This is a genomic window from Clostridium sp. C8-1-8, assembly GCF_009928445.1.
Taxonomy (GTDB): Bacteria; Bacillota; Clostridia; order Clostridiales; family Clostridiaceae; genus Clostridium_AR.
On record NZ_JAABNO010000010.1, the window covers coordinates 1 to 181,462 of the forward strand.

The 181,462-nt window shown below is 32.0% G+C and carries 140 protein-coding genes, 4 pseudogenes, 1 riboswitch and 1 other annotated feature; of the genes and pseudogenes, 123 read left to right on the forward strand and 21 right to left on the reverse strand.

All coding sequences use genetic code 11. The annotated features are described in order from the left end of the window. The first annotated feature begins 366 nt into the window (after positions 1-366). From GXK57_RS11835 to GXK57_RS11910, 16 genes and pseudogenes are all read left to right on the forward strand, one after another. The gene (locus GXK57_RS11835) at positions 367-582 is read left to right on the forward strand and encodes a hypothetical protein (RefSeq protein ID WP_160676245.1); all 216 of its coding nucleotides are present in this window, start codon (positions 367-369) and stop codon (positions 580-582) included. Positions 583-1,364: 782 nt separating this feature from the next. Further along, a complete protein-coding gene (locus tag GXK57_RS11840) occupies positions 1,365-2,099 on the forward strand; it encodes a sulfite exporter TauE/SafE family protein (protein ID WP_160676248.1) in 735 nt (244 codons plus the stop codon). Positions 2,100-2,134: 35 nt separating this feature from the next. Next, positions 2,135-2,983 carry a Nif3-like dinuclear metal center hexameric protein gene (locus tag GXK57_RS11845; RefSeq protein ID WP_160676251.1) on the forward strand — a complete coding sequence of 283 codons (849 nt, stop codon included), beginning with the start codon at positions 2,135-2,137 and terminating at the stop codon, positions 2,981-2,983. 233 nt (positions 2,984-3,216) lie between these two features. Continuing rightward, complete coding sequence (locus tag GXK57_RS11850) at positions 3,217-3,984, forward strand: prolipoprotein diacylglyceryl transferase (protein WP_160676254.1); 768 nt, start codon at positions 3,217-3,219, stop codon at positions 3,982-3,984. An 81-nt stretch (positions 3,985-4,065) separates the two neighbouring features. Next, positions 4,066-4,590, forward strand: coding sequence for a GNAT family N-acetyltransferase (locus GXK57_RS11855; protein ID WP_160676257.1), 525 nt, complete (start codon positions 4,066-4,068; stop codon positions 4,588-4,590). 370 nt (positions 4,591-4,960) lie between these two features. Beyond that, positions 4,961-5,311 carry an inorganic pyrophosphatase gene (locus GXK57_RS11860; protein WP_160676260.1) on the forward strand — a complete coding sequence of 117 codons (351 nt, stop codon included), beginning with the start codon at positions 4,961-4,963 and terminating at the stop codon, positions 5,309-5,311. A gap of 330 nt (positions 5,312-5,641) precedes the next feature. Then, positions 5,642-9,133, forward strand: coding sequence for a PAS domain-containing protein (locus GXK57_RS11865; RefSeq protein ID WP_160676262.1), 3,492 nt, complete (start codon positions 5,642-5,644; stop codon positions 9,131-9,133). A gap of 16 nt (positions 9,134-9,149) precedes the next feature. Next, positions 9,150-9,709: pseudogene (locus GXK57_RS11870) on the forward strand (GNAT family N-acetyltransferase). Positions 9,710-9,768: 59 nt separating this feature from the next. Continuing rightward, positions 9,769-11,175, forward strand: coding sequence for an aminopeptidase P family protein (locus GXK57_RS11875; RefSeq protein ID WP_160676264.1), 1,407 nt, complete (start codon positions 9,769-9,771; stop codon positions 11,173-11,175). Between the two features lie 84 nt (positions 11,176-11,259). Continuing rightward, a complete protein-coding gene (locus tag GXK57_RS11880; RefSeq protein WP_347709091.1) occupies positions 11,260-11,958 on the forward strand; it encodes an HAD family hydrolase in 699 nt (232 codons plus the stop codon). A 359-nt stretch (positions 11,959-12,317) separates the two neighbouring features. After that, complete coding sequence (gene xylB, locus GXK57_RS11885) at positions 12,318-13,820, forward strand: xylulokinase (protein ID WP_160676268.1); 1,503 nt, start codon at positions 12,318-12,320, stop codon at positions 13,818-13,820. 323 nt (positions 13,821-14,143) lie between these two features. After that, entirely contained in the window at positions 14,144-15,292 is a 1,149-nt protein-coding gene (locus GXK57_RS11890) for an ROK family transcriptional regulator (protein WP_160676270.1), read from the forward strand. 103 nt (positions 15,293-15,395) lie between these two features. Then, positions 15,396-16,043, forward strand: coding sequence for a fructose-6-phosphate aldolase (fsa, locus tag GXK57_RS11895; protein WP_160676272.1), 648 nt, complete (start codon positions 15,396-15,398; stop codon positions 16,041-16,043). Positions 16,044-16,055: 12 nt separating this feature from the next. Further along, positions 16,056-18,071, forward strand: coding sequence for a transketolase (tkt, locus tag GXK57_RS11900; protein WP_160676274.1), 2,016 nt, complete (start codon positions 16,056-16,058; stop codon positions 18,069-18,071). Between the two features lie 380 nt (positions 18,072-18,451). Beyond that, on the forward strand, positions 18,452-19,075 hold the full coding sequence (locus GXK57_RS11905) for a DUF4867 family protein (protein ID WP_160676276.1): 624 nt from the start codon (positions 18,452-18,454) through the stop codon (positions 19,073-19,075). 241 nt (positions 19,076-19,316) lie between these two features. Continuing rightward, positions 19,317-20,789: an L-fucose/L-arabinose isomerase family protein gene (locus GXK57_RS11910; protein WP_160676278.1), complete on the forward strand. Its 1,473-nt coding sequence runs from the start codon at positions 19,317-19,319 to the stop codon at positions 20,787-20,789. A gap of 220 nt (positions 20,790-21,009) precedes the next feature. On the opposite strand, the gene GXK57_RS11915 is transcribed toward GXK57_RS11910, so the two are convergent. The 4 genes from GXK57_RS11915 to GXK57_RS11930 all read right to left on the reverse strand — a co-directional run bounded on the left by GXK57_RS11915 (position 21,010) and on the right by GXK57_RS11930 (position 24,107). Continuing rightward, on the reverse strand, positions 21,010-21,285 hold the full coding sequence (locus GXK57_RS11915; RefSeq protein ID WP_160676280.1) for a hypothetical protein: 276 nt from the start codon (positions 21,283-21,285) through the stop codon (positions 21,010-21,012). 575 nt (positions 21,286-21,860) lie between these two features. After that, a complete protein-coding gene (locus tag GXK57_RS11920; protein ID WP_160676283.1) occupies positions 21,861-22,349 on the reverse strand; it encodes a hypothetical protein in 489 nt (162 codons plus the stop codon). A gap of 12 nt (positions 22,350-22,361) precedes the next feature. Then, positions 22,362-23,618, reverse strand: coding sequence for an ElyC/SanA/YdcF family protein (locus GXK57_RS26575; RefSeq protein ID WP_243156414.1), 1,257 nt, complete (start codon positions 23,616-23,618; stop codon positions 22,362-22,364). Positions 23,619-23,651: 33 nt separating this feature from the next. After that, positions 23,652-24,107: a GNAT family N-acetyltransferase gene (locus tag GXK57_RS11930; RefSeq protein ID WP_160676286.1), complete on the reverse strand. Its 456-nt coding sequence runs from the start codon at positions 24,105-24,107 to the stop codon at positions 23,652-23,654. A 212-nt stretch (positions 24,108-24,319) separates the two neighbouring features. Between GXK57_RS11930 and GXK57_RS11935 the strand changes: the two genes are divergently transcribed. Both GXK57_RS11935 and GXK57_RS11940 read left to right on the forward strand, forming a co-directional pair. Continuing rightward, complete coding sequence (locus GXK57_RS11935; protein WP_160676289.1) at positions 24,320-24,526, forward strand: DUF5808 domain-containing protein; 207 nt, start codon at positions 24,320-24,322, stop codon at positions 24,524-24,526. Between the two features lie 224 nt (positions 24,527-24,750). Further along, positions 24,751-26,160 (forward strand): MFS transporter, encoded by a 1,410-nt coding sequence (locus GXK57_RS11940; RefSeq protein WP_160676291.1) that lies wholly within the window; start codon positions 24,751-24,753, stop codon positions 26,158-26,160. 212 nt (positions 26,161-26,372) lie between these two features. Here GXK57_RS11940 and dapA read toward each other — a convergent pair whose 3' ends face one another. Then, positions 26,373-27,242: a 4-hydroxy-tetrahydrodipicolinate synthase gene (dapA, locus tag GXK57_RS11945; protein ID WP_160676294.1), complete on the reverse strand. Its 870-nt coding sequence runs from the start codon at positions 27,240-27,242 to the stop codon at positions 26,373-26,375. 570 nt (positions 27,243-27,812) lie between these two features. Between dapA and GXK57_RS11950 the strand changes: the two genes are divergently transcribed. The 11 genes from GXK57_RS11950 to GXK57_RS12000 all read left to right on the forward strand — a co-directional run bounded on the left by GXK57_RS11950 (position 27,813) and on the right by GXK57_RS12000 (position 44,640). Beyond that, positions 27,813-28,379, forward strand: a complete 567-nt coding sequence (locus GXK57_RS11950) for a GNAT family protein (RefSeq protein WP_160676297.1) — start codon at positions 27,813-27,815, stop codon at positions 28,377-28,379. Positions 28,380-28,445: 66 nt separating this feature from the next. Next, the gene (locus GXK57_RS11955; protein ID WP_160676300.1) at positions 28,446-29,885 is read left to right on the forward strand and encodes a M20 family peptidase; all 1,440 of its coding nucleotides are present in this window, start codon (positions 28,446-28,448) and stop codon (positions 29,883-29,885) included. Between the two features lie 846 nt (positions 29,886-30,731). Beyond that, on the forward strand, positions 30,732-32,480 hold the full coding sequence (locus GXK57_RS11960) for a glycosyl hydrolase family 18 protein (RefSeq protein WP_160676303.1): 1,749 nt from the start codon (positions 30,732-30,734) through the stop codon (positions 32,478-32,480). A gap of 27 nt (positions 32,481-32,507) precedes the next feature. After that, the gene (locus tag GXK57_RS11965) at positions 32,508-34,259 is read left to right on the forward strand and encodes a glycosyl hydrolase family 18 protein (RefSeq protein WP_160676306.1); all 1,752 of its coding nucleotides are present in this window, start codon (positions 32,508-32,510) and stop codon (positions 34,257-34,259) included. Positions 34,260-34,332: 73 nt separating this feature from the next. Further along, positions 34,333-34,627 (forward strand) — a binding site (T-box leader). 315 nt (positions 34,628-34,942) lie between these two features. After that, positions 34,943-36,709, forward strand: coding sequence for an arginine--tRNA ligase (gene argS / locus GXK57_RS11970; protein ID WP_160676309.1), 1,767 nt, complete (start codon positions 34,943-34,945; stop codon positions 36,707-36,709). A gap of 24 nt (positions 36,710-36,733) precedes the next feature. Beyond that, the gene (locus tag GXK57_RS11975; protein ID WP_160676312.1) at positions 36,734-37,174 is read left to right on the forward strand and encodes a tetratricopeptide repeat protein; all 441 of its coding nucleotides are present in this window, start codon (positions 36,734-36,736) and stop codon (positions 37,172-37,174) included. 203 nt (positions 37,175-37,377) lie between these two features. Then, positions 37,378-38,187 carry a DUF2262 domain-containing protein gene (locus tag GXK57_RS11980; RefSeq protein ID WP_160676315.1) on the forward strand — a complete coding sequence of 270 codons (810 nt, stop codon included), beginning with the start codon at positions 37,378-37,380 and terminating at the stop codon, positions 38,185-38,187. Between the two features lie 57 nt (positions 38,188-38,244). Beyond that, positions 38,245-38,355: riboswitch (TPP riboswitch) on the forward strand. A gap of 228 nt (positions 38,356-38,583) precedes the next feature. Then, positions 38,584-39,420: a hydroxyethylthiazole kinase gene (thiM, locus tag GXK57_RS11985; protein ID WP_160676318.1), complete on the forward strand. Its 837-nt coding sequence runs from the start codon at positions 38,584-38,586 to the stop codon at positions 39,418-39,420. Beyond that, positions 39,410-40,030: a thiamine phosphate synthase gene (gene thiE, locus GXK57_RS11990; RefSeq protein WP_160676321.1), complete on the forward strand. Its 621-nt coding sequence runs from the start codon at positions 39,410-39,412 to the stop codon at positions 40,028-40,030. The genes thiM and thiE overlap by 11 nt, the downstream gene beginning before the upstream one ends. Positions 40,031-40,469: 439 nt before the next feature. Beyond that, positions 40,470-43,781, forward strand: coding sequence for an immunoglobulin-like domain-containing protein (locus GXK57_RS11995; RefSeq protein ID WP_160676324.1), 3,312 nt, complete (start codon positions 40,470-40,472; stop codon positions 43,779-43,781). 304 nt (positions 43,782-44,085) lie between these two features. Then, positions 44,086-44,640 carry a GNAT family N-acetyltransferase gene (locus GXK57_RS12000; RefSeq protein WP_160676327.1) on the forward strand — a complete coding sequence of 185 codons (555 nt, stop codon included), beginning with the start codon at positions 44,086-44,088 and terminating at the stop codon, positions 44,638-44,640. A gap of 53 nt (positions 44,641-44,693) precedes the next feature. Here GXK57_RS12000 and GXK57_RS12005 read toward each other — a convergent pair whose 3' ends face one another. Beyond that, positions 44,694-45,446: a DeoR/GlpR family DNA-binding transcription regulator gene (locus GXK57_RS12005; protein WP_160676330.1), complete on the reverse strand. Its 753-nt coding sequence runs from the start codon at positions 45,444-45,446 to the stop codon at positions 44,694-44,696. A 129-nt stretch (positions 45,447-45,575) separates the two neighbouring features. On the opposite strand from GXK57_RS12005, the gene GXK57_RS12010 reads away from it, so the two are divergent. The 5 genes from GXK57_RS12010 to GXK57_RS12030 all read left to right on the forward strand — a co-directional run bounded on the left by GXK57_RS12010 (position 45,576) and on the right by GXK57_RS12030 (position 54,410). After that, positions 45,576-46,199: an HAD family hydrolase gene (locus GXK57_RS12010; protein WP_160676333.1), complete on the forward strand. Its 624-nt coding sequence runs from the start codon at positions 45,576-45,578 to the stop codon at positions 46,197-46,199. A 173-nt stretch (positions 46,200-46,372) separates the two neighbouring features. Continuing rightward, the gene (locus GXK57_RS12015) at positions 46,373-47,620 is read left to right on the forward strand and encodes a sn-glycerol-1-phosphate dehydrogenase (RefSeq protein ID WP_160676336.1); all 1,248 of its coding nucleotides are present in this window, start codon (positions 46,373-46,375) and stop codon (positions 47,618-47,620) included. A 167-nt stretch (positions 47,621-47,787) separates the two neighbouring features. After that, positions 47,788-49,146: an MATE family efflux transporter gene (locus GXK57_RS12020; protein WP_160676339.1), complete on the forward strand. Its 1,359-nt coding sequence runs from the start codon at positions 47,788-47,790 to the stop codon at positions 49,144-49,146. A gap of 469 nt (positions 49,147-49,615) precedes the next feature. After that, on the forward strand, positions 49,616-51,610 hold the full coding sequence (locus tag GXK57_RS12025) for a methyl-accepting chemotaxis protein (protein WP_160676342.1): 1,995 nt from the start codon (positions 49,616-49,618) through the stop codon (positions 51,608-51,610). A gap of 361 nt (positions 51,611-51,971) precedes the next feature. Further along, positions 51,972-54,410, forward strand: coding sequence for a hypothetical protein (locus tag GXK57_RS12030; RefSeq protein ID WP_160676345.1), 2,439 nt, complete (start codon positions 51,972-51,974; stop codon positions 54,408-54,410). Positions 54,411-54,681: 271 nt separating this feature from the next. Here GXK57_RS12030 and GXK57_RS12035 read toward each other — a convergent pair whose 3' ends face one another. Further along, entirely contained in the window at positions 54,682-54,996 is a 315-nt protein-coding gene (locus GXK57_RS12035; RefSeq protein WP_160676348.1) for a demethoxyubiquinone hydroxylase family protein, read from the reverse strand. 417 nt (positions 54,997-55,413) lie between these two features. Between GXK57_RS12035 and GXK57_RS12040 the strand changes: the two genes are divergently transcribed. Beyond that, positions 55,414-57,399: a methyl-accepting chemotaxis protein gene (locus GXK57_RS12040; protein ID WP_160676350.1), complete on the forward strand. Its 1,986-nt coding sequence runs from the start codon at positions 55,414-55,416 to the stop codon at positions 57,397-57,399. Between the two features lie 294 nt (positions 57,400-57,693). On the opposite strand, the gene GXK57_RS12045 is transcribed toward GXK57_RS12040, so the two are convergent. Continuing rightward, positions 57,694-58,944: a helix-turn-helix domain-containing protein gene (locus GXK57_RS12045; RefSeq protein WP_160676353.1), complete on the reverse strand. Its 1,251-nt coding sequence runs from the start codon at positions 58,942-58,944 to the stop codon at positions 57,694-57,696. Between the two features lie 118 nt (positions 58,945-59,062). Here GXK57_RS12045 and GXK57_RS12050 point away from each other — a divergent pair, with 118 nt between their 5' ends. From GXK57_RS12050 to GXK57_RS12085, 8 genes are all read left to right on the forward strand, one after another. Beyond that, positions 59,063-61,000, forward strand: coding sequence for an NAD(P)/FAD-dependent oxidoreductase (locus tag GXK57_RS12050; protein WP_160676356.1), 1,938 nt, complete (start codon positions 59,063-59,065; stop codon positions 60,998-61,000). A 652-nt stretch (positions 61,001-61,652) separates the two neighbouring features. Further along, the gene (locus GXK57_RS12055) at positions 61,653-62,441 is read left to right on the forward strand and encodes an acetoacetate decarboxylase family protein (RefSeq protein WP_160676359.1); all 789 of its coding nucleotides are present in this window, start codon (positions 61,653-61,655) and stop codon (positions 62,439-62,441) included. Between the two features lie 21 nt (positions 62,442-62,462). After that, positions 62,463-63,233: an SDR family oxidoreductase gene (locus GXK57_RS12060; protein WP_160676362.1), complete on the forward strand. Its 771-nt coding sequence runs from the start codon at positions 62,463-62,465 to the stop codon at positions 63,231-63,233. Between the two features lie 487 nt (positions 63,234-63,720). Next, complete coding sequence (locus GXK57_RS12065; protein ID WP_160676365.1) at positions 63,721-64,140, forward strand: SRPBCC domain-containing protein; 420 nt, start codon at positions 63,721-63,723, stop codon at positions 64,138-64,140. A 184-nt stretch (positions 64,141-64,324) separates the two neighbouring features. Next, entirely contained in the window at positions 64,325-65,221 is an 897-nt protein-coding gene (locus GXK57_RS12070; protein ID WP_160676368.1) for a VOC family protein, read from the forward strand. A 159-nt stretch (positions 65,222-65,380) separates the two neighbouring features. Further along, positions 65,381-65,743: a DUF1801 domain-containing protein gene (locus tag GXK57_RS12075; RefSeq protein ID WP_160676371.1), complete on the forward strand. Its 363-nt coding sequence runs from the start codon at positions 65,381-65,383 to the stop codon at positions 65,741-65,743. Between the two features lie 36 nt (positions 65,744-65,779). Next, the gene (locus GXK57_RS12080) at positions 65,780-66,211 is read left to right on the forward strand and encodes a GNAT family N-acetyltransferase (RefSeq protein WP_202127715.1); all 432 of its coding nucleotides are present in this window, start codon (positions 65,780-65,782) and stop codon (positions 66,209-66,211) included. Between the two features lie 613 nt (positions 66,212-66,824). Continuing rightward, positions 66,825-67,085, forward strand: a complete 261-nt coding sequence (locus tag GXK57_RS12085) for a YkuS family protein (RefSeq protein WP_160676374.1) — start codon at positions 66,825-66,827, stop codon at positions 67,083-67,085. 194 nt (positions 67,086-67,279) lie between these two features. Here GXK57_RS12085 and GXK57_RS12090 read toward each other — a convergent pair whose 3' ends face one another. Then, on the reverse strand, positions 67,280-67,627 hold the full coding sequence (locus GXK57_RS12090) for a hypothetical protein (protein WP_160676377.1): 348 nt from the start codon (positions 67,625-67,627) through the stop codon (positions 67,280-67,282). A gap of 514 nt (positions 67,628-68,141) precedes the next feature. Here GXK57_RS12090 and nifH point away from each other — a divergent pair. The 13 genes from nifH (at position 68,142) to GXK57_RS12160 (ending at position 82,030) form a co-directional block, all read left to right on the forward strand. Further along, positions 68,142-68,963: a nitrogenase iron protein gene (nifH, locus tag GXK57_RS12095; protein ID WP_128214358.1), complete on the forward strand. Its 822-nt coding sequence runs from the start codon at positions 68,142-68,144 to the stop codon at positions 68,961-68,963. 109 nt (positions 68,964-69,072) lie between these two features. Next, positions 69,073-69,399, forward strand: coding sequence for a P-II family nitrogen regulator (locus GXK57_RS12100; protein ID WP_160676380.1), 327 nt, complete (start codon positions 69,073-69,075; stop codon positions 69,397-69,399). 13 nt (positions 69,400-69,412) lie between these two features. Next, on the forward strand, positions 69,413-69,796 hold the full coding sequence (locus GXK57_RS12105; protein ID WP_160676383.1) for a P-II family nitrogen regulator: 384 nt from the start codon (positions 69,413-69,415) through the stop codon (positions 69,794-69,796). 33 nt (positions 69,797-69,829) lie between these two features. Continuing rightward, positions 69,830-71,428, forward strand: a complete 1,599-nt coding sequence (gene nifD / locus GXK57_RS12110) for a nitrogenase molybdenum-iron protein alpha chain (protein ID WP_160676386.1) — start codon at positions 69,830-69,832, stop codon at positions 71,426-71,428. Then, positions 71,428-72,789: a nitrogenase molybdenum-iron protein subunit beta gene (gene nifK, locus GXK57_RS12115; protein WP_160676389.1), complete on the forward strand. Its 1,362-nt coding sequence runs from the start codon at positions 71,428-71,430 to the stop codon at positions 72,787-72,789. Before nifD ends, nifK begins: the two co-directional genes overlap by 1 nt. 160 nt (positions 72,790-72,949) lie before the next feature. After that, positions 72,950-74,281, forward strand: coding sequence for a nitrogenase iron-molybdenum cofactor biosynthesis protein NifE (nifE, locus tag GXK57_RS12120; RefSeq protein WP_243156421.1), 1,332 nt, complete (start codon positions 72,950-72,952; stop codon positions 74,279-74,281). Between the two features lie 4 nt (positions 74,282-74,285). Further along, positions 74,286-77,240 carry a nitrogenase cofactor biosynthesis protein NifB gene (gene nifB, locus GXK57_RS12125; protein ID WP_243156415.1) on the forward strand — a complete coding sequence of 985 codons (2,955 nt, stop codon included), beginning with the start codon at positions 74,286-74,288 and terminating at the stop codon, positions 77,238-77,240. A 166-nt stretch (positions 77,241-77,406) separates the two neighbouring features. Continuing rightward, on the forward strand, positions 77,407-78,222 hold the full coding sequence (gene modA / locus GXK57_RS12135; RefSeq protein WP_160676395.1) for a molybdate ABC transporter substrate-binding protein: 816 nt from the start codon (positions 77,407-77,409) through the stop codon (positions 78,220-78,222). 82 nt (positions 78,223-78,304) lie between these two features. Then, positions 78,305-79,165 carry an ABC transporter permease gene (locus GXK57_RS12140; RefSeq protein ID WP_160676398.1) on the forward strand — a complete coding sequence of 287 codons (861 nt, stop codon included), beginning with the start codon at positions 78,305-78,307 and terminating at the stop codon, positions 79,163-79,165. 67 nt (positions 79,166-79,232) lie between these two features. Next, entirely contained in the window at positions 79,233-79,496 is a 264-nt protein-coding gene (locus GXK57_RS12145; protein WP_160676401.1) for a YkuS family protein, read from the forward strand. Positions 79,497-80,353: 857 nt separating this feature from the next. Further along, positions 80,354-80,785, forward strand: coding sequence for a sigma-70 family RNA polymerase sigma factor (locus tag GXK57_RS12150; protein WP_160676404.1), 432 nt, complete (start codon positions 80,354-80,356; stop codon positions 80,783-80,785). A 142-nt stretch (positions 80,786-80,927) separates the two neighbouring features. Then, a complete protein-coding gene (locus GXK57_RS12155) occupies positions 80,928-81,239 on the forward strand; it encodes a PadR family transcriptional regulator (RefSeq protein WP_160676407.1) in 312 nt (103 codons plus the stop codon). 2 nt (positions 81,240-81,241) lie between these two features. Next, entirely contained in the window at positions 81,242-82,030 is a 789-nt protein-coding gene (locus GXK57_RS12160; protein ID WP_160676410.1) for a DUF1700 domain-containing protein, read from the forward strand. An 87-nt stretch (positions 82,031-82,117) separates the two neighbouring features. Here the strand turns inward: GXK57_RS12160 and GXK57_RS12165 are convergent, their stop codons facing one another. Beyond that, positions 82,118-82,516, reverse strand: a complete 399-nt coding sequence (locus GXK57_RS12165; protein WP_160676413.1) for a (deoxy)nucleoside triphosphate pyrophosphohydrolase — start codon at positions 82,514-82,516, stop codon at positions 82,118-82,120. Positions 82,517-82,936: 420 nt separating this feature from the next. On the opposite strand from GXK57_RS12165, the gene GXK57_RS12170 reads away from it, so the two are divergent. The 10 genes from GXK57_RS12170 to GXK57_RS12215 all read left to right on the forward strand — a co-directional run bounded on the left by GXK57_RS12170 (position 82,937) and on the right by GXK57_RS12215 (position 92,930). After that, entirely contained in the window at positions 82,937-84,358 is a 1,422-nt protein-coding gene (locus tag GXK57_RS12170) for a PcfJ domain-containing protein (protein WP_160676416.1), read from the forward strand. An 88-nt stretch (positions 84,359-84,446) separates the two neighbouring features. Further along, positions 84,447-84,902, forward strand: coding sequence for a hypothetical protein (locus GXK57_RS12175; protein ID WP_160676419.1), 456 nt, complete (start codon positions 84,447-84,449; stop codon positions 84,900-84,902). Positions 84,903-85,267: 365 nt separating this feature from the next. After that, positions 85,268-86,206, forward strand: coding sequence for a nickel ABC transporter permease (nikB, locus tag GXK57_RS12180; protein WP_160676422.1), 939 nt, complete (start codon positions 85,268-85,270; stop codon positions 86,204-86,206). A 1-nt stretch (position 86,207) separates the two neighbouring features. Then, a complete protein-coding gene (nikC, locus tag GXK57_RS12185; protein ID WP_160676424.1) occupies positions 86,208-87,038 on the forward strand; it encodes a nickel transporter permease in 831 nt (276 codons plus the stop codon). Positions 87,039-87,052: 14 nt separating this feature from the next. Next, the gene (locus tag GXK57_RS12190) at positions 87,053-88,597 is read left to right on the forward strand and encodes an ABC transporter substrate-binding protein (protein WP_160676425.1); all 1,545 of its coding nucleotides are present in this window, start codon (positions 87,053-87,055) and stop codon (positions 88,595-88,597) included. Next, complete coding sequence (locus GXK57_RS12195) at positions 88,594-89,415, forward strand: ABC transporter ATP-binding protein (RefSeq protein ID WP_160676427.1); 822 nt, start codon at positions 88,594-88,596, stop codon at positions 89,413-89,415. Before GXK57_RS12190 ends, GXK57_RS12195 begins: the two co-directional genes overlap by 4 nt. Beyond that, entirely contained in the window at positions 89,387-90,346 is a 960-nt protein-coding gene (locus tag GXK57_RS12200; protein ID WP_160676429.1) for an ABC transporter ATP-binding protein, read from the forward strand. Before GXK57_RS12195 ends, GXK57_RS12200 begins: the two co-directional genes overlap by 29 nt. Positions 90,347-90,634: 288 nt before the next feature. Beyond that, on the forward strand, positions 90,635-91,558 hold the full coding sequence (locus GXK57_RS12205) for a DMT family transporter (RefSeq protein ID WP_160676431.1): 924 nt from the start codon (positions 90,635-90,637) through the stop codon (positions 91,556-91,558). Positions 91,559-91,741: 183 nt separating this feature from the next. Further along, positions 91,742-92,224, forward strand: coding sequence for a hypothetical protein (locus tag GXK57_RS12210; RefSeq protein ID WP_160676433.1), 483 nt, complete (start codon positions 91,742-91,744; stop codon positions 92,222-92,224). Beyond that, entirely contained in the window at positions 92,217-92,930 is a 714-nt protein-coding gene (locus GXK57_RS12215; protein ID WP_160676435.1) for a hypothetical protein, read from the forward strand. The genes GXK57_RS12210 and GXK57_RS12215 overlap by 8 nt, the downstream gene beginning before the upstream one ends. A gap of 239 nt (positions 92,931-93,169) precedes the next feature. On the opposite strand, the gene GXK57_RS12220 is transcribed toward GXK57_RS12215, so the two are convergent. The 4 genes from GXK57_RS12220 to GXK57_RS12235 all read right to left on the reverse strand — a co-directional run bounded on the left by GXK57_RS12220 (position 93,170) and on the right by GXK57_RS12235 (position 96,832). Next, entirely contained in the window at positions 93,170-94,651 is a 1,482-nt protein-coding gene (locus tag GXK57_RS12220; RefSeq protein WP_160676437.1) for a family 1 glycosylhydrolase, read from the reverse strand. 245 nt (positions 94,652-94,896) lie between these two features. Continuing rightward, the gene (locus GXK57_RS12225) at positions 94,897-96,186 is read right to left on the reverse strand and encodes a PTS transporter subunit EIIC (protein ID WP_160676439.1); all 1,290 of its coding nucleotides are present in this window, start codon (positions 96,184-96,186) and stop codon (positions 94,897-94,899) included. A gap of 19 nt (positions 96,187-96,205) precedes the next feature. Beyond that, a complete protein-coding gene (locus GXK57_RS12230) occupies positions 96,206-96,505 on the reverse strand; it encodes a PTS sugar transporter subunit IIB (protein ID WP_160676441.1) in 300 nt (99 codons plus the stop codon). Positions 96,506-96,523: 18 nt separating this feature from the next. Further along, entirely contained in the window at positions 96,524-96,832 is a 309-nt protein-coding gene (locus tag GXK57_RS12235) for a PTS lactose/cellobiose transporter subunit IIA (protein ID WP_160676444.1), read from the reverse strand. Between the two features lie 412 nt (positions 96,833-97,244). On the opposite strand from GXK57_RS12235, the gene GXK57_RS12240 reads away from it, so the two are divergent. Continuing rightward, entirely contained in the window at positions 97,245-97,751 is a 507-nt protein-coding gene (locus GXK57_RS12240; RefSeq protein ID WP_160676447.1) for a DUF3284 domain-containing protein, read from the forward strand. A 112-nt stretch (positions 97,752-97,863) separates the two neighbouring features. On the opposite strand, the gene GXK57_RS12245 is transcribed toward GXK57_RS12240, so the two are convergent. From GXK57_RS12245 to GXK57_RS12255, 3 genes are all read right to left on the reverse strand, one after another. Next, the gene (locus GXK57_RS12245; RefSeq protein WP_160676450.1) at positions 97,864-100,494 is read right to left on the reverse strand and encodes a PRD domain-containing protein; all 2,631 of its coding nucleotides are present in this window, start codon (positions 100,492-100,494) and stop codon (positions 97,864-97,866) included. Between the two features lie 460 nt (positions 100,495-100,954). Next, positions 100,955-101,767 carry a Cof-type HAD-IIB family hydrolase gene (locus tag GXK57_RS12250; RefSeq protein WP_160676453.1) on the reverse strand — a complete coding sequence of 271 codons (813 nt, stop codon included), beginning with the start codon at positions 101,765-101,767 and terminating at the stop codon, positions 100,955-100,957. 40 nt (positions 101,768-101,807) lie between these two features. After that, on the reverse strand, positions 101,808-102,707 hold the full coding sequence (locus GXK57_RS12255; RefSeq protein WP_160676455.1) for a LysR family transcriptional regulator: 900 nt from the start codon (positions 102,705-102,707) through the stop codon (positions 101,808-101,810). A 292-nt stretch (positions 102,708-102,999) separates the two neighbouring features. Between GXK57_RS12255 and GXK57_RS12260 the strand changes: the two genes are divergently transcribed. The 3 genes from GXK57_RS12260 to GXK57_RS12270 all read left to right on the forward strand — a co-directional run bounded on the left by GXK57_RS12260 (position 103,000) and on the right by GXK57_RS12270 (position 106,092). Then, on the forward strand, positions 103,000-103,536 hold the full coding sequence (locus GXK57_RS12260; RefSeq protein WP_160676458.1) for a hypothetical protein: 537 nt from the start codon (positions 103,000-103,002) through the stop codon (positions 103,534-103,536). Positions 103,537-103,552: 16 nt separating this feature from the next. Continuing rightward, positions 103,553-104,371: a sulfite exporter TauE/SafE family protein gene (locus GXK57_RS12265; protein ID WP_160676460.1), complete on the forward strand. Its 819-nt coding sequence runs from the start codon at positions 103,553-103,555 to the stop codon at positions 104,369-104,371. Between the two features lie 344 nt (positions 104,372-104,715). Further along, positions 104,716-106,092: a 6-phospho-beta-glucosidase gene (locus GXK57_RS12270; RefSeq protein ID WP_160676463.1), complete on the forward strand. Its 1,377-nt coding sequence runs from the start codon at positions 104,716-104,718 to the stop codon at positions 106,090-106,092. 233 nt (positions 106,093-106,325) lie between these two features. On the opposite strand, the gene GXK57_RS12275 is transcribed toward GXK57_RS12270, so the two are convergent. After that, the gene (locus tag GXK57_RS12275) at positions 106,326-107,201 is read right to left on the reverse strand and encodes a MurR/RpiR family transcriptional regulator (protein WP_160676466.1); all 876 of its coding nucleotides are present in this window, start codon (positions 107,199-107,201) and stop codon (positions 106,326-106,328) included. Positions 107,202-107,685: 484 nt separating this feature from the next. Here GXK57_RS12275 and GXK57_RS12280 point away from each other — a divergent pair, with 484 nt between their 5' ends. The 7 genes from GXK57_RS12280 to GXK57_RS12310 all read left to right on the forward strand — a co-directional run bounded on the left by GXK57_RS12280 (position 107,686) and on the right by GXK57_RS12310 (position 116,565). Continuing rightward, positions 107,686-108,537 (forward strand): PRD domain-containing protein, encoded by an 852-nt coding sequence (locus tag GXK57_RS12280; protein WP_243156416.1) that lies wholly within the window; start codon positions 107,686-107,688, stop codon positions 108,535-108,537. A 263-nt stretch (positions 108,538-108,800) separates the two neighbouring features. Continuing rightward, entirely contained in the window at positions 108,801-110,663 is a 1,863-nt protein-coding gene (locus tag GXK57_RS12285) for a beta-glucoside-specific PTS transporter subunit IIABC (RefSeq protein WP_160676469.1), read from the forward strand. A 109-nt stretch (positions 110,664-110,772) separates the two neighbouring features. Further along, a complete protein-coding gene (locus GXK57_RS12290) occupies positions 110,773-112,227 on the forward strand; it encodes a family 1 glycosylhydrolase (RefSeq protein WP_160676472.1) in 1,455 nt (484 codons plus the stop codon). Positions 112,228-112,341: 114 nt separating this feature from the next. Next, a complete protein-coding gene (locus GXK57_RS12295; protein ID WP_160676475.1) occupies positions 112,342-112,992 on the forward strand; it encodes a hypothetical protein in 651 nt (216 codons plus the stop codon). 126 nt (positions 112,993-113,118) lie between these two features. Further along, positions 113,119-113,730, forward strand: a complete 612-nt coding sequence (locus GXK57_RS12300) for a cytidylate kinase-like family protein (protein WP_160676478.1) — start codon at positions 113,119-113,121, stop codon at positions 113,728-113,730. 217 nt (positions 113,731-113,947) lie between these two features. Further along, the gene (locus GXK57_RS12305) at positions 113,948-114,730 is read left to right on the forward strand and encodes a sulfite exporter TauE/SafE family protein (protein ID WP_160676481.1); all 783 of its coding nucleotides are present in this window, start codon (positions 113,948-113,950) and stop codon (positions 114,728-114,730) included. Positions 114,731-115,347: 617 nt separating this feature from the next. After that, positions 115,348-116,565 carry a U32 family peptidase gene (locus tag GXK57_RS12310; RefSeq protein WP_160676605.1) on the forward strand — a complete coding sequence of 406 codons (1,218 nt, stop codon included), beginning with the start codon at positions 115,348-115,350 and terminating at the stop codon, positions 116,563-116,565. A gap of 541 nt (positions 116,566-117,106) precedes the next feature. Here the strand turns inward: GXK57_RS12310 and GXK57_RS12315 are convergent. After that, the gene (locus GXK57_RS12315) at positions 117,107-119,119 is read right to left on the reverse strand and encodes a methyl-accepting chemotaxis protein (protein WP_160676484.1); all 2,013 of its coding nucleotides are present in this window, start codon (positions 119,117-119,119) and stop codon (positions 117,107-117,109) included. A gap of 1,105 nt (positions 119,120-120,224) precedes the next feature. Between GXK57_RS12315 and GXK57_RS12320 the strand changes: the two genes are divergently transcribed. The 43 genes and pseudogenes from GXK57_RS12320 to GXK57_RS12510 all read left to right on the forward strand — a co-directional run bounded on the left by GXK57_RS12320 (position 120,225) and on the right by GXK57_RS12510 (position 176,153). Next, the gene (locus GXK57_RS12320; RefSeq protein WP_160676487.1) at positions 120,225-121,502 is read left to right on the forward strand and encodes a helix-turn-helix transcriptional regulator; all 1,278 of its coding nucleotides are present in this window, start codon (positions 120,225-120,227) and stop codon (positions 121,500-121,502) included. A gap of 83 nt (positions 121,503-121,585) precedes the next feature. Next, positions 121,586-121,726, forward strand: a complete 141-nt coding sequence (locus tag GXK57_RS12325) for a hypothetical protein (RefSeq protein ID WP_160676490.1) — start codon at positions 121,586-121,588, stop codon at positions 121,724-121,726. A 595-nt stretch (positions 121,727-122,321) separates the two neighbouring features. Then, on the forward strand, positions 122,322-122,687 hold the full coding sequence (locus tag GXK57_RS12330) for a VOC family protein (protein WP_160676493.1): 366 nt from the start codon (positions 122,322-122,324) through the stop codon (positions 122,685-122,687). 388 nt (positions 122,688-123,075) lie between these two features. Next, positions 123,076-123,255: a hypothetical protein gene (locus GXK57_RS12335; protein WP_160676496.1), complete on the forward strand. Its 180-nt coding sequence runs from the start codon at positions 123,076-123,078 to the stop codon at positions 123,253-123,255. Positions 123,256-123,688: 433 nt separating this feature from the next. Beyond that, complete coding sequence (locus GXK57_RS12340; RefSeq protein WP_160676499.1) at positions 123,689-125,446, forward strand: ABC transporter ATP-binding protein; 1,758 nt, start codon at positions 123,689-123,691, stop codon at positions 125,444-125,446. Continuing rightward, positions 125,436-127,148 (forward strand): ABC transporter ATP-binding protein, encoded by a 1,713-nt coding sequence (locus GXK57_RS12345; protein WP_160676502.1) that lies wholly within the window; start codon positions 125,436-125,438, stop codon positions 127,146-127,148. The genes GXK57_RS12340 and GXK57_RS12345 overlap by 11 nt, the downstream gene beginning before the upstream one ends. Before the next feature lie 155 nt (positions 127,149-127,303). Then, positions 127,304-128,290 (forward strand): phosphotransferase, encoded by a 987-nt coding sequence (locus tag GXK57_RS12350; RefSeq protein ID WP_160676505.1) that lies wholly within the window; start codon positions 127,304-127,306, stop codon positions 128,288-128,290. Between the two features lie 45 nt (positions 128,291-128,335). Further along, positions 128,336-128,518, forward strand: coding sequence for a hypothetical protein (locus tag GXK57_RS26350; protein WP_202127720.1), 183 nt, complete (start codon positions 128,336-128,338; stop codon positions 128,516-128,518). Continuing rightward, a pseudogene (locus GXK57_RS12355) lies at positions 128,449-128,926 on the forward strand (IS1595 family transposase); the annotation flags it as partial. The gene GXK57_RS26350 and the pseudogene GXK57_RS12355, both read left to right, overlap by 70 nt. Before the next feature lie 112 nt (positions 128,927-129,038). After that, complete coding sequence (locus GXK57_RS12360) at positions 129,039-129,515, forward strand: GNAT family N-acetyltransferase (RefSeq protein WP_160676508.1); 477 nt, start codon at positions 129,039-129,041, stop codon at positions 129,513-129,515. A gap of 350 nt (positions 129,516-129,865) precedes the next feature. Beyond that, positions 129,866-130,747, forward strand: coding sequence for an Rpn family recombination-promoting nuclease/putative transposase (locus GXK57_RS12365; protein ID WP_160676511.1), 882 nt, complete (start codon positions 129,866-129,868; stop codon positions 130,745-130,747). A 433-nt stretch (positions 130,748-131,180) separates the two neighbouring features. Further along, a complete protein-coding gene (locus GXK57_RS12370; protein WP_160676514.1) occupies positions 131,181-131,750 on the forward strand; it encodes a non-canonical purine NTP pyrophosphatase in 570 nt (189 codons plus the stop codon). Positions 131,751-132,066: 316 nt separating this feature from the next. Continuing rightward, entirely contained in the window at positions 132,067-133,362 is a 1,296-nt protein-coding gene (locus tag GXK57_RS12375) for an IS30 family transposase (protein WP_160676517.1), read from the forward strand. 435 nt (positions 133,363-133,797) lie between these two features. Further along, positions 133,798-134,085 carry a hypothetical protein gene (locus tag GXK57_RS12380; protein WP_160676520.1) on the forward strand — a complete coding sequence of 96 codons (288 nt, stop codon included), beginning with the start codon at positions 133,798-133,800 and terminating at the stop codon, positions 134,083-134,085. A 293-nt stretch (positions 134,086-134,378) separates the two neighbouring features. Next, positions 134,379-134,621, forward strand: a complete 243-nt coding sequence (locus GXK57_RS12385; RefSeq protein ID WP_160676523.1) for a hypothetical protein — start codon at positions 134,379-134,381, stop codon at positions 134,619-134,621. Between the two features lie 29 nt (positions 134,622-134,650). Next, the gene (locus GXK57_RS12390) at positions 134,651-134,800 is read left to right on the forward strand and encodes a hypothetical protein (protein ID WP_160676526.1); all 150 of its coding nucleotides are present in this window, start codon (positions 134,651-134,653) and stop codon (positions 134,798-134,800) included. A gap of 473 nt (positions 134,801-135,273) precedes the next feature. Then, entirely contained in the window at positions 135,274-138,540 is a 3,267-nt protein-coding gene (locus GXK57_RS12395; RefSeq protein WP_243156417.1) for a DEAD/DEAH box helicase, read from the forward strand. A gap of 164 nt (positions 138,541-138,704) precedes the next feature. Beyond that, positions 138,705-139,862, forward strand: coding sequence for a flagellin lysine-N-methylase (gene fliB, locus GXK57_RS12400; RefSeq protein WP_160676529.1), 1,158 nt, complete (start codon positions 138,705-138,707; stop codon positions 139,860-139,862). A gap of 425 nt (positions 139,863-140,287) precedes the next feature. Further along, a complete protein-coding gene (locus tag GXK57_RS12405) occupies positions 140,288-140,512 on the forward strand; it encodes a hypothetical protein (protein ID WP_160676532.1) in 225 nt (74 codons plus the stop codon). A 443-nt stretch (positions 140,513-140,955) separates the two neighbouring features. Further along, positions 140,956-144,123 carry a DEAD/DEAH box helicase gene (locus tag GXK57_RS12410; protein WP_160676535.1) on the forward strand — a complete coding sequence of 1,056 codons (3,168 nt, stop codon included), beginning with the start codon at positions 140,956-140,958 and terminating at the stop codon, positions 144,121-144,123. 242 nt (positions 144,124-144,365) lie between these two features. Next, positions 144,366-144,668: a GNAT family protein gene (locus GXK57_RS12415; protein WP_279285500.1), complete on the forward strand. Its 303-nt coding sequence runs from the start codon at positions 144,366-144,368 to the stop codon at positions 144,666-144,668. After that, positions 144,665-144,979, forward strand: a complete 315-nt coding sequence (locus GXK57_RS12420) for a nucleotide pyrophosphohydrolase (protein WP_160676538.1) — start codon at positions 144,665-144,667, stop codon at positions 144,977-144,979. The genes GXK57_RS12415 and GXK57_RS12420 overlap by 4 nt, the downstream gene beginning before the upstream one ends. Before the next feature lie 879 nt (positions 144,980-145,858). Beyond that, the gene (locus GXK57_RS12425) at positions 145,859-146,815 is read left to right on the forward strand and encodes an ABC transporter ATP-binding protein (RefSeq protein WP_160676541.1); all 957 of its coding nucleotides are present in this window, start codon (positions 145,859-145,861) and stop codon (positions 146,813-146,815) included. Between the two features lie 102 nt (positions 146,816-146,917). Next, positions 146,918-147,745: an ABC transporter permease gene (locus GXK57_RS12430; protein ID WP_160676544.1), complete on the forward strand. Its 828-nt coding sequence runs from the start codon at positions 146,918-146,920 to the stop codon at positions 147,743-147,745. Between the two features lie 284 nt (positions 147,746-148,029). Further along, positions 148,030-148,308: a hypothetical protein gene (locus GXK57_RS12435; RefSeq protein WP_160676547.1), complete on the forward strand. Its 279-nt coding sequence runs from the start codon at positions 148,030-148,032 to the stop codon at positions 148,306-148,308. 941 nt (positions 148,309-149,249) lie between these two features. Further along, positions 149,250-149,690 (forward strand): hypothetical protein, encoded by a 441-nt coding sequence (locus tag GXK57_RS12440; protein ID WP_160676550.1) that lies wholly within the window; start codon positions 149,250-149,252, stop codon positions 149,688-149,690. 263 nt (positions 149,691-149,953) lie between these two features. After that, complete coding sequence (locus tag GXK57_RS12445; RefSeq protein ID WP_160676553.1) at positions 149,954-155,863, forward strand: DUF3320 domain-containing protein; 5,910 nt, start codon at positions 149,954-149,956, stop codon at positions 155,861-155,863. A gap of 789 nt (positions 155,864-156,652) precedes the next feature. Beyond that, complete coding sequence (locus GXK57_RS26580; protein ID WP_243156418.1) at positions 156,653-159,304, forward strand: AAA family ATPase; 2,652 nt, start codon at positions 156,653-156,655, stop codon at positions 159,302-159,304. 4 nt (positions 159,305-159,308) lie between these two features. Then, entirely contained in the window at positions 159,309-160,580 is a 1,272-nt protein-coding gene (locus GXK57_RS12455) for an McrC family protein (RefSeq protein ID WP_160676556.1), read from the forward strand. Positions 160,581-160,704: 124 nt separating this feature from the next. Next, positions 160,705-162,945 (forward strand): DEAD/DEAH box helicase, encoded by a 2,241-nt coding sequence (locus GXK57_RS12460; RefSeq protein WP_160676559.1) that lies wholly within the window; start codon positions 160,705-160,707, stop codon positions 162,943-162,945. A gap of 258 nt (positions 162,946-163,203) precedes the next feature. Then, positions 163,204-163,314 carry a hypothetical protein gene (locus GXK57_RS26870; RefSeq protein WP_279285501.1) on the forward strand — a complete coding sequence of 37 codons (111 nt, stop codon included), beginning with the start codon at positions 163,204-163,206 and terminating at the stop codon, positions 163,312-163,314. Next, positions 163,278-163,496 carry a recombinase family protein gene (locus GXK57_RS26585; protein WP_160676561.1) on the forward strand — a complete coding sequence of 73 codons (219 nt, stop codon included), beginning with the start codon at positions 163,278-163,280 and terminating at the stop codon, positions 163,494-163,496. Before GXK57_RS26870 ends, GXK57_RS26585 begins: the two co-directional genes overlap by 37 nt. 96 nt (positions 163,497-163,592) lie before the next feature. Next, positions 163,593-163,688: pseudogene (locus GXK57_RS26590) on the forward strand (resolvase); the annotation flags it as partial. 93 nt (positions 163,689-163,781) lie between these two features. Further along, positions 163,782-163,994 carry a hypothetical protein gene (locus GXK57_RS26595; RefSeq protein WP_243156419.1) on the forward strand — a complete coding sequence of 71 codons (213 nt, stop codon included), beginning with the start codon at positions 163,782-163,784 and terminating at the stop codon, positions 163,992-163,994. Positions 163,995-164,462: 468 nt separating this feature from the next. Beyond that, positions 164,463-164,698: pseudogene (locus tag GXK57_RS26600) on the forward strand (group II intron reverse transcriptase/maturase); the annotation flags it as partial. 516 nt (positions 164,699-165,214) lie between these two features. Next, on the forward strand, positions 165,215-167,191 hold the full coding sequence (locus tag GXK57_RS12480; protein ID WP_160676564.1) for an AAA family ATPase: 1,977 nt from the start codon (positions 165,215-165,217) through the stop codon (positions 167,189-167,191). Positions 167,192-167,198: 7 nt separating this feature from the next. Further along, a complete protein-coding gene (locus GXK57_RS12485; RefSeq protein ID WP_160676567.1) occupies positions 167,199-170,588 on the forward strand; it encodes a helicase-related protein in 3,390 nt (1,129 codons plus the stop codon). 11 nt (positions 170,589-170,599) lie between these two features. Continuing rightward, positions 170,600-172,504, forward strand: coding sequence for a DUF1998 domain-containing protein (locus GXK57_RS12490; RefSeq protein ID WP_160676569.1), 1,905 nt, complete (start codon positions 170,600-170,602; stop codon positions 172,502-172,504). A 6-nt stretch (positions 172,505-172,510) separates the two neighbouring features. Beyond that, entirely contained in the window at positions 172,511-174,019 is a 1,509-nt protein-coding gene (locus tag GXK57_RS12495) for an NERD domain-containing protein (RefSeq protein WP_160676572.1), read from the forward strand. Positions 174,020-174,601: 582 nt separating this feature from the next. Further along, positions 174,602-174,862: a hypothetical protein gene (locus GXK57_RS26360; protein ID WP_202127716.1), complete on the forward strand. Its 261-nt coding sequence runs from the start codon at positions 174,602-174,604 to the stop codon at positions 174,860-174,862. A 43-nt stretch (positions 174,863-174,905) separates the two neighbouring features. Then, complete coding sequence (locus GXK57_RS26365; protein ID WP_243156423.1) at positions 174,906-175,145, forward strand: DUF5655 domain-containing protein; 240 nt, start codon at positions 174,906-174,908, stop codon at positions 175,143-175,145. Between the two features lie 33 nt (positions 175,146-175,178). Further along, positions 175,179-175,706: a DNA adenine methylase gene (locus tag GXK57_RS12505; protein ID WP_160676575.1), complete on the forward strand. Its 528-nt coding sequence runs from the start codon at positions 175,179-175,181 to the stop codon at positions 175,704-175,706. Between the two features lie 195 nt (positions 175,707-175,901). After that, a complete protein-coding gene (locus tag GXK57_RS12510; RefSeq protein ID WP_160676578.1) occupies positions 175,902-176,153 on the forward strand; it encodes a hypothetical protein in 252 nt (83 codons plus the stop codon). A 58-nt stretch (positions 176,154-176,211) separates the two neighbouring features. On the opposite strand, the gene GXK57_RS12515 is transcribed toward GXK57_RS12510, so the two are convergent. Then, entirely contained in the window at positions 176,212-176,862 is a 651-nt protein-coding gene (locus GXK57_RS12515) for a MutH/Sau3AI family endonuclease (RefSeq protein ID WP_160676581.1), read from the reverse strand. A gap of 119 nt (positions 176,863-176,981) precedes the next feature. Here GXK57_RS12515 and GXK57_RS12520 point away from each other — a divergent pair, with 119 nt between their 5' ends. The 3 genes from GXK57_RS12520 (at position 176,982) to GXK57_RS26605 (ending at position 180,349) form a co-directional block, all read left to right on the forward strand. After that, positions 176,982-177,698 (forward strand): DNA methyltransferase, encoded by a 717-nt coding sequence (locus tag GXK57_RS12520; RefSeq protein WP_160676584.1) that lies wholly within the window; start codon positions 176,982-176,984, stop codon positions 177,696-177,698. Positions 177,699-177,768: 70 nt separating this feature from the next. After that, a complete protein-coding gene (locus GXK57_RS12525; RefSeq protein WP_160676587.1) occupies positions 177,769-178,545 on the forward strand; it encodes a site-specific DNA-methyltransferase in 777 nt (258 codons plus the stop codon). Continuing rightward, positions 178,535-180,349 carry a DpnII family type II restriction endonuclease gene (locus tag GXK57_RS26605; protein WP_243156420.1) on the forward strand — a complete coding sequence of 605 codons (1,815 nt, stop codon included), beginning with the start codon at positions 178,535-178,537 and terminating at the stop codon, positions 180,347-180,349. The genes GXK57_RS12525 and GXK57_RS26605 overlap by 11 nt, the downstream gene beginning before the upstream one ends. Positions 180,350-180,553: 204 nt before the next feature. Here GXK57_RS26605 and GXK57_RS12540 read toward each other — a convergent pair whose 3' ends face one another. Further along, entirely contained in the window at positions 180,554-181,396 is an 843-nt protein-coding gene (locus GXK57_RS12540) for an IS3 family transposase (RefSeq protein ID WP_347709093.1), read from the reverse strand. Positions 181,397-181,462: the final 66 nt, after the last annotated feature.

The window sequence follows — 181,462 nt, forward strand, 5'->3', positions numbered from 1 at the left end:
GACGGCTGATGGTACTGCATGGGCGACTGTGTGGGAGAGTAAGTGGTCGCTAGGTGAATAAATACCTTAAGGGTATAGAAAAAGACTTCACATTTTGTGAAGTCTTTTTTATTTTATATGATAGTATTTTATACTATGATCAAGTGGTTAAGTTTTCAAGTTAGTTGACAACTTTTGGAACACAGGCTTATTATAAATATATGTTGCTCAGGTAATATTATTTTTATAATAAGACATAAATACTTAAATCTATTTATTAAAAATTAAAACTACTATGTCTACATAAGTATTAGGAGTTTTATAAAATGCTATTTTAATAGATCTAAATTAGAATATATGCTTATTTTATAGCTGAGGAGGTGTGGTATGAAAAAAATTAATAATTACATTAAAATCGGAATAGCATTAAATGCTTTTAGTTTATTCTTTAGTCGTTTTACGATTATTCCTGATTTTATCTTAGGAGTATGCTTAGGTGCTGGAATCTCAATTATGTTATTAGGCATATATGCTGAAAAACATGATATAAGCAAATTGAGAAGCTATAAACTAGCTTTAATTAATAAAGTAAGAAAGAGATAGTATGCGCTAGTCAACTTAAATGCTTTGCCTTAATACAAAATTAGACTCTATTAAAGTAATGAGTTGAATATAGCCGAAATCTAATAATGAAAGTTTATAAGTTTTCCCGATTATTTAAGTGATTTATGAAATATTGATAAATCACTTTTTTACTATCTAGGAAGCACTAAGAAGGCTAAAGTATTCACAAAGTATAAGAAAAAACTTTTTTTCATATGAAAGGTATAAAATGTTTATTAGCTAAACCTAGTAATATCAAGGACTTATAACAACTATTTAGTGTAAACAGTAAAAAAGTTATGTAGTCTGCCTTAATTCCTTCATGTATGTTTAGAAAGGCTGATTTGTACATTTATAAATATTACTGCCAAAAGAAGCCTATTTTCAAAGCTATGCAGGTTTATTAGAGGATAAGTTGAGAAATGAATTTTGAATACATAAACATATGTATAATGCTATCAAGCTAAAAGATAAGAAATTGATTAAGCTAGGAATTTAGTGTAAAATAATTACAACTAATATATGTGATATAAATAGATTTAAATGATGCCTATAAAATACCCAATAGAAATATAACGGAGAGAAAAAGTGAACAGAATGTGAAAATAAATGGGGAAAGTGCTACAATAAGTTAAAGAGAAAAAGAGCATGTATACTACAGAACCAGTAAGTTTTCCAATTGTAGATGGTGAATATGTAGCATTACTAGGTAAAACAAAAATTTATCAAATATGGTAGAAGAGAGTTACTACTAAAATAAACTTGAGCACTTAGGAGACAAAATGCAAAACTTATTTCTTTTTATTTCTACCTTAATAGCCTATTTTACTAAAAGTATAACTGGGTTTGGCAATACCTTGGTTATGGGATCTTTATTTTCTTTTCTGGTATCAAATCGAGTGACCACTCCTGTGGATCTTATCTTAAGTATCCCTACTAATGGTTATATAGTTTGGAGAGAAAGAAAAAATATATCATTAAAAGTTGTAGTACCATTATCTATTATGTTATTAGCAGGTATAATTCCAGGCACTTTTTTGTTGAGAGTAGGTAGTGATTGGATATTGAAGTCTTTGCTAGGCGTTGTGGTTGTTGGTATGGCAATAGAAATGTGGACAAGAAAACCTAGTGAAGCTTTAAGAAAGAAAAATAATCCTATATTTCTTGTGATAATAGGAGTGCTTTCTGGTATATTAGCAGGTGTATACGGCATTGGAGCACTTTTAGTAGCGTACATAAGTAGAACTACTGATAATAGAAGTGAATTTCGTGCTAATATTTGCTGTGTTTTTTTAGTTGATAATATATTTAGATTTTTTCTATATTTATATACAGGAATATTGAATAAGTCTGTAATTTGGACGGCAGTATTTCTTGCGCCTGCAGTTGTTATAGGTATGTACGTAGGGTTTAGAGTAGATTCAAAACTGAATGAGGCAACAGTAAAAAAATCAGTGATATTTTTACTAATAGTAAGTGGACTGGTTCTATTAATTAAAAGTATTTTGGTCCATTAAATGTTAGTATGTTACAAATAAATTTGGGGGGATTTATGAGAGCTATAGATGTATATGATAAATTAGAAAAAGACTTTATATCAAAGGATCTAAGCGATGATTGGGCTAGATTTATGGGGGAAGTAGAAGAATATATCTGTGATAATTTCAAGAAAAGAAGTATTGGGTTAGTATGCGATTTTACAGAAGAGATAGGAGAAGTTTATTCTGCTGTGTTTCCAACAAATAAGGTTATGCAAAAGCTTATTGATAATGATGTTAAAGATGCTATGCTATTTTTACATCATCCTTCTAACTGGGATATTAGGAGAAGTCAGCCCTTTTATCAGATGGATAAAGAACTACTAGAAAAGTTTAGAATCAATAGAATTTCTATATATATTTTGCATGTACCATTAGATAACTATAGTGAATATTCAACTAGTAAGACCTTAGCTGATGCCTTAGATATAGTGATTGGAAAACCTTTTAAAAGATATTTTGGATCTTTAAGTGGAGTTGTAGGGAAAACCAAATTCAGAACTATAGAGGAACTGCAAAAGAGATATTCACAGGTGCTAGGACATGAAACTAAACTATATCATTATGGGAAAAGTGACATATTAGATGGGAAAGTAGCTATAGTAGCAGGTGGAGGAAATAGTATAGATACAGTCTCTGAGATGCTAGAAGAAGATGTTAAGGTTCTTATAACGGGAATATCTACTAATATTGAAAGATACTCAGAAGTTCATAAATTTGAGAAAGATAATAAGGTAAATGTTCTAGGAGGTACTCACTACTCTAGTGAAAAATTTGCTTGTTTGAAGATGTGTACTTACTTTGAAAAGCTTGGATTACCTTCCACATTTATTCATGGAGAGCCAGTATATGAGGATATGTAATAGGACTCAATTTTAATAAAATCGCAGATATATTAAATTTTGATTTAAAGCAGTATGGCGGTAGTACATGAAGATGTGCTTCTTAGTATCTAGACTCAAAATGGAGCTGTTTATGAATCTAGGGAGCTATATTTTGATAGACTTATTTATAAAGTAATGCGTTTATAAATGTAGTGAGAACATATTAAGTAAACGTTCATAGTAACCTTAGATAATATTAAAAGGAGAAAGTTATGAAGAATGAATTGATAAAGATAGGACCAATAACAATCTATGGGTATGGCTTAATGATAGGGATTGGAATATTAGCAGCATATCTATTAACGGAGTATAGAGCAAAGAAGTTGAATTTGGAACATGAAAAGATTTTAAATTTAGCTATTTGGGGAGTAGGGGGAGGAATACTAGGAGCTAAGCTTTTGTATTACATAACTGAGTTAAAGGAAATAGTAGCTAACCCTAACATTCTCTTAAATATATCAGATGGCTTTGTAGTTTTTGGAGGAATTATAGGAGGAATATTAGGCGGTTATTTGTACTGTAAAAAATCAAGATTAAAGTTCTTACAATATTTTGACTTGATAATGCCAGCTGTTGCACTAGCTCAAGGTTTTGGAAGAATAGGATGTTTTTTAGCAGGCTGTTGTTATGGTGAAGAAACTACAAGCAATTTTAGTGTAGTATTTAAGCAATCTAATTTCGCTCCTAATGGTATTAAATTGATTCCTACACAATTGATATCCAGTGGATTAGATTTTTTAAATTTCCTTGTGCTGTTGTATATTGCCAAGAATAAAAAGGTTGATGGACAAGTTGCTGGATTTTACCTAGTTTTTTATAGTGCTGGGAGATTTGTTTTAGAATTCTTTAGAGGAGATCTAGTCCGTGGTACAGTAGGAATTATGTCTACATCTCAGTTCATATCAATTTTTACGTTTATTATGGGGATGATCTTGGTTCTTGTAACTGGTAACAGGCATTTAGATGAAGTATCCCAGTAGCTTGCTAAGATTATAGAGATATTAATCGTCAGTAAATATTTTTGTGAACTTCCACATATTATTTGAAAGGTAGTTTTGTATATGAGAACTCCAGTATTAGAAACAGAGAGATTAGTATTGCGTCCTTTTTGCATTGATGATGCAAAGCAGGTATTTGAATGTTGGGAAAGTGATAAGGATGTTGCAAAGTACATGTTTTGGGAAAGTCATGGTGATATAAATAAAACTGTAGCTTGGGTAAAAACTGAATCAAGTAAGATAGAATACAATGACTGGTACCGATGGGCTGTAACATTAAAGGAATCAGGAGACTTGGTTGGAACAGTCATTATATACTTAGAAGAAGACTACGGAAAATTTGAGGTTGCTTACAATTTTGGTAAAAGGTTTTGGGGATATGGCTATGCAACTGAAGCGATGAATGAAGTTATAGAATTTGCTAAAGTTTTAGATATTAAGGAAATCATGGGAAGGCATGCTAAAGAAAATCCTGCATCAGGTAAGGTTTTAGAAAAGTTAGGATTTGAATATATTAGAGACATACCTTATGAATGCAATAAAGGTAAAAATCTTTACCAAGGAAAAGAATATATTTTAAAGTTATAAAAGGTTTACAAAAGTTAATTATCTGGTAAAAACAGCATAAACGCCATATATTTATATGATTTTATGAATATATAAAGTTATGATTATATGAGCATAAGAATTTTTAATTTATGTATTGAGAAGAGTATCAAACTACGCTGTACATAACAACTTAATAATGAAATGTATATTTGTTTCTTAGAAAATCTAGAAGTTTTCAAAATACATTTGCGGTGAAGTGGTTGATTTTTAACAACATTTTTTAAATACATTCAAAAATACGAAGTTAATTAGACTATTTATACTTGAAGATTATTTAATTAATCATATATATAACCACAAAATAAGATTACCTAAGACCATAAAAACATAGTATTTAAAGGAGAGTATTATGGAAAGTAATGTAGAGTTTTGGAATTCCTTGGACACTCTTGTAGAACAGTCAGAAATTATTATCGATAGGCCCAAGGGAAGCTGTCATCCTAAGTACCCTAAGTTTATATATGAAGTAGATTATGGATATTTAAAGAATACCACTTCAATGGATGGCAGTGGAATAGATATATGGAGAGGTACTGATATAAATCAAAATATTGATGCCATAATGTGTACAGTTGATTTGAAAAAGAAAGATTCAGAGATAAAGATACTCATCGGATGTACTGAAGCAGAAAAAGAAAAGATTTATAGAACTCATAATGATTCTTCAAGCATGAAGGGAATATTGATTAGAAGAGTGTAAAGCATATTAAATTAAATATATTTATAAAATTTAAATAGTTCAAGTAGTTCACATTTACATATTGAAGCAAGTGAATTACTTGAACTAATTTTTTAGTTTATATTTACTGTCTTTAATTAATGAATCTAATGTCAACTATTAAAAGAATAGCAATTTAATATGTATGAGAACTTAACCTACGTGTAAAGGTGTAAGTATATGTATAAATTTTACCGTTAAAGGAAGAAAATTATTAAAAATTATAGAAGAATTTGGATAATTATCAGGTTGGATGTTATAATAACTACATACGGTTTATAAAAACTAAAATTTACAAGTTGGGGGACAAGAATGAATAATGTAACTTCCTTAAAGCAAACTCATGGACTAGCTTACATTGTTTTAAATAATGAGGCTATTACTGATATAAGTAAGTCTTTTTTGGAAATGACTGAATTTGGATATAAAGATTTAATAGATAATAGTATTGAGGATACATTTGAACTTTTAAGGATTGGACCATATGTTAACTATGAACATATAGATGAGGGTACCGAATATTTCTTATTTACTAAAGAGCTTGAAGTAAAGTTAGTAAATATTAATATTATTAGAAATCTGGAAGAAAGTATTTATATTTTTAATGAAAAGCCTAATTCTAAGATTGAAAGTAGATTGCCTTTAGCTAATGCGTTGTGTTTAGAAGACTATCGTGGGATAGCAATTTTTAGTGTGCCAGACATGACTTTGCTTAAAGCAAATGATAAGTATATAAGCTTTTTTGATGAAGCTTTTAATTTAAGAAGAAATTGTATAGGAAGGCCTGCTTGTGAATTTATAACTGGTTTTAAAGGAAGTATTCATGAAAAGGCCATTAATAATGTTCTTAAGACAGGAAAAGTATATAATGTAGATGAATATGTTTACGAGGGGTTTAGCAGGGGAATTACATATTGGCAGTTTTCTATAATACCTGTTTGTGATGAAGATAAGATAGAATATTGTGTGGTAATGGCCACAGAAATAACTGATAGTATATTACATAAAAATAAAATTGAAGAGCAAGCAAAGATTATAAGAAATCAAGCTGACATATTAAGGTGGCAGGCAGGCCTTTTAAATCTTTCGAAAGAATCTATTTTTGCGTGGGAATTAGATGGTGGCATCATATATTGGAATAAGGGTGCTGAAGAAAGTTATGGCTATAAAAAAGAAGAGGCGCTTGGAAGAGTAAGTCATCAGTTACTAAAGACAACCCATAAAGAAAGTTTTTCAGAAATAAGAGCTAAGATTCTAAATCAAGGAATTTGGAATGGAGAGATTGAGCACATAAAAAAAGATGGAACTAGAATAGTGGTTGAATCAAGTCATCAACTAATAGAAGATGAAGATGGCCGTAAGATAATTCTAGAGATAAATAGAGATATAACAGAAAGAAGAAAGGCTGAAGAAGATCTAATAAATCAAAGAAATCAACTTGAAGATATAATTCAGAGTATAGATGATGCTATATTTATTTATAATACAGGTAAACAAACATACCTAACAAATAATGCTGCAAAAAAATATTTTAAGGGTATAGACTGGCTTGCTGAAGAACTTACTGATACTAAGTTCTATGACTTGAAAGGTAACGAAATTAACATAGAGCGTATAGTAATTTCAAGAGTTTTAGCTGGAGAAGTATTGATTAATACTAGAATTGTAATGAAAAATGAAGAATCTATAAAATACCTTAGCATAAATGGAAGACCGATTTATGATAGAGAGGGTAAAGTCAAGTTCGGAATAATAAGCTGTCGAGATATTACTCAAGACATTGAAGCAAATAAGATAATAGAGCAGCAGAAAAAGGAGCTAGAACTGATTTTAGATAATATAAATGATGTCCTAATGATTGTTGACAAAGAAAGAAATTACATTAGATCAAATAGAAGGCTTAGAGAATGGATTAAAGCCTGTGACAACGATGAGTTAAGAGAAAAACTAAAGTCTGTTAAATATTATGATTTGAATGGTAAACCGCTTGCACTAGATGAATTACCTTCTTCAAGAATTCTAAAGGGAGAAACTTTAGATCAGTACAATATAATGTTAAGATTAGGTGAGGCAGAGAGATATTTAAGTTTAAGCGGAAGACCAATTTATGACGAGAATGGAACTATAGCCATGGGAGTATTCAGTTCTAGAAATATAACTGAAATGTTAAAGCAGTCAACTATAATTAAAGAACAAAAACAAGAGCTGGAAGCGATAATTGATAATATAACAGAAGAGCTTTACATCATTGACAAGAATAGGAATTATTTGATGTTAAATAAAGCTGCTAGAGATAGAAATAAGTATTTTAAATTTAATAATTCTGACGAATATGTGGAGAATTGTAGATTATATCAATTGTCAGGCAAAGATGTTGACTTTGATGATACACCTGTAGCAAGACTAGCACGAGGAGAAGTAGTTACTGATGAAGTTTTTATACTACATGATCCTGAAAAAAGATATATCTTAGTAAATTGTAAGCCTATCCTTGATGACTGTGGTAGATTAAAAGTTGGTATAATGCTATCAGAAGATATTACAACTAGAGTTTTACAAGAACAGCAGATTAAGCATCAAAACATACAATTAAAAGCAATATTAGAAAGTATGCCTGATGCTTTAATTCTAATTGATGAGAAAAGACAAATAAAGTTTTTAAATGAAGCTTCTAAACCTTATTTTTTGAAGAAATATGATAATTTCACAATTGGAGAATTTCTAAAAACATCTAAATGCTATTATGGCATCGATGGTGAATTAATACCAGAGGAAGAACTACCAGTATTTTATGCCATGAAGAATGGGAGTTTTGAAAATTGTATAATAACTATACAACTACCAGGTAAAAAGATGTATGCAAGCATTAATGGAAGCACAATCATTAGTGATTCTGCAAAAGAAGCTATTTTATCAGTTAGAGACATAACTGACCAAGTAATGCAAGAAAAGTCAGTACAGCATCACCAGTATATTGCATTACAAGCTGAAAAGGAAAAAAGTGAGGCTTTAGAGAAAGCTATAGAGATGAAGGATGAATTTTTATCAATAATTTCTCATGAGTTTAGAACGCCACTTAATGTTATTAGTTCGGCTGTACAAGCTATAAATTATTTGTGTGAAAATGAATTGTCAGAAAAATCAAAGAAATACTTAAGTATAATAAGACAGAATACTTTTAGGCAATTAAGATTGGTAAACAACTTGCTGGATATTACTAGAGCAGATGCTGGAAGAATAAAGCTTCATAAAAGAAATGTAGACATTGTATTCTTGACTAAAGCAATTATAGAATCTGTTAATATCTATTCTTCTCAGAAAGGTGTAAAGGTAGACTTTACTTCTTTCTATGAGCAGAAGATAATCGCTATGGATGAAGAAAAATATGAAAGGATACTATTAAATATTTTATCTAATGCTACAAAATTTACTCCATCAGGTAAGTTTGTATCAGTAAAACTGAGAAAGTATAGGAACCGTGTGTATATTGATATAAAAGATGATGGAATTGGTATTCCAAAAGACAAGCTTAATATAATATTTGAGAGATTTGGTCAGGTAGATAGCTCTTTGTCCCGTCAGGCAGAGGGGGCTGGTATAGGGTTATCCCTTGTAAAAAAGCTGATAGATGAATTAGAAGGAACAATAACAGTTAAAAGTAAGGTGGATAGAGGTAGTACTTTTACTATTAGTTTTCCGGATGAAAGGACTACTGAAGAATATGAGTTGTCGCCTGTTATTGATTTATTAGAAAACCGTTTAGTAGAGATAACAAAGGTTGAGTTTTCAGACATATACTTGTAATATTCTGGGGGGGAATATGATAATTGAAAGTAAAGTAGTTCAAGGAAAAAAGTTAATTTGGAACTTAAGATCCTCAAAAAAGAAGATGCATGTGATTTATCAGTGTTAAGATTAAAGATAGATGGAGAAACAGAATTTTTAGATAGAGAACCTGGAGAAGATTTCTTGTCGCCACTGGATTTTGAAAAGCTTATTTATGAAGATTCTATTTCAGAAAAAAATTTATTTCTAGTAGCCGAAATTCATGATAAGATAGTTGGATTTGCACGGCTTCAAGGAAATAATTTAAGCAGGTTTAAACATAAGGCCGAGTTTGGCATATGTATAATGAAGGATTATTGGGGATTTGGTATAGGAAATACTATGTTGGAAAGTATACTAATGATTGCAGACTCTAATGGAATAGAAAAAGTTTCATTATATGTAGTAGAAACTAACACAAAAGCAATAGAGCTTTATGAGAAATATGGATTTAAAAAGGAAGGCTTACTTGAAAAAGACCGTATCCATAAAGATGGAGATTATTATAACACAGTTATAATGGGTAGATTAGCTAGTAAATTGAAAAGTGAATAAACTTATTATCTATGCTCTAGCATTAAAATATAACTAGAATAACAAACTTAGGAGGAAAGATGAAAAAATACAAATATTCAGATGCGTACTTATCAGAAATACAGTCACCAAGATGTGACAATGATGGAATTCCTATATTTTTATCTGATGAAACTATGAGAGAAAGAAAAAATAAGATTTTGAATTTGATGAAGGAGCAAGCACTTGAATGCATTATTGTATATAATGACCTTGAGCATGGTTCTAATTTTGAGTACCTAACTGGTTTTCTTACTAGATTTGAGGAAGGATTATTAGTACTTCATAGGGATGAGAAAGCTTACCTAATCCTAGGCAATGAAAATACTAAGATGGTTAATTACTCTAGGATTCCTGCAGAGCTTATCCATTCACCATATTTTTCACTTCCAAATCAGCCTATGGAAAATGAATTGACTATGAAAGAGGTATTTAAAAAAGCGGGAATAAATCAGGAAATGAAGGTTGGGTTAGTTGGATGGAAGAACTTCACAAGTAAGTATTTTGATAATAGAAAGATATTTGATATACCATATTACATTGTAGAAGGTGTTAAGGAGATAGTAGGTGAAGATAATATTAGTAATGCTTCTCATATATTCATAAATTCTGATTATGGAGCAAGAGCTATAAATAATGCTAATGAAGTAGCTCATTATGAATTTGGATCTTCTTTGGCATCTGATTGTGTACTAAATGCAATGGACGCACTTGAAATAGGGAAAACAGAGATGGAGATAGGAAGTCTTCTGAAAATTTATGGTCAACCTAACAATGTAGTTTCCATAAGTGCTACTGGAAACAGATTTGAAAAGGCTAATTTATATCCTATAAATAAAAAGATCGAGTTAGGAGATAAAATATCTTTAACCACAGGGTACAAGGGGGGACTAGCAAGTAGAGCAGGATATGCGGTAAATGGAACTAGCGAGCTTTCAGAGCAGGTAAAGGACTATATTAATGTTATAGCAGCACCGTATTTTACCTCTATAGTCGCTTGGCTTGAGAATATCCATATTGGTATGACTGGAGAAGAAATGTATGGATTAGTAGACAAGGTATTGCCAAAGAAGCAATTCAATTGGTCACTTAATCCTGGACACCTGACTGCAGATGAAGAATGGATGTCTTCTCCTATTTACCCTAATTCTAAAGAAACTCTAAAAAGTGGAATGCTGCTTCAAATTGACATAATTCCATCAATTCCTGGCTACGGAGGAGTTGGAGCAGAAAACGGCATAGCCTTAGCTGACAAGGCTCTAAGGGATGATATAAAGAGAAACTATCCAAAGTTCTGGATGCGAATTGAGAGTAGAAGAAAGTATATAGTTGATGTGCTTGGGATTAAATTAAGTGAAGAGGTATTACCTTTATCAAGCACTGTTGGCTATCTAAGACCATATCTTCTAAATAAGAAAAGTGCCTTTGTATATAGGAGTGAGCAATAGCTACATTATTCCATAATTATAGAAAGAAAGGAGGTGAACTTTAGTGAGGCTCATATAATGCTAGGACTTCACTAAGTAAAAAATATGACATTTGAACTGATATGTATAGATATGTTTCAAACTATCGTAGATATAAGCGCAAGAAGACAATTTATTTGGAGAAGGATATTGGGGGATAATTACCATGAAGTACTAGCTATTGAATGCGCTAAGGCGGTTACTAAAAATGTAATTAATAAATTCCATGAGAGTGCCTCAGGTGAGGAAAGTTTTATAAACTTAAAAACTATGTTTAAACCTTTCTTTGAGATTGTACTTAAAGAGATGAATGTTTCCTTTGATGCAGAAGAAGCAGTTAAAATATTCATGGACGAGCATACCAATGCTATGCCTTATGAGGATGTTGAAACTTTTTTTGCGTTACTTTCAGGTAAACTGCCAATATGTTTGGTTACTGATGCAGATTATGAAATGATTCTACCTATTATAGGCAAGTATCAATTTGATAAAGTATTCATATCTGAAGAAGCTATGTCCTATAAAAATGACCCAAGTAGTAAAATCTTTAAAGATGTGTTAAAGCATTATTCCATAGCACCAAGTAAGATTCTTCATATAGGGGATTCGTCGTCAGATATTGCTGGTGCAAATAGAATTGGAATTAAAACCTGTTGGATAAATAGAGAAAATAAACAATGGATATATAGTACAAGTCCTGATTATATAGTTACTTCACTTAATGAAGTAGCAGATATAATTGGGCTTGATAATGTACTTAAATAGTGCTTTATGTAGAGATAGACTTCTTATATGAGATTATGGATGTACCGCTTTATATAGAAAATACGCCTTAAAATCCTATGATTATAATCTAGGAGTGTTTTGGAGATAGTTTTCTGTATAAGGTGGTATATTTTTTTATATAATAATCCTTTACTTAACCTTATTAAACTTTGAGAAGAGTATAGATATACTAATTCATAGTGAGTCTTATAAAATATTATGAAAAAGTTTACTTAAACATATTGACGGAACATAAAAGTAGAAGTACAATGAACTTAATAAATAACATTTAAAAAGTAATTTTAAATGTTAGATAAAAAGGCGCGAAAATAGTGAAAAGCAAATATGGGGGATTGAGTATGAGGTATTTATTAGGTTTAGATATTGGAACATCAGGTACTAAGACAGCTTTATTTGATGAGAATGGTAACACTATTAAGACGGCAACATATGGCTATGATTTGTTTCAACCACGGGTTGGATGGGCTGAACAAAACCCAGAGGATTGGTGGAATGCTTGTGTTAATGGGATAAGGGATGTTATTGAGAAAAGTGGTGTACAAGCTTCTGATATCAAAGGAATTGGATTAAGTGGACAGATGCATGGACTTGTTCTAGTAGATAAAGATTATAAGGTTATCAGAAACTCTATAATTTGGTGTGATCAAAGAACTGAAAAAGAATGTGATTACATGACAGAAGTTATAGGGAAAGAAAGACTTATAAAGATAACTGGCAATCCAGCTTTAACAGGTTTTACTCTTTCTAAGTTATTATGGGTAAGAAATAATGAGCATGAAAATTACAGCAAAATATATAAGATACTACTTCCTAAGGATTATATAAGATTGAAGCTTACCAATGTATTTGCAACAGAGGTTTCAGATGCTAGTGGAATGCAGATGTTAGATATAAATACTAGAAACTGGAGTGAAGAACTTCTAAGGGATTTAAGCATAGATAAGAACATATTAGCCGAGGTTTATGAGTCTGTAGTAGTTAGTGGTCATGTCACTGAAGAAGCTGCTAAGTTAACCAAGCTGGCAGTAGGTACTCCAGTTGTCGGTGGAGCAGGAGATCAAGCTGCAGGGGCAATAGGTAATGGAATAGTAAGTGAAGGAATCATTTCAACAGTAATTGGCACTTCAGGAGTTGTGTTTGCTGCAACAGATACACCAAGATTTGATAAGTTAGGAAGAGTTCATACTCTATGTCATGCTGTTCCTAATAAATGGCACATAATGGGTGTAACCCAAGGGGCAGGTTTATCTTTAAATTGGTTTAAGAGAACCTTCTGTGCAAAAGAAGTGGAAGAAAGTGAAAAATTAGGTGTTGATATATATGATCTTTTAACAGAAAAAGCATCAAAATCAAAGCCGGGAGCAAATGGTATAGTGTATCTTCCATATCTTATGGGAGAAAGAACACCTCATATTGATCCAAATGTAAAGGGCGCTTTCTTAGGTGTATCACTTATAAATAATCATGATGATTTTGTAAGAAGTATACTAGAAGGCGTAAGCTTTAGTTTAAAGAACTGCCTTGATCTTATAGAAGACATGAAAGTTAAAATTGATGAGATTAGAGTTACTGGTGGTGGTGCTGAAAGCAGTGTTTGGAGACAAATCTTAGCAGATATTTTCCAACATGGGCTAACCACAGTAAAGGCATCTGAGGGAGGAGCTTTAGGTGTAGCAATACTAGCTGGAGTAGGAGCAGGAATCTATGAATCTGTAGAGGATGCTTGTGAAAAGATAGTAAAGGGAAGCTCTAAGGTTGAACCTAATACTGATTTGAAAGAAGTATACGAAAAAGTATATGGGGCTTACAATTCTGCTTACCCAAGAATAAAAGGCTTTTAAATCTAGTATATCTTGTAAGCCGTAATAAGAATTCTCATAAAAATAGAATATCCTTGATCTTACTAGGTGTTCTAGCTAATAAATTTATAATTTCATATACAGTAAAAATACTTTAACTAAGTTTTCAACAATGGTATTATTTAAGAAACTAATATTTGAGACATCTAAAGATGTACCAGTTTACTCTAAGATTATTTTCGAAGTCCTCTAGTTTTTGATGAGTGAATCTAATAATATTAATTTTAAGATGAAATGGTACATCTCTAAAGGCTATAAGCTTTAAAGCTTTTAAACCTGTATATATGAAAGGAGTATTTTCAGAATTGATAGAAGTTAACCACAGCAAAATCAAAGAAACTAATCGAAAAAAGATTATATCATTATTATTAGAAAAAAATGAAATAACAAAGCTTGATATTTCTAGAATATTGGATATAAGTATTACTACTGTATCTACTAATATCACTGAACTTAAGAGTGAGGGAATTGTAGAGGATGTAAGGTCTTTAGAATCTACTGGAGGAAGAAAGGCAATTGCTATCAAGCTTAATGAAAATTGTAGATACTCTATTGGAGTAGCACTTACTCCAAATCATATTAAGATATCTCTTGTTAACTTAAAGAGGGAAATTGTTGAAAATATAAGAGTGAGACATAAAAATAGTGGGATTGAAGAGTTAATACTATTAATTAACAATAATATAGATTTATTAATAAAAAAGTATGATTTAAATGAAGAAAAGTTATTAGGTGTAGCATTTTCTATACCTGGAACTGTGGATTTTAAAGAGGGAGTAGTTAAGTATTCTTATCTAATTGGAATAAAGGACTTTAATTTTAAAGAAAGATTTGAGTATTTAAAGGTTCCAATATATGTGGATAATGAAGCTAATTTATCGGCTTATTATGAGTTTTTAAATAGAAAAGATGTATTGGAAAATCTTCTGTATGTATCAATAACAGAGGGGTTAGGCCTTGGTATAGTAATTAATAAAAAGATATATAGAGGCGATAATAATTCCTCAGGAGAGCTTGGTCATATTAAGATAGCAATCAATGGCAAAAGATGCAAATGTGGAGCTGATGGATGTCTTGAAGCTTACACGTCTATGAATTCTTTAACTGAAGGCTACAATGAGATATCAGAAAAGTTTATATCAGACATAAATGAATTTGAAGAAAAATATAATAAAAAGGATCCAATGGCGATTAGTGTTTTTGAACAATACTTAAAGCTATTGTCCGTTGGTATATCAAATTTAATTATGATATTAGACCCTAGCAGTATAGTAATTGGTGGAGATATAAATAATCTTTTAATTGATAAGCTAGAGGTTTTAAAAAAGAATATATATAAAGATAATTCCTTTACTAATGAAAACAACTGCAGCATAAGTATAGCTGATTTTAAAGAATCTTATCTTTTAGGAGCAGCAATGCTTCCAATTGAAGAGTTTCTAGAGATTAAATAATCAGTATCCGTAATAGAGTAGTTAATTGCTACTTTATTATTTTGAATACTTATTAAATAAATTTTCAAAAGTAGTTATATAAGTGGAAAGAGGAGAGGTTAAAATGAAGTTTTTCTTGGACACAGCAAATGTAGAACATATTAAGCAAGCAAATAGAATGGGAGTTATTTGTGGAGTTACAACAAACCCATCACTAATTGCTAAAGAAGGCAGAGACTTTAATGAGGTTATAAAAGAAATAACAGAAATAGTTGATGGGCCAATAAGTGGAGAAGTTATAAGTGAAGATGCAGAAGGAATGATAAGAGAAGGAAGAGAAATAGCAGCAATTCATAAGAATATGATAGTTAAGATACCTATGACAGAAGAGGGCTTAGCTGCAACTAAGGTATTATCAAGTGAAGGTATAAAGACAAATGTAACTTTAATATTTTCGGTGACTCAAGCTTTACTCGCAGGCAATGCAGGGGCAACTTATGTTAGTCCATTCCTAGGAAGGATAGATGACATATCAATGGATGGCATGGATTTGGTTAGATCTATAGCTGAGATCTTTGATATACATGGTATAGAAACAGAGATAATTGCAGCTAGTGTAAGAAATCCAATTCATGTTATAGAGGCAGCTAAGGCTGGAGCTCACATAGCTACAGTTCCTCATAGTTTAGTTCTTCAAATGGTTAAACATCCATTGACAACTCAAGGTTTAGAAAAGTTTAAAGCAGACTGGGCACAAGCTTTTGGAAAGTAGGGGACAGAGAGAATGAGTAGAGATTTAGATAAACTATCTATAAACGCAATAAGAGTACTTTCAGCAGATGCAATAGAAAAATCCAAATCAGGTCATCCAGGATTACCTTTAGGTGCAGCAACTATGGCCTTTACTCTATGGACTAAAATGAATCATAATGGGAAGAATCCGAACTGGGATAATAGAGACAGGTTTATCTTATCTGCAGGACATGGATCAATGCTTGAATATTCTTTATTGCATTTATTTGGATATGGTCTAACTATAGAGGATATTAAAAACTTTAGACAAGTAGGAAGTTTAACTCCTGGACATCCTGAGTATGGACATACTAAAGGCGTTGAAATAACTACAGGACCTCTTGGGCAAGGAATATGTAATGCAGTAGGTATGGCTATAGCGGAAGCTCATCTTGCAGAAAAATTCAATAAACCAGGATTTAAAGTTGTTGATCATTATACCTATGCTATAGTGGGAGACGGTTGTCTTATGGAAGGAATTTCAGGAGAGGCATCTTCGCTTGCAGGAACTCTAGGCTTAGAAAAACTAGTAGTTCTATATGATTCAAACAATATTTCTATAGAAGGGAATACAGACATAGCATTTAGAGAAGACGTAGCAAAGAGATATGAAGCTTATGGCTGGCAGGTGCTAAAAGTAGCCGACGGCAACGATGCAGAAGCTATTGAAAAAGCTCTTGAAGAGGCGAAGCAAGAAAATACGAAGCCTTCTATTATAATAGTTAAAAACCAAATAGGTTTTGGTTGTCCAGCAAAGCAAGGAAAGCCTTCTGCGCATGGAGAACCTTTAGGAGCTGAAAATGTGGCTGCTATGAAGGAAAATCTAGGCTGGAAGGTTGAACCTGCATTTTATGTTCCTGATGAAGTTTATTCAAATATGAATGAATATATAGAGAAAGGAATAGAAAAGGAAGAAGCTTGGAATAACTTGTTTAAAGCATATGAAGAAGCTTATCCTGAACTAGCAAAAGAGTATGTAAGATGGATCAATGGAGAATTAGATAAAGAGCTTCTACTTAATAATGAAGAGTTTTGGAACTTTGATAAAGCAATGGCTACTAGAGAATCCTCAGGAATAGTTATAAATAGACTAGCAAATATAATTCCTAACCTTATTGGTGGATCAGCAGATTTAGCTCCATCAAATAAGACTTATATGTCAGGCAGGGGAGATTTTTCTGCTGAAGATAGAAGTGGACAAAACCTTCACTTTGGTGTTAGAGAGCATGCGATGGCAGCCATAGCAAATGGTATATATGCTCATGGTGGATTAAAGGTGTTCTGCTCAACCTTCTTTGTATTCAGTGATTACATGAAGGGAGCTATGAGACTATCTTCCCTTATGAAGCTACCAGTAGCCTATGTATTAACTCATGATAGCATTGGTGTAGGAGAAGATGGACCAACTCATCAGCCTATAGAACAATTAGCTGTATTAAGAAGTATGCCAAACATGGCAGTATTTAGACCTGCTGATTCCAAGGAAACTGCAGCAGCTTGGTATTACGCTATGACAAATGGTACAACTCCTACATCGCTAGTGCTTACAAGACAAAAACTTCCGTTATACGATGGTTGTGCTAAGAGGGCTTTAAAGGGTGGATATATACTTAGAGATTGTAATAAGGAAACCCCAGATGTGCTACTAATGGCATCAGGTTCAGAAGTTGAACTTATATATAAAGCTGCAGAAGCGTTAGAGGCTAAAGGAATAGCTGCAAGAGTAATAAGCATTCCAAGCTTCGAAGTATTTGAAGCACAAGATGAAGCTTATAAAGAGTCCGTAATTCCAAGAAACATCAGAGCTAGAGTAGCAGTTGAAGCATTAACTTCCTTTGGATGGCATAAATACATTGGAATAGATGGAGAAGTAATTTCCCTTGACACCTTTGGAGCTTCAGGAAATGCAGAAGCATTATTTAAACAATTTGGATTTACAGTAGAAAATGTTGTGGAAAAAGCTGTGGCTGTGGTAAATAAGGGGATAGAAGTAAGTTATAAGAACTAAGCTAGTTTTGACCTAGTGAAAATAATGTTTTAGAGGGATAGCTTACGTACTTATTATTAGTATAGGTTCGTTGGAGCTTATGGAAAGTCATGTTTTTAGCAGCCTAAGGTTATGTATTAAATAATTGTTGGTGATGTATATACTCTAACTTAGGCTGCAATTATCATAAGATTTTTATTTAGAATATGTTCAACACAATACCTTTATAGAGTCTTTAATTAGAACAAACTTATAACAACATTTTTTAAATACATAACTATATGTAACATAAATACTATTAACTATATCTTATGAACTTGTATTACAAAACTGAAATAAGTAAATATAGATGGCTTAAAATATCAAAAATTCTTGTTAAACAGAAAGGGAGGATTACTTAAATGGTTATCAAAAATGTTAATGACAAGGCCTTTAAGAAATATGGACAGATACTTAAAAATTATGATTGCAAAGAGATTATTGAAAAAATGGAAAGTACGCCACTTCCTCAAGATGTAATCTATGAACCTTCAATAAAAGAACTTGAAGAACTAGATATAGCTAAAGAGTTAAGAAATAGAGAATATGGTGAACTTCCAATACAGATAGGTTATTGCAATGGTAATAATTATATGCTAAATGCTGTTGAATATCATCGTTCATCAGAAATAAATATAGCAGTGACAGATCTAATTTTACTTATAGGAAGCCAGCAAGACATTGAAGACGATTACTCATATGATACATCTAATATAGAAGCATTCTTAGTACCAAAAGGAACTATCATTGAAGTATATGCTACAACACTACATTATGCACCTTGTAATGTACAAGAAAGCGGCTTTAGATGCGTGGTTGTATTGCCAAAGGATACTAATCAGCCTTTAGAGAATAAATTTGAAAAAGTTGGCGAAGATGCCTTACTATTTGCAAAAAATAAATGGTTAATAGGACATAAGGATACCGACTTAGGATCACAGGGAGCATTTATAGGACTAGCTGGAGAAAATATCTCTTTAAAATAAGTGTATTAAAATTAAGTTTTCACATAGTATCCCTTTAATGGGATATTAGGAAAAATTAGTAGTTTAAGTTGGAATCATATGGTGATGTACAACTTTAATGAGAAAGTTATTTTTAAAGGTTATCTGGTTTTTGAGAGGATAATTTGAAAATATAGATTGTAGTATGAAGCGGTTCATCTATAAATAAAAACGCTATATAGAAAAATTTAAATAAATAATTATATAAAATGGAGGAGTCAAAATGAATAATACACCAAAAGTAAAATTAGGAATAGTAGCTGTAAGCAGAGATTGCTTCCCAATGGAGCTATCAGCAGATAGAAGGAAAGCTGTAGTAGAAGCTTTCGATGGAGAAATTTTTGAATGTTTAACAACTGTAGAAAATGAAAAGGATATGAGAAAAGCTTTATCAGAAGTTAGAGAAGCAGGAGTAAATGCATTAGTTGTTTACCTTGGAAACTTTGGCCCAGAAACTTCAGAAACTTTACTAGCAAAAGAATTTGATGGACCAGTAATGTTTGCAGCAGCTTCAGAAGAAAGTGGAGACAATCTAGTTGGAGGACGTGGAGATGCATATTGTGGAATGCTAAATGCAAGCTATAACTTAGCTCTTCGTAACATAAAGGCATATATTCCTGAATATCCAGTAGGTACAGCACCAGAAGTAGCAGATATGATAAAGGAATTTGTACCTGTTGCTAATGCTATACTTGGGCTAAAGAACTTAAAGATAATATCTTTTGGGCCAAGACCTCAAGATTTCTTAGCATGTAATGCGCCAATAAAGCAACTATACAATTTAGGAGTTGAAATAGAAGAAAATTCAGAGCTTGATTTATTTGCGGCTTTCAATGAACATGCAAATGACCCAAGAATTCCTGAAGTAATAGCTAGTATGGAAAAAGAACTAGGTGAAGGAAATAAAATGCCTGGTATACTACCTAAGCTTGCTCAATATGAAATTACATTACTAGACTGGATGGAAGAACATAAGGGATCAAGAGAATATGTAGTATTTGCAAATAAGTGCTGGCCTTCATTCCAAACACAATTTGGTTTTGTGCCATGTTATGTAAACAGCCGTTTAACTGCTATGGGTATTCCAGTATCCTGCGAAGTTGATATCTATGGAGCATTAAGTGAATATATTGGAACTTGTATAAGCCAAGACGTAGTAACTTTACTTGATATAAATAACACAGTACCAGCAGATATGTATGAATCAGAAATAAAAGGAAAGTTTGACTATACATTAAAGGATACCTTTATGGCTTTCCACTGTGGAAATACTGCTTCCTGCAAGCTTACTTGCGGTACAATGAAAAACCAAATGATAATGGCTAGAGCTTTAGAACCAAACCAAGAACCAAACATAACAAGAGGAACTTTAGAAGGCGATATAATACCTGGAGATATAACTTTCTTCCGTCTTCAAAGCAATGCTGAAGCTGAACTTACAGCTTATGTGGCTCAGGGAGAAGTTTTACCAGTTGCTACTCGTTCATTTGGAGCTATAGGTGTATTTGCAATTCCTGAAATGGGAAGATTTTATAGACATGTTTTAATAGAAGGAAGATACCCACATCATGGTGCAGTTGCTTTCGGTCATTTTGGAAAGGCAATCTACAATTTATTTAGATACCTAGGTGTTAAAGAAGTAGGATTCAATCAACCAAAAACAATGCTTTATAAATCAGAAAATCCTTTTTGCTAGAAGATAGCATATAACAACTAAAAGGAAATTGTTGAAAAAGAAATAATATTCATAAATATAGAAACCATGCATAAAGCGCAAATTAAATTCTCTTATGCATGGCTTTTATTATTGGCTTTAGTGTAATGAGAAAAACAACTACAAATAAAGTGATTAGAGCTCTTATAATCTATAAGTTCTGGCTTAAAAATATCTTTATAGATATTTAGTTTATCAGTTCTCAAAGAGTAGCAGAATCTTCAGAGGGATTTACCTTTTTATATTTATCAATGCAGAATAGAATTGAGGCTATTAAAAAAAGACCTCCTTCTATGCCTTCAATTATTAATCCAAGTGTTGCCCCTATGAAAGCCTCTAGGAAAGATAACCGTATAGCTTCAATAAAGAAAACTACCCCCAATAAAGCAGAATAAAGTTTTTTATTTTTATGATATAGAGATATAAAATATGTAATTATACATAAGTATGAAATTAATTTAAGAATTTCGTGCAACATATATAAGCCTCCATTTACTAATTAAAGTCTATTATAAATAACTTATAGAACTCTAACTAAATATAATATGTATACTGATTATAACATAATGTTGTAAAAACTGGGAGTTTACTAGTGAATGAGGAAGAAAAAACTATAATACATAAAGAAATGCCAAATCATATAAGGATTATGATATAATTATATTGCTATTTTAAATATATATAATTAAGCTTCTAGGAGAACGGATGATGAAAGAAAAATTGCAATTATATTTTATGTCCCTATTAACCTCTGTGTTGGCACTATTGGTTTTAGGAATCATGCTGTTACTTTATGGAGAAAGTTTATATTTTCCACTAAAGATATGCTCTATAGCTGCAATAATAGTTATTTTTATTCTTATTATTTACGTAGTTTACAATATTGTAAAAATCACCAGCATGAAACGACAATAGAGGCTTGGTAGGTGCATAGAACAAAAGATATCTTTGGCATAATAATAATTAACATCTAAACAATAAAAAACTGTACTAGGATAGTTGCAGATAATTATCCTTAGTACAGTTTTTTATTCTTCATAGAGTATTTTAAAATCATTTTTGCGTCACAGGCTCTTCTTTATAATTCATGGTGCTGTATAAATTCTTTAAATCATCGATAAGCTTGGAATCAGTGCACTTATAGACGGCTTTAATTGTATTTGTACCACTAAATTTATACACATAGATTATGTTTTTATATATGTTTATTGAATAAAGATATTCCTTTGACTGTTCAGTATTTGAGATTAATGCAATTACGAAATCAGGAGCTTTATCCTTCTCGCTGCTCTGAATGCAAGACAATGACTTTATGTATTTCATCATAGTTTGAATATCCTGACTTTTTGTAATCAGCTTACTTCTAGCTATTTCTTTTTCACCGCTTGTTAGTCTTAGGTTATCAAACTCCACCCTTTTAACTAAATCTGAAGATATATTCTCAAAAGGTTTAACTGTAGGTTTTTCTTGATTTTTAGTGCACCCTATACAAAATAGTAAGAGACAGGTAATAGTTGTAATTGCGAAGCTTTTCAATCTCAAAACATCATCTCCTTAGAATTTGCTAAACAGATTGTTGAATAATGAGTTTATTTTATCATCGACTTCAAACTCTGCACTAATTCTACTAAATATATATTGTATATCATCTTCAAAATTATTATTAAACACTAAGTCATTTATATGTAAAGAAAATAAATTCTCTTTAATTTCTTCTAATAAATTATAGGCTGTATCAATTTTGTTTGAAAGATATTTTATCACTGCCCTATGTATTAATCTAAGGGTTTTGTACCAATTAGGTTTTTCTAATATATAGTTAAGTAAAAAAGATCTATTCTTAGTTAAATTTTTATCTACTATAAAGTTTATGCTGTATTTTAAAAGAACTAGACCATCTTGTAAATCATCCTCAGAAATAGCATTCCTAATATCTAAATCAACAGATATATTATTGTTATAAACTAAGATTAATATGCCTTTAGGATTTTCAGTGAGATTAGTCATAACCGGATTGCCATAAACATTGATGAGTTCATCAGTAATAAAATTATCAACCTCACCTAATATTATTAGATCAATATCAGAAAATTTAGTGGCAGTACCTTTAGCCAGAGAACCTTTTAAGATTAAGGAAAGTCTGTTACTTTTACAGAATTTATATATAGCTTCTATATAGTTTCTATGTTCTTGTGTTGGATAGGATATCTCAAAATTAAATAAAATATTTTCCTTAAAATAGTTTTTAAATTGTGTTCCAATCTTTCTTACTTCATCCATAACCACATTTATTCCAACTTCTGAAGTAAACCAATTATCTTTTCTAATTCCTTGAACGTCGCAAGGACATATGATGAGTTCTACATTAGGAAATGCCCATTGATAATACATATAGCATCGTCTTGCATGGGAACTCTTGCAGCATATAATTGCTCTATTTATATGTAATCCAAGGTTGTCTGTTATTTCTCGAGACTTAAAAGCATTTTCATAAGTGCTTTCAGCAGTATCTTCTCGCAAAATTGCATTTTTATCAACCCCATTTTTATATAATACGTCATTGCAGAAATCCCATTCCGTGTTATAATGACTACCATAATTATCAGTTTTCACTGAGGGATTGAAAAACAACTTTTCATGTGGATTATGTCTTCCTGAAGGTAAGATAAGTGGAGCATATCTATCATGCCATAGCTTGGCTGCTTTTTCTCCTAATTCAGCATAGGAGCCTCCTGGTATGAAAATAATATCAGCAACTTTAGGTTCGCCTTCAATAAATATAAAGTTTGTTATGTCAGTTATAGCATTCATATTTCCTCCATGTAGCTTAGGATATTCTAGGAATTAGTTAGTGAAATTCCACTCATATATACATTTTTGGCGTTCACCTTCTAAGTACATATCATTATAGGGTGGTAAGTCTACTATTTCTTTAAGTGTGAGTCCTGCTTTTTCACAGGTTTTACGTGAGGGAAAATTATCAGGGTTGCAGGTAACTATTATTTTATCCATTTTATGACCTATAGCTACTTGTTTAATAATATTACATGCCTTTGCAGCAAAGTGATTTCCTCTGAAATTTTCATCAATTTCATAACCAATATTACCACCATAGTAAGAGTTTTCGTTATGTCCTATACGGATGTCTATATTACCTATAGGTTCTAATGAATTATGTAAAGTAATTGTGTAGGCATATCTAGGAAGATAACCTTTTTCATCGTCAGCAGGAGTTTTTGCTTTTATATTTAAATCAATTTCACCATCTGTTAAAAAATCGAAGCTTTTAAATTGAAACAATATGGCTCACCTCATTCTTGTATGTTATTATATTTGTAGAACATATTATAACATAATTGGGCGTATTTTCAATAAAGGTTAGATAAAAAGATAATAGAAGGAATTGAAAATAGACTATCCTATAAGTATGTCTATAATCATTGTAATAGCAATTGAACAAAGATATAATTACATTTAATAATTTACTTAGTATAAAAGAGAGCGGTGAAATAATGCCAAAAAGAAGGTGGACAAAGGATGAAATTGAGGATTATAGAAGAACTCATGGAAATTTCTTTTATTTTAATAAAGAAGATGCAAATCTTTTAATTCCAAAAGCTTTAGGTATAGGGAGGAGCTTTAATTGGGCCAATCCGATTTCTTGGGTGGTTACTTTAGCCTTAATTATAATAATAATACGTGCAATATATAAAAGTTAAAAAGTGAATTTCAAAGTTGAAAATTATTTGTTTTTTAATTAAACTTCAAATTAGAAAAGCGTAAAGGTTCATAATTACAATCCTTAGACTGAAAATAAGGCTTTTGACCAATCTAACAAGTTTTACCTTGATAAATTTAATAATGAAGTAGTATGTCTACATAAGGTATCAATTTATTAAAATTATAATATTATAGTACTGAACAATTGAAGGAGGTACTATTATTGAAAGATAATAAATGGAAAACTCTTGTGGTAATACTGGTAGGATCATTTATGACCACCTTGGATATTAACATAGTAAATGTAGCCTTGCCTAAGATGGCAGCTTCGCTTTATGTTGACTTAGGTACAATACAATGGGTAGTTACAAGCTACCTTTTAGTTATATCAACTCTTGTACTTATGTTTGGAAGGTTAGCAGATATAAAAGGAAAGAGAATAATATATCAAAACGGCTTTCTTGTATTTTCAGTAGGTTCGCTACTATGTGCACTTTCAAAGACTATGTATTTTTTAATTGGTGCTAGATTGATACAAGGGCTAGGTGCTTCAATGATGATGGCTTGCAACTTTGGAATTATCACCATGATATTTCCATTAAAAGAGAGGGGAAGGGCAACTGGGATACTAGGTACTGTGGTTGCAATTGGAACAATGGCTGGGCCACCATTGGGTGGTTTTTTAGTAGGAAGCTTTAATTGGCAGTCCATATTTTTAATAAATATACCTATAGGAGTATGCGCTTACCTGGCAGGAGTTAAACTTCTTCCTCATGACAAGATTTTAGATAGCAATAAAAACTTTGATTTTAAGGGAATGATTACTTTCGTAATATCTGTACTAGCACTGTTCCTTTCGCTGTTAAATGGAGAAGCTTTTGGGTGGAGAAGTACACCTATTGTAATAGGCTTTATTTTATTTATTGTAAGCTTTATAACCTTCTGTATTATAGAAATAAACACTGAAGTACCTATGCTAGATTTTAGGCTTTTTAAAAATAAATTTTTTTCAGCAGGTATATTATGCGCATTTATATCCTACTGTGTTATCTATTTTACAAATATAATACAACCTTTTTATCTTCAGCATATTTTAAGCTTTTCACCACAGAAAGCTGGCTTTATAATGATGGTTTATCCTGTTACTGCAGCTATAATGGCTCCAATCAGTGGTATTCTTTGTGATAGGATAGGATATAGGATTCCAACCTTTGTAGGGCTTGCTTTTACTTGTATCGGAATATTTACTATGTCTTACTTGAAATTGGATTCTTCATATCTTGCGATAATGATAAGTATGACAATTTTAGGTTGTGGCTATGGCTTGTTTCAATCACCTAACAATGCTGGAGTTATGTCTTCGGTGCCTAAAGATAAGCTTGGGATATCTGGAAGTATGAACTCCTTGATTAGAAATCTAGGAATGACTAGCGGTATATCTATCTCTGTGGCTATATTTTATAGTTACATGGGTGAAAAACTTGGAAGTCATGTATCAGCGCTTTCCTCAGGAAATCCAGAACTTTTTGTAACTTCAATGAGTTTCACCTATAAAGTAGGAGCAGTAATCGCTATAGCTGGTATTATAGTTGCATTCATGAGACTTTTAAAGAAGCCAGAATTGGAAGAATAGAAAATAATAATTTCTTTACAATAGAAAAATACTTGTTCTAAGACTTGGAGAACCTAAAAGCCTTTGAACAAGAATTTTTTTGCTAAGTTAATAATATTGTTGAAATTAAGTGGTTATATAAGGAGTTGCTATATCAGCGAGCTCACTAAAGCATCGGATTACTGACAACTTAATTTCAACATAGTACTTTAACAAAGCCTATTTTCAATCCGTTATTTTCTAAATAGAGCTTGGTTAAGTTTATTTTTTAAATCATCAGTTATTGTTGTTAGAGGTAGTCTTACCTCATCAGAATTTATAAGACCTTCTCTTTTTAAACAATATTTTAGAGGAGCAGGATTAGGTTCTTCAAATAACATAGGAACAAACTTATATAACTCCTTCCACGTTTCAAGTGCTAATTTATGATTGTTAGCCTTAACAGCATTGTATACCTCTACAAACTTTTCTGTTTCTAAATGAGCAGAAGCTAAGATGCCGCCATCAGCTCCAAGGGCAAGAACTGTATAAAATAATGCATCATCGCCAGTAAGAATAGAAAAATTTTCAGGTGGATTCAAAAGTAAGTTTGTTGTCTGCTTTATATCTCCACAGGAATCTTTTATTCCAATCATATTCTTCAGTTCTGCTAATTTATATATAGTATCATTTTCAATATTTCTACCTGTTCTATAAGGAATGTTATATATAATAATATCTAAATCAGTAGCTTCAGAAATCTTTAGAAAGTGCTCATAAATACCTCTTTGGTCAGGCCTGCTATAATATGGACATACAGATAATATTCCATCAACCTTATACTTTTCAGCCAGCTTTAGATTTTTAACAACCTTCCTAGTATCATTACCTCCAATACCAACAAATACAGGAACTTTTCCATCAGTATATTCCATAGTTTTTTCAATTATTTCCTCGTATTCATGCTCTGAAATAGTAGGACTTTCTCCAGTAGTACCCAAAGGAATTAAACCGCTAATATTTTTGCTTAAATAGTGATCTATAAGCCTTTTATAGGATTCAAAATCTATCTTGTCATCTGTAAAAGGTGTAATGAGTGGTACGTATACTCCTTGAAGCTTCATATAATCTTACCTCCAAACTTATATTTTCGATTTTGATAAAGATGTACAATTTCTATTAAAAATGAATTTTTAAAACTCCTCTAGAAATTCAGATGATAATTTAAAAGATAAATTTTAATATGAAATGGTACATAAATAAAAGCAATTAGAATAAAAATTCATTGAATTAGTAGTTAAGCTTGAGAAACGGAATTTAGACTTTATAATTTTTTTATAAAAATATTTAGATTTTTATTAGTAGTATATAGATATTATACCTTGAAAAGTAACATGAGTATAATTATACCATACATTCTAAATAATGATTAGTGATGGCTTGTATATAATTTTTATATACAACTAATCTGTTTTTTACAATTTATTGTAGAGATAAAGCAATTAAAACTAATAATATTAAAATATATTTGTAGCATCATAAAACCTAATATATATTAATGTATTAAATAATTGCTGGTGATAAAATGTACTTGTATACAAAATTATCCACGCAATATATAATATAGCTTATTAATAAGATAGATATATGCAAGGCATTAATTTATATATTTAACTTTAGAAAGGGATGATATTTTGAGTAAAAGTCCATTTGAACAGTTTCCTAGTATTACATCAGACAAAATAACTTTAAGAAAAATCGTAGACTCCGACCTTGATAGTATTTTCGAAATTTATAGTAACGAAAAGCTTTTTCAACATTCGCCTGTAATGCATACAAATAATAAAAATACTGTTGCCAATAAGATAGCCCACTTTGAAAGAGATTTTAATAAAAAGAAGTGCATATTTCTTGGAATTTCTTTAAATAGTGAACCTAACAAGGTGGTTGGTATAGCAGAAATGTTTGACTACTCAAGTGAAGTGAATATGATAACTATAGGTTACAGATTGAACGACAGATTTTGGGGTAAAGGAATCGCTACAGAAGCCGTTAAGCTAATGACTGATTACATATTTGAAGACTTAGGAATTAACCGTATACAAGCTTTAGTTATGCCAGAAAATATAAAATCTCAAGAGGTATTAAGAAGGAATAATTTTATAAGAGAAGGCGTAATTCGTCAAGGACACATATGGAAAGGTCACGGTGTTGTTGATTTAATATTATATTCTTTATTAAAGTCTGACAATAAAATGTGAGTTATAATACACAATGGACCTATGATATTGATAGAACATTAACTACTATAAGAAAGGAGATTAAAAATGAAATATATATTGATGATTTTATTGGCACTCATATTAATTTTTATTGCTGTTATTATATTTAGAGCCATGATGTTTAAGCCTAAAACTCAAGAGAAGGTTGAAGATAACACTGCGGACATTGATGAAAATAAGGCTGCAGCACATCTAGCAGAGATGATACGTTGTAAAACTGTGTCTAGATATGATAGTAAGCTTATAGATGAAGCAGAATTCGATAAATTCAGAGCATTACTTCCTAAACTATACCCTAATGTATTTAGTAATTGTTCTTATGAGAGAGTAGGGAATACAGGCATATTGATAAAATGGATAGGAAAGGCCTCACTTAATCCAACTGTATTGATGTCTCACTATGATGTAGTACCTGTTATCGAAGATAAATGGGAAAAGCCACCTTTTGCAGGAGTAATAGAAGATGGAGTGCTTTGGGGAAGAGGAACTCTAGATACAAAGGGAACCTTGTGTGGAGTTATGGAATCCGTAGAGCACCTAGTAGAGAAAGGTTTTATTCCAGAAAATGATGTGTATCTTGCTTTTTCAGGAGATGAAGAAATAAATGGGCCAAGTGCACCAGCAATCGTGGAAGAATTGAAGAGAAGAGGAATACAGCCAGCTTTAGTACTTGATGAAGGAGGAGCTGTTGTAGAAGGGGTATTTCCAGGACTTAAGCAACCTTGTGCCTTAATTGGTATAGGTGAAAAAGGACCTATGAACTTAGAACTTTCAGCCAAAGGAAATGGGGGACACGCATCTGCACCGCCGCCACATACTCTTGTAGGGCTTTTGGCTAAAGCAGTTGTAAATATTGAAAAACATCCCTTTAAGGCACAATTCACAAAACCAGCAGCTGAAATGTTTGAGACGCTTGGTAGATATTCTAGCTTTGCATATAAGATTATTTTCGCAAATCTATGGTGCTTTAAACCATTATTAGATTTACTGTGTAAGAAAAAAGGTGGAGAGCTCAATGCATTGATGAGAACTACTTGTGCACCAACAATGATGGAAGGAAGCAGTGCTCCTAATGTTCTTGCTCCACAGGCAAAGGTAGTTGCAAACTTAAGACTCATAGGTAAAGATACTCCAGAAACAGCAGTTGATTATTTAAAGAAGGTTATAAGTGATGATAATATAGAACTAGAAGTTATGGATGCAATGAATCCATCACCTTACTCTAAAACTGAAGGAGAGAGCTGGGATAAGCTAAGCAAGGCTATTAAACAGACCTGGCCAAGCACAATTGTATCTCCTTACTTAATGGTAGCTTGCAGTGATTCTAGACATTATTGTAGGATTAGTGAAAATGTGTATCGTTTCTCCGCTATGGCTTTAAGTAAGGAGGAGCGTTCTATGATACATGGACACAATGAGAGGGTTCCAGTAAGTACTATTGGCACAACAGTTAAGTTTTATATTAGATTGATAGGCCAGCTATAAGCTTTCTATAGAAATGCTACTACAACTACTAAATTATGTATGCCAAAAATTCTCAGAGCCTGATGCTTTCGAGCTTGTATAACTTAAGTTTCTATATAGGAACTTTTATAAACAGCTGTGATTCCTAGTTATTATAGATGGACCAATTCAATGCTAGATATATTTTCAAAGCTTCTATAGGCTCTTAGAGTAGAGTATGAAAAATAAGTTTTAGTATAAACTGGTACATCTATATATAAGTTATTTTGGAACTATAATAGGTTTTGTGCAAAGAGCTCAAAAGTAGTATTATCTATTAATTGTAAAATGGATAGTAGAGAAAAACGTGTTTTTACATGTCTTGTAGAGTTAATAAATTCAGATTAATAACTGCTTTATACTTTAAATATAACTTTGTCGTTAAGATAATAAATATAAGTAACATTAAAATTGAAAATAGTGTTTACAAAATAATATTTAGATTATATAATAAACATATAAAATAGTTAAAAATTCCATAAATAACATTTTATAAAAAAGCTAGTATAATAAAAGTAATAGTAGCATATAAATACATTTCTATAAGTTATCCTTTAAACAACTTAAATTTTACTTTAACTCTTAAAAACAAACAAAACATTTATACAGCTTCCACTTTTAAAATAGAATTATACTTATATATAGAAATCAATTCCTAATCTTTTAAACCTCATCTGGTATATACATCTATACATATACACCAAATTTAAGCGATATTTAAAAATTACATTCTGTAGTGTACAACCCTGTAAATTTGTTAGCTAAAAAATTTCATTAAAAAGTACTTTCTAAAAATGACATAAATAAAAATTTGAAAGGAGTTTTTTTATGAAAAGAAAGCTTAAACTAATCTCAACACTTCTTGCGGTAATGGTAATTACTCTATTAGCGTTACCATCCTTTAGTAGTTCTGCAGCACCAGTTCTTAACAGTAGACTTCTTGTAGGTTATTGGCATAATTTTGACAATAGTACAGGCATAATAAGGCTTAAGAATGTATCTACAAAATGGGACGTCGTAAATGTTGCTTTTGCAAGTTCAGCTGGTGACAACAGTACCATGACTTTTGAACCAGTTACAGGAACTGACTCAGACTTTAAGTCAGACATTGCTTATTTGAACAGTATAGGAAAGAAAGTAGTACTTTCAATTGGGGGGCAAAATGGAGTAGTGCTATTACCTGATAGCGCTGCAAAAACTAGATTCGTTAATTCTATGATATCTATAATCGATAAATATGGTTTTAATGGAATCGATATAGATCTTGAAACTGGTATGTCTCTAAATAATGGGGATAGTGACTTTAAAAATCCAACCACACCGCAGATAGTAAATTTAATAGCAGCAATTAAAGAGATATACAATCACTACGGCTCTAATTTTATTGTAAGCATGGCGCCAGAAACTGCTTATGTTCAGGGTGGCTTCGGAACTTATGGTGGTATATGGGGAGCATATCTTCCAGTTATATATGGAGTAAAAGATATATTAACCTATATACATGTGCAGCATTATAATTCAGGCTCCTGCTATGGATTGGATGGTAAAGTATATACTCAGGGAACTGCGGACTTTGAAGTAGCTTTAGCAGAAATGTTACTGCATGGCTTCCCAGTGGCAGGAAATTCAAGTAACGTATTCCCAGCGTTAAGACAGGAGCAAGTAATGATTGGACTGCCTGCAAGTTCAGGGGCAGCACCAAGCGGAGGATATATAAATCCTACAGAAATGAAAAAAGCTCTTGATTACTTAATTAAAGGACAATCTTACGGTGGAACCTACAAACTTTCCAATTCTCAAGGATATGCTAACTTCAGAGGCTTAATGGCTTGGTCAATAAATTGGGACGCATATACTGGATACGAATTTACTAATAACTATCGTACCTATCTTGATGGATTGACTACGAATCCCGTTGCACCAACAGCACCAAACGGATTAGCAGCGGTAGCAGCAAGCACATCTCAAATAAATGTTTCTTGGAATACGGTAGGAAATGCAACTAGCTACGATCTTGAAGTAGATGGAAGTCTATTAACAAACATTACAAGTCCTTATGAACACAAAAATTTAGCCTCAGGTTCTTCTCATACTTACAGAGTAAGAGCAGTAAACTCAGTTGGCGCAAGTGCATGGAGTACTGCTATATCTGCAAAGACATTAACTACAACTACATTACCAGCAGTGCCAACTGGATTAACAGCCTCTGCTACGAGCACATCACAAATTAAAATTTCTTGGAACGCAGTGGCAAATGCAAGTAGCTATGATCTCGAAATAGATGGAACTATAACATCTAATGTTTCAAGTCCATATCTACATGTGAATTTACCTGCAGGTTCCACTCATGCCTACAGAGTAAGAGCTGTAAATTCAGTGGGAGTTAGTGCATGGAGTGCATCAGTATCAGCAAAAACACAAACCTCAACTGGTATAACAGCTTGGGCACCCAATACTTACTATGGAGTTGGAACCTTGGTTACCTATAATGGAGTAACTTATATTTGCAGACAAAGTCATACTTCGCAGATAGGTTGGGAGCCACCGGTAGTACCTGCACTTTGGTTAGTACAATAATAGATGATAATCGAAAGGAGTTAAAGTATGAGGAAAATATCTATAAAGAAGATTATTTCAATTGCTGTTTCTTTATCTATTGCTATTCCTACCTTAACAGGGGGGAAGGTTTCAGCTACTACTAATACTAGGTTGACTACACAAGCTACTGATACTAAAAGATTTGTTGTTTATTTTCCCAATTGGGCTATGTACAATGCTGCACACAATAGTATGTCTGTTGATAATATTCCTTGGGATAAGGTTACAGTTGTAAATCATGCTTTCTTTACTGTAGATTCAAGTTATAAAATAGCAAGTACTGATGAATATGCTGATTATCAAGCGGCTTTTCCACACTCTGGTGGATGGAATCCTGGTGAATTAAGAGGACATTTTGGAGAATATAAATACTACAAATCGCTATATCCAAATGTAAAGCTTCTCGTTTCAATTGGTGGTTGGACAAGGGGAGAAAATTTCCACGCTATGGCAAGTTCATCCGCTAATAGAGCAACATTTATTAGTAGTATAATTTCCTTTTTAAAGCAATATCCATTTATAGATGGTATAGATATAGACTGGGAGTATCCAGGAGTTAATAGGGCTAAGGACCCAAATGATCAATATGACAGGGGATGCCCAGGTGGACCTGAGGATAAGCAAAACTATACAGTTTTAATGCAAGAAATTAGGCAAGCTTACAATAGTAGCGGACTATCAGGCAAGTTATTAACTATAGCTGCTCCAGGAGGATATGACAAGGTGGACTTGACTCAGCCTGATCAATATAGTCAATATTTAGATTGGATAAATGTCATGACCTATGATATCCATGGAGCATTTGAAAACACTACTAATCATCAATCAGCTATTTATGCTAATCCCAATGATCCATCACCTACAACCCCTGTAGATATTAAGAACAAGTATAACACAGATTATATAATGAAATACTTTGTTAACAAATATCATGTGCCAGCAAACAAATTAAATGCTGGTTCACCATTCTACTCAAGAGGCTGGAAAAATGTTGATAAGACTACTGGAACAAATGGCTTGTTTGCAAAAGCAAGCGGTGCTCCTGTAGGTAATCTTGATGATCCTAGTAACCCAGGTGGACAAAACTCTTATGGTCAAATGCTTCAGTTAGAAAACACTGCTGGCTATGTGAAGTATAGAGATAGTTATTCTAAAGTTCCATGGTTATATAATTCTACATTAGGAGTAATGTATACCTATGAAGATACTATATCAGCAGCAGCAAGATGTGATTATGTTATAAATAATGGCTTTGGAGGAATAATTGCCTGGGATATATCTGATGATTCAAGCGGCTTGCCTCTAACCAATACTATATCCAGTAAGCTTGGTATAGGCAGTACAGTAAGTCCAACAGCACCAGTGGTGCCAGAATTAGTAAGTGCAACAGCTTTAGGTGCTTCACAAATTAATGTAACTTGGAATTCAGTATCAAATGCAACTAGCTATGATATCGAAATAGATGGTACTGTGATAACTAACGTAAATAGTCCTTATGCGCATAAGGGGTTAACTGCTGGCTCCACACATTCTTATAGAGTTAGAGCTATAAATTCTGCTGGGGCCAGTGCATGGAGTAGTTATGTATCAGCTAAAACTCAAACTTCTAATGGGGTTACTGCTTGGGCGCCTAATACCTATTATGCAGCAGGAACCTTAGTAACTTATAATGGACTAACTTATGTATGCCTTCAAAGTCATACTTCACAAATAGGATGGGAACCATCAGCTGTACCAGCGCTGTGGAAGGTACAATAACACAAAAAAGTAAATTTTTTCAGAAAAGATGTTGAAAAGATACATTTAATTTGTTAATATGTAAATCACATACTAAAAATCGATGAAGAGAAGAGTATTTTTTTATGAGTTTTACAGCGAGCAAAGGTTGATGAGAGCTTTGCAAATAATAAAGAAAGAAGAGAGCCTCTGAGATGCCGCCTGAATTAAGTAGGGATGGCCGCTGACTGCGTTATGGTTTCAAGTGGATTAAAAGGCTGTATAGCTTAAGAGATAGATTTCCTAATACTAAGGGATTGTTTTCTTATAGCCATACATTTATATATTAAGATAAATTTCATTAATATGTTAATCAAAAAGAGTGGTACCACGGTATCCCCGTCTCTTTATAGGAGACGGGGATTTTTTTATTGTTTAGAGCAGTATAAAGTTTTTTCCTAACTAAATTATCCTTTGGTATATTGTTGTTTTTTACATTCTCTATTGATATCAAAGGGTTAAAATAGATAGTTAGGAAAAAGAGTAAATAAGACTACATTTTAGATATAGTCTTGGATAAGTAATTTTAGACGGTTTAGATGAATATGTAGGAGAAATAATAAAAAATTGTGTTACCTGCCAGAATTTCTTCACGTAGGTTCAGAAAAGGAAGATGGGCGGAAAATCAATTTTAGTAATTTAATTAATTATATGGGGGAGTTAAGATGAATAAAATTCTAAAAATTGTAACCAACATAGTAGAGAAGGCTTTTCTAGAGAGTGGATATGATAGCTGCTATGGAAAGGTTACAGTATCAAATCGTCCTGATTTGTGCCAATACCAGTGCAACGGCGCAATGGGCGCTGGGAAAGTTTATAAGAAAAAACCGAGTGATATTGCTAGTGAAGTTATAGAAAAACTTAAAGCTAGTGAGATTTTTAGTGAAGTTACTCTAGTAAATCCAGGCTTTATAAATATAAATTTAAAGGATGAGTTTATTTCTGAATACATTAATAAGCTTAATTCTAGCAATTCCTATGGCGTAGCAATTACAGATAACCCTAATAAGATAATTATAGATTACGGCGGCGCCAATATCTCAAAACCCCTTCATGTAGGACATTTAAGAACTGCAATAATAGGAGAAGCCTTGAAACGAATGGGAAGATTCCTTGGCAATGAAGTTATAGGTGATGTCCATTTGGGTGATTGGGGGCTTCCAATGGGTATGGTAATAAGTGAGATTAAGAGAAGAAAACCTAACTTGCCGTATTTTTCTGATGAAGAACTTGATGAATACCCAAGCGAAGCACCATTTACCATATCTGATCTTGAAGAAATATATCCTACTGCCAGCAAAAAAGCTAAAGAAGATAGTGCATTTATGGAAGAAGCCAAAACGGCTACCTTTCATCTACAGAATGGAAAGAGAGGATATGTAGCTTTATGGAAACATATTTTAAGGATATCAACTGAGGATTTGAAGAAAAACTATGGCAATCTAAACGTAGAGTTTGATTTATGGAAGGGCGAAAGTGATTGTAATCAATATATAGATAAGCTTATAACTTACTTAAAAGAGAATAATTATGCATATGAAAGCGAAGGCGCCTTAATCATAGATGTGGCAGAACCAGAGGATAAAAAGCCAATACCACCATTTATACTTCTTAAGTCAGATGGTGCTGTATTATATAGTACTACAGATTTAGCTACTATTCACGAGAGGGTAAATCTTTATAAACCAGATTTAATTATGTATGTTGTAGATAAGAGACAAAGTCTACATTTCGAGCAAGTGTTTAGATGTGCTAAAAAAACAGGAATAGCAGGGGAAGATTTAAAGCTTCAATTTATAGGTTATGGAACTATGAATGGTAAAGATGGCAAGCCTTTTAAGACAAGAGACGGAGGAACCATGAGGCTTGAAGAGCTTGTAAAGCAAGTACAACTGAAGGTTAAAGAAAAGATAACCTTGAATAATGCTGATCTTGCCATAGATGAGATAGAGAATATTTCAAGGATAGTAGGCTTATCCTCTCTAAAATATGGAGATTTATCAAATCAGATTAATAAAGATTATATTTTTGATATAGATAAATTCACCTCCTTTGAAGGAAAGACTGGTCCTTATATTCTATATACAATTGTTAGGATGAAATCCATCCTAAGAAAAGCTGCTGAAAGAAAGTTACTTGTCTCTTCAAATATTGCTAAGCCTAAAAGCAATACAGAAAGAGATATAATGCTGAAACTTAGCTTGTTTAGTGATATAGTAGAAACTAGCTTCGATGAAAAAGTTACGCATAAGCTATGTGAATATATGTTTGAACTCTCCAACTTATTTAATAAGTTTTATCAAGAGAATAAGATATTAACAGAACAGAATTTAGAACTTCAAGCCTCTTGGCTAAGTTTACTAAGTCTAATAAAAGGAGTTTTAGAAACTTGTTGTTCTCTGCTCGCTATTGAAGTGCCTGAGAGGATGTAAAATAATATAATATTAGGAGAAATCATGTTTAATATATTTAAGAAAAAAGAAGAAGAGAATATTGTAGCAAGATTCTTAAGACTAATGGATGAAGGTAATTATTCTAAGGCTTTGCCTATTATAAAAGAAATTATAAGTAGGAGTCCTAATATAAGTACCAGCCACTTTAATTATGGAGTATGCTTAGAGGGATTGGAACAACATAATGATGCAGCTGAGGCTTTTTTAAAGGCCTATGAACTGGACAATGAGGATGGAGGTGCACTATATAGAGCTTGCATTTCCTTGGCGAAAGCCAATAATAAGTCTAGATTATACGAAGTGTTTGAAAGAGAATTAGAATATAATCCCTTAATGATAAACAATTTTCTTGAAGAAGAAATGTTAAGCAAGTTCTTTGCAGATGAAAGGTTTATAAAACTAAGGGATCGGTATTCAGACTACATAGGCAGAGAGTATGATTAGCAATAAAGTTGTATACTGTTAAAGCACTATGTTGAAAATATAATAGGTTAGTAAGTATATGCTTTAATGGGCTTAAGGTAGTTGATCGCTCGTATAGAATTTTGTACAGAACTACTTCATAAACAGAGGCTAATTAATAAACGTGAGAGAGTTTTTTTGAGGAGATTCTTTAGATAATAAAAGCATAAAGTGGGAGAAATAATATGAGTAAGAATAGTGAAATTAAAAGGTTTGAAGATAGATTTGAAGATGAAGTAATGGATATAGTTGCTATCACAGGACCGTCTGGAGTTGGGGCAGGTAAGGCTGGCGGGGCTGTATTATGGGAAGCTTCTATAAATATTATCGCATGGAGAGACTTAGAAGCCTCAAAACAAGTCAATGATGAAGAAGTAAGGCTATGCTGGTTAGTTGATGATGAAGAACTTACAAAATCAAGAGATATTATAAGGCCTAATAGTATTGTTAGTCTAAAGGTAAGAAGAGGGAAGAGTTCTATGATGTTAATTGGGGTTGCATCTCAAAGTACTAAAGATGAAGAACTTGAAAAAATACTTGAGGAATCAATGAAACCTGTTTTTTATAATGATGAATTGCTAGGCCAGTTTGAACTGAATAAGAGTGTAAAAATATTTGAAAAGGAAATTCAGTGGGCTGGAGAAGAGGGTAGCTTAAGCTTTGATTTAGATGAGGAAGATAATATGGAAGCCTCTTTAGAAACTGCTCGCGTACTTTTTAAAGATCAAAAGAATTGGGATAATAAGATAAGGAGCTATGCAGCAGAAAAACTACTTGATTTAGCAAACGAATGGCTTCAGGATAATGATGAAGCTAAGATAGATGAAATAACAGAGGAAATGTTTGTTAATTTCATGGAGCTGGAAAGTATAACAGTATACCCAGAGGGAAAATTTGATATGTTTTTCTTTGATGGAGATATGTTCTGGGGACATTGCATAATCGTTACAGGAAATATTAATGGTGAGTTCGATTCAGCAGAAATTGCTGGTTAATACCTTACTTGCTTGAAGTTAGTACTTATGATATTATAACTCTATAATTTAAATATTTACATAACACAGGGGTGTTGGATAGGCCAACTGAGATTAAGATCCTTAAATCTTTGACCCTAAAACCTGAACTGGATAATGCCAGCGTAGGAAGTTGTTTATCTGAAAGATTATTTAAGCACAAATCCTATGGATTTGTGCTTTTTTACTGTCTAGACCAGGTTTAGGATTTTTGCTATGTAGAGCTAGGAATTTGAAAGACCTATAACAGTTACTTAGGGGAAGCAGTAAAAAAGAAAACTTATTCTTCTGCCAGATTTTCATCATATAATTTGGGAAAGGCAGATGGGTAAAAAGATTACAATATAAGAATTAATCAACTTGGAGGTAGATTATATTATGGAAATAAATAAAAAAATAGCAGAGGCTTTGAAGAGTGTAAGAGAAAGAAACCCTTTGGTACATCATATAACAAACTACGTTACAGTAAATGACTGTGCAAACATAACCTTAGCATTGGGTGGATCACCAGTTATGGCAGATGATATCAATGAGGTTTGTGATATGGTTTCATTAGCCTCAGCTTTCGTAATAAATATAGGTACTTTAAATAGCAGAACAGTAGAGGCAATGATTGAGGGAGGCAAAAGAGCTAATAAGTTGAATATTCCTGTAATACTAGATCCTGTTGGAGCTGGAGCAACTTCTTATAGAACAGAAGTTGCTAAAAAAATAATAGATGAAGTTAAGTTGGCGGTTGTTAGAGGAAATTTGTCAGAAATAAAAACCTTGTATGGAATAAAGGTGCAAACTAAAGGTGTTGATTCAGGTGAAATAATAGATGACAATGCAGATGAATTTACCATTGCCAAGGAAATTGCAAAGGATTTTGCTAAGAAATTAGGTACAGTAGTTGCGATAACTGGAGCTGTAGATATTATAACTGATGGAAGCAAAGTGTATACTGCACACAATGGACATAAGATTATGGCTAAAATTACTGGTACAGGCTGTATGTGTACCTCACTAATAGGTTCTTATTTAGGCTCTGTAGATGACAAGCTAGTGGCTGCATTAGCAGGTATTACTTCTATGAGTATTGCTGGAGAGGTAGCTTATGACAATTTAGATAAGACTAAAGAAGGAACAGGCACACTAAAATCTAAGATTATAGATGCTGTTTATAATTTAGATGATAAAACAATAATCGAAAGAGGAAAGATAAATGAAGAGTAACATTGACTACAAACTATACCTAGTTACAGATAGAGGAGTTTTAAAAGGAAGAGACTTAGCTGAATCGGTAGAGGCTGCTATAAGAGGTGGTGTAACCTTGGTTCAGCTAAGGGAAAAGGATATAAGTACTTTAGACTTTCATAAGGTGGCTTTAGAGGTAAAAGCTATAACAAGGAAACATAATATTCCTTTGATTATAAACGATAGAATTGATATAGCTTTATCTGTGGATGCAGAGGGTATTCATGTTGGACAAGATGATATGCCGTGTACTGTCACAAGAAAGATAATAGGTGAAGAGAAGGTAGTTGGAGTATCTGTTTCTACTTTAGAAGAAGCTATACAAGCAGAGAAAGATGGAGCAGATTACATTGGAGTTGGAGCTATATTTCCAACAAGTTCAAAGGATGATGCTAAGTCAGTCTCTATTGAAGTTCTTAAGAAAATAAAAGAAACAGTTTCAATTCCTGTAGTAGCTATAGGTGGAATTTCTTCTAAAAATGTTTCCCTTTTAAAACCAGCAAATATAGAAGGAATAGCTGTGATTTCTGATATATTATCTAAGGAAGACATTACAAAAGCTGCTAGAGAACTTAAAGAGCTTATATAAAAAGTATGATGAAAATTTTGTGCTTTAAGTTGAAAGTATAAAAAACTCAATAAGCTAAACCTAGAAGTATCATGGGCTTAGCTTAGTTTTTAGGACAAATAATAAAAAATACCACCTATTTATGAGGCAACTGAAAAGCTAAAGTTTTTCAGTGGCCTACTATTTATTTGCATGTTTTTCTAATATTAATTGCAAAGTCAGATGTGCATAAAAAAGTCATTGAAGAAGTAGAGAATTTAAAAAGTAAATATTTATATTTTATAACTTCAAAGAAAGGTATTGCTTTGGAGTAATATACAAAATATTCCATAGAGCGTTGAGGAAAATAATGAGCTGTTGTATAATGATATGTGCGTACCAATATTTGGAATTGTATGGATAAATTGGACGGGGGAGATTCCATATTGGTGGATAATATTAAAAAGAAGGGGGATATTTTATGAAAAGAACAATCATAAAGAGAATTATGGTTGTTGCACTTTCTGTAGTTACTGTTTTAACAGAAGTGCAAATTACTGCATATGCAGAAGTTAGATCAAATTCTATCGACTGTTATGTAAACGATTTGAGCGTGAATATTGAAGACAAAAATCTTTATATTGGAGGGCCAGAAGAATTTGGAACACTTAGCATTGGGACAAAGGTTGAGCCTGAAAATGCAGATCAAAAAGTAAATTATAAGTCTTCTGATCTTAATGTAGTTACTGTTGATAGCAATGGACAAGTTAAAGCAAAGGCTAGTGGAACCGCAAAGGTTGAAGTTACTACCAATGGGTTAAAGAAAAATGGCAGGCCTATAATAAAACATGTTTCCATCAAGGTTAGAGATTTTGTTAATCCTAAACGTATAAGTTTGGAATGTGACAACAGAGTGATTAAAAATGGGGATACAACAAGTGTACTTGCAAAGGTATTGCCATCTAATGCAACGGATACCTCCTACAGCTTTAAGAGTAGCGATACTTCTTTAGCTACCATTGACTCAAAGGGGGTTGTAAAAGCTAATACTAATGGTATAACAGGAGTGGTTACCATTACTGCCATAGCAGCTGAGCCTGATAGAGATGGAAATCAGCTTAAAGAATCAGTAGATATTACGATAAATCCTAATCCAGATGTGGAAACAGTAAACAAAATATCAAATGTAGGAATTCATGATCCATCTATATTTCAGGACCCTGTGTCTGGAAGGTACTATTCTTATGGAACTCATATTATAGCAGCAAAGTCTAATGATGCGGTATCTTGGAACTATATAGCTAATTCACAGCTAAGCTATAAGCAGGGAAATAACCTTTTTGACAAGTGGTATGTAGATGAATTTAGGGATATTTATAAGTGGCTTTTCTCTTATTCAGAGGATGATATATCAAAGATTATCTCAGGCCAAAAAGCCGATCCACAAGGCATATGGGCTATAGATGTGACCTATAGTAAAGCGGCAAAAGATGCTGGTAATGATCCATACTTAATGTATGTAACTGTGTGCAACGGAGCCTGGAAATCTGCTATAGTACTTTGTACTTCAAACAATCCAGAAGAAGGATTTAAGTATAAGGATACAATAGTATGCTCTGACTACACTGCAGCAGAAGTGGATGCTGGCAATACGAATTTATTAAAGGTATTAGGCTTGAATACTAGTTCAGAGGTAAGAGCTAAGTATGGAGATTATTATTTTCCTAATGGTTTTAGATCAAGTGGAGCTCAGGTTCCTGACTGTATAGATCCACATCCATATTTTGATCAAAATCAGAACTTATATATGACTTATGGTTCCTTTACCTGCTACGGAGGAGTTCGTGTGTTAAAACTAGATCCTTCAACAGGTGGCCGCTCTAAGGACAATTATGAATATAAGACAACAGGTAGTGAAGTTATGGCTGATCCATACTTTGGTACAAAAATTGCAAACAAGTATGGGGAAGGGCCATATGTTTTCTGTGTAAAGGATACTACTAAAACTTCACAAACTGGTTATTATTATTTCTTATTTTATTCTCAGGGAAATCTTAATCCATATGGCGGATATAATATGAGAATGATGCGTTCAGAATATGCTGATCGTGGATTTGTAGATTATGCAGGAAATAGTAGTTTGACTACAAGTGTGCCTCAAACTAACCTAGGTGTAAGAATAATGGATAACTACAAATTTAGCTTTATGGATTATGCATCTACAGCTAATGGAGGTAACTCTGCTATGGTTACTTCTGATGGAAGAATCCTATTGCAATATCATAGCAAAAGTAATGATGGAACCTATGGTTTTGTGGTTAAAAACCAGCAAATGTTTTTGAATCAAGAGGGATGGCTTGTAACAATTCCTTATATATATAAAGGTGAAACTCTAGCTTCAATTGCAAAAAATCAAATTCCAGGAGATTATGAATTTATTTATCACAGACTTTCTTATACAAACACAGGAAGTGTTACTAATAAGTTTGATTATGTTGATAGTGTAGTTGAAAAATTAAATAGTGACGGAACAATTTCAGGAGCTTACTCTGGACAATGGTCCTATGATGAATCGAATAATTATATAACAATTACAATTGGATCAAACCAATATAAAGGGGTAGTACTAGAACAAAGAATGGATGATACAAGTAATACCAAAACAATCGTATTTGGAGGAGATGGGAAAGATAATAGGACAGTTTGGGGAAGCAAGATAGTAAAAACTGAAGCTGAAAGAGCCAAAGCTGACATGGACAAACTTTCTTTAAGTACAACTTTAAATAATGATTTTAAATTAAATACTACAGGATTTTTTGGATCCAATATAACTTGGACATCAGATAATGCTGCTATAACTATAAATGGAGCTAACGCTAAGGTTGTTTGCCAAGACTATGATACAAAGGTAAGGCTAACTGCAACCGTAACTTATGGTAGCACAGTTTTAACTAAAAACTTTGATGTTACAGTTAGTGCTGAGCAGATATTAATCGATACAGTTATAAGAAGTGCACATATTTCGCTACCTTATAAGACTGCTGCAGGAAAGACGATCATTTGGACATCATCAAATCCTTCGGTAATATCTTCAGATGGCACTGTAGTACAACCGCAAACTGGAAATGTATCAGTTACTCTTACTGGAAAGATTGAAAATAGTGATAAAGCTCTTACTTTTGAAGTAACTGTGCTTCCATCAACTATTACAAAATATATTTATACTCAGAACTATGAGGATGTGACCAGTGTATCAAGTGTGTGGACATCGCCTAATGCTCAGTCCAATTTATCATTGGCAACAGATGCAGACCACGGAAAGTACGTTAAATTCGCTCCTGGTGCTTTGAACTCTAGAGGGGCAAGTTCAACTTTTAATTTAAATGAGGCTGTAACTGGTGCATATACTGTAGAGTTTGACTGCGCACTTACACCTGGAAACGATCAAGAAACAGATTTTGCTTTAACTGGAAAAGACTATGTTTATACTGGAAATAGTCTTAATAATGGTATATCATCTGGATATATTTTGAAGTTTGCTGCAATAAATAGTACAACATGGACAATCAATGATGGCAAGGAGACTGCAACTCTTCCTTCAGGCGGATGGGTACATGTTACTGCAGTTGTAAGTACTACTACTGGAAAAGTTATACTTACAATAAAGGATAATAATACAACTTACTATCAGGGAACTGTTACAATAAACGGAAGTGGTTCTTTAAATGGAATGTACATTAGAGCGGGAAGATATCAGTCTATTACTAATGTAGATAATATAAAGGTGTATTAGACGTTATACAATTTAAGCAGCACTGTTAAAAATACATTTTTATAAGTTTATGATGGATGGAAGCCATGCATAAAAGGTAATAATTTACCCTTAAATGTATGGCTTCTGTTTTTAAAGAAAGCTTTACTATTATACAGATGGTTATTATATTGTATAGTGAATTATGATTATGAAGTTAAATGTGCACTAGTGTGGTCTGTTGATTGGAGATGAGAATTATAGACTTAGTAGTTCCCTTGCTATATAATAAAAAATAAGGTAGGTAGAAAATAGAAAAAAATACTTTTTAAGGGGAGGAATTAAGATGTTAATTCATAAGGGGACAGAGCAGATAGAAACAGAAAGACTTATTTTACGTAGATTTGAAATGAAAGACGCAGAAGATATGTTTAGAAATTGGGCCGCTGATGAAGAAGTTTGCAAATTCTTAAGTTGGAATCCCCATAGTAACATAAGTGAGACTGAGCAAATAGTTGAAAGTTGGATAAATTCTTATGAAGCTAATTACTATAACTGGGCTATCGAACTAAAGGAACTTGGACAAGTGATAGGTCAGCTTTCTTTAGTAGGAATCAATGAAAAATATTCCTCTTGTATGCCTGGATATAATATAGGAAGAAGTTTTTGGGGAAAGGGCTTTATGACAGAGGCATTAAGAGCTGTCATCATATATATGCTTAAAGATATTGGGATGAACAGGATAGAGGCAAGACACAACACACTTAATATAGCATCTGGAATGGTTATGAAAAAAGCAGGAATGAAATTTGAAGGTATTTTAAGACAGGTAAAAGTGGATAAGCATGGCAATTTTTATGATCTTGCAGTTTATTCTACATTAAAATCTGATTTGGAATAATATATTATAAGTAACAGTATTTTCTAAATACATTCATATAGGTAACCTATCCATCAATATAGGTAATTTATATAAGAAAATTTCTTCATAAAGGAATCTGAAGGTTTTTTTTCTGAAATTAAGTAATCAAGGTCTGCTACTGTAGCAACCTTATATGGAGCAATAGATTCAAAACGACTGAATGGACATAAAAATATTTTTTTCTTTGAATGAGATAGCATCATTTTACGTATTGTTGTCTCATTTTCGTTTGTATCTGTGATAACTCCTTCTTCTGATAAGGCAGCAGAAGTGAAGAATAGCATATCAACATATATATTGCTTAGCATTTCTAGTGCAAAAGATCCAGTGGTTATTACATCATTACAGTCTGAAACTAATCCTCCTACACAATAGGTAGTAATATGCTTTGAGGCAAGTAGATGGGCTAAGCTGATATTATTTGTAAATACAGTAAGGTTCATATCAGAAGTTAAAAAAGCAGAAAAATTAAGAGCTGTAGTAGAGCTGTCGATGAATATGGATGAACCAGGCTTTATTAATTTTGATGCCATTCTCACTATAGTAATTTTTTCGCGTTTATTTTCTTGTATTCTCATGGCAAAAGGTGCAGTACCAGGCTGTGCAGAAAGAAGAGATACCCCTCCATGACTTCTTTTTACTAGCCCTTTATTTTCAAGTTTAGTTAAATCCCTTCTTATACTGGATGGACTAATAAAAAGTTTTTCTGATAGATACTCCACTGTTGCGTAATTATTTTCTTTTAATATATCAAGGATTTCTTTTTCTCTTTGTAAAATGCTCATTTAAGGTGCTCCTTTTCTCATTTGAGATGCTCATTGATGGTTATTTGTCATAATTAACGCCAAGTATTGACCATATGAGCATTATTTAATATTATACTCTCATAAATAATAAAAATGAAGGAGGTTTATATGATAAAAAACATAATTTTTGATGTTGACGGTACACTGTGGGATACAACAGAGGTTGTAGCTAGGGCTTGGAACAAAGCTATTGAAGTGGTTGGTGGAACTAAGGCAGTGATAACCTCCCAGGTATTAAAGAAAGAATTCGGAAAGACTATGGATGTTATAGCAAATAACTTATTCTTTGATGCCAATGAGGATAAGAAAAAAGAACTATTAAAGAAGTGTTGTGAATGTGAGCATGAATTTTTAGAGTATAATAAAGAGAATCTTCTGTTTCCTAAGGTTAGAGAAACTATAGAAAAGCTGTCAAAAGAGTGTAATCTCTATATTGTTAGTAATTGTCAGTGTGGATACATAGAACTTTTTATGAGAAAAACAGGTATAGAACATTATATACAGGATCATGAGTGCTTTGGAAATACCGGTAAAAGCAAAGGTGAGAACATAAAACTTGTGGTGGAAAGAAATCATTTAGAGGATGTTGTCTATATAGGAGATACCCAAGGAGATTATGAGGCCACTTTAGTTGCTAAAGTTCCGTTTGTTTATGCAAAATATGGTTTTGGCAATGTGGAAGGTTATGATTTCGCTATAGATAACATGGAGGAGATGCTAAGTTTATTGTAGGTAGATTCTACTAAATAGATACCTAAATGTAAATCTATTAAAAATTATTTAAGCTTTTAATTTTAAAAGTTTATCTGTTTTTCCAACAGAAGCTGACAATATAAACTTTATTACAAGTGTTATATAATTTGAAGATATGAGAAGAAAATTTATAAATATGGGGGAAGGGTAAAATGAAGGTAGATTTAGAACGTTTTTTAGGTACTTGTAGTTGTGGACGACCTCATAACATTTCGGTTAAAGCAATATATATTGAAGCTAAAGCAACTAGATACTTAAAGGAGCTTTTGAGAGAGTATAAAAATCCAGTTTTTGTATGTGATGCTAATACTAAAAGAGCTTCAGAAGAGGCGCTTTACGAATATTTTAGCCAATACAAGGTGATTGAGCTTACAGGAGAAAATATACATGCTGACAATGACAATGTAGAAAAATTGTCTAGTAAGATAGAAGCTAAAGCTGATATATTTATTGCTGTTGGTTCAGGGACTATTCACGATCTGACTAGGTACGTAGCCTTTGAGAGGAGTATACCATTTATTTCTGTTCCTACTGCAGCAAGTGTGGATGGCTTTGTATCAACAGTTGCTGCTATGACTTGGAATGGAATGAAAAAGACTTTTTCTTCTAAGGCCCCAATATATGTACTAGCAGACACAGACATTTTTAGCAAAGCACCTTATAGACTTACTGCCTCTGGCATATCAGATTTGATGGGAAAGTACACCGCTTTAGCCGATTGGAAAATATCTAATATTCTTACTAATGAATATTTCTGTGAAAGTATATATGACTTAGAAATGGAAGCAGTTAAAGAAGTAGAAAGCATATTAGATAAAATCAAGCTAGGACATGAGAAGTCTATGGAAAAACTTATGTATGCATTGATCCTTTCTGGACTAGCAATGCAGATGATTGGTAATTCTAGACCTGCTTCTGGTGCAGAACATCATATATCTCACCTGTGGGAAATGGGAGTAATAAATGAACCTATCGATGCACTTCATGGTGAAAAAGTTTCTGTAGGTTTAATCTTAAGCTTGGAGAAGTATGGCGAGATCTTAGAAGCTATGGAAAGTAATAAATGTAGAGTAATTGACAACTCAGAACTAGAATTGGAACTTCTTAAAGATACCTTTGGAAAGAAGGGCTTATATGAAGAAGTTCTAGCTGAGAATGGAGAAAGTCTATTGAAATCTATTGAGCTTAGCAAATTAGAGCAGAGTTTTAAAGCTATTGCCTTAGAGCTTAATAAGCTTCCAAAAGCAGGTGCAATGGAAAGCAGACTAAAGAAAGCAGGCTGTATAGTATCAATGGATCAGTTAAACCTACCAGATATTAAAAGGCTTACATTGGCTTTAAGTCCGTATGTTCGAAGAAGATTGACTTTTATGAGAGTGTCAAAGCTCTTAAGCTTATAGTTTTTTTATAGAAACTTAGTATTATCAAGATTTAAGACTGGCATCATTGAAAAATTTTAATGTTGCCTCTTTACATTAGAAGAGATAAATGTACAAATAAAAAATGAAAAACAATAAAGAAAAATTATGCAATAAAAGATAAATTGCTAGATAGAAAGAGGAAAGTTATGGCTGCAAAGTATGTACAAGATATGACGGAAGGAAATGAGGTTTCATTACTTATAAAGTTTTCACTTCCTATGTTAGTAGGTAATATTTTTCAACAGTTTTACAATTTAATTGATTCAATAATAGTAGGAAAGTTTATTGGAGCTAATGCTCTAGCTGCAGTAGGGGCCACAGGTTCATTAAGTTTTTTGTTCTTTTCCATATGCTTAGGATTATCAATTGGTATAGGGATTATAATAGCGCAGTACTTTGGTGCTAAAAAAGATTCTCAGGTAAAGAGAACTATAGCTAATGGGATTTACGTGATAGGGATATCTGGATTGGTGATGAGCATAATAGCTGCTGTATTTGCTCGTCCTATACTACAGTTAGTGCAGACACCGCCAGAAATTTTAGACGATGCAGTTACATTTTTAAGGATAGTATCTGGAGGAATGATAGCTGTGGCGGCATATAATGCTATAGCAGCTATACTCAGGGCTTTAGGCGATTCAAAGACACCTTTGGTATTTTTAGTTATATCTTGCGTTATCAACGTGGTTTTAGATTTGATTTTTGTTCTTAAGTTTGGATTTGGAGTTGCTGGAACAGCTTATGCTACAGTTTTTTCACAAGCTTCAGCTGCAGTAGGCTGTGTTATTTTTGCGTTACTTAAGAATCCTTACTTTAAGCTTAAGAAGGAACATTTAAAAGTAAATTGGCCAATTGTTAACAAGTGTATAAGAATAGGGCTTCCAGTAGCAGCACAAAATTCCATGATAGCCTTATCCTTAGTAGCTTTACAGCGTGTTGTAAATGGTTTTGGAGAAACAGCAGTAGCAGCTTTTACAGCAACAAGCAGAATTGAGCAGCTTATTCAGCAACCATTTAATTCTTTAGGTGCAGCTCTTTCTACTTTTTCTGGACAAAATATGGGAGCTAATAAACTAGAAAGGGTTAAAAAGGGATACCGTAAGAGTATTCTAATAGTTGCAGGTTTTAGCCTTATAGCACTTTTAGCTGCACAGTTAGGGGGAAGAGCTATAATGGAAGTCTTTGTAAAGGATGAAGCGGTAATAGAGCTTGGAGCAAAAGCTATAAAGCTAACGAGTCTAATGTATTTTCCATTGGGAATGATTCATATTACAAGAGGATTGCTCAACGGTACTGGTGATGCTTTCTATGCCATGATTAACGGAATGGTTGAAGTTATAGGAAGAGTTGGATTCTCAAGCGGGTTAGCTGTATTTCCTGTATTCGGGGTGTGGAGTGTTTGGATAACAACCGGGCTCACTTGGTTTATTACTGCCATTGCAAGTGTTATACGTTATAGGCAAGGAAAATGGAAGGAAAAATCATTAGTAAAGCAGAAAAAATAATAAAGCTTCATTTTGACCAATAAGCATATAAATATCTTTGTATTAAGCAAAATAAGATTAAGATTAATAGCTGTTTTTGTAACTATATTCAAAACATTAATAGTTTCTTAGAGGATAATTAGAAAATGTAAGATTTAAATTATTTAGCATATTTCTTTACTTTAAGCTTAGTAATATAGAGATATTTATATACCTAACTGTTATTATTCTTACAATTTTTAGATTATATAATTAAAAAAGAAAAATACAAAATTAATAAAATGAAAAATATTAGTTGTATAGAATATCAATTTACAAGTGTGAGACGGTTTTAAATAATAAAAAAGCAATAGAAAAGGATTAGACCCTCTAAATCGAGATTGCTAGATAATAAGATTTTGTCGAAAAAAGTAAAGTATTTACAAAATACGACGAGTTATTAATATATAGATAGATTTACTAGTTGAGTAATTTTGTGGAGGGAAATTATATGAAGAGCATAAAAGTTAAATTAATGTTGTTCTTAGGTTTGTTGATAGGAGTAATATGCATAGGGTTAGGAATTTTGGCTTATTTTGATTCTTCAAGATCATTAAAATCAAATATAGGAAAAACTTTGCCTTCTATAGCAGAGCAAGCAGCGAATACTATACAAGGAGAACTTAATGGAAAGTTAGGAGCTTTGGAAGTGCTTGCATCAAGAGAAGATATAAAAGATTTAAATATTCCATATGAAAATAAGCTGCCGATTTTATTAGATGAAGTTAAGAGAAGTGGAAGTGTAAGGATAGGTATAGCAGATAAAGATGGAAATTTAAAGTATAGTGATGGAAAATCTTCGAATGTAAAAGATAGAGATTATTTCAAGAAGGCGATTGCAGGAACAAGTAACGTATCTGATCCGCTAGTGAGTAAGATGGATGGAGCTATAGTTGTAAATTTTGCAGTGCCAATCAAGAATAAAGATGAAGTTGTTGGTGTTTTAGTTTCTTCGAATAATGGTAATAAATTAAGTGACTTAACTAATCAAGTCAAATTCGGAAAAACAGGTACGGCTTTCATGATAAAGAAAGATGGAGTAACCATTGCCCATACTGACAAAGATATGGTTCTGAAAATGTACAATGCCATAGAGGAATCAAAAAAAGATTCTAAATTAGCTCCATTGGCTAATATTGAAAAAGCTATGGCAGAAGGAAACAAAGATGCTAGTGAGTATATCTTTCAAGGAGAAGATAAGTATATAGGGTATGCTCCAGTAAAAGGTACAGAGTGGTCGCTAGCAGTAACGGTTTCAACCAGTGAAGTATTGTCTGAGTTGAATACTATGAAGGTTATAGTAGTAGGATCATCTATAGTTTTCTTAGCATTGGGATTAGGACTAGCTTATATTATAACAAACAGCATCTCTAAAGGAATAAAGTCAACTTCAAAGCATTTGGGTTTATTGGCAGAAGGAAATCTTACAGAAGAAGTCTCACCTAAATATCTAAGGTTAAAAGATGAAATAGGGGAAATGACTAAGTCAATGGATAGAATGCAGCAGTCACTTAGAGAAATGATAAATAAGATTAAGGATAACTCTTCAAATATCGATTCTCAGGCCTTAAATTTATCAGCGGTTGCTGAAGAAATAGCTGGTTCTTCTCAAAATGTGGCTGAAGCAATAAATGAAATTGCAGAAGGTACTGGAAGTCAGTCTAGTGATTTACTAAGTGTAATCGAAGTACTTGAAGATTTTAGCAATAAGTTATCTGACATGGTAAGTGAAATACAAGTTGTAGATTCAAATTCCAGAGAAATAAGCTCTATGGCTAAAATTAGCAGTGTAGAGATGAATGATTTAAATAAATCAGTTGTAAAGGTTAGTGATTCCTTTAAGTTGTTCAACGAAAAAATTCTTATGCTTGGAAAAGGTATAAATGAAATAAATGAGATAACTAACTTGATAAATGACATTTCAGAACAAACAAATTTATTAGCGCTAAATGCAGCTATTGAGGCTGCAAGAGCAGGGGAATCAGGAAGAGGCTTTGCGGTTGTTGCAGATGAGATAAGGCAGCTGGCAGAACAATCTAAGGATTCTTCATTAAACATTAGTAAATTGATCACTGAAATATCTCAGGATACAGATATTATTGTTAATGATTCTAGAGTTATGGACAATGAACTTATCAGTCAAGTTAGCATTATAAATAGTGCAATAGATTCTTTCAATAAGATAATTAGAGCTGTTAATGAAGTAATTCCTAAAATAGAAGCGGTTAAAGACTCGGCAGAAAAGATAGAAAAAGATAAAAATATAATATTAGGCAGAGTCGACGGCGTTTCTTCAGTTTCACTTGAAGTTTCAGCATCTGCTGAAGAAATTGCTGCATCCTCAGAGGAAATGAATGCCTCTACTGAAGAGGTGGCAGCTGCTGCACAAATGCTTAGCAGTATGACTAATGATATGATGGAAGAAGTAAATAAGTTTAAAGTTTAGTGAATGTTACATATTAATTAAATAAAATACATTGGTGTAGAAGTCATAAAACCAATCTAAAAGTATAAGTCATGGGTAAAAGGTAAAGTTAATTCCTTTTACCCATGGCTTTTTTTACTGTCTAGACAAATATGGAATCTATTTATTAATTGAACCAACTAATATGAAAGGTTTTCTTTAAGAAGTATTTTGAATTTTAAATTTAAATCTCCTTTCATCAATATTGTGCTAGAAATAGGTGATTTAGTTAAAGAATTAGATTAAAGATATTAATATAATACAATTATAGCTGGAAAATATATTTTTAACACCAAATATAGATTTATAGAGTAATGGAAATTTTTACTAAGGAGGTCTAAATATGAGAGAAGAAAAATCTAATACTACAATAGACTCAAATAAGAATAATAAAATAGAAAAGTATGGTTACAAGTCTATTTCCGTTCCTGGAGGCGGTTTTGTTACTGGCTTTGTATTTCATCAAGCGGTACCCAATATTTTATACTGCAGAACTGATATTGGCGGATGCTATAGATATGATTTTGAAAATAATTATTGGGTATCTTTAATTGATCATGCTACTGGTGACAACTCATGGGAAACATATCCCTTGGCTATAGCGCTAGATATGCAGAATCCTAGTTATGTATATACAATGGTTGGTGATTGTCTAGTTAACAAAATTGGATTTTCTGAGGATTACGGTGCTCATTGGGTTTATTATGATGCTCCAGCAATTGATGACAATGGAAATACAGCAGTAATACATGGTAACGCAGCTGGAAGATCCACTGGTGAAAGGTTGGTGGTTGATCCTAAAAATTCAAAGGTTTTATATTTAGGAACAATGAAGCATGGCCTTTGGAAAACCATAGATGGGTGTAAAACTTGGACAAGATTACAGGTTGCATATCCTGAGAAAAACTCTGAGGATAATATATGTTTTGTGGAAATTGATCCTAAAAGCCAAGTAGTTAATGGTCCCTCAAAAAGAATTATAGTGGCCACTAATGGTAAGGAAGGATCCACTGGTAATGGAGTCAGAGGCCAAAGTGTTTATATAAGCAATGATGGAGGAAAAAACTTTAAGCCGCTTAAAGGGGAGCCTAAACCAGTCTTTGGACAACCTAGAAATTATCCTGGTTATGTTGCTCAGAGGGCTTCCTTTATGGGAAAGTACTTATTTATATCCTATACTGATTACAACCTTGAAGGCTTCAATTGGGATACCTATGGCTGCGACTTTGGTAGATGTTACGACGGGGCGCTTTACCGCTTTGAGCTTGATGAAGAAGGAGAAGTTATTCAGGCATTAGATATAACTCCTAAAAGCCTTATCGAACCAGATTTTAATGATAGCAATTGTAATGGCAGAAGATTAGGTTATGGAATAAGCGGCGTATGTGCCGATCCTCAAAGAGAAGGAACCTTAATATGTTCCACTATTTTAGCAAAGCCAGATACTATTTATAGATCTACTGATTACGGTATTACTTGGGAGTCTATACTTTCAGGACTTACTATAGGAAATATAGATTTTAATGTTTCTTATCAAAGACCAGAATATAATGGCAATGCTTCACTGATACATTGGATGTCAGATCTTAAGATAAATCCATTTGATAGAAACATGGCATTTTTTAATACCGGTGCAGGGATATTTATGACTAAAGACCTAACTAAGTCAGATCAGGGAGAAGCTGTTACTTGGAGTTGCTGTGATGATGGAGTAGAGGAAACTGTACATCTTAACGTGTATTCGCCTCCTTCAGGAGAAGTTAAAGTTATTGATATAATTGGTGATTACGGTGGATTTGTATTTAAAGATTTGGATAAGCCAGCAGAAAATACTTTTGCAAATCACAATAAAGATAGGTGGATAACAGCAATGAATGCAGATTATCCAGATAGTAATCCTAACATAATCCTAGTGGCTCCAAGAGGTAATTGGACTGGAAAAACGAAAGGAGGAATTATAGCCTCCTTTGACCAAGGAGAAAACTGGCAACAGTTAAGTGATCCATTTGGAATTACAGAGGAAATAGATGAAGTTATTAATGATTTAAAGAAACCGAATGTAACTGCTGGGTGGGTGGCTATATCCTCCGATGGAGAAGCTATACTTTGGACTCTTGGAGATCCTTTATATGCCTCAAGACTTGTTTATACTGAGGACATGGGCAAGACATGGTTTAAGGTGACAGTAATTGATTCTAATGGCGAAGTTATTTCTCAAAAAAAAGCTCCTATAAAGGTCATGGCTGATAGAGTTAACTCAGAAATCTTCTATGGTTTTGGAGATAACATAAATGGGAAAGGATTTTACGTAAGTAAAGATAAAGGAAAGAGCTTTCATCAAATAGAAGCCCCAAAGGGTTTCCCAGAAGTAAATCTTGCAGGGATAGATGGAAAGCAGATTTATGAAATTAGAGTAGAAGCTGAAAATGAAGGTGTCATATGGATGGCCATGGAACAGTACGGTTTATGGAAAGTAATTTATGATAGTAAGCTTAATATTTTTATAGGAGTCAAGGTTTCTAATCAAAATGACTATATTAAGGGAATAGGTATTGGAAAATCTGCCGAAGGTAGTAAATTAAAATCACTATATACTAGTGGAACTATAAACGGACAGTATGGATTTTATAGATCTGATGACGGAGGAAACCACTGGATTAGGATAAATGATGATAAGCACCAGTATGGTGATATTCGCTCTATATCTGGAGATCCTAGAGTATTCGGAAGGATTTACTTAGCTACTGGTACTAGAGGATTAGTTTATGGTGATAGGATTTGATTATAATTCGCTAGTAGTCTATAAAACATCAATGGAAATTTAAATATTAAGTTATGATTTAAAATATGGCTTAAAGTAAGTAATTTTAAACTAGAGGTTATAGAATCTATTAAAGATGTATCACTTCAATTGGAAATTTGTTGTTTAAATTCCCTTACTTACAGATAGGAGAATTTGAAAATATAAATCCTATTAAGAAGTGATACATATTTATGTACTTATGCCAAAGAAGTATTCAATAAGTTACTTACACCATCTGTATTTAACATTTTTATTGTAGAGGAGGTTGGAAATTGTGAGCTTCTTGATCTCTTATGTTTTGCTTTCCTTTTTCAGTACTTTCAATTTCCTTAGGGCATATAATATATAATAGTTGTTGCAATTCACCTACATGTCTTCTTTCTTCATCGGCGATATGGTAGAAAATTTTTTTAGCTCTTTCATCATTTGTAGCCATGGCATGAGCTTCATATCCAATAATAGCTTCAAGCTCACCAGCTATATCCACTCTAATAGCTTGAGCAAGCTCCTCATTAGACATTTGTCTAGGGACATTTGCTACAAAAGGATTTCCTAATAAAGCCATAAAAACACATCCTTTCTTAAGATTTATCTTCTCACCAATTAAGAATCAGTATACTGCTATTAAAGAAAAATTAAAATTTATTCATCCCCTATAACTTCTGCCTATAGATTCAAAAATGCAGATAAATAAAAGTTAGCTAAAGAAAAGCTCCTTTAGCTAACTTTTATTTATATATTTAACTAATACCTTTACTAGTTTTTTTCAAGCTTGGAAGCAAATGAACTAAGTTAATACTTGTAGTTGTTTACATAGAAAACATTATTATACAATGTTCGACAAAGAAAATGAGCTTTTTATGAATAAAATCATACATATATATAATGTTATTAAACAAATGAACGAAAATATAAAAGATGAAATGATATCATTTATTATATAAGAATTTTTATGAAAAAAACGATTACCAAGGGGGTACTTATGAAATTTACCAAATCGCTGAGATTTAAACTTATGTTTATACTACTTTGTGTGTCATTAATACCAATGCTTTCTCTTTCTATATTTCAGCTTGCTAGATTTAAATCTGTAATAGTGGAAAATATAAAGGATCAAGAGGTTGCTGTTGCAAACTCTACAGTCAGCTCTATGAACAACTGGCTAGATGGTAAAGTGTCACAGCTTACAGAGCTTTACAAGGCTCATCCAGAATTTAAGAATGGAGATGCTGCTTCTATATCAGCTGTATTAAATCCAGTTAATGAAAGTGATAAAGAAGTGGAGCTGTTTGTGTTCGCCAATAAAGATGGTATGATTGGCACTACTAATGTAAGCGATAGACAATACTTTACTAAAGCAAGAGATAATAAAAAAATTACTTATACTGATATCATTGAGAATAAAAGCAACAAAAACATGGATATACCAATAGCTATGCCTATATTAGATGATAGCAACAACTTTAAGGGAGTAGTAGCAAGTTTGGTAAGTGTAGAAGCAATAAAAAATTATGTTGGTAAGGTTAAGTTAGCAAACACTGGATTTGCCTTTATGTTATCAAGTACTGGAGACTTTATATATCATCCTAATTCAGATTATATAAGTAAGTCTTATACTGATGTAATAAAGAGTAATGATTTAAAAGGAATTATAAAAAATGAAATGCTAGCTAAGAAATCTGGGTATGTAAAGTATGTGGATGATAAGGGAATAGAAAAAATAGCGTCTTTTGCAACTGTTGACAATACAGGATGGAAGGTTATAGTTACAGTACCTACCTCAGAAGTTTATAGCCAAGTAAATAGTTCTGTTACCATATCAACAATTTTTATAATACTTGCAGTGATAGTAGTATTAATAGTGTCTTTCATCATGGCTACTATAACAGTAAAGCCAATAAAATTGACAGCTGATTACTTAGGCCACTTGGCGAATGCCGACTTTACAAAGGATATACCTGAAGAGTCTAAGAAACGTTCTGATGAAATCGGAATGCTTGCTAATTCCATGTCAATAATGTTTAATTCAATAAAGTCGCTTATAGGCGATATTATTAATGAATCTAATAGTGTTAAAGACAATATAGATGTATCAACAAATAATATTTTAGAGCTTTCCAGAGAAATGGAACATGTATCATCAACTACTCAGGAGATGTCAGCAGGTATTGAAGAGACCGCTGCAGCTACAAAACTTATGAGTGATTCTTCTAGTAATATAGAGAATGCTATTGAAAGTATATCAAATAAGGCTCAAAATGGAACTAAAATAGCGGAAGAAATTAGTGAGCGTGCTCAAAAACTTAAAGAAAAAGCTATAGCATCTCAAAGAGATGCACAAGATGTACGTAATACTATAGATGCAGATACTAGAGAAGCTATTGTACAGTCAAATGCTGTTGAAAAGATAAATGTGCTTTCAGAATCGATCCTACAGATCACTTCTCAAACCAATCTTCTTGCATTAAACGCAGCAATTGAAGCAGCTAGAGCAGGAGAAGCGGGAAAGGGATTTGCTGTTGTTGCTGATGAAATACGTAAGTTAGCAGAAATATCAAAAGATACAGTTAATGAAATTCAAGATATAACAAAGCTTGTGGTAGAAGCTGTTACTAATTTGAAGACAAGCTCTGAAAAAGCGCTTAATTTTATTGATACTGCAGTAATAACAGACTACAAGATAATGGTAGATACAGGAGAGCAGTACTTTAAGGATTCAGAAGCTGTTGCACATCTAGTTAATGACTTTAGTTCAACTGCAACAGATTTATCAAAATCTATAAATGAAATGATAACAGCAATTAATGATGTGTCTACTTCCAATAATGAAAGCGCACAAGGTGCTCAAGGAATTTCAGAAAAAGCATTTACCGTAATGCAAAGTGCAAATGAAGTTACTAACTTTATGAAGGTTACAGAAAGCAATGCTCAGAAGCTTATGGAGATAGTAAGTAAATTCAAGATTTAATAAGCTTTCTTTATAAGAATAAGATAAGTTTTAATAAGAGTTTTTGATTATAGTACAATATGCTGTATATTTGTGAATACCATAAACTTCCCTAGTAAATAGGGAAGTTTATTTTTTTATTGCTAAAACAAGTACAGAAAATCTTTTTAGCTAAACCTATTAACTTTAACAGTAGATAACAGATATTTAGGTGAAAAATAAAAATATGTCGCCTTACAATTTTTCTCTACACATACTCGCAAAGGCAGATACTAAAAAAAGCTCACTGATAAAGGGTGATTCAGCGATTTATTACTAATCAGAGTTCCTTAAAGTCTTCTGAGGATAATCATAGTATTTCATAACCCTATAGGAAATAAATATATTAGATATCTCTTCAATTTTTGAAAAATCTATGTGAGTCAAGGCTACTATCTTTTTTATTTTATATCTTACTGTATTGCGGTGGATATATAGATTTTTAGCAGTATTTTGTATGTTACCATCATTTAGAATATAGCTATATAAGGTACTATATAAATCAGAACTATGGTTTTTATCATATTCTAATAAGGTAATAAGGGCTGGATGACAATATTCTAAAGGGTTCTTAACCATGTCATGGCTAGGGAGTAGTGTGTAATATTGGATGTCATGATAGTAGATAATATTTATTTCAGGGTTGATCAGACGGCCGATATTTAATGCTGTATGGGCTTGAAGATAATATTTTCTACACTCAAGGATATCAGTAAATTCTTTGCTGATACCTAGAAAAATATTGTCTAACACCAAGTATTTATTAATGCTACTAGTTATGTTTTCGAGATTTGTTTTATCAGCTATAGCTATAATAGCATTGTTGTAATACACCGAGTTAAATATATTAAAATAATGTAATTTACTTTGTAGGTTATCTGAAAGCTCTGTACCATCGTAATTGGAAATATCAAATTCAAGAATGCATAAATTCTTTGGCAGAGATATGCCAGCAATTTTCATATGCTCATTAAGCTCATTCCTATCCTTATATTTTCTTTCAAGCAGATCATATAAAAAACTTTCTCTGATAACTTCCTTAGAGCTGGTACAAAGAGTTTTTTTGTTTAAAATAAGGCTTATTATTTTAGAAACTATAGTTATTAGCTCATAATCGATATTTTTGATTTTGGACGTGGGACTTATTAACAAAATATTTCCAACAAACCTATTATCAACTTTTATTTTATGAATTAACTTTTCGTTGTTACTTTCTGGGCAGGGTACAAGATAAGCACCATCTCTTTCTTTTCCAAGCCTTACACTTTGAAGATTGTTAACTTTGGCAATAAATTCATAAGGACAATAGCCCTTCTCTAAATATTCTGTCCATACTTTATCATTAATCTGTACGCTCCTAGAATAAGCTAATACCTTATAGCTTAAATCAATTACTATTAATGGTTTCTCTAAAAGTGAAGCTGCAAGATTTACTATATCGTCTAAGCTTTGACCGGAGATAAATGTCTGAAATAACTTAGAGGTTATGTGATCAATTAAAGATGTTTCTTCTGTATTATAAGTCATATTAATCACCTCAATAAAATTATAGTGCACCAAGCACTATAGGAGCAATTATTTTTGACATTAATGAATGTATTTTTTTACTAAATTAGTAATTATAATAAAGGTGGAGGTGGGAAAAATGAAATATAATAATTTGTTTTCTAGAGGGAAGATTGGAAACCTAGAACTAAAAAATAGAATTGTAATGCCTGCTATGGGGACTTCGCTTGCATCGGCCACTGGAGAAGCTTCAGATGAGATTATAAGGTATTATGAAGAAAGAGCAGAAGGCGGTTGCGGTCTTATAATAACAGAGATTGCAAGAATTGATGATGTTACTGGAATTGGGACACCATGTCAGTTGCGTGTAAACGATTTGAAGTTTATACCTAGATTAGAAAAACTAGCTAGAGCTGTACATAGACATGATACAAAAATATTTATACAGCTTCATCATCCAGGTAGAGAAAATCATGCAAGACTAATTGGAGGCAGGCAAATAGTAGGCCCAAGTGCAGTTATGTCCTCAGCTATTGGAGAAATGCCAAGGGAGCTTAGCACTGAAGAGGTTGAAAATCTAGTAAAACAATTTGTATTTGGAGCATATGTAGCTAAGAGTGCAGGTATGGATGGCGTTGAGATTCATGGAGCTCATGGCTATCTAGTAGGTCAATTTCTTAGTCCATTATCCAACTTAAGAACCGACAAATATGGAGGAAGCTTTGAAGGAAGATTAAGATTTTTAACAGAGATTGTGGTTGGAATAAAGAATACCTGTGGTAAGCAGTTTCCAATCTCAGTTAGAATAGATGGCGATGAGTTTTTACCAGGAGGATTTGATTTAGAGCAAGCTGTGAGTACAGCTAAGTATTTAGAGTCACTAGGAGTTGATGCAATTAATGTTAGTGCAGGAACCTATGAAACCGTGAATACAATAATTGAGCCTATAGCTTATCCTCAAGGTTGGAAAAAACATTTATCAGCAGCAATTAAAAAAGCAGTTTCTATACCAGTAATAGCTTGCGATGTTATTAGAAAGCCAGACTTTGCTGAAGCCTTATTGGAAGAGGGCAACTTAGACTTTGTAGCAGTAGGAAGGGGACTTCTAGCAGATCCCCAGTGGGGAGTAAAGGCACAAAGTGGTAGAGAAAAAGAAATAAGACAGTGCATATCTTGCCTTTACTGCATTGAAAATGTTCTTGAGTGCAAGGTTGTAAAATGTGCCGTAAATGCAAGAACAGGAAGAGAGACAGAGTTTACTGATTTTAATATTAATGGACAGGGAAGAACCGTTGCTGTTTTAGGTGGTGGCCCTGCAGGAATGGAAGCTGCTAGAGTACTTGCCATTAGAGGTTTTAAACCTATAATCTTTGAAAAAGAAAATTATTTAGGTGGTAATGTAAGGGTTGGTTCTATGCCTCCATTAAAAGATAAATTGACATGGTTTTTAGACAATCTAATCTATCAGCTAGAAGAACTAAAGGTAGAAGTTAGACTAGGCTGGGATTTTGATATAGAAGAAGTAAAAAAACTAAATCCATACTCTGTTTTTGTTGCTACAGGGGGAAGTAATGTTGTTCCTAAGCTTCCAGGTGTAGAAGATGCTAAGGTTTATTCAGTTAATCAGGTATTGTTGGGGCAAGCTTCCTTAGAAGAGAAAAATGTTGTAGTTATCGGATCTGGTATGACAGGTTTAGAAACAGCAGAATATCTAGCAGCTAAAAATAACAAAGTAACAGTTATAGAAATGCTAGAAAAAATTGGACCAGGTGCATATCTTCCTAATCTGATAGATGTTGTAACAAGGCTAAAGAAATATGGAGTTGAGCTTATTCCAGGTACTAAACTATTAGAAATCACTGAAAGCGGAGTAAAGGTTGAAGATGTTAAATTAGGTGAAGTTAGAGAGCTTAAGGCGGATGCGGTAGTACTTTCAGTAGGGGTAAAAAATGACCCTGAATTTGTAGCTTCAATAAGAGAACAATTTGAAAATGTTAAGGTTCTTGGAGATGCAGCTAAAGTAGGTAGAATAGGGCAAGCAATACAAACCGGCTTTGAATATGCATATTATTTATAGTGTCTATAGGCATTGTTAGTATGTTTTAGATGCCTATGGGTATGTATTAAATAAATGTGGGTGGCAATTTTATTATTGGTAATTGACCTTAGTTAAAGCATAATATTGCATGTTATTATTCTACAATTCATCAAATTTTCAAGTCCTTAGTATCTTTTTGACCAAGCAGGTACCGATATGATGAAATATGAGCCTATGCTAATTTATTCAAAAATTGTTGGTGATGAGATGTACCGTATTCATCCGAGATGAATTAGAAAACTCTTGATATTATTAAGATAATCTCAAGATATAAGTTCTGACATAAAGAGGTACATCTATATTCATCTGCACAGATATGCTTCTTCAATTTATAGTCTCAAAATAAAACTTTCTATAAATGTACGAAGCTTTATCTTGGTAGATTTCAATCTGAACTAGTATGTCTACATGAGTCATAAAACACTGAGAAGTTAGGATATTAGCTTCATTAAAAGTAATAATAACATTTTTTAAATACATTCATATATACAGCTAAAACTCTATTACAACAGGGCAAAGCACAGATAAAATAGATACAAGCTATTTATACTAGCATCTGATAAATGATCATTTAATTTCAACACAGTACTCTAATAGAGACTACATTAAAAATATGAAAGGGGAAAATTTTATGGGAAGTTTCGTTAAAAGCCTAGAACAGCTAAAAGCTATGGGAGGGACTCCAACTACCTTTTTTGATGCAGAGATGTTAACAGTATATTGGGAGACTAAACCTGAAATAATTGAACGCATATTACCTAAAACTTTAAAACCAGGTCCTGTACCTCTTGTAAATGCCTTCATAGCAAATTATCCAAGAACTAGTTTTTGCCCACCATATAAGGAAGCAGGATTGTTTATATTAGCCGAGAAAGATGGTGTACTTGGAAATTACTGCCTATCAATGCCTATAACTGACGGTCAGGCTATGGCAATGGGCCGTGAAATATGTGGATTACCAAAGAAAATGGCTGATATAGCAATGAAGGTTGAGAACGGCATTTTTACTGGAGCCATTACTAGAAATGGAATAGAGTTCTGTTCTTTAAAGGGAAGCATTTCAGGAAGTATGAATGAAGAAGATGGTAGAGAGATAATAGAAAAGTATATCGGTACAGGAATACCTATGTACAATATAAAATATTCTAAGAATGTAGAAGGAAATGGATTTGACTTGTTACCTACACTAGTAAGACAAAAACTAGACTATAATAACAAGATTGAAAGCTTCAGTGAATGTGATATGAAACTAGTAGAGTCTCCTCATGATCCATGGGCTGAATTGGAGATTGTAAGAATGTTAGGGGGAATATATACCGTAGGTGATAATGTTTTGAGGCAAGGGGAAACCTTAGAAAAAATCAATCCAATGGAGTTTGTTCCTTATTCATTCCTTAAGTGGGACTGGTGGCTAAAATAATTTATGAAGGGGAAATGTAAAATGAAGAATTTATTTGATTTAACAGGAAAAGTTGCAATTGTCAGTGGAGCATCAAGTGGAATAGGTGTTCAATTTGCCAAGGTTCTAGCTTCACAAGGAGCTAATTTAGTAATATTGGCTAGAAGATACGAAAAGTTATTAGAGGTTGCTAAAGACATTGAAAGTGAATACGAAGTAAAGGTATTGCCAATAAAATGTGATGTAACCGTTGAAAATGAGGTTATAGCTGCGGTTGATAAAACTATTGAGGTCTTTGGAAAAATAGATATTTTAATGAACAATGCAGGAGTAGTTGATGCAGTCCCTGTCCATATGTTAGAAGAAGCAGCTTGGGACAAAGTAATAGATGCAGATGTTAAAAGTGTATTTTTGATGTCAAAGCATGTTTTAAAGCATATGCTTAAGGCTAAGTATGGAAGAATCATAAATACTGCATCAATGCTAGGAGCAGGTGGATCGGCTAACATACCAACTCATTCTTATAATGCTGCTAAAGCCGCTGTAATAAATTTAACAAGAGGCATGGCTGCTTTTTATGCTAAGAATGGAATCACAGTTAATGCAATTGGACCAAGCTTATTTTATAGTGAGATGACTGCTAATACGCTATTTAAGGAACCAATTTTATCATATTATAACAATACTTGCCCTATGGGCAGACCAGGAAATCCAGGAGAGTTGGATGGAGCAGTACTTTATTTTGCCTCTGATGCATCAAGCTACACTACCGGACAAACTTTATTTATAGATGGCGGCTGGACTGCTGTTTAGTAGCTAATTATTAAAATTACTACTACTTATAAGTATCTATTTAAGTTTTTTGCAGAGGACATACTACTTCTATATAAAATCTATTTTAAAGGCTTTTCACTTTTGGAAAGGACACTTGAAAATATAAATTTTATTAGGAAGAGGTGTGTCTATAGTATAAAGAAACATATTATTATGTTAAAATAGAAAATTTATAAATTTAAAGCCTTCTCTAAAGTTAAGAGGAGGCTTTAAATGCCTTGGGTTACATATATTTGCGAAATACTATCTTCTTGAATATATTAGGCCTGTTATACTAAATATAATAAATGATGATTTGTGCTATAAAATATTATATTAGAACGTATTACTTCAATACAAAATCTATTTTAAAAGAACCTCTGGCTTTTGATAAGAGGATTTGAAAATATAAATATTATATGAAGGGATACATCTATATGTAAGCATTGAGCGATTATATTAGGAAAGATAAGAAACGGAGGGTAACATGGAAAAGAGAGAAGTTGTAAATGTGAAAGTTACAGTGAATAAACCTGTTGAAAAGGTTTGGAGATGTTGGACAGAACCAAAACACATAAAGAAATGGAACAAAGCATCAGAAGATTGGCATACTACTGTTGCAGAAAATGATTTGAAAGTAGGTGGTAAGTTTCTTTCAAGAATGGAAGCTAAAGATGGAAGTATGGGCTTTGATTTTTGGGGAATATATGATGAAGTCAAGAAGCATGAATTATTAGAGTACACTTTAGGAGACGAAAGAAAAGTTAAAGTGATTTTTAAGGATGAAGGAGAAAAAACTCTAATAGATCAGTATTTCGAAGCTGAAAGTGAAAATCCTATTGAGATGCAGCAAGCAGGCTGGCAGTCAATATTAAATAATTTTAAGGAGTATGCGGAAAAAGTATAGATTTAGATATTCTTGATAATTAGACCAATTTTAATATTTAAGCTCTAGTAAGTTTTATTTTTACATGTATTGAAGTAAGAATATGTACTCATTTAAGTAATTAACTGAACTAAATAGAACTTACGTATAATAAAAATATCTATTTATTCTTAGAATCATTTATATTTATAAGGGAGTATGAGACATGGAAAAAATAGTACCTCATTTGTGGTTTAATAACCAAGCGGAAGAAGCTGTTGAGCTATATAAATCTATTTTTAATAATTCAAAGATATCAAATGTAAGTTATTATGAAGATGCTGGAGCAGATGTATCAGGAATGAAAAGCGGGTCTATAATGTCTATTGATTTTGAAATTGAGGGACAAGAATTTATTGCTTTGAATGGTGGTCCTATATTCACCTTCACCCCAGCTATATCTTTTTTTATCAATTGTAGTACTAAAGAAGAGTTGGAGTTCATTTGGGAGAAACTTTCTCAGGAGGGTGCTGTTATTATGGATTTAGGCGAATACGATTTTAGTAAGCATTTTGGCTGGCTACAAGATAAGTTTGGAGTGAACTGGCAATTAAATCTTGGAGATGGAAATCAAAAAATAAATACCTTTTTTATGTTCACTGGGGATAATTATGGAAAAGCAGAAGAAGCCATGAAGTTTTATACATCTATATTTGAAAATTCTACTATAAGAGAAATACATAGATATGAAGAAGGGGATAAATCCTTAGAGGGAAAAGTTAATAAAGCAATTTTCTCTCTGAATGATCAAGACTTTATGATGATAGACAGCAACTTTAATCATAATTTTACCTTTACAGAGGCCATATCTTTATTTGTAAAATGTGAAGATCAGGCAGAGGTAGATAAATTGTGGGAAAGACTTACTGAAGCTGGAGAAGAAATTCAATGTGGTTGGCTTAAGGATAAGTATGGCATATCATGGCAGATAGTACCTGAAGGGTTACAACAATTGCTAAACAGTGAGGATCCATTAAAATCAAATAGAGTAATGGAGGAAATGTTCAAGATGAAGAAGATTGAAATTTCTAAACTTCAGCAGGCATATGACAATATGGAGTGATTGGTATGCTTAAATTGAAATATTAAACAAAGAAGAAAAATCGCTAATTATAATTTTGTAGCGATTTTTTTATTATTTTATATAACTTAGTTATTTTTTACATAAAGATAATTTAGCAGTATAATGTGACTTATAAATTAAGGATAGGAGAATGGCTATATGTACAATACAATAGATGAATATATTATTCAATCTCCAATGGAAGTTCAAGAAATACTTAATACTCTAAGGAATGTTATAAAAGAGGCAGCACCAGACGCGGAAGAAAAAATAAGCTACAAGATGCCAGCTTTTTCTTTGTACGGAAGTTTAGTATATTTTGCGGCATATAAAAATCATATTGGCTTTTATCCTACAGCAAGCGGAATTGAAGCATTTAAAGATGAGTTAGCTGTATATAAAAGCTCAAAGGGAGCGGTACAATTTCCTATTGGAAAGCCATTACCTTATGAACTTATAGGCAGAATAGTAAAATATAGAGTAGCTGAAAATATAAGAAGAGCTGAAGAAAAGAAAAAATAACAGAAAAATATAATTCATATATAAGGGGGAAATAATATGGACGAAATCATAAGTGCTGTTAGAGAATTAAAAGTAAGAGAAGAATTCCTACAAGCATTTCCTGTAATGAAGCAACTTAGAAATGATTTAGATGAGGAAAAATACTTAAGCTTACTTGAAGATATGAAAGAAGAAGGTTACAAGATGTTTGCACTTTACTCTAATGAGACTATTGTAGCTGTGGCAGGGATTATTATGCTAACAAACTTATATTATGGGAAGCATGTATGGGTTAATGATCTGGTTACAGACGAAAAACAAAGGTCGAAAAATTATGGACAAATACTTTTAGATTTTATAAGTAATTGGGCAAAAGAAAATGGTTGTGAAGTGGTGGCACTTTCATCAGGTCTACAGAGAACTGAAGCACATAGGTTTTATGAACTTAAAATGGGGTTTGATAAAACAAGCTATGTTTTCAAAAAATAGATAAAGCAAAATTAATAACTTGGAAAAAATAATTATATTTTTTAAGAAGAGGATGATTCTAATATTTTTAAGCCTTATAACTATGTATTGAAAAAATGTTGTTATAGGGTTTTAACAATAGCATATAATTAGGTCACATTGTTTTGTAAAAGCTCAAGTCTAGTATTATTGGGAAAGGGAGCTCTCTAGCTATTTCTGTCTATAAAAATTCTCAACATAATATATTGCAAGGCAATTAAAAAAACATATTAATACGTTATTACAATTGAATTTGTTATTAGAGTTATTAGGTGATAATTAAAAGATAATGATTAATAAATCTACTAAGAAAAATAATAACAACATTTTTTAAATACATTCATATATAGAGTGAAAATGTATTATACCGGTACTATTTCATAATACATTTTTATTTGCCAATTCTTCTATCAGGATACAAAGGAGCTTTAAAAATAGATTTGTGATAGAAGTGGTATAGCTTCATATATATAACGCAGTATACGAAAGTTTGATTAACTATTTTTAATAATTTTTTAAATTCATCTTTAAACATGAATACACAACTTTAACGAAGGGAAAAATGAGTGAGAAAAATTAAAAAGAGGTGATACAAATGAAAAAAGTTGCTGTGGAAAAAGGATTATCTATGGTTGCTGACTACTTAACTTCTCAAGGCTTTTCAGTGGAGATTATAAGTGAGGACCTCGCAAGTAATGCTGCAAAGTTTAATGGATTTGATGCAATTGTGACAGCAGATTACAATACGAACTTTATGGGGTTCAGTGATACAGCTACAGAAATCCCTGTAATAAATGCAAGCGGACTAACAGCAGAAGAAATCAAGAATATGATCAATCAGCAAACAAATAAATAATTGCAGACAATGAGGCCTTAAGTATTAAAAAGGAAAGACCCCCTTTATTAATCTATATTACTTTAATAATCTAGGTTAATTAGGGGGATATACTTTTTTGTCTTATAAGCATTAATAAGACAATTTTGCATTTTAGTGGTGAAATAAATCCGTGATGAAACTATTAGTCTTAAAATTTATTAAAGTTTTTAAATCTAAAGTTTAATAAATTTCAATTGAGTAATGTCTATAGAAGAATCAAAAACTACTTTTCTACCAAATATTTTCCCAGATGAAGGATAACTTGCGAAAATCCCCTTTCTTTTTGTGTTGTAGTCTAGATATATACAAGTATCAGAAATTGAGTATTTACCCTCAGTAGATATAAAATCCTTGTTTAAGTTATTATATAATTCGAAGGTGTTGTCTGTTTTTAATATTAATATGATATTTGAATTGCTAGTACAAAAATATTTGCCAGAAAAGTTGGTTGGGCTATGATAGAAAAATATTGATAATAAAATAACGATTAATATAATTGATACTAATAATCTCTTCCGCACACCTAAACCTCCCTAAAGTTCTATTTGATTTGAGTTTATAGAAATAATCCTGAAATTATCTAAAGTGTAGTTATTATTTGAATAATAAAAATAAAACACTTCTTAATAACATTATAAAGCACAGGAAAGTGAAGGTTAAATCCACGGTTAGGCCTCTGAGTAAATTATTGATAGTACTAAAAGACCTGGAATTAAAAGAGATTTTAGAATCTTACACTATCATAAATTTACTATGAAATATGTACTTAAGCAAAATTATTAAGTTGAGAGTCTCAAATTTTATAAAAAACGTTACCAAACACTACTAAAATTGTAAAATATGCATAAAAACTTAAATTACCGTATTGATAAAATGTAAAAGATATAATTAGATATTTGTTTACGGTTTCAAATAATAATTAGATAATTATCAATAAAATTGTTAAAAAAATATTGAAGTAGCATTTAACCTTGTGATATATTGTTATTAAATTACAGCAATGTAATTTAAACGAATATTTAGGAGGTATTAATAATGAGACAAGTGGCTATTTATGGGAAAGGTGGTATAGGTAAATCTACTACTACTCAAAACTTGACTGCAGGTCTTGCTACAATGGGGAAACAAATAATGGTAGTTGGTTGTGATCCAAAGGCTGACTCAACAAGACTTTTACTTGGCGGCTTAGCACAAAAATCTGTTCTAGACACATTAAGAGAAGAAGGGGAAGATGTAGATCTAGACGATATATTAAAAGAAGGTTTTGCTGGAATAAGATGTGTTGAATCCGGTGGACCTGAACCAGGGGTAGGTTGTGCTGGTAGAGGTATAATAACATCAATAAATATGCTTGAAAGCTTAGGTGCATACACTGAAGATCTAGATTATGTATTTTATGATGTATTAGGAGACGTTGTTTGTGGTGGTTTTGCTATGCCTATTCGTGAAGGTAAGGCACAGGAAATTTATATTGTTGCCAGTGGAGAAATGATGGCTTTATATGCTGCCAATAATATTGCAAAAGGTATTCAAAAGTATGCATTATCCGGTGGTGTTAGATTAGGCGGAATAATATGCAATAGTAGAAAGGTTGATAGAGAACTTGATTTGTTGCAAGCCTTTGCAAAGGAATTGGGCAGTCAGCTTATACATTTTGTACCACGTGATAATATGGTTCAAAGAGCAGAGATACACAAGCAAACTGTAATACAATATGAGCCAGAAGCAGAGCAAGCTGATGAATATAGAGCTTTAGCTAAGGCTATTGATGGAAATAAAATGTTTGTAATTCCAAAACCTATGACTCAAGATAGATTGGAAGAAATATTGATGGAATATGGGCTTATGGATATATAAAAAGCACTATTCATTCTGCCAAATGAATAGTGCAGCAGGATAAAAAAATCCTGCTTGAATAAGTATTCGAGAATAATTATAGCATCGAGAATGGAGGATGTAAACATTTATGGTAATGATTAAGGCTATTATAAGACCAGAAAGAGTTACTACAGTTTTAAGCGAGCTTTGTGATGCTGGTTTCCCAGCAGTTACTAAGTTTGATGTAGTAGGAAGAGGTAAGCAAAGAGGTGTTAAGGTTGGAGATATATACTATGATGAGATACCTAAAGAAATGCTTATGTTAGTTGTAAAAGATGAAGATAAAGATGATGTTATAAAGGTTATAATGAGAAACTCCAAAACTGGAGCAAAGGGTGCTTACGGAGACGGAAAAATATTCGTAATGCCTGTAGAAGAGACTTACACAATAAGCTCCCATTTAAAAGAATTGTAAGAGGAGGGCTAATGTGAAGGAAGTAGTTGCGATAATTAGAATGAATATGGTCAATAAGACAAAGGAAGCTCTTTTAAAGGAAGGAATTGCTGCTGTTACCTGTAGAAAGGTTTTAGGACGAGGAAGAAAAAAAGTAGATTTCTCTATAATAGGCGGCATCATAGATGATGGCTCTATTGAAAGCAGTAATGTGGGGGAAAATATATCTGAAATCCATAGATTGATTCCTAAGAGAATGTTAGAGCTTTTTGTAAAGGATGAGGACGTAGAAAAAGTTATCAATACCATTATGGAGATTAATAGCCACGGAAATCCTGGAGATGGAAAGATATTTGTAATGAATGTTTTTGAGGCTGTAAGGATAAGAACTGGCGAAGTTGGGACAGACGCAATATAAGACATCTTGAAAATTAAAAAAGAGGTGAATAGCATGAAGAATGTAGTTGATAAGGTCTTAGAAAAATATCCTGCAAAAACCTATAAAAATAGAAAGCAACATATTGTAATAAAAACAGATGAATCACCTAATCCAGTAATTCAAGCTAATGTTAGAACTGTTCCTGGAGTAATAACAAGTAGAGGTTGCTGCTATGCAGGTTGTAAGGGTGTTGTTATGGGACCAATTAAAGATATGATCCATATAACCCATGGCCCTATAGGCTGCTCTTACTATACTTGGAATGTTAGAAGAAACAAAGCCAAGGGAGAAGAAGGAGAACAAAACTTCATAGATTATGTATTTTCAACAGATATGCAGGAAAGCGATATTGTTTTTGGTGGTGTAAATAAATTAAGAGCAGCAATAAAAGAAGCGGTAGAGATCTTTCACCCAAAGGCAATAGGAGTATATGCAACTTGCCCAGTAGGACTTATAGGCGATGATATAAATGCGGTGGCTGCAGAGGCACAGAAAAAATATGGAATAGATGTTCTTGCTTTTAACTGTGAAGGTTATAAGGGCGTATCACAGTCTGCCGGTCACCATATAGCAAACAATATAGTTATGGAAAGAATCATAGGTCGTGGAACTAGACCCAAAAAGAAGTATTCTGTAGCCGTACTTGGTGAATATAACATAGGCGGAGATGCATGGGAAATTGACAGAATACTCAGTAAAATAGGCTATGAGGTGGTTGCAACTCTAAGTGGTGATGCAAGCTATGAAAAAGTTCAAAATGCCCACTTAGCAGAGGTAAATCTAGTACAGTGTCATAGGTCTATCAATTATATAGCAGAGATGATGGAAACAAAGTACGGTACTCCATGGATTAAGGCTAATTTCATTGGGGTTTCCGGCACCATCAAAACCTTAAGAAACTTAGCTAAATGTTTTGATGATCCATATATATATGAAAGAACAGAACAGGTGATAGCAGAAGAATTAGATGAAATAGATGGCGAAATGACTTATTACAAGGATAAGCTAAAAGGGAAAACAGCCTGTCTATACGTAGGGGGCTCAAGAGCTCATCACTATCAAACCTTATTAAAGGATATAGGAGTAAGAACAATTCTTGCTGGTTATGAGTTTGGTCATCGTGATGATTATGAAGGTAGAGAGGTTATACCTACCATAAAAACAGATGCAGATAGTAAGAACATTCCTGAGATAACTGTATATAAGGATGAAAATAACTATCGCGTAATAATACCTAAGGAAAAGTATGAGGAGCTAAAGAAGCAAGGAGTCCCTTTGTCTTACTATGGTGGTATGGTTAAGGATATGGAAGATGGAACCCTTATGGTAGATGATCTAAATCATCATGAAACAGATGAGTTTATAAAACTTCTAAATCCAGATATGTTTTTATCTGGTGTAAAGGAAAAGTATGCAATTCAGAAGATGGGAGTTTTATCAAGACAGCTTCACTCTTATGATTATACTGGTCCATACGCAGGCTTTAAAGGCGCAGTTGTATTTGCAAGAGAACTAGCTGCAGGGGTATACACTCCAGCGTGGAAGTACGTAACACCACCATGGAAGGTTGAACCAATGCTTGATGGAATAGTGGTAGGAGGTGAAGTGTAATGTTAGAAGCAACACCAAAGGAAATCGCAGAAAGAAAAGCATTAAGAATTAATCCAGCTAAGACTTGTCAGCCAATAGGTGCGATGTATGCAGCACTTGGTATTCACAATTGTCTTCCTCATAGCCATGGTTCACAAGGCTGCTGCTCTTTTCATAGAATGCAGCTTGCAAGAACCTTCAAGGAACCAATTATGGCATCAACTAGCTCTTTTACAGAAGGTGCCAGTGTTTTTGGAGGAGGAGCTAATCTAAAAACCGCAATAAAGAATGTTTTTGCTTTATATAATCCAGATATCATAGCAGTTCATACTACTTGCTTATCTGAGACCATAGGAGATGACCTTCCCACTTATATATCACAAGCAGAAATACCAGAAGGAAAGTGGGTTATTCATGCCAATACCCCAAGTTATGTAGGTTCTCACGTTACTGGTTTTGCAAACATGGTTAAAGGCATGGTTAATTATCTTTCGCAAAAATCAGGCAAGCCAAATGGTAAGGTTAATATAATTCCAGGATACGTTGGACCAGCGGATATGAAAGAAGTAAAAAGAATTTTTGATCTTATTGGCATCAAAAACATCCTTTTTCCTGATACCAGTGGGGTTGTAGATACTCCAACTACAGGTAAGTATAATATGTTCCCTAAGGGCGGAGCAAAGATTGAAGACATCATAGATTCAGGAAATTCAAAGCTTACAATAGCCTTAGGAAGCTATTCTTCAGAACCTGGAGCAAAGGTATTAGAGAAAAAATGCAGCATTCCTTTTAAGACTTTAAGTGTGCCAATTGGTATTGATGCAACTGATGAGCTATTGATGACTTTAGCAAAAGAATTAGGAGTTGAAATACCAGAGGTTCTTGAAGAAGAAAGAGGACAATTAGTTGATTTAATGCTAGATAGTTATCAATATTTCCACGGAAAGAAAGTGGCTATCTTTGGAGATCCTGACATAGTTATACCTCTAACTCAATTTGTTATTTCCTTAGGTATGATACCTAAATATGTAATTACAGGAACCCCAGGAGAAAATTTTGAACTTGTAATTAAGGATATGATGCAAAAAGCAGGTGTAGATGGAAAAGTTAAAGCTGCAAGTGATTTATTCGAGCTTCAACAATGGATAAAAAATGACCCTGTGGATGTACTAATAGGAAATACACATGGTAAACATATTGCAAGAGCAGAAAATATAGCTTTTGTAAGGTTCGGCTTCCCTATAATGGATAGGTACGGTTATCACTACTGGCCAGTAGTAGGTTACAAAGGTGGAATAAGACTGGTAGAGATGATATGTAATGCTATCTTAGACAAGATGGATACGGATTGTTCCGATGAGGAGTTTGAACTAGTAAGATAGTAATTGTTTATTCAGGAGACCTTTATATTCAAAATATATTAAAGGTGCTCCTGAATAATTTTAAATTGAGATCGGAGGTGTACTTGTGGAATATAGTAAGGGTGAATTAATAAAACAGGAAAAAGAAACTAATACAGTAGGGCATGAAGAAGAAAATGAAATACTAAAAGCAAGGGAAGCCTTTGTTTGTATAAATTCTAAGGATAAAAGTAACAGTTTAAGATGTGATGCAGAAAGTGTTTCTGGCTCTGTAAGCCAAAGAGCTTGTGTTTATTGTGGTGCTAGAGTTGTACTAAATCCAATAACCGATGCCTATCACATTGTTCATGGTCCAATAGGCTGCGCTAGCTATACCTGGGATATTAGAGGTAGCTTAAGCAGTGGAGAAGAAATTTATAGAAATAGCTTTTCTACAGATCTTAGAGAAAAAGATGTTATCTTTGGAGGAGAAAAAAAGTTAGCTGCTGCTATAGATGAAATAGTAGAAAGACACAAGGTTAAGGTTATTTTTATATATGCTACCTGCATAGTTGGAGTCATAGGAGATGACATTGATGCAGTCTGCAGAGCAGCGGAAAAGAAACATAATATAAGGGCAATACCAGTCAAGTCTCCAGGGTTTGCAGGACATAAGTCCATGGGATATAAAGCTGCTTGCAATGCCTTGATTGAGCTCATGGGTAAAGAAAAGCCTAAAAGCAAGAGAGAAAAAGCCATTAATTACTTAGGAGATTTTAATCTAGCAGGAGAGGCTTGGATTATTAATAATTATCTTACGGAATTAGGAATAAACGTAGCTGCGAAAATCACTGGAGATGGAAGATGCGAAGAAATAATGAATGCAAAGAGTTCTAGTCTTAATATAGTACAATGCGCTGGCTCTATGACTTATCTGGCAAAGCTTATGGAAGAGCTTTATGATATACCATACTTAAAGATAAGCTTCTTTGGGGTTGAGGATACTAAGCTATCCTTACTAAAAATAGCGGACTTTCTTGGAGATAAGGAAATGGAGAAAAGGGCCAGAGATTTTGTATATAAAGAAGAAAAAAACATAGAAAGAGAGCTAATTTATTATAGAAAAAGACTAGAAGGAAAGAGAGCAGCTATTTATGTTGGTGGAGGCTTTAAGGCTATTTCACTGATAAAGCAGTTTAAGGATTTGGGAATGGATACTGTAATGGTTGGAACTCAAACCGGTAAAAAGGAAGATTACGATATTATAAGAAGTTTATGCAATGAAGGAACTGTAATACTTGACGATGCCAATCCTGCAGAGCTTGAAAAGTTTATGCTGGAAAAGGGTGCAGATATCTTAGTAGGCGGTGTAAAAGAAAGACCTCTAGCCTTCAAGCTAGGTGTAGCTTTCTGCGATCATAATCATGAAAGAAAAGAAGCACTTTGTGGTTTTGTTGGAGCAGTGAATTTCGCTAAAGAAATAGATTTGACCATAAATAGTCCTGTATGGAATTATTTAAAGCTGGAGGTGTAGCTGTATGAGTAGCAGAAATTTTGTTAATTTAAACATAAATCCTTGTAAGATGTGCATGCCAATGGGAGCAGTTCTTGCTTTTAAGGGAATTGAAAAAAATATGGTCATACTACATGGCTCACAAGGCTGCAGCACTTATATTAGAAGACATATGGCAACTCATTATAATGAGCCTATTGATATAGCCTCATCATCTCTAACAGAAAACGGCACAGTATATGGTGGTAGTACTAATCTAAAAAGCGGTCTTAGAAATATGATAAAGCTTTACAATCCAACAACTATTGGTGTTATGAGCACTTGCTTAGCCGAAACTATAGGAGAGGATATAAAAAGGATTATCACAGAATTTTATGAAGAGGAAGGCTCTGAACTTAGAGATAGATTGAAGATAATACCAGTTCCTACTCCAGGCTATGGCGGTACTCATGAAGAAGGGTATTATAGAGCCTTAAGAGCCATAGTTGAAAATCTGTGTAAAAAGAAAGAAGCCTCCAATGGCAAAATAAATATTATTTGCGGCAATCTTAACCCAGGAGATGTAAGAAATATAAAAGAGGTATTAAGGAAGTTTTCTATTGATTATGTTATGCTTCCAGATGTTTCAATGAATTTAGATATGCCATACATGAGGGAATATAGTAGATTAAATTCAGGTGGAACAAAAATTGAAGATATTGAAGACATGGTAAATAGCATCGCTACTATAGAAATGGGGCTTACTTTGGAAGATTCCTTATCTCCAGGAGTATATTTAAGAGATGAATTTAATGTTCCACTTTTCAAGTGTGGAATCCCAATCGGACTTAGGAATAGTGATAAGTTCTTAAAATTATTATCTGAAATCAGTGGAAAGAAAATCCCTGAGGAATTAATTGAAGATAGAGGTCGTCATCTGGATTATATGATAGATAACCATAAGCACAATGGAGAGGCTAGGGCAGCTATTTACGGAGAAGCTGAACTAGCTTTGTCATTATTAAAAATTTGTCTGGAAAATGGTGTTGAGCCAAAAATCATAGCAACAGGTGCAAAAAACTCTCTATTTATTGACAAAGTAAGAGAGGAGCTTAAAGCAAATTCAAAAGAATGTTTACTATTAGATGATACGGATTTTGAAACCATAGAGAAGCACTGCAAAGAGCTTGAGGTAAATGTGATGCTTGGAAACTCTGATGGTAGAAGGATCGCTGAAAAACTTAATATAGACATAGTTAGAGTTGGGTTCCCAGTTCACGATAGAGTAGGAGCTCAAAGGAAAATAACAACCATCTATAATGGTTCTTCAAATTTAATAGATGACATAGCAAATGTTATCTTGGCTGGTAAAGAGCATAACTTTAGAAAGTTTGCTTATGACAATTTTTATAAAGGAGATGAGCAGATGGAAACAGCAGATTCTAATGCAGGTTGCAATGCTAATGCTAATGAATCAAACATGTCTAGTAAAGAAGAAAAGTTAATACCTTCAAATAAAGAAAAGACTTTAACTCATCCATGCTACAACCAATGGGCACATGAGTATGCAAGAATGCATATTCCAGTAGCACCTAAATGCAATATAACCTGCAATTATTGTAGCAGAAAGTACGACTGCCCAAATGAAAGCAGGCCAGGGGTAACTAGTGAGGTGCTAACTCCAGAAGAAGCAATAGTTAAGTTTAAAGCAGTTAAAGCTAAGTTACCAAATCTCAAGGTGTTAGGCATAGCTGGACCAGGAGATGCTTTAGCTAATTTTGAAGAAACTAGAAAATCTATAGAACTTATCAAAAGTGAATTTCCAGATGTAACTATATGCCTATCTACCAATGGACTTATGCTTCCTTTCTATGCAAATGATCTTTTAAAGCTGGGAGTATCTCATTTAACCATAACCATAAATGCCGTGGATCCTAAAATAGGAGGAAAAATCTATAAAAACGTAAACTTTTTAGGAACTACCTATACTGGTGAAGAAGGAGCAAGAATACTTCTCAATAATCAACTTATGGGACTGAAGTATCTTGCATCAAAAGGAATTGTATGTAAGATTAATACAGTTATGATTAAAGGTATAAACGATGAGCACATAGAGGAAGTAGTAAAAAAAGTTAAAGAATATGGAGCTTTTATAACAAACATAATGCAATTAATCCCTGTAAAAGGTAGTGCCTTCGAAGACCTTCCGCTAGTAAGCAACGTAGAGCTCAATGCAATGAGAAAAAAGTGTGAGAGTCATATAAAACAAATGTACCATTGTAAGCAATGCAGAGCTGATGCAATAGGTACACTTTCTCTAGATAGATCACTTGAATTTCGAAACCTTGAAAGTTGCTCCTCAGCTTCAGGTTGTAGTTCTTCTGTATGTGGTAGTAGCAAAACAGCCAAGGAAGGATGCGGTTCTCTAATCTACCTAAAGAATGAAACTTCAACAAAAGTATCTGGTTCTTCATTACATGGAGATAATGAGAAATTTAAGAAAGAACACAATTCTGTAATTGGCGAAAATAATGAAAATTCAAAACAGTATGAAAGACCTCTATTATATGATAATAATGTTATTTTCAAAGAAGATATGAAAGAGATTATTGAAAATAACAAGGAAACAGCAGTTAGATCTAGATACAGATTTGCTATAGCTACAAAGTCAGGAATAAATGTAGATCAGCATTTTGGACATGCAACAGAATTTCATATATATGAATACAAAGATGGAGATATAAGTTTTGTAGAATTAAGAAACATAGAAAAATATTGTACAGGAATTGAAGAATGTGACGATCATGAGGATAAAATAAACAGAACCATAAAAACAATAGAGGATTGTTCTGCGGTACTAGCTATGAGAGCAGGAGATGAGCCAGTGAAGAAGCTAGCTGAAAAAGGAATAGAAGTATTTCAAATGTATGATGGAATAAGCAGTGGAATAAGCAAGGCAGTTGAAAGATTAGCAACCGCTAGTAAAATGGCCCAACTATAATGTTAAAATAGCAGGAGTATAAAGTTGCTATAACCTTACTCTAAGCTTAATATAAATAAGTATTTTATTAAATTAGTAAAATGACAAAATTACTATGATATAGAAAATATTATATCAGATAAATATTAAGTGGAGCTAATTATATAATATCAAAGGATGTGGAGAGATGAAATATAAAAAGATATTAATACCGATTTTAACAGTATTGGTCGCCTTAAGTGCCGTAGGCTGTGCAGCAAAAGAAAAGGAAACTAAAGCAGCAGCTCCAGAAAAAAAAGAAATAACAGTGTTTGCAGCAGCTAGTTTAACAGAGTCTTTTACAGAGATGGCAAAAAACTTTGAAAAGCAAAAAAATATAAAAATTAAATTCAACTTTGCAGGAAGTCAAGATCTTGCAAGTTCTATAAAAGCAGGAGCTGGAGCAGATGTATTTGCCTCAGCCAATAAAAAATACATGGATGACTTGACCAAAGAAAATCTGATAGCTAAAAGTAATATCTTTACCAAAAATACATTAGTAGTTTGCAAAAGTAAAAGGTCTTCTAAAGATATAAATGCGTTAAAAGATCTCGATAAGGATGGGGTTAAGATTATTGTAGGTGATAAGTCAGTTCCCTGCGGAAGTTATTTTTACACAGCCCTTGATTCTGCTGTAAAGGGAGGAATGCTCAAAGCTGATGAGAAGGATAAAATATTAAAGAATGTAAAGAGTCAAGAGTTAAATGTTAAAGACATAGTAGCAAAGGTTCAACTAGGCGATGGAGATGTTGGAATAGTATACAAAAGTGATATAACTGAAGCTAATAAGAAAGATTTAGATATGATCAAAATAGATGAATTTTCGAAACTTAATGTAGAGTACCCTATAGGTACAATTAAGAGTTCAAAAAACAGTTCTGAAGCAGAAGATTTTGTGGATTATGTAAATAGCAAAGAAGGAAAATCTATTTTATATAAATACGGCTTTGATACAGACAAATAATGATTGGGTTTGTAGCATTTGGAGATAAAGATAGTAATAAGCATCAGGTGGTATATTCAAAATGATATAGGGGGCAATAGTTATGGTGGAAAGTAAAGCTAAGGTAAACTCAAAAGAATGTAGTGAATTGGGATTTAATAAAATACTCCTTAACACTAGTAATGAAATATTCTCAGTTATTACAATTATACTTGTGTTTGGATTCATAATAGCATTATCACTCCCAGCACTATCACTTCTAAAATATTCAGGATTTACGGGCTTAATAGATATATTAAAGCAAGAAGATACGAAGAGTTGTATTCTCCTTAGCTTACAAACATCATTTTTGTCCTTATTTTTAATATTTCTATTAGGAACAACCACTGTATTTTATCTTCATCAGATTAAAAATCAGGTGCTTTATAAAATATTAGACATACTCATCGAGATACCAATCGTATTTCCTCCAGCAGTTGCTGGATTGGGATTACTTATGACATTTGGACAAAGTGGAATAATAGGAAGACTGGCTAATTCCTACGGATTTCCTATAGTATTTACTCAAGCAGCAGTGGTTATCGCTCAACTATTTGTTTCCTCATCTTATTACATTAGAATTGTAAGCAATGCTTTAAATGAAGTGCCTCTAGAGCTATTTGAAGCAAGCTATGTCTTTGGTGCAGGAAAACGAAAGACCATGTTCTATATAATAATACCAATGATAAAAAAGTACATAATTTCTGGACTTATTCTAGCATGGATAAGGGCTTTAGGCGAATTCGGTGCAACTATGATGTTCGCTGGCAATGTTCAAGGAATTACAAGAACTATTCCTCTCCAAATTTATTCCTATATGCAGACAGATTTAAGTAAAGCCACTGCTCTTGCAGCTCTTATGTATATACTATCCTTCACTATGCTGATTTTTGTAAGATTTATAACTAAAGAGACTGAACAATAAATATGAACTGAATAGATAATATAATTTTAAGCAAAACTATTAAAAAATAAACATGAGGTGATAACATATGAAAAAGATTGGAGTGGAAAGAGGAGCATCAATGATTGCAGGATATCTTATGTCTAAAGGTTTCTCTGTAGAAATTCTAAGTGATGATCTTGAAAGTAGTGCTACTGATTTAGATAGATTCGATGCAATACTGACTGCAGGTCACAATACAGATTTAATGGGCATTAGCGATACATCAACAAAGGTTCCTATAATAAATATTAGCGGTCTAACCCAAGAAGAAGTAAGAAATACTATTAAACAAAGAACTTATTCATCATAAAAGTTTTTAAGGAGTCTTATTTTCTTTAATAAGTGAGTTCATAGCAAATAGGAATATTCTTTTTCTGTTAAGGAAAGCATAAAACCTTTTGCTAGATGATCAAAAAGTCACTGAAAAGCTTCAGCGGCTTTTTTTGTATTTAAAATTTTTCTAAAGATATATTCGAGATTCACAACATAAGTTTTTAAGAATAGGATTTGAGAGTATAACGAGTAATCAATATAGGGGGGAAGATATAATTTTAACTCTATATGTGAATGTATTAAATAAATGTGTGTAATACTTTACCAATTATAATAAAAAGCAACACTATTTTAGTTAGTAATTTATATAATCAAAGTTCTACATATTACAGTTATAGTATTTTTATACCAAAGCATAATTTAAGAGTAAAATTAGCTAATAATAAAAAATGAATTTATACTAACTTAAGTAATAAGCCTAATGCAAAAATAGGACTAGCTGTTTTTATAAACTATCAGCAACAATAATTTAATACAGTCGTATATACAGTAAAAACATAAAGGACTATACACATAAATACATATCAGATTTTAGTAGGTTTAGCTGCTTTTACTTAATGAAAACATAGTGATTTTATGTAGAACAGTATAAGCGTAACAACCATTTAATAAGTAAAAAGATGTTTACCAACATTTTTTAAATACATTCATATAGGTACTGAAACATATATAACTACACTTATCGATGGTGACTTTAAAAAGTGGGTGTTATAATCGAGATATAAATTATTTTAGAGAATAAAAATTAATTTGAACATTTCATGCAATTAGTGCATCTAACCTATATAAGAGTACTTAGCTAAGACTTTTACAAAGCAGTGAGGAGGAGATAATTTGGAATTTATCTCAACGATAAGAGAAACAGAAACTTCAGAGTTAGATGTGAGGCTGGCGAAGAAGGGGGATAAAGAGGCTTTTGGTAGATTAATAGAGGAATATAAGGTTTCTTTATATAGAGTAGCACTTACCATGCTTACAGAAAAACAGGATATAGAGGATGCAATACAAAATACAATAATAAAAGCTTATGAGGGAATAATTTACTTGCGAAAGAACGAGTTTTTTAAAACCTGGCTTATAAAAATATTGATAAATGAGTGTAGATCCATACTAAGAAAATACAAAAGAATTGTGCCTATGGAGCAAGTGAATGTTAATATTGGTGTAAGAGATGATTACAGCAATATTGAGATACAACAGGCTGTTAATCTACTTGATGAAGATTTGAGAATTGTTATTACTTTGTTTTATTTTGAAGATAATTGAGTTTTCAATTTATAGGTTTGAAATAAAATATCACGCATAAAGTATAGTAATCGGTAAAATTTTATATCTAGTATCTTGTAATGAATAGTACTGGGTGATATACTGTAGATAAAGTATACAGAAAAAGGAAAGACAAAACTAAATGAATACTCAACTTAAAAAAGGAATATTAGAGTTATGTGTTCTATCTATGCTTTCTGAAAGAGATTGCTATGGCTATGAGCTAGTTAATGAGATATCAAAAAATATAGCAATTTCTGATGGAACTATTTATCCTGTATTGAGGAGAATGAATAATGAAGGATTTTTAGAATCCTACTTGAAGGAATCTCAAGAAGGACCTCCAAGAAAGTATTATAGACTAACAAAGCTCGGCGAAGAAACTAAAGAAGAATTATTAAATGAATGGGTTGAATTTGTAGAGGGAGTTAATAATATAATAAAGGGGATTTAGAAATGAATAAGAAAGATTTTATGAGGGCTATGGAAAGGGCTTTAAATAAAGTGCCAGAAGCAGATCGTAGAGATATACTATATGACTATGAAGAGCATTTTAGTATAGGAAAAGAAAATGGTAAGACAGAAGAAGAAATTTGTTTAGAGCTTGGCAATCCAAATGAAATTGCAGAAAGTTATAATATAAGGTCAAAACAAATAATAAGTAAAACTAATAAATTAATTGATCCAAATGAAAATTCATTAAGTGAATATAGAGAAAAGAAACTAAGTTCAGGCAATTCTACTAGTAAATACGATAACGGCACAAGGGTTTTAATCGGAGGATTTTCCTTAGCAGCAGGATTACTATTAATTTTTATGTTAGCTAATTCGCTGGTTTCAGTGAACCGTATTTCTAATAGATATAATAATAAAGTTAATGTCGGTAGAATGCAAATTGACAAATCTGGTATTCACGGTGAAGGGATTGATATTGGCAAAGATGGTATTAGTAAGGCATCAGTAGGAAGTGATGATAATTCTACTAGTTCACAGCAGGTTAATGTGGATTCAAATACAATAAGTACTCCAGAAGTAAATATAAATGAAAAGGAAATAGTTACTCCAGATGTGAAGATTGATGAAGATGGAATAAGTACTCCAGATATGAAGATTGATAGTAATGGCATAAGTGCTCCAGGAATGAAAATTGATAAAGATGGTATAAGCATGCCAGGAGTAAAGATTGATAAGAATGGAATAAGTCTTCCTGGTATAAATATAGACAAAAATGGAGTACGAAAGTAATATATAGCATTTATCAAAAGGTATTCTTGTTTAATGAGTAAGAAAAAGTTGTAAATGAAAATGAAAAAGGTGTGGCAAAAAAATTTGCTATGCCTTTTCCAGTATCAACTGCTCTACTGCAGGAATGTCAGCGGGAGCCCATCTTAGAGAAATAAGATTTTCTCTCTTAAGCCATATGAGTTTAGAATGTTCGCTTGCTTTAGGGGTTCCAGAAACCAGTTTGCATTTTACAGTAATAAGGTTAACAATAAAAGGATCGTATTCATGAGTATTGTCATTGAAAATCTCTAAGAATTCAACACCACAATCTAATTCCTCCCGGATTTCTCTTTCAATAGCTTCTTTAAAGTTTTCACCGTTTTCTAGTTTACCACCAGGAAACTCCCAAAGATTTGGCATATTCATATTAGGTGAGCGAAGAGCACAAAGTATCTCATGGTCTTCATTCTCTATGATGGCCCCAACAACCTTTATTAGCTTTTTCATTACTATCATCTCCGTACTATAAAATAAGCTTAACTACAAAACAACATCGTCTAGCAAGTTTTACCTAATACAAGTTTATCATATATTTCTTAAATTAAGATAGAGAATGTTTTTCAGGTTATTAATCCTTTATAAGATATATTTAATAAAAATATATCTAAAAGGATTGTATTGGGATAAGTTGGCTGCAAATTATAGCTTTAAATCAAGGCTTGTTCCAACATTTATTTTTTATTTTTAAGTTTTTCTATACTTTAATGTTACAATGTATAAACTTGTAAGAGTTTAATTACAAAGGGGAAGTTCCTATAATTATGGAAAATAAACCTTGATGCAATTATAATATAAAGATGAAACACCATAATGCTTAAAAGGAATTGTTGCCACTGCTTGATTTTTTATAATATTGGAGGACTTAAAATGGAGATTGGAAATATTAGAGACAGTATTGGAGAAGGAAATATAATAACAGACTTATATTCAGAAAAAATTAAGTGTAGTTGTGGTAAAAAACTTGATTTTTCAGAACTCAGCTTTGATGGTCTTGGTAATTCTTTAAATTGTAGTTGTGGCCAGCGACTTTGGGTTTTCGATGAAGAGGGCTTTGAGGGTGAATTGTTAGTATATGAGGGGCTGGATTACATAACAGATGATGGTTTTATTATTGTAAAGCAAAAATTTTATGCACCGATTGACTGGAAAAGGAAAAGGTTGGATAAAGTAAGACTCAGACAAGAGAATGAATATTTACTTGTTGATCTTGATAACAATGTTTATATTAGTATCAACCAGCTTGGAGACTCAGTAGTAATAGGAGCGAATGAGTTTTTTAAAAATATCACCTTAAGAACCATGAAGGATATAGGCAACCAACTAGAGGAATACTGTAGTGCTAATAATATTTATCCAAACTATGGTACTATGCTTAAAGAACTTAGCAATTTTTATAATTCTTCAAATTATGATCAAGTTTTAAAAGCTTTGATTGACAGACCGTACTTAGAATTTTTTATTAAAGAAGGTCTTAGCTACCTTTATAAGGATAATTTTATAGTTAATATACATATGCTTGAAAGTAGTGTCAGAATTAATAAAAAGGCTCTTTCACTAAGTGAAATGATTGGTGTACCTAAAGTAGTTATAAATCAAATAAGAGAAGAGAAAATGGATGAGTATAAGATTCTTCTACTCCAGAGGTTTTTCATAGACAATAATCTTAATGATTTCAAAACATTGGTATCAGGTGAGAAAGGCATGTTTAGAGTTCAAGATTTAGATAAGCTGAAATACCTTTTATCAAATGGGTATACAAGCAGTAGACTAAATAAATATGCTGAAGAGATAATGAGAGAAGAAGATTTATCTAGGGAAAGCTTCCTGAATTTTTTAGTAGATAGTGTAAGAATGAGCAAGACAGGAAACTTAGAATTTAAACCTTATGGCAGAAGGTTAGTAGAAAGGCACAACGAACTACATGCAAGATACAAGATAATCAAGAATGAGGTTATAGATCAACAACTAGGAAATATACAGAATAATAGCACCCTGCAGCAATATGGTGACAAATACATAGCTGTAATTCCAGGATCTGTGGAGGCGTTTACTGAGGAAGCTAATAATCAAAGACATTGCGTACTAAGTTATGCAGAAATTATGGCCTCTGGAGAAACGCTAATAGTATTCATACGATATAAAGATGATGAAGGTAAAAGCTATATAACCTTAGAAGTGAAGAATAGAAAAATAATACAAGCTAAAAAATTTGCCAACGCAGGTATAGATCAAGAGGATCAAAAGTATCTTCAAGGGTTGGCTAGGGTTAATGGATGGATAATGAAATAACATACACTGATTAATAAAGATATAGAAGAAGATAACCAACATAGGGTGTTAAGTAAAGTAAATAATTGTTTTTTAGGAGGAGATTATATTGGCAGACACCATATATAAAATAATACCAGAAAGTCATAGTTTTTTTCCGAGTAACATTAGAGATATTAATGGCGCAGTAAATATATTAAAAACATATGTTAAAGCTGATAATATATCCTGGCAGAGCTTTGAAAATACAACATTCATTGATTGTGGCAGTAATTTTGAGTTAGTTAAATGTCCACATTGTGGAGCTGACATTAGCATAGAGTATTGGCAAGAGATGATGAGCAGAAGCTATGAAGAAAGCCGCTTTGACGATTTGAATATTTATCTTCAGTGCTGTAACAAAGCATCCAAATTAAATGATTTACAATACATAGAGGACTGCGGTTTTGCTAAGTTTGTAATAGAAATATTGAATCCCGTTGAGCCTCCATGTAATCATGATGTTTATGAAGCAAGTAAATGCTTTGGTAAATTGAAATTAAAAATGATTATAGCGAGATACTAGAAAGTCTGAGTGAATTCTACTCAGACTATTTTTTTGTGTAAAAATCTACTAAGGATACTAAAAACTGCTTTAACTATTAATGTTGCTTTTACTGATCCATATATTTTTCTTTCAATTGATACATTTATGTAAGAACAAAAACAACTTGGCACTTAGCAATAGATAGCGTTTTAGCCCATAGGAATATAAAGGATTATTAGGGCAGTGTATTACATATTTCATTAAATTGGCTAAAAATATGTTGCTATTATATAAAACTTAATATATTATAATAAATGATAATCATAATCTGTTGATAATTAATTTCAATAAGTTACAGCGCTGAACATATTAGAGGTATTAAAAGAGAGGGTGATAAAAATAAATTGCTAAAGTACATAATAAAAAGGTTGCTCTATGTAATACCTGTATTGTTGGGGATTACGTTTTTAACTTTTATGTTGACATATCTTTCACCGGGGGATCCAGCAGAACTGATGCTTAGTGCAACAGGCGTTACGCCTTCTCCAGAACTTATACAAAAGGTAAGAGAAGGTATGGGATTAAATAAGCCCTTTATAGCTCAATATATTCACTGGCTTACTGGTATGATTAGCGGTGATTTTGGAAGTTCATATAAATATAATAAACCTGTATTAGACTTGATATTATTAACTTTACCAGCCACCTTTAAGCTTGCTGGTGTAACGATTTTAATGACTATAATCATAGCATTACCATTAGGAATAGTATCAGCTCTATACAAAAACAAGCTGTTAGATAATATAATCAGGGGCATATCATTTTTAGGAATATCGCTGCCGGCCCCTTGGATTGGGTTAATACTTATGTACATTTTTGCACTTAAGCTTAAAGTGCTGCCTGTAATGGGAAATTCACAGTGGACAAGTATTATATTACCTTCGGCCGCCATGACCACTTTATTAGCATCAAGGTATACAAGGCAGATAAGAACAGCCATATTAGAAGAGATATCACAAGAGTATGTAATTGGTGCCATGGCTAGAGGTATTAAAGGTAGAGCAATAATTTTAAAACATGTTTTGAGAAGTTCGCTGTTTTCTATTATTACTTTACTGGGGGTATCCTTTGGGGTATTACTGGGAGGAGCAGTTATTGTAGAAACTATCTTTTCTTGGCCTGGAGTAGGCAAGTTAGCTATAGAGGCTATATTTAATAGAGACTACCCACTAATACAAGGCTACGTTGTATGGATGACAGTTATTTATATGTTAATTAACATGCTAGTGGATATTTCTTATTATATTTTAGATCCACGTATTCGTTTAGAAAAGAGGTTTTGACTTGAAAGAAATTATGTTAATTTTTCAAAAGAATAAAGCCTTTGTGGTTTATTGTATATTAGCGCTGATACTTATGTTAGTCAGCGTACTTGCACCATATATAGCCCCTTTTGATCCTCTTAAAATAGATATGAGTAATTCGCTTAAAGCTGGAAACTCTATATTTTTATTAGGTACTGACCAATTAGGTAGAGATTTGTTTTCTAGAATTTTATATGGAGCACTTAATTCTTTTAAGATGACCTTTATTCTTGTAATAACGGTATTTATAGTTGGAACCATATTAGGAGCACTAGCAGGATATTTCGGGGGAATATCAGATGTTGTATTAATGAGATTTTGCGATGTTTTTCTTGCCTTTCCGGGAATTATTTTTGCTATAGCTGTTGCAGGAGTGCTGGGACCTAGTTCATTAAACACAATTATTGCATTAGCTGTAGTGAATTGGGCCAAGTATGCTAGGGTTAGTCGAGGACTGGCAATCTCTATGAGCAAGAAAGATTATATAAAAGCGGCAAGGATGGGAGGAGCAAAACAATATCAAATAATTTTAAGATATGTAATACCTAATATAATACCATCCCTTATTGTGATGGCCACTATGGATATAGGAACTATGTTGCTTGAAATATCTTCTCTTTCATTTTTAGGACTTGGCGCTCAGCCGCCTACCCCTGAATGGGGATATATGATAAATGAAGGAAGAGCTTATATACAAACAGCACCATGGCTCATGATATACCCAGGCATTGCTATGCTTATAACCGTAACAATCTTTAACCTATTAGGGGAAGGAATTAGAGATATATTAGATCCACATAAAGATTATTAAGGAGAGATTCACAAATGAAAAAGAAGTTATTAATTTTAGGCTTAATCACTATGTTATCCATCAGTTTTGTAGGTTGTACAAGTAAAAGTGCTTCAGACAAAGCTGTTACCAATGAAGCAAAGAATATTACAGTTGGGTTAAATCTTTTTCAAACTAACTTAGATCCAGCACTTGAATGGAATGGCTGGTATGTTTCTATGTATGGTATAGGTGAAACCTTGGTTAAATTTAATAAGAATATGGAGATACAGCCTTTATTAGCTGATACCTGGAAGAAGGTAGACGATTTAACTTGGCAGTTTCATATTAGAGAAGGCGTTAAATTCCAAAACGGCAATACACTTACTGCAAGTGCTGTAAAGTCATCATTAGAAAGAGCGCTAAAAGCAAATCCAAGAGTACAGGAAATGTTAGTTGTAAACTCTATAACAGCAGATGGTCAAAATCTTACAATAACTACTAAGACACCACATACAACACTTTTAGGTAATTTAGCTGATCCTATCAATTCAATTGTTGATACCAGTGCTGCTGCGGATACATTTGCAAAAGCTCCAATAGGGACAGGGCCTTTCAAGCTTAAATCATATACTGATGGTTCACAAGTAGTTGTTGATAGATATAACGATTACTGGGGAGGAAAAGCTCTTATAAATGAGGCTACTTTTAAATATATTAAAGACGATAATACTCGTTCAATGGCTCTTCAATCTGGAGAAATTGATGTAGCAAACAATGTTTCCATAAATAATTTATCATTATTTGAAGATAAATCAAAATATAGTATAAGCACTACTAGCAGTCTTAGAATAGTGATGTCCTACTTTAACTTTAAAAATGAATTCCTAAAAGATCCAGCAGTTCGTAAGGCAATAGCTTTAGGTGTGGATAGAGAATCTTATAGTAAAGTACTACTTAAGGGAACTGCGGTACCTGCAGTAGGACCTTTTCCAGGCTCACTTCCATTTGGAAACAAGAACCTTACAGGGTATAACTATAACAAAGCAGAAGCAATTAAGCTATTAAATGATGCAGGCTATAAAGATACAAATGGAGATGGAATAGTAGAGAAGAATGGAAAAAATCTATCTTTAAACCTTGCTGTTTTCCCTACACGTGCGGAGATTCCAGTAATTGGGGAAGCTATGCAAGCACAACTTAAAGACATAGGAATAGCTGTTAATGTAAAATCTTATGAATCTGTTAATCCAATATTGAAGAGTGGGGATTTTGATCTTTGTTTGTACAATGTAAATACAGCAACTACTGGAGATCCGCAATCCTTCTTAGAGCTATACTTTAAAACTGGTGGAAGTACAAACTTTGGAAAATATAGCAATCCAGCTGTAGATTCAATGATGGATATGTTCAAGAATGAATATGATACTAAAAAGAGAAATGAGTTAGCCACAAAAGTTCAACAAAGCTTATTAGATGATAATGCTGGTCTATTCCTAGTTACGCCAATGAGTAACAGAGTAAGTAAAAACAACGTCAGTGGGATGGAAGTTTATCCAATAGATTTCTACATGTTAGATAATAAAGTAGATAAAAAATGATAGAAGAAAGCTTCCTATCAATTGATAAGCTATCTGTAAAATATGGTAGACAGGAACCAGTGGTTAAAGAAGTAAGTATGTCTGTTGGACGCAAAGAAATAGTAGGTATAGTAGGGGAAAGTGGAAGTGGTAAGTCAACACTATTACGTGCTTTGTTAGGCATACTTCCTATTGGAAGCAGTATCAGTTCAGGAAGTATTGCTTTTAAAGATAAAAATCTCTTAAAGACCTCGAAGAAGGAATGGTCACAAATAAGAGGCAATCGAATTGCAATGATATTCCAAGATGCTGGCAGGTCCTTAACACCCATTATAAAAATAGGAGATCAATATGTTGAAACTATAAGAAGTCATTATAATATACCTAAACCAGAGGCCTATGCTAAAGCTATAGAGATGCTTGAGAAAATGCAACTTCCCAATGCAGGACGTATTATGAATTCCTATCCCTTTGAGCTTAGTGGTGGCATGAAGCAAAGAGTAGCCATAGCTATGGCAATGACCATGGAACCTGAACTTCTTCTAGCAGATGAACCAACTAGTGCCTTAGACGTAACGGTCCAAGCCCAAGTGGTAAGGCAAATGATGGAGCTTAGAAATAGTTTTGATACAACTATACTTATTGTTACTCATAATATGGGGGTAGCAGCCTATATGTGTGATAGGATTGGAGTAATGTTTAAGGGAGAATTAGTGGAGTATGGCACTAAAGATCAGGTTGTAAGTTTTCCTAAAAGTGAATATACAAGAAGTTTATTGTCTGCAGTACCAGAACTAGGAGGATTCAATATTGAGGGAAAAGAGAGAAGCTTTACTTAAAATAAGAAATCTCACAAAGAAGTTTAATTTACAAGATGGTAATACATTAACAGCAGTTAATAATGTAAGTTTTGATTTATATCCTGGTGAGTGCTTAGGTATTGTTGGTGAAAGCGGCTGCGGTAAAAGTACGCTGGCCAGTATTATTACTCAACTAGAAGAGGTGACTTTAGGAAATATAATCTATAAGGATAAAGACATCAGTAATTTGAAAGGTGAAGAGCTTAGGCAAAACCGAAAAAATATACAGATGATATTTCAGGAGGCTGCCGAATCCTTCAATCCTCGCATGAAGGTTAAAGATATTATAATGGAGCCAATATTAAACTTTAAACTGATGAGCAAAAAAGAGGCTCAAGGTGAGATGAAAAAACTACTTGCAAAAGTTGGCTTGACTGAGGAGCTTATGAGAAGATATCCTCATCAATTAAGCGGAGGACAAAAGCAGAGAGTTGCTATAGCAAGAGCTTTAGCTCTAGAGCCTGAAATCATCATATGTGATGAAGCTACCTCCGCTTTAGATGTTTCCATTCAACAGCAGATTATTAAACTTCTTAAAGGTCTACAGAAAGATAAGGGGTTATCTTATATATTCATAGGACATGATTTAGCTGTAGTTAAAAATATAAGTCATAGAGTTGTCGTAATGTATCTCGGGCGAATTGTAGAAATTATAGACAGCGATAAACTTACTTCCGAGGCTGTTCATCCTTACACCAAAGCCCTATTAGCTTCAGTGTTCTCAGTTAAGGGGAAAAAACTCACTGATATTGAGATTTTAAAGGGAGAGCCACCAAGTCCTTCAAATATGTTAATTGGATGCGGTTTTACTAGTAGATGTACAATGTGTGAGGAGCAATGCTTCAATGGGGAGCCAGAGTTAAAAGAAATATCAGAAGGGCATTTTGTAGCTTGTCATTTCTATAGATAAGGTATATATAGGGAACCAACTTCAACTGTTAATTTATACATGCCCGATAATCCCCAGAAGCTGGCATTATAGAACATACATAAATTAAGTTTTCGTAAAGGATACCTATATTACAGCATTGGAAGTTAAAAGGAGCTTATAAGAATTAGCTACGTTAACTTCATTAATACTTAGAGCACTACTTATAATATAAAGGCGTTATAAGTAGTGCTCATTCTTTTAAATGAATTATATATAAGAATAGAAATAAGTTGTAGAGCTTTAAATAAGAAAGGAATAATCAATAGGATGTTTAATTTTAATACAGAAAAAATATTTACCAATAAGAAATACATAGTTTTATTTGCTATTCTATGTACATTTTTGTGGGGGAGCGCATATCCTGCAATTAAGCTAGGCTATGAGGTGTTTAGTATACAGTCTAACGACAGCTTTTTAAAATTAATATTTGCAGGATACAGGTTTTTAGCAGCGGCTGTGATTCTCATGATAATACAAAAATCCATGGGAAAAAGCATAATGCCTAAATCTCTATCAGATCTTAAGAGCTTTGCGCTATTAGGAGCTATATATACTTTGATGCAATATGTTTTTCTTTACATAGGTATGGCAAATACCAGCGGAATGAAGAGTTCAATCTTAGGGGCTTTAGGTTCTTTTATGAACATTATATTTGTTCATTTTATATATAAGGATGATAAGCTATCTACAAAAAAGATCATCGGCTGTATTATTGGTTTTTCAGCTATAGTGATACTTAATATTGAAGGAAATGGAATAAGTAGTTCCTTTAAGTTAATGGGAGAGGGATTCTTAATCTTTTCAGCATTAATGGGTTCTATTGGCAGTATATACAATAAAAGTTTAGTGAGAAATAATGATGTATTTGTTACTACCGCATGGCAGCTTATATTTGGAAGTATAATGCTAATATTCATAGGAATATCAGGTGGCAGGACTCTTCCTATAGTATCAGTGAAAGCAGGAGCTTTACTACTATACATGTCACTTATATCCTCTGTTGCTTTAGTACTTTGGTCCACATTATACAAATATAATAAAATAGGAAACATCACAGTATACAATTTTTTGACACCTATATTCGGAACAATATTATCTGCTGTCTTATTAAGAGAGAAGATATTCGATATAAAAAATCTTATAGCGTTGCTTTTAGCCTGCACAGGGATATGGATTGTAAATAGAAAGTGATATGAATAAGTGAGTCATCTAAACTTGCTGGCTTATTTAGACTTAAAAATGAAATTAATAAAAGTTAATATCTTACCAACATATAGGTATAATTTGAAAAAAGAGGTCATAATGCCCTAATATATATTAATAAATTTAACTAAGGCTTATTTCATATAAATTACAATGGAAGGAAGTGGGGAAGTGAAGTGGTATGAAGTAAAATCAGCAGAAGAATTAAAAACCTTAGGTACGCTTAAGTCTGTGAAACAGCAAATAAATAAGGATATAAAAGAAATAACAAATATAAAAGAATTAAGTACTTTCATAAGGATGGGAAGTAACAGTTGGAATGGGCAGTTTGCAAAGATAGAAAACCTAAAGAAAATAATATACTTGGTTAGTGAAAAAGGTGATATATTAAGAGATACAAATCAATATTCCAATGATGGCTATTTTAAAAGTGATTCACATAGATATATTTTTTATTTATTAGAATTAGAAGGACAAGCAAGAATGAAAAAGCTCAAGATCTCTAAACTACACTATAATAATAACGAGGTTGCAAAAAAATGGTATACAGAAATAGCTAAGAAGGTACATCCTGACGTGTGTAAACATGAGGGGGCCGCAAGAGCTATGGCAGAGTTGGTAAGCATTTATAATAACATGGTGAAGAATGAGTGATAATCAACTTGTTGTTATAAAACATCCTATTAAAGATTTAGATTTTAAGTTGCCAGATAGAGCAAATAAGTTAGATAAAGGAACTGTTAAAAAAATTGATAATGCTATTAAAAACGGGGGAATCGATAATTATGGACATATGTGGGTTTGCTGTAGCAATCTACATGTAATACTAAGAGTAAAAACAAAAGCAGATGCAAGGTATTTATTAGAAAGTATTGATAAGGCGGAAAAGATAAACTTTGGAGGAAAGGAATATGTAAGTTGGGCTAGCATAATTTCAATTATAACAAGGAGAAAAGAAGATAATCCTGATAATAAATATCTGCCTTTAGTAACTGAAATTGTAAATGAGATTGATTCTTGTAGTAAGGTATATTTAATAAGGCATAGATTAAAGGAAGATAAGAAAGAAAATATAAAGAAGCTAAAACATCAAAGGATAAAGATGTACAATATTACAAGGGACGAATTAACAGGAGAATCTTTAAATAATGTGAAAGCTCAGTTTTCTCATATAAGAAGTGTAAGTATGTATCCAGATATATCTGACATGATTTGGAACGGGTTAATAGTGAATGCTGATACACACGCCCTAATTACGAGCATAAGTATTAATGATGAGGATCAGTTATATCAACTATGCTCTACAAAAGGGTGGGATCTTGGTTGGTACGATATTTATATGGAGTATGTAGAAAAATAGACAATATGATTTTTGCAGCTATATATTATATTGATCTTATATATATATTCAAATGATCTCCATTTTATCAGAGATAACCCAATCAGGGTGTTCAGCATAATTAATGAGAGCACAATTTTTTAGAATTATAATAAACTGTTTGTAAACAGTTTAAAACAGGAAGCTGCATATTCAATTGCAATTTCCTGTTAGTTATTATGAATATTTTGATTTGTATTATTTAGTATAGTCTGAACTCGTTAATCTATATTCTCCCCATGTGTTGCAATTACATTCTTGTACCAATAGAAGCTGTCTTTTTTGCTTCTATCTAAGGTTCCATTTCCTTGATCATCTCGGTCTACATATATGAAACCATAGCGTTTCTTCATTTCACCAGTTCCAGCAGATACCAAATCAATGCAACCCCACATGGTATAGCCCATTAAATCAACACCATCAAGATTTATGGCATCTCTCATGGAGGCAATATTTTTACGTAAATAATCTATACGATAAGTATCATGGACACATCCATCTTCTTCTTTTTTATCTTCCCAGCCAATACCATTTTCTACAATCCATAATGGCTTGTGGTAGCGATCATATAATGTGTTCAATGCGATTCTTAAACAAGCTGGATCAGTTGCCCAGCCCCAAGCGTTTGTTTCTAAGTATGGATTCTTGATTCCCATCATAAGGTTTCCACTAGCTTTACTAACGTCATCATGAGTTGTGATAGTGGTGGAACCATAACATGAGAAACTCAAGAAGTCAGCTGGATATCTTTCTAGAAGCTCAAAGTCTTCAGGTTCTGTATTAAGTACGATACCTTCTCTTTCATATTTCTTCAATCTATAAGCAGGGTAGTGGCCACCGGTTTGTACATCAGCATAGAATAGGCTAGTTTGAGCTGATTCCATAACCATTAGCTGATCACTAGGATCGCAGGTATAAGCATATAGTGGCATATAGGCTAGCATCTGTCCTACTTTTATTTCAGCATTGATTTCATGAGCTGCCTTTACAGCCTTTGCACTGGCTATAAATTGATTGTGAGCTGCTTGAGCTTTATTTTGTGGAGATGGATCAGATAGACCACCTGCAACAAATGGAGCAAACTCCATGCAGTTAATCTCATTAAAGGTTAGCCAATATTTAACTTTTCCTTCATAATGCTTAAAAACTGTTTTTGCGTAAGTTTCAAAGAAGTCTATGCATTTTCTGTTTGACCAGCCGCCATATTTAATTGTTAAATTGATTGGAGTTTCATAATGTGATAAGGTTACTAAGGGCTCTATACCATATTTTGCGCATTCATCGAAAACTTCAGTATAAAATTTTAGCCCATTTTCATTAGGCTCTTCATCATCACCATTTGGGAAAATACGTGCCCAGTTCATACTTAGACGAAAAGTTTTAAAGCCCATCTCACCCATGTATGCAATATCTTCCTTATAATGATGGTAGAAGTCAGTTGCAATATGGCTTGGATAGTATTCTCCAGCTATAACTGCAGGAATACAATCTTCTGGAAGTTTCATATTTGGGCCAAATCCAATTAGAGAGCCTGTTTCACCTGTCTTTACGTTTTTATAAGTTACTCGGCGAGGAACTGTATGAGAACCAGCAGTCATTACATCTGATGTATTGACACCTTTTCCGCCTTCATTCCATCCCCCTTCATATTGATTGGCAGCTGTTGCGCCACCCCATAGAAAATCCTTGGGAAAACCTTTCATTTAATTTACCTCCATCTCTAAATTTTAATCATTTTACTAAATTGCTTTATTATATAAATAGACCTAATAAATCAGAAACAGTCCAGTAATCTTAAAAAGTACCAGCTTTTTGACTTACCGCTTCATAGTTAAAGACATATTTTCAAATCTATCAGCTCAAAGTATTGAGACTTATGAAAATAATCTTGTAGCTTAAGTGGTATAGCACTACTCGCTGGCACTTATTCAAATTTTATAAATTTTTACTATACTTCAACTAATGCTGCCTGTTCTTTAGAAATTAATTGCTTTTCATAAATCTTAAAGAATGGGTACCAGATAATAGCAGCAGGGATTAACATCAAATAGTCCCAAATAGCATTTTGCCATCTAAGAGTGGATAAATATTGGCCAAAGCCCATTGGAAGCAAAGCTGATATAGAAATCCATGCAGGTTGCAAGAAACCAAATTTATATCCTAAATAGGTACATAGCATAACGAATGGAATGTTCAATACATAAGGTATACAAAGGATAGGATTATACATAATTGGCATACCAAAGGTCATAGGTTCGTTGATTCCAAACCATCCAGGAACTGCGGAAATTTTTGCAACTGCGTTTATTTGTTTTGATTTAGAGCGGAGTCCCATAAGTGCAAGAGGTAAAGTATTGCCTGTACCTCCACAAATAGCCATTGCTCCAAAGAGTGCTACTGGATAGAATACAAGTGGCTTACCAGCTGCATGAGCTGCACCATTAGCAACTGCTGCTTGGATACCTAAAGGCATAATGATTGGAACCAAAATCATAGTTCCATGAATACCAAAACACCATAATAGTGCACCAAAAATACAAAGTATAAACATACCTGGAACAGATGTTAAAGCATTTAGCGGAACACCTAATAATGCCATAAATCCTGAACAAACATTGTAAGCTCCTCCTGTGCCTACTGATACAGCGGTGGAAATACCTAAGAAAATAATAGCGCTGAATAATAATGGTAAGATTGATGCAAAACCATCTTGTAAGAATGGTGGAACCACATCTGGCATTTTGATACGTATGTTTCTGTCAGCACAGAACTTTTCAATATGAACAGACATAAATACAACAAGAAAACCGATAAACATACCTTGAGCTCCGAGATAAGTCATGTTAATAGATGTAACTCCTGCCTCACTTGTAGTTAAAGCGCCAGCTACTAACAAGAAACAAACTAAGGCATCAACTGCATTCATAATAGGAGATTTCATTTTTAAATTTTTTGCATAGTTGAAAGCAAATAATGCAACAACCCATAAAGATAAGGAATTCATTGTAAACTGATAAGGTAAATAGAAGATTGCATAGATTTTACTTTTTGAAGAAAATAGATTTAACATGGTTTCGCTACCAATTGAACAAATAATCTGTGATATAGCACCAACCATAATGATACCCATCAAGGACATCATAGCAGCCTGCAAGGCAGATAGGAATTTATTACTGCCTAGTTTTTGACCAAAGTCTTGTAGCTTGATCATAAATTTACTTTCAAATAATTGTTCCATATTACCTCTCCTTATTCTATTATTTTTCGGCATATAGCTTTTGAGCTAATTTCATGATATTGGCACAATTGGCTACAGCGTAATCAAAGGATTGAATTGCAGCGCAGGGAAGCCCTGTATTTTCTTTTACTTCCTTTAAACGGTAGGATACTTGAGGTCCCATCAAAACAATGTCATAATTTTGATATACATCTTGATATTCAGCTAGTCCAACTGCTTTGATATTAAGCTCTTCCCCAGCTTCCTTCCAAAAGCTCTCCATTTTCTTCATTAGAATACTTGTTGACATTCCACCAGCACATACTAATAAGATTTTCATATATTCCATCCCCCTAATTTATTTGTTTTTGTATAATAAAATAATTTCTTTAATAAGCTCATTGGCAAGCATGCTTGTCATTAAGTGATCTTGAGAATGAACAAGTAATACATTAATATCTTGCTTATAACCATTGGCTTCTTTGAACAATAATTCTGTCTGTGCTTTATGAGCTAAACTTGCTGATACATCAGATTTGGCTAAAAGCTCCTCTGCTTTTTCAAAGTTTCCTGCCTTAGCTTCCTCCAAAGCTTGAAATGCAAAAGAACGTGCATCACCTGAATTGGCGATAATTGTCATTGATACTAAATCGTTTTCTTGATCCACAGGATATTCCTCCTTTTCCTTATTGTGTATTTTGTTCTTGGATTGATTTTATTTTAGTGTATAAAAAATCCGTTGTCAAAACGATTACATGCACGTTTTTAAACACTTTTATACAGTATCTATTTAGTATATTTCGAAAAATACACTTATTTTTTATAAAAATAAGCAAACTTTTAAATTTGATAATTTAGTGTATTAAATTTCATTGCTTTTTTTATATAGTGTATAATTTGATTATTTATAAAGTATAAAATTTTACATTTTTACGTTTTCGTAAAAATATACGTTTCTAAACATATACTAATTGTATAATATAGTCAGTGCTAAATATGGAAATTTTCTTTATTTGAAAATTAAATTTAAATAAGAATATAATGTTTTTATTTTCCAATCGCTGTGCTATAATGTGTCCATGAAACTAACAAGAATATTAAAAATAAATGAAAAAGACTTTTATGATTTTCTTGAAAACGATCTCTTATCTAATATTTATCAATGTTCGGGTAAGGAACTAAGCGTAGAAGATATTAAGAAAGGACTGAAGTATTCCAAATATGATAATGACGCCCATACTCGTATTGATATAACCATATTGGAGTATAAAAGAGGGGAGTTTTACAAGTCACAAATCAAATCCTTGATGGACACAATTACAATTTCCTATGAAACTGAAGTAGTAGACCAAGGCTTAAAGATCATATTTAATCAGAATATCGAGAGCTTTGAGAAGGAAAAACATAACAAGCTTATGAGGATGTTTAGTGAGGCAGTTTACTACGGAAGAATGACAGATACCCTATATGATATTCAAAAAAAGATAACAAATCTTAGAGAAGGAATAGTAGAACCTGTTCATTCAAAGCCAGTAGAGCATGAAGGGCTAAAAAAACTCGTTTCAAACAAGTCAGATAGGATTTAAAACTTGGCAAAGGCCTCCTGTACAAGCTTCGGGAGGCCTTTACTTTTTTATTAAAAGAAGAATATTAATTCTTTGAACACAATACTTTAACAGAGGAAATATTTAATATTATTTATATCTTCTTTATAATCATGATAATAGTAGCAATTTCATTGTCATCTATTATAATTTTGAAGGTCTTTTCTAGGTTCTTTAGCACTTTTACAACAGTTTGATAATCTTCTGTAAATACAGAGATAATTTTGCTCCTATCAGTATTGTTACTTACTGATTTACCATCTAGCAGTCTTTCTACCAAGCAAGCCATATGCATAAATAATCCAACTCGTTGATCTTCAGTAAAGGAATAAAGCAAGCTGAACTCATCAATAATATTTGGAAGCACAGTTTTTAGCTTAGATATTGAAGTATACTTGAATTGCTCACCTAGATATTTATATACATCGGTGTAATCCAAGGAACGAGAAGTAACAGGTTCAAACATCAATATACGGTCCAAGTTCTCCTTAGAACTTTCAAAAACTTTCTGAATAGAAATAAAGGGGATACCGAACAATTTTGGATCATATGCGCCAACAAAACTATGAATATTATAGGTTTTTTGAAGGGATAAAACTTCCTTCAAGAGTTCATTACGTGAAGATATTGCTAGAGCTATGGTTTTCATACCTAGCTTTGAGTATTGATCGATATATAACTTTAACTGCGCTGCACCCCCTTCACCGGTATGGCAAAGGGTAATAATAACACTGTTGTGCTTTTCAACATTCTTCATGTTATTGATTTCTAGATTTGCCATATGATATACATAATCTATGTCGCTTTCCATTGAGCATTTTCTAGCAACATCAATACCTATTAAGGTAACAGGAATATTGATACATCTTATCTTTACATCAATTTCTTCAGCAATGGTTTCAAGCATTGTCTTTATAGAGCCCATATCATATATGACAATAACTCCTTTACCACCATCAATTTTTTCAATAAGGGCTTTTATCTCCTCCATGGCTTGTCTCGTTCCTATATCCAAAGCCAAATCATAACTGTATGCATTATGGCAATGGGTTAAGCTATTTGTAACATCTTTTAAAGAAGAAGCAGTCTGGCTTCCATGCATAATATAAAGCAGTACAGGATGATCCTCCTCATTATTATCGTCAGAGTCGATTAGAAACATAGCAATCAGCACAGTTTCATGAATTGGTAGGTTTAAGCCTAACTGTTCCTTTAAAATCGACGCAAATTGCACACTTGCAGCGTATTCCTTAGGATAGTCCTGAACAATTTTTATGATTTGAGTATTATCTATTCTTTGCTCGGAAAGGTTTAGTGTTAATAAGGAATTAATATGTAGGCAAAGCCCATAAAATATATTTGACTTATAGTTTATTCCTAACTCTTTTTTGCAGGTATCTAAAAAAACATTAACCATTTCAATGATTCTTGGATCTACAATTTTTGAAAGCTGCTCTAAATTATTTGAATCATCAAAGCCGTTATAATAGCGATACTTTTTAAATAAATTACTGATATGAGTATTCATAACGTTTTCAATTCCAGTGTCAGTAATACCAAGGTTGGACAATTCATCATACTGCTTTTTTATTTCAGAGTACATATCAACTGTATAAGGAGGATCATAGTATCCTTGATTAGCTATATTCTTATCATAGATGAGGGAATCTCTATTTCCTACAAGTATGTCAATTTCATTTTTATAACTTTTTAGATTTAATAGACTTTTCTTTATTTGATTCTTAAAGTCATTAACACATACACAAATATTCTGGCAGGATTCATTAACGACTCGAACATAGGCATTTGCACAAGCAGCTTTCATATCTAGTTCTAAGCCCTTAACGTTATAACTAAAATCTGATAACAATAATGCCTTAATTGATTCGGAAGTTACTTCTATGCAACGATCTGAGTTTGAAGCTTCAACTTGAAAAAAGTGATTTATAAGGTCAAAGCGCTCTTCAAGACTTCTATCTTTTAGCTCTGGCAACTCTATAGTTACAGGAATGATACGATTTATCTGTAAGCCACTTTGTGGAGCGCAGGCTAGCACTAAGAATAGATCATTGCAATCCAAGGAGTTGGATTTGTCTTCTGAGTAGATCTTACCGGAATCTAAGAATTTGAAAAGGCAGCTCTGCTGCTTAGCATCCAATAAATCAACATTATCTATAAACAGCATTCCTCCCTGAGCCTTTACAAAACAACTACTGCTTAAATCACCTTGGGTACCAAAGAGTTCATCATTTAATACAGAGACATTTTTAGAATAATGACGACAGTCAATTTTTACATAAGGAGCATTCTTAGATAGTATCTTCTTCTCTTTAGCAAACTCAAACATTAACGAAGCAAAATAAGTTGTGCCACAGCCTGTCTTAGAAGAAAGTAAAACATTTAAGCTAGAGCGAGGATAAAGAATAGCAGCTTGAGCTAATTGAATGGCATTTCTTAAACTGCCATTATAGCCAATTAATTGAGTAAAGCAAGATTTCTCTGTACTTTGATAAATTTGTTCCGGAGGCTTGTAATACACTGGTCTCGTTGTCGTCTTCGCCAGCTTTCCTTCCTTAACCAACTCATTTAATAAAGCACTTACATTAGAACGATGTAAACCTAAAGATTCTGCAATGGTCTTAGTTTGTAAGCCATTTCTATTTTCATCTTTACTATAAACTTCTTGTTCAATGAATTCGTATACAGTTTCCTTTAAAGTTTTCAAATTAACGCCTCCTTTATCATCATCTTTACTGTTTATTTACCTAAGATACAAAAAATAACATAATATCATTATAAGTTTAAAATCATTTCTTTACAATAATTACTGTATGTAGCTATTAAGTGGTAAGGAGAAAATAAATTACAGAATATACGAGAAGCGTATTTATAACTTTTAGTAATTGATTTTAGAAAAGATAATAACTAGGAAGGGGAAAGTTAAAGAAATTTGTATTCCTATAGGCAATAGAAAGAAAAAATAGTAGCAGTTTATTATTAGTATAGCTAAAAAGCTAAGATTTAATAAAATAAGGAAAGCTAATATAAGAACAACTTGGACATATAAAAACAGCTTGAAAGAATGTTCGAGCTGTTTTCATATGTTTAATGATATTACCCTGTATAGATTAGTTAATTCTGTGCCATATATAAGCTCCTTTATTAGGGAGCTTTGCAGAAGAGACCTATATTAGCTTACTTTTTTCTAAAAATACAGCTATTCCGTCGCTATCATTATCAGCTGTTACAAAGTCAGCAACAGATTTGGATTTTTCACTGCCATTTGCCATGACAACACCAATTCCAGCGTTCTCTAACATATCAGCATCGTTATCGGCATCACCAAAGACAAGTAAGTTATCCATGGTTAACCCATGCAAATTCATTACTTCCTTAAGTCCATTTGTTTTTGATACTCTTGGATCCATATATTCATATAAAATGCTTGCTGTTTTTAGACTTGCGCATTTATACTTTGGGTTGCTAAATGTCTTGCTGCGTTCTATAACCTTGTCCATATATTCTGGATTGCAGATAATCATAACTTTTCCCTGTGGAGTCTTTAATAACTCGTTAAAATCTACAACTTCATAAGGCAGTTTGTCCAACTTGGAAAGTAATTTTATGTATTCGTCATCTTTGTAACCAATCAAAATACCGTCCTTAGGGATACAAAAGTTTAAATCCATATCCTCATAATGTCTAATTATTTCCCAGATTAGTTCGCCACTAAGCGGATAGCTAGATTTTTGAATACCAAGAGATAGGTCATCAATTTCACTTCCACCCATTCCTACAATGCAATCTACTAAGCCATCAATGTTCCATTCCTTCAGTAAATTCTTACAGGATATTGCATCTCTACCTGTTGAAAGTCCAAAAAGGATTCCTTTTTCCTTAATTTTTTTAATTGCATTAACTGTATTCTCTGTAACATAGCCTTCTTCGCATAAAAGAGTTCCATCTACATCAGTCATAATGGCTTTTATTTCGTTCATATGGTTTTCCTCCATTTAAATTTATTTATTTTTGATATAATTAGCTTCCAAGGTGCTCAAAGGGAACCGTATGTGTCTTACAAAGATCAATAAATTCCTTTGCAGCTTTGGTAAGAAATTTATTCTTATGGTAGATTATGTGGAACTTACGGTTTAGTGACAAATCCTTAATTTTAATTTGTTTTACATTTCCTAATTCTAAGTCCTTCTTTACAAGAAGATATGGTAGTACAGAAAGTCCTAAACCAGCACTTACTGCTTTAATAATTGCCTGCGTACTAACACTTTCCCAAGTTGGATTAATCTCCATGCCATGTAGTAACATAGTACTTTCGAAAAGTTCTCTTCCTCCACTTCCTTTTTCCCTAAGAATAAATTCACATTCCTTAAGCGCTTCAATTTCAACCTCACTTAAACTAGACAATGGATGATTTATACCGCAGATTAGAACAAGTTCATCTTCCATAAATGTTTGGCTATTAATATGTGAATTATGTATTACACCTTCAATTAAAGCAAAATCAATGTGATTTGACATTATACTATGTTCTATTTCTTCAGAGTTATTAATGATAACCTGTATTTTTATGTTTGGATGTTCATTTTTAAATATTTTTATATACTCAGGTAGCAAGTGATTACCGATAGTTATGCTTGACCCTATTCGCAATATACCGGCTGAATCCCAATCTTTTATCTCACTTTCCATTTCATCAAAAAGAGAAACTATGTGATTTGCGTAATTTAGAAGCTGTTTGCCTGGTTCTGTTAAATACATTTTTTTTGAGATTCTATCAAATAACTTTACACAATAATGATCTTCTAACTCTCTGATTGCAAGACTTACAGAGGGTTGAGCAAGGTAAAGTTTTTCAGCAGCAGCAGTTACGCTGTTACAATTGCAAACAGTTACAAATATTCTTAAGTGCTTTAAGGTCATTTAATCACCTTCCTTTTATAATGTAAACGCAATATATATTATAAAATAATACTATTTTGCTTATATACTAGCAATAGCTGTAGCGCATCCTATTAAAATTTATCAAATATATTGAATTGTTAAATGCATAATAAAAACCTTATAGATATTATAAAATAATAATATTTTACTTATGTAAGTTTAGCATATAAAATTTAATTATAGGATGTTTAGTCACAAAAATTATTATATAGATTTTCCATGGCTTAAAGTAAACTACATTTTTAAAAATAAGGAAAGGAGATAATGATATATGGATTTGATGATTCGCAATTATGGTTTCTTCTATAATGTAATAGATCAAAATAACAAATTAGTGGCTAAAATACAAAATAAACATCTTGTGAGTATAGGCAAAAAAATTGTTGATACTACAGGAAAAACTATTTACACAACAGACATCATAAATACAAAGACGGAGGATGAGGTAAACAAGTATAACGAAGGACGAAGCTATATTATATGTAAAAGTAATAAAATTGTAGCTACTGCAGTTTTGGAATATGATAAATACGAAGATAAGTATCTTTATCAGAGATTTGTTTTTAGAATTCCAAAAGTCCACAAGATAAATATAAAAACAGATTGCAGGGAGTTAATTATTAAACTTAAATATGATGGCAGCCTTCTTATATGTGAAGACAATGTAGTTATTGGAGAAATGACAAGTCATTTTCCATTCATTGACCACTATATAACTTGTAATGAAATAAATGACCAAGCTTTTTTAGCAGCATTATATATCCTGGCAAAGTATATGGTAGATGAAAACAATATTTTAATTATTTAAGAAAGAAGGTTTTATTATGATGCAATTTTTATGGTTAACACCATTAGGTTTTTTTGTAGGTACATTTGGAACATTGATAGGAGCTGGTGGAGGTTTTATATTAACTCCTATATTGTTACTTCTATATCCTGATAAAACTCCTGAAACAATAACAAGTATATCTCTTGCTGTTGTATTTTTTAATGCATTATCAGGAAGTACAGCTTATTCTAAAATGAAGCGAATCGATTATAAATCAGGAGTGATTTTTGCAATAGCCACCATTCCAGGTTCTATACTTGGAGCTATTACTACTTCATATATTCCAAGGCATATATTTAATGGGCTATTCGGTGTATTATTAATAGCTGCTTCAATCTTTTTGATCGTTAAAACTAAAAACGAAAAAGATGATGCAGATAAAGTAATTAAGAAAAATTATGTTACAAGAACTCTTATAGATGCAGAAGGAATAAAATATGTATTTTCATATAATCCAGTTTTAGGTGTAGTTATAAGTATATTTGTTGGATATCTATCCAGTTTATTGGGAATAGGAGGAGGTATTATACATGTACCTGTCCTTGTTAATTTGTTAAATTATCCTGTTCATATTGCTACTGCAACTTCACATTTTGTTCTTGCGGTTATGTCATTATCAGGAACAGTTGTACATATATCAACTGGCGTACTTCAGCCTGGTTTAATCCAAACTGCAGCCTTAGCAATAGGAGTTATATTTGGTGCTCAACTTGGAGCCAAGCTTTCTAAAAAAATCCATGGAGTAGCAATTATAAAAAGTCTTGCTGTTGCATTGGCACTTGTTGGTATAAGAATTTTCTTTATGGCTTTTTAAAGCAGCCTTTTGAAATTAGACTGTCAGGTCATCCGATACTTTAATGAGCTTGGGCAAATTATAAATAATTTCTTTTAACAAGTTGCAGAAATGATGGCTATTGTCTAATTTTATTTTAACGATATATTAAAACAAGGTGAATGTAGCACTAAAAACGCACTAAATCCAGCATTAAGGATAGTGCGTTTTTTCTTTTTTTAAAACTTTATTTATAAATGCTATTTACAAAAAATACTTTTAAAAAAAGATTGTTTGTAAACGGTATATGAATCGCTTTTGAATCCGTTGACTATCAATGGGGATAAAAATAAAATGTACTCATAGAAGAAAGGGAGGGACAGTAGATGGAAAATAAAAAAGTGAAAATAGTCACAATTGGTGGAGGAAGTAGCTATACTCCTGAACTTATGGAAGGCTTTATTAAAAGATATGAACAATTGCCTATAAAAGAGATTTGGCTGGTAGATATTGAAGAAGGTAAGGAAAAGCTAGAGATTGTTGGAAAGATGGCTCAACGTATGTGGGATGCATCTCCATATGATGTTAAAGTATATTTAACTTTAGATAGAAAAGAAGCATTAAGAGATGCCGACTTTGTTACTACTCAATTTCGAGTTGGTTTATTAGATGCACGTATAAAGGATGAGAGAATTCCATTTTCCTATGGACTGCTAGGACAAGAGACCAACGGGGCTGGAGGTATTTTTAAGGCATTTAGAACGATCCCAGTTATTTTAGATATAGTAGAAGATATGAAAAAGTTATGTCCTAATGCTTGGCTTATAAATTTCACTAATCCTAGTGGTATGGTGACTGAAGCTATACATCGTTATGGAAAGTGGGAGAAAGCAATTGGTTTATGCAATGTTCCAATAATGTCAATAATGACGGAACCTAAATTGATAAATAGTGAACTTGATGATTTAATTTACAAGTTTGCAGGTTTAAATCATTTTCACTGGCATAAGGTTATGGACAAGAATGGTAATGATGTGACATTAGAGATTATTGAAAAAATGCTTCAAGGTGACGGCGGAATGCCTGCAAATGTTCATAAAGTTCCTTTCTTTAAAGAGCAATTGGATAAAATGAATTTAATACCTTGCGCTTATCATAGTTATTACTATAGACAAGAAGAAATGTTAAAGCATGGACTTGAAGAATACAATACAATTGGAACTCGTGGTCAACAAGTTAAACAAACTGAGGCCGAATTATTTGAATTATATAAGGATATCAATCTAGATCATAAGCCAGAGCAGCTATCAAAACGTGGTGGGGCTCACTATTCAGATGCTGCTTGTGAAACAATAGCATCAATTTATGGTAATAAAAATACAAAGATTGTTGTATCCACTAAGAACAATGGTGCTATACCTGACTTGCCAGAGGACTGTGTTGTTGAAGTATCTTCACTTATTGGAGCAGCAGGTGCTTTACCGATTGCCTTTGGTTCACTACATCCAGCAGAAAAAGGCTGGCTACAACTAATGAAAAACATGGAGCTATGTGTATGTGAAGCTGCAGTAACAGGGGATTATGGCTTAGCACTACAAGCCTTTGCAATGAATCCTTTAATTCCTGCTGGAGAAACTGCAAAAAAGGTACTTGATGAATTGTTAATTGCTCATAAAAAGTATCTTCCTCAGTTTGCTGATAAGATTGCAGCTTTAGAAGCAGCTGGTATTACTATAAAAGATGAAATAGTTAAAAACTTATAAAATATCCATAGAGATACCTGAACTTGTCTAGAAAACTAAGGAAGGCACAGTAAAATTAAATTATAAGAAAAGGCTTCAAGCAGATAATAGTTCTATTTTAGTAGAAAATGAACTTTGGTTAAAAGAAGATAATTTTTAGAAGAGATAATGACAAAAAACGCATTTAATCCAGTGTTAAGGACAGTGCGTTTTTTGTTCTTTAGAAGCAAAATATATGAGTACGGAGTTCACGGTTAATCTTCTTTTATTAAATCTACAGAAGATTTTCTTGGATCAAAGTATTTAGAAACCATTATCTTATGCTCTAAGTTCTTATCATAATCCTTGCTGAAGACACAGGAGTATAATACATCTAAAAGATAGCAAATAGAGTCATTTGTAGTGAAATTGGCAATCTTAGAATATAACCGTTCTCTAGTAGTTATCCTAAGTACACAATCTGCTTTGCTAGCTAAGGTGTTATCTCCTAAGCTGGTAATGGCTATGATTGGGACACTATTCTGTTTAAGAACAGGAATAGCCTTAATTAAAGGGTTGTCTTCTCCACTATAGGAGATTATAATAGCACAACAACCTTTTTTGCAGTTAAAGGCTTCAAATACTTGTTCCGAGTCTGTCAATGAAATAGAAACGGATTTCTGAATTCGATTCATCTTAAGCATAAAGTCTTGTGCAATTATTAAATTCTGATTGTTGGCAAATACTTTTATTTCAGAAGCTTTATGCAGAAACTGTACAGCTTTCTGCAAATCGTCATGGTGAATTAAAGATAAAGTATCTTTAATGGTTGTTTGGTTTAGAGTAGCTATTTTATTAGCAATAGCCATAATACTATCATCTTCAGTAAATGGAAAATTCGCGTCAATGTTTTCAAAATGACTATCCAAGTATTTAATTTCTTCTAAGTAAGCTTCTTTAAGTTCATTCCATCCGTTATATCCTAATTTTTTAGCAATTCTTATTGTAGTAGAGGGATGGGTATAGGTTTGCTGGGCAATTTGTTTTGTGGTCTTATTTTTGATATCTTCTTTTTCTTTAAAAATATAGTCAATGATTATTTTTTCAGACTCAGAGAATGAGACTTGCATCATTTTTTCAGTAAGTAACATACATATCACCAGTTTAATTATATATTTTGTAGGGAGCTTCATGGGAAAGCTAAAGGTTTAAGTATATTAAATTATAGGAATCCTTAACATTAGTCAGCATAAAGTTTATTTAACCTTGTGACATAATGGAGAAAACTCTAATTTTAATAGCATTATACATTATTAGCTTTGAAAATGGCAAGTTTACTGAATACTGTTTACAAGAAAGGTCCGTATTTAATAGTTTTTTTGTAAACGGAGTATGCAAACGCTAAAAATTAGTTGACAACGATTCCATGAGATGATATTATTTAAGCATGATAGTTAGTTAGTTACTGGAAGACAGGCTATACTAATATATCAAAGCTATTATAACGATTATAAATATAATTTGATTGGATTGTTACTGGAAAGCAGGCTATACCAATTTGTGATATTTTTTATTACAAGGGGGTGTAGTTTTTTTGTTTTAAGTTTATAGAAATTTGGAAAGGGGATGATTCTAGTGGCGGCCAAAATGCTAATCGATAAAGTAATAAATAACAATCTAGTTAGATCTCATAAAGATGGCAAGGAAGTCTTGGTTATGGGGAAAGGCCTTGGGTTTAAGAAGGTAGTAAGTGATGTGATTGACGAATCCCTAATAGAAAGAATTTATGTTATTGAAGGAAAAGAAAAGCGCAGTCATCTAGAAGAGTTAATTTCCAAAATTCCATACCAATATGTTCAAACAGCAAACGAAGTTATAACTTATATTTCTAATTACTTAGATAAGAAATTAGATGATTCTATTTGGTTAAGTGTTACGGATCATATTAGCTTTGCTATAGAGAGAGCAGAGAAAGGCATTCCAGTTAGAAATGCACTTTTATGGGAGATTAGTAGATTCTATAATCACGAATTTCTGATAGGTAAGGAAGCGCTTAGAATTATAAATAAGAGGCATGGCGTAGAGCTTCCAGATGATGAAGCAGGCTTTATTGCATTACATATTGTAAATGCGCAAATGGGTGATGAAGCAAAGATGCAGGAAACTATGCATATGACGAAAGCATTGCAAAAAATCCTACACATTGTAAAGTACCATTATGGCATAGAGCTAAATGAAAGTTCTCTTCACTATGAAAGGTTTGTAACCCACTTAAAGTACTTTCTTCAAAGAATCGTGAAAGGGAAAAAAGTACTAAATGAAGATTTAGGTTTCATAGAGGTTATTCGTTCAAAATATCCTAATGAATATAAGTGTGCAAAACGTATTGAAGAATATGTTAATAAAGAGTTTAATTGCGACCTTTCTGAGGATGAACTCATATATCTATCAGTTCATATCAGACGTGTTGTTGATGAAAGTTTATAAGACAATTATATAATTTTTCTGCGACCATAGTGCCATGTGGGATTGTTACGAAAGGCTATACCCACCAGAAAGAAAAAAGATTAAAGTTTAAAAACTATCTTTTTTCTGCTGGTGGGTTTTTCTTTGCAATTTTTTTGAAATATATAACTTATAATCAGTAAAAAGTAAGCTGATTTTTAGAGATTTAATTGTAAGAAACTTTAATAATTTATCAATTATAATTTTACAAAGTATAAGAACAATATTTAATAGGAGGAGAAATCATGGATTATAAAAAACTAGCAGCCACTATCTTAGAAAAAGTTGGCGGTGAAAAAAATGTATCATCGGTAGGACATTGTGCTACACGTTTAAGATTTAATTTGAAAGATGATAAAAAGGCAGATACGGAATTCCTTAAAAACCTTAAGGGTGTTGTAGGCGTGGTAAATAAAGGTGGACAGTATCAGGTTATCATCGGAAGTGATGTTAGAAATGTTTATAAAGAACTTCTTAATTTAGGTTCATTTAACAACGAAGACAATGGAGAAAAAGTAGAAGATAAAAAAATTATAGCAAAAGTTTTAGATACTATAGCAGGAATATTCTTTCCAATTGTACCAGCATTAACTGGAGCAGGTATGTTAAAGGCTGTACTTGCTATATTGACTGCTTTTAAAGTATTGTCAGTTAAATCGGAAACTTATCAGTTTTTTAACTTTATAGGAGATGCTGCCTTTTATTTTTTACCAATACTATTAGCGGATTCAGCTGCTAAGAAGTTTAAAACAAATCAATACATGGCAATGGCTATTGGTGGAATACTGTTACATCCAACCTTTACTTCAATGGTTGCAACTGCTAAGAAAGCAGGAACAAGCTTACATCTTTTAGGATTGCCAGTACCGCTGGTTTCTTATGGATCATCAGTTGTTCCTATTATTCTAGCAATTTGGTTTATGTCATATATTGAACCATTTGCAGATAAGATAATGCCAAAAACAATTAAAATGTTCGGTACTCCATTATTAACTTTGATGATTACTGCTCCAGTTACATTTATAGTTATAGGGCCATTAGGTAACTATCTAGGTGTTGGCTTAGGTGCATTAATCAACTTCATTAACTCTTATGCTAGTTGGCTTGTTCCTTTATTAGTTGGAGCATTTACACCTTTATTAGTTATGACAGGTATGCATTATGGATTAATTCCAATAGGAATTAATAGCCTTGCTACTACAGGGATAGATACAGTAGCAGGTCCAGGAATGATGGTTTCAAATATTGCACAAGGTGGAGCTTCGCTAGCAGTAGCAATACGTACAAAAAACTCTGAAATTAAGCAACTTGCAGGTTCTGTATGGATTACAGCTGTGTTAGGAATTACTGAACCAGCTATGTATGGAATTAGTTTAAGATTTAAAAAACCTTTATATGCTGCCATGATTGGTGGAGGAGCTGGAGGATTATTCTTAGGTATTATGGGAGTTGGACGATACGCTCAGGTTTCGCCAGGTTTATTAGCCTTACCAAGCTTTATAGGGCCAAAGGGATTTATAACAGTAATATATGCATCAATTGGATGTGCCATAGCATTTATAGTTTCGTTTATAGCATCATTCATTATGAAAATAGAGGATCCAGTTGAAAAGAGCAAAGAAGATAAAATTGAAAAAGCAGAAGTAGTAGCTTCAAGCGGAGTTATATATGCTCCTATTAAAGGTAAGTCAGTAGAACTTAGTGAAGTTGATGATTCAGCTTTTGCAGAAGAAATCTTAGGAAAAGGTGTAGCCATTATACCTGAAGAAGGAGTTGTATATGCTCCTGTAGATGGAGTTGTATCGGCCTTCTTTGATACTAAACATGCAATAGCAATCACTGGAAACGACGGATGTGAGATATTAATCCATGTAGGAATAGATACAGTTAAAATGGAAGGGCGTCACTATACAGCTCGTGTTGAAAAAGGAAATATAGTTAAAAAAGGTGATGTTTTGCTAGAATTTGATATAAACAAAATAAAAGAAGAAGGCTATGACCTAATAACACCAATCGTTATACCAAACTCTTCTGATTATTCAGAAGTTCTAGGCATAACAAATAAGAATGTTGAAGTAGGAGAGGCCTTAATAAAGTTAGCTAAGTAGTTTTTGTTAAATATAATATAGAACTAAATAAAGATGTGATGACTGTTGCTACTTAAATTTAAGCAACAGTCATTAAAACTATATGAAAAGACAGAAAGAAGGTTTATATATGAGATTTTCAGAAGGTTTTTTATGGGGTGGAGCTACTGCTGCCAATCAATATGAAGGTGGGTATTTATCAGGAGGCAGAGGCTTAAGTACTTTAGATGCTGTTACTGGAGGAAGTCATACCAATCCACGTAAGGTCATCTTTAAAACTAAAGAAGGTGAAATAAAAGAGGCAGGCAGACTTGAGGCTTTACCAGAAGGTGCTAAAGGATATATTGATCTTGAAACATATTATCCTAGTCATGGTGCTGTTGATTTTTATGGACATTTTAAAGAGGACATAAAATTATTTGCTGAAATGGGCTTTAAGTGTTTTAGAATGTCTTTGAGTTGGACAAGAATTTGTCCTAAAGGTACTAAAGAGCTAAATGAAGAAGGTTTGAAATTTTATGATGATGTATTGGATGAACTGTTAAAATACGGAATAGAGCCTGTGGTTACAATAAATCATTTTGATGTTCCTATGTATCTTGCTGATAATTATGATGGATGGTCAAGCAGGGAAGTAATTGATTATTATGTATTCTTCTGCGAAACTATTTTCAAAAGATATAAAAATAAGGTTAAGTATTGGATGACTTTTAATGAAATTAATTTTCTTAGAAGCTGGGTACAAATCGGCATACATAAGACTGACGACCAAACAAAGTATCAGGCAGTACACCATCTTTTCGTAGCAAGTGCAAAAGTAGTTAAATTAGGTCACGAGATTAATCCGGATTTTAAAATAGGTACTATGGTTGCATATATTCCTAGTTACTCCATGACCTGCAAACCAGAAGATGCTATGGAAAATTTGATTTTCCAAAGACAGGTAGAATTTTATCTAGATGTTCAATGCAAGGGATATTATCCAGCTCATAAGTTAAAGGAATTTGAAAGAAAAGGTATCACAATAAAAAAAGAACAAGGTGACGATGAAATAATAAAAGAAGGCATAGTAGATTATATTGGCTTCAGTTATTATATGTCAACAGCATCAACTACTGATAAAAATGCAGAAAAAGTAGGCGGAAATAATATGTTTGCATATAAAAATCCATATCTGGAGGTATCAGATTGGGGGTGGTCTGTTGACCCATTAGGATTACGTATCTCTCTATGTCAGATGTATGAACGCTACAACCTTCCATTATTTGTAGTTGAGAATGGACTTGGGGCAGTGGATCAAGTTGAAGTTGATGGCTCAATTAATGATGATTATAGAATTGACTACTTAAGAAAGCATATCGAAGCTATGAAGGACGCCGTTGAATTAGATGGGGTAGATTTAATGGGCTATACCCCATGGGGATGTATTGATTTAGTTTCTTGGAGTACAGGAGAAATGAAAAAACGTTATGGGTTCATTTATGTTGATATGGACGATAAAGGAAATGGAACCCTTAACCGTAGTAAGAAAAAATCCTTTGAGTGGTATAAGAAATGTATTGAATCTAACGGGGAAAATATATAGCAGTGAATTTTAAGTAAGTTAAGTTATTATATAGAGTAGTTTCAATTATAAGTAAAATAGATTTTTAATTTATTGATAAGGATATTAGTAAAAATAAGAAAGGAAGTATATTATATGTTTGTTTATTATCCAAGTTGTAATTATACAGCGGCTTCTAAAGAAGGAAGCAAAAGAATTAAGGAATATCTAAAAGAAAAGCTTGGCATGAGAGTAGAAGGCTGCTGTCGCCCAGGACATAAATCCTTGACTGAAGAAGATACTGCTGTTACTATATGCCAATCCTGCTCTGCAATTGTGAGAGAAAATGTTCCAGAGGCAAAGGAAATAAGTGTATGGGAGATATTAGATGCAGATAAAGACTTTCCATGGCCAGATCTAAAAGGAGAAAAAATTACTCTTCAAGATTGCTGGCGTGCTGGTGATAAGAGAGATTTACATGATGCAGTAAGAAGTATTATGAAGAAGATGAATATTGAGATTGTAGAGCTTGAAGAAAACTACGAAAAGTCACAGTTCTGTGGGGTGTTCCGTTATAACCCTATGAGAGAAGGAAATATAAAGATAGCTCCAAAGTACTTTGTAGATCAGATGGAAGGAAAGCTAGAGCTTCATACTGAAGAAGAGCAGCAAGAACTTATGGAAGAGCACTGCAAGCTATATACTACAGAGAGAATCGTTTGTTACTGTAATTCTTGTTTAAGAGGTGTTAAGCAAGGCGGGGCAAATGGCGTTCATCTGATGGATTTGATTATGCAAACTGCATAATAGTCTAAAGGTTTTTAGTATGAAGAGATGGATATGTATAGCTTTATACCAAAAATTTGTATTTTAGAGTTTCTTCTCAGAAGCCAGTGTATTTATGAAAATTCAATCTTTTAGGAGGTGTTAGATATGACAAAGAAATATATAGTATTTACTAGCGAGTATGCAAGTGGAGCAAGACTTATAGGAAAAACTTTAGGTGAAAAGCTTGGAATAAAATTTTATGGCGAAGAAGAGTTATTACTTAAGGCTGCTGAGGAATCAGGTATTGATGAAAAAGTTTTAAGAGACTACGATAGGAAGCTAGGAAATATTAAGTTTGACCAGTCTTCAACATCAAATGAAGATTCAATAAGATTTGAAGACAATTTATCACGTAGTATTTATAATGCATACTCAGATTGTATTATGAAAATAGTTGAAGAAGGGTCTTGTATACTTATGGAACGAGGAGCAGACATTATTCTTAAAGGTAAGGTTGATTTTTTAAATGTTTATGCATACAGCAAAGATATGGAAAAGAAAATAGATCGTTGCGAACGAGTTGGTGGAATTCCTAAGGAGGATGCACCGGAGCACATCGCTGGTCAAGTAATGCAGAGAAAAGTTTACTATAGTTTATTTTCAAACATCCAACGAGGAAAGATGAGTGAATATGACTTATGTATCAACACAGACACCTTTACTAGCGATGCTTTAGGTATGGAAAAATGTGCTGAAATAATAAAAGCAGCTTTATAATATTTTAAAAGTACTTATAAATCTAGTTTTTTTGCAGTTATGTATGTTGAGATTTTATTGTTGTATTCATACTTGATTTATTGCTTAAGTTAAATCAAGCTATCAATGAATATTTGTTATTGCAACATATATGTAAGTATTTTTTAGATGGACATCTCTTAATTTAAAAATAAGTTTAATTATGGATTTGTCCATCTATAATAAGGAGAAAAGTGTAATGATAATCTTTATGTATGTAATTATTATTTTGCTTGCCACGATCTCAGGAGCAATCTCTGGTCTTGGTGGAGGTGTAATAATTAAGCCGTTATTTGATATGATCGGTTATCACAATGCAGCTACCATAGGGTTTTATTCCTCAGTTGCTGTTTTTACCATGAGTATTGTATCAATAATTAAACAATTAAAAAGTGGTTTTAATTTTAATGCAAAAACTGTTGTTTGGATATCTATTGGTTCATTAATTGGAGGAATATTTGGGGAACAGATATTTAATAAGGTTACGTCTTCTTATCCTAATGGCGTAGTTAAAGCTATTCAAGGAACGATGCTTGCAATTACTTTAATTTGTATACTAATCTATACCTTTAATAAACATAAAATTAGAACCTACAATTTAAAGAAGTCTATTTCTATTTTTCTGGTTGGCTTTTTCCTTGGATCAATTTCAGTGTTTCTAGGTATAGGAGGAGGACCACTAAACGTTTCACTTCTAATGCTATTATTTTCTTATGCAATTAAGGATGCTACAATTTATTCAATTGCTACTATTTTCTTTGCCCAAATATCAAAGCTAGGTAGTGTGATCATAACAAATAAATTGTTCCACTATGATTTGTCTTTAATTCCATTCATATGTGTTTCAGCAGTTATTGGTGGATTTATAGGAACTATTATAAATCAGAGGTTAGAAGAGAGTAAGATAGAAAAGTTTTATATATTTATAATTGCTTTGCTGCTAATTATATCAGTATATAATGTAAGTAAAGTGCTTTTATAATTAAGTGAAATTTGGACAACCATAGACCTAAAAATATAGGTTTATGGTTGTTTGTTTATGCTTAAAGCACTACTAGGGCCTAAGGTTGATTATATATTTAAAAATATATTTGGTTTAGACAAAAAGCCAGAGATACTTATATAATTTTCTGAATGCAATATTAAAGCCAAAGTATAAGATTACAGTAGAGGATGAAATGATTTCCTTAAAGACTGTTTTGTCTATAACAGAGGTTAAAAGACTCAGAAATTAGGTTATTTAATGAGATATATTTTAGAAAATATGTAACTTACGTAATTATGGAAAAATAGAAAATCATATCGTATAATAGAGTTGCATCGGATTTATTCTGATGTGACTTTTTACTGTATGGAGAGTATGTAATTTTTATAGCTAAGCCAAGTAATTTATAGAGCGAATAACAGCTATTTTTGGTAAACAGTAAAAAATAAAATTATGTCGCCTGCCAGAATTTCTTCACATGCGTTCAGAAAAGGCAGATGCGCAAAAAAAGCTCACTGAAGAAGATCGCTTCAGCGACTTTTTTATATTTATATAATTATAGGATTCAATTAAAGTAAATATAAAGATTTTTATAGCTAAGGAGAAGTATTATGATGGATAAACCAGAACTTTTAGCACCTGCAGGAAATTTAGAAAAATTGAAAACTGCTATAGACTTTGGAGCTGATGCAGTATATCTTGGGGGAAATAGATTAAACCTAAGAGCATCTGCAGATAATTTTACAATAGATGAATTAAAAGAAGGACTTGAGTATGCTCATTCAAGAGGGAGAAAAGTTCACGTTACCTTAAATGTAATCCCTCATGATGAAGATTTAGTAGGCATTGAACAATATATAACTGAATTGTATGAAGTAGGTGTTGATGCTGTACTTATTGCTGATCCAGGAATCTTTAGCATAGCACGAGAAGTAGCACCAAAGCTAGAAATACATTTGAGTACACAAGCTAGTAATTTGAACTATAAATCAGCTTTATTTTGGCATAAGGCTGGAATTAAAAGAATAGTAGCAGCAAGAGAAATGAGTCTTGAAGATCTGAAGACCATGAGAAAAGAGTTACCTGATACCTGTGATATAGAAGCTTTCGTTCATGGGGCTATGTGCATGGGATACTCAGGCAAGTGCTTATTATCCAATTATATAACTGGAAGAGATTCAAATAGAGGCACGTGCACGCAACCTTGCAGATTCAAATACAATTTATATGAAGAAAAAGAACCTGGAAATTATGAAAAAGTTAATGATAATGGTATGTATTTTATGAATTCTAAGGATTTATGTATGATAGAGCACATCCCAGAACTTATTGAAGCTGGCATAAATTCTTTTAAAATTGAAGGCCGAATAAAGAGCTCCTATTATGTAGCCTCCGTAGTTAAGGCTTACAGGCAGGCTATTGATAAATATTTTGAAGACCCTAAAAACTATAAATACAATCCAAAATGGTTGCAAGAACTTGAAAAACCTAGCCATAGACCATATACTACAGGTTTTTATTTCGATGAAGAAGTAAGACAAAATTATGAAACCTCAGCTTACATACATAATTATGATATGGTTGGTATTGTAATTGAATATAATGAAGATACTCATATTGCAACAATACAACAAAGAAATAAGGTTAATAATGGAGATTTGGTAGAAGTTTTAGCTATATCAGGAGATAATAAAACTATTAAGCTTCAAGATATGAGAAAAGAAAATGGAGAAGCTATAGAAACTGCCAATCGTCCGCAAATGATTTTTAAAGTACAATGTAATACTGCTTTGAAGCATGGAGATATACTTGTAAAGATCAGAAATTCTTAATACGTAAAGGGTCTTGTTTAAAACGGTCAATGGATATAATATGACATTATAATCCATCGACCGTTTTGGTTAATAGATACTAAGAAAGGCTGATGTTATAAAACCAATACTTCTTGAGTTTATATAAAAGATATAGATTATTATAAAGCTTACTATAATTAAAAAACTTATTTCTCACCATATATCATACTTAATATATTTAACTCTATATAAGTATGTATTAAATAAATGTTGGTGAAAGTTTTTATGATAAAATAGTAAACTTTCTAAATTAAAATACCTCAAACTCTAAATAATGTATGAGAGTTTGAGGTTTTATATATGTAGAAAATTAATCTACGAAGTTTTACCAAACTTGAACTTTGGTAATTGATGTGGTTAGTGTTATGTGGTTCAATTACAAAACTTAATTTATAATTGTTCAATAATAGCCGATTTTGGGAATTATCGGGCAAGTATAACTAATTGTTTTGTCAGAAACCCTATATGGATGTACTACTTCATAATAAAACTTATATTTTTACATTTAAATAATACATTTTTACAAGCTGAATTTATTTACCAAGTCAGATAATTTAGAAGACTTGTTTCTATTTTCTGCAGAATTATTTAATATAGTTTCTTTTCTTGTATTAATGTTGTTCATATTATCAGCTATAGTTACAGACGATTCAGAAACAGCTGAAATAGCTTGTGTAAGTTCATCCATACTTGTAGCTATAGTTTCTATTGATTCAGAAATTTCACCTGAAATATCTGAGAAGTCTGATGCCATATGTTTAACATTAACTCCTGCTGACTTATAAGATAAGGCCACATTGATCAATTTCTTATAGTCATCTAGTATGTCTTTTTCTACTACTGACAGTAACTCGGATGAGGTACTAGATAAATCTTTAACCGCATTTAAAGCCTTATCAACATTTTGTTGTATGTCAATAACTCTAGCAGAAGATTCTTCCGCTAATTTTCTTACTTCATCTGCTACCACAGCAAAGCCTTTTCCGTGTTCTCCAGCTCTGGCAGCTTCTATTGAAGCATTTAGAGAAAGTAAATTAGTTTGTTCTGAGATATCTAATATGCTGTTTGTCATTGATGAAATATTCTCAACTATTGATATTCTATCTAAGGCTTCTTTCAACTTTATGCTGCAATTTTTATAGAGCTCTTCAATGTTTTCTTTTGACATAATAGTTTCAGAATGGATAGCAGTTGCATCCTTTTCGATTTTCTTTGCTAATTCAACGCTTTCACTAGCTTTCTTAACCATAACCTTTGCATTATTGCTTATTTGCTGTGAAGTAGAGTTAACCTCATGTAGAGAAGAATTGCATTCTTCCATGCTAGCTGATATTTCTTCTGTTGTTGCTGCTGATTCTTCTAGTTCAGAAGACATTTCAGCTAGCATTAAGTCTATTTGTTCACTGCTAGAGCATATTTCATTACTATTAAGCTTAACCTCTTTTATTGTAGAGTCTAACGCTTCAACACCTGAATTTAAAGCCGCTATAACTTCTCCAAATTCATTATTAGTTTTTGCTTTTCCCCTATAGGATAAATTATAAGAAGATAACTCTGATGAATACTGCTTAACATTATCTATTTCAGATGAAAGGTATTTTCTTATAAATATAGAAAGTGCTATACCAACAATTATAAATATAACTGTTAAAAACACCTGCTGTACTGCAATATCACTAATTCCACTTAAAATATCCTTTTCTGAAGCAACAAGGCATATAGACCATGGAGTATTTGATACTTGTGTATGAGAAATAAAAATACTAGAGTCTTTCAAATTAAGCTTTTCAACTGATGTAGAATTAGAGTTTATTTTCTTTAAAATGTCATTAAGATTGTTACCGATGACTTTATCAGAACCACTATTAAAATATTTCAAAAAGCTAGTTCCATTTATTACTACATCCATCTTTTGATGAGCAACAAAATTACCAGAACTATTTAATAAAAATGCATAGCCTTCATTTCCCATTTTTACAGATTGAACGATTTTATTTATATCATCTAATTTTATAGTGCCACATAGGTAGCCTAATATAGAACCTTTAGAATCCTTAATTGGAGTAACAATAGTTGTTATAGATTCCTTCTGGTCCTTTCTAATAAAAGGTTCAGTGATGAAAGAGCCCTTTTCCTTCATTGTCTTAAAGAAACCATCTTGTGATTGGTCCTTAATTTCTGATGTTGCTGCGTAGTACCCCTTACCGTTAATATCCATAATGAACATTCCATCATAGTTCCATTTTTTTATTTCATTTAGTAATAAAGGCTGTTGCACACTCCAATTCATTGATTGTATTTCTGGCAATGAAGCAATGTAATTTAATTGTTCTTGCCTGTGGTAAAACTCCCTTTCTATTGAAGCAGCACTATCCTTTGTTCTCTCTATTAAGGTATCATTCATAGTGTTCAATATATTTGTTTTTGTCTTGTAGTAGGATAGTAGAGAGGATACACAACATATAATAACAACCAAAACTATTATTTGTAGCATTATTGTATTTCCAACACTATAAAACTTTCTTTTTTTCATATTTTCTTTCCTCCTAATTTGTGTAGTTAATTTGATGCTTTAAAACAGAAGTTTTCCTATGAGTCAAACTATAAGTTATTTAAAGTAGAGTATTAGGACAAGTAATCATTTTTATAGACTCATACGGAATAACTAAATAAGTGTAAATTGTGTTGCTAAAAAATTAGGGACATAATTGCAAGTGTTCTTAATCAGAAAAATAATTTAAACTGATTGTGCTATTTAGAAATAATTGTAGTTGGAAGAACTTATTCTTATTTTTACAGATTAAGAATAGCTAACTGTATCTAGATACAAAAACTTAGGACAAATAATTCAAAAGCGAAGTTGTTTGTTTTAAGTGTGTAGAATTAGTATTTATTCTTTTGGTAAATCAAGCAATAAAAAATATAATTTGATTTGCAACTTTTTAGTGACAGAATTGCTTTTATGCAAACGCTTGAACAAAAGGCTGTACTAAAGCTTAGAAACAATGGCTAAATTGTGGGTTTCTAATCCATGGCGTCATTAAAAAAAGTATTAATAGTACAAGCATCTTAATACAACTTTATAAATACCAATGTGATTCTATCCAACAACTTGTAAGTGATAATTATTCTAAATACAACATCATGAAAAAACACATTATTTATATCGATGTTTTTCTGTATTTCTTTACTAAGTTTTAACATGAAAAGTTATATAAATGAATTAAATGCATATGTGAATTAAATAACTAAATAAATAATAATGTTAATTTTTTAAGCTTAGTGTATATAACTACTCAGTTCATTAATGGATGGTAAATGCCTTCAAAACGGCATTTTATCAATAAATTCTTAAGAAGTTATAAATATTTATTTTTAACAATATATCTTCTTTACATTTTAAAAAGTTAAAAAGTGTCACCGAAGGATATTGTTTGAGCTAACCTATATACATGAAAGTTGATAAGAAATAACTAAAGTATAGCTGTATTGGGAAAAAATACTTGGATATTTATTTATAAAATTGAAAAAAATAAACAGAATTTCTTCGAAATAGATGTATTTTACAAATCCTTAGTATATAATTAATAAGTGTAAAATAATAACAGTAATAAGCTAAGGAATTAGGGGTGAGAAATTTGGAGTTTTATAATCCAAGTGAAAAAATAAAACTTATGAGAAAAAAGTTTAGGGTTAACCAGTCCGAGCTTGAAGATGTAAATATGACTAGAGCTTTTATAAGCATGATGGAAAGTGGCAAGAGAAACGTAAGTAAAGCTAGCTCTAAGTTATTGGCTGAAAAATTTAATCGTATCGCTAGCAGAATTGCAGTAAAATTAGAGCTAGATGATGAGTATTTTTCAAGGACACCAAAAGCGGATGCAATTTATTATTGTGAGAAGCAGTTGGAAGATGATATCACACATAACGAGTTAAAGGATCTCATTAAGATTGCTTCTGATTTTAAATTGGACGAGCTGTTAGCAAGAATGTATAAATTAGACGGAGAAAAATATTTTACTGACAAAGATTACAAAAATGCATTTTTAGCATTTCGTAAGTCAATCGGAAAGTATAAGGAGCTTAGAGACAATATAGAACAGATCGATTTATATCTTTCATTAGGAAAATGTAAGGCTAGTATAGGGGATCATGAGGACGCTATACACTATTTTGAGGAGGCTATAGCTTATTCATTAGAAGAGGGAAATAAAAAAACATATTATAGGGCCAATGTTAATTTGGCAATATCCTATACTAAAACCAAGCAATACCAGAAGTGTTTAGATATACTTGAAAAGTATATCTTATTAGAAAAAGAAGAAATGGAATTAGATGTAATAGTTAGAGCTAGGGTAACAAAAGCTAATGTATTATATGAGAGCAAGGAATATGAGAAAGCGCTTAATGAATATTTAGAATTGGTAGATATTGTAGATGGGATAGATGAAATTAGACTTGCAGTACTATATAACAACATTGCAGAGTGCTTTTATGAATTAAATGATTATGATAATAGTTTGAAATATATAGATATGGCTCAGCAGATTAAAGTAAGAATCAGCAAGGAGTCTTTGGCACATACGTTAAATACAAAGGCAAAAATATTATTTAGAAGAGGGTTACATTCAGAAAGTATACTTATATTCAAGTTAGCTATTGATCTGGCAGAGCAATTTAAAAATTTTGAGGCACTTATCGAGTGTTACAAAGATTTAGTACTTGTTTATGAGTCTATTAATGACGATATTTCTATACAAGAATCTATGAATAAGTTATTAGAAACACTAGAATTTTATGATATAGAGTGTGGTAAGGCATATGCTATTTTAAAGCTGGCAGAAGTCTCTGCTAGAGATACACATAACAAGGAAACTGTAGATTTATTAAACAAATTAGAAGTTTTATTGAAATAAATTTAGATTATTATGCCTCATATTTTATGGAAATATGTGTATAATGTAGTATAATTGTTATATACGATAAGGAGGTAGGAGATATGAAAAATAAACTTTTTAAAGGGATAATATGCTTATTATTATTTAGTATGGTTGCTATTCCAATTGTAAATAATAACAGTTCAAACGTTGGAAGTACAGTAGTTACGCCTATGAGCATTGAAGACCCAGGATATTTTTAAAGAATAGATTAAGAGCTTATGCCAAATTATTTTAGATGTTTGCATAAGCTCCTTTTTATCCACTATGAATACTATATAAACACTAAAGTAAAAAAGGAACTCATATTAGCAAATACTAATAAAAAACACATATAAGAAGTTAAAGATTTATATGTAGTGGAGATTTATGTAAAATAGGCTTTTATTTAAGGAAGATATAATTTAAACTATTATATATGTATGTATTAAAGAAATGTGGGTGGCCATTTTCTTAATAACTGGAGAAATGAAAGTTATTTATAGGGCTATGATGCTTAGTAGTAAACATATTTAGTGATTAAACATAAAGATTTATATATAAGAACATACCATTTAGAGCCAAGATCTGTTTTCAAAGCTCTTATTTTTATGAAGTGAAAGTTTGAAAATATAAAGTTTATAATTAAGAAGCTTATGTATACAATGATAACAACATTTATTTAACACATAACTATAGGAAGCTAAATATGTATACAGAAGGTATACATAAAAGAAATAAATTATACTTAAGTGGATAAACTTTAAGTTTAGTGAAGATAATCTAGTAATAGAGGATTAAGAAACGGAGGAAATATAAATGTTTAAAAGTGGAACTATAACTATCATAGTATCTGATATAAAAAAAGCGGTGCAGTTTTATGTGGATACTCTTGAACTAAAATTGCAAGCGCAAGTTGATGGGCATTTGGCTCAAGTGGAGGCACCAGGACTTTCAATTACTTTATTGAACCCAAATGGTGATCAAAAAATTGAAATTAAAAAGTCTGAGAGTATTTCAATTGGGTTTGAGGTGGATAACTTAGATTCAACAATGGAGCTACTAAAAGCTAGAGGAATTGAATTTGAAGCTGTTAATGATGGTAATGCTGCTAGATTAGCGTACTTTAACGATCCAGAGGGTAATTCGTTATACTTAATTGAGGTAAAACCACAAGCTGTATAAGAGGAGTTGACTTTAAAAATAAATTAATAGCACACATTTATATCAATGAGAATATTATATAAATAGTAATACTACTTATATAATCAGCTAGCTATAAAAATAAATAATAAACATATCAACTTCCAAGGTATAGTCTGTTTGCAAAACTCTTTTGTTTCTGAGAGAAGAGTTTAGTTTGAAAATATGAGCTTTACTAGGAAATGGTACGTATATAGACACTAATGCCGTAAAAGTGAAGAGTAATTTTTACGGCATTTTTGTTTTGATATAATTCTAGAAGCTGTGAATAGGTAAATCATAGATAAAAAAGCTCTTTGCCAAAGAAAAATTGAATAAAAGATATTTTACTTACTATATAAAAGAAATTTATAGGAGTGGAGTTGTTTTGATGAAGAGGTGTTTATATTATTTAGCTGCTTTTCTAATAGTCGTAGCAGTCTTTTGTGTACTATGCTTTATTTATAATGAAAACATAGATGCTTTGATAACCTATGATATAAAGTATGTAAAATTAGTAAAGACACCGGTTTATAGCCCAAATGATTTTAAGTATTTTTTAGATTATTAAACTACGATATAATCCATATAAACGAACATACTACTTCAAGCAGAAACTGAAAAGATAACTTTGCTGAATAGACAAAGTTTTAATTTGAATAGGTTTCAAAATGGAGTAGTATGAATACATATCTTCTTTGTTTATGCTTCACAGCGGTGACAAGACTCATATATAATCAACCTCCTTAATAATAGTTATTTTTTACGAAAACTTAAATTATAATTTTTAAAAGATGGCGGTTTATGGTGATTTTCGGCATGTATAAATTGATAGTTACGTAAGTAACTCTATGGTATCTGAAAATTAGGTTTAATATAGCTACAATTCATAAGTCATAACTTCATCTATATTCCTAATATTAAGATATATGCAAGAAAGTTACAAGTGGGGTATAATAAGAAGGTGCCTTTTTATAGGAAAGTTCTAGAGCGAGGTGATGGTGTTGGAAAAACAACTAGAAAGAGGAGAATTGCTTAAGGTATATTTTTGGACACTAAGCTATTTTAAGCCTTTTTTATTACAAACTTTTGTATATGTGTTATGTGGTGGGGCGTTGATTTTTGGTGAATTAATGATTCCTCGACGTATGGGATATTTAATTGATAAGGTTATTCCACTTAAGAATATGGGGCTTTTGATAAAGCAAGTGTTGTTTTTATGTGGGATTGTAGTGTTGATATTGATTGTAAAGTCAGTATTTAATTTACTAGAACAAATCATAGCTAATAAAATTACTAAAAATCAGCAGATTGACTTAATGGTGAAGCTGCAAAAACTAGGCTTCTCTTATTATGAAAAAGTACCTACAGGACAAATCTTATCTCTATTTGAAAACGCTGTAAAAGAAACACAAGAAACCTATACCTTCTTATTTCCTAATTTTATTTATTGTCTGGCACAGTTTGTAGTGCCATCTATTATTTTAATTTTTGGACAACCTATATTCTTTTTGGCGGCAATGATTGGAAATGTTATATATGTATTTCTAAATAGATTTGCAAATAAAAAGATACATTATTATTTAGGCATTGAAACAAAAGCAGCTCAGGTATCACAGCAGTCCTTATATGATTCTATTGTAGCTAGAAGTGAATTAAAAGCTATGGGAAGCAAAGATTGGTTTATAGATAAAACTATAAAAGATTTTGATGAATATAGGGTGGCAAGAATGTGGTCAATATTTTGGCGGCATTTTCGATTTACTACTGTTGGATTCACATTAACTATTTCTACGGTATTGTTTTATTTTTATGGCTTAAATTTGATACAAAGCGGTAGGTTACTCACTGGTGAGTTAATTGGATATAGCTTTTTAATGGGAATTGTATCCCGGGGATTTTCAGTGTTCTTTTATATTATCCCAGCTCAGCTTCATGCACTTAATTATGCAAAATATTTATATGACTTTTTAAAATTAAAGCCAGATGTTATAGAGGATAAGAATAGCTTAAAAGTAGAAATTGATAAATTTGATGTTGAGTTTAATAAGGTTTCCTTCTCTTATAATGATGATAAATCTATCCTAAACAATCTATCGTTTAATATTCCAGCAGGGAAGAAGACAGCTAAAGTTGGGGAAAGTGGTAGTGGTAAGTCAACTATATTAAAACTAATAGGAAGATTTTATGATGTTACTGATGGAGAAATTTTAATAGGAGGACATGATGTAAGAAAGTTAAGGCTAGAGAGCTTAAGACAAAACTTCGGCTACGTATTTCAGGATACTTACTTATTCAATATGTCGATTAAAGATAATATTAGGTTTGGTAATCCTCATGCAACAGATGAAGAGGTTATAGAGGTGGCAAAAAGTGCCAGTGCTCATGAATTTATCATGGACACTGAAGAAGGCTATGATACCTTAGTAGGTGAACGGGGCGTTCGTTTATCAGGAGGGCAAAAACAACGTATTTCCATAGCTAGGATGATGCTTAAAAAGCCTGAAATTATTCTGTTAGATGAAGCTACTTCCGCGCTGGATAATGTAACAGAAGCAGCTATTAAAAAATCCTTAGAGCAGTTGGCAGTTGGGCGAACAGTTGTTACTGTAGCTCATAGGCTTTCTACCATTAGCGAATATGACTCAATTATAGTACTGGAGCAAGGAAACATCGCTGAACAAGGTAGCTATAAAGAGTTAATGGACAAGAAAGGGCTGTTTTATGGGCTTGTAATGAGAGGTGCTACAAATGTTGTCTAGTATGTCATTTATGATTAAATATATAAATAAGAAACGCTGGCTTATATTGGGGTATATTGCACTTTTCTTAGAAAGTGTTACAGGAATTGTTACAATCCTATTACAACGTGATTTAATTAATGAAGTCTTCATTGGAAAGCAGTATGATAAATTTCCTGCGTTACTAGCACTTTTTGCTGTTTTCTTCTTTGGTCCTAAGCTATGGTTTACCATTAGAAAAGTTGCCTTTTTCCATATAGGCTATCAGGTTCAAAGTTCTTTAACAAAGGATTTCTTGCTAAAAATCTATGATATGCCAACTGGGATCTTTAATAAAGAACATGTAGGTAAGCTATTAAACCATATGAGAAGCGATATAGCTGATGCCAGTGACTTATCCATCAATCAGCTACTTTCAGAGGCAGTTAAAAATGCAATTACTATCTTATTGCTTTCATATTCAATAGCTCATATTAGTTTTATAATGCTTTTTGTTGTAATAATAGTGGCCATTTTTTATTATGCACTACTACATAAATTTGGTGAAAAAACTAAGAAGTTTGCACAGTGTGTTAGAGAAGAAAAAGCTAAAGTTTCCATTACCGTTGAAGAAAGTATTTCATCAGTGAGAGAAATAGTAGCATATAACCGCCAAGCTTGGCAGCTTAAGAATTATGAAAAAAAGTTCAGCGACTACTTTAAAGCTATATTAAAACAGGGAATATTTAAAAGTAAGCTTTTGTTTGCAAGTGAACCTTTTCTTTTTGGAACAAAACTTGTAGCAATCTTTTTTGGTGCTATAAGTGTTATTTCAAATAAGATTTCACTAGGTGATTTCGTTGCCGGCTTTGCTCTTGTAGACCAGCTAGTAACAGAACTAGGGCAGTTTTTTGATCAAGCCTTCGCAGGCAAAAGATTAGTAGCATCTGTAGAGTGTATCCAGTCTGTAATGATGAAGGAAAGTACTAAGTTTGGCTCAAAGGATTTTATCGGAAATATTACTTCAATAAAGTTTAAAGAAGTAACCTTTAGCTATTCAGAAGAGGCTACACCAGTGCTTAATGACTTATCTATTGATTTTCCAATAGGTAAGAAGATTGCTATTGTAGGGGAAAGCGGTAGTGGAAAGTCAACCATAGCACAATTACTACTGAGAGCTTATTCACCAGATAAAGGAGAAGTTTTAATTAACGATGTTCCTATAAACTTCTATGGAAAACACTATACAGACAAAGTTTCAGTGGTTTTCCAACAACCACATTTTCTTCCTTCTTCTATTAGAGAAAACCTAGTATTTGATAAAGAATACGATGATATAGACCTTGAAAAGGTATGTAAAGAAATGCTTTGCTATGATTTTATAGCAGAGTTTCCTAACAAATATGAAACTGAAGTTGGTGAGCGTGGTACTACCTTATCCGGTGGCCAAAAGCAAAGACTGGCCCTAGCAAGAGCACTACTTAAAAATACAGAAGTACTTATACTAGATGAAGCAACTTCAGCCTTAGATACAGAAACGGAATATTGGGTTCAAGAGAATATTGATAAATTAAGAAAAGGTAAGACAACCATTATAATAGCTCATAGGATATCAACTATTCAAAATGCTGATATTATCTACGTTTTAGATAAAGGAAAGGTTGCAGCCAAAGGAACACACGAAAGTTTAATTAAAGAAAGTCCTGTGTACAACAAGCTATATAATGTCCAGAAGATCTGTTAGATGTATTTACATCTACAAGTTAAAAAGCATTGAATTTAAATGATAGAGCTTATTTAGGATAAAAAGTAATAACATAAGATAGCATCTATTTCTTAACCACTTAATTTCAACAATATTATTAAACATAGTGAAATTTATAAGAAAAGAGGAAAAGCATGGATTATACTATTATAGCAAAAGAACTTCTTGCATTATATACCATTTCTCGTCCGGAAATTCAATTTATCAGGCATAATGAAAATATTACTTTTAAAATAACTGATGGTGTGAACCATAAAAATTATTTATTACGTATACATAAACCTAGTACTGAAGGTCTATTTGGTGTGCAACATACATTAGAAGGTATAAAGTCTGAGATTAAGATTCTACAAGAGCTTAACCATAAAGGTTTACTTAATGCACAAAAGCCTATAGCTAATAATCTCGGAGAATATATAACTGAATATAAATTGGACAATTTTAACCATCCTTGTTATGCCACAATTTTAGAGTGGATAGAAGGGCATACTCTCACTCTTAAAGAGGATAATATCAAAGAAATCGCTTTTACATTTGGACAAAATCTTGCACTGTTTCATGAATCTTTAAAAGACTTTAAGCTATCAAAAGATTTCATAAGACCAATATATGACGTAGATAGAATTGATTCTGCTATTGATGAACTAAAATATTGTGTTGAAGTGGATCTATTTAGTATAGAGCATTATGATATTATCAAAAGAGTGTTGAATTTAGTTAAGAATCAAATAAAAGAACTCAATTCAAGAGAAGATGCATTCGGTATAGTTCACGCCGACGTGCAGTTGGGTAATATCGTGGTTAACAATAATAACCCCTGTATAATAAATTTGGGATTCTGTGGATTTGGCTACTATGCATTCGATTTAGGTAGTGCTGCAACTATTTTTCAAAGTGAATTAAGACATATATTTTTACAAGGCTATTCCTCTAAAGCTTCATTTTCTTTTGATGACCTAAAATATATAGAAGGACAAATATTTATGGATACATTTATAAGTTATGTTCTATTTATGAGAGATAATCAAAGAAACTCATGGATTAAAACTAGTGCATTAGAACTATGCGACACGCTTTGCAAAGATTTTTTAGAGGGAAGAGAAGTATTCTATTTACTTTAATAATCAGGGATGCTTTTATTTGAAGAAAAAATTTTGGTGATTATTTTGAGTAGATTAATTCGTTATGCAAACTTAAAGAAAATGAACCAGCAGGCTTTATTTCATTTGGGAAATATAGATACAGAAACGGAATATTGGGTTCAAGAGAATATTGATAAATTAAGAAAAGGGGTATGTCAAAGGAACAAGTCTGTATTGCTACTGCTATTGATAGGCAAGGTAATTTAATTATGGGCATGTAAAGGTAGAATTGCATCTAATGAATTAGAAACATTATATGAGGGGCATATAGGACATGATTCTATACTTTGTACTTATAGTCATAAAAGTTATATGCAATTTGCAAATGATTTATCATTAGAACACAAACGTATAAAAAGAGGTAAACATAAAGAGGGATCATATCATATTCAACATATTAATGATCTTCATAGCAATTTAAAGAAATGGATGAATAGATTTAATGGTGTTGCAACAAAATATATCAGTAACTATATTAAGTGGTTCAAATGGCTTCAAATATTTGATACAGATAAAGAGATAGTAAAGGCTAAGAACTTTATAGTTCAAAGCAATGTAACACATTCATATATCAAAGTAAAAGATTTAAAGAATAGAGAGCCAATGTATATATAGCATATGTGATATTTTGTAAATTATGTTATAATAAGCATTATGGAAAACTATAATTGAATGACCAATAGTAAATTATTGTGAACAATATGTTTTAATATGGAGAAATGGCACTATGGAAATAAAGATAATATCAACTGAAAACAGAATGCAAATAAATGAATTTATTATTTCTCAATGGTTTTCAACAGATATGGTGATTAGAGGAAAAATATTTGATATGACCATATTAGATGGATATGTTACATATGAAAACGAAAAAATTATTGGATTAATAACATATAGATTAGAAAATAACGAATGTGAAATTATGTCTTTAGATAGTTTAAATGAGAAACAAGGTATTGGAACTGCTCTTTTAAGTAAAGTTGTTAAAATAGCAAAGGAAAATAAGTGCGAAAAAATCAAATTAATTACAACTAATGACAATATAAATGCTATAAAATTTTATCAAAAAAGAGGATTTGACATGGTAAAGTTATATCATAATGCAGTTGATACTTCAAGAAAGTTAAAACCATCAATTCCTTTACTTGGAGATTTTGATATACCTTTAAAACACGAAATTGAATTTCAGATGTATCTGCTTTAGTAAGTGTTTATATACAAAAGAAGAACTTTACAATATTCTTATATTGAGTATTATAGGTGGACAATCTCACCTATAATTTTTTTAGGCTATATTTCAACATCATATTAAAACATAGCCTTATGAAAAACAATATATTTTTAAATGATATTAATCAAATATACTTTAGGGATGCTGGTATAGTTATTGAATTTTTAAAGGAAAAGGGTAAGGATAATATCATTAATGATATTGTTAATGCAGAATAAAATATAACTAAATAAAATCAAAGATAGGGTTTAAGGAAAGTAGGTTTATTAAGGGTCTTACTTGGTATATAATTAAAATAAAAGGATTAATGGAGGTGCAATCTTATGCTAAAAGGACTATTGGATCCTAAGGTAGATTTTGTATTCAAAAACATATTTGGTTCGGACAAAAACCCAGAGATACTTATATCGTTCTTAAATGCGATCTTAAAGCCCAAAGATAAGATTACAGCAGTTGAGATAAAAGGAAATGATATAGAAAAGCAATTTATCGAAGATAAGTATTCTAGGCTAGATGTTAAGGCAACTACTAGCAACAATGAAATAGTTAACATAGAAATACAGCTTAAAAATGAATACAATATGGTAAAAAGAAGTCTTTATTATCTAAGTAAAATGTATGAAGAGCAGTTAGGTGAAGGAGAAGAATATTCTAAGCTATGCAGGACCATCTGCATAAACATTTTAAACTTCAAGTATCTGAATACGGATAGGTTTCATACTGGATATAGACTAAAGGAAATAGAAACTAACGAAGAGCTGACAGATATAATTGAAATGCATTTTATAGAGATTCCAAAGCTGAAAGACAATACCGATGAAAAGGATATGCTAGTAGCATGGACGGAATTCTTAAAAAATCCTGAAAGTGAGAAGGTAAGAAGCTTAGAACTAACAGTGGAAGAGATAAGGCAGGCAAAAGATAAGCTGATAAAGATGAGTAATGACACAGTACAAAGAGAAATATATGAGATGAGAGCAAAAATACTAAAAGACAAGGTTAGTGCTCTTAATAAAGCAATGGAAGAAGGTATACAACAAGGCTTGCAGAAAGGAATAGAGCAAGGAATGCAGCAAGGGCTAGAGCAAGGTGAAAAAAATAAAGCTATAGCAATCGCTAAAAATCTATTAGATGTTTTGGATGATGAAACTATTTCATTAAAAACTGGTTTGCCGATAGAAGAGGTTGAAAAGCTTAGAAAATAATAAATAGCATGTTATTTTAATTGAGCCTGTTTGAAAGATAACAGCGGATAATTAGACTAGAAGAATGGGGAAATATACATTATAAAGAAATTGCATTGGATTTATTCTAATGTGATTTTTTATTATGTCCTTAGAGTTTGAAGAAAATCATCTGCTAAGAGGGTGGTGGGGGGTTGTTTATACAGTTAAAAAACTATGAGCAAAATCAAAAAAATGTTGCTTTTCAAGGTTTTTGGTACCAGTAAACTAACACTGATAATACAAAAATAAGAATAACGTAAGTTTTCAAGGCTAAGGATATAATTTTGATTCAATATAAATGGGATTATAATCCAGGTATTATGTATAATAAGAATATAATATATTGAATAACTTTAAATTATTAATATCTAAACTGAAGGTTATATTGGAAGAAACAGAAAGGGGTATATAATTGGATAATTCATTAATTTATGTTACAGGTAATAGTGTTAAATTCGAGGTGGCCTTAAATGCTTTTATCAATACGGGGATAAATATCATTCAAATGAAATTGGATACACCTGAAATTCAGAGCAAAAGTGTACAAGAAGTAGCAATGTATTCTGCTCGTTGGGCGAGCCGTCAAATAAATAAATCTGTTATTGTAACAGATGCTGGATTTTATATAGAGGCACTAAAGGGCTTTCCAGGTCCTTTCATCAAGTATGTAAATGAATGGTTCTCTGCTGATGATTTTATTAATTTAGTAAAAGATAAAGATAATCGTTCTATTATTATTCAGGATTGTTTAGCATATTGCCACCCAGATTCAGAACCTATTGTTTTCACAGGAACATATAATGGAACATTGGCTACTCAACCAAGTCTTAATGAAGGTACTTCAATAGAAAAAGTTTTTATTCCAGAAGGGTTTTATGTACCTATTTCTGATATACCACCTGAAGAAATGATTTCTTATTGGAGTAATGGTGAGATAATGAGCAAATTTAAGAATTACATTATTGAAAATCCAATAATATAAATTAAATTACTAATAAATAAATTACATATTGGTAGCTCTAACTATGAAAGTGGACAACTAATATTGTCTACTTTTATTTATGGAAGTTACAAATATTTGTTTATAATAGACTTTTATTTAAAAGAATCCATTCGTGAATTGTAAATCGAAATGCAATCATTCCGATTCAAAGTTTATTACTAATTCTTAAATTTAATATACATGCAAGGTGATCGCACCTCAGCTTACAAAAAGATTGGGTTATACCAGTCTTTTTTGTTTCCCTTAGTTTAAAATTCATATATCCTAAAATAGTTGGCGGCAGAATGGAGGATATATGTCTAAATTTTTTAATTATGAGGAAAGACTTGAATTACAAAAATTTCTAAAAGAAAGTCTTTCCTTCAAAGAAATTAGTCGCAGATTGGGTAAAAATCCAACTACTATTTCCAGAGAAGTAGGTAAATACAGCTCAGAAATTGCTACTGGCTATCCTGGTTATCCATTTAATGCCTGTAAGAACCGTTTTTTCTGTAGATCTAAAGATGTATGTGGTAAAAATTGTACCAGAAAAGCTTCAGTTTACTGTAGACTTTGTCAATCCTGTAATGATAATTGCCCAGACTTCATTTTAGAAATCTGTACTGCCAGGTTTCGGGTTCCCTACGTTTGCAATGGCTGTGAAACCCTTGGTAAATGCTCGCTATTAAAAAATATTTACGACGCGGAGCATGCGCATCTTAAAGCTCACGAATCTATCTCCCAGTCTAGGAGTGGTTTATGTGTTTCTGAGACTGAGCTAGATCTTTTGAATAAGATAATTTCACCACTTGTTCAGAACGGTCAATCTGTTCATCAAATTTATGTAAATCATGAAGATGAACTGATGTGCAGCGAAAAAACAATTTATAACTACATTGATGCATGTCTTTTTGATGTTAGAAATATTGATTTGCCACGTAAAGTAAAATTTCGAGAACGTTACAAAAAGCCAGAGTTTAAAGTAGATAAAGGATGCCGTATTGGTCGTAACTATGAAGCATTCGGTGCATTTATTGATAAAAATCCTGATACAGCAGTTGTTCAAATGGACTCTCTCATCGGAACAAAAGGAGGTAAATGCCTTTTGACTATTCACTTTGTTGATTGTAGTTTGATGCTTGCGTTCTTGCGGGATGCAAATACATCAAAGTCTGTTACGGATGCATTTAATCATCTCGATAAAGTGATTGGACATGAACTGTTTTCAGAGTTGTTTCCTGTAATACTTACAGATAACGGAAGTGAGTTTTCCAATCCAAGAGCCATTGAGTATCGAGATACGTTCCCGCTTTTGCGTACCCATGTATTTTACTGTGATGCAGGTAGTCCTTATCAAAAAGGTGCTATCGAAGTAAATCATGAATTAATTCGTCGAGTCCTTCCGAAAGGCACCAGCTTTAATCAGCTTACGCAGGAAGATATTAATTTAATGATGAATCACATAAACTCGTACAAAAGAAAAAAGCTGAACAACCGTAGCCCATACGAAACGTTCAGCTTTTACCATGGAGAAGAAGCTCTACATAAGTTAGGATGTTCACAGGTTGCCGCCAGTGACATCATGTTAAAACCTGCTCTTCTCAAAAAATAATAATAGAAACAGCGCCGCCAACAGCTCATAAAGAACTGAAATCAGGGGTGGATTCTCCGATTACAAAAAAATCGAGAGAGAATCGACCTCCATTTGACATGCTCATTTTTATTATAATACTTCAATAAAAACTAAAAATCAAACTGCATTTGGGTTACAAAAGCTGCGTTTTGTTTGCAAAACCTGCATTTCAAATACAAAAGTGGCATTTCGTTTACAAATATTCAATTGTAATTTTCAAATATTGCTTTTCAGTTTACAAAGTGGCTTCTCGTCTTTCTATTGACCTATTTAAAAGAATCCACCCAGTAAATAAGCACCTGAATTGTAATATGCATTGCATTTTGATATATATTTATTGCAAAACGATAAACAATGTTGTATGCTTTAGTTATATACAATAAAAATATTAGCTCAAATTAAGGTGGGGTGCAAATGAAAGATTTGTTAAAACTATTTGCTCAAATCATATCAATTATTTGTATATGTATATTTTTCTTTTTGGCAAAACTATGGGTTGATAACGACCAATTATTGCATGAAACAAAAGGCTTCATAATATGGGGACTATCTATAATTATTGGTGGCTCTATTGCGCTGATTATGAAGAAATATAATATTTCTAATTTACTATCAAAGATAACACTTATTGTAAGCGTACTATCTATATTTTTATTGATTTTAACAGGGCTTATCTGTTTCACTGTATCTTCAATGTCATAAAATTAATTTAATATTAAACAAGCTATCTTTAAGTATGGGTTTCGCTACTGCAATTATAAAGAACAAAGCCACCCACATTTATTAAATACATTCGAGTATACTATTTTTAATTAATATAGGCATTATTGATTAATTCAGTTAGCGGTAATAGGAAGGTTTATAGTATATGGATCATGTGATGAAAGAGAATTAGAAGTAAAATATACAGATAGGTACAATTACTTATAATTAGACTATGCATTAATTCCTATAGGCATAATTGCATCTAAAAAAGAATAAATTGGGGGGGTATTTTGAGTAGGTTGATTCGTTATGCAAACTTGAAGGATTCAGATATCTTAGGGAAGATACATTCAGAATCATCAAAAGCAGCATTCAAAGGAATTATTACAGATTATATTTTAGATGAAGTTTTCTCTGTATCAAGGAGAACAAAACGATTTATTACTGAACTAACAGAGGAAGAGATAAGACAGGCAAAAGATAAGCTGATAAAGATGAGTAATGACACGGTACAAAGAGAAAAAAAATACTAAAAGATAAGGTTAGTGCTCTTAATAAAGCGATGGAAGAAGGTATTCAGCAAGGAATACAGCAAGGCGAGAAAAATAAAGCTATAGCAATCGCTAAAAATCTATTAGATGTTTTGGATGATGAAACTATTTCATTAAAAACTGGTTTGCTGATACAAGAGGTTGAAAAGCTTAGAAAATAATAAATAGAATAATAGTTTAATTTAATCTGCGTTAAGTAGAATAACAAATAGTTAACCAAGAAGAGTCAGAAAATATATACTATGAAGAAATTGCACTGGATTTATTCTAATGCAATTTCTTTATTTATGTACTAAAAGATTGGAATATATGGATTTATACTTCTACTCAAGTCCTGATAATGAATGATAATAATTGGTATATAAAGTATTATGAAAGAAAGTTCTATATATTCTGTAGAAGTACATATTTAGTTACCTATTGCTATGTATTAGATATATGTTGAATGTGAATCAAGATTAAGGAGTTTGAAGAAAAGTCTACTAGTTCTATTTCCGAAAGTTTAAAGCTATAGATTTTTAGGCTATAATAAAAATAGAGATTTTATTTGGAAGAAAAAAAGATACAGTAATAATATCCTCTTTTATGTACATTTACATAGGAGTATCTTGAAAAAACTAGTGGAGGATTGGTTGTGAGAATAACAGAAGCACTAATAAAACAATGGACAGATGATATTACGTTTAAAAGAGCAAAACAATATTATGAGGGAAATTATATTGAACCTTTACAAATAAAGCAAACTGAGATAAGAGGTTTTAAAAAAGGTAAACAACTAGATATTTCTGCTAATGTAATTTCTTTTAATGGGTTTAATGCCAATTCAGTAAATATACAATGGGAGAGTATATCAAATCAGATACAGGTAAAGTGTAATTGTGAGGAATATGAAGAGGCTGGTAGTTATGAAGGTGATGTACTTTGTAAGCATATTGCAGCAGTGCTTTTAAAATATAGTAAGGAGTACCAAAATAATTTAAATGGGGCTTCAAAAAAATCTGATATAGACTCTTTAATTGAAGCTTTCAATGAAGTTTCTGAAATCAGTGAGGATTATAAAAGAGAACTGAATATGGAAATTAAGTTCTTTGAAGCTTTAGCTCATGAGAGACCTTATATTGAACTTAAATTAGGGCTGGAAAAAAATTATGTTGTGAAAAATATGAAGAAGTTCTTAAGTTCATTAATAAGTGGTGAAGTTGTAGAGTTTGGAAAGGGATTTACCTACGAGCCTAATTTACATAAATTTAATATAGTAGACGAAAAAATAATGGAATTGTTTATGGAAATAAGAGATATCGAGGGAGATCGTACTAGCTACTATGATTATTATAATTCTCATAACAATCCAATATTTAGTGGAAAGAAGCTTACATTAACGGATAGAATATTATATAAGTTTTTTAAATTAGCAAAGGAAAGAACCATTGATTTGACTGTAAATGGAACCGAGTACAAGGCTGCAAAGATTATAGAAGGTACCATGCCTTTAAAATTTAAAATGGGTATGAAAAGCGAGATTATAGAGTTAGAGCAGGAAGGGAATATACCCAAACCTCTAGATAAGGAATGCAGAGTATTCTGGTATGAAGGAAGCATCTATCTTCCACCGAAGAATCAATGTTCCTTATATTTGCCTATATATAAATTAATATCAAGTAAAAATAATAAAAAGGCGGTTTTCAGTAAAAAGGAAGGAGAAAAGATAGCTTCTTATCTTTTACCTAAGCTTAAAACTGTGGCTAAGGAAGTTGTGTTTGATAAAAATATTAAAGAGAATTTTTATGAAGCACCTCTTGTTAGTAAAATTTATCTGGATAAAAAAGACGATATAGTGACAGCGACCTTAAAATTTAACTATGATGAAATAGATATTAACCCACTAGAAAAAAGTGAGGCTAAAAACACTGATAAGATATTGATTCGTGATATTAAAAAGGAAGAAAATTGTGAAGGTATACTGAAAAGCTTTGGCTTCCAGGAAGAGCAAGACAATTATGTGATGAAAAACGAAAATAATATTGTGAGCTTTATTGCCGATGGAATATATAAGCTTCAAGATCTTGGAGAAGTATATTATTCAGAAAGCTTTAAGAACACCAAGGTTTATGGCAAATCAAGCTTAAAAGGTGGAATAAAGCTTAATGAGGATAATCTGTTAGAGTTTTCTTTTGAGCTTGAAGGGGTAAGTAGAGAAGAGCTTAAACATATATTCAGTGCCCTAAGAGAAAAGAAAAAGTATTACAAGCTTAAAGAGGGCGGTTTTGTATCTCTTGAAGATAAATCAATTGAAGCCCTAGGTGAGATGCTTGACTTTTTAGATATAAAAGACAAGGATTTAAGCAAGGAAAAGATACTGCTTTCAAAATATAATGCCTTGTATCTTGATGAAAAAATCAAAGATAAGGAAATGGATTACGTAAAAAGAAGTAAAAACTTCAGAGAACTTACCAATAATATACGAGATGTGAAAGATATGGAATATATGCTGCCTGAGTCACTAGACAGCATTATGCGTAACTATCAGAGAACAGGCTTTAAATGGTTTAAGACCTTATCAGAATATGGCTTTGGAGGTATACTTGCAGACGAAATGGGGCTTGGAAAAACCCTTCAAACCATAGCCTTTTTGCTGTCTGAAAAGGGAAATAAGCAATCTATGGTTATAGCACCAACTTCTCTAGTATACAATTGGCAAAGTGAGATAGAGAAGTTTGCTCCTGAATTGAAGGTACTAGTAGTAGCTGGGTCAAAGAAGCAGCGTGAAGAGATGATAAGCGATATAAATAATTGCGATGTTGTAATAACTTCCTACCCACTGATACGAAGGGATATAGAGGAGTATAAGGAGATTACTTTTAATTACTGCATTTTAGATGAAGCTCAACAAATAAAAAATCCATTTTCTGTGAATGCTACCGCTGTAAAAGAGCTTAAAGCAAAGGGTTATTTTGCGCTTACGGGCACACCAATAGAAAATTCTTTAACGGAACTTTGGTCTATTTTTGATTTTATTATGCCAGGTTATTTACTTACCCATGATAAATTCACAAAACGATACGAAACGCCTATAGTAAAAAATAGCGATGTAACCGCATTAAAGGAATTAAATAAGCATATAAATCCCTTTATTTTAAGAAGATTGAAAAAGGATGTTGTTAAAGAATTACCTCCTAAGATAGAGCATAAGCTGGTGGTAGAAATGACAGAGGATCAGAAAAAGCTTTATGCTGCATATCTTGCTGAAGCTAAGAATGTGATTGATGAAGAGATAAGAGAAAATGGTTTTAATAAGAGTAAGATAAAGATTCTTTCTATCTTAACAAGACTGAGACAAATATGCTGTGATCCTTCTGTATTTATAGAAGAATACGATGGGGATAATGGAAAGATGGAAGCTTTACAAGGGATTTTAGAAGATAGCATAGGTCAAGGACACAGGATACTTTTGTTTTCTCAATTTACATCTGTACTTAAAAATATCAGAATTAGACTTGATAAAAATAATATGAAATATATGTATTTGGACGGAAAAACTAAAAGTAAAGTTAGAATGGATATGGTTAAGGAGTTCAATGAAGGAGATGCAGAAGTGTTTTTAATCTCCTTAAAAGCTGGAGGAGCAGGGCTCAATTTAACTGGAGCAGATATTGTAATACACTTTGATCCATGGTGGAATCCAGCGGTAGAAGAACAAGCTACAGATAGAGCACATAGAATTGGTCAGCAAAAAACTGTAGAGGTTATAAAGCTTCTTACAAAGGGTACTATTGAAGAAAAGATATATAATCTTCAGGAAAAGAAGAAAGAAATGATTAAAAACGTAATGGATGAGGATATGAATGAAGATAACATCATAACTCAAATGACGCAAGAGGATTTGGAGAGCTTGTTTGTTTAATCCTACAGCAGGTGATAGAATAATCAGATTTGCCTTAACACTGAGGCGTAAAGGAAAGTTAAAAGATCAGCACTAAGGATTGATTGTAAATTAATGTATACTATAAAAATCAGTTATATAAAAATGTGGCGGATTTTTTCAATATAGATAGGATGAGGATAAGAATGAAGATTAGGGTGCCAAGTTATTTTAAACAATTCAAATGCATAGCTGCAGATTGTGAAGATACATGCTGCGCTGGGTGGGAAATCGTAATCGATGATGAAAGCTATAAGAAATATAAAAAGGTAAATGGAGAATTTGGAAAAACACTAAGGAATAACATAGTTAATCGTGATGGAGAAAATATATTTGTGCTAAAAGGTGATAACTGTGCGTTTCTAAATGAAAATAAAATGTGCGATATATATACTGAGCTTGGAGGGGATAGTCTTTGTCACACTTGCAAGCAGTATCCAAGATATACTGAAGAGTTTGGAGGCTTGCGTGAAATAGGGCTATCACTGTCCTGTCCAGAAGCAGCTAGAATAATATTAAGAGACAGTAAAAAGGCAGAGTTTGAATTGAGTGAAGTTCAAGAAGAAATCACTTCCTACAATGATATTAACGCTATGCTTTTTATAAATCTATTACAAAGTAGAAAGATAGTTTTTGATATACTTCAAAACCGTGATATTACTTTAGAATATAGAGCTTCTTTAATCCTGAAATTTGCTAGTGAGATTCAAGCCTTAATAGATGAAAATAATATATTGGCAATAAAAGCTGTTAATGAAAAATACTTAAATAAGGACACTAAAAATGAAATCCTACATAGTCTAGAGCAGTATGAAGGTAAAGGAACTATTAAATATAACAACATAAATGAATTTTTTCAAGTGTTTAAAGAATTAAAGCATATAAACTCTAATGACCCATTAGAGCTACATAAGGTATCAAGCTATTTTTGGCAAAGCAATAGGGACTCAGAGCTTTATTTAGATAAGCATAGACAATTTGATGATTTCTATAAAGACAAGCTTTATGAATTTGAACATCTTTTGGTTTACTTTATATTTAGATATTTCATGAAAGCTGTTTTTGATTATGATGTAGCTGCTAAAGTTAAAACAGCAGTGGTTAGTTATTTAATGATTAAGGAACTGTTCGTGTTTAGATGGATAGAAAGTGGAGAATTTACTGATAAAGATTCTGTAGACATAATCCATATGTATTCAAAAGACATTGAACATCTAGAAGAAAATATAGAAAAGTTAGCTGAGCTATTTGAAACTAATAAGGTATTTGATTTAGATGGATTTTTGACCGTGTTGATGAACTAAGAGTTATAGAAGTGGTGGACAAGTATAAATTATTATGGAAAACAGGTATGCCTATCTTCTGTAAGTAGATTTAGTTTCCTATTAATATGTATTAAATAAATGTTGTTATCACTTTAAAGAGTAGAGTTTATTAATAATATAGTGAAAAGATGAAATGAACTAGCTGAAATCAATAAGCTAGTTCATTTCTTTTTTATTTATAATGTAGCAGTATGGCTTGCATACTCAGAATAACCTATAGACTTTTTTTGTATACGTCTTATCTCAAATACATTTTTCTAGTGAGAATGCTTCAAAACTGCAGCAGGTACATTATTGTTACTTATATGTAAACATATGGGAAATAAAAATTCTGTATAATAAGAGAAATAATTAAATATAGAAAGCTTCATAAGATAGGAAGCACTGCGAAAGAAGTTAAGAACATGATTTCTAAAGAATTTAGGGTGCTATTTTTCTTACCATATATATTTGGAATTCTATTAGCAAGCTTCTATAGCTACTCATTACCAGTTCAGCAAGGTAAAGGTGGCGCATCGGCTATGTACTCATTAATTATAGGAGTGATTTATCTTATCTTTCAGATATTATACTACTTGTTCTATAAGGTTATTTATATTAGAAGATTGTTTAGAGACTTGAATAGATAAATTTCTGCTTTCTAGCTCATAGATGGATTTATTGAAAATAGATACATTTAAATTTTATATAGGATGGTTAATCACTGGTTAAAAAAGCCAGTGACTTTTTTATGGGCAAGGAACTTACATCAACTAACTATGGTATATTATGTCTAATTTTGCTAAAATTGAATTAGCTATAGATAACAATTTTCAGATAAAGGCAGTGTATATAATTCAGTGTGTATTGATAACAATATTTTCAAAGCTCCAATAGAATTTTTATGGAGTGTAAAATAATTGCTTTTGGAACAAGGGGTTAAGCAGTTATATGTTCTGTCAAATAGATATTTAAGTTGTATTTAGTAATATGTAGATAGTAAATTTGTTAACTATCATCGTTAATTTAGATATAAATATAGATTTTATAAGAAGGTAATTCAGTTATTTAAACATAGATGAGGAGGTGTGTCATGCTTAAGGAAGGCCTTTATGAAGAGTTAATAAGTAAAAAGCTAGAAGGTGAGTTAGCTGTCTTAGAAAATGGAAAGTATGATATCTCAAAGGAAAAGATAGATGTGGAAGAGGCAAGAAAGCGTCTTTCTAGTTATATATCTGCTGTAACTAGAAAGGCTTTGAGATATATAAGAGAAGGTTTTAGTGCCAATGAAAGCAAGGAAGCTTTGCTTAAACAGGTCAAAACCTGCAATGAGATAATTGAAATCCTAGCTCAGAACCTAGAGGATGATGAGTTTGAAAAGTTAAAGCTTTCTGAAGAGGGGGAAGTACTAACTTCAATCTACTCTAAACTTAATAGTGTTAGAGCTCTTAGAAAAGTGGAGGATATAAGACCAGTAACACCTTTGTCTGAGAGTTCTTTATTTACCGGCTCACATTATGAACCTAATATGATGTCTGAGTTGCAAAAGGAGATTTTAAGCTCGGATAGCATTGATATGCTGGTTTCTTTTATAAAGTGGAGTGGACTAAGATGTATTATTGAGCAGTTAAGAGAGTTCACTGAAAGACAAGGTACAGAGCTTAGAGTAATCACTACGTCTTATATGGAAGCCACAGATTTTAAAGCCATAATGGAGCTTAGTAAGCTTAAAAATACTAAAATAAAGGTTAGTTATGATGTAGAGAGAACAAGACTTCATGCAAAGGCTTATCTTTTTAAGAGAGAAACTGGATTCTCAACTGCCTATATAGGTTCTTCTAATATATCAAATCCAGCCTTAACTTCTGGACTTGAGTGGAATCTTAAGGTCACAGAAAAGGATTCCTTTGACATAATTAAGAAGTTTGAAGCAACCTATGAAAGCTATTGGAACGATAAGGAGTTTGTTGAGTTTAATGGTGAAGATGAGCAGGATGCAGCACAGCTACATAAGGCATTGACCAGCAAAAAAGATAGTAATGAAAGTAGTTTGAATTTTAATTTGGATATAACGCCATATCATTATCAAAAAGAAATCCTTGAAAAACTTCAGGTTGAAAGAGAAATCTTTGGTAGAAATAAAAATCTTCTGGTAGCGGCTACAGGCGTTGGAAAGACTATTATTTCAGCTTTTGACTATAAGAGATTTCTGAAAAATAACAATGGTCACGGAAGACTGCTTTTTGTTGCTCATAGAGAGGAAATACTAGCCCAAAGTCTTACTACCTTTAGAGCAGTGTTAAAGAATTTTAATTTTGGTGAATTATTAGTAGGTGGAAGACAAATAGAGCATTTAGATCATTTATTTATAAGCATTCAAAGTTTTAATTCTAAGAAGTTATATGAGAAAACTTCAAAGGATTTTTATGATTTTATAATAGTGGATGAATTTCACCATGCGGCAGCACCTTCTTATATAACTTTACTAGATTACTACAAGCCAAAGGTATTATTAGGCTTAACAGCTACACCAGAAAGAATGGATGGCAAGAATGTATTAGAGCATTTTGATGATAGAATTGCCGCAGAGATGAGACTTACAGAAGCTATAGACAGAAAACTATTAAGTCCTTTTCAATACTTCTGCGTTACAGATACCGTAGACCTTTCAAAGCTAAAGTGGAGCAGGAAGGGCTATGATACAAAAGAGCTTGAAGGAGTGTATACTTCAAATTCTATAAGAACAAATCAGATTTTGAAAAGCCTAAAGGATTATGTAACCTCTATTGATGATGTAAGGGGCCTTGGCTTCTGCACTTCAATAGATCATGCAATATATATGGCTGAGGCTTTTAATAAAGCAAATATTCCTTCCATAGCATTATACGCAGGGGTAAGTGATGAGGAAAGAGAAACAGTAAAGCACAGACTTGTAAATGGAGAAATAAACTTTATCTTTGTTGTGGATCTTTATAATGAAGGGGTAGATATACCTGAAATAAATACAGTTCTGTTCTTAAGACCTACTGAAAGCTTAACAGTATTTCTGCAGCAGTTAGGTAGAGGCTTAAGACTAAGCGAAGGTAAAGAGTGCCTAACAGTTCTAGACTTTGTGGGGCAGGCTCATGCAAGTTACAATTTTGAAGAAAAGTTTAGAGCCTTGATAGGAAAGACAAAGCATTCCATAGCTCATTATGTGGAAAATGGGTTCTTAAATGTTCCTAAGGGATGCTTTATAGCTCTAGAGAAACAAGCTAAAGAATATATATTGAGGAATATAAAAGCATCTACTAACAGCAAGAGAAATATCATAGAAAAGATGAAATACTTCAGTGAGGATACTAGACTTGAGCTGAATTTAACAAACTTTCTAAACCACTATAATCTTTCTTTGTATGATTTATACGGAAAAAGTGGAGATAGAAGCTTTATGAGAATGGCAACAGAAGCAGGAGTAGGAGAAGCTTTCTCATTGAATAATGAAACTAAGTTAGTAAAAAGACTACCAAGTCTGTTTCATATAGATTCCGTTAAGTTTATTGGATTTATAATTAAATACTTGAAAAATGAGCTGGCAGAAGAGTTAAATGATGGAGAAAAGTTAATGTTATCTATGCTTTATTATACCTTCTATAGTAGTGAACCAAAGAAGGAAGGCTTTAATAGCTTTGAAGATGGATTAAGCGGCATAAAAAACTGTGAATGCTTCAAAAATGAAATCATAGATATATTAACCTACAAGCTTTCAAAGGTAGATATGATGAATCTAGAAAATGATTTTAATTTCTCATGCCCACTAGATGTTCATTGCAGCTATAACACTAATCAAATATTAGCAGCCTTCGGTTACTTTAATGAAGAAAGCTGCCCATCCTTTAGAGAAGGGGTTAAGTACTTTGAAGATAAGAAGTTAGACATATTCTTCATAACCTTAAATAAATCTGACAAGGATTTTTCACCATCAACCTTATATGAAGATTATGCCATAAACGAAAGCTTGTTCCACTGGCAGTCTCAAAGCAAGACTGGGGAGAAAAGTGTAACAGGACAAAGATATATAAACCACAAAAAGACAGGAAACTCTATTGCACTATTTGCAAGAGAATACAAGACTTCAGATGGGTATACCTCACCCTTTATATTCCTTGGAACCTGCGAATATGTAAGTCATAGTGGAGAGAAGCCAATGAGTATCGTGTGGGAGTTAAAGCAGGAGATGCCTCCAAGGTTTGTGCCAGTGGCTAATAAGAGTATATTGTGATAATTATTAAAAATAAGGTGAATGTCAGAGTAAAGTAATATATTGAAATAGGAAGATGTAATTAAGAATATATAAAGAAATAAAGTCATCATAAGGTCTTTAACAATAAAGTTATGCCATGAAATAGATAGAAAATACGTGGCAGACACGATGATGACAGCTTATATATATGGAGCATTCAAGGAAAGGGTTCATAGCTATTGCAAGGAACCTATGAAAGATTATAAAAAAGGATATTTGCCATTACAGTTGCTGGGGAAGCTATTGGAGAGATACAGATAAAATACATTTATAACATAATAAAAAGAGGAAATTTAGCAATTCATCTTGTGAATGATAGTATCAAAGGAAGAGGATACGGAACGGAGACAGAAGGACTTATTGGCCAATATGCTTTTGAGTATCCGGGGCTTAATAAACTATATGCTGATGCAGTTATTAGAAATATAGGAAGTCAATATGTTATGGAGAAGCTTGGCTTTAAGTATGTTTCTGAGAATGAAATCTTTAAGTATTATGAATTGAAAAGGGAGAATTGGTTATGAAGGATATTATCGAGAGAGTATTAAAGTTTAGAGATGATAGAGACTGGGGTCAGTTTCACACCCCTGAAAATTTGGCCAAAGCCATAAACATAGAAGCTGGGGAGTTATTAGAACACTTTCTTTGGGACAACAACTTTAACAAAGAAGAGGTATGCGAGGAACTAGCAGATGTTATGCTGTACTGTATCAACATGGCCAATACCTTAGGCGTAGATATAGAAGAGATTCTTACTAAAAAAATAGATAAGAATGAAAAAAAGTATCCCGTAGAAAAGTCTAAGGGAAATAGTAAGAAATATACTGAACTTTAGTTATAGTTTATGGAGCTTGGTAAGTAATGAATTATTAAATAACACTGGGCTAGTTTGAATGGTGAATTGCCATTTGAGCTAGCTCTTTTTGTAATGTTAATATGATTTATTATTAAAGGTGATATCTTCTTTATTACTCTATTAAAGAATATTCCTTAAGGTATTAGATACATTAGATATTAATCTATCTTTTCTCCTTTGGATTTCTGAAAATAAGCTATAGGATTACATTAGAATATTTTGCACTTTGATATGTTTTAGTGTTCCTAATTGTAAAGTTTTAGAGGTTTGAAATAAATATACCAAGTTTTTGACACTTACTTTTATCCATGTAAATATTGTTGATTTAGATATTCCGTGCTTTCTTCATAAATGGTTCTGTGTATTTTTCAATTAATTGCCAAGGGATTTGGACAAACTAGTTGATATATGCAAGTGAATTAGTTAAAATATGTATTATAATGCATATTGATACATTTATAGGGTGGATGTGTAAAAAATTATAAGTAGGAATATTTTCTCAAGGTGAGAAAATTAAAAATGCACGAAAAATGTAGTTATCCTATTGTTAAAATAACTAAATATTTTATCAATTTGATTTAGATGGAGAGAATCTATTCAAGGAATTCTCTTTTTATTTAGGAGTAAACTATCAAGAATATATAAAAAGACGGAAAGTACTGGGATTTATATGCTTTCTCTTTGGTTAGGGAAGAATTCACAAAAGATAAATGTAGTGAAATTATTAAACTATGGAGCTTTAAGCAAGAAGCAGTGTTAAAAAATGAAGCATTTAAAGTGGCATGTATAAATTAATAGTTGAAGTTGGTTCCCTATATGAGACTATAGTTTTAAGTTATAGTAAAGGAATGATAGAAAATGAGTAATAATACAATTGAAATTCAGAATCTTTATAAAGTTTATAAAAGCAAAAAAGAGGAAATTGTTGCGAACAATAACATTAATTTTGTTGCTCAAGAAGGCGAAATAATTGCAATACTTGGACCCAATGGTGTAGGTAAAAGTACATTTGTGAAACAAATTATTGGGTACTTATCACCAACTTCTGGTGATATAAAAGTTTTAGGAGAAAGTATTCATGGGATGAGCCGAACGCTCATTAGCAAAATAGGATATATGATGCAATCTAGATATAGTCACTGGGATCACCTAACTGTTAAAGATGCTCTTTTTTATTCAGGTAAGTTAAAAAAAATACCAAAGGCTGAAATTAACAAGCAAATTGAATATTTTATAGATAAGCTAGATTTAACAAACGAAACTAATCGCACAATTGGCTCTCTAAGTGGAGGTAAAAAACAAGCTGCAGCAATAGCTTGTTCAACGATAGGATTTCCTGAGATTATTATTTTAGATGAGCCTACAAATGGATTGGATCCTCAAAAAAGGATATTGTTATGGAGTTTTTTGAAAGAAATAAATATGGAAAAAAACATAACTATATTGCTTATTACTCATACTGTTAACGAAATAGAAGATATTGCTGACCGTGTAGTTATTATGGGTAATGGGAAAATTCTTGTAGATGGAACTCCACAAGAACTAAAATCTGAATTGACTGATAAAATTCGTATAGAGTTTGAATTAGAAAAGAGTATTGGTTTGGAGAATATAGAGTTTTTAAAGGAGTATTTCTATACATGGTCATCAGATAATTTGAAGCTATTTGTATATACTTCTCAATCTGATATGGCTAAACTAATTGAAAAAGTATTTTCAATTAAAAATATTAGCGAGAATATTAAAAATGTGCAGATTTATAGACCGACGCTTGAAGATATTTATATTAAAATCATGGGGCAGAAAATTAGCTAATACAAAGAATGTTTAATAAAGAAAAATTACAGTTAAATTCTTATATGATTCACATAATGAAATAAGTACTATCAATAACATTCTAGAAAGGAAATGGTAGGAATGAGCAACAATATTTCGCAAAATGTAATTGAGCAGAATACTGAACTTTTAAATAAGAAAAAATCTTTGCAAAATAATATTTATAATTTTGTAGAAGAAACTCTCATTTATTTTATAATCGAATTAAAACATATAGCATCCTTTGCAATTGTGGCAACACTATTTTCTATGATAATACCTTTAGGTATAATTTTGATGATTTCTATGATGCCAGTGCAAATAACTAAGGAAGCTGCTGTACTATATATTTCTGGAAACTTTATGACTTCAATATCAAATATGTGTATTGTGACGCTAGCCCAACTATTGGCAGGTATTCGTGCAAAGAATGGATTTGAGCATTTCGCAACGTTACCTATTTTTACAGCTTCTCCTATGTTAGGTACCTTTTTTAGCTTCTTTTTAACTACATTGCCATCATTAATTATTATGCCGATAGTAGGAGTATTATTATTTAAGATAAAATTTGCTGTGAGCATTTGGTTAATCCTGGTTATAATAATAACAATGGTTACTATGATAGGTATTGGGGCTGTCATAGGAACATTTAGTGACAATTATGAAAAGACGCAGACATTTACAATGATTGCAATGTTTTTTGTAATGTTTGGTACTCCAGTATATTATCAGTTAGAAAAACTTCCTTTTGTAATAAAAATATTTCAAAGGTTGTTACCTTTTAGCTATTCACTAGAAGCTATGAGATCACTTATGGTAAATCCATCATTAAATACCATTGTTATAAGAGATATTATTGCTTTGTTAGGCTGGATGGCAGTTTCTTTATGGGCAGCTAGTAGACTAGTTACTTGGAAACAGAAAAGTTAGATTAAATCCAAGATGAGTTTAGGTAGCTTAGAGATTTGCAATAAAAAATTGTAACTAATAAGCTTGAGTGTCTTGTGTAAAATTATTTTTGAAATAAAACTTTCTATTACCGTAAGTTTTTCATATTATAAAGCCTACCTAAAAAACTAATTATAAGGTGGTAACTTCGTGAGTGAAGGCAAAATAATTGAAATTTATAACAAAGGGATTTCTGAATAATTGATGTTATCAAAACTTTATCTAATCAAATAAAAGAACAAACTGCTCAAATTGAGTGATTCTTTTTGTATAGTTTAGCTGAGAAAATGGCTGGTACTATTTTTATTAATCTTAAGCAGGGAGAAGAAGTACTAGAAAGCGTTATACAAAACATTGCTATTTTAGCTTACGATGAATGGAGGGGAACCTTTATTATGCCGGAAATAGTTTCTGCATTTATAATCCCAAATCATCAGAAGGTTACTGAAATAATTGTTAAAGCTGATAAAATACTAGAAAAGTGGTGTGGAAGTCCATCTTTTTTGGCTATCAGAGCTATAATCCAAATACAGTTAGAATGCTGATGGCTGCCATATATACAGCATTGAAATAAGTGTTGCCCATACTAAGGTAATCCTTAAACAATTAATTTTGTTTCTGGCTATTTGATAAAACTGAATATAGAGATATAAGACAGGAAAAGTGCAAATCTATGGTGGATCGGCGCTTTTTATGCTGTGTAGGGATTGCATATGTATTTATCAAGTGAATTTTAGTTTGCTCGCTCATTGAATTCTATGTCACTTTTTAAAAAAATATTGAGCCTAGGAACTCCTTAGTACTGTCATAGGTACTAGTTATCTGTGCATAAAACTACGACTTTGCTGTAAATGTTAGTTATATCAAAGGTTTACTATGACTCAGATGCAAGTTGTAAACAGAAAACAAGACTTACATTGGATAACTAGTTCCTTTGTTAGTCTTTTCTTTTTTTATAAAATAACAATGAAGACAAAAAAAGATGACAACGGAATAATGGAGTATTAAAAATATTTCATATAATTAGCTACAAAAAAATGAGGTTATTATAAACTAACTTATTACTTTGAAAATGATGATAATTAGATAGGGGGACGGTTTCAGATGAATTAAATTTAAGTCAATATATTGTATGTGAAGGTGTAAATATAGAAAGTTGTTACAAAAATACTATATTTGACTTTAATACTAAAGAAGGATAATGTAAATGCATTGCAAAATGAGAATGTGAAATATAACAAAACTAAACTAGAATGGTATGAGATCGGTACTAGTCAAGTGAAAAAAACTTTCGGAAATCCAGTTAAAACTCATAGTATGGAACGACTTTCTGTGATATTTTAAGAAAGCTAAATTATATAGATATTCAGATTATCTCATAAGCATTTAAAAGATATACAAAGAGTGCAAATAAAAATATTCCTTTGATGTCTGAATACGTTAGTAATTTAAAAGTAGTTAATATATGTAATTTGGGAGGGATTTTATGTCAGTAAGTGCATCAATTACCGTGCAATTAGGAAAAAGAAGTAATGAAAAAATATCTGCAATACAATTGATTAATGCATTTATTTTAAACAAATGGAGAGTACATGATAATGGCAAAGCTTTATATTTACCATTAGGTGACGATGACCATTTTGATTGGCAGTGTAATAAAATATCAGAAGAAGAATTGATGAGTATATTTCATAAGAAGGAAGATCGTGGAGAAAAAATTGGATTATTAATGTTATGGGATAACACAGATGTAGGAGTAGAATTACTTATAAGCTCAGAATTAGAATTAATGTTTTCCTTAAGTGTTAATAGAAAGACTATTGGTAATGGAAGTATAACAGACGTGAATTGGTATTTGGAAAGGATAATTTCATTATTGAAGAACAATGATTATATCATAGAAGCATTTTCTTTTGAACAATTTTGATATTTTAAAATACAATAACTGACTACTAAAAAAATTAGGTATATTTAGAAAAAATCAGAGAAGACAATAAATTAATCTCTAGAAAAGTGGAAATATTGCAATAGATACAATGAAATTGAGAGTTGTTCCATTTATAAGGAAAATGAGTTATTATTTACATATAGTATAGAGTGTGCTTAAGTTATAAAATTTAACTTGTACATATCTTATAAAAACGTGTATTGTGAAAGGTTAAAAGAGTATTTATTTGGGAGGCAGTGAAGATGGACAAGAAACTAGAGCTTGAGGGGTCCTTTAGTGGTGTAGTTAATTTTGCTATGCAGCAGAATTATGTGCCGATAGTTAGAAATCTAATAATAAAAAATAATAGCTCTGAAGATATTAAAGATATAGATATTACTATCACCGTAGAGCCTGATTTTGCTTATGAATGGAAGGTAAGAGTAGAAAATATTCGATCTGAGCAGTCAGTTGAATTGGATTCTATTAATATTAAGTTGTCGCCAAACTTTTTGTATAGTTTAACTGAGAAAATGGCTGGTACTATTTTTATTAATATTAAGCAGGGAGAAGAAGTACTAGAAAGTGTTACACAAAACATTGATATTTTAGCCTATGATGAATGGAGCGGAACCTTGATTATGCCAGAAATAATTTCTGCATTTATAACTCCAAATCATCAGAAGGTTACTGAAATAATTATTAAAGCTAATAAAATACTAGAAAAATGGTGTGGAAGTCCATCCTTTGTTGGCTATCAGAGCAATAATCCGAATACAGTTAGAATGCAGATGGCTGCCATATATACAGCATTGCAAAATGAAAATATAGCTTATTGCATGCCACCAGCAAGTTATGAAATAATTGGACAAAGAGTTAGGCTTTGTGATGAGGTATTAGCTCAAAAGTTAGGTACTTGTTTGGACTTGTCATTACTATATGCAAGTTGTTTGGAAGCGGTTGGATTGTTTCCTATGATTATATTTTTGAGAGGTCATGCATTTGTTGGATGTTGGCTTGAGGGTCAATGCTTTGCTGAATGTGTTCAGGATGATGTTTCCTTAATAACTAAGAGAATAGCAGAGGGAATAAATGAAATATGTCTTGTGGAGTGCACTTGTTTTGTGGCTGGAAAGAAAATTGATTTTGATGCGGCAGTTAAGTCTGGAGAAAATGATATTACTTCTAGCTATGATTTTGAACTTTTAGTAGACATTAAAAGAACAAGAGGAAGTGGAATAAGACCTATACCATTAAGGAAGAAAGCTGGAGAAGGCAATGGCTTCTATGAGGACGTTGATTTTTCAGCAGAAGAAAATTCAATGAATGCTAGTATAGGACATTCTCCAAAAGAAATAGAAACCTTTGAAAAAATAAATTATGTGGATCATGTTGATATAACTCGTCAACAGCTTTGGGAGAGAAAGCTATTAGATTTAAGTCTTCGTAATACTTTAATTAACTTTAGAGTTACGAAAAACTCTATTCAGCTTATGGCTTCACAGCTAGGTGAACTTGAAGATGCTTTATCAAGTGGAGAAGAGTTTAGTATAATGGCAAGACCAAAGGATATGCAAAATACTCTTAGAGATTCAAAAATATATGAGGCTGAGAATCAAACATCAATTGTAGATAACTTGATTAACACTGAGTTTAAAAATAAAAGATTAAGAACCTTTGCTGATGAAAAGGAAGTTGATTACAGGATTAAGGGACTTTATAGGCAGGCAAAGCTTAGTTTGGAGGAGAACGGTGCCAATACTCTTTATTTAGCATTAGGCTTTTTAAAGTGGTATGAGTCTGATGTAAGTGAAAGAGAAAGATATGCTCCAATCGTATTAATACCAATAGAAATAGTGAGAAAGTCTGTTCAGAAGGGTTATGTTATACGTATACGTGAAGAAGACCCTCAAGTAAATATTACCTTGCTTGAAATGCTAAGGCAAGATTTTGGACTTACGATTGGAGGACTAGATCCATTACCTACAGATGATAGTGGTATAGATTTAAAGAGAGTATTTAACATCTTTCGTCAAGCGGTTATGGACAAGTCTAGATGGGATGTTGAAGAACTAGCTTTTATTGGATTATTCTCCTTTAGTCAATTTATAATGTGGAATGATATTCGTAACCGTTCAGAAGATTTGAAGAAGAATAAGATTGTGGCAAGTCTTTTGTCCCAGAAGATGGAATGGAAACCTACAGATGATTTTCCAGAGCCTAATACTTTAGATGATACTTTTAAACCAATGGATTTAGCAGTGCCAATTAGTGCGGATTCTTCTCAGTTGTCTGCCATAAGTGCCTCTGGTAAGGATAATAGCTTTGTTTTACATGGACCTCCTGGAACAGGTAAGTCCCAAACTATTACTAATATTATCGCAAATGCTCTATATCAAGGAAAATCAGTACTGTTTATTGCAGAAAAGATAGCTGCACTTTCTGTAGTTCAAAAGAGATTAGAAGCCATAGGACTTGGGAGATTTTGTTTAGAACTTCATTCTAATAAGGCGAAAAAGAAAGATGTTCTTGATCAACTAGATCAGTGCTTAAATGCTACAAAAGTTAAAGCTCCTGAAGTATATGAAGAACAGGCAAAAAGGCTTTATGACCTTAGGAAGGAATTAAATGAGGTTGTTAACAGCATACATAAAAAACAAGATTTTGGTTGGTCTTTATATGAGGCTATTTCTTGCTTTGAGCAATATAGAGATTATGCTGATTCTGTAAGATTTACAGAAGAGCAGGTTAGCAAAGTTACACCTGATATATATACTCAATGGGTTGACATACTAGGACAGTATAAGGTTGCAGGAGAAGAGTGCAAAGGTGCATATAATAACCCTTTAATAGAGTTTACAAATAGCAGCTACTCTCAAGGAGTTAAAAGTGAAATAAATGAACTTTTAAAGAAATATGCTGAAGCTGTTATTGATTTAACTAAATCAAATACAGAGGTAACTAAGTTAATTGGACTTAATGAAGTTGGAAAATATGATAAAGTTAAAGCTTTAATAAATTTAACTCAGATAATTAATAATTCTGATTATATTCCAGCTAAGCTATTTGCCAGTGAGGAACTTGCACTTCTGAAGGATAAGGTTGACAAGGTTTGTGGCTGCGGCAAAAAACGTGATGATATAGAAAAGCAGCTCCTAGATTTGTTTACAAAAGCAATATTAAGTTTTGATGAAGAAAGTGCCCTCAATCAATGGAAGATAGCAGAGGATAGCTGGTTCTTACCTAAGCTCATGGGACAGAACAAAATAGCAAAAGTACTGAAAGCTATGGCCAATAATGCAAAGGAGTTTGATAAGAATAATATCCCATCTTACCTAAAACTTATAGGTGAGTATAAAAGCAATCAAAAGGTTGTAGATGAAAACAGCAAATTGTTTAATGAACTGTTAGGTATGTTATGGAATGATGGAAAAGCAGATTGGTCAGTGATCAGTAAGGGGTACTCTGATGCCGTTTGTATAAATGATTTGCTTTCAGGTATTGCAGATAGTATATCGGAAAAGCAGAAAGCAAAAGTCAAACTAGCTGGAGAAGTATTTATTGATCTAAAGGATTTTAAGCAAAGGAATGGTGATATTTTAAGAAAAGCTATTAGTAACTTTGAAGCTTTATCTATATTAGAGGAAAAAATATCACAAAAGTCTGGTATTGACTTTAATGCTTTAAAATCAAAGGAACAGTGGCTGAAGAATGCTGGTGAAAAGGCAAAGCTTTGGTTAGATAATCTAGATGGGCTTAGAAACTGGTGTACCTATTTAAGCATAAAGGATAAAGTTAAAAAGGCAGGCTTAGAAAATGTAGTCGCTGCTTATGAAAGTGGAAGCTTTAAAGAAGCAGAGATGCTGCCAGTATTCTATAAAGGTATATCACAAGCACTTGCTATTTATATAGTAGACAAGGAAAAAGCTTTATCGGATTTTACTGGAGCAATATTTGAAGAAACTATTTCAAAATATAAGGAAACTAGTGCTTACTTTGAGAGTCTTACAAAAGAAGAGCTTATTGCAAGATTATCAGCAAAAATACCAGTAGTATCAGGCAATGTGGCTAATTCGTCAGAGATTGGAATATTACAAAAAGCCATAAGAAGTGGCGGAAGAATGCTATCTATAAGAAAACTTTTCGATAGTATACCTAATCTTTTAAGAAAACTATGTCCTTGTATGCTTATGAGCCCAATTTCTGTTGCTCAGTATATAGACCCTAAGTATCCTGCCTTTGACTTAGTGGTATTTGATGAAGCTTCTCAGATGCCAACTTGCGAAGCAGTGGGAGCCATGGCAAGAGGAAATAATGTAATAGTTGTAGGAGATCCTAAACAGCTGCCACCTACAAGCTTTTTTAGTACAAATAGATTAGATGAAGACAATTATGAGCAAGAGGATTTAGAAAGCATACTGGATGACTGTTTAGCTTTGTCAATGCCTCAGCAACATTTATTGTGGCATTACCGTTCCAGTCATGAAAGCTTAATAGCCTTTAGTAATATGCAGTATTATGATAATAAACTTTTTACCTTTCCATCACCTAATGATTTAGTTTCAGCTGTAAAATATATTCCTGTTAAGGGATACTATGATAGAGGTAAAACTAAACAAAATAGAGCAGAAGCAGAAGCAATAGTTTCTGAGATAGAAAGAAGATTAAAAGACCCAGTACTTAGAAAGCTTAGCATGGGAGTTGTAACCTTTAGTTCTGTTCAGCAGAATCTTATCGATGATTTGTTGGTAGAGCTATTTGCCAAGAATACAGAGCTGGAAAAGATAAACAATGAAGCAAGTGAAAGTATTTTTGTTAAAAATCTTGAGAATGTTCAAGGTGATGAAAGAGATGTAATTTTATTTTCCATAGGATATGGACCAGATGAAGAAGGAAAAGTAGCACTAAACTTTGGACCTCTTAATAGAGAAGGAGGAGCAAGAAGACTTAATGTTGCAGTATCCCGTGCAAGAAAAGAAATGATGGTATTCTCAACCTTAAGACCTGAGATGCTGGACTTATCAAAAACAAGGGCACAAGGAGTGGCACAACTTAAAGCCTTCTTAGAGTTTGCAAAGAACGGAAAAAATTCTCTTCCAAGTAAGGTAAGCAATGCATCTTCAATTAAGCACAATAATATCGAGAGGCTCATAGCAGAAAAGATTAAAACCTTAGGCTATGAGGTTCATACCAATATAGGAGCATCTGAATATAAGATAGATATAGCAATAGTAAACCCTAACAAAAAAGGACAATACATATTGGGCATAATGTGTGATGGTAACAACTATAAAGCAGCCAATACCTCAAGAGATAGAAATATTCTCCAAGGTTCTGTACTAAAATCCTTAGGCTGGAATATCCATCGTCTGTGGATTTTAGATTGGTGGGACAACCAAGGCAAAGAGTTCAATAAGATAAAACTGGCAGTGGAAAATGCAATAGAAGCTGATGGTAAAAAGCAAACAGTAGAGGCTATCAAAGATAGCAATGCTTCAGAAGAAACTATTAAAAATCAAGCTTCCAATGCTTATGCTAATTACGACTTAAATAAAACCAATGAAAGCACCGCTAAAAGCAAGGAAGATAATAAAGCTTTCATAGATGAACATAACGAAAAATATCTAGCCTGCACCTTAGAAAGCATTAACTTGGGAGCAGAGGAGTTCTATTCTTCACAAAATAATAAGCTCATTATCTCACAGATAGAACAAGTTCTAAAGGAAGAAGCACCTATAAGTAAGAGTTTATTATGCAAGCGCATCTTAGCTTCCTGGGGAATAACTAGAATGGGAGCAAGACTAGACAGAAGATTTGAAGATCTATTTTTAATTATGTCATTAACAAAAACCCAATCAAACAACATTAGTTTCTACTGGAGCAGCGATAATGGTCCATCAGAGTTTATAGCCTTCCGTGTCCCAGCAGAGGATAAGACTCGAAGAAATATGGAAGATATACCTGCTGAGGAAATATCTAATGCAATAAGATACATCCTTCAGAATCAAATAAGTTTGCTAAAGTCAGACTTAATAAGAGAGGTTTGGAAGCTTTTTGGTTTCTCCAGAGGAAGTGCCTCTATAGACAGTATTATTAATGAAGGAATAGCTATGGCAGTTAAGAGAAATTTTGTGAAGATTGATGATATGGATAGAGTGGTCATGGTTGAGTAAGTTTTTAGTATAGATAAATATTTTGTTAATATGTCTACAATTGGTAAGAGCTTAGTGTTAAAGGCACTAAGCTAATCCTTAAATAATTAATTTAGTTTCTGTATGTTTGATAAAACTAAATATGCAGAGGTAAGACAAGAAAAGTGCTGATCTGTGGTGGATTGGCGCTTTTTTGTTGATTAGGGATCGCATGGCAAGGATAAAGTTAAGTGGAGTGTAATGGAGAAAAGCTGTTCTTTATCTTAGATAACTAAAGAAAATCTTACCGAGCAAAGGAAATAAAATAAAACTCTCGACTAATCGACGAAGCTTTATTTTGATAGTTGTCATGTTTTTAAGGCGGATTTTTAAATCATACGTGAATGACAAGTGTTAAATATATTATAAAAACAATGATAAGATATAAAGAAGATAGAGGTTGGATTTAATTTCTTTATACATATTGTCTATTTGCCAGTCTTTTTGTTTAGAATTTTATAACTATGGTATATTATGTATAATTTTGTTAGAATTAAATTAGCAAAATATAAAGAGTGATAATTGTACATCAGAATTTCTGTGGCAAGGTATAGAAATTGATTTGCCAATAATTATTTTCGGTAGGTATTACTATATAAAGGATGACAATAAGTGATTATACGAATACTAGGATGAAATTATTTGAAATATAATATAGGACTTTCTTGGCAAGAGCTAGAAATGGTGGGGTATTTATTGACAATAGTAATGGATCTGATGAAGCATTTGGATATTTTAGAGAATTAGGTGTATATGAGGGGGAATATATAGGTGCATATATTTGAAAAAGCAGATCAAGCAGCTTGGATTGCTGCTCTACTAATAACATATGATGATTATATGAGCAAAATAAAGTGGGGAGAAATAAATACGGATGATTTATATTTTAAGCAGTCTATAGTTCTGAAAAAAGCAAATGATATGTGTACTAAAGAAATCGAAAATGCTAGAATTTCATATCATCTAGATTCAGGCAATGACAAAGCTTCACATAACTATTTTGTAAAAAGAAAATCTGATTCTTTTGTAAGACTTGTGTATAATGGGGAGATTAACGGTATAAAAGAAAGGCCAGAAGGATTAAATATGGATCTTAAATTTAATACTGTTAATGGAGAAAAGTCATTAAATGAATTGGTGAATTTCATAGATAACGACTATACAAAACTTATGAAGAACATAGAAGAGGTTGAAAAGTTGAATAAAAAAGATTATTTGAGCATATTAGAATTTTTAATGGAGCATTCAAATGAAAGATATACTAGACTAGATAAAATAGAAGACGATATGGAAAAAGAAAGGTGTGAAAAATTAATAAAGTCTGCCCAGGAAGCTATAAGAAAGTTTAAGAACATTGGAGATGTTTTCTCTGATTTTGGTTTTACTTATGATGGAAATTCATCTACCTGGCTAGATGGTAGTAAAACCAGAGTTCGAAGTTATTTTTGGATTGAGCTCAAAAAGAAAGATAAAAGTAAGTTAAGTACTAGCATTTCTATATTTGCTGAAATTCTAGGTGATCCTAGGTTTAGAGTTTCACTGGAAATTAAAGATAGTAAAAGTGAGGAAAATGAGTATATAAGACATTTTAGATACTTAGATAAAATTGACGTTGATAAAACAGACTTCGAATATTTTGGACCAAGACAAGATAATTTAAAGTTTGATGAATTGTCTAAAGAAGATATTAGAGCTTGGGTTGAGGATGTTAAATATAGAAGAAAAACTAAACTTCAGATAGGAAAGACTTTAAATTATGATTCATTATTAGATATGAATGAAGAAGATATATTTGGATTTTTTGAAGAGAATGTTATGAAACTAGAAAAGTATTATGATATTGCTGTTGGAGATATTGAAGATATTATGGATAATTCATCACATAGACTTAATGAAAATATTAAAGTACTAAGTAAAAATCAAATACTCTATGGGCCTCCTGGTACTGGTAAAACATATAATGCAATTTATAGAGCTCTAGAGGTTATAGATAGGGAAAAGTATAACGATTTAATAAATAATCCAGTTAAGAGAGCTGAAGCAGTAAAGGTGTTCAATCAGCTTTTAGATGATGGACAAATATCTTTTTGTACATTTCATCAATCATATAGCTATGAAGATTTTGTTGAGGGTCTACGTAGTAATGAAAGTGGAAATGGATTTGTGCCTAAGGCGGGAATATTTAAGAAGATTTGTGAAAGAGCATCAAATAAGAGCAAAGCACGTAGATCTAAATATAATTTTGATAAGAATAAAATTAACTTTTTTAAGATGTCTTTAGGTGAAAAAAATGTGGAAGATGATATATATAAATATTGTATAGATAATAATTGTGTTGCTTTAGGTTGGGGAGCTGAAAATGATTATACCAATTGTCAAACAGAAGAGGAAATTAAGAGGAAATTTTTAGAGACAAACACAATTGATAGTGAAAATAAATTTGAAATTGATGCTATAAGAAGATTTAAAATTGGTATGAAAGCAGATGATATTGTAGTTGTATCTGACGGAAACAAATTAGCTAAAGCTATCGGCAGAGTTATCGGAGAGTATAGATATGAAGCTGAAAGTGAAATACGTTTCAAGCATTTCAGAAATGTAGAATGGCTATATGTTGGCGATTCTATAGATGTTAGTAAGATACTTGTGAATAAACAGTTTTCTCAGCAAAGCATATACATGATCGGGAAAAATGACATAAATATGAGCGGTGTATTAAGCTTAATAAGTAATAACTTAATTGAACAAGCAGAAAGCGATAAATATGTACTTATTATAGATGAAATCAATAGAGGAAATATATCAAAGATATTTGGTGAACTTATAACTCTAATAGAAGAGGATAAGAGACTTGGCGAAAAGAATGAATTAAAAATAACATTACCTTATTCTAATGAAAAGTTTGGGGTACCAAATAATTTGTATATATTAGGAACAATGAATACAGCAGACAGATCAATAGCTTTATTAGATACTGCTTTAAGAAGAAGATTTGAGTTCTTTGAATATATGCCCAATATATCATTATTATCTGAATATGTTGAGGGCATAAATGTAAGAGCATTTTTAAAAATGATTAATGATAGAATAGAGTATCTATTTGATAGAGAACATACAATTGGACATGCGTATTTCATAAGAGAAGATCTTGATTTTAACAAATTAGTTTCAATAATGAGGAATAAAGTGATACCGCTAATCCAAGAATACTTCTATGGGGATTGGGAGAGAACCATGTTAGTACTAGGGGGGGCAGGAAAAGTTGGAGATACTAATTATTTTATTTCAAAAGAAAAAAATGATACAAAAAAGTTATTTAAAAATATGAGAGTTGACGAATATCAAGAGCTATATAACTATTCAATAGTTGAGAAACCAAGTAAACAAGCTTTCCTAAACGTCTATGAAGATAAAGAGGAATAGTTTTATGAGGCATATAACAATTCAAGAATGTTATGACAGTATTACTATTTGTGAGACATTAGAAAAAAACACGATTACTCACAAAGAGGCGGATGAGTTATATAACTATATATTAGCAGAGAATTTAGATAAGGACTATATTGTATGGGGACGAGATACAGTTACTTTTATTAATTACGTAGGATATATCAAATTGTCTACAGTAGCAATTGAAATTCTTCCAAAGGTAAGTATAAATAGAAATCAGCCAGAGTTCGGTAGAAAGGCATTGTTAAATTTACTCTCTAAATCTGGAATCTTAGATGTCACTTATTCAGATTTAGCCTCACTCCATATTTATAAAATTGATTTAAATGAAATAATAACATTATTGTTTGCACGTAAGCTACAAAAAGAATTAACTAGAGGGCCTTATCAAGAGTATGTTTATATTGAAGAAAATTCTAGTGCTTTAAAAGGTAGTCTTTTGGTAAAAGAACACATTAGAAATATAGCATCGCAGACATCAAAAGTATTTTGCAGATATGAAGAGTTTTCAATGGATAACACACTAAATAGAATATTTAATTATTGTGTAAAAATATCACTAAAGAATATAAAAAATGAAGAGACAATAAAACTTCTACAGCATTCGCAATCATATTTTGCAGACCTTAAAGAAGTAGAGATAAGCAATTATGAAATAGTGAATTACAAATTTAATAGACTTAACAGCAGATTTGAGCAGGTTTTTATATTAGCTAAAATGATTCTTATGGGATATTCGTCTATTGGCAGTAGTGGAGTGGAAAAAACATACTCTATTCTATTTAAGATGAATGAAGTATTTGAAAAATATATAACAAGATTATTATCTATGAATTTAGAAGATTCAATAGTTAAATATCAGCATTCAAAATATAGGCTATTAGTTAATGAAGATACAAATAATAGTATTTTTAAGCTAGAACCAGATATTGTTATCGAAAGTAATGGTATCGAAAGTATTATAATAGATACAAAGTGGAAGAGAATTTCCAGTGAATATAATAGGCATGGGGTTAAAAGAGAAGATCTTTACCAAATGTATGCCTATTTAACAAGATATCCTGATGTCGATACAGTTATACTTCTATATCCTCATAATGAAAATGTTGAAACAGAAGATAAGAAGTATCTTGAATCTTGGTATTTAGATTATGATAAGTCTAAGAAGATAAGGGGTTATACTGTTGATTTAGAATCAGAAGAACTAACTGTTAGGTGTCTAAAAGAAATTGTTAGAGATGTTGAATAAAAATGTATAGAAATATGATATATGTTGTAGCAACTATACTGAAAAATAAGGCTGAAATACTTATAGCTAGAAAAAAATCAGTGATTAGCATAAGAAAAAAAGTTTTGGGGGGGATAAAACTACTATGGAAAGTAAAGGAATAAAACTAGCCAGTGGAGCTGAAGATAAATTTATAGAACTTTTCTCTGAGGCTTTTGGACCTGAGAAAACTAATAGATTAGTAATACAATATGGTATAGAGGACATCTATGGCAGAAGTAGATATATCGATTTTGCTATAGTGACAGATAATGAAAAGGTAGCTATAGAAATTGATGGGGAAGGTGTTCATGAACCAGGAAAAATAAGTCATGAAAAGTATTATGATGATTTATTAAAGCAAAACAGCATCATCTATAAGAACTGGAAGCTCTATAGGTGGACTGATGGGCAGATGAAGAAATATCCTGATAAAGTTAAAGATGAAATGGTTACTTTTTTAGGAGATTTACTGGAGCAGAATATTTCAGATTACCTTCCTAATCAACAAGGAAGTACCTTAGAGCTTAGAGAGCATCAAGAAGAGGCTCTTGAAAGTCTTAAAGAATTAAGAGCAGCTGGAGATACCATTGCTCTGCTTTATCATGCGACTGGAACTGGTAAAACTGTAACTGCAGTAGAAGACGCCAAATCAATTGGTAATAGAACCTTGTTTATTGCCCATACAAAAGAGCTTATTCATCAAGCTAGTGAAAAGTTTAAGGAGCTTTGGAGTGATGTTAGCTGCGGCATATATATGGGAGATATTAAAGAAAAAGAAGCTCATGTGGTCTGTGGATCTATTCAAAGCGTTAGTCAAAACTTAAAGGATTTTAATGAAGAAGATTTTGATTACATTATTATAGATGAAGCTCATCATGGCACAGCTGCAAGCTATAAGGATATATTATCATACTTTAAGCCAAGTTTTACTTTAGGACTTACTGCAACTCCTGAGAGAACTGATGGAGAAGACTTATTAGAAACCTTTAAGAATGTAGCTCATAAGCTTGACATAAAAACAGCAGTAGAAAAAGGGATACTTGCAGAGATCAGATGTATAAGAATAAAAACTAATGTAGATATTTCAGATGTTAGAATAAGAGGAATTAAGTATGATGCAAAAGATCTAGAGAGTAAGCTGTTCGTTCCAGAAAGAAATAATGTAATAGTAGACACCTACATAAATTATGTTAAGGATAAGAGAACAGTGGTGTTCTGTGCTTCAGTAAATAATGCAGAGGACATTGCAGAGCTATTTAGAGAAAAAGGTATAAAGGCTGAAGCTGTATCAGGAGCTATGAAGCAGTCTAAAAGAGAAAAAGTTCTAAAAGACTACGAAGCAGGAGAAATTAAAGTGCTTTGCGCCTGCGACTTGTTAAATGAAGGCTGGGACAGTCCAAAAACAGAAGTACTATTCATGGCTAGACCGACTATGTCAAAAGTAATATATATGCAGCAGCTTGGTAGAGGAACAAGAAAGGTAGAAGGAAAAGACTATCTTTTAGTATTTGATTTTATAGACAATGCTAATCTATTCAATATGCCACTATCAATGCACAGAATGTTCAACTTAGCTGATTATATACCAGGAGGCTTAGTATTAGCTAACGGAAATAAGAAAAGAATTGAGGACGATGTACTAAGACGAGGTGAAAAACCAGTAGAGTTCATTGATCTTCCTGTAGATGTTTTAGACTTTGAACATATAGATTTATTCAACTGGAACACAGAAGCTCAAAACATGATATCCCAGATGGAATTTGTAAGAAGAGTGGATGTACAGTCTGAAACTATTGCAAGGTATATTAGAGAAGGAAAAATAGTTGCAGATCTTGAAGTACCCTGTGGCAACACAAGCTTTAAATACTTTAAGGAAGAAACAATACTTAAGTATGCTGAGGAGTTTAACTGGGAGCTAATAAATGATTCAAACATAAAGGAAAAGTTCATAGAATTTATTGAAAAGATGGATATGTCTTATTCCTATAAACCAGTGCTTCTAATGGCTATGCTAGAACAATGTGATGTTAATGGAAGAGTTCTAGTAGAAGATGTAGTTGATTATTTTATAGATTATTATGAATACAGAAAAAGCAGAGGTCTTCAAGCTGAAAAGAAAAAGTCACTATATAACGATGAAGTTATACATAGGAGAAAAGCAAAGTCAAATATATTTTCTAATCCTTTTAAACGTTTTGAAGATATGAGATTTTTGGAGAAGTGTAAGGATATTGAGTATATTCAGTTTAATAAGAAGATATGGAAGAAGCTCAGTGATAAGGAGAAAAAGTGGATTTATAGAAGGTGTGAGGAGAGGATTGGGGAGTATTTTGGGGAGAGGTAAAAGTGATAATAGGTATAAGAGATTGAATAGTGGTTGTTTTTAATCGTCGAAATGTTTAATTAAACAGATTGTGTAGGATATAATTCCTTATACAAGGCAAGACGAGTCAAGGAGTATCAGCGAAAACTCCACCTGGGGCATTAGCAGAAAATTTGAACAAGTAAAGTTAATAGTTAACCATAAGAAATTTTAGGCTACGATAAAGATGAAAATGGTAACCTTATTATAAATGAAAATCAGGCCAAGATTGTAAGTAGAATTTACACAGATTATCTTAATGGAAAGGGTTCTAATAGTATAGCATGGGAACTTGAAGAAGATAAGATTCCAAAGTGGGACGGGCATATAAATGGTATGAAAGTACCATAAGAGAAATATTAGCAAATGAAAAATATAAGGGTGATGCATTACTTCAAAAGACATACACTGCGGATTTCCCTACAAAGAAAAAGGTTAAGAATAATGGAGAGGTACCTCAGTATTATGTTAAAGACAGCCATCCGTCAATAATAGATAAAGAGATGTGGGAAGCAGTACAGCTTGAGATGTAGAGAAGACAGATATTTGCTGAAACTTATGGTGTATTTAAATTAGACTATGCAACATTAGATAACCCATTTGCAGGAAAGGTAATATGTGGGTATTGCATCAGCCCCTTTGGTAGAAAAGTATGGAATTCAAATGATGAAAGGTTTAGAAGAGTTGTTTGGAGGTGCAATAACAAGTATAAAGTTAAGGGGCAAAAAAGGTATGAAAGTAAATACATAAATGATACCGTTTTATATCAAGCTTTTATAAATAGCTTCAAGGCCATGGTTGAGAATAGAGAATTCTTTATGGGAAAGTGGAAGGACAATTTGAATAGTGATAATGCTTTGGTAAGATACAATTCAAAGCAACTGATAGGAATACTGAAGAATGTAGAACATATAGAAGAGTTTAGTGTAGATTTGTTTTATAGTATTATTGAGAAGATGACTGTGTTTGAAGGGGAAAATATTATTGTAAGCCTGCTTGATGGAACGGAAATAGAAGTTGTAATTGAATAAAAAACTAGAGAGAGCCAGTTTTGATGATATAAGTTTATCAAGACTGGCTTTTATGTGTGCCCATAATGGTCACGTGCTAACCGGTGAAAGTCAGCAATGAAGGGGGGTAGACCCCCAAAATAGCCTAAGACATGGGTTTTTATCGTGAGGTGGAATCTGATGGAAGTCGACGGCAAAGCCTTGGTCTGAGGTAAAAGAATCATATTTGAGGCTTAACTCTGTGGGCAAACCTGCATAACAAGGTAAAACCCAATAACTATCCGAAACAGAATGAGTAAATGTGGCAGATATATGAGGCGAAAGTACGTGCCCTTACCTGGATTGGTCTGATAGATACGTACCTAATGGATTAAATTTCTAGGATACAACCTATATATTGATATATAGCTGAACTATCAGAAGTCATAGTAACTCCGCTAAACGCGATAGCAGATGAAGGACTGAACATTAGGAGGTTTACAACTTTGGATAAATAAAAAAATAAAAATAAAACAAAAAATTCAATATAGAGACCAGTGGAACTTCAAGATAAATCAAAGGTGCCGAGTAAGTCTATGGTTTTACTAAATAGGTAAAGCGTAAACGATGAAGTATTTGATACTAGTAGATTACTTGAAGAAGTCCTAGATAGTAAATATAATCCTTTACCTGTAAGGAGAAAAGAAATATATAAACAAGATGGTGGAATTAGAATATTAGGGATATGAACTGTACAAGATAGATTGATTCAACAAGCAATTTGTCTTTGCGAAGGAACATTTTAAAGCGATAGTTAATGACATAGAGTTCAGAGCACCTGAGAATGATCCTTCTGAGCTTATGAATTCTATAGGATAACTACTTGTTTAAGAGATTTATTAAAAGAATTGATACCAATTTGTAGAGTTATATAAATAGAAATTAGTAGGGTTTTATAAGAGCAAAGAGCTTCTATAAAGCCCTATTTTGTTCGACAAATTTTGCTATAAAAAGGTGTTTAAGAAGTTTTGTAGAATTGTAGAATTGTTAAAAAGAACGTAGAAATAGGTATTATAGCGAGAAAAGTTATTAATATTTTGGATATATTTGTGTTAAGTAGATAAGCGGTTCTTTAAAGGAATATATAGTTAATTTACGTTAATAGATAACTATCGTATAATATATGTAGAGAATTAAATGGAGTTAACACTACTAATGCTTGGATATATAATATAGATTGAATTTTAAATGGGGTAGGTAATATGGAATTATTTTCTAGAAAAGCAAAATCACCGAAAAAATTGGAGGCTAAGATTTGGCCAAGTAATTTTGAGAATAAAGATTTTTTTTCAAAAGAAGAAAAAGAAATTATGAGATTTGTAAAAAGTAATATTGAAGATGGAAATTTTGTAGCAGGAGTTAACCCGGTTGGAGAAGGTATAATCAATAAAATATCATATTATTTTTCAAGAAACACAGGATTAATGACGTTTTTAATTATTAATAGGGAGAAGGAATCTGTAGTTTCCGGAATGGAAATGTTAGAGACTGTAAGTACTAGTCTTGAAAAGCATATTATGAATAGGTTATTGGATTCCAAAGTTCTGTTTATGAAAGAGTCAGATAAAAAGTTTCTGAAGATTCCATATAATCATTATGTAGTGCTCCAAAATGTTAACTTAACTACACTAAAGAAAAAAGAAAAAGAATTTTTTCGGCAATATGAAAATAAGCTTTTATTTAAAAATTTAACAACTATAAATAATAAGGATATTATTGCTGAAAGCAAATATAATATAGCTGGCTCGGATTACCAATTGAGCGAAATAGAAGAGAAGTCAATAATAGAAAGATTGTCACCGGAATATTCAGTTATTATACCGGAAAAGTATGATGAGGATACCATTGAGAGAGTACCAGCTAAAAAGATAAATACAAGGAGTTTTTCTTTAGATATAACAGGTAAGGAAATAGAATATAAAACTTTTGCGTTAGATGATGAGCAAGTTGAACTTATAAATGATCTTTCTCTTGGGCACAGACTTATATTAGCAAATCCGGGAGCAGGAAAGAGTGTAGTATTATTGTCAAAAGCCTTTAAAGTATGTAAGCTTTATCCTGACTCAGAAGTTTTAGTTACCTGCTATAATTCAAATTTAGCTGAATCCTATGGATTTAGAGCTGCCTGTTCCGGTTTCAACGAAGGAAAGAAGTTGCATATATCAACATTCCATAAGTTTATTTTAAATCTAACCAGGGATACACTAGGATTAAGATTGTCAATTAATGAATTTGATAAGGCGTTGGATGTGTTGGAACAAGCTATAGACAACGGAAAAATCAAATTAAGATTTAGGGCTATTTTTATTGATGAAGTTCAGATATTTGAACCAAGATGGCTGGATATATGCTATAAACTTATAAATGCTAATGAAGAACATATTTTCTTGTTAGCTGGAGACTTAAACCAAGATCTTAGAAATATGAGCAAGAAAGGAAAAGCTGTTTGGCAGCTAGCTAAACTGATACCATCCAACTTTAGAGGAAGAGTAAAATATTTAAATAAGAATTATAGAAATACACGAGAGATTTGTTCCTATATAAATACACAGTTAGAATTTATGAATACAAAGACGGAACAAATAGGTGTTAATGTAACAAAGGAATTTGACATAAACACCTTTGGTATTACTGACAGACAGGGTATACCTGTAACAGTTAAGAGAATAAATAAGTTTGATTTTCAAAAAGAAGTAATAATGAGTGTTAAAGAAATACACAAAAAATATAATGTAGATTATTCAGATATAGCAATAATATTTCCCTATAAGCTCCAGCCAGTTTTGAAGTATTATCCTCTGGCATGGATAAGATCAGGATTAGATAAAGAGGGAATTTATTATAAAATTATATGTCCGGATGGTAAAAACCCAAAAGAGAAATATATTGGTGGAGACGGTGTAGTATTGACAACAGTGGATTCAGCACTGGGACTGGACTTTAGAGCTGTAATAGTAGCAGCAATTTACCCATTAAGTTATATAAATAGAGATTATAAATTTATAGAAATTACTGAGTGGAATATGCTAAATAATTTTTCTGAAGAGGAAAAAGAAGCATATCTGAATGGTTTAAGGAAAATATATACTGCTTCATCTCGGGCAAGGGAAATCTTATATGTTCTAAGTGAAGTTAGAGAGAAACTACCAATAGATGAATTTATTAAGCCAAAGGAGTAAAATTTTAATGGAAACTGAAAAGAAGAATTATAATATTGTTGCTAATTATTTAACCGAAGAGTATATTAAAAGAATTTCTGGTGAAGATGTTAGCGATATTTTAATTGGAGACAATCCCAAAGATAGGGTTATGGTTGGTATGTTAGCCGCAGAGAGGGTAAGAAAATCTTATGGTGGCGATTATATTGAAAATGATGAAAATAAATATGAGAGCATACCTTCAATAGGAATGAGTTTTATTATTGATAATAATTCAAAGGGAAACTTATTTGTAAAACCACTAGGCTTTCTCTACTATAAAATAAAGCCAAACTTTAATGATTTTGAAGAGCATACATTAAGAATCTATAGCCAAAAGTATAGAATACAATTTGATAACTTGCATCATTTAGAACTATATATTAAAGAAAATGAGGTTAGTGACAAAATAAAACTGTTGCCATTCTATAAAAAAGTCACTTTGGATAAGTATTTTGATGAGCCGATTAAGATTAACATTGAAAAACTGAAAAAGGAAAAAACAATAAGTCTAAAAGAAGAGATAGATGAGCATTTAAGTATACTTGTTGAAGAGATAAAGTCCGAATCCATTTTTATTAATGACAACTTCTTCAAAATAGGGGATATTTCTTCAGAGTATAAATTTAATAGTATTGTTTTAAATAAGCAATATGAGTCAGCATTTCCGGCGTGGAATATAGACATAACTTTGCAACTGTCAGAGTCAGATGATGGGGATAGAGTTACAGTGACATATGTAAATTTATCCGAAGAAAGAAGTGAGCTTGTAGATGGAACTTATAGTCCACACATATTTAATGCACGATTGAGTGTTAAGGGTGATGAAAATGTTAATTTTAAAGATATTGAGTTAGATTATTTTATTGATGATTACAGACAAGATGTCTGTGTAAAAGCTATACCTGAGAATGCGTCAATAAAATACAATGAAGTGGAGAATTATCTAATAACTGAGAACATACCAATTTATTATCAAAATAGATTAATCACAAGAGATGAGTTTAGCAGCAACACATCTTTTGAAGTATTAATAAAAGAACCAATAAAGAATTTGCAATTTATTTTTAATAAGATGCAGGAAGATTTAATAAAGGTTACAGAAAAGTATAAAAGCGATCGTAACAGTGGAAAGTTTTCTTCTATAGCGCTGGACAACTATAAGAAGGACCTAGAAGGGTATAAGAGGGAAATTAATAGGTTTGAGGATGGAATAAATATTATTAAAACTAATGATATCTCGTATAGAGCATTTGTTTATATGAATGAGACTTTCAAAACCAAGTTATATAATGGACAAAAAGTAGTGCCAGGTTGGAGACTTTTCCAATTAGTGTTTATAGTTTCATTAATTAATGATATTGTGATTAGCGAATTTGAAAATAATAACAATTTTGGAATTGAAGAGTTAGAAATAGCAGACCTTCTATACTTCCCCACCGGTGGAGGTAAAACTGAGGCCTTTTTGGGAGCGGTTGTTTTCACAATGTTTTTTGATAGGCTACGAGGAAAGAATGACGGAGTCTCTGCATTCATAAAGTATCCTCTAAGGCTATTGTCTATAAATCAGCTTGATAGAATATTGATAACAATATGCAAAGCTGAGTTTGTTAGAAAAAAGTATTCCATTGGACTGAATGAGTTTTCTACAGGGTATTTTGTTGGAAGTAATAACACTCCAAATAGAATAAAAGATAAGGGAAATTTCATAGAAAAAACCCAAGAAGATTTAAATGAACAATACAGATTAATTGATACATGCCCAGTATGTGGAGACAAAAAAATTAATGTGCGATTTGATGAAGATAGCTGGAGATTAGTTCACTATTGTGACAATGATAAATGTTCATTAGCTGAGCTACCACTATGTATGGTTGATAATGAGATATACAGATATATGCCAACAGTTATTGTAAGTACAGTTGACAAATTAGCCGGAATTGGACTGAATTCAGCATTTAAGACATTATTTGGACAGGTAAAGGCAAAGTGTCCTAAACATGGCTACTCTCACAGAGGAAAGTGTATTGAAAGTGACAATGCAAAATGTCAGTGTAAATTAGTTCCTGTAAAGGATCTAAAAGATCCTGTTCCAACATTATTTATTCAAGATGAGCTCCACTTGGTAAGAGAAAGCTTGGGAACATTTGCAAGTCACTATATATCATTTATCAAATATTATTGTGAAAAGCTAGTTCCAGAAAGTCAGAGAAAGAGGATAAAATTTATTGGTGCTACTGCTACAATATCAATGTTTCAAGAGCAGATCTGGAACTTATATCATATGGATGGGAGGCGTTTTCCAACGCAATACCCGGCGAAGGAAGGGAACTTTTATTCAATAATTGACCATGAGGATGTATCAAGAATTATTATGGGATATGCACCTTATGGGAGATCTGTAACTAATGCGGTGTGGGAATCTACAACTAATCTTAGAATGATAATACATGATATAATAAAAGATCTTGATAAAGGTCTAGAAATATTAAAAGAAAAAGGTTTTGAAGGAAATACAGATAAGTTATTAGAAGTATTAAATAATTATTGGGTTTCAATAAACTATAACAATACGAAGCAAGATGGCATTGAACTTTATAATGCATTTCAAAATCAGGCTAACAATTTATTGAATGATAGAGGCATTAACGAATTTAATATTGATCAAATGACAGGTGACGATGGTTTTCAAAAAGTAAGACAAGTATTATTTGAAATTCAAAGCACTAAGGATAAAACTAATTGCACAAATCTTGTGCTTGCCACTAGTACAATATCTCATGGTGTAGATGAGGATTCATTCAATCAGATGTTCTTCTTTGGAATGCCTAATAATACAGCAGAATACGTACAGGCATATTCAAGAGTAGGTAGAAAGTATACAGGTATTGTAATAGATATTATAAGGTTAATGAGAGAACGGGATAGATCTTACCTAAAGAATTTTAATCTTTTTCATGAAAATAAGGATAGCTTAATCGATGCGGTACCAATAAACAGATGGGCAAAAAATGCTATATACAGTACTCTGCCAGGTATATTGGCAGCCTTAATAATTCAGTATTATGAATTTACTAGTGATAAATCATATCTTAGGGCTGTTGAATTGCAGAATATTATTAAGGAAGAAAAAATAGATGTTGAAGATGCTGTAACAATATTAGTAAACAGCTATGGATGTAATGATTCTGAAAAATCATCTTGGATCTATAGGGATGTTATAAAAGAAGAAATATCGAGAATAATGAATGCATTTAAAGAAATTGAGACAAGGGATAAATTCCTAGGGGACTGTATAGGGATGCTATCACGATACGGTAAAAAACCTATGTCTAGTCTTAGAGATACAGAGGAACAAATAGAAATTAAGATAAGATAAGAGGTGTGAGAATGAAAAGAAGTAAGCATCAAGCAGTTTATAAGTACTTGCCCGGTGTTTGGACAGGATATACGGATGATAAAGACCCACGTTTAGGTGGGAATTCTGTTACAATAAAAATAAATACTTGGAATTACAGAAATTTAGAAGGGGTATTCACAGATAGAATAGAAGCGGAGATATTAAGAAATATTAATATATTTGAAAGAAGAGGTGGAAATATACAGTCTTTCTTTCTAAAAAGTAAGGATAACTTTGCATTTGTAGAGCCCGCAACGGCAGAGGATTTTGAAGATATTAGAGGAGAGGTTTCTCCGTTGGTGTTCTATTGCAGTAATTGCGGAAGTACCCTGTCATTAAGCAACTCAAATTATTTAAATAAAAACACATGGACTTGCCAACTTTGCAATACAAGATCGGTAAAGCAGCTACAGATGGTATATACATGTGAATGTGGTTCAGCAGTACCTGTAAAGTTGCCTTATAAGAAGATTAATGGAAAGCTGATAGATTACAAATATTGGCCAGTTGGTGTTAGAAACGCATATAAGTTTGTTTATAAGGTTGGAAAAAGTGAAAAGCCTGAAGAAATGAAGCATAAATGCGACTGTGGAGAAGTTTTGCTTCCTCGAAATGCGTCAGATAATGTTAATTTTAGAGCATTAAATATAAAAACCATAAAACTTATGGATGAGAAACAAGGGAAATTTTATAAAAATGGTTTAGATGCAAAGAAGATAATCATTGCCTATTGGCTTGCATTAATTTCAGAAAGTAAGTTTAAAGATATTCTTAATAATATGGAATTTTTCAAAGAGAATGATAATATAAGTGAAATGTCTGAAGAATTTAAAAAGAAAGTTAAAGATTTTATGGACTTATTTGGTATAGATGAGGAACAAGCCATAGCAGGTGTTAAAAAGATGGCAAAAAAGGGCGACGATAATAAGAACTCATATATACAGCAGCAAATTGCTAGCTCAATACCGAACATAGGAATTGATGTTATAGAAGTCCTTGCATCTCAACTGTTGGAGTATGACACTTTGAAAAATGCCATAAGAACTATAACTTTAGAAGAAGCAATAGAAAAACAAAAAAGCATGAAGATTATTAAAGCAGAAGAGGAGATACACAATATTAATAAAAAATTTGGCATCTACAGTGCGCAAGTGTCACATGATGTGGAAGTTATTACATCGACATATGGTTTTACTAGAAGGAAAGTTGATCCTAAACAAAGCAGTGCAAAAACTGGATTAGGATTAAAGTCCTTTAGAAATGAAAAAGAAGGTAGAAACTTAGTTTACACTGCGAAACTTGAGACTGAAGGAATACTGATTGAGTTTGATAAAGTAAAGATAATAAACTGGTTGTATGATAATAAATTTATTGATGATTCTAAGCTTCCGGACTTGGAAGATGAAACTATTGTAAAGAAGTGGTACTTAGAAAATGTAAAGTGTAGCGAAATAACTAGCTTCAATCACTTAGATAAAAATAACCCTGAATCTTCAATAACTCACTATATTTATACACTGCTTCATTCTATATCACATGCATTTATAAAGAGTGCAGGCTCATTATCAGGCCTAGATAAAAATTCATTATCGGAAATTATTTTGCCAAATACTTGTTCAATATTTATATATGCAAATACAGCTCAGGGAGTTCCGCTTGGTTCACTGTCAGGTATGTTTGAACAAAACTATAAAATGTTCCTTAGAAAGGCTCAGGAATTAATGCAAAGATGTGTATTTGACCCTATTTGCAGTGATAGGGATAATGCCTCCTGCAGCTCATGTACTCAATTATCTGAGGTCTGCTGCTGCCATTTCAATATGGACTTAACGAGAAAGTATGTTATTGGGGTTAAGAGTAAAACAGAAAATATCAAAGGATTTTGGGAGTTTTAACAGAATATGGCGCAAATTTTTCCGGAGAACATCAGTTATATGGGGCCCACGGCTTCTGAAATAAAAGTATACACGGCACTAAAAGAAAAGCTCAACGATGATTATACTGTCTTTTACTCAATAAAATGGTTTGAGTATGAAGATAGCGTGAAAAAAATTTCAGAGTGTGATTTTTTAATATTTAATAAGAATTATGGTTACGTAACATTAGAAGTAAAAGGAGGTACAGGTATAGTTGTTGAAAATAATGATTGGTATCTGGTAGACCACGGCGAAAGAAGAAAATTGCGCTGTAGTCCTCATGAGCAAGCAGAGGATAGCATGAGGTACTTTAAAAAATACTTTGAGAGACAATTTAATTATACTTTTAATGGTATATATGGTGCTGCAGTAATTTTCCCTAATTTCATAATTGAAAATAAAGAACTTCTGACAAATAGAGCTAAGGAGTTAACTTTGGACGCACGTGACTTTAATGACCTCTCAGATAAAATTGAAGATATTTTTAAAGTTTGGGCAGGGGATCGCTTTGGATATTTGCGATTTAGTAAATCGCAACAGTTAAACTTTATAAATATAGTTAAAAAGAAAATTGCATTGTCGGCTGCGGCAGGTGTGCTCATTGAAAAGATGAATGAGAAGTTAGAATTAATAAATAGAGTACAAAATAACATTGTATATTTATTGTCTAATTATACTCAACTATATTTAACAGGGGGACCAGGTACTGGAAAGACTAATATCGGAATTAAGTTGGCTTTTAAGTCTTTCTTCAGTGGTAAGAAAGTCCTATTCATATGTCTGACTGATAACTTAAAAGAATATATCGCAAAACAGTTAAATTATGAAGGTATAGATATCATTACTTCAGTAGAAATTGATCTTCTTGAGAAGAGATATGAAACAATAATTGTTGATGAGGCACAGGATATTGATTCCGAGACGTTATTGAAGATTAAATCTTTATTAATCGATGATAATTCAGATTTATTTGTACTATACGATGATTTACAGAATGTAACTAATAAATCATTTAATAATTTACTAGATCTTAAATTTCCGCCATTTTTGCTAAGAGAGAATTTAAGGAATACAAAAAATATATTCAAGTATGCAATAAAGGAAACTAACCTTGGTAAAAATACATTACTTAATGAGATAGAGGGACCTGAGCCAGAAAAATATACTTTAAGTAACGAAGTCGAATTATCTGCTCAGATAAATATTCTGTTAGAAGAACTAATAGTTAAGGAATATGTGCCAATTTCTTCTATAGTAATACTGCTAGATGATTGCAGCAAATATCGTATTGCAAATGAAGAAAAAGTTGCAGGTTGGTCACTGAGACATGGAACAAAAAAAGATAATTTTATTACAGTTTCAAGTGTTTATGACTATAAAGGATTAGAATCAGATGTTGTTATTTATATACACAGCAAGTATACAAAGAAAAATATTAATTACATTGGATATACAAGAGCAAGGTTTTATTTGTATGAGATAATTTTGCTATAGCTCAAAAGGAATGGATACCGTATTTGTTATTAAAGTGTATTTAATACTTTCCATGGAGGTTGTATCTATGGAAAGTATTTTTGATTTGGAGAAAACTACATTATGGAGCTTTGAAGAATGTGGTAATTGAAAAACGCATAAGTGATATTATTGGGGCAATTGGAGTCATTATATGTCAAGTAATGTCATTGTAAAATACAGCAAGAATGGAGATTTAATTTTAAATTAATTTTTCGGATGCGGGTAAACTGAATTAAAGGGATTATTGCTAAAAGGAAGAATTATCGGTTGATTTTGTGAGAAAAAAAACACATAGAAAGCCTAGGTTCTAACGAGAATGTGAGCAGATTTTAAACACAACTTGCTTGTTTTAAGTCAAAAAATAGTTTTACGATAAAATGTTAGTGTAATAAATGTATAATAGTCTTTTGTTTTGATAAGAAATGTTTTGCTGCCTATTACATGAAATTTGATGCATTGCACATATCATCTTAATTGACAAACACCGATCATAAGGCAGATTTTGAACTACTTGTTATGAGGATTTTAGGAAAATAATTCTCAAATAAACTAGATTGGACTATGCCACGTCTTATTTGTGTTGCCGCTGATTTTACAAAATACGATGAGTATGCTGTAAAACAAATAAACAGGAACATTGACCTTGTTAGATATAAAAGATTTGGAAAAGAGTTATTGATGCTTGATTTAATAAATTCAAATGTAGTAAATACGATAAAAGATGCTGTGGATCAGCAGTTAACTAAGCAGAGTACATATAAAACATTTGTAGAGCAGCTACAAAGCACAAGTGAGAAACTAAGGAGGCTGTTACCCCATTAGGGATTATATTTTAGCTCTAGGTGATGATGCTACAGAAAACAATCTGAAATTATATAGTGCTTTCAAAAAGATAAAAAATATAATTTGTGTGGAAGTTAGAATGAAAAGCATAATGTTGTATCTAAGAATTAATCCATATGAAGTTGCTTTAGAAGGTGGATTTTCACGAGATGTTAGAAATATTGGTCATTGGGGTACGGGAGAGTTAGAAACTACAGTAAAGAATGTTGAGGACTTTGAAAAAGCAAAAGAATATATTAATAAGGCTTATGAGATAAATTAACTGAAAAAATATTATAGGATAAGAGGGCGTAATATGTTGCTTAAAACAGAAAACTTAAATGTTGATGGAAACAGAAAAGAGATAAGAGAAGAAGTAATAAAAAAATTTTTAAACGAAGAGCCGGGGACTGGAATTGGAGAGAATTGTTCAAGGTATAGATATGATGTTGAAGAAACAAGTGATGGTTCAAAGGTATACTTAAGAAGACCTGCTCCATTAAATAAAGGTGTAGATTTTGAGGTGCATGTTGAAAATGTGCGATTTAGAGAAAAGGGAAAGGTTCATATGCCAAGTCGTTCAAATATTATACAGGATTTAATAGATAAGAAAGACCACAATTATGGTGAATATAAAAAGGTAATGAATATTATTAATAAATTGTATAATTGTAAAATAGTTAAAGAAGCAGAATATAGAAATATTAAATTTGATATAGAACATTCAATAGAAGCAATATTAAAATCAATAAAGTGGTTATTTATAGAACAAGATGTTACTTATTGGAACTTGAGTGGACGAGCTATGTTATATTCAAAATTAAGAAAAGAAAATTTATGCTAAGTTAAGTAAAAAGTCATAATATAAGTATAGTTACTACGCCTTGTACTAGGTTAGAAACATAGTTATTTTAATGGTGTAATTTTGCTTAAATAAATTTAAGAATAGCAATTATTAGTATAAAGAATGTATAAAATTAAATGAGTATATTGTATTATATTACATATAATTAAAATTTAAGACAAGGAGGAGAATCATATGTCAAATTGTAAAATATGTGGAAGGCCATTAAACGAATCTCAATGGAGAGAAGAGAGAAATTATAAATCATGTCCTAATTGTTCGAAAGAAAATGGACAGGAACATGTTTATTATGAATATCCAGAACATTTTGGAACAACTGATGCAAGAATAACATCAGTAAATCCAGATGGAGCACAAAGCCATTGTGCTGTTTGCAGAGGTAGAGCAAAAGTTCAGGGCAATAGAAGGTTATGCAGTGAATTTTAAAATGATAAAAATTAACAAAAAAACTATCTAATAAAGTTTAGATAGTTTTTTGTTTTTTCTATTTTATATTTACAATATATTTCATAAATTCTTTCTTGAAATAGAAAGCGTGATTTTTATTAGAAACTTCTTTAGCATAAACATCTGAATAAATGGGATGATAAGGTTTTGAATCTTTACTACGAACTTGAATGTATTCACCATTTGATGTGTGAATAAAGCCATCATTGCTAGTTTTAATATGTTCATTAAGTTGATGACAAATAGAATAATAATCTTTCTCTAATTGGAACTTTAAATCGTGGAATTTATTATCATCTAGATTTACATGGACACAAGGTAAAAACATCCATTCAGAAGGAGGACCAACCTTACTTATTGGAACGTAGAGCAAATTATTAATCTTCTTATACAGTTTACTCTCATAAAAATCTTTTTCTGTTAATAACTCATCGATCATCGTTGAAATTTGAGTAATAAACATTGTTTCTAACGGCTTTCCCAAAGTATCACATTTATTTGTTTTGAGTTCACCATCTTCAAAATCCAAATTTGTATTTGATAAATTTAGGCCTAAAGTCATTTCTAATAGTTGTCCACTTTTACCCTTGTTTTTTATAATATCAGTCATTTGTTCTTGTTTTAAAACTTGTCCGAATTTTTTACCAGCTAAAGCATTCAATAGTTTTTTAGCTTCATCTAATTTCATAGTATTTCTCCTCATAGTAGCTATTTTTTTATAAATACACTACCAATTATACAAGTAATAGCAGTAAATGTATATAAAATACAGATGTTGACTAAGATTATTAAGTAAGAGGTGAGAAAATGAGAGAGAGATTTGATTTAGAAACAAAAACTTTGTGGAGTTTTAAACAAAGAGGTGATTGGGAAACACATAAGGGAGATTATCCAGGAAATTGGAGTCCGTTTGTTCCGAGAAATGTTATTTTAAGATATTCAAAAGAGGATGATTTAATATTGGATCAATTCTTGGGAAGTGGAACTACTCTTATTGAAGCAAAGTTATTAAATAGAAGGGGGATTGGATGTGATGTTAATCGCAAAGCACTGGAATTGGCAAGAAATAGGATTGACGGTGCAAAAGGGGAACGATCTACTCAATTAGTAAATTGTGATGCCAAAAATTTGGCCTTTTTAAATAATGAATCAATAGATTTAATATGTACACATCCACCTTATTCTTATATCATAAAGTACAGTAAGAATATTGCTGAAGATTTATCTTTGTTAAGTATAGATGATTTTTATGAAAGTATGATGTTAGCTTCAAAAGAAGCTTTTCGGGTTTTAAAAGATGGAAAATACTGTGCAGTTATGATGGGAGACATAAGAAAAAATGGTTGCGTAATTCCATTAGGATTTAACATTATGAATATATTTTTAAGTCAAGGGTTTAAACTGAAAGAAATAATAGTAAAGGAACAACATAATTGTAGTTCTACAAAGTATTGGGAGCAAATAAGTTTGAAAAGAAACTTTTATCTTTTAGCACATGAGTATTTATTTATTTTCTTTAAATAATGGCTGGATTTATTTCTAAATATCTTTATAATATAGTGTGGATGATACTAGTTATAAAGGTGATGATGTTTTGAAATATATAAAAGAAAATAATTATAAGCTATCACTAGGCGATTGTATTAAGGAATTAAGGAAAGTTGAGAGTAAATCAGTAGATATGATATTTGCAGACCCACCATATAAGCTAAGCAATGATGGGATAACGTGTAAGTCTGGGAAGATGGAAAGTGTAAATAAGGGAAGCTGGGATAAATCTTTAGGCGTTGAACTTGATTACAAATTTAATGTGAAGTGGTTGAAGGCTTGTGATAGAGTTTTGAAGGATGAAGGAAGTATGTGGATATCTGGAACATATCATATTATTCATTCGATAGCTTTTGCATTACAGAAAATGGACTATTACATAATAAATGAAATTACTTGGGTAAAACCTAATGCTGCACCAAATATGGGATGTAGATGTTTTACTGCGAGTCAAGAAACAGTGCTTTGGGTAAAAAAAAATAAGAAGGCAAAACATGTTTTTAATTATCAATTTATGAAAGAAATAAATGGTGGTAAGCAGATGAGAAGTGTATGGGAAATACCAACAACCCCTAAGAGAGAAAAGAAGTATGGATATCATCCTACCCAAAAGCCAGAAGCACTATTGTATAGATGCATAATGTCTAGTACTAATGCTCAAGATATAATTTTAGATCCATTTTGTGGTTCTGGAACTACAGGTGTAGTAGCAATAAGAAATGGAAGAAGTTTCATTGGAATTGACATAAATGAAGAGTATTTATTTTTAACTAAAGAAAGAATAAAAAGAGCTTTAGAGGAGGACAAAAATAATGGAAACTAATGTTAAACCATTTTTAAAATGGGCTGGTGGAAAAACTCAGCTATTACCACAGATTATAGAAAGGCTACCAACCGATTTTCATAAGAAAAGACGCTACGTTGAACCGTTTATTGGCGCAGGAGCTGTATTTTTTTATTTGATAAGTAATAATTGTTTTGATGAATATGTTATTAATGATATTAATAGCAAGTTGATTAATTTATATAAGGTAATGAGAGAAAATTGTGACGAATTATTAGGAGAACTAAGAGCTCTTAAAGAGCAGTACATGACCTTAGGTGAAATGGAAAAAAAAGAACAATTTTATTATGAAATAAGAGATGAATTTAATGAGAATGAAAGTTCGTGTGTTCGCATGGGAGCACTATTTATATTTTTAAATAAAACATGCTTTAACGGTCTTTATAGAGAGAATTTAAAAGGTAATTTCAATGTGCCATTTGGGAAACATAATTCACCAAGCATATATGAAGAGACAGATATAAGATTAGTATCTAAGTTACTTGGGAGTAAAAATAATAAAGGCGAATATAGAGTTGAGATATTAAATACATCTTTTGAAAATTTAAAAGAGTATATAGATGAAAATACATTTGTTTATTTTGACCCTCCTTACAGACCAGTGACAGCTGGAGGGTTTAACTCATATAGCAAAAGTAGTTTTAATGATGATAGTCAAATTAAGCTAAGAGATTTCTATTTAGACTGTGACAAAAAAGGTGCAAGGTTAATGCAGAGTAATTCTGATCCTAGAGTATTGGATAAGGATGATGATTTTTTTGATTCATTATATAAAGGGTTTATAGTTAAGAGGGTAAGTGCAAGTAGGATGATAAATAGTAAGGGGAGCGGAAGAGGCGCTATTACTGAATTACTTATAACAAATTATGGCGAGGAGGAGAGAAAGATGGGCGTTAGTTATGAAAAAAATGCTCAAACATTTGACTATTTATTGAGCACTTTAAAGGATTCAATTAAAGGATGGGAATATTTTGTTAATTGGGATAAGGTTAATACTAATGTAAAAGATATTGAAATACAATTGAACATATTGAATTACCTTATTGGAAAAGAAAATATTGAAGACGAGGCAAGATACTTAATTTCAAAGCATCCAGAAGTAATTTCTGCTATTCCAATTTTAGTTGCATGTAGAGAGAAGAATTTCCAAATAATATCTTCGGATGAAGTTGATATGTTTAAGAGTAAAAATTATTTATTTCACGATAATAAAAGTATATCTAGTGAGCAAATAGATGATATTGTTGAATTTATGTCTGAAACTAAGGTATTAGAAATATTTTCCAATAAGACTATCAAGAATGTGGTGGACTATGTATTTGGTGTTGAAGTTGGGCTTGATAGTAATGGGAGAAAAAATCGTTCAGGACATGCTATGGAAGATATGGTAGAGAAATTTGTTTCTAAGATATGTAAGGATACAGGATATAATTACTTAAAGGAAGCTACTCCAAGTGCTATAAAAAGTGAATGGGGCTACAATGTAACTGTGGATAAATCAGCAAGAAGATTTGATTTTGCAATAAATACTGGAAATAAGCTCTATTTGATAGAGACAAATTATTATGGTGGTGGTGGTTCTAAACTTAAGGCTACTGCTGGTGAATATAAAACTCTTTATGATGTCATTAAAGAAGATGGGCATGAATTTATATGGATAACAGATGGTAAGGGATGGTTGACAGCGAATAGACCGTTAGAGGAAACATTTTATCATAATAAATATATAATGAATTTAACGATGTTAGAGCAAGGATTATTAAATGATATATTGAAAGGCTAGATTAGTACAGCATTTGCGAGGCTTAAAAGATAATTTGTATATTTAGAGGAAACGCAGGTTTTTATACCATACCTGAAGAATTATTTTGTAGTGCATAATAATTTTGTATAAATTAGTTTAGAAGAATTGTTGTTTCTTGAAAAATCACCATAGGATAATGATATGCTCCCCTTAAAGTAGACAGTGCAAATATTAAAATTACACTTAAGCGGCTAAAGCCCTAAATTCCATTGGGCTAAGGCCGTTTAAGTTTTTTTGCAACCTTTTATTATTATAGAAGTTTATATATTCATCAATTGCAATGGAAAGAGAATTATATGTATGATATTTGTTTAAATAGTATTTCTCACATTTTAGAATGCCCCAAAATGCTTCCATTGGTCCATTATCTATACATCTGCCAACACGTGACATACTTTGTGTAATTCCAGCTGTAACTATTTTACGTTTAAATCCATATGAAGTATATTGAAATCCACGATCACTATGAATCATTGGGCTTGCGCTGGGCAAAGCTGCCAAAGTAATATCTAAAGTCTTAAAAACAAGATCATTATTGTTAGAATGTCCAAGTACATATGCAACAATGGATTTATCATGAAGATCCAATATAGCACTTAAATATGCTTTTTGAGAGTTACCGTACTTAAGTTCAGTAACATCTGTAACCCACTTTTCATTTAACTTATTAGCGCCAAACTCACGGTTCAGAAGGTTTTCTGCTACGTGCTGAGGAGTTGATTTTATATAATGTTTCCTTTTTCTTCGAATTACAGACTGCAACGATGAAAGTTTAATAAGTCTATAGATACGTTTAAAATTAAACTGTTTATTCAATCTACGCTTTAAGTTCATAGTCGTTTTACGATAGCCGTAGATTCCATCTACTTCCCAATAAATTTTAATGATCTCTTTAGTTAATATCTTATTCTCCATATCTACTTTAGAATCCTCGCGATTTAACAATTTATAGTATGAAGCACGTGAAATCTTAGCTATATCACACAACATCGATATAGAAAACTTATCTTTTTTTATGAAGCTCAGATATTACGACATGTAAATGTTAATATGAAAGTGCATAAAAGTTCCAACATCAAAATGTAGGAATTT

Excerpts from the sequence above, each read along its gene's own strand:
- GXK57_RS12285 (WP_160676469.1), top strand. The coding sequence starts at position 108,801 with ATGGATTATAAAAAACTAGCAGCCACTATCTTAGAAAAAGTTGGCGGT.
- GXK57_RS12460 (WP_160676559.1), top strand. The coding sequence starts at position 160,705 with ATGGAAAGTAAAGGAATAAAACTAGCCAGTGGAGCTGAAGATAAATTT.
- GXK57_RS12310 (WP_160676605.1), top strand. The coding sequence starts at position 115,348 with ATGGATAAACCAGAACTTTTAGCACCTGCAGGAAATTTAGAAAAATTG.
- GXK57_RS12170 (WP_160676416.1), top strand. The coding sequence starts at position 82,937 with ATGGAGATTGGAAATATTAGAGACAGTATTGGAGAAGGAAATATAATA.
- GXK57_RS12330 (WP_160676493.1), top strand. The coding sequence starts at position 122,322 with ATGTTTAAAAGTGGAACTATAACTATCATAGTATCTGATATAAAAAAA.
- dapA (WP_160676294.1), bottom strand. The coding sequence starts at position 27,242 with ATGAAGCTTCAAGGAGTATACGTACCACTCATTACACCTTTTACAGAT.
- GXK57_RS26360 (WP_202127716.1), top strand. The coding sequence starts at position 174,602 with ATGCCACGTCTTATTTGTGTTGCCGCTGATTTTACAAAATACGATGAG.
- GXK57_RS12220 (WP_160676437.1), bottom strand. The coding sequence starts at position 94,651 with ATGAAAGGTTTTCCCAAGGATTTTCTATGGGGTGGCGCAACAGCTGCC.
- GXK57_RS26605 (WP_243156420.1), top strand. The coding sequence starts at position 178,535 with ATGGAAACTAATGTTAAACCATTTTTAAAATGGGCTGGTGGAAAAACT.
- GXK57_RS12515 (WP_160676581.1), bottom strand. The coding sequence starts at position 176,862 with ATGAAATTAGATGAAGCTAAAAAACTATTGAATGCTTTAGCTGGTAAA.
- argS (WP_160676309.1), top strand. The coding sequence starts at position 34,943 with ATGAATAAAATTCTAAAAATTGTAACCAACATAGTAGAGAAGGCTTTT.
- GXK57_RS12040 (WP_160676350.1), top strand. The coding sequence starts at position 55,414 with ATGAAATTTACCAAATCGCTGAGATTTAAACTTATGTTTATACTACTT.
- GXK57_RS12140 (WP_160676398.1), top strand. The coding sequence starts at position 78,305 with ATGGTGGAAAGTAAAGCTAAGGTAAACTCAAAAGAATGTAGTGAATTG.
- GXK57_RS12050 (WP_160676356.1), top strand. The coding sequence starts at position 59,063 with ATGAAATATAATAATTTGTTTTCTAGAGGGAAGATTGGAAACCTAGAA.
- GXK57_RS11960 (WP_160676303.1), top strand. The coding sequence starts at position 30,732 with ATGAAAAGAAAGCTTAAACTAATCTCAACACTTCTTGCGGTAATGGTA.
- GXK57_RS12375 (WP_160676517.1), top strand. The coding sequence starts at position 132,067 with ATGTCTAAATTTTTTAATTATGAGGAAAGACTTGAATTACAAAAATTT.
- GXK57_RS12240 (WP_160676447.1), top strand. The coding sequence starts at position 97,245 with ATGAAACTAACAAGAATATTAAAAATAAATGAAAAAGACTTTTATGAT.
- GXK57_RS12360 (WP_160676508.1), top strand. The coding sequence starts at position 129,039 with ATGGAAATAAAGATAATATCAACTGAAAACAGAATGCAAATAAATGAA.
- GXK57_RS12045 (WP_160676353.1), bottom strand. The coding sequence starts at position 58,944 with ATGACTTATAATACAGAAGAAACATCTTTAATTGATCACATAACCTCT.
- GXK57_RS26575 (WP_243156414.1), bottom strand. The coding sequence starts at position 23,618 with ATGAATGCTATAACTGACATAACAAACTTTATATTTATTGAAGGCGAA.
- GXK57_RS12315 (WP_160676484.1), bottom strand. The coding sequence starts at position 119,119 with ATGAAAAAAAGAAAGTTTTATAGTGTTGGAAATACAATAATGCTACAA.
- GXK57_RS11835 (WP_160676245.1), top strand. The coding sequence starts at position 367 with ATGAAAAAAATTAATAATTACATTAAAATCGGAATAGCATTAAATGCT.
- GXK57_RS12345 (WP_160676502.1), top strand. The coding sequence starts at position 125,436 with ATGTTGTCTAGTATGTCATTTATGATTAAATATATAAATAAGAAACGC.
- GXK57_RS11860 (WP_160676260.1), top strand. The coding sequence starts at position 4,961 with ATGGAAAGTAATGTAGAGTTTTGGAATTCCTTGGACACTCTTGTAGAA.
- GXK57_RS12080 (WP_202127715.1), top strand. The coding sequence starts at position 65,780 with ATGGACGAAATCATAAGTGCTGTTAGAGAATTAAAAGTAAGAGAAGAA.
- GXK57_RS12380 (WP_160676520.1), top strand. The coding sequence starts at position 133,798 with ATGAAAGATTTGTTAAAACTATTTGCTCAAATCATATCAATTATTTGT.
- nifK (WP_160676389.1), top strand. The coding sequence starts at position 71,428 with ATGTTAGAAGCAACACCAAAGGAAATCGCAGAAAGAAAAGCATTAAGA.
- GXK57_RS12275 (WP_160676466.1), bottom strand. The coding sequence starts at position 107,201 with ATGTTACTTACTGAAAAAATGATGCAAGTCTCATTCTCTGAGTCTGAA.
- GXK57_RS12305 (WP_160676481.1), top strand. The coding sequence starts at position 113,948 with ATGATAATCTTTATGTATGTAATTATTATTTTGCTTGCCACGATCTCA.
- GXK57_RS12035 (WP_160676348.1), bottom strand. The coding sequence starts at position 54,996 with ATGGCTTTATTAGGAAATCCTTTTGTAGCAAATGTCCCTAGACAAATG.
- GXK57_RS12060 (WP_160676362.1), top strand. The coding sequence starts at position 62,463 with ATGAAGAATTTATTTGATTTAACAGGAAAAGTTGCAATTGTCAGTGGA.
- GXK57_RS12230 (WP_160676441.1), bottom strand. The coding sequence starts at position 96,505 with ATGAAAATCTTATTAGTATGTGCTGGTGGAATGTCAACAAGTATTCTA.
- GXK57_RS11995 (WP_160676324.1), top strand. The coding sequence starts at position 40,470 with ATGAAAAGAACAATCATAAAGAGAATTATGGTTGTTGCACTTTCTGTA.
- GXK57_RS12505 (WP_160676575.1), top strand. The coding sequence starts at position 175,179 with ATGTTGCTTAAAACAGAAAACTTAAATGTTGATGGAAACAGAAAAGAG.
- GXK57_RS11905 (WP_160676276.1), top strand. The coding sequence starts at position 18,452 with ATGGTTATCAAAAATGTTAATGACAAGGCCTTTAAGAAATATGGACAG.
- GXK57_RS12190 (WP_160676425.1), top strand. The coding sequence starts at position 87,053 with ATGAAAAAGAAGTTATTAATTTTAGGCTTAATCACTATGTTATCCATC.
- tkt (WP_160676274.1), top strand. The coding sequence starts at position 16,056 with ATGAGTAGAGATTTAGATAAACTATCTATAAACGCAATAAGAGTACTT.
- GXK57_RS12405 (WP_160676532.1), top strand. The coding sequence starts at position 140,288 with ATGATTTCTAAAGAATTTAGGGTGCTATTTTTCTTACCATATATATTT.
- GXK57_RS12260 (WP_160676458.1), top strand. The coding sequence starts at position 103,000 with ATGGATTTGATGATTCGCAATTATGGTTTCTTCTATAATGTAATAGAT.
- GXK57_RS12250 (WP_160676453.1), bottom strand. The coding sequence starts at position 101,767 with ATGAACGAAATAAAAGCCATTATGACTGATGTAGATGGAACTCTTTTA.
- GXK57_RS12160 (WP_160676410.1), top strand. The coding sequence starts at position 81,242 with ATGAATAAGAAAGATTTTATGAGGGCTATGGAAAGGGCTTTAAATAAA.
- GXK57_RS26595 (WP_243156419.1), top strand. The coding sequence starts at position 163,782 with ATGGGAAAGTGGAAGGACAATTTGAATAGTGATAATGCTTTGGTAAGA.
- GXK57_RS12205 (WP_160676431.1), top strand. The coding sequence starts at position 90,635 with ATGTTTAATTTTAATACAGAAAAAATATTTACCAATAAGAAATACATA.
- GXK57_RS12495 (WP_160676572.1), top strand. The coding sequence starts at position 172,511 with ATGGCGCAAATTTTTCCGGAGAACATCAGTTATATGGGGCCCACGGCT.
- modA (WP_160676395.1), top strand. The coding sequence starts at position 77,407 with ATGAAATATAAAAAGATATTAATACCGATTTTAACAGTATTGGTCGCC.
- GXK57_RS11855 (WP_160676257.1), top strand. The coding sequence starts at position 4,066 with ATGAGAACTCCAGTATTAGAAACAGAGAGATTAGTATTGCGTCCTTTT.
- GXK57_RS12265 (WP_160676460.1), top strand. The coding sequence starts at position 103,553 with ATGATGCAATTTTTATGGTTAACACCATTAGGTTTTTTTGTAGGTACA.
- GXK57_RS12455 (WP_160676556.1), top strand. The coding sequence starts at position 159,309 with ATGAGGCATATAACAATTCAAGAATGTTATGACAGTATTACTATTTGT.
- GXK57_RS11840 (WP_160676248.1), top strand. The coding sequence starts at position 1,365 with ATGCAAAACTTATTTCTTTTTATTTCTACCTTAATAGCCTATTTTACT.
- GXK57_RS12485 (WP_160676567.1), top strand. The coding sequence starts at position 167,199 with ATGGAAACTGAAAAGAAGAATTATAATATTGTTGCTAATTATTTAACC.
- GXK57_RS12480 (WP_160676564.1), top strand. The coding sequence starts at position 165,215 with ATGGAATTATTTTCTAGAAAAGCAAAATCACCGAAAAAATTGGAGGCT.
- GXK57_RS12350 (WP_160676505.1), top strand. The coding sequence starts at position 127,304 with ATGGATTATACTATTATAGCAAAAGAACTTCTTGCATTATATACCATT.
- GXK57_RS12325 (WP_160676490.1), top strand. The coding sequence starts at position 121,586 with ATGAAAAATAAACTTTTTAAAGGGATAATATGCTTATTATTATTTAGT.
- GXK57_RS12000 (WP_160676327.1), top strand. The coding sequence starts at position 44,086 with ATGTTAATTCATAAGGGGACAGAGCAGATAGAAACAGAAAGACTTATT.
- GXK57_RS12490 (WP_160676569.1), top strand. The coding sequence starts at position 170,600 with ATGAAAAGAAGTAAGCATCAAGCAGTTTATAAGTACTTGCCCGGTGTT.
- GXK57_RS12270 (WP_160676463.1), top strand. The coding sequence starts at position 104,716 with ATGGAAAATAAAAAAGTGAAAATAGTCACAATTGGTGGAGGAAGTAGC.
- GXK57_RS12255 (WP_160676455.1), bottom strand. The coding sequence starts at position 102,707 with ATGACCTTAAAGCACTTAAGAATATTTGTAACTGTTTGCAATTGTAAC.
- GXK57_RS12440 (WP_160676550.1), top strand. The coding sequence starts at position 149,250 with ATGTCAGTAAGTGCATCAATTACCGTGCAATTAGGAAAAAGAAGTAAT.
- GXK57_RS11955 (WP_160676300.1), top strand. The coding sequence starts at position 28,446 with ATGAAATATATATTGATGATTTTATTGGCACTCATATTAATTTTTATT.
- GXK57_RS12005 (WP_160676330.1), bottom strand. The coding sequence starts at position 45,446 with ATGAGCATTTTACAAAGAGAAAAAGAAATCCTTGATATATTAAAAGAA.
- GXK57_RS12390 (WP_160676526.1), top strand. The coding sequence starts at position 134,651 with ATGGAAGAAGGTATTCAGCAAGGAATACAGCAAGGCGAGAAAAATAAA.
- fliB (WP_160676529.1), top strand. The coding sequence starts at position 138,705 with ATGAAGATTAGGGTGCCAAGTTATTTTAAACAATTCAAATGCATAGCT.
- GXK57_RS12430 (WP_160676544.1), top strand. The coding sequence starts at position 146,918 with ATGAGCAACAATATTTCGCAAAATGTAATTGAGCAGAATACTGAACTT.
- GXK57_RS12145 (WP_160676401.1), top strand. The coding sequence starts at position 79,233 with ATGAAAAAGATTGGAGTGGAAAGAGGAGCATCAATGATTGCAGGATAT.
- GXK57_RS12085 (WP_160676374.1), top strand. The coding sequence starts at position 66,825 with ATGAAAAAAGTTGCTGTGGAAAAAGGATTATCTATGGTTGCTGACTAC.
- GXK57_RS12020 (WP_160676339.1), top strand. The coding sequence starts at position 47,788 with ATGGCTGCAAAGTATGTACAAGATATGACGGAAGGAAATGAGGTTTCA.
- GXK57_RS12420 (WP_160676538.1), top strand. The coding sequence starts at position 144,665 with ATGAAGGATATTATCGAGAGAGTATTAAAGTTTAGAGATGATAGAGAC.
- GXK57_RS12155 (WP_160676407.1), top strand. The coding sequence starts at position 80,928 with ATGAATACTCAACTTAAAAAAGGAATATTAGAGTTATGTGTTCTATCT.
- GXK57_RS12195 (WP_160676427.1), top strand. The coding sequence starts at position 88,594 with ATGATAGAAGAAAGCTTCCTATCAATTGATAAGCTATCTGTAAAATAT.
- GXK57_RS12425 (WP_160676541.1), top strand. The coding sequence starts at position 145,859 with ATGAGTAATAATACAATTGAAATTCAGAATCTTTATAAAGTTTATAAA.
- nifB (WP_243156415.1), top strand. The coding sequence starts at position 74,286 with ATGAGTAGCAGAAATTTTGTTAATTTAAACATAAATCCTTGTAAGATG.
- GXK57_RS11980 (WP_160676315.1), top strand. The coding sequence starts at position 37,378 with ATGAGTAAGAATAGTGAAATTAAAAGGTTTGAAGATAGATTTGAAGAT.
- GXK57_RS12070 (WP_160676368.1), top strand. The coding sequence starts at position 64,325 with ATGGAAAAAATAGTACCTCATTTGTGGTTTAATAACCAAGCGGAAGAA.
- GXK57_RS11850 (WP_160676254.1), top strand. The coding sequence starts at position 3,217 with ATGAAGAATGAATTGATAAAGATAGGACCAATAACAATCTATGGGTAT.
- GXK57_RS12025 (WP_160676342.1), top strand. The coding sequence starts at position 49,616 with ATGAAGAGCATAAAAGTTAAATTAATGTTGTTCTTAGGTTTGTTGATA.
- GXK57_RS12225 (WP_160676439.1), bottom strand. The coding sequence starts at position 96,186 with ATGGAACAATTATTTGAAAGTAAATTTATGATCAAGCTACAAGACTTT.
- GXK57_RS11915 (WP_160676280.1), bottom strand. The coding sequence starts at position 21,285 with ATGTTGCACGAAATTCTTAAATTAATTTCATACTTATGTATAATTACA.
- GXK57_RS11880 (WP_347709091.1), top strand. The coding sequence starts at position 11,260 with ATGACATTTGAACTGATATGTATAGATATGTTTCAAACTATCGTAGAT.
- GXK57_RS11845 (WP_160676251.1), top strand. The coding sequence starts at position 2,135 with ATGAGAGCTATAGATGTATATGATAAATTAGAAAAAGACTTTATATCA.
- GXK57_RS12165 (WP_160676413.1), bottom strand. The coding sequence starts at position 82,516 with ATGAAAAAGCTAATAAAGGTTGTTGGGGCCATCATAGAGAATGAAGAC.
- GXK57_RS11875 (WP_160676264.1), top strand. The coding sequence starts at position 9,769 with ATGAAAAAATACAAATATTCAGATGCGTACTTATCAGAAATACAGTCA.
- fsa (WP_160676272.1), top strand. The coding sequence starts at position 15,396 with ATGAAGTTTTTCTTGGACACAGCAAATGTAGAACATATTAAGCAAGCA.
- GXK57_RS12510 (WP_160676578.1), top strand. The coding sequence starts at position 175,902 with ATGTCAAATTGTAAAATATGTGGAAGGCCATTAAACGAATCTCAATGG.
- GXK57_RS12065 (WP_160676365.1), top strand. The coding sequence starts at position 63,721 with ATGGAAAAGAGAGAAGTTGTAAATGTGAAAGTTACAGTGAATAAACCT.
- GXK57_RS11975 (WP_160676312.1), top strand. The coding sequence starts at position 36,734 with ATGTTTAATATATTTAAGAAAAAAGAAGAAGAGAATATTGTAGCAAGA.
- GXK57_RS12030 (WP_160676345.1), top strand. The coding sequence starts at position 51,972 with ATGAGAGAAGAAAAATCTAATACTACAATAGACTCAAATAAGAATAAT.
- thiM (WP_160676318.1), top strand. The coding sequence starts at position 38,584 with ATGGAAATAAATAAAAAAATAGCAGAGGCTTTGAAGAGTGTAAGAGAA.
- GXK57_RS12055 (WP_160676359.1), top strand. The coding sequence starts at position 61,653 with ATGGGAAGTTTCGTTAAAAGCCTAGAACAGCTAAAAGCTATGGGAGGG.
- GXK57_RS12215 (WP_160676435.1), top strand. The coding sequence starts at position 92,217 with ATGAGTGATAATCAACTTGTTGTTATAAAACATCCTATTAAAGATTTA.
- GXK57_RS12295 (WP_160676475.1), top strand. The coding sequence starts at position 112,342 with ATGTTTGTTTATTATCCAAGTTGTAATTATACAGCGGCTTCTAAAGAA.
- GXK57_RS12010 (WP_160676333.1), top strand. The coding sequence starts at position 45,576 with ATGATAAAAAACATAATTTTTGATGTTGACGGTACACTGTGGGATACA.
- GXK57_RS11935 (WP_160676289.1), top strand. The coding sequence starts at position 24,320 with ATGCCAAAAAGAAGGTGGACAAAGGATGAAATTGAGGATTATAGAAGA.
- GXK57_RS12015 (WP_160676336.1), top strand. The coding sequence starts at position 46,373 with ATGAAGGTAGATTTAGAACGTTTTTTAGGTACTTGTAGTTGTGGACGA.
- nifD (WP_160676386.1), top strand. The coding sequence starts at position 69,830 with ATGAAGAATGTAGTTGATAAGGTCTTAGAAAAATATCCTGCAAAAACC.
- GXK57_RS12520 (WP_160676584.1), top strand. The coding sequence starts at position 176,982 with ATGAGAGAGAGATTTGATTTAGAAACAAAAACTTTGTGGAGTTTTAAA.
- GXK57_RS12100 (WP_160676380.1), top strand. The coding sequence starts at position 69,073 with ATGGTAATGATTAAGGCTATTATAAGACCAGAAAGAGTTACTACAGTT.
- GXK57_RS12365 (WP_160676511.1), top strand. The coding sequence starts at position 129,866 with ATGCTAAAAGGACTATTGGATCCTAAGGTAGATTTTGTATTCAAAAAC.
- GXK57_RS12335 (WP_160676496.1), top strand. The coding sequence starts at position 123,076 with ATGAAGAGGTGTTTATATTATTTAGCTGCTTTTCTAATAGTCGTAGCA.
- GXK57_RS12290 (WP_160676472.1), top strand. The coding sequence starts at position 110,773 with ATGAGATTTTCAGAAGGTTTTTTATGGGGTGGAGCTACTGCTGCCAAT.
- GXK57_RS11865 (WP_160676262.1), top strand. The coding sequence starts at position 5,642 with ATGAATAATGTAACTTCCTTAAAGCAAACTCATGGACTAGCTTACATT.
- thiE (WP_160676321.1), top strand. The coding sequence starts at position 39,410 with ATGAAGAGTAACATTGACTACAAACTATACCTAGTTACAGATAGAGGA.
- GXK57_RS12445 (WP_160676553.1), top strand. The coding sequence starts at position 149,954 with ATGGACAAGAAACTAGAGCTTGAGGGGTCCTTTAGTGGTGTAGTTAAT.
- GXK57_RS12300 (WP_160676478.1), top strand. The coding sequence starts at position 113,119 with ATGACAAAGAAATATATAGTATTTACTAGCGAGTATGCAAGTGGAGCA.
- xylB (WP_160676268.1), top strand. The coding sequence starts at position 12,318 with ATGAGGTATTTATTAGGTTTAGATATTGGAACATCAGGTACTAAGACA.
- GXK57_RS11965 (WP_160676306.1), top strand. The coding sequence starts at position 32,508 with ATGAGGAAAATATCTATAAAGAAGATTATTTCAATTGCTGTTTCTTTA.
- GXK57_RS12410 (WP_160676535.1), top strand. The coding sequence starts at position 140,956 with ATGCTTAAGGAAGGCCTTTATGAAGAGTTAATAAGTAAAAAGCTAGAA.
- GXK57_RS12075 (WP_160676371.1), top strand. The coding sequence starts at position 65,381 with ATGTACAATACAATAGATGAATATATTATTCAATCTCCAATGGAAGTT.
- GXK57_RS11910 (WP_160676278.1), top strand. The coding sequence starts at position 19,317 with ATGAATAATACACCAAAAGTAAAATTAGGAATAGTAGCTGTAAGCAGA.
- nifH (WP_128214358.1), top strand. The coding sequence starts at position 68,142 with ATGAGACAAGTGGCTATTTATGGGAAAGGTGGTATAGGTAAATCTACT.